Here is a 225078-nt window from a genome sequence, read left to right as displayed (position 1 = left end):
CAGTGGCATTTCCGGGTTGAACGCAGTGCGTACGCGGGCAGCGGTGTGCTCGCTCAACGGCAGGCGGCCGCCTTGATTGGCCTCTTGAATGGCGGTGCCCAACGATGCGCGGCCACCCCAGCGCTCGCTCAAGGTGGAGTTGCCGGGTTCGTCGATAGCATCCAGCGCCAACCTCACGTTGCCTTCGGACTGGGTGACGCCGCGCCAGCGCAACTCGGACGGATTGAGCGTCTTCAGTTCCGCAATCTGCGCGGCGTGGGTACGCTGGTAGCCGTCCAGATCAGAGAAGAAGGTGCGGACCTTGGCGTTGGCTTCCGCCGGGGTCATGTTCTCGGGCGTGTTGGTGACCAGGTCGCCGTTGAGGATGCCGGCGCGAAGGGTATGTTCGAGGTTCTGGATGCGGGCACCCATACGCTCGGCCGCGGCGGCCCGCACGTCCGGCGGAGTCTCCTTCGACAGCAAGGCTCGGCCATCGGATGTTTCCGCGAGGTCGTCGAGAACGAACTTCAGTTGATCCGAGTACGCACTCAATGGGCCGCCTGAGTGTGGCGAAATACTCAGCCTGGTCGCCAGCGCAGGGCTCGCGGGCAGGTTGAGAATGTTGTCGGGTCCGTGGAGCGCGAAATGACCACTCCTGGCAAGCGACTTCAGCAGCGGGCTCTGTTCGAACGCAATCTGTTCGATCAGATGGTGTCCCTGAAAAACCGGTGTGTCGGCCATGCGCACCACCTCATTCAAGAATCCGTTTGAAAGAGCGCTTGCTAGATGTCGGCTACATCGCGCAGCCGTACGCCGGAGAAGTTGGCTGCACTCAAAGCATCAAACATCGCGCGGTCGCAGATGGGTGGTGCTCCCATGCGATCCTGGCGGAAGATATGGGCATCTCCCACAACATCCTGTTTGAACACCAGGCTCGCTCCGCCGACGAGGCTGTAGAGCTTCTCGTCCTCGCCGGTCTGATAATTGTGGTCGAGCTTGATCCTCACGCGGGAAGCGGCTTCATCCAGGGCATCGAGCCTGCGCAGCACATTGCCCAGGTAGTACTGAGGGCCGGGGCTGCCGTCAGCAAGGCTGAAGTCGCAGGCCACAAAGGCAAACGCCTGGGGGTCCATCTGCTCAAACAGCTGCTTCAGCGGCTCCGACACAATCCAGATGCCAGCGAGCTCTTCCAGATCGCGTGGCATTGCGCCCTTCTCGGGCACATGAACCAGGTGGGGGCGCTCCGGATACTGGCCTGGCGTTCCATCAGGACGCGAGATGACATTCATCCCCGGATCGATCAGCTTGTCTTCGTTGGCGATCTCTATACCGGGAACCCCGCCGTTGCTCAGCAAGCCTGCGTCGATCAGGAAGAATTCGCCCTTGTGGGATGCGGCTTCGGCTGAAACTTCGGTGGCGGTCGGTTCGGTCACGGGGGCTTCCATCATGGATGCAGGGGCAGAACGGGAAAAGCCGTTGAGCCGATGCTAGCGGGGCTTCTGCGCAGCCACAAGTTGCGCCGAAACGGTGCCGGGGGCACGTGGTTCACGCGGCTCTTTTGGGATTTCGGAACAATGCCGAGGATGATGCTGCCATTCCTTCCACTGCCTGCAATGGTCTGCTGGATAGGCGGAATGACGAGGGAGATTCCAGCCGAGGGTGGCCTGGGTCCCTGAACACGCAGCGCTGGTCATCAGGCACCGACCTGTCAAGGCGCCCAAGCCGTGCCTCAACCCACGAAGGCCCCGCACTTTCCACCAGCAACCGCCCCTGGCTCTGGTGCAGATCCAGCCAGCGCTCGAAGCTGATGCGCAGGCGCTCAATATCTGGCGCCCGCCAGCGGGCATCGGCAGGCATGCGGATCAGCACGCGCGACGGCGCGTTCTCCACGTCCATCACCACAACGCCCTTGCACCGGATCTCGAAGGACGTCGCCCTGGCATGGCGCGCGTGCAGTTCAAAGCCCTCGTGGGCCTTCGCGGTCACGAAGCCCAGCGCATCACTGTGCAACAACCGGTAATCGGCCGGCTGCAGCTTCTGGTAGGCCCACACCTGATCACCGGCGGGCTCGGGCCACTCCACCCACATCGCGCCGATCACCGCGATGCACACCGCTGCAGCGGCCAGGCCGTGCATCTTCATTCGTCACCCCCGCACACAGGCAGAAAACCCAGCGCCATAAGCGCGCTCAGGCCTTGGGTCGCATCCGCTCGTGGATGAAGGCGGTCAGCGCCAGATCGGCCATCACCAGCCCCTCCATCACCCGGTCGCCCACGTACTGCTCGGGCTCACCGTTCTGGCGCGTGCGCTCGGCCGCCAGCAGGATCTCCTGCACGATGCGCTGTCCGGTGAGTGCGCAGTCGGCGTCGGACAACTGAATCTGCCGGCTGCGCAGGTGATGCCGCTCGGGCCAGGGTTGTCCGTCGGCCGCAGCGCCCGCGCCGATGGCGTGCAGGATGGCGATGAGGCTGTTGGGGTCCGGGGCCGGAGCGCGTGACGGCGCTTCCTGGATCGGGCGTGGGGGCGGGGAGTGCGGCGTGGTCATGGCGGGCTCCGTGCATGCAGGCAGAAGCCGCCACCGATAAAGGTGGCGGACAGGGCGTGGCTCGAAAACCGGTGTGTGATGATCGCCGGTGGGCACGAGGCCCCCACGCCCCGCCCGCCATAGCCGGCAGACGGATTGCCAGCCGGCACCACGCAAGGTGATGCCGGCTGGCAAGCGCAAACTTCATCACAACAACGGGTTTTCGAGTCCCGGCCACCGATGCACGGTGGCGCAGTAACGATTACCTGCTGTTGTGCGGAATGCCAACGGGTAGGGGTCAATGCCGCCAAAACCCGAGACGCTTTTGGCATTGTCGCATAGCACCGGAAGCGGCGAGAGCCTTGGCGTGCTAGGCGGAACGGCACTTCTGGAACGGAGTCGACAGAACCTTCCGTAAGAAATGCAAGGCGCGGCAAATGCGACAGCACTCGCCCATCGGACATGTGTGATCGCTCATGCAACCGAACCGCTGCGACACCCGCTGGATGGTTTGAATGACTTCTTGCCTATTGAACCTACCGAGTGCGGCGCGCAATCTGACTACAACTGTAGTCACTCGCGATCGTCCTGCCCGCAGTAGGAAGGTTCTGCAGCGCTCGTCTGGATTCCACCCACTGATGCAGGCCAAAGAAGGACCACCGTACGTGTCACGCCGCAGCCGACTGCTTCTCTGCGCGGGTCTGGTCCCGCTTCCATGGTTCCTGTTCTGGACCAGCGTTGCCGCCGTGTTCTCGCCGGGCTACAACCCGCTTGCACAGCACGCCAGCGAGCTGCTGCAGGCGCCGACGCTCGCAAGCATCTGCGCCAGGATTGCTGCCATTGGCTCCGGTGTGGGCTTCGTGGCGTTCTCCATTGGGGTATGGCGGGAGTCCGGCCGCCGGATTGCCGTAGGTGCAATCTGCTGGTTGGTCTTTGGCATTTCCATGCTGACCAACGGGCTCTGGCCCATGGGCCATCCGATGCACGGCTTCTACACCATCGGTATCGCCAACATCATTGCACCGGCAATGTCGCACATCGAATTGAGTGCGTGGTCGGCCAACCGAAGGGCTTACGCCGTGACTGCTTTGGTGAGCATCGCGGGCATTGTCTATCTCTGGTTGAACGTGGTGGGAGCGGACCCTGAGGGGTACCGGGGACTGACCCAGCGCTTGTTCTCGTCAATCAACTCGCTGTGGCCATTCCTGGTTGCGTTGTACCTGCTGCGCAGGGATTCCAACGAGCTGAAGACGCACCTCGTGCACTGATGGGCACACATGCGGGTTGATGTGTTCAATTGGTGGCCGGCCCACTACTTCTGACTGGATGAAGGACCTCACGCGATGAAACTTCCAGCCCGCTTCTGGGTGCATCTTTTCAGCCATCTGGGGTTCGTCGGGATCCTGGCCGGGCTGTTGGCCGGCTGGGTCGGGACGTTCTTCGAAGCCCTTGCCGGTCATTCCGATGCCGCAACCGACGCCGCCCGGGTGGGCGACGTTGGAACGCTGTTCGGGTTCTGCATGCTTGCCCTGTTGCTGCTGGGAGCGCTGACCGTCCCTGGCGAGCTGTTCGGGCTGATCAGGCCGTACGACCGCAAGGCGCGCTATCGGCACGAGGCGCAGGCGATGCATCGGAAGGTGTTGCTGATTGTCGTGGCGGTACTGTCCTGGGCGGGCCTGACTGCGGCGTTCGTCATTGGGTCGATGATGCGCTCCAGCTAGGTGCTGATGGTGGTGCTGGCATCTTCGGATTCCTCGGCAGAAGGAATCGGCGGGTTCGACACGGGAAGCCGGGCGGAGTGGTGATTCATCCGGAATCGGTTGCCCTGACCAGGGACAGCCTGCGGATTGAGGTGATACCGGTGTGGTCGCCGCGATGAGACGACTGGAGGATGAGATGCCGTGTGGCACGATTCGCGGATAAGGGCCACACGAGCGTGTTGATAGGAAGACGCCGACGTGCCCCGTCGGCGTCTTCCTCCATCAATTGATGATCTCCCCACTCCCCGAAGCAACAAACGCCCTCAACTGCAGAACGAACTCCGCGTCATAGGCTTCCCACTCCACAATCTCCCCAACCACCCGCAACGGCTGCGCACTCCGATACGACCGCGTCGGGTTCCCGGGAAACTTCTTGTTGGTCACGTTCGGATCGTCTTCAAACGGCCCGGTCGGCGCCACCACATACACGCGCGGCCGCCCTTCACCGCGGGCGATCTCCGCAGCCAGCCCGGCGCCCTTGGCAATCGTGGTGAAGTAGATGTGGTTCATCACCACACTGTCGCGATAGTTGGACCTGAAGCCCGCGCTCAGCAGTTCGCCCACCGCCAGATCAGCGCGGGTGCCGTGATAGAACGGCCCGGCAACCTGGTCGCAGGTGTCATGCGAAACGGGTGTCCATTCGGTGTCCTGCGCCATCGCTGCTGCCCCTGCTTGTCCTGCCGGATCGACAGACCGGCGAGTCTAGGGCGCCCGGTGGGCCTTGCTGCAAGGCCCCATCCGGGAAATAATCTGTAAACGGGAGGCGCGGTGCGCCTCCTTTTTTCATTCTGCGGCGCCGCGCCCTTCCAGCTCGCGCACGGCGGTTTCCAGCGCGTCCAGCTTCTGGCGGGTCTTCAGCAGCACGGCGCGCTGCACTTCGAACTCCTCGCGGGTGACCAGGTCGAGCTTGGCCAGGCCGGCCTGCAGCGCGCTCTTGAAGGTGGCCTGCAGTTCCTCGCGCGATTCGCGCAGGCCCGGCGGCACCAGGTCGCTGAGGCGACGGGCGAGGTCATCGATGTGGTTCAGGTCGATCATGGGGTGCTCCGTGGGGGTGGGCCCGTGCATCCGGCGCGGGCAGGCCATTCGGGCACAAGGATACTGCTGGCACCCATCGCCCGGACAGGCGGCAGCGGCTTCGCACGGGCCGCGTTCAGGCGCTATCCTCCACGCCGGAAGACAGGAGATAGACGATGAAGATGGTCATGGCGGTGATCAAGCCGTTCAAGCTCGACGACGTGCGCGAAGCGCTGGCCGAGCGTGGGGTCACCGGGATCACGGTGACGGAAGTGAAGGGCTTTGGTCGCCAGAAGGGTCATACCGAGCTGTACCGCGGCGCGGAGTATGTGGTCGATTTCCTGCCGAAGGTGAAGCTGGAAGTGGCGGTGACCGATGACCAGGTTGAGGCGGTGGTTGAGGCCATCGTGAAGGCCGCCGGGACCGGGAAGATTGGTGACGGCAAGGTGTTCGTGTACGACCTGGGCAGCGTGGTGCGTATTCGTACCGGTGAACTGGACGCGGACGCGTTGTAACCCGGTTTCTGTAGAGTCGAGCCATGCTCGACTGCATTTCGCGCGATGCAGGAAGAGCAGTCGAGCATGGCTCGACTCTACAAGGAGCGGTAAAGCGGTCGAGCAAGCTCGACCCCTACCAAAGCAAAGCGCTTACCGGCGCTTCGCCCACTTATAGAACCGCTTCCAGCCCTGCCGCACGGCGGCCACCCAACCCGGGTCGGCCACCAGTGCGGCCTGCGCGGCACTCGGCGCCTGGCCGGTCACGCGCTGGCGGATCTTCAGCAGGTTCTTCATGTCGCTGCGGCGCATCTGGCGGCTCAGCGGGTTGCGGCGGAGCCAACGCGGGGCCCGCCAGGCCGAGGTGAAGTCCAGCAGCACCGGTACGCCGCTGCTGACCACCACGTTGGTGCCATGCAGGTCGTTGTGGGTGATGCCGGCGGCGTGCAGGCGGCTGAGCGCGTGCTGCAGCTGCTCGAATACTTCATTGCCAACGGCCTGTGCGGTGCTCAGGGTCTGGCCGGGAATGAACTCCATGCCCAGCGCCAGGCCACCGAGGGTGCCGAGCAGCGCGGGGGCATGCTTCCAGCCGCCGAGGCGCTGCAGCATGCGGGCCTCACGGCGCACCATCAGCCGCGCGATCAGTGAAACGGGAGTTCCGCGGTAGCGGGAATAGTCCTTGATGACCGCCTCGCGCCCGTCCAGGCAGGTACGGTAGACGTCGGGGGCCAGGAAGCGTTCGCCGCGCTTGAGCAGCAGCGGGGTGGCGGCGTCATCGCCGCAGGAGGAGGGGGGGAGAGCAGGAAGATACATGTCGGGGTCTCGGACGACCCGGTGGGTGGCGCAAAGCGTCAAGCGAACCGGTGTTACAGGGAGTTACTAAGTTTTCGTTAATTTTAGTACTCGCCAGTTCGCTATTCCACGATTTGTCGGAGAAATGTCGGGGTCGTGGCTGGAACAGTTCGTCGCGCCCAATCGGACAATTCTGTCTCACTTGGCCGGTGGTTCTTTCAGAATCAATAGGTTGCGTTTCGCTCCACTTCGTTCATCCGCGGCCCGCTGAACGTCACGCACGTCCAGCTTGACCCCGACGCACGGCCTGCCGACCATAAGCTGTTAATTCGCGACATCGGCGGCCGCCCCTTCCTGGCACGTCCCCGTCCCCTGCCGCGGTCCCCACCGGTGCTGGCCGTCCGGCCGTGCATCGCCCTGATTCCCGTTCCGGCTGCGGCTGGAGGAAAGTGTTTTGATCATCAAAATCGTCATTGCAGCGCTGTTCGTCGCCTGCGTGCTGTACATCCACTTCCGTGGCAAGGTCCGCGCGCGCTGGTCGCGCCAGCTGCTGGACCACTCCAGTTTCATGGCCCCGATCAACGTGGTCATGTACATGTTCTCGAAGGTGCCGACCACGCCGTTCCTGGACCCGGCCAAGGAATTCCCGCAGCTGGAGCCGCTGCGCCAGAACTGGCAGATGATCCGCGACGAGGCGCTGGCGCTGCGCGATGCACAGAAGATCGCTGCGTCCAGCACGTTCAACGACGCCGGCTTCAACTCGTTCTTCCGCCGTGGCTGGAAGCGCTTCTACCTGAAGTGGTATGGCCCGTCGCATCCGTCGGCGAAGGCGATGTGCCCCAAGACCACCGCGCTGCTGGAGTCGCTGCCGGATGTGCGCGCGGCGATGTTCGCGCAGCTGCCGTCGGGCAGCGAACTGCGCCCGCACCGCGACCCCTTCGCCGGTTCGCTCCGCCTGCACCTGGGCCTGGCCACGCCCAACAACGACGGCTGCTACATCGAAGTGGACGGCATCAAGAAGAGCTGGCGCGACGGCGAGTGGATGATGTTCGACGAGACCTACATCCACCACGCGCACAACGAGACGCCGGATGACCGCGTGATCCTGTTCTGCGACATCGCCCGACCGCTGCGCTTCGGCCTGCCGGGTCTGTTCAACCGCGCGGTGGCGGCCACGCTGCTGGCCGGTGGTGCCTCGCCGAATCTGCCGGGTGACCCGACCGGTGGCGTCAACAAGGCCTTCGGCAGCGTCTACAAGGTGCGCCTGAAGGCCAAGGCACTGCGCGAGCGCAGCGTGGTGGCCTACCAGTTGATCAAGTGGGGCTTGGTGGTGGCGGTGATCGCCGGTATCTGGGCGCTTTGATCGTTACATGCGGTTGCCGGCCAGCGGCCGGCACTACCGCAACATGAAAAAACCCGCGCTGTCGCCAGCGCGGGTTTTTCTTTGGGTAGGTGCCGACCGTGGGTCGGCACGCCTTACTTCAGTGCCGCCTGCACGAACGGCGGGGTCACCAGCACGCCGGTGTGCAGCGCGGCGGTGTAGTACAGGGTGTTGAAGGTCTTGGCGGCCGAGTCGGCCTGGCGGAAGTCGAAGCTGCTGTCGCCCTTGCGCGCCATGGTCACGCTCCACCAGCCGGTGGGGTAGCACGGCTGCGGGAACGGCAGGGTCTTGAACGAGCCGAAGCCGGCCTTGCCCATCTCGGTGCGCATTTCGTTGATCAGGTCCAGCTGCATCAGCGGCGACTCGGACTGCTGCACCAGGATGCCGTCGTCCTTCAGGGCCTTGAAGCAGCTCTCGTAGAAGGCCTTGTTGAACAGGCCTTCGCCGGGGCCGACCGGGTCGGTCGAATCGACGATCACCACGTCCACGCTGCCGGCCGGGCAGTTGGCCATGTAGGCCACGCCGTCGTCGAACAGCAGCTCGGCGCGGGCGTCGTCGTTGGAATCGCACAGTTCCGGGAAGTGCTTGCGCGCCATCACCGTGACCTGCTCGTCGATATCGCACTGGGTCACGCTCTCCACGCCGGTGTGCTTGAGCACTTCGCGCAGGGTGCCGCAGTCGCCGCCACCGATGATCACCACGCGCTTGGGCGCGGCGTGGGTGAACAGCACCGGGTGGCTGATCATCTCGTGGTAGAAGAAGTTGTCCTTGCTGGTCAGCATGATGGCCCCGTCGATGGTCATCAGGTTGCCCCAGTCGGTGGTCTGGAAGATCTCGATCTTCTGGAACGGCGACTGCACCTCGTCCAGCTTGCCGGTGATGCGGTAGCCGATGGCCGAGCCGGTGCGCTCGAAGTGCTCGATGTACCAGTTGTTGCTGTCAGTCATTTGAAAACAGTCCTGTTCGGAGGGGTGAAGCCGGGCTGGCGGGCGGGGCCGCGTGGCACAGATGCCACATCCGGACGGATCGGCCCGTTCAGGTTGGAACCTGTCACGGGCGCGGGCGCGCATGATAACGAACCTGTGGGCATATAGGCGTTATCATGCCCCCCCTTTTATTGCCAACAAGGCCGACTGAAATGACCGATTGGTCCCTCGACCAAGCCCGCAAGACCTACTCGATCCCGCATTGGGCGGACGGTTACTTCGACGTGGATCAGGCCGGGCACATGGTGGTGAGACCGACCGGGGCGGACGGCCCGGTGGTGTCGCTGCCCAAGGTGGTCGACGCGGCGCGTGCGGCCGGCGCCAAGCTGCCGTTGCTGGTGCGCTTCCCGGACATCCTCGGCCAGCGCCTGGGCAAGCTGCAGGCGGCCTTCGGCCAGGCCCAGCAGGACTGGGAATACAGCGGCGGCTACACCGCCGTGTACCCGATCAAGGTCAACCAGACCCGCGGCGTGGCCGGCACCCTGGCCAGCCACCACGGCGAAGGCTTCGGCCTGGAAGCGGGCAGCAAGCCCGAACTGATGGCCGTGCTGGCGCTGTCGCGCCCGGGCGGCCTGATCGTCTGCAACGGCTACAAGGACCGCGAGTACATCCGCCTGGCCCTGATCGGCCGCAAGCTGGGCCTGCAGACCTTCATCGTCATCGAGAAGCCGTCCGAACTGAAGCTGGTGCTGGAAGAGTCCAAGGCGCTGGATGTGAAGCCGGGCCTGGGCGTGCGCATGCGCCTGGCCTCGCTGGGCGCCGGCAAGTGGCAGAACAGCGGTGGCGACAAGGCCAAGTTCGGCCTGTCGCCGCGCCAGCTGCTGGACCTGTGGAAGTCGCTGCGTGACACCGAGTATGCCGACTGCCTGAACCTGCTGCACTTCCACATGGGCTCGCAGATCTCCAACGTGCGCGACATCGCCAACGGCATGCGCGAAGCCACCCGCTACTTCGTGGAGCTGTCGCGCCTGGGCGCGAAGATCACCCACGTCGATGTGGGCGGTGGCCTGGGCGTGGACTATGAAGGCACCCGTTCGCGCAGCTTCTGCTCGATCAACTACGGCCTGCATTCCTACGCCAGCAACATCGTGCAGCCGCTGGCCAATGCCTGCGAAGAGTTCGGCCTGACTCCGCCGCGCATCGTTACCGAGTGCGGCCGCGCGATGACCGCGCACCACGCGGTGCTGATCGCCAATGTCTCGGAAGTGGAAGAGGCGCAGGAAGGCCGCGTGCCGGACCAACACGACGACGAGCCGGCCGCGATCCGCCACCTGCGCGAGATCCACGACGAGCTGGACGTGCGCCCGGCGGTGGAGCTGTTCCAGGAAGCACAGCACTTCCACGCCGAAGGCCTGGCCAGCTACGCGCTGGGCCAGATCGATCTGCCGCAGCGTGCGCGCATCGACGATCTGTTCTACGCCATCGCCCACGGCGTGCGTGCGCGCCTGAGCTACGACGAGAAGAGCCATCGCCCGGTGCTGGACGAACTGAACGAGCGCCTGGTCGACAAGTACTTCGTCAACTTCAGCGTGTTCGAATCGATCCCGGACGTGTGGGCGATCGACCAGGTGTTCCCGATCGTCCCGATCGAGCGCCTGGACGAAACCCCGGACCGCCGCGGCATCATCGCCGACATGACCTGCGACTCGGACGGCATGGTGGAAACCTATGTCGAGAACGAGAGCCTGGACAGCTCGCTGCCGCTGCACAAGATGAAGCCGGGCGAGAGCTACCGCATCGGCTTCTTCATGGTGGGCGCCTACCAGGAAATCCTGGGCGACATCCACAACCTGTTCGGCGACACCGACGCGGTGGAAGTGCTGGCCGATGCCGATGGCTATGCCATCACCCAGCAGCGCCGTGGCGACACCACCGATGTGATGCTGGATTACGTGGGCTACCGCCTGGACGAACTGCGTGCCACCTACGCACAGCGCGTGGCCGAGGCGCAGCTGTCGCCGGAACGCGCGCAGGAGTTGTCGGAGGCGCTGGAAGCCGGCCTGACCGGTTACACCTACCTGTCCGACGAACCGCTGGTCTGAGGTCAACGGGAACGCCGGGCATGGCCCGGCGCTTCCGGTCCCGATGAGCGCGCGCGCGATCTTCCACCTGTTCCTGCATGCCGCCGTGCCAGCCCTGCTGGCATGGCTGTTCTGGCGCAAGCGCTTCGCCTCGGCGTGGCTGCTGATGCTGCTGGGCTGGATCATCGACCTGGATCATCTGCTGGCTGATCCGATCTATGCACCGAACCGCTGCAGCATCGGTTTTCATCCGCTGCACACCGCACCGGCCATCGCGGTCTATGCGGGGCTGTGCGTGCCGAAGAAGACGCGGTTGTTCGGTATCGGTTTGATCATCCACATCGTGCTGGACGCGATTGATTGCTGGTGGATGCATCACCGTTGATGCTGGGTGCGTGTCGACCAAGGTCGACACCTACCGGGGGCGCGATGGCCGAGGGAACTGATGCACTGCTTTGGTAGATGCTGACCTTGGTCGGCGCTTTTGATGCGTGTCGACCAAGGTCGACACCTACCGGGTGCACGGCGACCGGTCGGGTTGGCGCTTGGTAGAGCCGGCCGCTGGCCGGCTTCCGCAGGGTGTTCCCGTTGATCACGTGGTTGCCGGCCAGCGGCCGGCACTACCCGCCGTTGGGTTGGCCAAGGTCGACACCTACCGGATGCACGATGGCCGACGGAACCGATGCACTGCTTTGGTAGATGCCGACCTTGGTCGGCGCTTTTGATGCGTGTCGACCAAGGTCGACACCTACCGGGTGCACGGCGAACGGCGTTCCCGGTGATCACGTGGTTGCCGGCCAGCGGCCGGCACTACCCGCCGTTGGGTTGGCCAAGGTCGACACCTACCGGGTGCACGATGGCCGACGGAACCGATGCACTGCTTTGGTAGATGCCGACCTTGGTCGGCGCTTTTGATGCGTGTCGACCAAGGTCGACACCTACCGGGTGCACGGCGAACGGCGTTCCCGGTGACCACGTGGTTGCCGGCCAGCGGCCGGCACTACCCGCCGTCAGGTTGGCCGCCTCACGCCACCGGCAACCACAACGTCGCACGCAGGCCGGGCTGCGCATTTTCCAGCGCCACGCGTCCGCCATAACTGGCGGCGATATCCCCGACAATCGCCAACCCCAGCCCACTGCTGCCCTCGCGCTCATCCAGGCGCACGCCACGCTGGGTGACCTGTTCCAGCGCGTCTGCAGCCAGCCCGGGGCCGTCGTCGCGTACCTCAATGCGCAACTGCCCTTCGCTGGAGTCTGCAGTGACGTCCACCTGTTGCTTCGCCCACTTGCCGGCGTTGTCCAGCAGATTGCCCAGCATCTCCTCCAGGTCCGCACTGGCACCGGCGAACTGCAGTGCCGGATCGATACCAGCCGCCGTGAACGTGATGCCACGTTCGCCATGCACGCGTGCCATCAGCCGGCACATCGCCTGTGCGACTGCCGCCACGTCGGTGCGCTGGCGATGGTCGGCGGCCAACCCTGCGGCCAGGTAACGGTCGACGCTGGCCTGCATACGCGCACTCTGCTCGCGTACGGTGGCGCGCCAGTCCGCGCCGTCGCCGTCGGCCTCAGTGGCCAGCACGCTCAGCGGGGTTTTCAGCGCATGCGCCAGATCCTGTGCACTGGTGCGCGCGCGCGCGACCATGCGTTGCTGATGCTCCAGCAGCGCGTTGAGCTCCTCGCCCAGCGGTGCGACCTCCGCACCCAGCCCCTGTGTATCGATGCGCTGCGCGTCGCCGCGCCGCACCCGTTCCAGCTGTGCACCGAGGCGATGCAATGGACGCAATCCGAAGTGCACCTGGCTGGCCAGCACCGCCAGCCACGCCGCGACCAACACACCCAGCGCGATGGCAGTACGCTGGCGGAACGCGGCAACGTCTGCATCCAGCGCGCTGCGATCGGTGGCAACCACGGCCACGAACGGTTCGTTGGCGCGTGGCAGGCGCACCTGCTGCACGCGTGCGCGCAGGGATTGCTGCAGCGGCCCACTCAGATTGCGCGTGGCCGGCCCGCTGGCTGTGACGGGCAGGGTTTCATCCCACAGCGAGCGCGACTGCAGCAGTACGCGGCCATCGGCGCCGGCGATCTGCCAGTAAGCACCTGAGAACACGCGCTGGAAGCGTGCGTCATTCGGTTTCTGGCGCAGGCGCAGCTGTCCGTCCGCATCCACTTCGGCCTGCGCCAGCAGGGTCAGCATGTCCTGCTGCAGTTCATGGTCGAAGCGATCGCGCGCGCTGCGCTTGAACAGTTCGCCCAGCAGTGCACTGGCCAGCAGCGAGACCAGCAGCAGGCCGACACCGCCAGCCAGCAGCAGGCGCCGTCGCAGCGAGGGTTGCCGGCTCACGGCGCGGCCAGCCGCCAACCCTGGCCGCGTACGGTCTGGATCAGATCGATGCCGAGCTTGCGGCGCACCCGCCCGAGCAGCACGTCCAGTGCGTTGGAGTCCGGGTCATGGCCGCAGTCGAACACCTGTTCACCCAGCCGGTCGCGGCCGATCACCTGGCCGCTGTGGTGGATGAAGTAGCTGAGCAGGCGGAACTCCTGCGGGCTCAGCGACAGCGCCTGCCCATCCAGTTCAAAGCGGCCGGCGTTGACGTCCAGCTGCAGCGGGCCGCAGTGCAGGCGCGGGCTGGCGTGGCCGTGGCTGCGACGGATCAGTGCGCGCAGGCGCAGCACCAGTTCGTCGGCCTGGAATGGCTTGGTGAGATAGTCATCGGCACCGGCATCGAACCCAGCCAGCTTGTCGTGCCAGCGCCCGCGTGCGGTCAGCACCAGCACCGGAAAGCTGCGGCCGTTGCCGCGCCAGCGCTCGATCACGCTCAGTCCGTCCAATCCGGGCAGGCCCAGGTCGACGATGGCGGCCTGCAGGTCTTCGATCTGACCGATCTCCTCAGCCTGGCGGCCGTCGGCAACCACGTGCACCACGTAGCCCGCCTGCTCCAGCAGGGGCAGCAGGCGCTGTGCCAGCGCGGCATCGTCTTCGGCCAACAGGATGCGCATCAGTCGTCGAGCTCCGTCTTCAGCAGCTTTCCGCTGCGCGCATCATAGTCCAGCTCCACTACCACGCCGTCGCCGCGCAGAATCTCCACTTCGTAGACGCCGTCGTCCAGCTCCACTTCCAGCAGCTGGCCCGGAAAGCGCTTGAGCGCATCGCGCACCACGCTTTCCAACGGCACGTAGCGGCCCTGCTGCACGGCGCGGCGCGCGACCTGCTGCGCCGGGTCCTGTGCCGGTGCGGCGGCGGTCGGGGCGCTGGCCAGGGCCAGCAGCAGGGGCAGGGTGGAGAGCATCGGGGCGCAGGGCGGGCTGTAGGAACAGGCGTGAGTGTGCCGGGGCTGGCTAACAGCTGGCTAACAGTGCCGGCTAAGGAGCTGTTAACCACGGGGTGCATTGTGGCGTTGCCGGGATGGTCCGGCCACGAACACGAACAGGAGAACCCCCATGTTGAAGTCGCTCACCCTCGCCACTGTTGCTCTGCTGGCCATCGCACCGGCCGCACAGGCTGCACCGCTGGGCATGGCCCAGGTTGAACAGACCCTGCGCAAGGCCGGCTACACCCAGATCCACGAGATCGAACGCGATGATGGCCTGTGGGAGGCTGACGTGAGCCGCGCCGATGGCCGCTTCAGCGAGGTCTACGTTGACCCCAAGACCGGCGAGATCTTCGACGAGCACAGCGGCCGCGCGCTGTTGACCACCGAGCAGGTGCTGGCACGGGCACAGGCGCATGGCCTGCGCGAGATCCATTCGCTGGAACGCGATGGTGCGACCTGGTCGCTGGAAGCGCGCAATGCCCGCAACCAGAAAGTGGAGGTGCGCCTGAGCGGCTATGACGGCCGCATCCTGCACAGCGAGCGCGATGGCTGGCTGGATTGATTCGCGTGCCGGTAGGTGCCGGCCGCTGGCCGGCACACGGGGAGAAAGCGTGTCGACCAAGGTCGACACCTACCGGACACGTGCAGCGGTAGCGGCCGACCCTGGTCGGCCCAGGCCCGACGCGGCGCTTACCAGCCAAACGGCGGCGGGTAATCCCAATAGCCCGGGCCGCGGCCGTAGTAGCCGCCGTACGGGCCGTAGAAGCCCGGGCCCTTGCCTTCGCTCACGTGGATGTTGACGTTGACCCCGTGGGTCTTGCCCTCATCAGTGGTGTAGTTCTTGCTCAGGTTCAGCGTGGCGGCGTTGTAGTGGCTGTTGCCACCGTTCTTGGAATAGCCGATGCCGGTGGTGAAGCTGCCGGACACTTTGACCTTGTCGTCGGTGACGTCGGCGATCTTCGCGTCGTCGTGCACGCGCGGGCCGCTCTTGTCACCGTAGTACGTGCCCGGCGGGTCCTGCTGCAGGGCCGGGTCGTTGAGGTAGCGCATCGGCGCCTGCGGCAGCGTCAGGTCCAGGCCGGCGGCCTGCGGCGCGGTGGCGCCAGCGGCGGACTGGGCCAGCACGGTTCCCGGCAGGGCCAGGCACAGCAGCAGGGTCAGGGGGCGGATCATGACGGCGCTCCAGCGGACAGGTGGCCACGCAACACGCGGCGGTACAGGCCGACGCTAGCAGGGGTTGCTTGAATGATGCCTGTCGGCGCCGGATTGGGGTAGAGCCAGGCCATGCCTGGCTGCAGGTCAGAGCCGCCCGAACCCGAACAGCCCTTCCAGCGCATGCCTGCGCCGCTCGATCCGGGCCCGCAGCAGCTGGGCGCCGATCATCGAATAAGTGATGCCGTTGCCGCCGTAGGCCATGGCGAAATGCACCCGTGGCCCCCACTGATCGTGCGGGCCGAAGAACGGCAGGCCGTCGGCGGTTTCGGCGAAGGTGCCGGCCCAAGAGAAGGCGGGCACCGGATCCAGCCGCGGGAACCAGTGCTGGAGCTGTTTCATCAGCTTGTCGGCCTTGCGCTCTACGCGCCTATCGCGGCGGGCGGGGATGTCGATGGCGTCGTCCAGCCCGCCCACCAGCAGGCGGCGGTCGCCGGTGGCGCGCAGGTAGAGGTACGGGCGTGCGCTCTCCCACACCATCGTGTTGCGCAGGCGGCCCAGCACGTCCGCATCGATCGGGTCGGTGATGAAGGCGTAGCTGCTGCGGTTACGTGCGACGCGCTGCTGCAGCCAGCGTTGGTTGGCATAGCCCATTGCCAGCACCACATGGCGGGCGTGAATCGTGGCGCCGCCCTCGGTGAGGGCGGTTACCCCGCGCGCGCTGGGCGTGAGCGTGTGCAGTACTGTACGGTCATGCACATTGCCGCCGCGCCAGCGCACGCGCTGCAGCAACCCATAGGTCAGGCGATAGGGATCGACCCGTGCCGCCTGGCGCGTGAGCAGGGCACCACCGGCGTCCACGCCGAAGCGTTCCTGCAGTGCCTCCGGGCCGAGCCAGCGGGCATCCAGACCGATGCCGCGCCGCGCCTCACCCTCGGCCATCAGGCGCGGCACGTCGCGATGGCGGCTGGCCAGGTACAGGCTGTCCATGCGCTGGAAATCAACGTCTTTCAGGCCGCGAGCCACGTCGCCCAGGGCCGGAATCGCCTCGGCACACGCCCGATAGGCAAGCGCGGCGGCGTCCTGCCCGTAGCGCTCGGTCAGCTCCAGCAGGTGGGTATCGATCTCGTACTGCAGCAGCGCGGTGCTGGCGGCGGTGCTGCCCCAGCCGATGTCGCGCTGCTCGATCACCGCCACGTCGTGGCCATGACGGGACAGTTCGTCGGCAATCAGCGCACCGGTGATGCCGCCACCGACCACCAGTACGTCGCAGCGCAGATCCTTTTCCAATGGCGGAAACGCCTGGATCAATCCATTGCGTATCGCCCTCCAGGGGTAACCGCTCTTCAGGTCCATGGCCGTGTGCTGATCAGGCCGTGGGCTGGCCGGTATGCGGGGTCTGGATCAGTTCGGACAGATCGAAGCCCTGCAGGCGGGCGGCCGCCAGATAATGGTCCTGCACGGTCGCGTCCAGGCGCGGCTCGCGGGCCAGCAGCCACAGGTACTTGCGATCGGGGCTGCCGACCAGTGCCACGCTGTAGTCCGGCGCGACCTGGATCACCCAGTAGTCGCCCTTGGCGAACGGCAGCCAGCGCAGGCCCTTGGGCAGGAAGCTCACCTCCAGGCGCGCGCTGTCGTTGTCGACGGCGCAGGCCTCGCCGGTGGCTTCCTCGACCTCGCCGTCCATACGGCAGCGGTTGGTGACGCCGACGTTGCCGTTGTCGAGCAGGGTGTAGTGCGCCGACACGTCGGTGCAGCCTTCCGGTTCATGGCGCATCGGCAGGCGCGCGATCTCGTACCAGGTGCCCAGGTAGCGGGGCAGCTTGAGGTCGGCGACGGTCTTCAGCGGCGGGTGTTCGGTCATCGGCAGTCGTGGCAGGGGTGGGCCTCCACGATGCCGATGGCCTTGCCATGGGCGGGTGAAGCCGGGGCGATGGCCGTGTCCAGAACGTTCCGTCGCCCCGGCGGAGCGCCCGTTGTCACCGGCGTGGCGGTATCCTGCTGCCAGCGCCGTGTTTTCCTGATCCAACCGAGGTGGAGGTGCCGATGTACCAGGTGATCCTGTTGAAGAGTGAATCCGCGTTCGCACGCGAACAGTGGCCGCAGGTCGATGACCTGGTCGACTACGAAGGCGTGGCCTACAGCCTGCGTGCCGGCCCGCGCCAGCCGCTGCCGACCGACCACGACTGGCACCCGGTGGCGGTGTATGCGCCCGATGAGATCACCGAGGAAGAGTTCCAGGACTGGTACGCGCTGCAGCAGCCGGCCGTGGAAGAGCTGCGGCTGAAGTACTGATGCTCGACGTTGCCAGGGCCGCCCATCCGCCCTTGACCGCCTCTGCCGTATAGTCGCGCGCAGGCGCGGTGGTCCGCGCGAACCGGTGTGGCTGGCTTGTCTTCTTTCCTGCGATCGATCCGTGCACGGGGCCCTTGGCTGGCCCTGCTGCTGTGCAGCGCCTTCCTGCTGTCCGCGCCGGTGCTGGCGCAGGATGATGCGCCCACGCCGAAGCAGCAGCTGGCAGATATCGATGCGAAGCTGAAGGAGGTCGACCGCAAGCGTGGTGATGCGGCTGCCATCGAGACGCTGGCGATGCTGTCCGAGAATGCCTCGCAGGTACGGCGTGACGCCGAGGCGCTGGAAAAGGAGCTGCAGCCACAGCTCGTCCGCCTCGACGAACAACTGGCGCAGCTGGGCACGCCTGCCGAGGGCACCACCGAGCCGCCCGAACTGGCGGCGCAACGGCGCAGCATCAACAAACAACGCGACGGCCTGGCCGCGTCCGTAGCACAGGCCAAGACCAGTGCCGTGCGTGCCCAGCAGCTGGCAGCCGACATCGACCAGCAGCGCACTGCGCAACGCGCCGAAGACATGGGGAAGAAGGTCGCCTCGCCGTTGTCGCCGGCACTGTGGAGCAAGGTTGCCGAACGCCTGCCGATCGATATCGCACGCGTCGCGCCGTTGGCAGAGCAGGCGCGCGAAACCTTCGTCGCCGGCATGCGGGTCAATGGCTGGGGCACGCCGTTGCTGGGCCTGGTGGCCGCGCTGGTGATGATGTTCCCGCTGCGGCTGTGGCTGCGCAGGCTGGGGCGGCGCTTTGCGGAGTCCGAGCGCGCGCCGGACGGTCGCCTGCGCCGTTCCGGCCTGGCCATGTGGCTGCTGCTGGTGGGCACGCTGCTGCCTGGCTATGCCGTGGTTGTGCTGATGGCAGCGCTTGATGCGATCGATGCCATCGCGCCGCGCCTGCAGGTGGTGGCCGACGGGCTGGAGACCGCAACGTTCCGCGCTGCGTTCATTGCGGCACTCAGCGCCTGCATGCTGGTTCCCAAGCGGCCGTCGTGGCGGTTGCTGAATCTGGATGACACCGCCGCGCTCAAGCTGCGCAAGTACGCGTGGGGCGCGGCGGCGCTTGCCTGGCTGAGCACGGTGCTGGTGGCCCTCGATCAGGCCACGCGTACCAGCGACGTCACCACGGTGGCGTTGGATGGCCTGATTGCGCTGACCTATCTCGGCCTGATCATGGCCATGCTGGTGACGCTGGCGCGCCTGCATCGCCGGCAGACCGCCGAGGCCGAGGCCAAGCTGGAGGCGCAGGCGGATGGCGTGGGCGCGGCCACACCGGTGCGCCGCAGCAGCTGGCTGGTGCTGGCGCGCGTGGCGGGCAATGTCGCGGTGGTGGCCGCCATCGTCGCGACGTTGATGGGCTATCTGAACTTCGCCAAATTCGTGAACCAGCAGCTGATCGGCGGCAGCATCGTGGTGCTGGCGGCGACGTTGCTGTTCAAGTTCGTCGATGACTTGAGCACGTGGATGCTCAACGCCGACAGCAAGGTGGGTCAGACCATCCTGCTCAGTACCGGCCTGAGCGTGTCGCGGCTGGAGCAGGCCGGCGTGCTGCTGTCGGCGGTTCTGCGTACCGTGGTCGTGCTGCTCACGCTGCTTGCCCTGGTAGCGCCGTTCGGCAACATCGGCGCAGTAGTGGAGCGATTCACTTCACTGTTCACGACCGGATTCGATATCGGTGGCACCAAGCTGGCACCGGCGGGGATCGTGATGGCAGTACTGGCGCTGCTGGCCGGCCTGGCGATCACCCAGCTGGTGCAGCGCTGGCTGACCGACACCTATCTGCCCAAGACCGAACTGGACCTGGGCGCACGCAATTCGGTCAGTACGGTTGCCCGCTACGTCGGCATCATCATCGCGGTGATCTGGGCGTTGAGCGCGATGGGCCTGCAGCTGAGCAAACTGGCACTGCTGGTCAGCGCGCTGTCGGTGGGTATTGGTTTCGGCCTGCAGGTGATCACGCAGAACTTCGTCTCCGGCCTGATCCTGCTGGCCGAGCGTCCTGTGAAGATCGGCGACTGGGTGAAGCTGGGCGACCAGGAGGGCGACATCCGCCGCATCAGCCTGCGTTCGACCGAGATCCAGGTGGGCGACAAGTCGACGTTGATCGTGCCCAACTCCGAGCTGGTCACCAAGACCGTGCGCAACATGACGATGGGCAACAACCAGGGCCGCATCCAGATCCAGTTCGCGGTGCCCCCCAGCACCGATGTCGGCAACCTGCGGCAGGCGCTGCTGGATGCGTATACCGCACACACCAACGTGCTGAAGCAGCCGGCGCCGACGGTCTACATCGACAGCATTGCCGGTGGCCAGATCACCATCAACAGCTTCGCGTACGTGGCCAGCCCGCGGCAGGTGTATGCCACCCGCAGCGATCTGTACTTCAGCCTGCTGCAGATCCTGGCGGAGCGGAACATTCCGCTGTCGACCCCGACCGACATCCACATCACCCGCGATCCGCAGGAGTAGGGGTTTCTTTGCAGGGCTGCGCCCTGCACCCGCTACGAGCCGGAGCGAAGGCAACAGCAACAGCGTGCATTCCGTGGGATGGCGGGGCGATGTCGGAGTGCGGGGGCGCCGTAAATCCGTCCATGGAGGCTTGGCAGCCGCATCCATGCGGCTGACACCCCGCACTCCGACACCGCCCCACCTCTGACAGATTCCTGCGGCTGTCGGTAGGTGTCGACCTTGGTCGACACGTCTGTCGGATATCGAAATCAATCTGGGGTCAGATTCGTTTTCCTCCGGAAAACGGATCTGACCCCATCGGCATGTCCAACAGACCGCAGCCAACTGTCGAAGGCGGGGTGGGTCCGGTTGCGGGGGCGTGAGCCGCATGGGTCGGGCGCATGCGCCCGACGGGTTGGGCAGGACGCCCAACCCCGGTCTTGCCGTGTGCGCAGGACTGCGCACACGAGCAAGCGGCTGCCAAGCCTCCAGGGACGGATTTACGGCGTCCCCGCACTCCGACACCGCCCCGCCATCCCACGGGATGTACGCTGTTGCTGTTGCCGTTGCCCCGGTTTGTAGCGGGTGCAGGGCGCAGCCCTGCAAAGAACCCTATCCTCGTGGTCGGCCGCGCGAGGGCACCAGTGCGAACGTGTCCACCGCCAGCTTCTCGGCATGGTTCAACCACGCGCGGATCTCCAGATCATCCACTTCGTGGTCCAGCCCGAACGACACGTTGATCTTGCCGTTGGCATCGGGCTGCACCCACTGCTGGGCCAGCACCACCTTGCGCTGCGAGGACACCGCCTCGATCCAGAAGCCACGATCCGGCCGCGTGCTCGCCACCAGCTGCAGCATGTACTGGCCGGCGCGGGTGCGGCGACCCTTCTGGGTGATCATGTGCGCCTGGCGCACGCTCGGGCGCGGGCCCTGGAATGCGTCCAGCGGTGCGTCCACGGCAATGCCGCCACGCAGGTCGTTGTCACGGTACAGCTTGATGCCGTTGTCGCGGTTGACCAGCAGGGCGCACCAGTCGCCGTCGGCCGAGCTATCCTCGAATGCAGTGCAGCGGTCGACGTAGGCCAGGGTGTTGTCCGGGTTGGCATCATCGAACTGGCGCGAGGTGTTCTCCAGATACACCGACTTCAACCCCCAGTCCTTGTCGTACTCCAGCAGTACCGGCGGCTGCACGTGCTGCAGGCCGACCACCACCTGGTCATCGCCATCGATCTTCAGTTCGCGGGTCGGTTCGCCCAGCCACAGCGACCGCGCGAAGGCGAGGTATTGCGGATAGTCACGGCCGCCATCGCGCTGGGTGGCTGCGCTCGCGCTCGGCGCGCGCTGGGCATCGATCAGCGAACGGCCGAAGCCCATCGTCTTCAGGTTCGGGTCCAGCAGGCTGAGCAGGGTCGCACCCGAATCCAGGGTGGTGCCGGCATCGGCGCTGAGCTGCTGCGGAGCAATGCCGTCGCCGAGGAACAGCAGCAGGTTCTCGCGCTTCTGCTGGGTCAGAATGTGGGTCAGATCGTTGGGCATCGCCAGGTGGTCGGAGGCGATCACGATCAGCGTGTCCTTGCCGTACGGGCTGGCCTGGATGCGTTGCACCAGCTGCGAGATCAGGCGGTCGCTGCACTTGAGCGCGTTGAGCATGTTGATGTTGCCGTACTGGCTCTGGTAGCGCTCGCCCTTGCACGACACCGGCAGGTGGCCCGCCGGATGGTGGGTATCCATGGTCAGCGTGGTCAGCATGAACGGTGAGCCGGCGCGCGAGAGCTGTTCAAAGCGCTGGTAGGCGGTGTCCAGCAGCACGTCGTCGTGCACGCCCCAGGCCGAGTAGTGGATGCGACCGATCTTCTTCTGCTGCTTGAACCACGCCAGGTCGTGCACTTCGTCGAAGCCGTGGCTGGCCAGGAACTGGCCCTTGCCGGCGAACTGGCCGTTGGCGCCACCCAGGTAATGGTTGGTGTAGCCCTGCTGCTTCAGGTAATCGCCCAGGCACACGGCCTTGGGCAGGAAGCTGCCCATGCGGTCCATGCTGTTCTCATCGCCCTGCGAGGTGGTCAGCGGCACGCCGCACATCGACGACACCAGGCCGGCGATGGTCCAGCCGCTGCCCTCGGCCGAGGCCAGGTTGCGCACGTCCAGTGACTCGGACGCCAGGCGGTTGAGGTTGGGCATCAGGCCGGGAAACACGGCCTCGTCCAGGTAGGTGCGTTCCAGGCTTTCGCCGTAGATCCAGACGATGTTGCGCGGACGCTGCAGCGGCTGCGTCGGCACCTGGTATTCGGGGGCGATGCGGGCGAAGTCGACCGGACGCAGCTGCTGGTAGAGGCGTTGGCCGTCGCGGGCCAGCGGGCTGATCATGATCGTGGCCACCCATACGGCCGCGAAACCGGCGAACAATGCGCCACCATGGCCGGGCCGGCGCCAGCGCTTCACCCGCGTGGCGAACAGCGGTAGCAGCGAGACCAGCGCCAGCACGATGAAGCCGGCGATATAGCCCTTGAAGTCGGAGACACCGGCGCCTTCCATGTCGGCGCCCAGGTGGTACAGGGTGGCGGCATTGAGCCCATCACCGGACAGCTTGTCGATCAGCCACCACGCGCTGAGCATGAGCAGCAGCAGCGAGAATGCACCAGCCTTCCACCACACCCACTTGTCGGACGCGAGGAACAACCAGCACAGCAGCAACAACGACAGCAGCAGTATCCAGAGCATAGGCAGCTTCGGCAGTGACGGGGTGGTGGTGATGGACGTCGTACCGACGCGTGTCCATCCGACCGACGCTGCCACAAGCACATGCACATGACAGGCCGATGACCCGATAGTGCATGCACGAACCTGACTGAAATGTTTGTTGAAATAACACGCGCGCAATCGCGCTCAGAAGGTAAAACGAGCGTGAAGGGCTTCGTTGGATTACATTAAAAACCGCATGAATACGGCGGTTTTCGCTGATGCGCTAGCGATGCCCGCGTTCTTCGCGTGCCCGCGCACGACGGTCGAACAGCAATGCACTGGTCACGATGCCAAGGCCGAGCACCACGCCGATGAACAGCAGAATCAGCGCAATGAGCGGGTAGCCGAACAGGTGCCAGCCGGTGTCGATCTTCATCATCATCGCCGCAGCCATGATCAATGCGGCACTGATGATGCCGGCCGCCACGCGGTTGGCGATCTTCTGCAGGTTCTCCATCAATCGCGATTCTTCCAGCCCGGTCACCTTCATCTGCAGGCGGTTCTCGGCCAGCAGCGCCATGATGTCCGACAGCTTGCGCGGCCCATCGCGCAGCAGCTGCTGCAGCTCCATCGCCTCGCTGGCGATGTTGGCGGCAGACAGCGATTTCTTCAGGCGCGCACGCATCACGTGCTGCAGCTGGCGCTCGACGATGCGGCGGGTTTCCAGCTCGGGTGCCAGCAGCCGGCACACGGTTTCCAGATTGAGCAGCGCCTTGCCCAGCAGGCTCAGTTCCGGCGGCGTGCGCAGGCCGCAGGCGGTGGCGATGCGCACCATGTCCAGCACCACGCGGCCTTCCGAGAAGCTGCCACTGGCCGCATAGCGTGCGATCAGCTGGCCGGTCTCGCGCAGGTAGCGTTCTTCGTCGAACGCCTCCAGCCGCGTGCTGATGCTGATCAGGTCGTCGGCCACTTCTTCGCCGCGGCCATCGACGGCAGCGAACAGGATCTTCAGCAGCCGCTCGCGCAGGCGTGGCGGCATGTGCGCGACCATGCCCAGGTCGAAGATCGCCAGCCGGCCATCGGGCATCACCCGCAGATTGCCCGGGTGTGGATCCGCATGGATCTCGCCGTGCACGAAGATCTGGTCCAGGTAGCCGCGTATCAGCGCCGCCGCCAGCGGGTCCATCGACTGCTCGGTGCGGCGCACATCGGGAATCGCATCCACGCGCACGCCGGTGGCCAGTTCCATGGTCAGCACGCGCTGGCTGCTGTAATCCCACAGCGGCTGTGGAATCCACAGGCGCCGGAATGGCTTCAGGTGCCGGCCGAAACGGGCCAGGTTCTCGGCCTCGGCGTGGTAGTCCAGCTCCTGCATCAGGGTCTTGGCGAACTCGTTGAGCCAGTCGCGCAGGCGCACGCGACGGCCCACCTGGGTCAGGTGGTCGGCGGCCAGCGCGAAGCTGCGCAGTGCCTCCAGGTCCGAGCGCAGCTGCGCGGCGACCTCGGGTTTCTGCACCTTCACCGCCACCTGGCGGCCATCGTGCAGCACCGCGCGATGCACCTGCGCGATCGAGGCACAGCCCAATGGCTCGGGATCGAACGCGGCGAACAGCTTGTTTACCGGCGCGCCCAGCTCCTGTTCGACGATGGCATGGATGCGCTCGACCGGAATCTCGGCCACCTTTTCCTGCATGCGCTCCAGCGCCGTGGCGAACTCCACCGGCACCATGTCCGGGCGGGTGGACAGCATCTGGCCCAGCTTGACGAAGGTCGGCCCCAAGGCCTCCAGGTCGCTGACGAACTGTTCCGGGTTGCCATCGGCGGGAACGTCGGCCTGGTTGCTGGCGGCATCCAGGTTCATGCCCGAGAACACGCCCGAATGGCGGTAGCGCATCAGCAGGCGCAGGATCTGGCTGCGCCGGTTCATGCCTTTGACCAGCGGGGGATTGCCATTGGCGGTGGGCGGATTGCTCAAGCGGAACTCCCATGCGACGAATACAGGTAGTGCCGGCCGCTGGCCGGCAATGTCCGGAACTGCGCGGTTGCCGGCCAGCGGCCGTCACTACCGGATTCCGCAGTGTCGCCGGGGGGCGGTAGGCACGCGGTGAATCCGACCGCTTCCGCAGCTGCCCCGGTATCGGTCAGAATCCGCTCATTCCCTCACTTGGACGCCCCATGGCCGGTGCCAGCCTGTTCGCCCTGCTCGACGATATCGCCTCCCTGCTGGACGACGTCTCGGTCCTGACCAAGGTTGCGGCGAAGAAGACCGCCGGTGTGCTCGGCGACGACCTGGCGCTGAACGCGCAGCAGGTCACCGGAGTCAACGCCAACCGCGAACTGCCGGTGGTGTGGGCGGTGGCCAAGGGCTCGCTGGTCAACAAAGTGATCCTGGTACCGGCGGCGCTGGCGATCAGTGCACTGGAAGCGTGGCTGCACAGCCGTGGCTGGAACGTGCCGCTGATCGTGCCATTGATGATGATCGGCGGTGCCTTCCTCTGCTTCGAGGGCGTGGAGAAGCTGGCGCATCGCTTCCTGCATTCGGCTGACGACGATGCCGAGCATCAGGCCGAGCGGCGCAAGGCGCTGGCCGATACCCAGGTGGACATGGTGGCGTGGGAGAAGGACAAGGTAAAAGGCGCGATCCGTACCGACTTCATCCTCTCGGCCGAGATCATCGTGCTGACCCTGGGCGTGGTCGCCACCGCACCGTTCACCAACCAGATCCTGACGCTGAGCGTGGTTGCGCTGGCCATGACCGTGTTCGTCTACGGACTGGTGGCGGGCATCGTCAAGCTCGATGACGTTGGGCTGTACCTGTCGCGCAAGGGCGGTGCCATCGCCGCCTTCGGTCGCGGCCTGGTGGCGTCGGCACCGTGGCTGATGAAGTTCCTGTCGGTGGCCGGCACCATCGCCATGTTCCTGGTGGGTGGCGGCATCCTGGTGCACAACGTGCCGGCGCTGCACCACGCGGTGCAGGCGCTGGGCGGCGAAGGGCAGTGGGGCTGGCTGATCAGCGCTGCGGCCAACATGGTGGTGGGCATCATCGCCGGCGCCATCGTGCTGGCGGCGGTGACCGGGTTCCAGAAGCTGCGCGGGAAGTAGGCGCCGGCCCATTGCCCGGTAGAGGCCGACCTCGGTCGGCGCATTGTTTCCGCGTGTGCCAACCAAGGTTGGCACCTACCGAAGCGCTGTCCTTGGCGTTGGTAGAGGCCGACTTTGGTCGGCGCTTTGTTCCGGCGTGAGCCAACCAAGGTTGGCACCTACCGAAGCGATGTCCTTGGCGTTGGTAGAGGCCGACCTTGGTCGGCGCATTGTTCCGGCGTGAGCCAACCAAGGTTGGCACCTACCGAAGCGCTGTCCCTTGCGTTGGTAGAGGCCGACCTTGGTCGGCGCTTTGTTTCGGCGTGTGCCAACCAAGGTTGGCACCTACCAAAGCGCTGTCCTTGGCGTTGGTAGAGGCCGACCTTGGTCGGCGCTTTGCCCCGGCGTGTGCCAACCAAGGTTGGCACCTACCGAAGCGGTTTGCGGTGGGCCGGACGATCAACCCGCCTGCACCCGGTTCTTGCCCTGCCGCTTGGCCGCATACAGCGCGTCATCGGCGCGCCGCAGCAGGGTCTCGGTATCGTCGCCGGGCTGCCATTGCGCCAGCCCGGCACTGAAATGCACCGGCACGCGCCGGTCCTGCACGGTCAGCACGCGGTGTGCCAGTGAACGCTGCAGGCGCTGCACGGTGGCCATGCTGTCGGCGCCCTGGGTCTCCGGCAGCACCAGCACGAACTCGTCGCCACCCAGCCGCGCGATGCCATCGGTGGCGCGCAGCAGCAGCTTGCAGACGGCCACCAGGTGCTGCAGCAGTGCATCGCCACCGGCATGGCCATGTGCATCGTTGGTCTGGTGGAAATCATCCAGGTCGATCACCGCCACGCCCAGCGGCGAGTTGTTGCGCGCGGCGCGCGCCAGCTCGCGCTGCAGCAGTTCGTCCAGGCCACGGCGGTTCAGCGCCTGGGTCAGTGGATCGATGCGCGCCAGGTCACCGGCGGCGCGCAGTTCCTGCTCCAGCTCGGCAATGCGTTGCTCTGCACGTTCCACTTCCTGCCGCGCGTTGGCCAGGTGATCGCGGGCCTGCGCGGCCTGCTGCTGCACCTTGCCGGTGTCGCGCATCACGTCCTGTAGCAACTGGTTGAGGTCGGCGATGCTACGCGCCTCGCGCAGCTGCAGTGCGTAGCTGCCGATGCGGTCGTGGTATTCGCCGGTGCTGGTGGCCATGCCATCCATGCGCTCGATGAACTCGCCCATCAACCCGCGCATCGCCGCCTTCGAATCGTCGATGCCCTGGCGCAGCAGGCCCTGCTTGTAGATCACTTCGCGCAGTTCGGCGCGGGTGCGCTCGACCGCCTCAGCTTCCAACGGCCCGTCCAGCAGCTGGCGTACTGCGGCGATCTGGCCCTGCAGCCAGCTGCGGTCATCCAGCAGCTCGCTCACGTTCTCCAGCAGCAGCGCGAACAGCTCAAGCAGCAGCGCCTGCTGCTCCTGCCAGCTCTCGGCACGCACGCCGACCTGGTGGCCGAGTTCGCGCACGCCCTGTTCGATCGGTTCCAGTGCCGTGCCCGGTTGCCACTGGCGCAGGCGCGTGGCCAATGCCTGTGCCTGCTCGCGCAGGTCCGGATCGTGCTGCAGCAGGGCCACCACCGCGCCGCCCAGCAGCAGGCGCAGCTGCTCGGACAGGCGCAGGCTTTCCGGCTGCCCATCCGGCGAATGCTGTTCGATGGTGCGGATGTACTTGTCGATCAGCTGCCGCATCGCGCGCCCATAGCGCGGCCAATCGGCGCTGGCCTGCGCCGACTGCAGGCGGTCGCCCATGTCGCCCAGTTCGCCGGGCAGGGTGGCCATGCCATTGGCGAACGCGGCCAGCAGCGGCTCCGGTGCGTCGGCCCCGGCGAACAGCTGCTGCAGGGCCACGCCACCGCCACCCTGCAGCACCACGCGGTCGCCCAGCCCATCGTCCACCACCGCGCGCACGCGTGCCGGTGGCCCAAGGGCGGTACCGGGGGCAGGGCGGTGGTCGGGCTGGTCCGTCATGGAGCAAATCCTGGGGCTGGCAGGGACTGGTTCCAGCATATCGGCGCGGCCGCCGACGGCTTGAACGGCTAGGATGGGCGACAGGATGCCGCAGTGGAGGTGGTGATGCGCGTGATGTTGCTGGGGGCGACCGGGCTGGTCGGTGGGCTGACCCTGTCCAGGCTGCTGGACGACCCGCGCTGCAGCGCCGTGATCGCGCCGACCCGCCGCCCGTTGGCTGTGGCCTACGCCAAGCTGGAGAATCCAGTGCTGGCCTTCGATGCGTTGCCTGGCGCGCCCGAGTGGGCACGCGTGGACGCGGTCATCTGTGCGCTCGGCAGCACCATCGCCCAGGCCGGCAGCCGTGAGGCCTTCCATCGCATCGATCATGACTACCCGCTGGCGTTCGCCCGGCTGGCGCAGGCGCAAGGTGCGCAGACCTATGTGCTGAATTCCGCAGCCGGTGCCAACCCACAGTCGTCGATCTTCTACAGCCGGGTGAAGGGTGAGCTGGAGCGTGACCTGCGCGCGCTGGGCTTCAACTCGTTGACCCTGGTCCGCCCCGGGCTGATCGGCGGCGAGCGCACCGAGGTGCGACGTGGCGAGCGCCTGGCCCTGACGGTGCTCGGCGCGCTGGGGCCGGTGTTGCCACGGGCGTGGCGGATCAACCCGGCCAGCGAAATCGCCAAGGCACTGGTCGAGGCTGCGCTGGCCCCGCAACCGGGTGAGCATGTGGTGGCATCGAGCGCGCTGGTCGGCTGATGTCGCGTGCGCTGCGCCTGACCCAGCTTCAACAGCTGCTGCGCCGCCATCGACGCCCGGTGTCCGGGCAGGTGCTGGCCGAAGCGCTCGGCATCAGCTTGCGCACGCTGTACCGCGATATCGAGACGCTACGCGAACAGGGGGCTGACCTGCGGGGTGAGGCTGGCGTCGGCTACCAGCTGGCACCGAGCGATACCCTGCCGCCGATGACCCTGCCACCCGCAGAGATCGATGCACTGGTGCTGGGCCTGCGCTGGGTTGCGGCCCGCACCGAACCCGCGTTGGCCGAGGCCGCACGCGATGCCTTGGCCCGCATTGCGCATGTATTGCCTGCAGCACGGCGCGAAGCGCTGCGTGACAGCGGCCTGCGCGTGGGTCCCTCGCGCGCGGCAGCCAAGGTGCCGGCGGCACGCCTGCAGGCCGTGCGTGAGGCTGTGGGGTCACAGCGGCGCCTGAAGTTCGGCTACCAGGATGCACAGTGCCAGCGCAGCGAGCGCATTGTCTGGCCGTTCGCGCTGGGCTACTTCGATGAAGTGCCGATGCTGGCGGCGTGGTGCGAAGGACGCGAGGACTTCCGCCATTTCCGGCTGGACCGCATCCGCCAGGTGCGCGTGCTGGAGGATCGCTACCTCGTGCCGCGCGCCACCCTGCTGCGGCGCTGGCAGAAGGCACAGGGCATCGCACCGGACTGGCTGGACCGTTCGTAGGGTCGAGCTTGCTCGACTGCTTCTGCGCTTCGCTTCCTGCTTCTGGGGGAGGGGGCCTTCGCTCTTCGCTCCTGGTAGAGGTCGAGCTTGCTCGACCGCCTTTGATCTTCGCGAACAGCAGTCGAGCAAGCTCGACATCTACCAGAGCAACGGCAACAGCAGTCGAGCAAGCTCGACATCTACCAGGGCCGGGGCAACAGCGGTCGAGCACGCTCGACGCTACTGACAGAATCTGTCAGCAGGGCCGTACCACCATGATTGCTCCCAACAACGGAGCTTCCCCATGTTCACGCCCAGCACCCTGCTGCAGTACGTGCGCGACGTCGCCACCAGCGCCACCTTCTACAGTGGGATTCTCGGCAAGCCACCGGTCGAGCAGTCGCCCGGTTTCGCCCTGTTCCTGCTCGGCGATGGCGCCGCACTGGGCCTGTGGCAACGCGATGACGTGCAGCCACCGGTATCCGCACAGGCCGGTGCCGCCGAACTGGCGATGGTGGTCGCCAACCCGGAGGCCGTGCAGCAGATGCACGATGCGTGGCGCGCACTCGGCGTGCAGATTCTGCAGGCACCGGTGACGCTGGAGTTCGGCCATACCTTTGTCGGGGCAGACCCGGATGGACACCGTCTGCGTGTCTACAGCCGCGCCGAAGGCATGGTCGCGCGGAACTGATCAAGGGGGGGGGGGCGGCACTTGCTGGCTCCTGGACCTACCCTTGCTTCTGCGCTGCTTCGATGACGATTGAGAATGTCTCGTCGTCTTCCGAATCCCGCTCAATGGCCAGCTGGGCCAGCTCTCCGACCACATCGCGGCCGGGATTGCACCGCCTGAGTTCCTTGATGAACTGCCGTATCTGACGGGGCGTCAGTTCACAACCTGGATAATCAAACAGATTGAGCGCGGCATCTGAAGAACGGTCCAGCAGTTCAGGTGCGAGGATGGAATAGGCTTTGATGTAGCGGGAGAACGGAATATCCGACAGGAAGTTGTCCGTTGCAGTCATGATCGACGCATCATGTGGTGGGTCGCGAAGAAATTCCCTCATGACTGCCAGGACGACTTCTACTGACGGTAGTTTTGTCAGTGGCCTGTAGAAGTGGTTGGCGTATGCACGGTCACCTTCGTGGGTGACCGCAGCATCCGATAGCGTTGCGAGCATCGTAATCCAGACGTCAGCGTCCAGCGGCGTAGCCGGTTCAGCGTCTCCTTGTTGATCAGCATTGGGGATGACCGCCCGGACGATGGGCTCGCCATTGCGCCATGACTGCAGACGGGAGTCGATAACTGCGTACACCTGCTCCTGTTTGTCCCACATGGCGTCCGGCGAAGGTATGGCGTCTTGAGGGAACAACGAGAAGAAGTCCGACAAGTAGGGTGCGGCCATGCAGAAGTAGCGAACGGTGAACTCCAGCAATTCCGGGTCGAATGCAGCGCCGGGGATTTCGTCCTGGAAGGCAGCTTCGATGCATGCCAAGGTATCTGCCGGCGAGGGTGCGGCGGCCACCGTAGAGCCGACCGATGCGTCGAGGAACGCGCGATTTCGAGCGAGCCAGCGCAGGAAGATGATGCTGAGGACCCAGTTCGCGTCCGACGGATCCTCATCCCTCGTCAACCGTAAGAAGAATGGAGAGGCGCGGAAAAAATCATCGCCCGCCTTCAGGAATTCTTCGAGTGTGGGTGGTGTCTCGAACATGGAAATTCGACGTCTGCAGAGAGGCTCAATGCTATCGAGCTACTCTTGGGAATCCATGCAACTATTCTCAAAATGCTCCCTTGCGCTCTCGCCCGACCGTCGGAGAGCCCAGTAGATCCACGTCCATGTGTAGATGGGGCACGACGGAGCAGGCACAAAAAAACGCCGGGCAGTGCCCGGCGTTTCTCCACTTCATGTGCCAACCAAGGTTGGCACCCACCAATCAGTTTCATGTGCCAACCAAGGTCGGCACCCACCGATAAGGTGGCCGATCAGCTGGCCAGCGCCAAATCGTCCATCATCGCGCGCAGGAAGCGGGCGGCTTCGCCACCGGTAGCCGCGCGGTGGTCGAAGGTGACCGACAGCGGGATCACCTTGTGCGCTTCCACGCCGCCCATCACCGGGGTCATCTGGTGGCGGGCACGGCCGGCACCGACGATGGCCACGCACGGCGGCACCACGACCGGGGTCGCGTAGCGGCCGGCGAACATGCCGAAGTTGGACAGCGAGATGGTGTAGCCGCTCAGTTCCGAGGCGGCGATCGAACGCGATTCGACCTGCTCGCGCAGGCGGTTGACGCCTTCACGGATGCCGCGTGCGTCGAGCATGTCGGCGTTGCGCAGCGCCGGCACGAACAGGCCGTCGTCAGTGTCCACGGCGATGCCGATGTCCACCTGCGCGTGCAGGGTGCGGGTCAGCGCTTCACCGTCGAACCAGGCGTTCATCGCCGGCACCTTCTGCGCAGCGACCACGATCGAACGCACCAGGCGCGCGGTGACGTCGTTGCCCGGCAGCCAGGCGTGGATGTCGGCATCGTCGTTCAGCGTGGTCGGCACGACCTTGCTGTGCGCATCGGCCATCACGCGCGCCATGTTGCGGCGAACGCCCTTCAGCGGTTCCGGCTGGCCCTTGGCGACCACGCCCGGCGGCTGGGTACGCATCGGCTTGCCGGCAGCAGACAGCGGGGTGCGGGCTTCGCTCTGCACCGGGGCAGACACCTGCGCCGGGGCCGGCGCGGTGTAGGCGGCAGCAGCGGCCTGCGCCGGAGCGGCACCGATCTTTGCGCTGCCATCCGCAGCTGCCTGCTTGACGTCGGCCATGGTCACCGCGCCATCGGCGCCGGTGGCGCGCACGCGGGACAGGTCCACGCCCAGCTTGCGCGCGGTGGCACGCACGGCCGGCACGGCCTTGACGCCACCGACGGCCAGCGCCTGCTCGGCGTGCACGGCATTGGAGCTCTGCATCGCGCCGACCACGGTACCGGCGTCATCACGTTCGGCGGCGGCGGGCTTGGCGGCTTCGGCGGCCACCGGTGCGGCAGCGGCCGGCAGCGGCGGCGGGGTCGGTGCCGCGGCAGGTGCGGCATGGCCGTGGCTGTGGCCGGTGTCCTGGCCATCGGCGCGCTGCGGCAGGTTCGGGTCCAGCTCGAAGCTGGCCAGCACCGAACCGGTCGGGATGATATCGCCGGCGGCGCCGGACAGCTTCAGCACCTTGCCGGAGAACGGCGACGGCACCTCGACGACGGCCTTGGCGGTCTCCATCGAGACCAGCGGCTCGTCCAGCTTGATCACATCGCCTTCCTTGACGAACCACTCGACGATGGTCGCGTCCGGCAGGCCTTCGCCCAGATCGGGCAGGTTGAAGTTCTTGGTCTGGCTCATTTGCAGTTCTCTTCCAGCAGTTCCAGTTCGCGGGCCGGCAGCCAACCCGTCGCGCCATTGGCGCGCTCGGACCACCACCACCCGCCGTGTTCGTGATGAAGCTTCACCATCTCGCCGCTTTCCACATCCAGCTCGCGGGCGTCGTAGTCGCACAGCGCTTCGGCGCGACCCTCGTCCAGCAGCTGCAACCAGGCGATGGGCGCCCATCCAGCGCGCCCATCGTTGGTGCGTACCCAGGCAAACGCCGGCCATTCCTCGTCACGTACACCTACTTCGACGATCTGGCCGGTGCGGAACCGGAGCGGGTTGGGATACTGGCTGCGGTAAGCCCCCAGAAGGCGGGCCCGCATGTCAGCCGGCCGCCACCGCGCGCTTGGCCGCAGCCACGATCCGCTCAACGCTCGGCAGGTACTTCATTTCCAGGCGGAACAGCGGAATGTGGGTGTCGTAGCCAGTGACGCGCTCGACCGGGGCCAGCAGGTCGTAGATCGATTCCTCGGCCAGGCGCGCAGCGATTTCGGCGCCGAAGCCCGCGGTCTTGGGGGCCTCCTGCACGATCACGCAGCGGCCGGTCTTGGCCACCGATTCGGCGATGGTGGCGAAGTCCAGCGGACGCAGCGTGGCCACGTCGATGACTTCGGCACTGATGCCTTCACCGGCCAGCTTGTCGGCCGCTTCCAGCGCTTCCTTCACCTGCGCGCCCCAGGTCACCAGGGTCACGTCGGTGCCGTCGCGCAGCACGAAGCAGACGTCCAGCGGCAAGGCTTCGCCGTCGTTGACGACCACTTCCTTGTACTGGCGGTAGATGCGCTTGGGCTCCATGTAGATCACCGGATCCGGCTCGCGGATCGCGGCCAGCAGCAGGCCGTAGGCGCGCTGCGGCGACGACGGCAGCACCACGCGCAGGCCCGGCACGTTGGTGAAGATCGCCTCGTTGGCTTCGCTGTGGTGTTCCGGTGCGCGGATACCACCACCCCACGGCACGCGCAGCACCATCGGGCAGTGCAGGCGGCCACGCGTGCGGTAACGCAGGCGTGCGGCGTGGCAGACGATATGGTCGACCATCGGGTACATGAAGCCGTCGAACTGGGCTTCGGCCACCGGCTTCATGCCCTGTGCGGCCAGGCCGATGGTCAGGCCGGCGATGGTGGTCTCGTCCAGCGGGGTGTCGAGGATGCGGTCCGAGCCGAAGCGCTGCTGCAGACCGGCGGTGGCGCGGAACACGCCGCCGTTGACGCCCACGTCTTCGCCCAGCACCAGCACCGACGGGTCATGTTCCAGCTCCCAGGCCAGCGCCTGGGTGATGGCTTCGATGAGGGTGATCGGGGTGGTGGTCATGCTCTCTTCTCCGCGCGCGACGGCGGCGCTGTCGGCGGCGTTGGTGTGCGCGCCGGGCGCGCCGTTCTTGATCTCATCCATGGCGCTTCTCCAGGGCGATCGCCTGGGCACGCTGAGCCAGCAGGTCCGGCGGCGGATCGGCGTAGAGGAAATCGAACATCGCCTCGACCGGCTGCACCGGCGTGTTGAGGTACAGGTTCACTTCCTCGTCCACGCGCGTGCCGCACTGGGCGACCCAAGCAGTTTCTTCTTCCTCGCTCCACACACCGGCGTTGATCAGGTACTTGCGCAGGCGCAGCATCGGCTCGCGCTGCCAGGCATCCTTCACTTCGGCGTCGTCGCGGTAGCGGCGCGCGTCATCGGCGGTGGTGTGGTCGGACAGGCGGTAGGTCATCAGTTCCAGCACGGTGCCACCATCGCCGGCCAGCGCACGTTCGCGCGCCCGCTCCATGGCCGCCAGCACTGCGATCAGATCGTTGCCGTCCACCTGCAGGCAGTGCAGGCCGCCGGCCAGGCCCTTCTGCGCCAGCGTTTCGGCACCGGTCTGGGCCGAACGCGGAACCGAGATGGCCCAGCCGTTGTTGACGATGCACAGGATCAGCGGCAGCTTGTAGGCGCCCGCCGAATTCAGGGCCGCATAGAAGTCGGTCTTGGAGCTGCCACCGTCACCGCACACCGCCACGGCGATCTGCGCTTCCTTGTTGAGCTTGAACTTCAGCGCCGCCCCTGCGGCATGCAGGCACTGGGTGGAGATCGGCACGCAGAACGGGAAGTCCTTGGCCGCGTTGCCGCCGTAATCGTTGCCGCGTTCGTCGCCGCCCCAGTACATCAGCACGTCGTGCGGGCGCACGCCACGCATGAACATCGCGCCATACTCGCGGTATGAAGGCGCGAACACGTCGTCCTTCTGCATCGCCGCGCCGATACCCACGTGCGCGGCTTCGTGGCCCAGGCAGGCGGCATAGGTGCCGAGCTTGCCGGTGCGCTGCAGCGCGATGGATTTGCTGTCGAACGTACGTACGAACAGCATCTGCTTGAACAGCGGTACCAGGACCTTGGGGTCGCGAAGCGACGCAGGCAGGTCATCGCGGACGAGTTTGCCGTCCGTATCCAGGTACTGCAGGTATTCGATCTTGAATTCAGCGGCAACCGTCATTGCGTACTGCACCTTCGACAGAGAAGTTACAAATGATATGAATCGCCATGTTAAGGAACGCGTACGGAATAGCCTTCCTGCGCCGCAACACGGCGATTCCCCGTTTTACCCCTGCCGGCGGGTGGGGGGCCAATAACAACAACGTATTCAGTCGTTGCTGCAAAGCATCAGAATACGCCTCTGGCTGACCGCCAGTACAACGGCCTGGACGGTTCCACGCGCAGGCCTGGGATCGGCCGATGCTCCACGGCCAACCGCACGCTCCGGTATGGACCCGGCGGCTGCCAGCGCGGCGGCAACGCGCTACCCTTGCCGCCCCCGATCTGGTCCCGCCCATGTCCGTCGACAACAACCAACGCGATCTCGAAGCCGGCATCCACACCGACCTGCAGGGACGCCTGACCTATGGCGGCTACCTGCGGCTGGACCAGCTGCTCAGCGCGCAGCAGCCGCTGTCCAACCCGCCGCACCACGACGAGATGCTCTTCATCATCCAGCACCAGACCTCGGAGCTGTGGCTGAAGCTGCTGGGCCATGAGCTGCGTGCCGCAATCGGCTTCCTGCAGCGCGATGAAGTCTGGCAGTGCCGCAAGGTGCTGGCGCGCAGCAAGCAGGTGCTGCGCCAGCTGACCGAGCAGTGGTCGGTGCTGGAAACGCTGACCCCGTCCGAGTACATGGGCTTCCGCGACGTGCTGGGCCCGTCGTCGGGCTTCCAGTCGCTGCAGTACCGCTACATCGAGTTCCTGCTGGGCAACAAGAACGCGCAGATGCTGCAGGTGTTCGAGCACGACCCGGCCGGCCAGGCGCAGCTGCGCACCGTGCTGGAGGCGCCCAGCCTGTACGAGGAATTCCTGAAATACCTGGCCCGCTTCGGCCACGCCGTCCCGGCGGTGTACGAGGCCCACGACTGGACCCAGCCGCATGTGGCCGATGACGCACTGCAGCCGGTCTTCGAACGCATCTACCAGGACACCGATCGCTACTGGCGCGAGTATTCGCTGTGCGAGGACCTGGTGGACCTGGAGACCGCGTTCCAGCTGTGGCGATTCCGACACATGCGCACCGTGATGCGGGTGATCGGCTTCAAGCGCGGCACGGGCGGCTCGTCCGGCGTGGGCTTCCTGGCCAAGGCGCTGGAACTGACCTTCTTCCCCGAACTGTTCCAGGTGCGGACCAGCCTGCAGGCCGGGCCCCCGGCAGAACAGGGTTGATCCGTATTCAGCTTGGATCCCGGCCGGCGGCTGGATCGTTTCAGATGCAAGTTCAGGGAGCAGGCTGGCACCTGCCTCAAACGGCGTGTATTTGACGTGAACGCCAGAAGTCGGTGATCCTCGCGCGTTGCTCCAACTGCACATCGGACGTGCTCGTCATCCACCGAACCAGGAAATCCGCATGAGCGTAAACGCCACTGCGAACACCCCAGAGCCGGCGCTGCCGGACTTCAAGACCACGCTGGGCCACCCGCGCCCGTTGTGGATGCTGTTCATGACCGAGTTCTGGGAGCGCTTTGCGTTCTATGGCATCCGCTGGGCCTTGGTGCTGTACATCGTCGCCCAGTTCTACAACGGCAGCGCTGCCGGTGAAGGCGACGCCAGCCGCATCTACGGCGCCTACCTGGCCCTGGTGTATGCCGCAGCGATCTTCGGTGGCTACGTGGCCGACCGGGTACTGGGTTACCAGCGATCGATCCTGACCGGCGCGATCATCATGGCCGCCGGCCTGTTCATGATCTCTCTGCCGCAGGAGCACATCTTCAAGCTCGGCCTGGCCACGATCATCGTCGGCAACGGCCTGTTCAAGCCCAACATCTCGACCATGGTCGGCAAGCTGTACGGCCTGAAGGATGAGCGCCGCGACTCGGGCTTCACCATCTTCTACATGGGCATCAACATCGGCGCGATGATCGCCCCGGTGCTGACCGAGTACCTGGCCCGCAAGGTCTTCGGTACCGACGCGATGCCCTCCTACAAGGTCGTGTTCATCGCCTCGGGCGTGGGCATGCTGATCTCGCTGGTGTGGTTCTACATCGGTCGTGCCGGCCTGAAGGGCATCGGTGCACCGCCGGCCGGCGCTGAAGGCTTCGGCCGCATCATCATGGTGCTGGCCGGTGCCGTGGTCGCCATCCCGGTCGCGTACTTCCTGCTGGCCACCGGCGCCACCGCGCTGGCCTGGATCCTGGGTGCGATGTTCACCGCGCTGGCCGTCCTGCTGCTGGTCGAGGGCATCCGCGAAGGCAAGGTGCAGCGCGACCGCGTGATCGCCATGCTGATCATCTTCGCCTTCAACGTGATGTTCTGGATGTTCTTCGAACAGGCCGGCAGCTCGTTCACCTTCCTGGCCGAGAACATCGTCAACCGCCAGTTCGGTGACTGGACCTTCCCGACCGCGTGGTTCCAGTCGGTCAACTCGGTGGCGATCATCACCCTGGCCCCGGTGATTGCCTGGATCTGGGTGGCCATGGGCCGCGCCAATCCGTCCATCCCGCGCAAGTTCGGCCTGGGCCTGCTGTTCAACGGCGCCGCCTTCGCGCTGCTGATGTTCGCCCTGTCGCAGATGGTCGTGGACGGCAAGATCCCGTTCTGGACCCTGTTCATGGTCTACGTCATCCAGTCGGTGGGTGAGCTGTGCCTGTCGCCGATCGGCCTGTCGATGGTGACCAAGCTGGCCCCGGTGCGCCTGGTCGGCTTCGGCATGGGCGGCTGGTTCCTGTCCACCGGCATCGGCAACAACCTGTCGGGCATCTTCGCTGGCGTGGTCAGTGGTGAAGGCGGCATGACGGTCGAGTCGGCCCTGAAGGGGTATACCTTCGGGTTCTGGGCCCTGATCGGCTCCGGCGTGGTGCTGTTCCTGATCGCCCCGCTGATCAACAAGCTGATGCACGGCGTCAAATGATGATGAGAGGGTAGAAGGCATGCGTAGCAAGCTCGGTACTGCGGTAGTGGTGGTCTGTGCGGCGCTGATCGGCGCCTGTTCCCAACCGCAACCGCCTGCCACCGCCGAGCCCACGCAGCCCCTGGATACCCGACCCACCGAGCCACCGGTCGCTGACCCCAGCGAACCGGTGGCCTCGGGCAACACCCCGGTGGCGGCAGACATCGCCGCCATCGCCGGCCTCGGCGCTCAGTTCGACCCGGCCCGCAACCCCGCCGATGATCTGGCCACCGCCAAGGTGGAAGCCCAGCGGGGCAAGAAGCGCATCCTGCTGGAGGTCGGCAACGCCGCCTGTGAGCGCTGCCGGGCGCTGGACGAGGTGGTGGAAGGCAACGGCGACCTGCGCCGCTTCCGCGATGCCCACTACGTGTGGGTGAAGGTCAACGCCAGCGACGAACAGCCCAACACCGCTTTCTTCGCCCAGTTCCCGATGATGGAACGCGACTACCCGTACCTGCTGGTACTCGATGTCGATGGCGGACTGCTGGTGTCGCAGGCGACCGGCGAGCTGCGCAAGGGCGAAGCCTTCCAGCCCGCGCGGGTGACCGCGTTCCTCAAGCAGTGGGCACCTGACAAACCGGAATAGGGTAGTGCCGGCCGCTGACCGGCAGCTTCGGTGGATGCCGACCGCTGACCGCCACCCCCGGCGGGTGCCGACCGTTGGTCGGCACTGAGGCACATCCACGCGTGACGTGGGTCGATTGCGCGCGCCGTCACACTCTCTGAATCGGCGTCTCAACTTCACCGCACGTACGCCGTTACCGGCAAGGACCTCAGTCGACATCCCGTCGATGCAACCTTCCGGAACGCCCATGCACAGCGACCACGCCGAACGACTGCCCGAACCTGCCAGTGACCTGGCCGAGGCTGGGGCAGGCGAGGGCGTGACCCTGCCGCCGCAGGAGGCGTTGCTGGATGACGCCGGTACCGGCGAGGACACCGTTGAACTGGCACCGCCGCGTCACCGCCTGCCGCAGATCGCGCTGCCCGACAACGTGGTGCTGAAGGGGGCGGTGCAGAAACTGGTCGAGCAGAAATCACGGCTCGATGCATTGGCCGCCGACGGCCAGCTGGCCGGGCTGCTGCCGCCGGAATGGCAGGGCCATGGCGTGCGGGCCATCGAACTGTCCACGTTCATCCAGGGCGTACTGCCGTTCCTGCAGCCGGGCGAACGCGGCGAAACCGCGCCCGCACGCCTGCCGGTGCGCCATGTGCTGGGGGACGACAGCCGCTGGGGCCTGGAGGATGTCGCCGAACCGAAGTCGCTGGCCTGGTACCTGGCCAGCGACGAACGCGCCACCGCTGGCAGCAAGGACGTGGCCGAGGCCTATCTGGTGGGTGCGCTGGGACTGGCGTGGATGCAGGAAGGGCGCAGCCGCCCCGGCTTCCTGCGCGCGATGGGGCAGGACAGCCTGGCCGCGCGGGTGACCATGCTCGGCTACCCGCCGGCCAACGAACTGGCGCTGTACAGCGTCACCGCGCATGGGCAGCAACAGATCTGGTGCGTGCATGGCCGCCGTCGCATGCGCCCGCTGGTGGCGCCGTGGCTGAGCGTGCCGGTGCTGACCGCGTATGGCGTGCCGGCGCCGGTCGCGTGGCCGTCCAGTTTCCCGCCGGTGGAGGCCGTGGCCGAGCTGCTGGCGACCGCACGGCAGGGGCGCGCGCTGCCGGAAGTGGACCTGGCCAAGGCGGTGGCGAAGATCGCCGAGGACGCTGCCTCTGAAGCCTGGCAACCGGTCAGCCTGCTGCAGCTCAATACCTGGTCACCGCGTTGGCATTTCTTCCTGGGCACCTTCGTCGGCCTGCCGTCGCTGCTGCTCGTGGCGGCGGCGCTGGCGCTGCCAGGGGCGGTCGAAGCAGCCACGGTTGCGGCTTCCCTCGGCTTCGCCGGTGGTGCCATCGCGGCGCTCGCGGTGCCGTGGATCCATGCACGGCGCAAGCATCTGAGCTGAAGCATGAGCGCCATCCGCGCGTGGCGTAGATCTACGGGAGGCCGGGCGCCGCGGTCTGCAGCTGCTGCCGCGCCCGCTCCATGGCAGTCTGCAATCTTTGCTTGAGGACCTCACGGGAGGGCAGCGTGGTCAGGTACTCCGCAACATGGATGCCTGAGCGGTCCAGCTCCAGCAATTCAATCTGGCCCGCCTTCTTCCCTGTGCAGAGGATGATGCCCAACGGCGCCTGCTCGCCGTCCTCACGTTCGTACCGGTCCAGCCAGCGCAGATAGAGTTCCATCTGTCCCTTGTAGGCCGGCTTGAACTCGCCGATCTTCAACTCGATGGCAATTAGTCTGCACAGGCGCCGGTTGTAGAACAGCAGGTCCAGGTGGAAGTCATCGCCGTCGATCTGGATGCGCTTCTGGCGGGCGACGAAACTGAAGCCCGTGCCAAGTTCAAGCAGGAAGCCCTGCATCTCGCGAAGGATCGCGGTTTCAAGGTCCTGCTCGTCCCAGCTGTCCTTGAGGCCAAGAAAGTCCAGTACGTAGGGATCACGCAGTACCAGCCCCGGAGACAGCTGCTGGTTGCCGCGCAGTGCCGCCAACTCTTCGGCGATGGTCTGCTCTGGCTGACTGGAGAGTGCCGTGCGCTCATACAGCATCGAATCGACGCGCTGGCGCAGCGTACGTACACTCCAGCCCTCGGTGGCGGCCATCTGTGCATAGAAGTCACGCTTGAGCGGATCCGCCAGGGGGATCAGTGCGATGAAGTGGGTCCAGCTCAATTGTCGTATCAGCGATACGACAATCTGCTCGTCCGCAAATGCGGTGGAGAACTGCACCATCCGGCGCAGGCTCTTTTCACCGAAGGATGTGCCGAACTCGGCAGACAGCGCCTTGGCGATCCGGGTGAAGAGAACCTCGCCGTAACGCGCACGCTGCCCCGCCATCTGGTCAACATGGATGCGACGACCGATTCGCCAGTACAGCAGCGTCAACTCGGCGTTGATGGACCTGTGCATCCTGCTGCGCGCTGCGCAGATCAGCTCTCTGAGATCGGCCAGCAATTCCTGGCCATGCGGCGACGTTGAACGCGAGTCATCCATGAGGGAGCCCGTTCGATGTGGATGGCCGGGCTGATACCCGTTGAACGTTTACCGTCCGGCCGCACACGTGAGCAGTCCAATAGGAGAATTCACTGGATCAGCCCGTTTCGATACACCAGCCTGGCGGAAACGGGCCGTATCGGGCCAATGCGGAAATGCTGCTGGGCGAGGGCGACACTTCAGGACGGGATCTGCGGAAGGTGAATGCGTCCGATGGCATCGTTCGCGGTCGGTCCGCAGTCCGCCAAGAAGCGGGTCCCGTCAGATCAAAGGGGGCGGACGACAATCGCCCAGCCACTGTTCCGCTACCGGCCGGGGTCGGCACCCGCGACTTGGGGCCCAAAACGACTTAATCCCCTCCGTCCCCTTTTTCTTTCAGACGCCTTCGCCCATCCGTTCCAGGCCTTCGCCGGCCAGGCGCAGGATCAGCTTCTCCAGCACCTGCTCTTCCTCTTCGCTCAGCACCGACATCAGTTTGCGGGTGATCTCGATCACCATCGGCGCGATGGTCTCGTAGACCTCGAAGCCGGCTGCCGACAGCGCCAGCACCGAGCGGCGGCGGTCGTCGCCGTGGGTCTCGCGCTTGATGAAGCCACGCTCCAGCAGGCGGGCCACGGCGCGGCTGACCGCCACCTTGTCCATTGCCGTGCGGTCGGAGACCTCGCTGGCCGAGGAGCCCGGGTACAGCGCCAGGATGGTGATCACCCGCCACTCGGGGATCGCCAGACCGTAACGATCGCCGTATAGCTTGGCGATGTTGCCGCTGACCCGGTTGGACAGCACGCTCAGCCGGTACGGCAGGAACTGTTCCAGGTCGAGCAGGACGTGCGAGGAACGCAGGCGGGTCGAAACGGGATCGGCGGGGCTCATGTTGCGGTGCACCTTGCTGGTGGTTTCAAGTGTAACTATAAGGGGTAGGTCCAGACCCTGCATTCTCGCCGGGTCCCTACCTGCCCGCACCTGGTTTGTACCGATGCGGTACCGATTCGGAGCCACGCCATGAATACCGCAGTCCCGACCGCCTCGCACCCCAACCCCGGCATGCAGGTCACCACCTTCGAGAACCCGATGGGCATCGACGGCTTCGAGTTCGTCGAATTCGCCGCCCCGGCCGGCCGTGGCCAGGAGCTGCACGAGTACTTCCGGAAGATGGGCTTCAGCGCGGTGCTCAAGCACAAGCAGCGTCCGATTACCGTCTATCGCCAGGGCGACGTCAACTTCCTGGTCAATGAAGACCCGGATTCGTTCGCCTCGGACTTCGCCGAAAAGCACGGCCCGTGCGCCTGCGGCTTCGCCATCCGCTTCAAGAAGCCGGGCCAGGAGGTCTACCAGACCGCGCTGGGCAACGGCGCCGAAGCCATCGCCTTCAAGCCGGACAGCAAGGCGGTCAGCGCGCCGGTCATCAAGGGCATCGGCGACTGCATGCTGTACCTGGTCGATCGCTACGGCAGCGCCGGCAGCATCTATGACGGCGACTACGAGCCGATCGCCGGTGCCGACCTGCACCCGGTGGGCTTCGGCCTGACCTTCATCGACCACCTGACCCACAACCTGTACTTCGGCAACATGCAGCAGTGGTCGGACTACTACGAGCGCCTGTTCAACTTCCGCGAGATCCGCTACTTCGACATCAAGGGCCTGAAGACCGGCCTGGTGTCCAAGGCGATGACCGCGCCGGATGGCATCGTGCGCATCCCGCTGAACGAATCGTCCGACCCGAAGAGCCAGATCAACGAGTACCTGGACGCGTACAAGGGCGAGGGCATCCAGCACATCGCCTGCTTCACCGAGAACATCTACGAGACCGTCGAAGCGATGCGCGCGCAGGGCGTGGACTTCCTCGATACGCCGGAGACCTACTTCGACGTGATCGACCAGCGCGTGCCGAACCACGGTGAAGACGTGCCGCGCCTGGCGAAGAACAAGATCCTGATCGATGCCGATCCGGAAACCCACCAGCGCAAGCTGCTGCAGATCTTCACCCAGAACTGCATCGGCCCGATCTTCTTCGAGATCATCCAGCGCAAGGGCAACGAAGGTTTCGGCGAAGGCAACTTCACCGCACTGTTCGAGAGCATCGAGCGCGACCAGATCCGCCGCGGCGTGCTGTAAGGTCAGCAGGCAATGTCGGCGTCCCGCCGGCAGTGCCTGTCCGAATGGTCGTGCCGGCCGCTGGCCGGCAATCTCTGGAGTTCCCATGTCCCCCGCCATCACCGCCCGCGGCTACCAGTCCGGCTTCGGCAACGAATTCGCCACCGAGGCCGTCGCCGGCGCGCTGCCGGTCGGGCAGAACTCGCCACAGAAGGTGGCCCACGGCCTGTACGCCGAACAGTTGACCGGCACCGCCTTCACCGCGCCGCGTGGCAGCAACCGCCGCAGCTGGCTGTACCGGATCCGCCCGGCGGTGACCCATGGCGAGTTCACCCCGTTCGCGCAGTCGCAGCTGCAGTGTGATTTCGGCGCACAGCCGGCTTCACCGAACCAGCTGCGCTGGAGCCCGCTGCCGCTGCCGGAATTGCCGACTGACTTTGTCGAAGGCCTGTACACGATGGGTGGCAACGGCTCGCCCGACGCGCATGCCGGCGTGGGCATCCACCTCTATGCCGCCAACCGCGACATGGTCGGCCGCTACTTCTACGATGCCGATGGCGAGCTGCTGATCGTGCCGCAGCTGGGCGGCCTGCGCCTGCTGACCGAGCTGGGCGTGATCGAGATCGAGCCGCAGCAGATCGCGGTGATTCCGCGTGGCGTGCGCTTCCGCGTCGAACTGCCCGATGGCCCGAGCCGCGGCTATATCTGCGAAAACTACGGTGCGCTGCTGAAACTGCCGGACCTCGGTCCGATCGGGTCCAACGGCCTGGCCAATCCGCGCGACTTCGAAACCCCGCACGCGGCGTTCGAGGATGTGGATGGCGATTTCGAGCTGATCGCGAAGTTCGAGGGTCGCCTGTGGCGTGCGCCGATCGACCATTCGCCGCTGGACGTGGTGGCCTGGCATGGCAATTACGCGCCGTACCGCTACGACCTGCGCCGCTTCAACACCATCGGTTCGATCAGCTACGACCACCCGGATCCGTCGATCTTCCTGGTGCTGCATTCGCCCAGCGACACGCCCGGCACCAGCAACATGGACTTCGCGATCTTCCCGCCACGCTGGCTGGTGGCGCAGAACACGTTCCGTCCGCCGTGGTTCCATCGCAACATCGCCAGCGAGTTCATGGGCCTGGTGCATGGCGCCTACGATGCCAAGGCCGAAGGCTTCGTGCCGGGTGGCGCATCGCTGCACAACTGCATGAGCGGCCACGGCCCGGACGCGCCGACCTTCGACAAGGCCTCCAATGCGGACCTGTCCAAGGCCGATGTGATCAAGGACACGATGGCTTTCATGTTCGAGACCCGCGCGGTGATCCGCCCGACCGCACAGGCGCTGGCCGCCGGCCATCGCCAGGGCGATTACCAGCAGTGCTGGAACGGCCTGCGCAACAACTTCCGGTCGTCCCGCTAGCTTGGTGGGTGCCGACCTTGGTCGGCACGGATCCTGATCGCATCCACGCCATGCGTGGATGTTCTCCGCCGGAACCTGCGCTTACGCCACCTCCGCGAACGCGTCGCAATGCTCCAGCGGCAGCGCTTCCAACAGGCGCTGGCGTACGCGCTGGCAATAGCCGTCCGAGGTCAGCCCGGGCAGCATCTGCATCGCCGACTGCAGCCGCTGCAGCACCTCGTCTTCCGCACGCGCCTGCTGCAGGTCGCGGAACAGTGCAGCCGCCTGCGGGTGGCGCTGCATCTCCAGGATGCCCAGCACATAGATGCGCGCGGCCACCAGCGAGCGGCGGCGTTCGACCGCGGGTGCAGCAAGTGCTGCAGGTGCGGCTGCCGGCGGTGTGGGCACCGGCGCTACCGCGGTTGCGGGCGACGGTGCTGGGACGCCAGTGCTCAGGTACCCCGCCTGCACAAGCTGGATGACCATCGCAGGTGCGTCCTGGCCGAGCAGGCCGGTCAGGTCATCAATGGTGCGCTGGCCGTCGCACAGGATCAGCAGCCGTCGCTGGCGCATGTCCAGCGGCGCGCGGTGGGCCTGCAGCGCGGTTCGGGCGAGATCGGTCTTGCGCGGTTGCATGGAAGGGACGGCCAGATCGGTGCTCGCCGAGCCTGAACGAAGGCGATGAAACCGCGATGACAATGCAGCGCCTGCACACAGGATGGGCTAGCGTGCAGCCACCTTCGTGCCAGGGAACCGCACCGATGAAGCACCTTCCGCTTGCTGGTCTGTTGCTCCTTTCGCTCGCCGCATGCAGTGGCGGCCCCGACAAGGAGGGCGCCGCCGGCAGCGGCAGCGATACCCCGGCGGAAACCGCCTCGGCGACCGGTCCGGCCCAGTCGACGGATCCTGATCTGGCAGCCCGTCCAGCCAATGACCGCCGCGAGGACAGTCCCGCGCACCTGGAGGGCTTCGCCGGCGCGAAGCTGGGTGCCGGCATCGCTGAGGTCCGCAGTGGCTTCGGCGCGCCGTTGCAGGGGCTGGGCACCGATGCCAGTGGCAAACCGCTGCAGGTCGACGACAGCAACGATGGCTGCTATTTCCTGCGACCGCAGAATGCCGAAGACCCGCGTCTGATGATCGAGGGCCGCAAGCTGGTGCGCTACGACGTGCGCAGCGCCGCCATCATCGCACCGGGCGGCGGCAAGGTCGGCATGACCCTGGGCGAGCTGCAGGTGCTGTACCCCGACCGCGGTGACGTCGGCCCCGACAAGTACGACGAGAAGGCCCAGCACCTGCGCGTGCGTCCGGCGCAGGAGGGTGGGGCGGTGATCGACTTCGCGCTCGGTGCGGACGGTCGGGTCGGCGCGTGGCGGGTCGGGCAGACCCCGCAGGTCGATTATGTGGAAGGCTGTGGCTGATCCTTGATCTACGGCCCAGCCATGCGCGCGGGGCCAGCGTAGAATCGCGCCACGACCGCTGGGGGAGTGCTCGATGATCGCCATTGCCATTGCCTGGTTCCTGCTCGGCCTGCTGCTGCTGGCGCTGGGCGGGGACTCCATCGTCAAGGCCGTGTCCGGCCTGGCGCAACGCTTCGGGGCCAGTCCGTTCACGGCTGGCCTGTTGCTGCTCGGCGTGACCACTTCGCTGCCGGAACTGGCGGTCAACGCGCGCGCGCTGGCGGTCGGTCAGCCGGAGCTGGCGCTGGGCAACGCGGTGGGCAGCAGCATCGTCAACCTGGGCCTGACCCTGGCCGTGGCGGCCATGGCTGCGCCACTGCTGCTGCGCGCGCGCCTGCAGACGGTGCTGTGGTGGGCGCTGCTGGTGGCCGGCGTGCTGCTGATCCTGTTCGGGCTGGATGGTGGCCTGGCACGCTGGGAGGGCGGCGTACTGCTGGCCGGCTTCATCGTGGTGCAGGTGCTGCTGCTGCGCCGTGGTCGCAGCGAGAGTGCGGAGGTGCAGGCAGCCATCGCCGAGTCCGCACTGAGCCGCACCAGCCTGCCGTTGAATGTACTGCGGGTGCTCATCGCCGCGCTGGCCCTGTACTGGGGCGCACGCCTGGTGGTCGGTGCGGCAGCGGACTTCGGTACTGCACTGGGTTGGACGCCGCTGCTGGTCGGTCTGCTGCCGGTCGCGATCGGTACCGCGCTGCCGGAGGTGGCAACCGCGATTGCTGCCGCACGCCGTGGTCATGGCGACATGGTGCTGGGCCACGTGCTGGGTTCCAGCGTGGTCAACCTGTTGCTGGTGATTGGTGCGATGGCCGTACTGCAGCCGCTGGCGCTGCCGGCCTCGTTCGTGCGCCTGGAACTGCCGGCGCTGCTGGCCTTCGCACTGGTGCTGTACCCCATGCTGCGCGGCGACCTGAAGATCAGCCGCGGCGAAGGCGCGATCCTGCTGGTCGCGTTCGCGGGCTGGTTCGTGCTGGAGCTGCTGCTGGTGGGTGCCCCGGCGTTGTAAATCCACGCCACGCGTGGATGCGGTTGGTTCCGTGCCGACCAAGGTCGGCACCTACCGGTCACCTCGCCGATGATGGGGTAGCTGCCAACCTCGGTTGGCACTCGGGGAAACAAAGCGCCGACCAAGGTCGGCCGCTACCGGGCATTGCGGTCGGTAGATCCACGCCATGCGTGGATGCGGTTGGCTCCGTGCCGACCAACGGTCGGCACCCACCGGTCCACCCACCGATGATGCGGTAGCTGCCAACCTTGGTTGGCACTCAGGGAAACAAAGCGCCGACCAAGGTCGGCCTCTACCGGGCATTGTGGTCGGTAGATCCACGCCATGCGTGGATGCGGTTGGTTCCGTGCCGACCAAGGTCGGCACCCACCGGTCCATCCACCGATGATGCGGTAGCTGCCAACCTTGGTTGGCACTCGGGGAGCAAAGCGCCGACCAAGGTCGGCCTCTACCGGGCATTGCGGTCGGTAGATCCACGCCATGCGTGGATGCGGTTGGCTCCGTGCCGACCAACGGTCGGCACCCACCGGTCCACCCACCGATGATGCGGTAGCTGCCAAGCTTGGTTGGCACTCGGGGAGCAAAGCGCCGACCAAGGTCGGCCTCTACCGGGCATTGCGGTCGGTAGATCCACGCCATGCGTGTATGCGGTTGGCTCCGTACCGACCAACGGTCGGCACCCACCACCAATCACCCGGTAGCTGCCAACCTTGGTTGGCACTCGCAGCAACAAAGCGCCGACCAGGGTCGGCCTCTACCGGATTCACCGGTTCTGCGTGGTTTCTTCTTCCCGCACCGGTTCCGGCGGCGGCAGCTGCTCTTCGGCGGCCGGCTCGTTGCCGGGCAGGCTGGGGCGCTTCTCCATCAGCAGCGACAGCGCGGCCTTGGCCATCATGTGCGCGCTGATCGGTGCGGTGATGAACAGGAACACGGTGATCAGCAGCTCGCGCGGCTGCGGGTCCTGGCCCAGGAAGATGTGGTAGCACACCGAGCACACCAGCACGCAGCCCACGCCCAGTGTGCTGGCCTTGGTCGGTGCGTGCAGCCGCTTGAAGAACGTGGACAGCTTCACCAGGCCCAGTGCACCGACCAGGATGAAGAAGCAGCCGAACAGCAGCAGGATCGACAGGCCGATCTGGATCGCGGTGATCATTCGACGATGTCCCGGCGCAGCACGAACTTGCTCAGCACCACGGTGCTGCCGAAGCCGAGCATGGCGATGATCAGCGCCGCCTCGAAGTAGATCGGCGAGTTGAGGTACATGCCGAACAGCATCAGCTCGGCGATCGCGGTCACCGACAGCGTGTCCAGCGCGAGGATGCGGTCGGGCACGGTCGGCCCGCGCAGCAGGCGCCAGGTGGCCAGCAGCATGGCCAGGCCGACCACGTGCATGCACACCACCAGGGTGGTCTGGATGACTTCAAAACCGGTCATGGGAAGATCTCCATCAACGGCGCCTCGTAACGGCGCTTGATCGTATCGATCAGGTCCTGTGGGTCCTCCAGGTGCAGCACATGCACCAGCAGGAACTTGCGGTCGTCACTGAGCGCGGCCGAGACCGTGCCCGGGGTCAGCGTGATCATGCTGGTCAGCGCGGCGATGCCGTGGATGTTGGCGATGTCCAGCGGCAGCCAGATGAAGCCCGGATGGATGTTCTTCTCCGGGCCCAGCACCTGCACGGCGACGCGGATGTTGGACATCAGGATGTCCCACAGGGTGACGCACAGCAGCTTGGGCAGCGGGCGCAGGGTACCGATGCGGGCGAACTCGCGGTCCAGACGCGCGGCGAACAGCGGCACCACCACGCCCAGCACCAGCCCCAGCACGAACTGGCCGAGGGTGAAGCTGTCGGACATCAGCAGCCAGAACGCCACCACCATGATGCTGAGCATCGGCGAGGGAATGACGCGACGGAACAGGGAGCGCTGGGCGGTCATGGCTGGCGGATCTCCGGCGTGGTCGCGCGCAACTGCTGCACGTACTCGCTGGGGTGCAGCAGCTGTGCGGCGGTGGCGTCGGTGTAGCGCATCAGCGGTGCAGCGGCCAGGGTCATGCCGATGCCGTAGGCCAGCAGGATGCAGGCCGCGTACAGCTCGACCCGGCGCAGGCGTGCCTTGCGCGGCTTCGGTGCTTCCGGATCGACCGGCGGAACGCGCCAGAACAGGCGGATGCCGCCGCGGGTCAGGCCCATGATCACCAGCAGGCTGCTGACCAGCACGGCGGTCCAGACCTGGCCGGTGTACTGCGCCGGCATGCCGGCCAGCAGTGCGGCCTTGGCCAGGAAGCCGGACAGCGGTGGCAGGCCGGCCACGGACACCGCGCCGATCAGGAACAGCACCGCCGGCGTTTCCTTGCCCGGCATCGGCGCGACCACTTCCTTGCGGTCGCTGGCGCCACCGCGGCGGCGGCGGATCAGGTCGGCAATCAGGAACAGTGCGGCGGCGACGAAGCTGCTGTGTGACAGGTAGTACAGGCCGGCGGACAGCACCTGCGGCGTGCCTACCGAGAAGGCGATGAACAGCGTGGCCGCCGAGACGATCACCAGATACGAGATCAGCACGCGCAGGCGGGTCGCGGCCAGCGCACCGAGGCCGCCCAGCACCAGCGTTGCCACGCCGGCCCACAGCAGCCAGTCGCGGCCATAGCCGGCCATCGCACCGGCATCGTCGCCGAACCACAGCATCTGGATGCGCAGCACCGAGTACAGGCCGACCTTGGTCATGATCGCGAACAGCGCAGCCACGGCGGCCGGTGCGCGCGAATACGCTTCCGGCAGCCACAGGTACAGGGGCATCAGCGCGGCCTTGGCGCAGAACACCAGCAGCAACAGGCCCATCGTCGCCTTCACCAGGGTCAGCTGCGCCGGCGGCACCTCGGCGATGCGCTGCGACAGCTCGGCCATGTTCAGCGAACCCAGCGTGGCGTACAGCAGGCCCAGCGCGATCAGGAACAGGGTCGAGGCGGTGACGTTGAACACCACGTAGTGCACGCCGATGCGCATGCGCAGGCCGCGGCCACCGCTGAGCAGCAGGCCGTAGGAGGCGATCAGCATCACCTCGAAGAACACGAACAGGTTGAAGATGTCGCCGGTCAGGAACGCGCCGTTGAGGCCGACCAGCTGGAACTGGAACAGTGCATGGAAGTGCGGAGCGCGGCGGTCCCAGCCCGAGCAGGCATGCAGCAGGCAGGGAATGGCCAGCAGCAGGGTGGTCAGCAGCATCCACGCCGACAGCCGGTCGGCCACCAGCGCGATGCCCAGACGCGACGGCCAGTCGCCGAGCAGGTAGACGTTGATCTCACCAGTGGCGGTGGTGGCAAACAGCAGGCCCACCGCCAGCGCCAGCGCCGACAGCGCAGTCCAGGCCACCGCGCGCTGCACCTTGGGGCCATAGCGGCGGTGTTCGACGAACAGCGACAGTGCAGCACCCAGCAGCGGAATCAGGATGGGCAGGATCACCAGGTGGTTCATGCGCGGTCCTCGCCCTGGCGCGGCAGCACGCTCTCATCCTGCAGGTCGTCATCCGGCTCGTGGGCGTCCACATGGTCGCTGTGGTTGTCGCTGCGGCTGCGCATGGCCAGCACGATGCTGACCGCGGTCATCGCGAAGGCGATCACGATCGCGGTCAGCACCAGCGCCTGTGGCAGCGGGTCGGTGTAGTTGCCGAGGTGACTGTCCACGCCTTCCTGCAGCACCGGTGCCTTGCCCAGCACCACGCGGCCACCGGCGAAGATCAGCAGGTTGGTGGCGTAGGACAGGAAGGTCATGCCGAGGATCACATCGAAGCTGCGCGCACGCAGCAGCAGGTAGATGCCGATGGCGGTCAGTACGCCGATCGCGGTAGCCAGGGCCAGTTCCATCAGTGCATCTCCCCGGTGCGTGCCGAACGGCGTTGCAGGTCGATCTCACCCTTGCGGGCAGTGCGGGTACGCGACGGCTTGATCGTGCCCATCATCGACAGCATCAGCATGGCGCCACCGAACACCACCAGATAGACGCCGATGTCGAAGCCGATCGCACTCGCCAGCGGCACGTCGCCGATCAGCGGCAGGTGCAGGTCGAGGTGGCCGCTGGTCAGGAATGGCACGCCGAACAGCATCGACGCGCTGCCGCTGAGCAGGGCGATCAACAGGCCCATGCCGATGCAGCGGATGTAGTCGAAGCCGAAGCGCGACTCCACCGATGCGGTGCCCTGGATCACGTACTGGATCAGCAGCGGCACCGCCAGCACCAGGCCGGCGATGAAGCCACCGCCCGGCGCGTTGTGGCCGCGCAGGAACAGGAAGATCGATACGGTCAGCGTCAGCGGGAACATGATCTGCGCCAGGTCGGCCGGCACCGGCAGCTTGATCGGTGGGCCGGGCATGATCTGCTCCGGCGCCATCCGCGTGCGCCGCAGCAGCGCATGCACCACCAGTGCGGCGATGCCGAACACGGTGATCTCGCCGAAGGTATCGAAGCCGCGGAAGTCGACCAGGATCACGTTGACCACATTCTGGCCGTAGGCCTCGGGCAGGGCACGGGCGAGCAGCTCGCCGGCCATGGTGTTCGGCGGCAGCGTCATCGCCGAATAGGCCAGCGCACCCAGGCCGGCGCCGGCGATGATCGCGATCACCGCATCGCGGCGCTTGCGCCAGCGCGGCCGCTCCGGCCCGGACTGCGCGGGCAGGTAGTTCATGCCCAGCAGCATCAGCACCAGGGTCACCATCTCCACCAGCAGCTGGGTCAGCGCCAGGTCCGGTGCGGACAGGAACACGAAGGTCAGCGCCACCATCAGGCCGACGCCGCCGACCAGCAGCACCGCCAGCAGGCGCTGCTTGTAGATACGGAGGGTGGCAACGGCGCAGGCCATCATCACCAGCCACAGCGCCCAGCCCAGCAGCGGAATCGGCTGCGGCGCGGTCCAGTTCGGCGAGGCCGGGTTGGCCACGAACGGCGCGGCGGCGACCACGATCGCCACCAGCACCAGGCCCAGCAGCATGCGCTGCAGGCTGCCATTGGCGATGCCGTTGGTCAGGCGCATGGCCAGCGCGGAAACCGCATCCAGCTGCGCATGGAATACGTTGCGACCGGTGCTGACGTTGGTTACGCCGTGCAGGTTGATCAGCTTGCGCAACCCGAAGTACAGCGCCACGCCCCCGACCACGCCGATCGCGCTCATCGCCAGCGGCAGGTTGAAGCCGTGCCACACCGCCAGGCTGTACTCGGGCATCGCCGGGCCGAGGATCGACGCCGCGGCGGCATGCAGCACCGGTGCCACGGTCAGTGCCGGGGCGATGCCCACCGCCACGCAGATCACCACCAGCAGTTCCACCGGCACCTTCATCCAGCGCGGCGGCTCATGCGGCACGCGGTCGAGGTCGTGCGGGCCGGGGCCGAAGAAGGTGTCGTGCACGAAGCGCAGGCTGTAGGCCACGCCGAACACACCGGCCAGCAGCGCGGCGATCGACACGGCCGCGCGCATGATGCCCGGTCCGCCCGCGGTAATGGCTTCGGCGAACAGCATTTCCTTGGACAGGAAGCCGTTGAGCAGCGGGATGCCGGCCATTGCCAGCGAGGCGATGATCGCCAGCGCGCTGGTGAACGGCATCAGCCTGCGCAGCCCCCCCAGCTTGCGCATGTCACGGGTGCCGGTTTCGTGGTCGATGATGCCGGCGGCCATGAACAGCGAGGCCTTGAAGGTGGCGTGGTTGAGGATGTGGAACACGCCGGCCACCACCGCCATCGGCGTGGACAGGCCGAACAGCAGGGTGATCAGGCCCAGGTGGGAAATGGTCGAGTACGCCAGCAGGCCTTTCAGGTCGTGCTGGAAGATCGCGTTCCAGGCGCCGATCAGCAGGGTCAGCGCGCCGATGCCGCTGACCGTGTAGAAGAACAGGTCGCTGCCGGCCAGTGCCGGGTGCAGCCGTGCCAGCAGGAACACACCGGCCTTCACCATGGTGGCCGAGTGCAGGTAGGCAGAGACCGGGGTCGGCGCCGCCATCGCGTGCGGCAGCCAGAAGTGGAACGGGAACTGCGCGCTCTTGGTGAAGATGCCGGCCAGCACCAGGAACAGTGCGTACGGGTACAGCGCGCTGGCGCGGATCTGCTCGCCGGCGGCCAGCACCACATCCAGGTCGAAGCTGCCGACGATGCGGCCGATCAGCAGCACGCCACCGAGCAGGGCCAGGCCACCGCCGCCGGTGATCACCAGCGCCATGCGTGCGCCTTCGCGGGCGTCCTGGCGGTGCGACCAGAAGCCGATCAGCAGGAACGAGCTGATGCTGGTCATTTCCCAGAAGATCATCAGCAACAGCAGGTTGCCCGACAGCACCATGCCCAGCATGGCGCCCATGAACAGCAGCAGGTAGCAGTAGAAGCGGTGGGCGTTGTCCTGCTGGCTCAGGTAGTAGCGCGCATACAGCACCACCAGCGCGCCGATGCCGAGCACCAGCCCGGCGAACATCCAGGCCAGCCCGTCCAGGCGCAGGGTGAAGTCCAGACCGATCTGCGGCAGCCAAGGGACCATCGTCCGCACGACCTGGCCGTCGAGCACCGACGGGGTCAGCCAGCCGAGGATGGCCAGTCCGCCCAACGGCGCCAGCGCCGCCAGCCAGGCAGCAGTCGAGCGCGAACTACGGGGGAAGGCCGCAACAGCCGCTGCCATCAGGAACGGCAGGGCCAGCAGCAGGGGCAGGCTGGGGAGCATGCAGGGAATCCATGATTCACGAGCAGGTCAGGGAGGATAACAGGCTGCGAAATGTCGCCGAAACCCATCGAACAGCGATCAATTGCATGTAACGTCCGCTGATTCATTTTTTCTGCAGCGCAGCATCACGTTGCTGCGGTCCCTCCCCGGTTGCCCTAGGGGGACACCCTACGCCCACGCAGGGAGACCGCAGGCCCTGTCGCACAGGGGCTGCCGTCGACGGGCGGGAGGTGGGGAATGGATCACCGGTGCAGGCTGGCAGGGCCGTCGTGGAGTGTGGGTGACGGAATCTGCCCGTTCAGGAAACGAGGGGTACCGTCGGCCACGGGCAGGTCAGTAGCGCCAGTCGAGCTTGCGGTAGAACTTGGCCATCACCCAGGCCGGGCCGATCAGCAGGTAGGTCAGGTCGGTCAGGAAGCTGGGCTTGCGGCCCTCGAACTTGTGACCGATGAACTGCGCGATCCAGGCCATAACGAATACACTCACCGCCAGCCAGAACAGGTTATGCAGGCCGATCTCGGCCTCCAGCAGCCTGCACAGGCAGCCGAACACGAAGAACTGGATGAGCATGCCGATGCCCAGCGGGCGCGACAGCTTGTTGTAGAAGCACCAGGCGCTGAACATCGCGAACGCCGACCAGATGCCGTACTGGAACCAGGTGATCAGCGGCGGCAGGCACCACAGCAGGGCCACCACCGACCACAGGATTGCCGGCACCGCCACCACGTGGATGCGCTGGTTGATCACATTGCGGTGGTTGTCGGAGTAGCTGGCGAAATAGCGGTCGATCGGCCGCGCAAGCTCGGTGGATGTCTGCATGCTGCGATGCTTCCTCGGACAACGGTAGTGCCGGACGCTGGCCGGCAATCCAGAGCATAGCCGAGTTCGCGAGGTTGCCGGCCAGCGGCCGGCACTACCCCAGGCAACCGGCAGTAGAGCCAGGCCATGCCTGGCTGCAGGCTTGCGAGGTTGCCGGCCAGCGGCCGGCACTACCCCCAGGCAACCGTCAGTAGAGCCAGGCCATGCCTGGCTGCAGGTTCGCGAGGTTGCCGGCCAGCGGCCGGCAGTACCCCAGGCAACCGTCAGTAGAGCCAGGCCATGCCTGGCTGCAGGTTCGCGAGGTTGCCGGCCAGCGGCCGGCAGTACCCCAGGCAACCGGCAGTAGAGCCAGGCCATGCCTGGCTGCAGGTTCGCGAGGTTGCCGGCCAGCGGCCGGCAGTACCGCATTCAGAACGCCCCCAGCCAGACCGGCGGGGGGGGCGCAGGGCATCAGTCGACGCTGATGCCGGCCAGGCGCTGCAGCGCCTCGGCGTACTTGGCGCGGGTGCGCTCGATGATCTCGGCCGGGATGGTCGGGCCCGGGGCGGTCTTGCCCCAGTCCAGCGTCTCCAGGTAATCGCGCACGAACTGCTTGTCGTAGCTCGGCGGGCTGGTGCCCACTTCGTACTCGTCGGCCGGCCAGTAACGCGAGGAATCCGGCGTCAGCATCTCGTCCATGATGTACAGGCGGCCATCGGCGTCGGTACCGAACTCGAACTTGGTATCGGCCAGGATGATGCCGCGCTCGCGGGCGTATTCGGCGGCGAACTTGTAGATGCGCAGGGTGGCATCGCGCACGCGCTCGGCCATCTCGGCACCGACCTGCTTCACCATCGCATCGAAATCGATGTTCTCGTCATGGTCGCCCACGGCGGCCTTGGTCGAGGGGGTGAAGATCGGCTCGGGCAGCTGCTCGGCCTGGCGCAGGCCGTCGGGCAGGTCGATGCCGCTGACCTTGCCGGTGCGCTGGTAGTCCTTCCAGCCGCTGCCGATCAGGTAGCCGCGGGCGATCGCTTCCACCGGCACCGGCTTCAGCTTGCGGGTGACCACCGCGCGCTTGGCGTACAGGGCCGGGTCCACGCCTTCGGGCAGCACGCTGGCCACGTCGATGCCGGTCAGGTGGTTGGGCATCAGGTGCGCGGTCTTGGCGAACCAGAAGTTGGAGACCTGGCAGAGCATCTCGCCCTTGCCCGGGATCGGGTCGGGCAGGACCACGTCGAACGCCGACAGGCGATCGGTGGCCACCATCAGCAGGTAGTCGCCCGGCGGGGTCCCTGCTGGCAGCCGCTCGCGCGGGATATCGAACACATCACGCACCTTGCCGCGATGGCGCAAGGGCAGGCCGGGGAGATCGGATTGCAACAGCGTGGTTGGCACGGGCACTCCTGGGGCGTTGTCGATACGGCTGCCCAGCGGACCCGGCGGGCCCGCTGACCAGCGGGCGGCCTAGTGTAAAGCCGTCCGGGCCCGCTGTGACGTAAAATGAGCGTCCATTTCGTCGGCCGACCCCGGAGCGCCATGCGCTGGTACGGAAAACTGCTCGGATTCATCGCCGGCGCCCTGCTGTTCCGGCCCAATCCGCTGTTCGGCGCGGTGGTCGGCCTGTTGATTGGCCATGCCTTCGATTCGGACTGGTTCCGCCTGAACAAGGAGAACCCGTACCGGGAGCTGGGGCTGACCTCCGAGGCCACCGATGCCGAGGTCGAGCGCGCCTACCGCAAGCTGATTTCCCAGTACCACCCCGACAAGCTCGGCGGCGCGGCCCCCGAGCTGCAGCAGCAGGCCGAGCAGAAGTCGCGGCGGATCAATGCCGCCTACGACCGCATCAAGACCCTGCGCAAGCGCTGACCCTCTTTCCTACCGTTGCAAGGCCCGGCCATGTCCAACTGCCTCATCGCCCCCTCCATCCTGTCCGCGAACTTCGCCCGCCTCGGCGAGGAAGTCGACAACGTCCTCGCCGCCGGCGCGGACTGGGTCCACTTCGACGTGATGGACAACCATTACGTGCCGAACCTGACCATCGGCCCGATGGTCTGCCAGGCGCTGCGCAAGCACGGCGTCACCGCGCCGATCGACGTTCACCTGATGGTCGAGCCGGTGGACCGCATCATCCCGGACTTTGCCGAAGCCGGTGCCACCTACATCAGCTTCCACCCGGAAGCGAGCCGCCACGTGCACCGCACCATCCAGCTGATCCGCTCGCTGGGCTGCAAGCCGGGCATCGTGCTCAATCCGGCCACCCCGGTGGACATCCTCGACTGGGTACTGGACGACCTGGATCTGGTGCTGCTGATGTCGGTCAACCCGGGCTTCGGCGGCCAGGCCTTCATTCCCTCGGCGCTGGACAAGCTGCGCGTGGTGCGCAAGATGATCGATGCCAGCGGCAAGGACATCCGCCTGGAGATCGACGGCGGCGTGAAGGCCGACAACATCGGCGAGATCGCCGCTGCCGGCGCCGATACCTTCGTTGCCGGCTCGGCCATCTTCAATGCCAAGACCAGCTACCAGAACGTGATCGCGCAGATGCGCGCGAACGTCGCTGCGGCGCGCTGACAAAAAAGGGACGGAGGGGATTAAGCTCGCCTGATTCCCTCCGTCTCCCTTTTCCGCCCATGGCTCTGTTGAACATCCGTCCGGCCACTGTGGCCGATGCCGGCCTGATCCTGCATTTCATCCGCGAACTGGCCATCTACGAGAAGGCCGAGCATTCGGTGCAGACCGATGAGATCGGCATCGCCGAGAGCTTGTTCGGTGCCGATGCCACGGCGCGCGCGCTGATCTGCGAAGCCGACGGCGAGCCCATTGGTTACGCCGTGTATTTCTACAACTACTCCACCTGGTTGGGCCGCAAGGGCATCTACCTGGAAGACCTGTATGTCAGCCAGGAAAAGCGCGGCGCCGGCGCCGGCAAGGCGCTGCTGAAGTACATCGCACGCCAGGCCGTGGCCGAGGGTTGCGGTCGTTTCGAATGGTCGGTGCTGGACTGGAATACCCCGGCCATCGAGTTCTACACCGCCGCTGGCGCCACGCCGCAGGACGAGTGGACCGTGTACCGGCTGCAGGGCCAGGCATTGCACGATTTCGCCAACGGTTGAGGCGAAGTGCATCCACGCATGGCGTGGATCTACCCACCGGGTGTGCGCGAACCGCAACCCGGTGGGTGCGAACCGCAGCCTGGTGGGTGCGAACCGCAACCCGGTGGGTGCGAACCTTGGTTCGCACTCCCTACGCACCAAAAAAAAGCCACGCCAATCACTGGCGTGGCTTCGCTGCATGCGTGGGAGGCTGATCCTGCCTCCATCCGTCGTCCCTGCTATGGCCTTCCATTCTCCGGTTGCTGAATGACATCTGCGTGACATTCACTGCGGACAAACGGCGCATTGCTAGCCTGTGCCACCCCCGTCCTGGAAGCACCGCATGACCACCCCGCGCTGGCGCCTGATCCTCAACGGAAAATCCGCAGGCAATGACGAGCTGCGCGACGCGGTCGGTCATTGGCGTGGGCAGGGCGTGCAGCTGGAAGTGCGGGTGACCTGGGAAGACGGTGACGCCGAACGCTACGTGGCCGAGGCGATCGATCATGGCGTGGACGTGATCGTGGCCGCCGGTGGCGACGGCACGCTCAGCGCGGTGGCCGAGACACTGGCGCATCGTGAGGAGCCGGCAGATGCGTTGCCCTCGCTGGCGCTGATCCCGATGGGGACCGCCAACGACTTCGCGACTGCGGCCGGCATCCCAACCGAGCCGAAGGCGGCCTTGGCCTTGATCGGGCAGGCCACGCCGCATGCCATCGATCTGCTGCGCGTGGACGCCGATGGCACGCAATGGTGGTGCGCCAACCTCGCCAGCGGTGGCTTCGGCACGCAGGTGACGGTGGAGACCGATGCCGGCCTGAAGAAGATGCTGGGCGGGCTGGCCTACGTGATCACCGGCATCGCCAAGCTGGGGCGGATCGAGCCGATCCATGCGCGCCTGTCGGGCCCGGATTTCGCGTGGGAAGGCGACTTCATCGCGCTCGGCATCGGCAATGGCCGCCAGGCCGGTGGTGGCCAGCAATTGTGCCCGCAGGCGCTGATCGATGATGGGCAGCTGGACGTGACGGTGCTTCCGGAGCTGGAAGGTGAAGTCACCGCCACGCTCGGCCAGATGCTGAAGTCGGGCACCCAGGCCGCACTGGAACAGCTGGCAACGCGCGCGCGCCTGCCGTGGCTGCAGGTGGATTCCGAGCGCCCGTTGACGCTCAACCTGGACGGCGAACCGGTACAGGCGCGCCAGTTCCGCATCGCGTGCGTGCCGGGCAGGGTGCGGATGCACCTGCCCGTGGGCTGTGCCCTGTTGTCCGAGCCGCGCTGAGCCGGACCGGAAGTCCTACAACGGGGGGATGTCCTGCTCCTTCGCCGGGAACCCGAATGCTTCACGCTTCTCGCGGATGTACTGCGGCAGCGGCGGCCGGGCAATGCCGTGATCGATCAGCCACTGCTGGCACTTCTTCTGCCAGGGCAGCAGGTCCGGTGTGGTGATTTCCCAGTAGATGGCTTCGACCATGGCCATCCGATCGGGCGCGCCCGGTTGCGCCGATGACGGCGATGCAATCGTGGGGTCCGCGCCATGCTCAAGCAGCCAGTAAGCCTGCTCGAAGCCGCCACGGCCGGTGTACCAGCTGAGAACGGTATCGGCCTGGCCGATATTGGATTCGTTGACGTGCGCGCCTCGCTCCACCAGCAGCTGGATGTTCTTCCACAGGTTGCCGGAAATGAAAGCCTGGAACAGCAGCGTTTCGGTATTGGAGGTGCGCGTGTCCGGGTCGCCGCCATGATCCAGCAGCAGGGCCAGGTAGCGCGGATCGTCCATCTTCGCGGCATAGACCATGGCGTTGTTGTGGCGGAACGTCTCGCCGTCCAGCGTTTCAATACGCCGTACATTCGGGTCGGCGCCGTTGTCGAGCATCGCGCGCAGGCCTTCCAGGTTCTGTGCGCGCAACGGCCACGCGATGAGCGGAATGCCATCCTGCTTCGAGAACTCCTTGTCGGGGTTCACGCCTTCGGTCTTGATCAGGCGCGTGATCGTCGCTGCATCACCCTGTTCGGCGGCGATGGCCAGTTCAAGTGCCTTGCCCTCGAAATAGCGCTCCGCGCCATGTGAAGACGTGCGCGCGCAGGCGCTCAGCAGCATCAGCAGCATCAGCGCCAGGCAGGAAAATGGCGTAAAGGAACTGTGAGGGTGACGGTGCATGTGATCCCTTGACATGGACGCGTTCGGGGGATGATAGCGTTGGCCGTGGTCATTCCAGCAGGTCCTGGATGACCGTGTCTTCACTGATGAGCAATGGAGTCTGCCATGAGCGGTCACGATCCCGAGCAGCAGGAACGCCTGTTGCAGGCCCGCGCCAAGAGCGTCCAGGCGCAGCAGCACCTGGTCGAGCAACTGCAGGGAGGTGGACATGCCACCGAGGCGGCGCGCTTGCGCGAGACCTATCACGCCCGCGAGCTGGGTTCGCTTGCTGATGATGTGTATGCCTCGGCAAAGGGCAAAGGTGAGCCGCCGGTCGGGTGGACGCGAGCCAGTGCCGTGACCGACCCGGACACGCTCAAAGCGGCGGGCATCAGCCTGGGAGCGGCCGACCTGAAGAAGCTGATGCGGCCGAACGATTCGGGCTTCCGCGCAGAGATCTACATTCCGGACAAAAGGGTGTTCGGTGATGACGCCAAGCCGGTGCTGGTGTTCAAGGGATCAACGGGCGAAATCATCGATCCCCGGGCGAAAGGCGGGCGGCGTGAATCCGGAGGCGAGGATTTCCTCAACAATGGACGCCAGGGCGTAGGCATGCAGAGTGACTACTACGATCGGGCCATGGCACTGGCGAGTCGCTTGAAGACCTCTGGTACCCAGTTTGAACTCGCCGGTCATTCGCTTGGCGGCGGCATGGCCTCTGCCGCTTCGGCGGTTACCGGTGTACGTGCGACCACCTTCAATTCGGCCGGGCTGCATCCGGCCACCGCCGATCGCTACGCGAAATCCCACGGATTGCCGGTGTTCAACACGCGCGACACGGTGCACACCTACCAGACGTCGGGTGAAGTGCTCAACGATGTGCAGAATGGATTGAAGCGGCTCAACGAGCATCACCGGCAGGGCTTTGGCCTGTTGGCCAGCGAGACCAGCCAGCTGCTGCGTCAGCCCGGCGTGCAGCAGATGGTTACCCGCAAGCTGCAGGAGATGATGCCGGCGGGTGCGCAGACGGCCACGGCCCAGCTGGTTGACCAGCTGGCGTCGAAATCCGGGGCAGAGGCATTGCGCAATGTTCCGGTGGCCGCGGGCAGGATGGAACTGTTGCTGGACGCCAAGACCGAAGTGAACGGAAAGGTGGTGGATCGCCGCCATCGAGAAGCGCCAAGCCAGCTTGCCGAATACGGTGGCCCGCTGGCCGAGGTGCTGATCGCAGGTGCGCGCGGCATGCGTGCCGGACGGGTTGCCGGTGAACATGTCGAGCAGGTCGGCGCGCTGGCGGGCCGGGGCATGAGCTTGTCCGGCGTGGCCGTCGAGCGTGCGTCGACCCTGCAGGGAAATGCGATCGGCACCGTGGTCGACTACGGTGGCAAGAGCATGCGGGTGGGCATCGAAGGCGGTGCGACGGTCATTGCCAAGGGTCGCGAGCTGCAGGGTCTGGTCGAATCGGTCAGCCACCGCGTGCAGGCCAAGGGCAGTTACGGCTGGAACATCGGGGCCAGCGTGCTGGGTGCGCTCGGTGCCGACGACATGGCCAGACAGATGCGTGAGCACGGTGATGCGGCGCGCAATCAACACGAAACCAAGGCCCGTGAAGCCACCCGTGAAGCGGCGGCGGATGCCGGCCGCATCCGTGCCGGCGGCCATCATCTGGGCGGCCAGCTGCAGCAGGGCGTGCATGGCGTGGCCAATGGGCTGCGCAACGGCTATGCCGTGTACGGCGCGACTTTCCACATGGGCATGAACTGGAGCAGCCATCAGATCACCGGGCTGACCTCGCAGGCGCCGGCCGTGCTGGCCGGCACCGTCGGGCTGGGCGCGATGGCCAACAAGGGCATTGCCACCCACCTGCCCACGCCGGCACTGCCGCAGAACCTGGTCAACCTGGCCAAGACGTCGTGGGTGATCGGGCGCGGCAGTGCGACCATGGGGGAGTCGGTGGACCGGCATGGCATGAGCGAGACGATGAACCCCAGTCTCGACGCGGCAATCGCGAGCCAGGAGGCGGCCGCGCGCAAGCTGCTTGGACGGCCGCATGCGCAGTTGCAGGAGGGGGGCGCGAAGATACCCACGCTGAACGATCCGGGGCACATCGATTTCCATCTGTTCAAGGGCGCGCAGACCGGCGTGCATGGCCTCGATGTGGCACATGGCCGCATCCCGAACCTGCAGAGCGATCAGCTGGCCGGGGCGTTGGCTGTGCAGGCCAAGCGCGAAGGGTTGCAGGCCATCTCCCATGTGCTGCTCAGTGACGACCGCACGCGGGCATTCGCGGTCGACACCCCGGATCTGCAGGCGGCCCACCGCCGACATGCGCATGTGGACGTGGCGGCCGGCATGGCCCAGCCGCTGGCCGTGAGCACGGCGCAGGTTGACGCGCTGAACACCGGTCGCGAACAGGCGACGGCAGCCGGACTGGCCCAGCAACAGGGGCTGGAGGCCCAGGAGAACGCCCGGCGGATGGGCTAATGGCCGAATGAACCGCGACGCCGCGACGGGGTTCCCCTCCCGCCCCGGCTGCGATACAGTCAAGGGGTGTCCAGCCTGACGACCCCGCATACCCTTTCTTCCGCACGCCGTTGGTGGCGATGGTGGCCCGTTGCCGTCGTCCGCCCCCATAACGCTGTGTCCCGGAAGGAAAGTCGTCTTGAACTCGCACGCTCAGTTTCTGCAGCAGGCCGCTGAAGGCCACACCCATATTCCCGTCGTCCGTGAAGTGCTGTCCGACCTGGACACGCCGCTTTCGGTCTATCTGAAGCTCGCCGACGGCCCCAATACCTACCTGTTTGAATCCGTCGAAGGCGGCGAGCGCTTTGGTCGTTACTCGATCATCGGCCTGCCGGCGCGCCGCGTGTATGCCTTCCACGGCCACACGCTGACCGTGCGCGAAGACGGCCAGGTGGTGGACACCCGCGAGGTGGCCGACCCGTTCGCTGAAGTCGAGGCGCTGCGCAGCGCCCACTCGGTGCCCAAGCTGGAAGGCCTGCCGGGCTTCACCGGTGGCCTGGTTGGCTGGTTCGGCTTCGAGTGCATCGGCTACATCGAGCCGCGCCTGGCCCCGCCGGCCGGCCGCGATGAGCTGGGCACGCCGGACATCCTGCTGCTGGATTCCAACGAGCTGGCGGTATTCGACAACCTCAAGGGCCGGCTGTACCTGATCGTGCATGCCGACCCGCGTGTCGAGGGTGCGTTCGAGCAGGCCCAGGCACGCCTGGATGCATTGACCGCCAAGCTGCGCGCACCGGGGGCCGGCTATCCCGCACCGCTCAACAGCGACGTGCTGGACGAGTCCGATTTCGTCTCCGGGTTCACCCGCGAAGGCTTCGTCGATGCGGTCCAGCGCAGCAAGGAATACATCCGTGCCGGCGACATCTTCCAGGTGGTGCTGAGCCAGCGCCTGAGCGTGCCGTTCAAAGCGCGCCCGGTGGATGTGTACCGTGCGCTGCGTGCACTGAACCCGTCGCCCTACATGTATTTCCTTGATGTCGGCGACCTGCAGGTGGTCGGTTCCTCGCCGGAAATCCTGGTGCGTTTGCAGGATGGCGAAGTGACGGTGCGTCCGATCGCTGGCACCCGGCCGCGCGGTGCCACTGTCGAACAGGACCTGGCGCTGGAAGCCGAGCTGCTGGCCGATCCGAAGGAGCGCGCCGAGCACCTGATGCTGATCGACCTCGGCCGCAACGATGCTGGTCGCGTGTCCAAGGCCGGCACCGTGGAAGTGGGCGAGCAGTTCGTGATCGAGCGCTACAGCCACGTCATGCACATCGTCAGCGAAGTGACCGGGCAGCTGCAGCCGGGCCTGAGCTATGCCGACGTGCTGCGTGCCACCTTCCCGGCCGGTACGGTCAGCGGTGCGCCGAAGATCCGCGCGCTGGAAGTGATCCGCGAGCTGGAACCGATCAAGCGTAATGTCTACGCCGGCAGCATCGGCTACATCGGCTGGCACGGCGATGCCGATACCGCGATCGCGATCCGCACCGCGGTGATCAAGGATGGCCGCCTGTACGTGCAGGCCGGCGCCGGCATCGTCTACGACTCGGACCCGGACAAGGAATGGGACGAGACGATGAACAAGGGCCGCGCGCTGTTCCGCGCCGTCGCCCAGGCCGCCAAGGGCCTGTAAGCCTGCCTCGCCACGGCCGCTGCGCCGTGGTCGTTCCGCCGTTCCCGTTCAAGACAAGGAGTACCGCATGAAGCTGCTGAGCGCATTGCTGTGGTCGTCACTGCTGGCCACGATGGCCCCGTCTGCGTGGGCGCAGGCCAACACCATTCCCTCCCAGCCGCACCTGCTGGTGAAGGGCGAGGCGCGCCGCGAGGTGATGCCCGACCGGTTCGGCCTGCAGTTGAACATCGAAGAGACCGACATGGATGCCGACGCCGCGCGCCGCCGCGTGCAGGACAACGTCGCGCGCGTGCTGGCGCTGTTCAAGCAGCACAAGGCGGTGGAGGGCAGCGTGCGTGCGGACAATCTGCGGATCGGCCCGGCCACGCGCTATGAGCAGAACCGGCAGGTCTTCGTCGGCACCCGCGTGTCGCGCCAGCTGCGTGCCAGCTTCGCCAGCGTGAAGGCGATGCAGGACGTGCTGGGTGCACTGAAGGCCAACGAGAACCTGCAGGTCAGCAGCGTGGCCCCGACCTACTCGGGCGAAGTGGCGCTGCGGCGCGAACTCAAGGGTGAGGCCGCCGCGTCGACGCGCCAATCCGCTCAGGGCCTTGCCACCGCCTACGGCACGAAGTTGCGCGGGCTGTACAGCATTTCCGATGTGGCACCGAACTTCGCCTATGGCGTGCAGGCGGGCAATTGGCCCAGAAGCGACGACATGGTGACACCGCCATCGCCGCCGTCACCTGCGGCGCAGATGGACATGATCGAGACCACTGGCTCACGCCTGCGCGAATCCATCGAAGCCGGCCCCATCACCTACACCGAAAACGTGTACGCCATTTTCCTGATAAGCGACGGAACCTGACCATGTTGTGGATGATCGACAACTACGACAGCTTCACCTACAACCTCGTGCAGTACCTGCAGACGCTGGGCGCCGAGGTGAAGGTGGTGCGCAACGATGCGATGAGCGTGGATGAGATTGCCGCGCAGAAGCCCGAACGCATCGTCATCTCGCCCGGCCCGTGCACGCCCAACGAAGCGGGCGTGTCGCTGGAACTCATCCAGCGCCTGGGCCCGACCACGCCGATCCTCGGCGTGTGCCTGGGCCACCAGGGCATCGGCCAGGTCTACGGCGGTACGGTCATCCGCGCCGGCAACATCATGCATGGCAAGACCTCGCCCATCCGCCATCAAGGCAAGGGCGTGTTCGCCGGCCTGCCGGACCGTTACCAGGCCACCCGCTACCACTCGCTGGTGGTGGACAAGAACAGCCTGCCCGAGGTGCTGGAAGTGACCGCCTGGACCGAGAACGACGACGGCTCGATCGAAGAGATCATGGGCCTGCGCCACCGCCAGTTCCCGGTGGAGGGCGTTCAGTTCCACCCCGAATCCATCCTCACCGAACACGGCCATGCCCTGCTGCGCAATTTCCTGCAGCGTCCGGCCGCCTGATCCCAGGAGCATTCCCATGAGCTTCTCCCCCCAGGAAGCCCTGCAACGCACCATCGAGCACCGCGAAATCTTCTTCGACGAAATGGTCGACCTGATGCGGCAGATCATGCGCGGCGACGTGTCGCCGATGATGACCGCCGCCATCCTCACCGGCCTGCGCGTGAAGAAGGAAACCATCGACGAGATTGCCGCGGCGGCCACGGTGATGCGCGAATTCGCGCTGGCGGTGCCGGTGGCCGATACCACCCACCTGGTCGACATCGTCGGCACCGGCGGCGATGGCTCGCACACCTTCAACATCTCTACCTGCGCGATGTTCGTCGCCGCTGCGGCCGGTGCGCGCGTGGCCAAACATGGCAACCGCAGCGTGTCGTCCAAGTCCGGCAGCGCCGATGCAGTCGAAGCACTGGGTGCGGCCATCGAGCTGCAGCCGGCGCAGGTCGCCGCGGCCATCGAACAGACCGGTATCGGTTTCATGTTCGCGCCGATCCATCATCCGTCGATGAAGGTGGTCGCGCCGGTGCGCCGCGAGATGGGTGTGCGTACCATCTTCAACATCCTTGGCCCGCTGACCAACCCGGCCAGCGCACCGTCGGTGCTGATGGGCGTGTTTCACCCGGATTTAGTGGGTATCCAGGCACGCGTGCTGCGTGAGCTGGGCACCGAACGCGCCATGGTGGTCTGGGGCCGCGACAACATGGACGAGATCTCGCTGGGCGCCGGTACCCTGGTGGGCGAACTGCGCGACGGCAAGGTACGCGAGTACGAGATCCACCCGGAAGACTTCGGCATCGCCATGTCGGCCAGCCGCAACCTGCGCGTGGATGGCCCGGAGCAGTCCATTGCCATGCTGCGCGCCGTGCTGGACAACCAGCCCGGTCCGGCGCTGGACATCGTGGCCCTGAACGCCGGCGCCGCGCTGTACGTGGCCGGCGTGGCCAGCGACATCGGCGACGGCCTGGCCCGTGCCCGTGCCGCCATCGCCAACGGCAGCGCCCGCCAGCGCCTGCAGCAGTATGTAGAGACCACCCGCGCGCTGGTTGCCTGAGCGCGCGGTTCAGCCTGACCCTCTTGATGGCCGATAATGGCCGTCCTCACCGCCCCCGCACCGAATCGAAGACGATGAGCGACATCCTGCAGACGATCCTGGCCCGCAAGGCCGAAGAAGTGGCCCAGCGCCGTGCCCAGCGTCCCCTCGAGGACCTGCAGGCCGCCGTGGCCAGCGCCCCGCCGGTACGTGGCTTCGTGCGCGCGCTGCAGGCGGCAGTGGCCAACGGCGATCCGGCGGTGATCGCCGAGGTGAAGAAGGCCAGCCCGTCCAAGGGTGTGATCCGCCCGGATTTCCGCCCAGCCGACATCGCCGTCAGCTATGAGTTCGGCGGCGCCAGCTGCCTGTCGGTGCTGACCGATGTGGACTTCTTCCAGGGTGCCGATGCCTACCTGCAGCAGGCCCGTGAGGCCTGCACGCTGCCGGTGCTGCGCAAGGACTTCGTGATCGACGCCTACCAGGTGTACGAGGCGCGCGTGCTGGGTGCCGACTGCATCCTGCTGATCGTCGCTGCGCTGGACGACACGCAGTTGGCCACGCTGTCCGAACTGGCGATGTCGCTGGGCATGGACGTACTGGTGGAAGTGCACGACATCGACGAGCTGGAGCGTGCGCTGCAGGTACCGGCACCGATGATCGGCATCAACAACCGCAACCTGCGCACCTTCGAGGTGTCGCTGCAGACCACGCTGGACATGCAGAAGGCGGTGCCGCGCGATCGCCTGCTGGTCACCGAGAGCGGCATCCTCGGTCCGCAGGACGTGGCGCTGATGCGCGATGCCGGCATCCACTCGTTCCTGGTGGGCGAAGCCTTCATGCGCGTGGAAGAGCCGGGCGAGGGCCTGCGTCAGCTATTCTTCGCGGCATGAAAACGCATTATCCGACGCCGCGCGACGATGCGCCGCTGGTGGTCTTCGATTTCGACCACACCCTCTACGATGGCGATTCGGGTACTCACCTGTTCGCTTCGCTGATCAAGCGCAACCCGCTGCGCATGCTGGCGGCGCTGCTGGTCACGCCGATCGCCGGGCCGATGGTGGCGCTGCTGCCGACCCGCCGTACCGGCATTTCGGTCTATGTGTGGATCGGCAGCTTCGGCCTGCACCGTGCGCGCGATTTCAACAAGGTGATCGACGCCTATGTGCTGCGCAACGAGGCGCAGATGCGCGCCAAGCTGCTGCCACAGGCGCTGGAGGTGTTCGCAGCGCACCGGGCCAAGGGTGACCGCGTGGTGGTTGCCACGGGCGCGCCACCAGAGCTGGCACGCGCGATCCTGGCCTTCGTCGCCCACCAGGACGTACCGGTGATCGGCACCGAGGTCGGCCCACGGCTGGGTGGCGTCGGCCCGACCCGCCACTGCCACAACGAAGAGAAGATGCGCATGCTGCGCGAGCGCGGCTACGGCGACATCGATATCGCCTACTCCGACAGCACCGCCGACCTGCCGTTGCTGCTGGCCGCCAAGGCGCCGGTGGTGGTGAACCCGAAGCCGGGTAGGGTGGACTTCTTCCGCCGCGTGCTGCCGGCCGGCACCCGCATCCTCAACTGGGGCTGCGTGGACCGCGGCGGTGACAAGGCGTAACGCGCGGAATCCGCCGGGGATGGGATGACGGAGTGCCGGGCTGCGACCCGGTAGTGCCGGCCGCTGGCCGGCAACTTCATGATTGCGGAAGGGCTTGCGGGGTTGCCGGCCAGCGGCCGGCACTACCGAATCCCGTGCAGCTAGCGCCGGGCCATGCCCGGCGAGCGCTCAGCGCGCCAGATACCCGGTCAGCGCATGCCCGATCTGGAACAGGCTGATGCCCAGCACCAGCACGCCCACGGCCACCAGCACCCAGCGCTCCTTCAGGCGCTTCACCAGCAGTGCGGCCACCGGCGCGGCCATCATGCCGCCGATCAGCAGGCCGGCCACGATCTGCAGGTGATGCAGCCCCATCGACAGCAGGAACGTTGCTGAAACTGTCAGGGTGACCACAAACTCGGCCGCGTTCACCGTGCCGATGGTGGTGCGTGCCTGGCCGCCGCGGGCCAGCAGGGTGGAGGTGGCCACCGGCCCCCAGCCGCCCCCGCCGCTGGCATCCAGGAAGCCGGCGACGAAGCCCAGCACGGGCACCCGCTTGACCTCGCCCTTGGGCATCAGGCGGCCGGCGGCACGTGCCAGGATGATGATGGCCAGCACCAGCAGGTACAGGTAGATGAGCGGGCGGATCACCTCGCCGGGCAGCTGGGTCAGGCCGTAGGCACCCACGGCGCCGCCCACGGCGCCGGGCAGCGCCAGGCGCAGGAACAGGCGCTTATCGACATTGCCGGCGACCAGATGCGACACGCCGGAGGCGCCAGTAGTGAACACCTCGGCGGTGTGGATGGCTGCACTGGCCTGCGCGGGCGGAATGCCCATGGCCAGCATCACCGACGACGACACCAGGCCGAACGCCATGCCCAGCGCGCCGTCCACCAGCTGGGCGCCCAGGCCGATGAGGATGAACCACCAGAATGCGCTGCTCAGTTCCATGCACCGAGCCTAGCGCGTGAAAGAGTGCGGACCAAGGTCCGCACCCACCGGGTGCTCAACGATCAACGGGTGCCGTACAGCACCACGGTCTTGCCGCGGGCGTGCAACAGGCCGTCGGTCTGCAGCTTCTTCAGCACGCGGCCGGCCATTTCGCGCGAGCAGCCGACCAAGCGGGCCAGTTCCTGGCGCGAGACGCGCAGCTGGCTGCCCTGCGGATGGCTCATCGCCTCCGGCTCCTGCGCCAGGTCGTGCAGGGTGCGCACGATCCGGTCGGTAACGTCCAGGAATGCCAGGCGGCTGGCCTTGCGGCTGGTGTCGAGCAGGCGCTTGGAGATCTGCTGGCCCAGCGCGTACAGCAGGCGCGGGGCATCGGCCGACAGCGGGCCGAGGAACAGCTGGTGCAGGCGCTCGTAGCTGATTTCGGCCAGCTCGCAGGCGGTACGGGTCCTCAGGATCACCTCGCGGCGGTCCGATTCAACGAACAGGCCCATCTCGCCGACGAACTCGCCGGCACCGAAGTAGCCCAGCACCAGCTCGCGATCGTCATCTTCCTCGGCCATGATCGAAACCGAGCCGCTGATGACGTAATACAGGGTTCCCGCCGGGTCACCGGGTCGGAAGACGTCGGTACGGGTGGGGTATCGCCGCCTGTGGCTGTGCGCCAGGAAACGATCGATTGTGGCGATATCCAGGGCCAGTGGACTGCTAGCTAGGCGCACGGTTGACACGATAGGAGCGCTCCCTCTGCGCATGAACGGATTCACGGGGTCGATAGCGGAGCTTAACCAGCGCAATTGTTAAGGGCAAACAGTGTGCCAGATGTGAGCGCTCTTCACGTTCCCCCCGGGGGCAGTTTGCCCCATAATTCCCCCTTTCCCTTCTTACACAGGAATCGACCGCCGTGGTCAAGCCGTTGCCTCGCCTGAGGCTGCAGGGTTTCAACAACCTCACCAAGGCGCTGAGCTTCAACATCTATGACGTGTGTTACGCGCGCACCGAAGAGGAGCGTCAGCGTTACATTGAATACATCGATGAAGAGTACAACGCCGACAGGCTGACTCAAATCTTGACCGATGTCGCCGAGATCATCGGCGCCAACATCCTGAACGTGGCCCGCCAGGACTACGATCCGCAGGGTGCCTCGGTGACCATCCTGATCTCCGAAGAACCGGTGATCGACAAGAAGCAGGCCGGCAAGGAGCTGATCTCCGATGCCGTGGTCGCGCACATGGACAAGTCGCACATCACCGTGCACACCTATCCGGAAACGCACCCGCAGGAAGGTATCGCCACCTTCCGCGCCGACATCGACGTGGCCACCTGCGGCGTCATTTCGCCGTTGAAGGCGTTGAACTACCTGATCGAAAGCCTCGAGTCGGACATCGTGATCATGGACTACCGCGTCCGTGGCTTCACCCGCGATGTGAAGGGCAAGAAGCACTACATCGATCACAAGATCAACTCGATCCAGAACTTCCTGGCCAAGAACATCAAGTCGCGTTACGAGATGTTCGACGTCAACGTCTATCAGGAAAACATCTTCCACACGAAGATGCACCTGAAGGACTTCGACCTGGACCAGTACCTGTTCGAGGAAAAGGCCAAGAACCTGTCGTTCAAGGAACGCATGAAGATCGAAGCGCTGCTCAAGCGCGAGATCGAAGAGCTGTTCCACGGCCGGAACCTGTCCGAGTAAGCCCCATGTGCGATGCCCGCAGGCATCGCCGCCCAGGCGGGACGACCCGCCCCGTGGAACCAGTGCCCCCGCACGCGTTACAGTTCCACGGTGATGTACCGACCCACGGCCCGGTGTGAAAACACCGGGCCGTTTCGTTTTTCTCAAAAAAGGTAAGGAGCCCCCACCCATGCCCTGGATCTACCTGCTGCTGGCCGGCCTGTTCGAGATCGGTTTCGCCCTCGGAATGAAGTACTCCGAAGGCTTCAGCAAACCCCTTCCCACCGCTGCCACGGTCGTGTCCGCGCTGATCAGCCTGTACCTGATGAGCCAGGCGATGAAGAGCATCCCGGTCGGTACCGCCTACGCGATCTGGACCGGTATCGGTGCCATGGGCGTAGCGGTGCTGGGCATCTACCTGTTCAACGACAGCGCATCGCCGGCCCGCCTGGCCTGCGTGGGCCTGATCGTGGCCGGTGTGATCGGCCTGAAGCTGGTCTCGCCCAATTAACTGGTAGTGCCAGCCGCTGGCCGGCAACCTCCGGATCTTCTGCGGCGTCTGCGTGGTTGCCGGCCAGCGGCCGGCACTACCTGGCGGTCACAGCCGGTAGGCGATGGCCTTCATGACCTTGGAGGCCAGCGCCATCGCGCCCGGGATCGGGAACGGCAGGCGGCGTGCGCCGGCCTGCTCGGCGTGGTCCGCATGCCGGGCCTCGTCTTCTTTCATCACGGCGATGACCGCGCGGCTGCGCAGGTCGCCGGCCGGCAGGTCGACCAGGTGCTCGTCCAGATGGGCTTCCACCTGGCGCTCGGTCTCGACCACGAAGCCCAGGTTCCAGCCGTCGCCGCGCAGCCCGGCCAGGGTGCCGATGGTGTAGCTGCCGGCGTACCAGAGCGGGTTGAACAGGCTCGGACGGCTGTCCAGTTCGCCCAGGCGAGTGGCGCACCAGGCCAGGTGGTCGGTTTCTTCCTGGGCCGCTTCCAGCAGGTGTTCACGCGTGGCCGGGTCGCGGGCCACGGCCGCCTGGCCGAAGTACAGGCCCTGTGCGCAGACCTCGCCGACGTGGTTGATCCGCATCAGGCCGGCCGCGTGGCGGCGTTCGGTGCTGTCCATGCCCGGCTCGTCGGTGTCCGCAGCCGGATAGGGGCGGGCCGCCGGCGGGTTGCCGAACACCGTGTCCAGGGCGCGCTGCGCCTCGGTCAGCAGGTGGTCCAGCGGGGTGATCTGGCGGAGCACGGTCATGGCGGTACACGGTGGGGCGGAAGACCCCGCGATTCTCGCCCGACCCCGTCCCCCTGCCAACCCGGTCAAGGGCCGGCTTGCAACGGGGGGCTGACCTGCGTACAATCCCGCCTCTTACGCTTCACCTTTTCACAACGCGTGGCAGAGTTCCGGCGAGCCTTTCGCCGCAATGAGCCCGACCTAACCTAGAGTTCTTCATGAGCACTTTCACTGCCAAGAACGAGACCGTCCAGCGCGACTGGTACCTCGTCGACGCCGAGGGCAAGACCCTGGGCCGTCTCGCCACCGAGCTGGCCCGCCGTCTGCGTGGCAAGCACAAGCCGGTCTACACCCCGCACGTTGATACCGGCGACTACCTGGTCGTCATCAATGCAGAAAAGATTGCCGTCACCGGCAAGAAGCTGCAGGACAAGATGTATCACCGTTTCACCGGTTACATCGGCAACCTGAAGACCGAATCCCTGGCACAGGCGCTGGAGCGCCACCCGGAGCGCGTGATCGAGATCGCCGTGAAGGGCATGCTGCCGAAGGGCCCGCTGGGTCGCCAGATGTACCGCAAGCTCAAGGTCTACGCCGGCACTGAGCATCCGCACGCCGCACAGCAGCCGCAGGTTCTGGATATCTAATCATGGCTATCACTCAAAACTACGGCACTGGCCGCCGCAAGTCCTCCACCGCTCGCGTGTTCCTGCGCAAGGGTTCGGGCAACATCACCGTCAATGGCCGTCCGCTGGACGAGTTCTTCGGTCGTGAGACCGCGCGCATGATCGTGCGCCAGCCGCTCGAGCTGACCAAGAACACCGAAAGCTTCGACATCCTGGTCACCGCCGCTGGCGGCGGCACCACCGGCCAGGCCGGTGCGATCCGTCTGGGCATCGCCCGTGCTCTGGTCGAGTACGACGAAACCCTGAAGTCCGAGCTGCGCAAGGCTGGCTTCATGACCCGTGACGCCCGTGAAGTCGAGCGTAAGAAGGTCGGTCTGCACAAGGCCCGCCGCGCCACCCAGTTCTCCAAGCGCTGATCTACCGCGCCTGGTTGGGCTCCTTCGGGGGCCCGCTGGTTGGACAAGCAAAAGCCCAGCTTCGGCCGGGCTTTTGTCGTTCTGGGGTTGCGCATTTCGAGGTTGCCGGCCAGCGGCCGGCACTACCCGTGGTCCGCATGCCTGACCCCGGTCTCTGTCTGGAGAAGAGCCCCCTTGTTGTTCAAGGGGGTGCGCCGACAGGCGCGGGGATAAGGTGGAATGCGCGACCAAATTAAAAGCAAAAGGCCAGATCTTTCGATCTGGCCTTTTGCTTTTAATTTGGCTGCCCCGGATGGATTCGAACCACCGAATGCCTGAGTCAGAGTCAGGTGCCTTACCGCTTGGCGACGGGGCAAAACGTGCAACTATTTTCTCACTTTTCACACTGAAAAACAACTTGATTTTCAGTGTGGTGGCTATGGGTGGACTCGAACCACCGACCCCAGCATTATGAGTGCTGTGCTCTAACCGGCTGAGCTACATAGCCTTGGTGAGCCCGCTATTCTGCGGATGTGTATCGCCCCTGTCAACACTTTTGTATCGTGCTTGTGGGCCGACAGGCGGCATGGGATAGTCCCGACCAGTAGATTTTTTAGGAGTCCGCATCGTGATCGATCCGGACGGCTATCGACCGAACGTCGGCATTGTGCTGATGCGGCAGGACGGCCAGGTGTTCTGGGCACGACGTGTGCGCCGGGACGGCTGGCAGTTCCCGCAGGGTGGCATGAATACCGACGAGACGCCTGTCGAGGCCATGTATCGTGAACTGCAGGAAGAGACCGGCCTGCTGCCTGAGCACGTGGAAGTGCTCGGGGCAACGCCCGGCTGGCTGCGCTACAAGCTGCCGGCGCGGGCCATCCGCCGCAACGAGCGGCAGGTCTGCATCGGCCAGAAGCAGGTCTGGTTCCTGCTGCGCCTGACCGGAGACGAGTCCCACGTGAAGCTGGACCACACCGACTCCCCCGAGTTTGACCACTGGCGCTGGGTGGACTTCTGGTACCCGGTGGAGCACGTGGTGATGTTCAAGCGTGGCGTCTATGCGCGCGCCTTGCGACATCTGGCGCCGTTGGCGCGCGGGGTGGCCGGGCAGGGCGTGACCGCCATGCCCAAGAGCGCTGCGGAAGCCTGGATGCCGGGCCATACCGCCGGGCATGACCGCCCACGCAAGCGCCCACGGACCCGCGGCTACTGGCCGAAGAAGGCCACCGGCGATGGTCCGGCCACGTGAACGGCTGAACCGTATCGAGAATGGTTCAGGTCTCTGATTGACAACCATTCTCGTTTCCATTGGAATAGCCAACAGGCCACTCTTGGCCTGTCAGCCCGGTTCACGCCTGTGTACGTCTGCATCTGCAACGGAGTCACCGACCACCAGATCCGCGAAGCCGCCAGCCATGGCGTCAGCACGGTGGCCGAACTGACCATGCGCACCGGTTGTGGTGCCACCTGCGGTTCCTGCCTGGACATGGCCGGCGATCTGCTGGCCAAGGCGCGTGCCACCCACGATCTGCCGCTGCCGGTCCTCGGTCTGGCCCAGGTCGCCTGATCGTCTCTTTCGCGGCGCGTTGACGCCGCGCTTTCGCATCCTTCACGTGCCGCCGCACAGGCCAATGCGCACGATTCGCGTTCCTTCACGGCCGCGCGCAAGGCGTTAAAGTGCCTGCGTTTTCAGCGTGCAGGAGCACCCCCATGAAGGGCGACACCAAGGTCATCGAATTCCTCAACAAGGTCCTCTACAACGAGCTGACCGCGATCAACCAGTACTTCCTGCACGCCAAGATGCTGAAGAACTGGGGCATCAAGGAGCTGGCCGAACACGAGTACAAGGAATCGATCGACGAGATGAAGCATGCCGACATGCTTGCCGACCGCATCCTGTTCCTCGAAGGCCTGCCGAATTTCCAGGCGCTGGGCAAGCTGCGCATCGGCGAGAACCCGACCGAGATCCTGCAGTGCGACCTGTCGCTGGAGCGCGACGGCGTAGTGACCCTGCGCGAGGCCGTGGCCTACTCCGATTCGGTGGGCGACTACGTCAGCCGCCAGCTGTTCGTGAAGATCCTCGACTCGGAAGAAGAGCACATCGACTGGCTGGAAACCCAGCTCGACCTGATCGAGCGTATCGGCGAGCCGAAGTACCTGCTCAGCAAGCTGGAAGAGTGACGTAGCGTCGAGCTTGCTCGACTGTGATCAGCATGGCGATGGTCGAGCAAGCTCGACGCTACCGATGCTGTGCCAGGTAGCCCGTCAGCGCCACGCGCGCCCGGGCGAATTCGGCAACCAGCAGCGCCACCGCCACTGCGGGGCGCTGCAGGCTGCCACTACGGGCTTCGTGCTCGATCCGCTGCGCGATTGCCGACAGCGACAACGCCCCCACGTTCGCACTCGATGATTTAAGGCTGTGGGCGATTGCCTGCAGTCGCGGCTCGTCGCTGCTCTGCGCGGCGTGCTGCAGCTGCTGCACCATCGCCGGCGCATCCTCCAGGAACACCGAGACGATCTGGAGGGCGGTATCGCCGATCACCGCCTGCAGTTCGTCCAGCACATCACGGTCCAGCACCGGTTGCGTCACCGCTTGGCTTTTCGTCTCTTGTAGAGCCGGGCCATGCTCGGCTGGCGGGATTCCACTGGCCCCGGATGCTTCGCCGTCGAGCAAGCTCGACGCTACGACATCGCGTGATCGCTGCCCCCAGCGCTTCAACAGCGCATGCAAGGTGGCGCGTGCGATCGGCTTGGACAGGTAATCGTCCATGCCGGCCTGCAGGCAGCGTTCGCGGTCACCGGCCATGGCGTTGGCCGTCATCGCGATGATCGGCAACCGCGAGCACCCGGTTTCCGTTTCTTCCGCACGCCAGCGGCGCGTGGCGGCGTAGCCGTCCAGCACCGGCATCTGGCAATCCATCAGCACCACGTCCACGCCGCCTTCGCGAAGGGCGGCCAGTGCCTGCTTGCCGTCGGCGGCGTTGCGCACCTCGCACTGGAACACGCGCAGCAGATGCTCGGCCACCATCCGGTTGACCGTGTTGTCTTCCACCAGCAGCACGCGCAGGTGCAATGGCGGCAGCGTCGGTGCGGGCAAGCCGTCTTCGGCATTGGCCAGCAGGGCGGCAGGGCGGGCAGGCGTGGCAGGCGCCGCCAGCAGTGCATGCAGGGCTGCATCATCGAAATGCGGGAGCAGCTGGCGTTGGCGCGGGCGTTGTGCAGGCGTGTCTTCCTGCAGCCACAGTACCTGCAGTGCATCATCGTCGCCGCGCTCGGCCAGCGCCTGCTGCAGCGTGACCTCGCCGTTGCGGCGGGTGCGGGAATCGACAATCAGCCATGCCGGTGCTGGTTGTCCGGGCCGCGCGGGAGCGCGCAGGCGCTCGACCACGGCATCCAGCTGTGCCAGCACCTGCACCTGCAGCCCATGGTGGGCGGCGATGCGCTCGATGCGTGCCTGCAGCGTTGCATCGGCGCTGAACAACAGTAGCGCTGCGGGGGCGCGCGCCATCGCAGGCAGGTCGCCGGGCACTTTCAGCAGCGGGATCTCGAACCAGAACGTTGCACCCTGGCCGGGCGTGGACTGCACGCCGATCTGCCCGTGCATCAGGTCGATGATGCGCTTGCAGATGGCCAGGCCCAGGCCGGTGCCACCGTAGATGCGCGTGGTCGAGGCATCGGCCTGGCTGAAGGACTGGAACAGGCGTGCCTGCAGTGCCTCATCGATGCCGATGCCGGTGTCGATGATCTCGAAGCGCAGCTGGTGCTGGGCCGCACCTTCGCCCAGGCGCTGCACGCGCAGCTGCACCTGGCCGCGGGCGGTGAACTTGATGGCGTTGGCCAGCAGGTTGCTCAGCACCTGGCGCAGGCGTACCGGGTCGCCGCGCACCGGCAGGCGCACCGATGGGTCAAGCTGCAGGGCCAGGGACAGGCCCTTGGCATCGGCGGCGCGCTGCATCAGCTGCACCACGCCATCGAGCAGGTCGCGCAGGTTGAAGCTGGTGATCTCCAGTTCCAGCGCCTGCGCTTCCAGCCGGGAGTAGTCGAGGATGTCGTCGACGATGCGCAGCAGCTGCTGTGAACTGGCCGAAGCGGTGGCCAGCATCTGCCGCTGGTCCTCACCCAGCGGCCCGCGCGCGATCAGCTCCAGCATCGGCAGGATGCCGTTGAGCGGCGTGCGGATCTCGTGGCTCATCGTGGCCAGGAACTCGCCCTTGGCCAGCACGGCCGCTTCGGCGGCCTGCTTGGCCTGCAGCAGCTGCTGTTCCAGCTGGCCCTGGCGTTCGGTGGTATGGCGCAGCTGGTCGCGCTCGGCGGCCAGCGCGCTGTGCTCGCGCTGCAGCTGGGCCAGTGCCCGGTTGCGCGCGCGCAGGCGCAGGCCCAACAGCAGCAGTGCGACGGCCGCAGCAAGGGCAACCAGCAGCACGCCCCACAGCGGCACCTCAGAGCACCGCGTTGTGGAAGTCGAAGTTCAGGTCACTGCCGGCCGACTGCACCATGTTGCCCTGGATGTAATCGACGCCGCCGACCCACATCGCTGCTGCGGCCTGCGGGTCCTCGATCTGCTGGCCGATGATCTGCAGCCCGGCGGCATGCGCCTGTTCGATCGCCTTGCGCAGTTCCTCGCGCGTGGCAGGGTTGGAATGGCTGCTGGAGAAGCGCGCGGCCATGCGCACGAACGACAGCGGCAGCTGGGTCAGCAGTGCATCGGCTTCGCCACTGGGTTCGAACTGGCTCAGGCAGAAGCGCACGCCGGCGCCGGCCATGCGCTGGCAGAACTGCTGCAGCGGCACGGTGTGGATCAGCGCGTCGGGCAGGCGCACGTCGATCACCAGTGCACTGCCGGGCAGGTCACGCTGCTGCAGCGATTCCAGCAGCCAGTCGCCAAAGGCATCGCGCTGCAGCGTGCGCAGCGACTGCGAAACGAACAGGTTCAGCGGTTGCGTTGCGTGCCGGTAAAGGTCCAGCAGGCCCAGCGCATGGTCCATCACCTGCTGGTCGAGGTCGGCGATGCGGCCTGCCGCTTCGGCGGCGGGAATCACCTGGCCGGCCGCAAGCACCGTGCCGTCGGCCTGGCGCAGGCGCAGCAGCAGCTGGTACTGCGCGGAGTTGCCACCGGCGACGGCGACGATCGGCTGATAGGCCAGCTCCAGCTGGCCCTCCAGCAGTGCCAGGTGTTCCTGTTCGGTGACGGCCTGGCGGTGCACATGGCCTGCCACGCCGGCGCTGAGCAGGCGTGCCTGCAGGGTGGTGCGCTCGACCGCTTCCAGTGCAGCGTTGGCATCGTCGAAGCCCGGCGACAGCGGCGCGTAACCCACCACGCCGCGCAGATGCACCGATTCATCATCGCGGATCACGAAGGCGCGCGCCGAGAGCTGCTCACGCAGGGTCGCGGCGATGCTTTCCAGGCTGTCTTCATCGGTATTGCGGGCCAGCAGCAGGAAGCTGTTGTCGTTCAGGCGTGCCAGCAGGTGCGGATGGCCGGCCTCGGCCAGGCGCTGCCCGGCCTGCACCATCAGGCGCTCGAAGGCGGCGTAGCCATAGCGTTCGCGCAGGCCCAGCGCGCTGGCCACTTCAATGAAGAACACGCCGCCCCGGTCGCGATGGGTGAGGGTGGCGTTGAGTTGCTGCAGCACGTGGTGACGTGTCGGCAGGCCGGTTTCCGGATTGCTGGTGGCCGGTGCGCCGGTAGCACCAGGCAGGGTCGCTGCCTGCGCACGTGCGCGGCGGATGCGGTTGGCCACGGCGGCGATCAGGTGGCGGGGGCGGATCGGCTTGCTCAGATAATCGTCGGCGCCGCTGTCGAGCACCTCGAACTGGCGTTCCGGGTCCGGATCGCCGCTCAGGAACACGATCGGCAGCAACTGCAGGCCAGGCTGCTGGCGGATCAGCGCGGTCAGGCGCATGCCGTCCAGGCCGGGCAGGTGCAGGTCCATCAGGATCAGGTCGGGCCGATGCTCCTTGATCGCCTGCAGCGCGCCGTCGGCATCGCTGTGCACGATCGCCTGCATGCCGGCGCCATGCAGCACGCTCTGTGCGAACAGGGCCTGCGCGCGGTCGTCCTCGACGATCAGCACGCGGTAGGGCGAATCGGAGGGCGGCGGCGCCTGGTCGTTGTTGCCAGCCTCGGCCAGCACGGCCGGGGCCGGCAATGGCGGCGGTGCGCTGCCGATCGATGCGGGTGCGTCGGAGGCGGCCAGCGGCGGAACCGCGGCCGGCGCTGCGGCGACCGCGCTCGCCGGTTCAGCGGTCCAGCGTTGCCAATGATCGGCCGGAGGGGTTTCAGCGCGTCCCGGGCGGGCGCCCGCGGGGGATTCGTTTGCGGCCATCGGTGCTCCTGGTGTTCGCGTCCATTATGCGACAAGCCCGGCGATCAACCGGTACCGGGCTGGCGTGGACTGTCGGGCGACGCACTGCGTGCCAGCCAGCGCACGCCCTTCCACAAGGTGCGCCAGACCAGCCACACCAGCAGCGCGCCGGCCAGGCTGCAGGCCAGCACCACGATCAGCGCGATCCACGGGTGTGCCAGGGCCAGGGCCAGGCCACCGACCACCACGGTGTCCTCGGCGGCGGAGGCCACCCAGTTGCTGGCAGGCTCGGGCGATGTATTGAGCAGGGCGCGGGTGCCGGCCTTCAGGCCATGGCTGGCCAGCGCGACACCGGCACCGGCAGCAAGTGCGCCGGTGCCCAGCTGCCCATCCGGCGACAGCGTGGCTGCGGCAAGGAAGGCACCTGCGGGTACGCGTGCCAGGGTCTGCACCAGATCCCACGCCGAGTCGACGCCGGGAATCTTGTCGGCGAAGAATTCGGTCACCGCCAGCGCTGCCGAGGTGCCCAGCACCCACCACGATTCCGTGGCCTGCAGGGCCGGCGGCAGGTCGACCCAGCCGAGCAGGCCGGCCAGGCCGACACCGAACACGGTGAGGTAGACGCGGATGCCGGCCAGCCAGGCCAGCAGGATGCCGATCACGAACAGGTGGGCTTCGGTCATGGCGATGCTCCGGCGACGGAACTGTGCAGGGGACCACACTATCGACGATGGCATGCCTGAACGCCACAGACGGTGGCTCGCCACTGCGCAGGAAACCCACCCGTCCTGTCATACACTAGCCCGTCGTTTGCCACAGGGGCCGTACCGGTGTCGCCCTCGCGATGCCCCGGAATCCACCCATGACCAACCGTCCTCCCATGCGCGTGCAGGTTCGCCTGCCCGGCGCGCCGCAACCGCCGGCCGACCGTCGCCGCCTGCTGGTGATCGGCGGCATCTGGCTGCTCAGCCTGGTGCTGGCCGTGCTGGGTGGCTGCTGGATGGCCACGCCGCGCGATGCACAGGGCCAGCGCCTGCAGGCCGCCGAGAAGCGCGCCGAGACGTTGCAGGCGCAGCTGACCGAACTGCGCCAGAAGCAGGCCACGCTGGAAGCCTCCGACCGCATCAGCCGCGCCGCCAACACCGAGGTGCAGTCCTCGCTGGCCGAACGCGATGAGGAAATCGCCGGCCTGCGTGCCGACGTTGCCTTCTATGAGCGCCTGGTGGGTTCGACCAGCCAGCGCAAGGGCCTGAACACCCATTCGATCGAGTTCAGCCCGGAAGCGGCCGGCACCTGGCAGTACACCGCCGTGCTGACACAGAACCTCAACCGCGGCGCCATCAGCCAGGGGCAGATGCGTTTCACCGTGGAAGGCGTCAAGAACGGCAAGCTGGCCACGATCAGCTGGGATGATCTGCACCAGCGCAGCAAGGTACCGGGACAGGATTACTCGTTCCGGTACTTCCAGCAGCTCACCGGCAGCGTGATGCTGCCGGCTGACTTCACCCCGCAACGCGTGCGGGTGACATTGGGGAGTGGTACGGGGGGTACCACCCAGGTATTCGACTGGAAACAGGCCGGTGCGCCGGCCGCCAAAGGGGAGTAGGCAGATGTTCGGAAGCAGCAAATCCAACCGTGAAGGCCAGCTGGTGGTGGATGCCCTGATCGGCAACCAGGTGGTGATCCGCGGTGATGTGGAATTCAGTGGTGGCCTGTATGTGGAAGGCCGCATCCACGGCAAGGTGATCGCTGCCGAAGGCGCCAGTGGCGCGACCCTGACGGTCGCCGAGCATGGCGTGATCGAAGGTGAGATCCGTGCCCAGGTGGTGGTCATCAGTGGACGCCTGGACGGCGACGTGCATGCCACCGAGAAGGTCGAACTGACCCCGAGCGCGCGGGTCAATGGCAACGTCCATTACCAGGTGGTGGAGATGAATGCGGGTGCCCAGCTGAACGGCCGCCTGATCCATGCCAGCGCCCCGATGGCGGCCCTGCCGGCCCCGGAAGGTGATGAGGCCAATGGCGGCAAGGGTGACACCGCCGCACGCCGCAAGCTGGCCGAGGCGATGGCTTGAAAGCCATCGTCGGCACCCCCATGCTGACACCATGAGCACGCTAGTCTCCCTGCCCGGCGCCACCCCGGTTGCCGCGCCCGATTACCAGTCGCTGGAGCGCCCGCTGAACTTCACCGAGTCGGCGGCCGCCAAGGTCAAATCCCTGATCCAGGAAGAGGGCAACCCCGACCTGGCCCTGCGCGTGTACATCGAAGGCGGTGGCTGTTCGGGCTTCCAGTACGGGTTCGAGTTCGACGAGAACCGTGCCGAGGATGATCTGGCGGTACAGACCAGCGGGGTGACCCTGCTGGTCGACCCGCTGAGCCTGCAGTACCTGATGGGCGCCGAGGTGGACTACACCGAGAGCCTGACCGGTGCCCAGTTCGTGATCCGCAACCCGAACGCCAAGACCACCTGCGGCTGCGGCAGCAGCTTCAGCATGTAAGAGGCCTGTGGCCGGAAGGTGCCAACCAAGGTTGGCACCTCTGTAGATCCACGCCATGCGTGGATGCTGTGCCTGCACGCCCACACCGGCAGATTGCGCACAGCGCCGAACTTGCCACCTGCATCGATTGGCGGCACGCTTGCCGGATGCCCAATACTCCTTCGCCGCTTTCCGGTTTCGCTTTCGTTGGCGAACCGCTGGAGCGCGCCGATGCCCTGCGCGACGATGCCGATGCACTGGCGCGCCTGTGGCCGGGCGCGCGCATTCTCGTGCTCGATCAGGACGGCAGCGCCTTCACCGGCGATGACGACCAGCCGCTGGCGCTGACCGGCGCCGACATCGGCGGCGGCCCCGGTGCCGCGATCTTCCTTGGCCTGCGTGGCGAGCAGGCCTGGTTCTCGGTCGAAGCCGCCAACGTTACCGTCACGGCCCCGCGCCGCCTCGACCTGCGCCAGGCCGCACTGCTGTGGCCGATGGCCGATGCGACCGCCTTCAGCTACGCCCGCGGCATGTCCTACTGGCATTCGCGCACCCGCTTCTGCGGCGTGTGCGGCGGCGCCGTGGCGTTTGCCCGTGGCGGCTTCGTCGGTCGCTGCGGGCAGTGCGCCACCGAGCATTACCCGCGTGTCGACCCCGCCGTGATCGTCGCCGTGGAAAACCAGGGCCGGCTGCTGCTGGGCCGGCAGTCGAACTGGGCACCGCGGCGTTACTCGGTGCTGGCCGGCTTCGTCGAACCCGGCGAGACCTTCGAGCAGACCGTGGTGCGTGAAGTGCACGAGGAGAGCAAGGTACGGGTGACCGCCTGCCAGTACCTCGGTTCGCAGCCGTGGCCGTTCCCGGGCGCGCTGATGATCGGTTTCCGTGCACAGGCGCAGGATGACCTGCCGACCGTGGATGGCGAGCTGGAAGATGCGCGCTGGTTCAGTGCCGACGAGGTCGGCGCGGCACTGGCACGCGATGTGGAGGACGATGGCCAGGGCATCCGCCTGTCGCCGCCGATCTCGATTTCGCGCGGCCTGATCGAACACTGGTACCGGCAGCAGAAGGGCTGAGCGGGGCTGACGGTGGCGCCTGTATTGCCGCCACCTGAACACGGCCCGGGTTACAGTCCGGTTCACCGCTGAGGGCGCCGCTGCGACAGGTAAGGTAGCGACGCCGAGCGTTCTGTTTCGTAGGGAGACCTGCCATGTTCACCACTCTGGCCGCCGTGCTGGTGGCACTGGCCCTGGGCCATGTTGCCCCGGCCGCTGCCGCCTCGCTGCGCCGTTTCGACGGCTTCCGGCGTTGGCTGGGCTGGCTGGACGCGCGCGGTGGCAAGGCCTGGCAGGGGCCGGCAGGCGTTGCCCTGGCACTGCTGCCGCCGCTGCTGCTGATGGCGCTGCTGGCGTGGTTGCTGCGTGGGGTGCTGTTCGGCCTGCCGTCGCTGCTGCTGGGCGTGGCGGTGCTGGCGTGGTGCTGGGGCCCGCGCGATCTGGACCGCGATATCGAAGCGATCATCGATGCCGATGACGCGGCGACGCGCCAGGCCGCGGTGCGTAACCTGCAGGCGGCCGGTGGCAGCCTGCGCGAGGACATTCCGTCACTGGTCGAGGCAACCGTGCTCAACGCCTTGCGGCGCTGGTTCGCGGTGCTGTTCTGGTTCCTGCTGCTGGGCCCGGCCGGTGCTCTCGGTTACCGGCTGCTGGCGCTGATGGCGGAAAGCCCGATGCGTGCCCGCGTGCCGGTGGAGCCGCTGGCGCTGGCGCAGCGCCTGCTGGGCTGGATCGAGTGGCCGGTGGCGCAGCTGATGGCATTTTCGATGGCGCTGGTGGGCAACTTCGATACGGCGTGGAAGGCCTGGCGCCAGGCCCACGGCGAGCGCCTGGCCGGCAACATCGGCTTCCTGGGCGCGGTGGCGCGGGCCAGCGTCAATGCCGAGCTGCGCGAGGATGCGCACGATTACACCGAGGCGGGGCTGTTGCCGGTGTGGCAGCGGTTGCCGGACCTGCGGGATGCGATGAGCCTGGTGTGGCGGATGCTGCTGCTGTGGCTGGCGATCCTCGCCCTGCTGGTGATTGCAGGCTGGGTGACGTAGTTGCTTTGCAGGGCTTGCAGCCCTGCACCTGCAGAGGCAACAGCAAGAGCAACAGCTGGATTGCTGCGGGTTGGCGGGGTGGGTCGGATGGCGGGGGACGCCGTGAATCCGTCCGTGGAGGCTTGGTCGCCGCATCCATGCGGCTCACACCCCCGCCATCCGACCCACCCCGCCTTCGACAGATTCCCGCGGCTGTTGGTAGGTGTCGACCTTGGTCGACACGGTAGATCCACGCCATGCGTGGATGCAGAGCGAAGCGATCCGCTTCCGCTTCCGCTTTTGATCTTCTCTTTCTTTTCCGTGGTGGACGCACACGGAAACTGTCCGTGGCCGGGCGGGATGGGTTTGCGGGGGTGTCCGCGGCATGGGCCCGAGGCATGCCTCGGGCGGGTTGGGCAGGAGGCTCAACCCCGGTCTTGCCGTGTGCGCAGGACAGCGCACACGAGCAAGCCGCGGCCAAGCCTCCACGGACGGATTCACGGCGTCCCCCGCAAACCCATCCCGCCCGGCCAACCCCATGATCGACAAACGCCGCCCACCACGAGGGGCTGCGCCGTTGGCTGGAAACCTAGATCGGTGCCAGTGCAGTGAACGGCGCCCACGGCAGGTTGCGCAGCAGCGCATACCCGGGCAGCACCCAGAGCCAGAACACGGGATTGGCCAGCACCCGCATCAGCGGGTCGAGCACACGCGGGCGGATGCCGGCGATGTTCAGCAGCATCAACAACAGGAACGGCAGGCTGATGACCAGCAGCGGGTTCATCGCCATCGCGCCGGGCAGGTCGAAGTGGACCAGGGAATACAGGCAGCGCGTGCTGCCACAGCCCGGGCAGTACAGGCCGGTCAGCGCGTACAGCGGGCAGCTCGGCAGGGGATTGCCGGCGACATACGGATTGACGTTGCGCAGCACCACCGTGGCACCCACGGCCAGGCCGGCGGAAACCAGCAGCGGTGCCCAGCGGGCGAGTCGGGAACGAGCGGGAAGCGCGGACATGCAACAACGGATCCGGCGCAGGCGCCGGATCCGTCCAGGCGTATCAGTAGTTGCCGTTGCTCATCGCGCCCATGCCGCCGAGCACAACGAAGAACAGCACGTACAGCACGACCAGCACGACCCAGGCGATGGCCGACCACATGGCCCACTTCTTGGCCTTGGCGGCGGAGTCCTGGGCGCCGGCGATGTCGCCGGCCGCCAGCTTGCCGTTGACCTGGGCGGCGTAGACGATCGACACGATGCCGGCCGGCAGGCAGCAGAACAGGGTGGTCAGGATCGCCCAGACCAGGTTGTTCGGGACCTGCGGAGTAGCAGTATTCATGGGTTCAAGCTCCTTGATGGGTGGTGGTGGTGAATCATTGGTCGGAAAGAGCGCCCAGTACGGCCAAGCCGCCGAACAGCCCGAACCACAACAGCAACAGGACCGGCAGGGCCACGGCCGAAGCCACCGCCCACCAGCCCGCCTTGCGCGACGCACTGTAGGCCCCCGGCAGGTCGCCGGCCGCGCGGCGGCCATCGACCTGGGAGGCGTACACGATCGACACCACGCCCAACGGCAGGCAGCAGAAAAGCGTCGTCAGGATCGCCCAGACCAGATGGTTGGGGATGTAGACCGGACGGCTGAGCGGTGGTGGTTGATTCAAAGCGAGACTCCATTCCTTGGTGGCCGGCCATGATGAATCGGCCGGACCTCCCCCCTGTGGGTGCGTAATCTACCGCAACCTGCGTTGCATGTATGCGTTTACAGTCACGACATGTCGCGTACACCACTGGACGATGACGTATGTGGGGGAGTCCGCTGGGCCCGCTCGGCGGGCCCATCTCGTCAGGCGTGATCGCCGCGCAGGGCCCGCACCTGGGCCTCCAGCACCGGTGCGCTGGTGCTGTGGCCATCCACGGCCGCTGCCGCCACCACCTCGACGGTGGCGCGGAAACGGCGCGGCACGCGCATGCGGCCCAGGCGGCTGTCGCGCCGGCTCCACATGCTCGACCACATGCCGCGCAGCGCCATCGGCACCACCGGCACCGGCCGCCGTTCGAGGATCTTCTCGACGCCGGACTTGAACGGTGCCATCGCGCCATCCTTGGTCAGCGCGCCTTCCGGGAAGATGCAGACCAGCTCGCCTTCGGCCAGCGCAGCGTCGATGTCATCGAACGCGCGCTGCATCAGCGCCGGGTCTTCGCGCGCACCGGCGATCGGGATCGCCTTGGCGGTCCGGAAGATCCAGCGCATCACCGGAATGTTGAAGATCTTGTAGTACATGACGAAGCGCACCGGGCGCGGGATCGTCGCCGACAGGATCAGTGCGTCCATGTAGCTGACATGGTTGCAGACCAGCAGCGCGGCGCCCTCGTCCGGCACGTTGGCCTCGATGCCGTGCGGGCGCAGGCGGTACAGGGTGCGCACCATCAGCCAGCTGAGGAAGCGCATCAGGAATTCGGGGACGATGGTGAAGATGTAGATCGCCACCAGTGCGTTGGCGATGGCCAGCGCCAGGAACTGCTGCGGGATGGTCCAGTGCAGCAGCTTGTGCGCGGCCAGCGACAGCAGGGCTGCGCCGACGATGAAACCGGAGTTCTGGATGTTCAGCGCCGCAAACACGCGCGACATCTGCGCCTTCGGCGTGCGGCTCTGGATCAGCGCGAACAGCGGCACCACGAAGATGCCGGTGAACAGGCCGATGCCGATCAGGTCGATGACGATGCGGATGCTGCCCGGCTGCTGCAGGAACGTCCCGATGGTCAGTCCGTGCACGGTCGCTTCGCCACTGCGGGCGAAATACAGGTCGAGCAGGAACGCGGTCATGCCGAACGCACCCAGCGGCACCAGGCCGATTTCCACCGTGCGTGCCGACAGCTTCTCGCACAGCAGCGAACCGATGCCGGTGCCGACCGAGAACAGGGCCAGGGCGAACAGATACAGCTTGGGTTCGCCGCCGAGGTTGGCCAACGCGTAATTGGGCAGCTGCGATGTCAGCACGGTACCGACGAACCAGAACCAGGATACCCCGAGGATGGCGTTGCGCACCGCCTTCTGCTGCCGTGCCATGCGCAGCACGACCCGCGACTCCGGCAAGGGGTTCCAGTTGATCTTCAGGCTCGGATCGCCGGCGTCGACCTTGGGAATCAGGCGCGCCGCGATGTTGCCGCAGATGGCCAGAGCGATCACCGCTGTGGCTGCCACGATCGGACCGTAGCTGCCCGCAAGCAGGAATACAGAGCCGCCGATGATCATGCCGGACAGGATCGAGATCGAAGTACCCATCTCGACCAGGCCGTTGCCGCCGGTCAGTTCCTCGGGTTTCAGCACCGAGGGCAGTACCGAGTACTTTACCGGGCCGAACAGGGTCGACTGCATGCCGGTACAGAACAGGGCGACCAGCAGGAACGGCAGGTTCTCGGTGATGAAACCGACAGCCGCCATCGACATGATCACGATCTCCATGGTGGTGGTGATCACGATCAGCCGCGATTTTTCCAGTTTGTCGGCGATCTGCCCGGCCAGCGCCGAGAACAGGAAGTACGGCAGGATGAAGATGGCTGGCGCCAGCGTGGTGTAAAGCGAACGCTGCTCCTCCGAAACGCCCAGATAGAACAACAGGCCGATGATCGCCTGCCGGTACACGTTGTCGTTGAACGCTCCGAGCGCCTGGACGACGAAGAACGGCAGGAAACGGCGCTGGCGCAGCAGGGCGAACTGGTTGTGACCGGACATGGAGCCTCCTTGACCGGCGCAGCCTAGCATTCCTGCCTATCCGCTGTGGGTGCGGACCTGTGGGTGCGGACCGTTGGTCCGCACACCTTGATAGGTCTCAGACGATATCGTCGACCACGCCGCCATCCACGCGCAGCGCCGCACCCGAGGTCGCCGAGGCCTGCGGCGAGGCCAGATACACCACCATGTTGGCCACTTCCTCGACCGTGGCGGTGCGCTGGATCACCGAAGACGGCCGGTGTGCCATCACGAACTCGCGGCCGATCTGCTCCAGTGGCTTGCCGCTGCGCTGGCGTTCATCTTCGAACATCGCCGCGAAACCGTCGGACAGGGTCGGGCCGGGCAACACCGCGTTGACGGTGACGCCGCTGCCGGCCACGCGCTTGGCCAGGCCGCGCGACAGCGACAGCTGCGCGGTCTTGCTGACACCGTAGTGGATCATGTCGGCCGGAATGTTGCGTGCCGATTCGGACGAGATGAACAGGACGCGACCCCAGCCGGCATCGACCATGGCCGGCAACAGTGCCCGCGACAGGCGCACGCCGGACATCACGTTGGTCTGCCAGTAACGTTCCCAGGTCGCGTCTTCGGTCTCGAAGAAGTCCTCGGGGCCGAAAATGCCGGCGTTGTTGACCAGGATGTCGACCTTGGGCAGGCCTGCCAGCAGCGTGTCGACGCCGGCCGCATCGGAAAGGTCGGCGGCCACGCCGAGCACGTCGGCACCCGGAACGGCGGCGAGCAGGCGCTGGCGGGCGCGTTCGACGCTGTCGGTGCTGCGGCCGTTGAGAATGATCCGCGCGCCCGCGTTGGCCAGGCCCTGGGCAATCGCCAGGCCGATGCCGGCGGTGGAGGCGGTGACCAGCGCGGTACGGCCGGTGAGTTCGATCTTCATGGAGGAATCCGGGGCAGGGGATCACCCAGTATCCGCGCGGGAACGTGATCGGGATGCATCGCCATACGCAACGCACGGTTGCACGCGATGCAGTAGATCCACGCCATGCGTGGATGGAATGTCCGACCAGCGATGAGGGATCAGGTCAGGCTGGTCACCGCCTCATTCGCCGCCGCCCGCACCTTCGGCAGCATCCGCAGCACCAGCGCCATCTGCGTGCGGATCAGCTGCAGCTTCGGCGGCATCGCCTCGTCGATCTGTTCCAGTTCGGCCGCCACCGCGCGATCAGCGTCGTTGTCGTCCTCGCTGACCGGTTGCCGAGCGCTCAGGGCCGTCGCCAGCTGCTGCAGCGCCTTGCGCACGCGCTCACCGGCAGCCAGCGCCAGCGGATCGCCGGCGTAGCTGTCCACCTGGTCGCGGTGCGCACCTAGCGCCGACAGGTGCCCGAGCAGTGTGTTGGACAGCGCCAGGAAGTGGAAGCCGGCATCCAGATTGCGGCGCACATGGCCGGGTTCACGCAGCATGTTCGACAGCGCGGTGGACAGCGCGGCGTCGGCATTGTGCATGTCGCGGCGGGCGATGCGGTAGGCCAGGTCATCGCGCATGCCGCTGCGGTACTGGCCCAGCACCGAATCCAGATAGCGCGCGGCGGTGTCCAGCACGCGCGCCAGCACAAGGTGCAGCTGGCGGCCCTGCCAGTCGGGCAGGATCAGGAACGCGGCCGCCGCCGCGATCGCACAACCCAGCAGCGTATCGACCATGCGCGGCACGATCAGCACGAAGCCGTCGCCGATCAGGTTGAAGCAGGTCAGGGCCATCACCGTGATCGCCGCCGACGCCACCAGGTAGCGGTCGGTGCGGGTGAAGAAGAACAGCAGCGCCGACAGCAGCGCGATCAGCAGCTGTACGTGCAGCTGTGGGAACAGCTGCAGCAGTGCCCAGGTCAGCACCAGGCCGGCCACGGTGCCGACGATGCGTTGTGCAAGGCGCTGGCGGGTCGCGCCGAAGTTGGGGCGGCACACGAACACGATGGTCAGCAGCACCCACGAGCCGTTCTGTGCATTGAACAAGCGGATTGCCGCGAAGCCGGCGATCAGAGCCAATGCCATGCGCAGGCCGTGGCGGAACAGGACCGAGCCGGGCGTGAGCTGCTGGCGCACGCGCACGCCCATCTCGCGCAGGGTGTGCGGGTTGCTGTCGCGCAGGCGGGTATCGACGTTGTCCAGGCTGGCCTCGGAGCGCTCGGCATCCAGCAGGCGGCGCTCGATGCTGCGCAGGTTGTGCACCAGCAGATCCAGCGAGCCAAGCAGTCGCTGCCACTGCGGCCGCTGCTGGTCGCGCAGATAGGCCAGCGCATCGGCCAGGTCGCGCCCGGCCTGCTGGTTGCTTTCGCCATACACGAACGGACGGCGCAGGCGGATCGCCTCGCCCAGCCGTGCGCAGGCCTGCCCCTGCAGGTCGAGCAGGCGCTGGCAGCGGTACAGCACGTCGCTGTGGAAGAAGGCATCGACCAGCGCACCGTACGGGTAGTGCGAGGAGCTGGCGCGCTCGTGGAAATCCTGTGCCATGTAGTAGAGGCGCAGGTACAGGCCGGAGTTCACGCCGGGCCGCCCGGAACGGCCGAAGCGGGCCAGGATCGCGGTCTTGGCTTCATTCAATGCACCAACCACGCGCCGGTTCTGTTCGGCCAGGTCGAGCTGGCGACGCTGCAGGTCGGCCTCGCGCACTGGCTCGAACAGTGTTGCCTTCAACTGCAGGTAGCGGCCCAGTTCAACGTACAGTCGCGCCACGCGTTCGCGTACCGGACGGTTGGCGAACAGTGCGGTCCACAGGATCGACAGCAGGCCGTACCAGACCGCACCGGCCAGCAGGTGGCTGACCGCGTCCAGCGCGCTGTGCAGGTCGCTGGCGCCATGCTGCTCCAGCCCGATCATGGTGTAGATCGCAAGCGTTACCGTGGCCTGGGCGATGGACGCGTAGCGCTCGCCGAGCGCACCCAGCAGGGTCAACCCGAAGGTGGACAGCGCCAGCGCGCCGATGAAGATCCACGGCCAGGGGAACAGCCAGATCACCGAGGCGGCGGCGAGGCAGAAGCACAGCAGCGACAGCAGTACCGCCTTGGTACGGCCCCACCAGTTGTCATCGGTCTCGGCGATGGCGCTGGCGATGATGCCGAGGAACACGCCGGGCAGGGCAGTGAGCGCGTCCAGCTGCCAGCACACGGCAAGCGCTGCGGTCAGGGCGATGAACACCCGAAGGCCATAACTGGCCTTTTCGTGGGCCCACAGGCGGCTGAGGCGGGATTCGCGGGCGGGCATGCAGGCTCGGTGGAAGGGTCTCCCACCATTATTGCGGGTGCGGGGTGAAATATGGAGTGCGGACCAACGGTCCGCACCCACCGTCCATGTGCGGGCCCGTCGTCCGCATGGACGGCGGGGACCGGCACCTTACATCTCCCAGCGCACGCTCACCGCGAACGTGCGCGGCAGGCCGGCGCCGGCGTTGGACCAGTACTTCCGGTTGGCCAGGTTCTCGACGCTGGCACGCAGGGTCACCGGATGGCCGGACGCCAGCAGGCGATAGCCGATGCCTGCATTCACCAGCGTGTAGTCAGGCAGCTTCAGGGTGTTGTCGGCGTCATACCAGACATCGCCGTAGTAGCGCACGGCGGCGTAGGTTTCCAAGCCGTCTACCCACGGCAGCTGGTAGGTGGCGTGCAGTACCCCGCTCCAGCGCGCAGCACCGGCGGTGCGGTTGCCTTCCTGTGCGGCGCTGCCCGGGGACAGCTTGTCGTAGGTCGGATCCAGCCAGGTGACGCCGCCGCCGACGGTCAGTGTATCGTTGAGGTGCAGGTCAGCACTGGCTTCAATGCCTTCGTACAGCGTGATGCCGTCCTGCACCAGGCGCTTGCCGGCCGGCGTGAGCTCATCGATGTTGGCACCACGTTCCAGCCGGAACGCGGCCACGTTCGCATTCCAACGCGCCGCTTCGACCTTGGCCCCGATCTCGTACTGCTTGCTGATGGTGGGATCGAGCACGTCACCGGCGTTGATGTAGCTGTTGCCTACGCGGCTGCCCGCTTCGAGCGACTCGATGTAGCTGGCGTAGAGGGTGACCGCCTCGCTGGGCTTGAACATCACAGCGTAGGTCGGGGTGACCGGGTAGGTGTGGTACCGCCCCTTGGTTTCGAAGTCGTTGTAGCGCCAGCCCGCCAGCACCGACCAGCCGCTGCCGAGGTTCACCGTATCGCTTGCGAACACCGCCTGCTGCACCGTCTCGTCGCCGCGGGTCATCACCCGCGAACCAACGGCGTCGTGGCGGATGGCATGGCGCTGGTACAGGTTGGCGCGGCCAATCAGGTTCCACTCGTAGGGGCGGTCCCAGCCCAGTCCGGTCTGGTGGCTGATGCCCGCCACCACCTGATGCTGAAGGGGGCCGGTGCGGAAGCTGCCCTGCAGCATCGCCTGGGCCAGCTTCCACTCGCTCTTGCCACCCAGTTCGTAGACGTTGACGTCGTAGTCGCCGTTGAGATCGTCGATGTAGGCGAAGATCTTGTTGACGTCATTCCACGAGGTGGTGACGCCGTAACTCAGGCTGGCTTTCCAGTCGCTGTTGATCTGCCAGTTCAAGCCGGTCGACAGCAGGCTGGAGCGTGTGTCGTAGTAGGTGCCGGGCACGCTGTTGTCGGTATCTCCGGCGATCGGCCGCGGCAACGAGGTCAGGCCACGGAAGTAGTACTGTGGTGATTCCTCGCGCAGGTCGCGCGACTGGAACACTCCGTCGAAGGTCCAGATGAGCGCATCGCTCAGGCGCGCGTCCAGCGACAGTGCGCCCACCTTGCGATCGACGTGTCCGCCATTGAAGGTCTCGCCTGTTTCCTGGAAGGCGTTGAAGCGGTAGCCGAACATCTGCTCGTTGCCGAAGCGGCCGCCAATGTCGATGCCGCCGCTGACGATGCCCTGTTCGCGCCAGCCCAGCTGGGCGGAGAAGGTGGGCGTGTCCGTCGGCTTCTTGGTGATGTAATTGACGATGCCGCCGGGGGTGCCGAAGCCATACAGGAATCCGCCCGGGCCTTTCAGCAGATCGACCTGTTCCATCACTTCCAGCGGCCATTCGGTGCCCCAGGAAGAGACCTGCAGGCCATTGACCCGGTAGCTGTCGTAGTTCAGCTCCAGACCGCGGTTGCGGATGGGCGAGCTCCAGCCACTGGCATAGGCGCTGACCTGGGTGCTGACCGAAGGGTCGAGCAGGAAGGCTTCGCCCAGCGAGACCACCTGGCGCTGCTCGATCTGCTCGCGGCCAACAGCGGTGATCGCGAACGGAGTGTCGCGCAGGGCGCGGTCGCCCAGTGCGCCAGCGTCGGTATGGGTGCGTTCGGCGGTGACCTTCACCGCATCCAGATCGGTGGCGTTACGGCTGACGGCCGGCGCTTCGGCATGGGCAGCGCAGGTGGCTGACAGGGCGATGGCCAGCAGGGCCAGGCGGGGAGAACGGGAAGGCAGCATCGATGGTGGTCCTCGACGGACGGCCACAGGCCATCCGCCCACGGGTGGGGGAAGGGGCAGTGGCTGGGATCACGCAGGCTGGCCGGAGATGGCAGCGGGGCGCCGCGAAGGGGCGCAGGACCATGGCTGGATGAGAATTGTTCTCTTTTCGTTACCGTGCGTCAAACCCGGAGGTATGCGGACCAACGGTCCGCACCCACCATCCGCTCCCACGGTAGTGCCGGCCGCTGGCCGGCAGATTGGCTGTACGGAGAACGCCGGCCAGCGGCCGGCGCTACCAGTAGATCCACGCCCTGCGTGGATGGGCCCTTCTACGCCCGTTGCGCGCGCTTGAGCAGCTTCGCTTCGCGCCTGCGTGCGCGACGTGCGCGCCAGCGCTCGGCCAGGCAGGAGAAGATCACGTACAGCGCCGGCGTGCTGAGCAGGGTCAGGCTCTGCGAGAACAGCAGGCCGCCGATCATCGCGATACCCAGCGGACGCCGCAGCTCGGACCCTTCGCCCAGGCCGATCGCCAGCGGAACCGCCGCCAGGATCGCCACCATCGTGGTCATCATGATCGGGCGGAAGCGCACGATGCTGGCCTCGCGTGCCGCTTCGCGCGGTGCCAGCCCATGTTCGCGCTGCGCCACCAGCGCGAAGTCGATCATCATGATCGCGTTCTTCTTGACGATGCCGATCAGCAGCACCAGCGCGATCATCGAGATCACCGACAGTTCGGTATTGGTGCCGAACAACGCCAGCAGCGCACCCACGCCCGCCGCCGGCAGCGTGGACAGGATGGTGACCGGGTGGATCAGGCTCTCGTACAGCATGCCCAGCACCAGGTACACGGTCAGGATCGCGGCAAACACCAGGATCAGCATGTCGCTGGGGTCGGAGTTGAAGCCGAAGCCGGCGTCATCAGCCAGGCGGATGTCGCCGGGCATGCGCATGCCGGCCACGGTCGCGTCGATGATCGCCTTGGCCTCGCCCATGCTCACGTTCGGCGCCAGGTTGTAGCTGAGGTCCATCGTCGTGTACTGGTTCTCATGGGTGATCTGCGAAGGCGCCAGCCCCGGCACCTGCTTGGCCACCGCCGTGAGCGGCACCATGTCGCCGTTGCGCGCACGCACATGCACCTCGTCCAGCGCCGCCGGAGTAGCGGTCTGCGAGGGCAGGGCGTTGACCACCACGCTGTACTGGTTGATGTCCGAATAGATGGTCGAGATCTGGCGCTGGCCGAACGCACCGTACAGAGCGCCGTCGATGGCGCCGACCGAAACACCCAGGCGGGCGGCCTTGGCACGGTCGATCTCGATGTTCTGGCGCAGCCCGGCATTGTCCACATCGGTGCCGACGTCGCGCAGCTTCGGGTTCTTCTTCAGCTCCGCCTGCAGCTTGGGCAGCCATTCCTGCAGTGACGCCAGGTCATTGCCCTGCAGCGAGATGCGGTACTGCGCGCCCTGGCTGGAGCCACCGCCATCGTTGCTGGGCAGGTCCTGGATCGCGCGCAGGCGCAGCTGCAGGTCGGGGTAGCGGTCGGCCTTGGCGCTCAGTCGCGCCAGGGCATGTGCGGTGGTTTCGCGGCGGCCTTCCTTGCGTGATTTCAGCTCGACGTTGAACTGTGCGCTGGAGCCCTGGCGACCGCTGCCCAGGCGCACACCCACGGTCTTCACCGCCGGGTCGGCCATCAGCATGTCGGTGATGCGGCGCTGGCGGGCGACCATGTCCTCGAAGGAGACGGTGGCGCTGGAGTTGGCGCGGCCCCAGATCAGGCCGGTGTCCTGCGGCGGGAACGCGCCCTTCTTCACCGCGCCGAACAGGAAGACGGTGGCACCGATCAGCAGCAGCGGCGTCAGCGACAGCAGCAGCGCATGGCGCAGCGAGAAATCCAGGAACACGGTGTAGATGCGCAGCATGCGCTCGTGGCCGGCATCCAGCCAACGGCCGAAGCGCGACGGCGGCGCCGTGTGGTCGTGGGCGCTAAGGAAGCGGCTGCACAGCGCCGGGGTCAGGGTCAGCGAGACGATCATCGAGACCACGATGGCCGCCACCAGGGTGACGGTGAACTCGCGGAAGAACGCACCCATCATGCCGCTGGCGAACAGCAGCGGGATGAACACCGCCACCAGCGAGGCGGTGATCGAGACGATGGTGAAGCCGATCTCGCGCGCGCCGGTCAGTGCCGCCTGCATCCGCGGCATGCCTTCGTCGAGGTGGCGCATGATGTTCTCGATCACCACGATCGCATCGTCGACCACGAAGCCGATCGCGATCACCAGCGCCAGCAGGCTCAGGTTGTTCAGGGTGAAACCCATCACGTACATCACCAGCGCGGCACCGGCCAGCGACAGCGGCACGGTCACTGCGGCGATCAGCGTGGGTGCCAGCCGGCGCAGGAACAGCGCCATGGTCAGCACCACCATCGCCAGGCTGATCAGCAGAGTGATCTGCACTTCATGCAGCGACGAGCGGATGGTCGGCGTACGGTCGAAGTACGGCGTCATCGTGGTGCCCGGCTGCAGGTAGTCGCGCAGCGCGGGGATCTGTGCCTTGACCCGGTCCACGGTTTCGACGATGTTGGCGCCGGCGCGGGTGAACACGTACATCACCACCGCCGGTTTGTGGTCGAACCACGCGGCCTGGTAGGCATCCTGCTGGCCGTCGTAGACGTTGGCGATGTCCTTCAGGCGGATCACCCGGCCATCGCCCTGGGTCTTGACCACCAGGTCGGCGAAGTCGGCGGCGCGTGCCACCGAATCGTTGGCGATGATCGCGGTGGTGGTGTTGCCATCGCTGAGGAAGCCGGTGGGCGAGGTCACGTTGGCCGCACGCACGGCGTTGCGCAGGTCATCGGCGGTCAGGCCGAGTGCGTTCATCAGGCGCAGGTTGACGTCCACACGCACCGCCGGCGTCGAGGCACCGGCGATGTCGACCGAAGCAACACCGCTGATCTGGCGGATGCGCTGCGCCAGCAGCGAATCGGCGACGTTGTACAGCTCGTCGGCCGACTGCGTCTGCGAAGTCAGCGCGATGGCGATCACCGGGTCGTCGTTCGGGTTCGCCTTCTGGTACATCGGCGAGCCCATGCCCGAGGGCAGGTCGGCCTGCGCCGAATTGATCGCGGTCTGTACGTCCAGCGCGGCCGAATCGATGTTGTGGCCGCTCTGGAAGATCATGAACACCAGCGAGCTGCCTTCCGAGCTCGACGAGCGCATGCGGTCGATGCCCGGCAGCTGGCCGAGATGACGTTCCAGCGGCGCGGTGACCGTGGAGGCCATGGTTGCCGCATCGGCACCGGACTGGCTGGCGTGCACGAAGATCACCGGGATCTCGATGTTCGGCAGCGCCGACACGCCCAGCCGCAGGTAGCAGATCAGGCCGACCATGAACAGGCCGATGGCCAGCAGCGCGGTGCCGATCGGGCGGCGGATGAAGGGGCCGGACAGGTTCATCGTGCGGCCCCCCGCGGCAGCGGGGCGTGGATCATGCCTGCGGCTCCTGCAGCGAACCGTCGCGCAGTGCGCGCTGCTCGCGGCGGCGGGCCAGCCATTCGGAGAAGCGCTCCATATACAGGTAGATCACCGGCGTGGTGTACAGGGTGACCAGCTGCGACAGCAGCAGGCCGCCGACGATGGCGATGCCCAGCGGGCGGCGCAGTTCCGAACCGATGCCGGTGCCCAGTGCCAACGGCAGCGCGCCGAGCATGGCCGCGGCGGTGGTCATCATGATCGGGCGGAAGCGCAGCAGACAGGCGCGGCGGATCGCTTCATGCGCGTTGGCGCCGGCGCGGCGCGCCTCGATCGCGAAGTCCACCATCATGATGCCGTTCTTCTTGACGATGCCGATCAGCAGCACGATGCCGACGATGCCATCCACCGACAGGCTCAGCCCGCACAGCATCAGTGCCAGCAGCGCGCCGACACCGGCCGGCGGCAGCGTGGAGATGATCGTGATCGGGTGGATGTAGCTCTCGTAGAGCACGCCCAGCACGATGTAGATCACCACCAGCGAGGCCAGCAGCAGCCACACCACATCGGTCTGGCTGCCGGTGAATTCGGCGGCCTTGCCGATGAATTCGGCATGCAGGTGGGTGGGCATGTCCAGGCTGTCCTTGGTCTCCTGGATTGCACGCACGGCTTCGGACAGCGAATAGCCCGGCGCCACGTTGAACGAGACCGTCACTGCCGGCAGCTGCTGCTGGTGGCTGACCACCAGCGGCGCACTGCTGACCTTGCCTTCGGCCAGTGCCGACAGCGGAATGATGCTGCCCGCGCCGACGGTGATGCCGGTGTTCTGCGCGCCGATGCCGGTAGCCGTCGATGAGTTCGACGAGGTGACCTGGCCGAAACTGGTGGCATTGGTGCCGGTCAGTGCACCGGCACCATTGGAGGCAACGGCCAGCTGTTCCATCAGCGCGGTGCTGGTGCGGAACTCCGGCGCCACTTCCAGCACAACCCGATACTGGTTGAGTTCGGTGAAGATGGTCGAGATCTGGCGCTGGCCGAACGCATCGTAGAGGGTGTCGTCGATGGTCTGCATCGGCACGCCCAGCACGCTGGCCTTGTCGCGGTCGATGTTCAGTTCAAGCGCGCGGCCCTGGTTGGACAGGTTGTTGTCGACGTCGGTCAGTTCCGGGCGCTTGCGCAGCGCTTCGGTCAGGCGTGTGGCCTGGGTGGCCACGGTCGCCGGATCGACGTCCGACAGCGAGTACTGGTACTCGGTGGCGGCCACGCGGGTATCCAGCGTCACGTCCTGGACCGGCTTCAGGTACAGGGCCACGCCCGGAATACCGGCCACCGCCTTCTGCAGGCGCGGCAGGATCTTGTCCAGGCCGTCGCGCTCGCCGCGTTCCTTCAGCACGATCGACAGCTGGCCCTGGTTGAGCGTGGGGTTCATGCTGCCGGCACCGATGAACGCCGACACGCCGGTCACATCCGGGTCCTGGCGCAGCGCTTCGGCCACCTGCTTGGTGCGCTGCTCCATCTGCGGGAAGGCGATGTTCTGGTCAGCCTGGACCACGCCGGTGATCAGGCCGGTGTCCTGTTCGGGCAGCAGGCCCTTGGGAATCAGCACGTACAGCAGCACGGTCAGCACCAGTGCGCCGCCGGCCACGGCCAGGGTCAGGCGCTGGTGGTCCAGCACCCAGTCCAGGCTGCGCTCGTACAGGCCGACGGTGCGCGTCCACAGGTTCTGCTTGCCGGCCGCCGCCGCACGCTCATGTGCGTCCTCGCCTTCGGGCAGGGCGTCGGGCTTGAGCAGGTAGGCGCACATCATCGGGGTCAGCGTCAGCGAGATCAGCATCGACAGCACGACGGCGATGCTCAGCACCCACGCGAACTCGTGGAACAGGCGGCCGGTGACGCCGGGCATCAGCAGCAGCGGCAGGAACACCGCCACCAGCGAAACGGTCAGCGACAGCACGGTGAAGCCGATCTGGCGCGCACCGATTTCGGCCGCTTCCTTGCCACTCTTGCCCTGCTCGATGTAACGCACGATGTTCTCGATCATCACGATCGCATCGTCGACCACGAAGCCGGTGGCCACCACCAGCGCCATCAGCGAGAGGTTGTCCAGCGACATGCCGGCAAAGGCCATCACCGCGAAGGTGCCGGCCAGCGACAACGGCACCGCCACCGAGGGAATGATCGTGGCCCACAGGCGGCGCAGGAACACGAAGATCACCGCCACCACCAGTCCGATGGTCAGGATCAGGGTGAACTGCACCTCATGCACCGAGGCGCGGATGGTCTCCGTACGGTCGTTGAAGATCTCCAGGTGCACGTCGGCTGGCAGCACGCCCTGCAGCTGCGGCAGGATCGCGCGGATGCGCTCGACGGTCTGCACGATGTTGGCGCCGGGCTGGCGGCGCACTTCCAGCAGCACCGCCGGCTTGCCATCGGCCCAGGCGGCCAGCTGGTCGTTCTCCACGCCATCAACCACTTCGGCCACGTCGGACAAACGCACGGGACGTCCGTTCTTGTAGCTGATGATGGTGTCGCGGTACTCGGCGGCACTGGTGAGCTGGTCGTTGGTACCGATGCTGTAGGACTGGGTCTTGCCGTTCAGCGAACCCTTCGGCGCGTTGACGTTGGCCTGGGTCAGCGCGCTGCGCAGCTGCTCCAGCGTCAGGCCCATGTTCGACAGCTGCGCCGGATTGACCTGGATGCGCACGGCCGGGCGCACGTTGCCGGCGATCGAGACCAGGCCCACGCCCTGCACCTGCGACAGTCGCTGGGCCAGGATCGAGTCGGCGTAGTTGTTGACGTCGCGCAGCGGACGCGTGTCAGAGGTCAGTTTCAGGGTGACGATGGCCGCGTCGGCCGGATTCACCCGGTTGTAGACCGGCTGGTAGGGCAGCGACGAGGGCAGCGTGGCCTGGCGGATCGCCGCCTGCACGTCCTGCGCGGCAATGTCGATGTTCCGGTCCATCGAGAACTGCAGGATGATCGTGGACAACCCGGCCGACGAGTCGGAGGTCATCAGCTCCAGCCCGGAGATCTGCCCGAACTGACGCTCCAGCGGTGTGGTGACCAGCGAGGCCATGGTGGTGGCGTTGGCGCCGGGGTACTGGGTGGTGACCACCAGGCTGGGCGCATCGATTTCCGGCAGCGCCGACACCGGCAGCTTGCGGTAACCGAGGATGCCCAGCAGCAACAGGCCCGCCATCAGCAGCGAGGTGGCGATGGGGCGGCGGATGAAGATCGTCGAAAAGCCCACGGACTGATCCTTGCTGGCACTTCAATGTCGGCGCCGGCAGGCTTGCCGGCGCGAGGGAGGTCGGTAGCCTGCGCTCAGCGCGGGCCGCCGCCACGACGGCCACCGCCGCCGTTCTTCTGCTCGGCGGCCTTCAGCTCGGCTTCGGTCGGCACCGCCGGGGTTTCGCCCGGCTTCAGCGCGGTGACCTTGCTGCCCGGCTTCAAGCGGAACTGGCCTTCACTGACCACCCGCTCGCCGCCCTTCAGGCCCTCGGCGATCTGCACCTGGCTGTCACCCACTTCCACGCCGCTGCGCACGGTCTGCATCTTCACCGTGTTGTCGCCCTGCACCACATAGACGTACTCGCCGTCCGGGCCACGCAGCACCGCCTGGGTCGGAATGACCACGCCACCGGCAATCGTGCGCAGCTGCATGCGTACGTTGACGAACTGGCCCGGCCACAGGCCGTTGTCGGTGTTGTCGAAGGTCGCGCGCGCCTTGAACGTGCCGCTGTCGGCACTGATCAGGTTGTCGACCACGTCAAGCTTGCCGTCGCCGGACAGCACGTGCGAATCGGCGCGGTCCAGTGCCGCGACGGGTACCGCACCGGCGGCCTGCGCCTGGCGCACATCGCCGAGCTGGCGCTCGGGCAGGTTGAACAGCACGTGGATCGGATGGATCTGGGTCAGCGTGACCAGCGCGGTGCCGGCGTTGACCACGTTGCCAGCGTCGACCGCGCGGATGCCGGCGATGCCGGTGATCGGCGCGGTGACCTTGGTGTACTGCAGCTGCACCTTCGCCGAGCGCATGCTGGCCTCGTTCGCCGCGACTGCGCTTTCGTACTGTGCCACTTGGTTTCGCTGTGTATCCAGATCGGTCTTGGCGACGAACTGGCGATACTCCGGCGCGTTCGAGCGCTGGTAGTTGGAACGCGCGGTGGCCAGCAGCGCCTCGTTCTGGCGCTTGGAGGCCACGGCCTGGTCATAGCTGGCCTGGGCGGTGCGCGGGTCGATCACCGCCAGCACATCGCCCTTCTTCACTTCCTGGCCTTCGCGGAAATTCAGGCTCATCAGCTGGCCGCCAACCTGCGGGCTGACGGTGACGGTGTTCATTGCGGTCACCGTACCCAGCGCGCTGGCATAGACCGGCACGTCCTGGCGTGCCGCATCCACCACGGTCACCGGCACCGGGCCGGCATCCGGGTCTTCACCGCCCTGGCGCGCAGCTGCCGCCGGGCCACCGGCCTTGTCCTTGCCCCCGCCGAGTACGCGCAGGCCGACCACGGCCAGCACCAGTACCGCCACGACCAGCAGCACGATCTTCCAAACACGTGACATTCAAGGACTCCAAGAGGGCTGGACGGGGCACGGCCCCGGTTGGCAATGCGCAAAGCATACCTGCGCCACATCACGTTTCCTGCATGACGGATGGGACGGGCGCTAAGACCGGATCCGGCCGCGGAGGTTCCCGTAGCGGCGGTGTTGCCCTACATTCAGCTGGAACCCCTGCCGTGGAGATCGTGATGCGCCGTTCGTTGCTGCTGTCCGCCCTGCTGCTGGCCTTGCCGGCTCTTGCCCACGCCCAGGACGGGCAGCGCCCGGAGGTGACCGCTGCCGCCCAGCGGCTGCAGGCCAAGGTGGTGGAATGGCGGCGCGATTTCCACCAGCACCCGGAACTGTCCAACCGTGAGGTGCGCACCTCGGCCGAGGTCGCCAAGCGCCTGCGTGCGATGGGCCTGAAGCCGAAGACCGGCATCGCCCACCACGGCGTGGTGGCGATCATCGAAGGTGGCAAGCCCGGGCCGAAGATCGCCCTGCGCGCGGACATGGACGCGCTGCCGGTGACCGAACAGACCGGCCTGCCGTTCGCCTCGAAAGCCACCGACCAGTACCGTGGGCAGACCGTGGGCGTAATGCATGCCTGCGGCCATGACGCGCACACCGCCACCCTGCTCGGCGTGGCCGAGGCACTGGTGTCGATGAAGAAGGATCTGTCGGGCCAGGTGATGCTGATCTTCCAGCCGGCCGAAGAGGGTGCACCGCCGCCGGAAGAGGGTGGTGCTGCCCTGATGCTGAAGGAAGGCCTGTTCGCCGACTTCAAGCCGGAAGCCGTGTTCGGCCTGCACGTCTTCTCCAGCGTGCAGGCCGGGCAGATCGCGGTGCGTGGTGGCCCGTTGATGGCGGCTTCGGATCGTTTCGGGATCAAGGTGATCGGTCGGCAGACGCATGGCTCGGCGCCGTGGAATGGTGTTGATCCGATCGTGGCCACCGCTGACCTGGTTGGCACCGCGCAGACCATCGTCAGCCGCCGCGCGAACCTGTCCAAGCAGCCGGCGGTGCTGACCTTCGGCGCGATCAACGGTGGCATCCGCTACAACATCATTCCGGATGAAGTGGAAATGGTCGGCACCATCCGTACCTTCGACGAAGGCATGCGGCAGCAGATCTTCGCCGACCTGCGCAACGTGGCCGAGCACACCGCCGCTGCGCACGGTGCCAGGGCGGTGACGGACATCTACGAGTCGGAGGGCAATCCGGCCACGGTGAACGACCCGGCGCTGACCGCGAAGATGCTGCCGAGCCTGCAGGCGATGGTGGGCAAGGACAACGTGTACGAGCCACCGCTGCAGATGGGTGCGGAGGATTTCTCGCTGTACGCGAAGGAAGTGCCGGGGATGTTCTTCTTCGTCGGTTCGACCAGCGCGGGCATCGACCCGGCGACGGCACCGGCGAATCATTCACCGAAGTTCCTGCTGGATGAGAAGGCGCTGGATGTGGGACTGCGCGCGCTGCTGCAGGTGAGCCTGGATTACTTGAACGGTGCCGGCACTCCTGCGGGGTGAGGGTTTCCGGCAGGGCTGCGCCCCGCCCCCGCCGAAGCAACGGCAACGTCAACGGCAAAAGCGGTGCTGGATTTCTGTTGGTTGGGCGGGGCGGTGTGGGCCTGCAGGACACGCCGTAAACCCGTCCATGGGGGCTCGATGGCGCCATCCATGGCGCCAACGGTCCTGCAGGCCCACATCGCCCCGCCCCCGACAGGTTCACGCGGCTGTTGGTGGGTGTCGACCTTGGTCGACACGGCGGACGTCATGAACGTCTGAAGCATCGGCTTTTGATTTTGATTTTTCTGATCTTTCCCGTGGTGGATCGGCGGCAGAAATGTGTCCGGGGGCCGGGCGGGTGGGGATGGCGGGGTATCCGCGCCATGGATGGCGCGGCTAAGCCTCCAGGGACGGATTCACGGCGTCCCCGCCAGCCCCACCCGCCCGGCCCGCATCCGGGAGTCGGGGCTTCCCGCGACCCACCCACCACGGAGGGGCTCCGCCGTTGGCCGGCCCGGCCGAAGGCCCGCCCTCCGCGCGATACAATGACCCCCATGAACACCCCACAGGATTCCAGCCTCGGTCGCGAGGTCAGTTACCCGTCGCAGTACGATCCCGGCCTGCTGTTTCCCATCCCCCGCAGCGGTGCCCGCGCCGAGATCGGCCTCGACGACGCCGCGCTGCCGTTCGTCGGCCATGACCGCTGGCATGCCTTCGAGCTGAGCTGGCTCGACACGCGTGGCAAGCCGCAGGTCGCCGTCGCCACCGTGCAGGTGCCGTGCACCTCGCCGCGGCTGATCGAATCGAAGTCGTTCAAGCTGTACCTGAATTCCCTCAACAGCACCCGTATCGACAGCGCCGAGGCACTGCGCGCGCGCATCGTCGACGACCTGTCTGCCTGCGCCGGTGCGCCGGTCCAGATCGAGTTCGGCCTGCCGGGTCTGCGTGAGACGCCGCTCGGTGAATCCATCGACGGACTGGACGTGGAGATCGACTGCTACGGCCCGCCGCAGGCGGACTTTCTGACTGCCGACGCGGGCGAAGTGGTGGAGGAGACCCTGGTCTCGTCGCTGCTGAAGTCCAACTGCCCGGTCACCGGCCAGCCGGACTGGGCCACGGTCAGCCTGCGTTACCGTGGGCCGAAGATCGACCGCGCGGGCCTGCTGCGCTACCTGGTCAGCTACCGCGAGCACGCCGAGTTCCACGAGCAGTGCGTTGAGCGGATCTTCAGCGAAGTGTCCGCCCGCTGCCAGCCGCAGTGGCTGGAAGTGGAGGCCCGCTATACCCGCCGTGGTGGCCTGGACATCAATCCCTGGCGCGCCAGCCCCGGCATCGCTGCCCCGGCCGCGACCTACCGCGAACTGCGGCAATAACCGCCGCAGACGGTTACGGGTAATGCCGGCCGCTGGCCGGCAACCGCAGGGAACCCGCATCCAGGGCCAGTGCAAGCCGGCCAGCGGCCGGCACTACCGGGCACCGTCTCTCCCGATTGTTCAGCCGCCCCCGGGGGCGGCTTCACATCTGCACCATCCCCATTTAACAACCGCCATGGCAACGTGCGAACCACGTAGTCATGCAGACGGGAGTTGTGGATGAGTACCGAGAAGAAAGCCGATTTCTCCGGCGTCAGTGGCAGCGTCGACAGTACCGCCGAGCAGGTGCCGAAGGCGGACTTCTCTGGCGTCAGCGCTTCGGTGGACAGCACCGCAGACGTCGTCAGCGGCGGCACCTACACCGTGCAGAAGGGTGACTCGTTGTCGAAGATCGCCAAGCAGCATCTGGGCGACGCCAATGCCTGGAAGAAGATCTTCGAAGCCAATCGCGATGTGCTTGACGACCCGGACAAGATCTTCCCGGGCCAGACCCTGAAACTGCCGCCGAAGTAAACGGCGATCGAACGCCGTCCGACAATCCCTGGGAGGAACCCCGAATGATCAAGACCACCCCGCTCCAGACCGCCCTGATTGCCGCCCTGCTGGGCAGCGTTGCCCTGGTCGGTTGCAAGAAGAAAGAAGAGTCGACCGACAGCAACGCCGCCCCGGCAGCGACCGCTCCGGCCGAACCGGCAGCACCGGCGCCGATGACCGGCGCACCGCCGCCGATGGCAGAAGCCGCTGCCGTCAGCGTCTCGGCCGTCACCGTTGGCAAGACCGCAGCCGCCGACAAGTCGGTTGCAACGACAGCATTGTTCGCACCGAAGGATGACGTCATCGTCTCGGTCAAGACCGACGGTGCCGCCAACAACGTCACCGTTGGCGCGAAGCTGACCTACCAGGACGGCCAGGTGGCCGGCGAACAGAACGCCACCCTGAACACCAGCGGTGCGGAAACCACCAACGTCACCTTCAAGAATGCAAAGGGCTGGCCGGCCGGCAAGTACCGCGCCGAAGTCACCGTCGATGGCAAGGCGGCCGGAACGCCGCAGGAGTTCGAGGTCAAGTAAGTCCTGCCGACTCTCTCCCGGCAGGGCTCACGATGGACGCAGCCGCGAGGCTGCGTCCTTTTTTGTTGGGCGACGGTTGGCGCTATCCACGCATGGCGTGGATCTACTGACAACCGGGCCGTGCTTCATCCACACCGTGCGTGGATGGATCACAGCGTTGCCGGCACGCAGTACCGCCGCGTATGGCGCGGCTTTGCCCCGCGCGGCTGAAAACGCGACAATGCAGGGGTTTCCCCGCCGCGCGCCCACCCTGACGGCGACGGGGGAAAGCGCGGGGCCCGGCCTCGCGCGCGACACGGTTGCACGTGGCCCGGCGCTGGCGCCGGCCTTCCCCTGAGCATTGCTACAGAGTCCAAGTCCCCCATGTCCAAGATCCTCTACACGCTGACCGACGAAGCACCGTTCCTGGCCACCCAGTCGCTGCTGCCGATCGTCGACGCCTATACCTCCACTGCCGGCATCGCGGTGGAAACCCGTGACATCTCGCTGTCCGGCCGCATCCTGTCGCTGTTCCCGGAACTGCTGAGCGACGCGCAGAAGGTCAGCGACGACCTGGCCGAGCTGGGCCAGCTGGCGACCACCCCGGACGCCAACATCATCAAGCTGCCGAACATCTCCGCTTCGGTGCCGCAGCTGAAGGCGGCCATCAAGGAACTGCAGGACCAGGGCTATCCGCTGCCGGATTACCCGGAAACCCCGGCCGACGACCAGCAGCGCGACTACAAGGCGCGCTATGACAAGGTCAAGGGCAGCGCGGTGAACCCGGTGCTGCGCGAAGGCAACTCCGACCGCCGCGCACCGCTGTCGGTGAAGAACTATGCGCGCAAGCACCCGCACCGCATGGGCGCCTGGGCCTCGGATTCGAAGTCGCACGTCGCGCACATGGCTGCCGGTGATTTCTACGGCAGCGAAAAGTCGGCCACCCTGGCCAACGCCGGTTCGCTGAAGATCACCTTCCACGGCAAGGACGACAGCTCCGTCGTGCTGAAGGAAAAGACCGCGGTGAAGGCCGGCGAGATCGTCGACGCCGCCGTCATGAGCCGCAAGGCACTGGCCGCCTTCATCGGCGAGCAGATCGCCGATGCCAAGGCGCAGGGCGTGCTGTTCTCGCTGCACCTGAAGGCGACCATGATGAAGGTCTCCGACCCGATCATGTTCGGCGTGGCGGTCAACGAGTTCTACAAGGACGTGCTGGCCAAGCACGCCGACGTGCTCAAGCAGGCGGGTTTCGATGCCAACAACGGCATCGGTGACCTGGCCGCACGCCTGCCGTCGCTGCCGGAAGCCACCCGCGCTGCGATCGAAGCCGACCTTGCCGCCGAGTACGCACAGCGTCCGGGCGTGGCCATGGTCAACTCGGACAAGGGCATCACCAACCTGCACGTGCCGAGCGACGTGATCGTCGACGCCTCGATGCCGGCGATGATCCGCGACTCCGGCAAGATGTGGAACGCCGAAGGCAAGCTGCAGGACACCAAGGCGGTCATTCCGGATCGCTGCTACGCCGGCGTGTACCAGGCCGTCATCGACGACTGCAAGGCGCACGGCGCCTTCGATCCGGCCACCATGGGTTCGGTGCCGAACGTCGGCCTGATGGCGCAGAAGGCCGAAGAGTACGGCTCGCACGACAAGACCTTCCAGATCGCTGCTGATGGCGTGGTCAAGGTCACTGACGATGCCGGCACCGTGGTGTTCGAGCACGCCGTGGAAGCCGGTGACATCTGGCGCATGTGCCAGACCAAGGACGCGCCGATCCAGGACTGGGTCAAGCTGGCCGTCGAACGCGCCCGCCTGAGCAGCACCCCGGCCGTGTTCTGGCTCGATGCCGCCCGCGCCCACGACGCGCAGGTCATCGCCAAGGTCGAGCAGTACCTGAAGAACCACGACACCAGCGGCCTGGATATCCGCATCCTTCCGCCGGTGGAAGCCACCGCGTTCTCGCTGGACCGCATCCGCAAGGGCGAGGACACCATCTCGGTGACCGGCAACGTGCTGCGCGATTACCTCACCGACCTGTTCCCGATCATGGAGCTGGGCACCAGCGCCAAGATGCTGTCGATCGTGCCGCTGATGGCCGGTGGCGGCCTGTTCGAGACCGGCGCCGGTGGTTCGGCCCCGAAGCACGTGCAGCAGTTCGTTGAAGAGGACTACCTGCGCTGGGATTCGCTGGGCGAATTCCTGGCCTTGGCCGCGTCGCTGGAACACCTGGGCAACCGCTACGACAACGCCGCAGCCCGCGTGCTGGCCAAGGCGCTGGACGAGGCCAACGGCCAGTTCCTGGACAACGACAAGTCGCCGTCGCGCAAGCTGGGAGGCATCGACAACCGCGGCAGCCACTTCTACATCGCGCTGTACTGGGCGCAGGCGCTGGCCGCGCAGGACGAAGATGCCGCACTGAAGGCACGCTTCGCCCCGCTGGCCAAGGCGCTGACCGACAACGAGCAGAAGATCGTTGACGAGCTGATCGCGGTACAGGGCAAGGCCGTGGACATTGGTGGCTACTACCGCCCGGACGTGGCCAAGGCCAGCAAGGCGATGCGCCCGAGCGCGACCTTCAACGCCGCGCTGGAGCAGCTGCGCGGCTGATCCATCGCCGCTCGGCCGTGACACCGGAACCCGCGCTTCGGCGCGGGTTTCTTTTTGGGCCAGGATTACTGCGGCCCTTCATCCACGCATGGCGTGGATCTACCGGGGTCCAGAACCGTGACATCCATCGGCTGTCGGAATGCCGTCAAAGGGGCATGAAACTTGCCCGCGATGGCCGTCGCAGAACGGATAGGAGACAGCCTTCAACCGCCCTCGATCTGAGCAGTCGATCACGACGGCTGCCGCTGGCGATGCCCTAGCCTTGGCGACGCGAGGCCACCGGGGAGGTGGCCGCACGGGGAACACGGATGGCACGCGTGCTGGTAGTGGGAACCGACATCCAGGGCGAGCAGGCCCTGCCGCAGCGGCTGCGCCTGGCATCGGCCCTGCCGGACGGCCAGATCCGCCGCAGCCAGGACCTGGATGATTGCGATCTGCTGGTCATCCGCGATACGCCGGCGCTGCGCAACGCGGCCCAGCGCATGCGTCAGCAGCGTCCGCGACTGCAGTGCTGGATCGAGGACATCGGCGGCCAGCTGCGTGATGGCGACGGGCATCAGGACGTGCTTGACGATGGTGCCATCGGCCGCGCGCTGCGCCGCATGCAGTTGGCACCGGAGCCCATGGCCATGCACGCACCCGCACCGATCCGTCTGGCCGATGGTGCGCATGCCATCACCCGACTGCTGCGCGAGCGGCTGCCGCTGCGACAGGGGCAGGCACTGTTGAGTGATGCGGGCGAGCCTCTGCTGCTGATGGATCTGGAGCACGACCAGGCCGTGCTGCTACAGGAACCGGCTGCGGCGCTGGTGGAGCGTCTGGCCGATGCCTTCGAACGCCTGCAACTGGATGCGCTGACACCCGCACGCCTGCAGGCGCTGGCCGGTGAGCGGCCACGCCAGCCACTGCGACCGCTGCTGTGGCAGTGGGCACAGCGCAGCCGCCATTGGCAGGCATTGGACGAACGCCTGCGTGGCGCTTCAGTGAAGCTGCTGCGCTGGCCGGACTTCCGCGTACTGGGCCACGACCATGATGGCTTCCGCCTGTGTTCGCTGCTGCTCAAGCGCGCGTGCACGGTTGACGAGTGCGTGATGCTGCTTGAGTTGCCGGCTGCGGCGGTACGCGATTTCATCCATGCCGCCTACCTGTGCGGCTACGCGCAGCTGCAGACTGCACCGGCGACGCCGCTTATGGCGACAGGTGGCACCCGCACCGACAACGGCCTGCTTGCCCGCCTGTGGCGGCACCTGCGCGGGAGCGAACGCAATGCGTGAGCACAAGGTGGTGGTGCTGGGCGGCATGGGCAGCGGCAAGTCGACCTTGGTACGCAGCATCGCGGTTGGCGCGGTGGTCGACACGGATGTGGCCAACAGTGATCGCCTTGGCGCCGACAAGGCGTCCACCACCGTGGCGCTGGACTACGCAGACATCGACTTGCCCAATGGCGAACGCCTGCGGTTGTACGGAACACCCGGCCAGCAGCGTTTCGATTTCCTGTGGCCGATCCTGCTGCAGGGCGCGCGTGGCGCGGTGCTGCTGCTGGATGCGCGTCGTGCCGGGCTGGCCAGCGAGCTGGAGGACTACCTGCAGGTGCTGCAGCCGTTCGCATCATCCTTGGCACTGGTGGTGGCGGTCACCCACCTGGACCAGGCACCGCAGGCCGCACTGGATGACTGGGCCGCCCGTGCCTGCCTTGACGAGCAGCCGCTGCCGCTGCTCGCCGTGGATGCCCGTGACCGCGAACAGGGACTGCTGCTGATGGATGTACTGATGAGCGAAATGGAAGCGCACGCACTGGTGGCGGCGCATGGCTGACGGGCAGATGGCGGTACTGCCCGATGCCGGTCAGCGTGAGCGCCTGCAGCCGCTGCTGCAGGACCTGCAGCAGCGCGTGGAAGGCGTGCGCACGGTGGTGCTGGCCAGTGTCGATGGCTTCGCCCTGGTCAGTGCCGGGGCCGAAGGGCGCGGTGAGCGGCTGGCGGCGATGACCAGCGCGATGCTGGCGCTGGCCGCGGCAGTTGGCCGCGAACTGCTGCTGGGCGATCTGCAGACGCTGATGCTGGAGGCCGCGGGCGGCAAGGTGCTGATGCTGGCGATCCAGGCTGAAGGGCGCGCACCGCTGCTGCTGATGGCGGCCTGCGACCAGCGCAGCGTGATCGGCCAGGTGCTGTGGCAGAGCAGGGAATGTGGCCAGGCGATCCTGGCCGAACTCGGCGGATCGTGAGCCCGGCCGCAGGGGAACGAGGGGCTCGAACCAACATCGACAAGGGGTGCGACGTGGCTGGATTGAATGAATCGTTGAACGCACTGATGGGCATCGACGGCGCGCAGGCAGTGGCGCTGGTCGACTACGAAAGCGGCATGCTGCTGGGCGAAGCCGGTGCCGGCATGGACATGGAAGTGGCCGCCGCCGGCAACACTGAAGTGATCCGCGCCAAGATGAAGACCGCCGCGTCGCTGAACCTCAACGACAGCATCGAGGACATCCTGATCTCGCTGGGCAAGGCGTACCACATCATGCGCCCGGTGGCGAAGAAGAAGGGCCTGTTCTTCTACATCGTGCTGGACCGGACCAAATCCAACCTGGCGCTGGCGCGGCGCAAGGTGCAGGACGTAGAGGCCGAACTGGCGATCTGAGCCGGTAGTGCCGGCCACTGGCCGGCATCTGCATGGATCCATCGGCGGTCCAGGGGCTGCCGGCCAGCGGCCGGCACTACCTCTGCGCTCGACGGCATCACACACGCCAGCGTATGGTGAAGCCGGTCCTCCCGGATGAGCCCTGCATGTCCACGCCTGACATCGTTGCCGAGCTGGCGCCGCGTATCGCCGGTGCCATCCGCGATGGTTTCGAGCAGTACCATGCCCGCTTCGCGGCGATCACCGCGCGGGCGCGGCAGCGCTTCGAGCAGCGCGATTGGGCTGGTGCGCGACAGGATGCGGTCGAGCGCATCGCCCTGTACGACCTGTGCATCGCCGAGCAGATGGATGCGTTGCGCCGCCTCGCCGGTGACGCGATCGGCGAGCGTGCGCTGTGGCTGCAGGTGCACGCGCAGTACAGCGGGCTGCTGCAGGGCCTGATCGACGCCGAGCTGTACAAGACCTTCTACAACACGCTGTCGCGGCGCCTGTTCGCTACCCGCGGCGTGGACCCGGCGCTGGAATTCATTGCTTTCGACGTCGAGCCCTCCGATGCAATCACCCATCCGGTCGCGCGGCATACCTACGCGGTCTCGCCGACGCGGCCGGTGGAGGCCCTGCAACGCGTGCTGGCCGACTACCGCTTCGACATCCCCTATGCGCACCAGCTGCGTTGTGCGGCGGCCATCGCCGTGCGCCTGCAGGACGATCTCGCCCATTGGGGGGACACGCCGGTACGCAGCATCGAACTGCTCGACACGGTGTTCTACCGCGAGCGCCGCGCTTACCTGGTTGGCCGCGTGTTCGGCGAGCATCGCTTTTCGCCATGCGTGATTGCCCTGGTCAACGATGCGCGCGGCCTGCGTGCCGATGCGGTGCTGACCCGGCGCCGTGATGTCGCCCATCTGTTTGGCGTGTCGCGCAGCTACTTCCAGGCTGACCTGGGCACCGTGGGCGACGCGGTGGTGTTCCTGCGCAGCCTGCTGCCGGGCAAGCCGATCGACGAGATCTACACGGTGCTGGGACGTGCCAAGCAGGGCAAGACCGAGCGCTACCGAACCTTCTTCCGACACTTCAACGAGCATCCGCAGGAACGGCTGGTGCATGCCGAAGGCACGCCGGGCATGGTCATGGCGGTGTTCACCCTGCCCAGTTATCCATTGGTGTTCAAGCTGATCCGTGACCGTTTCGCCTGGCCCAAGGCAATGTCGCGGCAGCAGGTGGAAGAGAAGTACGCGCTGGTGTTCAATCTCGATCGTGTCGGCCGCCTGCTTGATGCGCAGCCTTATCGCCACCTGCGTTTCCCGCGCGAGCGCTTCGCGCCGGCCCTGCTGGAAGAGCTGCTGCAGCAGTGCGCGCAGAGCGTACGTGTCGATGGCGACGAGGTCGAAGTCGCACTGTGCTATGTGCAACGTCGTTTCCGTCCTTTGAATCTGTACCTGCGCGAGCAGTCCGGCGAGGCGGTGCGTGCGGCGGTGCTCGACTACGCGCAGGCGATCACCGACATGGCGCGCAACAACATCTTCCCCGGCGACATGCTGCCGAAGAACTTCGGTGTGTCACGGCACGGCCGGGCCGTGTTCTATGACTATGACGAGCTGTGCCTGGTCAGCGACTGCGTGTTCCGCGCCTGGCCGCAGCCACGCACGCCGGAGGAAGCGATGGCCGACGAGCCGTGGTTCCATGTCGGCCCGCGCGACGTGTTTCCCGAGCGCTTCGGTCCGTTCATGGGCCTGCCTGCTGCGGAGCTGGCAGCCGTGCGCGAGCACTACCGGCACCTGTTCGACCCGGGCTGGTGGCAGGGCCTGCAGGAACGCTTCGCCCGGGGTGATTATCCGGACACGCCGCCCTACGCAGGCGCACACCGGCTGGCGTGAACCGGCTGTCATCGCGGCTGGGACTGGGATAGGCTCGCCGTTCATCACCAAGGATCCGGCAATGATGCGTTCCCCACTGTTTCTCGCCCTCGCGCTGGCCGTAGGTGCCGGCGCCCCCCTGCTTGCAGGCGATGCAACTGCGCAGACCGCACGTGCTGTACGTGCGACTGCGGAAATGAGCATGGTGCTGTCCGGTCATATCGAGGTCACGCCGGAGGGCGCGGTCCGTTCGCTGGTGCTGGACCAGAAAGCCATGGTGGCCCCGAGCATCGCCTCCTTCGTGGAAGGCACCATCGGTGGCTGGCGCTTCGAGCCCACGCTGCGCGATGGCCAGGCGGTGGCCACGCGGGCCCCTTTGCGCGTTCGCCTGCGCGGCAAGGCTGCGGCCGATGGCGGTTATGAAATCAGCATGACCAGTGTCGACTTCAGCGAGTACGATCCGAAGGCTACCGATTCGGTGACCCAGCTGCACATGACGCCGCCGCGCTACCCGGAAGTGGCCTACCGTAACGGTGGCCAGGGTGAGGTGCTGCTGTTGGTCAAGGTGGCCCGTGACGGAACAGTGGCCGATGTGGCCGCCGAGCAGGTGAACATGGCCGTGGTCGCACCTGAGCGGACCCTGGCCAAGATGCGTGACATCCTGGCCAGAGCCAGTGTCAGCACCGCCCGCACGTGGACCTTCAAGCCGCCGACCACCGGCGAGGACAGCACCCGGGACAGCTGGACGGTTCGCATCCCGGTGAACTTCGCCCTGAACAATGATCCCAATGCAGTAGCGGAACGCTATGGCCGCTGGCGCGCCTTCATTCCGGGGCCGCGGCAGACCGTCCCGTGGCGCGAGGCGGACCCGGTCGAGCAGGTCGGCAGCGATCTGCTGCCGGAAGGCGGCGTCTACATGGTGGACGGCGCCAAGCGCGGCCTGCGCCTGCTGACCCCGCTGGCGCAGGGCTGAGACCCGCTGCGGAGCCGGGCAGCCCGGCTCCGCGTCAGTCCGCGTACGGGTAGACCACCACCCGGTTGCGGCCCTGTTCCTTGGCCATGTACAGCGCCTTGTCGGCCAGCCGCAGCGCCTGTTCTGCGTCGACATGGAAGCTGGGGAAGTGGGCCACGCCCAGCGATACGGTGATGGTGCCGACCGGTTCGAACGGATGGTCGGCGATGTGCTGGCGCAGGCGTTCACCGGCCTGGCGGGCCGATTCAGTACTGATGCCCGGCAGCAGCAGCAGGAACTCCTCGCCGCCGGCGCGGCAGAGGATGTCGCTGTCGCGCGAGTAGCGGCGCATCTGGTCGGCGATGTGGACGATGGCGTTGTCGCCGACGTCATGCCCGTAACTGTCGTTGATCGACTTGAAGCGATCGATGTCCAGCGCCAGGATCGCGAACGGAATGCCCTGCACCTGCAGCGCATCCAGCGCCTGCTGCAGCCCGCGGCGGTTGAGCAGGCCGGTCAGCGGGTCGGTGCGGCTGGCACGGTTGAGCGTGCCGATACGATCCTGCAGCGCATTGAAGCTGTGCAGCACCGCCTGTTTGAGCTGGGCGACCTCGAAGTACCAGGCGCGGATGCCGCTGACGTGGTTGATCGCGTTGCCGGTGTCCTCGCCGCCCTGCACATTGCGCGCCAGTTGCCACAGCGGCATCGAAATGCGGCGCGCGAACCACCAGGTGACCAGCAGCGACAGCAGGCCGAGTGGAATCGCATTCCAGATCACTGCGGTCATCAACCGCGACAGCGGCTGCAGGGTGGCATCGGTCGGGCGCTGCGCGATGATGCCCCAGCCGGTGGCCGCCACCGGTGCATAGCCGGCCAGCATCGACACGCCGCGGTTGTTGCGTACCTGCTGTGCGCCCCGTTCTCCGCGCACCACGGCCTTCACCGCCGGGTTGCCGACCACGTAGTCACCCACCCGCTTGCCATCGGCGTGGTACAGCAGGCGGCCATTGCGGTCCACCACGTACAGGTAGGAACCGTCGCGGTAGTAGTGCTTGCCCAGCAGCGTGTGCAGTGCACTGCGCTGGCGCAGGTACAGGGTGCCGCTGACATAGCCGCGATAGCGGCCCTGGCGGTCGAAGATCGGGTGCGACAGCGACACCAGCAGCTTGCCGGTGGCCGATTGGTAGGGATCGCTGATCATCGGCTGGCGCGCCGCCAGTGCCGCGTTGTTGCCGACACTGTGCAGCACCTCACCCTGCAACTGCAGGGTCTGCGGCGAGGTGGCGATCACCAGGCCGTCGGCATCCACCACCAGCGAGGAGTTGAAGCTGCTGGACTGCAGCTGCAGGCGGCTGGCTTCATCCTGGGCCTGCTTCGGATCAAGGTCGTCCTCGCCCAGGCGGGTCGCGGCATAGGCCAGCTGCTGCTGCGCGGCCAGCAGGAAGTTCTGGGTGGTCTCGGCCAGCTTGGTGGCATAGACGCGGTTGGCTTCCAGGGTGTTGCCGACCAGCTGGTCGCGCTGCACGCGGTAGCTGGCCAGCAGGGTATTGGCCAGGGCGATGATGGCGCTGAGCAGGGCCAGGGCGAGGATCAGCTTGCCCAGGTTGAGGCGGGGGGACAGCGTTCGCATGCGTCGACGGATCCGGCAGGAGGCTGGACCCGACCGGTTCTCCGGAAGGGGCGACAGCGGGAATCGGTGGCCACGCCCTTGGGGCCGGGCAGGGTATCGGGCGAATTATCGCCAAAAGTCGGCGGCGGCAAAGTGAAGTCGGTCGCCCTGCAGGTAAAAAAAAACCTGCCGCAGCGAGCGGCAGGTTCTTTTCGATGCAATGCCGTGGATCAGCGCTTCATCGAACCGAAGAACTCGTCGTTGGACTTGGTGTTCTTCATCTTGTCCAGCAGGAACTCCATCGCGGCCATTTCATCCATCGGATGCAGCACTGAGCTTCTTTAGGATTTCGCATCTTCTCAGACAGTCAAGCCCATGATTTCGTAGTCTTTTTTGTGGGTCTATTACGGTTTTGAAGCACCGTGCGGAGGTCGGTTGGCCAGTGGGCAATGGCGAGATGAGGCCCGGTTGGGGTGCAAGGTCCGGGTTCAAGCTCTGGAGGGGGTCAACCCTCCAGTACGAACCTGCCATCAGAGAAGCGCCAAGCCTTTTTTCCTGGCAGACTCCTCACCACAGGCTTACCGCCTCGGTTGTCCAAATAGAAGTTCGTCCCCTTGAACTGGCTGGCGTTCTCGGAATAGCCAGGCAGGACATCTCTGCTCACGTTGCGCCACTTGCCATCCTCATACCGATAGACGTTCAACTCATGCAAGCCTGAGTTGCCTTCGTAGTGGGTCACCAGCGTGTTCGAGGAGCCAGGCGGTAGCCACATCTGAGTGCTTGCATCGAGTTCGGCGAACCCGTTGCTAGCATCTATGCGCACGAAGTCCGATGATGATGTCCCTGCATAGCTTGGATGAGTCCTCAGTGCAGCGATGGCATCGTGGATTGAGGTGAACCCTTTCGATGCATCGGCACGGCGGTCACAGTCACTGCCAAGTGGGAAGGTCACTCGATTCACCCGTACCTGCATGAGACGGGCCTCAATGCGCTCGTCATACATCTCATCTTCGGGCAGCAACTTCACATTGGCTAGCACAACGCTGGCCGTTCCCTTTGCTATGTATTTGCATCCTGACTTCTGCGCGGTCGGTACGACCCCAAGAAGCTTGGCCGCTTCCGAGGGGTTTGACAGGCACAAGGCACCTCCCAACTGCTGCAACTGCGGATTCCGCGCCACCGAGGCGGCATCCAACTGAAAGCAGATGTTGAGTCCTTCGTCCGTTTCCATACGGGATGCGTCGTGGTACTCCCACTGTCCGGTGACGGTAAGAAGCCCTTGTGCTGGGGAGGATATGGGGACAATCGCGAGGGAAGCCGCAATGGCGAGCCGGGTCATCATATGAGTTGTCCTTGAGTGCAATGAATGTAAGAACATGGCTTTTGGGCTTCGCTGAGCAGCTACGCTCCCCCATGAAAGGGGTCCCTCTCTACGCGAACCCGCGAAAAGCCAAACTTGTTGAGCCTTTAGCTCGGACGCTGCTTTGGTCTCCGCTGCCTCACTTGCCCGCTACAGAGCAAGAACTGAGGTGATGTCCTTGGCCTTCGGGTCGGCAATCAGCTCTTCCACCCGATTGAACGTTGGGATGCTGTCCTTCACGTCTACGCACACCAAGCTGGTGACCCCCTTCTCATAGAAGATGGTGGCAACTCGCTCTTCTCCTGGCATCAAGGTAACGCCCATCATTGCGTGCACATTCTTGGGTCTACCGACCATGCGTTTCTGACCGTCGAAACCTACGCACTCCATGTTGGCCTCTCTAGGAGCGCTCATGTGATTGCGCATCACGCAGTTGAAGCTGACAGGGCCACGCCGCTCGCATGACGTGGGTCTGACGAATCCGAATGAGACCATTTCGCTTGGACCACCCATTGCCGTGAGCTGGTCACAACCAGCGAGGAGGATGGGAAGTAGGGCGATGCAGATGGGGAGAGCGGGGCGCATGGTTCTCCTTTGGCGCAAGGGATGTTCTAAGGGAAAAGAAGCCCGCTTAGCGGCGGTGGAGGTCTGCCTCGCAGCTCGGGCAGGAGTAGATGTCACGGCTTCCAGACATTGCCAGTCCGCTCACCACGGCACCCACAATGAATGCAGCCGCTATTCCTATGCCACCGAACAGGACAAATGCGGCGCATGCTGCTGCGGTTGAGAGAAGCGTGCTTCCCCACCAAGTCGCGTACCACGGCTTCCAACTGGATTTGATGCCCATGAGACCGGTGTATCCGCACTCCAGGCATGTCATGCCCGGTGCGTGCCGTTGGTGCCTCTTTAGGTTCTTACGTATGTGGTCGGGCAGCGCGTACGTTGCGGTACTGTCAGAGGGCGACTCATTCCTGTTCACAGATGTCCCCTAATCGAATGATGACTGCATCCCTCCCTAGCAAGCTTCGATTGACTCACAAGCACCTTACGGTCTAGTGAGCCGCCTCTAATTCCTCCTAGGCGAGGGCTTGGGGGCACATCCGAGCACACCTTCCCGCGCGAACAATTAAATGCTCCGACCGGGTCAGTTTGTCCGGGATGCCCGCACCTCTGAAGTATGGTTACTCCTAACACATGGAGTCAAGCGTAGCCGAACGACAGTGGTGTGGACTCTCCATATTTTGGTTGCCTAGTTCAGCGGGCAATCGAGATGAAGAGCTTTGGCGATAGATTGCGGGAAGCGCGTGCAGCTTCCGGCCTGACACAGGAGCAACTGGGCTTTGCTATTGGTGTCACCAAGGCTTCGATTTCGGCTTGGGAGAATGGTCGTGAAACGCCTAGCTTCCGCGTCTTGGTTGACCTGCGTGACGCCCTGAACAGGTCTTTGGACGAACTCATTTGCGGCAGAGTGAGCGCCGTAGCCGACCCTGCGGCTACCAAGGAAGGCGAGCTACGCGCCACCAATGCGCAGGAAGAGGCCTTACTGGTTCGCTTTCGAGCGCTCCGAGCCAGGAAGCGCGAAGCTCTTCTTGAAGTCCTTAAGCCGTAGTACCGGTCTGTAGGGCACGGTACACGCTGCTACGGCTGATGGAGAAGCGCTCAGCCAGTTGCTCAATACTGAATCCTTCTTCCACCCGCAGCCTACGAATGCGCTCTTCCTGTGCACTCGTGAGCGCCTTCTTGCGGCCGAACTGGGTGCCCTTCTGCTGAGCGAGCGCGATGCCGTCTCGTTGGCGCTCAGCTCGGATGTCGGCCTCGAACTCTGCAAAGGCTCCAAGAAGGTTGAACATGAGCTTGCCTTCTGACGTGGTCGTATCCAAACCCTGGTCGAGCACTCGTAGGCTGACACCCTTCTGTCTCAGACGGTCGGCAATCTTTGCAAGGTCCAGTACTGACCGGGCCATGCGGTCCAGGCGGCATACGACCAGCACGTCCCCATCGCGCAGATATTCCAGGGCTGCCTGCAACTCAGGGCGGTTCTCGGCCTGGCGACCAGAGCGCTTCTCCTGGTACACCTTGCTACACCCAGCCTTGCTCAGCTTGTCCAATTGAACGTCGAGCGATTGGCCCGCTGAACTGACACGTGCATAGCCAATCACTTCCATCGGTGTCTCATAAATTCTAGATATTGTGAGAATAACATTCTGGCATGAATTTTGGAACGGGCGGGAGGTCGTCCCAAGATGTATACGTATTGGGAGATGAGGTTGAAACGTAAATGGGGGAGTTGGACGGATGTTGCTCAAGGTAGAGGAGCTTAAGACGCTATGCATCGCTCGGGCCGCAAGGCAATCGATTCGTACTCGGAACTTGTTGAGAAGGCATCGAGCAGCATTGACCCTAGCGGGCTTGGCTGGGCTCTTTGTCTTGACGCTATGGGGAACTTCCGCCAACCAAGAGACGCTTCAGGCCCACCTGTCATCGAAGGAGGGCTTTCAGGCTCTAACTAATGTTCTCCTGGGCATAGGCTCCGCGATGGTGGGCGCGACCGCTATCGTGTTTACCCTTGTGCTGTTCGCGACGCAGACGAATGTAGCCCGGATGCCAACGGAGCTGTTTCGTATGTTTAGCTCCGACTGAATCGCCCAGGGTTCCGTAGACACCTCGCAGCCATAAACTATGGCTTAGGCGGAGGTGGTTATGAGCACGAAGCGGTACACCGATGAGTTCAAGATCGAGGCGGTCCGACAGATCGTTGAGTACGGCCGTCCGGTAGCGGAGGTTGCCGAGCGACTGGGCGTGTCGATCCATAGTCTTTACGGCTGGAAGCGGCAACAAGGCAAAGGCGATGTTGGCCGGCGTGTCGAGCAGGACCAGAACGCGGAAGTGCGCCGCCTCAAGGCTGAGCTACGCAGGGTCACTGAAGAGCGAGACATCCTAAAAAAAGCCGCCGCGTACTTTGCAAAGGGGTAAGAGCAAAGTACGCCTTCATGAAGCAACACGCAGATGAGTTCGGCCTCGCGGCGATGTGTCGGATGCTTGGCGTCCATCGCAGTGGCTACTACGCCTGGCTAAAAGAGCCGGCAAGCGCTCGCGACAAGGACGATCAGCGGTTGCTCGGCCTAATCAAGCACAGCTGGCTGGAAAGCGGCTCTGTGTATGGCCACCGCAAAGTGACCACAGATCTGCGCGAGCTTGGCGAGACGTGTAGTCGTCATCGCGTGGCACGCTTGATGAAGAGCGAGGGGCTGCGGGCAATGGTCGGCTACGGTCGGCGACCACGCCCATTGAGCGGCCCTGTTGGATCAGTCGCCAAGAACGTTCTGGCTCGCGGCTTCAAAGTCAGTGAGCCAAATCGCGCGTGGGTCACGGACATCACCTACATCCGCACGTACGACGGCTTCCTGTACTTGGCGGTAGTGCTTGATCTGTTTTCGCGTCAGGTCGTTGGATGGGCAACCCGACCAACTCAACATACGGACCTGGTTTTGCAGGCGCTATTGGCTGCAGTGTGGCGGCGCAAGCCAAGCCCCGGGCTTCTGCTTCACTCCGACCAGGGAACCCAGTTCACCAGCGAAGACTGGCAGAGCTTCCTGCGCGAGCACGACATCGTGTGCAGCATGAGTCGACGAGGAAACTGCCATGACAACGCAGCGATGGAGAGCTTCTTCCAGCTACTGAAGCGGGAGCGTATTAAGCGGAGGATCTACAGCAATCACGACGAGGCACGGGCCGACGTCTTCCAGTACATCGAGATGTTCTACAACCCAAAACGGCGGCACAGTTCCAACGACGGGCTGTCCCCGGTAGAGTTCGAGAAGCAGTACGCACTAAACGGCTGACGACTGTCTAGAAAACCCTGGGCGATTCAGACAGGAGGCTGCTGGGGGCCTTTTTTGGCACGCTGATAGGCTCCATTCTCATCGCAATGACGACCATCGTTATCAGCCCGGAAACGGCAACTTGGTACTTGTTTGGGTCGCTTTGGACCATTGCACTCATTCTGCTGACGTTCGTACTGGCTTATCAGAGGGCACTAAGCCTCGTAAATCCCACTGTCCAATCCAAACTCGCTGCCTCCAAGGCGAATCGCAGTCTGAAGCGATGGGGGTTTCTCGCTGACAGCCTGACTGCTTCGGCCAAGAGGCAGGGCGCGGAAGGATTTGACGCCGAGCGCTTCGCTTTCTTTGCAAAAAATTCAGGTTGGGAGAGGGGCGCCCAAGAAATTGTGGGGCATATGACCAACTATGGAGCGAGGTTGGCAGAGCAAGGCGACCACGATTCGTTCAAGGCCATGTTGACGGCGGCAATTAGCGTTCACAAATTCTATGTGGCCGTCAAAGGAAAAACCTTCCTTCCGGGAAACCCGTTCTTTGAAGTCGTGCCGAGCCGTGATGGCTTTCAGATTTCCATGCTGGAGAATCTACGGCGTGCAGGAGTTTCGGCTCTATCAAGGAAGGATGAAAGGCAGGTAATTCTCGTTTTTCAAGCATTGCATGACGTGTTCAATGTCTACATGAAGATTCAGTACGACGTGGAGCGAGCAACCAAGACACACGCCGCTATGGCTGCCGGCTATTTGCGTGCTCAAGTTCTGGATTCGCTTTCTCACGGTATGCCCGACGCGACAATGGAGGGCGTTCGTCAGTTAGGTAGCGCAGCACGTCATTGCCTGAGCTACGGTCTTACCGAAGATGCTTCGTCTTTGATAAAGGCGTTGGGTCAGTTGGCAGCGGCAGGCATCGCTGGTAAGCAGTTGCTACCCGTTACTAACACAGCGGTCGAACAGCTACGAGACAACCTCCTTGTTGGTGTGGTGAGCCGTCATGGCACAGAGTTCACAATTGAAGACATACATCATCAGGCCATTTCCGCAGCCATGTTAATCATGGCGGGGGTCAAAGAGTCTTCTCCAATCGAGAGTATTCATCGAGGCTACCTGTCGCCGTACTTCTCAACTTCAGACCATACTTCACTCTTGCCGCAGCTAGCTCAAACGTTGAGCTTAGCTTCGCAGAATCACCCCCAGGTGGGGCCGCATTCGGTCAAGAACTTCGTGAACTGGGTTGACCGCATCAGACACCCGACGAAGGAATTGATGCTATCTGCTTTCAAAGTGAAGTCTTCTTTGGTCTTCGACCTGCTCAATTGGCCAGTAGAGTTGGCTAAGCTCCTTCTAAGGCTCGCCTCTGATGCGGCTCATGGAGAAATTGCCACAAGCCTGTTGGACCAAGCGGACGGGGTTGTTGCAATGCTTACGTGGGTTCCCGCTGACCAAGATGGGGCGCATCAGGCGAACGCCGCAGGCTATTTGGAGTTGTTGATGACGCTTGCCATTGAAGCTAGAAGGGCAAAAGCGAACGGCGCCTATCTAACTGCCACGAGGCAATTGCTGCGTTGGTCTATTGCCAGGTCAGAAGCTCCCACCGGATGGGCCGAACTGGAAATCGCTGTGGTCGGTTTGGTTGGCCTTGAGCTAGCAGTCGGTGAGAAGGATATTGATGCCCTTGTAACTCGCGTCAAAGAGGCTGTGATTCAGGCGCAGCTTGTGTCGCCGGAGGTTCTGCATCGGGCTGCGCAAGGCCTGGCCCGAGAGGCTGGCGTGTACCGAGACGATGTCATGGCAATGCGAGTCTCGGAACAACTGTTGGCAGCAGTTGCGCAGGCTGATGCAATGCATGGGTTGAGGACGCTTGCTGCAACCTTGGAAGAGCTGAGTCAGAGGCCTGGCTGAGTATCCCGCAATCCGAGCGCTAGGCAGATGTGGGCTGGTCGGCAGCAATGTTGGTCTCGGTATCCTTGTGCTCCGTCGTTGCCGTGTGGAATGCCCGAACCCATTCCGGAGGTGGGGGGCTTCACAGCAGGCCGATACCAAGGAGGCTTCCTTTTACGCCGGATGGACTGATATCAAGCAATTGACCGCCAGCAGGCATGTCCAGTCTTAGCACGTCTTCAACGGTATATTCGTAGACGAGTTCTGGGGTGTAATCGATACGCTTGACCGCAACGCACTCCGGTCCTGACATCTGTGGTCCTCGACAGCTCAAGCCACCCTTGCATGTCTTTGGTCGTTTTTGCCTTTTTGCCTCGGCACAATCGCATCGCGGGCCAGCAAGTCTAGGGTGCAAGGCAGATGCAGCACGAATCACGTTGGTTTGAAGCCAAGCGTAGGCGTCCTGCAACGATTCGTCGAGGCCCCAGAACAGGAAATGGAAGTGGTAGCAGCCTTCGAACTTGACATCGATATGACGCTCTGCACAGACGAGTCCAGAAAAGTGTGGCCTTGCTCGCTTGGGTAGCCTGTTGAGGAGTTTGAGGACGAACCCATTCATTCCCATCTCTGCAACCCGGTCACCATATGGGTACCGATAGGTCAATGTTACGAAGTACTCTGGTTCGTGCTCTCCCAGGTATTGCAGATAGCCGCGCTCAAGTCTTATGCGTTGTTCTAGGTTCAATATAGTTCTCCATTCGTGATGTTCAAATCATGGGCAGCGTATTCGTCAGGCAAGTTTATAGAATCCGTCAGTACCACTACTAACAGCTTCTGCGTACAGGTGACACGCCAATGGCCATGACACAGGGTGACCAAAAAAGAAGTTGGTACCTTTCTATGTAGTCTCCCTTGTTCGATTTTGTCATCGGGACTTGATTACGTGTCTTCAATGAAAAGGGCAGCAGCAGATTCGACATCCGGCGGGTACTCAATCATCTGGGCCGTCGCGGCCTGGGTGGCTTCGGTAGCGCCACCACTGTAGAGCTGGAAGGCGAGAGTAGGTAGGGAGTGTCCGACGTACCTCGCAATGCGGACCTGGTCTACGCCGAGGTTCTCCAGGCGAGTGATGAACGTCCTGCGTAGCGAGTGGAAATCGGTTGCCCCGGTTAGTCCGCGTCCGTTTCTGTGATAGCGGAAAGCTTGACCCACACGCCAAGAGAGCTTGTTGTCATAGCCTCCCCCCTTCAGTTCAGGAAATAGCTGGGCTGTCTTTGCTTCTTTTTGCTTGAGGCGTCGCATCAGCAGTCCCTTGGGAATGGGATGCCAGATTGCCAGCGTGCGTGTACCGGCGGCTGTCTTGCTCTTGCAGATATGGATGTATACGAAGCCATCTTCCACGCGAACATCCCCGCGTTTGATTGAGCAGATTTCATCAATTCGGGCGCCGGTATACAGGCCGAGCACCATCACCTCCCGAAGTGCTGGGTAGCTGGGCTCTCCAGAGAACAGTTGGACCAGCTCTGGCATTGTGTACGGACGCTTCTTGGGCGTGCTTGATGCACCCTCCGCACGGATGCGGAAGCCCTTCCAGGGATTTGTTCCCTTGGGCAGATAGCATCGACTGCTCATCCATTCCCAGAATGACGCTAGGGCACTGAGCTTGCGTCTACGAGTGCTGGGGCTGTCCTTGGACTCAAGTAGGATTTCATCGACATACGAGGCTGCCAAGGCGCCCGTGACAGCCGTAGGGCTGCGGTTGCTCCCCAAGTAGCAGCGCAACTCTTTGTAAGCCTGCTGTCGTTGAAACCGAACAGTCTTGAGGTTGCTAGTTGCGGCCCATTCCTCTGAAAGCGCATCCAGGCCGGCTGAGGGGCGGAGACTCTCCCGGTTGGCTTCTGCGAGAGAGAAGGTCGCACCTTGCTCGATAGCTTTAGAGCGAGATACGACAAGAGCCAGACCAAGGTTCGGATTACTGGCTTGCGCTTGGAAGTGCTCATGCACCTGAGAGATGACCGCCCACTTCCTGCGGTTTGCCTCATCCAGGTCGCGTGTGTTCAGCGCACGCCGGATGTGTGTGCCTTTTACGATTCCGCGTAGCGCGGTTGGAACCTTGATACGGACGTACCAAGAGTGTCCGAGGCGTTGCAGATAGCGATTCTTGCTCATATCCCGTCCTGATGGAGGGGCATTGAGCTGTCTGGTGGTCAAGGTTGGTGGTCAAAGTCGTGAATTTCGCCATGCCCTCAACCCTGTGCATTCCACCAAGAAAAAGGGCCTCCGGAAATCCGAAGGCCCTGTTCTCATGTGCTTTTCGATGGTTTACCGCTTCATCGAACCGAAGAACTCGTCGTTGGACTTGGTGTTCTTCATCTTGTCCAGCAGGAACTCCATCGCGGCCATTTCATCCATCGGATGCAGCAGCTTGCGCAGGATCCAGATCTTCTGCAGCAGCTCCGGTTCGATCAGCAGGTCTTCGCGGCGGGTGCCGGAACGGTTGATGTCGATGGCCGGGAACACGCGCTTTTCAGCGATACGGCGGCTCAGGTGCACTTCGCTGTTGCCGGTGCCCTTGAACTCTTCGTAGATCACCTCGTCCATCTTCGAGCCGGTGTCGACCAGCGCGGTGGCGATGATGGTCAGGCTGCCGCCTTCTTCCACGTTGCGCGCGGCACCGAAGAAGCGCTTCGGGCGGTGCAGGGCGTTGGCGTCCACACCACCGGTCAGCACCTTGCCCGAGCTCGGCACCACGTTGTTGTAGGCGCGGGCCAGGCGGGTGATCGAGTCGAGCAGGATCACCACGTCCTTCTTGTGCTCGACCAGGCGCTTGGCGCGCTCGATGACCATTTCGGCCACCTGCACGTGGCGCGCTGCCGGCTCGTCGAAGGTCGAGCTGATGACCTCGCCGCGCACGGTGCGCTGCATCTCGGTCACTTCTTCCGGGCGCTCGTCGATCAGCAGCACGATCAGGTGCACGTCCGGATGGTTGGTGGTGATGGCGGTGGCGACCTGCTGCATCATCATGGTCTTGCCGGCCTTCGGCTGCGACACGATGAGCGAGCGCTGGCCCTTGCCCTGCGGGGCCATCAGGTCGAGGATGCGGCCGGTGATGTCTTCCGACGAACCGTTGCCGCGCTCCAGGGTGAAGCGGCGGCGCGGGAACAGTGCGGTCAGGTTCTCGAACAGCACCTTGTTCTTCGACGCTTCGATCGGCTCGCCGTTGATGGTGTCGACGATGTTCAGCGCGAAGTAGCGCTCGCCGTCCTTCGGGAAGCGGATGCGGCCGGAGATGTGGTCGCCGGTGCGCAGGTTGAAGCGGCGGATCTGGCTGGGCGAGATGTAGGTGTCGTCCGGGCCGGCCAGGTAGCTGGCTTCGGCCGCGCGCAGGAAGCCGAAGCCGTCCGGCAGAATTTCCAGCACGCCATCGGCGGCGACGCCGTCACCGTGGCGGGTCAGCACCTTCAGCAGGGCGAAGATCACGTCCTGCTTGCGGGCACGGGCCACGCCTTCGGAGATCTGCAGCTGCTCGGCGATTTCCAGCAGCTTCTGTGCCGGCATGCGCTTGAGGTCGCTCAGCGAGTAGACCGGGAAGCCCTCGGGCACGTTGGCGTGCGGGCGCGGCACGAACGGCTGCTGCTCGCCGCCGTCGTTGGGCAGGCCATCGTCGCGGAAGCGGTTGTTGCGGTCACGGTCGCGGCGGTTGCGGAAGCGGTCACGGCGGTTGCCCTGACCTTGCCCCTGGCCCTGCTGGCCGTTCTGGTTGTACGGGTTCTGGCCCTGGTTCTGGCCGCCCCCCTGGTGGTTCTGCTGGCGCGGCTGGCCGGATTCGCGACCCTCACCGCCTTCGCCACCGCCACTGCTGGCAGGGGCCTCGGCGGCGGGCGCGCTCGGTGCAGGGGCAGCCGCCGGTGCCTCGGGCGCGGCGGCCAGCGGCAGGGTCGGCTGCGCCGGCGCGGCGCTGGTTTCGGCGGCTGCCGGAGCGGCGGCCTTGCTCACGCGGGGCTTGCGCACGCGCTTTTCGGCGGGCGCATCGGCGCTGCCGGTTTCGGAAGTGTTATCGGACAAGAGCGTTATTCCTCGCTTGAAGGTGCGAGCGCCCGGCTGGGGCGGCGAACGTTGGGAATGGGTCTGGAAGAAACTGCGTCCAGAGGGTGCGGCACGCGAACGCGGCCGGATATGCCGACACTATCATCGGCCTGCGGCGCCACGCAAGGGTCGCCGGGAACAGCATTCATCATGGGCGCGGGGCGCCCGCCGGCAGCCGCGGTCGGCGGCTGCCGGAGAACAGCAGGATCAGGCCAGGGCCTTGTCCAGCAGGCCAGCCAGCTGGGCCTTGCCCACCGCACCGATCTGCTCGCCGACCTTCTCGCCGTCCTTGAACACGACCAGGTACGGAATCGAACGCACGTGGTACTTGGCGGCCAGCGCACGGTTGTGGTCGACGTTGACCTTGGCGATTTTGGCGCGGCCCTGGTAGGCATCGGCCAGTTCGTCCAGCGCCGGGGCGATCATCTTGCACGGGCCACACCACTCGGCCCAGAAATCGACCAGCACCGGTTCCTTGGAATTCAGCACTGCGCTATCAAAGTCGGCGTCGCCGACATGTACAACCTTGTCGCTCATCTTGGTTTCTCGTCTTGGATTGCACCCGGCCATGCCGGAGGTGGGTGAACTGGGCCATGCCCGGTGGCGCGACCCTCGTCGTTGCCTCGCGGCGCACTGCCGCGGTGCGTTCGGCGGGATGCCTGGACGCTCACGGCCGGCAGTGTACCCCTATCGCAGGGCGGGGACAGGCGCCGGCTGGAACCCAGCGTATCGTGATCGCTTCGATGCCTGGTATGTGTCGGATTTCACTGTCTTCCTGTACATGGGGCTGGCAGCGGGCGACACCAACGGCCCTGGCAGGGCCGTTCAAGTCCGGTGTGGCTGGGTGAAGGGTGCCGTCTCTTGACTTTATGAGACAGCTCATTCCGGTTTGCCGGCCCGAGTGCGTTAAACTGGGGCATTGTGCGGCGCGCGGACCGGGTGGTCCCAGCCTGCCAACCCGCCGCAGGGGCCGCAGTTTGCGACGGTGCCCCTAGACGATGAAGTGCCAGCCGCCCCACGGGCCGGCGGCCATACCAAGACGGACTCATGAGCGACAAACCGCTGACCGATTTGACCTTCTCCTCCTTCGAGCTGCATCCGGCCCTGCAGGCCGGCCTTGAAGGAGCCGGATTCACCCGCTGCACCCCGATCCAGGCGCTGACCCTGCCGGTCGCGCTGCCCGGTGGTGATGTTGCCGGCCAGGCCCAGACCGGCACCGGCAAGACCCTGGCCTTCCTGGTCGCTGTCGTGAACCGCCTGCTGACGCGTCCGGCCCTGGCCGACCGCAAGCCGGAGGATCCGCGCGCGCTGATCCTCGCCCCGACCCGCGAACTGGCCATCCAGATCCACAAGGATGCAGTGAAGTTCGGTTCCGACCTGGGCCTGCGTTTCGCCCTGGTCTACGGCGGCGTGGATTACGACAAGCAGCGCGAACTGCTGCAGCAGGGCGTGGACGTGATCATCGCCACCCCGGGCCGCCTGATCGACTACGTGAAGCAGCACAAGGTGGTCTCGCTGCACGCCTGCGAGATCTGCGTGCTGGACGAAGCCGACCGCATGTTCGACCTGGGCTTCATCAAGGACATCCGCTTCCTGCTGCGCCGCATGCCCGAGCGCACCACCCGCCAGACCCTGCTGTTCAGTGCCACCCTCAGCCACCGCGTGCTGGAGCTGGCCTACGAGCACATGAACGAGCCGCAGAAGCTGGTGGTCGAGGCCGAGACCATCACCGCCGCGCGCGTGCGCCAGCGCATCTACTTCCCGGCCGACGACGAGAAGATCCCGCTGCTGCTGGGCCTGCTGTCGCGCAGCGAAGGCGCGCGCACCATGGTCTTCGTCAACACCAAGGTGTTCGTCGAACGCGTCGCCCGTTCGCTGGAAAAGGCCGGCTACCGCGTCGGCGTGCTGTCCGGCGACGTGCCGCAGAAGAAGCGTGAGAGCCTGCTCAACCGCTTCCAGAAGGGCCAGCTGGAAATCCTGGTGGCCACCGACGTGGCCGCGCGCGGCCTGCACATCGATGGCATCAAGTACGTCTACAACTACGACCTGCCGTTCGACGCCGAAGACTACGTGCACCGCATCGGCCGTACCGCGCGCCTGGGCGAAGAGGGCGATGCGATCAGCTTCGCCTGCGAGCGCTACGCGATGGGCCTGCCGGACATCGAGGCCTACATCGAGCAGAAGATTCCGTCCGAGCCGGTCACCAAGGAACTGCTGACCCCGCTGCCGCGCCCGGAACGCCCGGCCCCGGCTGCGGGCGAGGAAGGCGAGGACAACGAAAGCGTCGGCCAGATCTTCCGCGAAGCGCGCGAAGCCCGCGCTGCCGAGGAAGAGCGCCGTGGCGGTGGCCGTAGTGGCGGCCGTTCCGGCAGTGGTGGTGGCCGCGGTGGCCGCGACGGTGAGCGCAGCGGCGAGCGCCGTTCGCGTGGCCCGCGCAAGCCGCGCGTGGAAGGCGAGCAGGGCGCTGCCGCCCCGGCCGCCGGTGCCGAAGGCGCTGCCGCGCAGGCCCCGCGTCCGCCGCGCCCGCCGCGTGCTGAAGGCGCACCGGAAGGTGCGGTGGACGGTGAGCACAAGCCGCGCAAGCGCCGTCGTCGTCGCCACGGCCGTCCGGTCGAAGGTGCCGAGGGTGTGCAGAACGCCGCCGGCAATGGTGCCAGCCCGGTCACCCCGGTGCAGGTGGTGGCCAAGCCGGTGCGCACGGCTGCTGATACCGGCGATTCGTTCCTGACCCGCATCGGCCGCAAGATCCGCCGGATGCTGTCGGGCAGCTGATCCGCCGATGGTGGTGCCCCATGGGGCAGGGTAGTGCCGGCCGCTGGCCGGCAACCCACGAAGCTGCCGGCCAGCGGCCGGCACTACCGATGGCGCTACCGATCCGTCGCGCCGCTCCTGCATAATCGGGGCATGAGTGTCCTGCGCTTCGACAATGTCAGCAAACAGTACGCCGGTGGCCACGAGGCGCTGACCGATGTCAGCTTCGAGGTCGCGCCGGGCGAGATGCTGTTCGTCACCGGCCATTCCGGTGCGGGCAAGAGCACCCTGCTCAAGTTGATCCACCTGGACGAGCGGCCCAGCCGCGGCGCGGTGGTGTTCGACGAGCGCAACCTGCTGAAGGTGCGCGGTGGCGACGTGCCCCGCCATCGACGCGCGGTCGGCGCGGTCTACCAGGACCACCGCCTGCTGATGGACCGCTCTATTGCCGAGAACGTGGCGCTGCCGCTGATCCTGCGCGGCACCCGCCGTAGCGACATCAACAAGCGTGTGCGCTCGGTGCTCGAGCGGATGGGCCTGGGCCATCGCGAGAAGGCGCTGCCCTCGCAGCTGTCGGCCGGTGAGCAGCAGCGCGTCGGCATCGCCCGCGCCATTGTCGGTGAGCCCAAGCTGCTGGTGGCCGATGAGCCGACCGGCAACCTCGACCCGACCCTGGCGGCGGAGATCATGGCCCTGTTCGCCGAGCTGCCCGCGCGCGGCACCAGCGTGCTGGTGGTCAGTCACGACCTGCCGCTGTTGCGCCGCATGCGCAAGCGCGTGCTGATCCTTGACCACGGCCGGCTGGTGGATGACATCTCGCCGCAGGACCTGGCGGAGTAATCGATGGCGAAGAACGAAAACAGCGAAGCCGCCGCCCCGTCGCGTGTGGGCGTCTGGTTCCAGCACCACGTGCACAGCGTGGTGTTCAGCCTCGGCCGCGCCTGCCGCAAGCCGTGGGCGACCCTGCTGACGGTGATGGTCATGGCGCTGGCGCTGGCCCTGCCGCTGGGCCTGTCGATCGCGCTGGACAACCTCAAGCAGTTCGCCGGCAGCGTGCAGCAGTCGCGCGATATCAACGTGTTCCTGAAGGGCAACGTCGATGGTCCCGGCGCGCTGCGCCTGGCCGGCCAGCTGCGCGATCGCGATGACGTGGCCGAAGTGAACGTGCGCACGCCCGAGCAGGGCCTGCAGGAACTGCGCGATGCCGGCCTCGGCGAGGCGATCGATGCACTCAACGACAATCCACTGCCCTCGCTGCTGGTGATCACCCCCGGCCAGGGCAAGGACGACGCGCGCCTGGCGCGCGCGCTGGAAAGCCTGCCCGAGGCCGACCTGGTGCAGCACGATGCGCTGTGGCGCCAGCGCCTGGATGCCTGGCTCGCGTTCGGTGCGCGGCTGGTGCAGGTGCTGTCGGTGCTGCTCGGCGTGGGCGCCGCGCTGGTGGTCGGCAACACCGTGCGCCTGGACATCCAGGCCCGCCGCGAAGAGATCGGCGTGCTGCAGCTGCTCGGCGCCAGTGATGGCTTCATCCGCCGCCCGTTCCTGTACCTGGGCGCGTGGTATGGCCTGGGTGCCGGCGCAGTGGCGCTGGCCCTGATTGCTGCGGCCGGCGCTGCCTTGCGCGTGCCGCTGGCCGAACTCTCGCGCAGCTACGGCAGCCCGTTCGTGCTGCACGGCCTGGACCTGCTGCATGGCAGCCTGGTCCTGCTCGGCACACTGCTGCTGGGCTGGCTGGGCGCGTGGCTGGTGACCGGCCATTTCCTTCGCCAGACCCGCCCGACCGACACCTGAGACCGGCATGCAACCGCAAGCGCTGAAGCACCTTGAAGGGCCCGCGACGCGGGTGATGGTGGTCGATGGGTCAAAGCTGGTCCGCAAACTGATCGCCGACGTCCTGCAGCGCGACCTGCCGGGCGTGGAAGTGATCGGCTGCGACAGCATCGAAGATGCGCAGCTGGCGCTGGCGCAGGGCCCGGTGGATCTGGTGACCACCTCGCTGACCCTGCGTGATGGCGACGGCCTGGCACTGGCGCGGATGGTCCGCGAAGCCGCAGGCCAGGCCTATGTACCGGTGATCGTGGTCTCCGGCGATGCCCAGCAGCATCTGGAGCAGCGCCGCTTCACCGAGTACGTCACCGACTATTTCGACAAGGCGCTGGGCCACGAGGCACTGGCGACCTTCATCCGCGGCTACGTGCAGCCGCAGACCATTCCCGGCGCCACCATCCTCTATATCGAGGACAGCCGCGTGGTCGCCGAGGCTACCAAGCGCATGCTGGAACGCCAGCAGTTGAACGTGCTGCACGTGGTCAGCGCCGAAGAGGCGTTCACCCTGCTCACTGCCGAGTCGCTGGGCCGCAGCCGCCATCGCATCGACCTGGTGCTGACCGACGTCACCCTGAAGGGCGAACTGAGCGGCCGCGACGTGGTGCAGCGCGTACGCGTGGACTTCGGCTACGGCAAGCGCCGCCTGCCGGTGCTGGTGATGACCGGCGATGGCAACCCGCACAACCAGACCGGGCTGCTGCAGTCCGGTGCCAACGACCTGGTGCTCAAGCCGATCGAAGAGCGCCTGCTGGTCACCAAGGTGCTGTTCCAGCTGCGCCTGGCCCGGTTGAACGATGGACCCCTGATTCGATGAAGTGGCGTGATGATTGATGAAGTAGCCGGCACCCCGACGATCCAGCTCGAGCCGAGCTGGAAGCAGCATGTCGGCGATTACCTGATGCAGCCGCAGATGCGCGAGCTGTCCAGCTTCCTGCGCCAGCGCAAGGCCAGCGGTGCGGCGGTGTTCCCGCCCGGCCCGCAGATCTTCGCTGCGTTCGATGCCACGCCGTTCGAGCAGGTGAAGGTGGTGATCCTCGGCCAGGACCCGTACCACGGCCGCGGTCAGGCGCATGGGCTGAGCTTCTCGGTGGCGCCCGGAGTGCCGGTGCCGCCGTCGCTGCTGAACATCTACAAGGAGATCGAGAGCGATCTCGGTATCCCGCGTCCGGACCATGGCTGCCTGATCCCGTGGGCGCAGCGCGGTGTGCTGCTGCTCAATGCCGTGCTGACGGTGGAAGAGGGCCAGGCCGGTGCCCACCAGGGGCGTGGCTGGGAAGGTTTCACCGACCACGTGGTGGATGTGCTCAACCGCGAACGCGACGGCCTGGTGTTCATGCTCTGGGGCGCGTACGCGCAGAAGAAGGGCAAGGTCATCGACACCCGCCGCCACCGTGTGCTGAAGTCGCCGCACCCGTCGCCGCTGTCGGCCCACCGCGGCTTCCTGGGCTGCCAGCATTTCTCGATGGCCAACGAGTACCTGCAGCGCCGCGGCCAGGCCCCGATCGACTGGTCGCTGCCGCCGCGTTCGGCGCTCTGAGCGGGCCGGGCAGTAGCCCGGCGCCGCCAGCGATGGATCAATGGCCCGCTGCTGGCGCGATATCCGCGCGCCGATAGTAGGCACGCGCGCCTTCGGCGATCACGCTGAGGGCTTGGACCGTGCCGTCGCCACCACGGTGGAACAGCAGCTCCGCACCTACGCTGCCGGCGAGGAAGCGGACAGGGGTCAGTGCCTGGAGCATGACGGCCTTGCCCCGTCCTGGAAGGCGCAGTTCCAGTCCCGCTTGGCCTGCCTGTACGTCCAACGTCGTGGCTTCGAACCAGTCAGCGAGACCGCCGCGGACGTCCATCGGCAGCGCGCCATCGAGTACGAAGTGGCCGCTGAAACCTGGGTAGCTGTCGCGCAGAAGCGCCGGGTCAAGCGTGCGGATGACTGGTTTGGCATTGTGGCCGAGTGCGTCGGAAAGGGCATTGCGGATTTCCCCGCGCAGTGCGGGGCCGTTGTCGCCATTGGTCAGGATGACGAATCCATCGCCGCTCTCCGGGTAGCCTTCGATGCCGGCGTGATAGCTGTCATTGCTGCCATTGTGGAAGAAGCGGCGACTGGCGCCGTTGCCGGCGAGCTCCGGTCCCAGGCCACGACCGGCCGGCGCCACTTCGCTGACCATCTGCAGGGCCAATGACTGCGGCAGCCATCCATCCTTGGTGCGGATGCTGCGCAGCAGGGCCGCGACGAACAGGCCCATGTCGTTGGCGCTGGTCCACAGCCCGGACGCCGCCTGTTCCGGAAAGCTCTGCCAGCCGCGTGGCAGGGCCTCCGGCAGGCCTTTGTTGTCGTGCGCATGGGCAACGTTGCCGTAGCCGGCAGGCAAGGGGCTCTGGTACGTGCTGCGGGACATGCCCAGTGGCGCGAACACCTCGCGACGTGCGACGTCAGCGAATGCTCTGCCCGTCAGGTCTTCGATCGCCAGCTGCACCACCGTGTAGCCGCCACCGGAATAGTCGACCTGCTGGCCGGGCGCGTGGATCAGGCGTATCGGTTCATTCTTTGCAGGCGCCAGTCCATCCAGTGTCTGCAGCAAGGTCGGCAAGCGTTCGGCGGGCTGGTAGTCCTGGAAGCCATGCACATTGAAGCCGGCGGTGTGCGACAGCAGCATGCGCAGGTTGATCGGCGGGTGCAGTCCCTGCGCATCGGCAGGCACATGCCAGCGGCGCAGGCGTGGATCGATGTTCTCCTCCAGCGAGACCTTGCCGGCAGCAACCAGCTTCAGGGTGGTCGCCGCAGCGCCCATCTTGCTGACCGAGCCCACCGAGAACACGGTATCGGCATCCACCGCGTCGTGCGTGCCCGCTTGGCGCAGGCCGTATCCGGCGGCGTACACCACCTTGCCATCGCGGATCACCGCAACGGCGGCACCCGGCACCTTGTAATGGGCAAGGCGTTCCTCGATCGACCACTGCGGCAGCGCCGCGCCCAGCTGCGCGGTGCTGGGGCGCAGGCCATGGGCCATTGCCTGGGCAAAGCGCGCAGCGTCTTCAGCGCTGGCGTCAGTGGCCATCACGTGGAACGGGGTCAGGCAGACCAGCAGCGAACACAGCAACAGGCGGTTCATCATCGACATCCTTGCGGGAGTGGAAGAGGGTTGGGATCGGCGCAGGCGTTGCCACGTACGCCTGCCGCGTCCGATCGTTGCGGGTGGAACAGGTTGCCGCCGCAGCGCAGAAGGCGATGCGGCGGCGGAGTCAGCGTCGTTCGCGGCGGGCGCCCTGCGTCAGCAGGTAATCGCGTACGGCCGCGGTGCCGGCCTGGTTCAACGGTGTCCGCCAGCGGCCCAGCCAGCCGTCGGCTTCCACCCCCAGGTTGATATCGGCGCCGTGCGCGAGCAGGTACTGCACGGTGACCAGGTGCCCTTCGCGCGAGGCATTGATCAGCGGCGTCTCGTCATAGGTCACGACCCGGTTGACGTCTGCACCGGCCTGCACCAGTTGCTCGACGATGGGTTGCAGGCCCAGCGCGGAGGCGACGATCAACGGATTGCCTTCGCCCAGCGCAGCGCGATCAGGGTCGGCTCCCAGCTGCAGCAGGGCGTCGACCATCACCGGATCGCGTGCGCGGATGGCCTGGATCAGCGCCGTGCCATCGCCGAGCACGCGCGCATCGAGATCGACGCCCGCCACCGCCAACGCGTGGACCTGCGCGACGTCATGCGTGCTGGCGGCCTGGAGCAGAGTGTTGACGCGCGTATCGGAGGTGCTGGCCGCTGGTGAGGCCAGTCGTGGTGAGACAGCCACCGCGGTGCCGACGCAGGCCAGCAGAAGCAGCAGGCCCAGCATCAACAGACTGCGGCGCCGAGGGGCGTACGACGGGGCGTCCAGCAGTTGGTCGATGCGCTGCGCCAGCTGGCTGCGTGCACTGAACATGCCCAGTGCAAGCGTCGGCGCCTCTTCGCGCAGGGCCTGCAGCTGTTCGATACCGGCCAGCAGCGAGCCTGCATAGTCCAGCGGTTCGCTTGCCTGCATCGCAGCGCGTGCATCACAGGCCATTTCGCGCAGTAGCGCCAGGCGTGCCTGGGCAAGGTGCAGGAGTGGATTCCACCAGAACAGTGCTGTTCCCGCCCGCAGCAGCGTGCTTGTCCACAGATCGCGTCGATGCAGGTGTGCAACCTCGTGGCGGACGATGTCGCGCAGCACGTTGTTGTCCAGCCGTGCCAGCAAGGGGCGGGGCAGCAGGATCTGCGGGCGCCACAGGCCGACCACCATCGGCCCGTCGACGGCGCAGGTGGCGATCGTCACGTGGGCGGGCACGATGTCGGCCAGGGCCGCGCGCAGTCCGGCGGACGCCGGTTGTGCCAGCCGCCGCAGCCGGCGCGCGTGCAGCATCGCGTCCAGCAGGCGCATGCCCAGCCACAGGGTGCCCAGCAGCCACACCACTGCAAGCACTGTCGGCAGGGTCTTCGGTAGTTCGACGTAATAGATGTCGGGCTGCCGTCCAGCTTCGAAGATGGCCTCTCCCGCCGTTGCGCCTTCGCCGGGCAGGGGGTGGAACGCGGCGGCGGGCGGTGCCGGTGCAGGCAGGGTGGTCGACCAGCCCGGTAGGAAGGCGCTGAGCGGCAACAGCAGGGCCGCTGCCATCGCGCCGGTCAGCAGCCAGGAGCGTTGTTCGGCACTGAGGGCCCGCCGCCATGCCAGCCACAGCGCGGGCAGCAGCACAACGGCAGACAACAGCAACTGCCGAAGGCCCAGTGCCATCGCCATGTCGATGAGGTTCATTCCTTCCTCCCGGCCCTGGCATCGCTGATGCGCTGCTGCAGTGCCTGCAGTTCGTTGCGGTCGATTTCGCGTTCGTCCACCAGGTGCTGTGCCAACACGTTCGGTGAGCCGTCGAAGAACTGATGCAGCAGATGGTCGAGCGCTTGCCGGCGGGCCTGCTCGCGGCTGAGCGTGGCGTGATAGATGTAGGCGCGACCTTCCTGGCGATGACTGACAAAGCCCTTCTTCGCCAGCACGTTGAACATGGTCAGCACCGTGGTGTACGCGACCGGCTTGTGTTCGCCGAGCACATCCGCCACTTCGCGCACGGACGCTTCGCCCTTGTCCCAGAGGATGTCCAGGATGGCCTGCTCGGCGGGGGTGGGAGTCTGCGAGACAGGACGGGCCATGTGCTTCTACGTATGAATTAGTTGATGCATCGGAGCATGTCGCCGGATGGCTGTCAACGGGTTTCTTAGTAGTAAAGGGGGCGACCCTCAGCCTTCGGGCCTGAACACCCGGCAACGTCTCCAGGCCTGAATGGACCTCCAGGCCGGCCCGTTCAGCTCCGCTTGACCGGAAATCGCCGGTTTCCGGCAGTTAATTGATTGAATTCCAAGGGATTGTGAATCCCGAAAAGCGTGCTCGCCACTGTCATCAAATCGCGCTACGGTAGGGCTCTGTTTGGGACCAGTGTTGCATCAATAGGATGCTGGAACTTTTTCCTCCTTTAGCAGTCCAAATCCCGGACTGCTAAGATGGGTGCCTATGAGCCAGAACACCTCTACTGCCCTTGTGGCAAACAATCTCCCGATTCCCAGTGCGCTCGGTTCGCTGGACGCCTACATCGGTGCCGTGCACCAGATCCCGGTGCTGTCGGTCGATGACGAACAGGACCTGGCCCGTCGCTTCCGCGACGGCAACGATCTGGACGCCGCCCGCGAGCTGGTGCATTCGCACCTGCGCTTCGTGGTGCACGTGGCCCGCGGCTACAACGGCTACGGCCTTGCGCTGGGCGACCTGATCCAGGAAGGCAACATCGGCCTGATGAAGGCGGTCAAGCGCTTCGACCCGGACATGGGCGTGCGCCTGGTCTCCTTTGCCGTGCACTGGATCCGTGCCGAGATGCACGAGTTCATCCTGAAGAACTGGCGCATCGTGAAGGTCGCCACCACCAAGGCGCAGCGCAAGCTGTTCTTCAACCTGCGCAAGTCGAAGACGCGCCTGGGCTGGATGAACGCGGCTGAGGTCAGCGCGGTGGCGAAGGACCTGAACGTGTCCGAGCGCGAGGTCATGGAAATGGAGTCGCGCCTGTCCGGTCGCGATATCGGTTTCGATGCGCCGGCCGACGAAGACAACGAACACGCGCCGCCGTCGCCGGCCGCGTTCCTGGTTGCCAACGACGAAGACCCGTCGATGGCCTACGAACGTGCCGACAGCGAAGACAACCAGATGCAGCTGCTGCGCGAAGGCCTGGCCGAGCTGGATGCGCGCTCGCGCGACATCATCCGCCGCCGCTGGCTGGATGCGGACAGCAAGGTGACCCTGCAGGAACTGGCTGACGAATACGGCGTGTCGGCCGAGCGTATCCGCCAGGTTGAAGCGAACGCGCTGAAGAAGATGAAGGCGCTGTTCACCGCGTAAGCGGGGTGGCGTTGAAACAATGAAAAGGCCCGGCACTGCCGGGCTTTTTCTTTTTGGTGGCGTTCTCATCCACGCATGACGTGGCTCTATTCTGACGCCAGGACGGTGGTTGCGCCGACCTGATCATGTGCTGGATGCTGATGTTCACGCTGTACCACGCAGTGGCACGGTATGATCATGCCACGCGTCTTCCTCACACGAAGTTTCAATCGCAGCATGCGCAGGACCACCCTGTCCGACGCTGCGCTGTACCGGTCGGTACGTGAAATGGAAGCGGGTCTGGTGGATGCTGATCTTGGCGGCGGAATCTTCAAGAAGCGCGTTGCCTTGCCGGGGCGAGGAAAGCGTGGGAGCGTTCGAATCATCGTCGCCACACAGCGAGGCGGGCATTGGTTCTTACTTTTCGGCTACGAGAAGAATGAGCGTGCTGCGATCACGAATGCGGAACGCGATGCGCTGCAGCTGTACGCATCGGAGTTCCTGAAAATGAGTACGGCACAGCTGAATCGTGCCGTGCAGTACGGGGATCTACAGGAGATCGACCATGACGAAGACCCCTGAGCGACGGCGCGCGAAAAGTGCGCTTCTTGAGGCGGTGCATGATGCCGCTGTGAGTCTGCACGCGCATGGTTTCATCGATAAACGTCGATTGAGCAGCTACGAAGCGCTTTGCCTTGAGCCGGTGCCTGAGTACAGCAGTGCCCAGATACGTGCCCTGCGTACGTCATTGCAGCTCAGTCAGCCGGTCTTTGCGGGAGTTCTCAATACCAGCGTTTCCACCGTACGCAGCTGGGAGCAGGGCGAAAAGAAGCCCAGCGGACCGTCACTGAAGTTGCTTAACCTGATTGATCGGAAGGGACTCGAAGCAGTCCTGTAAAGCAAAGGCCCGGTTCTGCCGGGCCTTTGTTTTTCCGAGGCGTTCAATCCACGCATGGCGTGGATCTACCCAGTGTCAGTAGAGCCACGCCATGCGTGGCTGCGGCGCGGCCGTCACTCTTCGCGTGCGATCGCCCGCCAGCCGATGTCGTTGCGGTGGAACTCGTTGGCCCAGGTCACCTTGGCCACGCCTGCATACGCATTCGCCTGCGCGTCGCGCACGCTGTCGCCCAGTGCGGCCACGCACAGAACGCGGCCGCCGGCGCTGACGACCTGGCCCTGCGCATCCAATGCCGTACCGGCATGGAACACCTTGGCGCTGGCCGGCACGTCGTCCAGGCCGGAAATCACGTCACCGGTGATCGGCGCTTCTGGGTACGGCCTGGCCGCCAGCACCACGCCCAGCGACGGGCGCGCATCCCACTGCGCTTCGACCTGGTCCAGGCGGCCATCGATGGCGGCTTCCACCAGCTCGACCAGATCCGACTGCAGGCGCAGCATCACCGGCTGGGTTTCCGGGTCGCCGAAGCGCACGTTGAATTCGATCACCTTCGGTGCGCCGTTGGCATCGATCATCAGGCCGGCGTAGAGAAAGCCAGTGAACGGGATGCCGTCGGCGATCATGCCCTGCACGGTCGGGTTCACCACCTCGCGCATCACGCGGGCATGCACATCCGGCGTCACCACCGGGGCCGGCGAATAGGCGCCCATGCCGCCGGTGTTCGGGCCGGTATCGCCGTCGCCGACGCGCTTGTGGTCCTGCGAGGTGGCCATCGGCAGCGCATGCACGCCGTCCACCATCGAAATGAAGCTGGCTTCCTCGCCGTCGAGGAATTCCTCGATCACCACACGTGCGCCGGCATCGCCGAACGCGCTGCCGGAGAGCATGTCACGCACCGCGTCTTCGGCTTCGGCCAGGGTCATTGCGACGATCACGCCCTTGCCAGCGGCCAGGCCATCGGCCTTGACCACGATCGGTGCGCCCTTCTCGCGGATGTAGGCCAGGGCGGCGTCCACGTCGGTGTGCACGGCGTAGAACGCGGTGGGGATGTCGTGGCGGGCCAGGAAGTCCTTGGCGTAGGCCTTGCTGCCTTCCAGCTGCGCGGCAGCGGCGGTCGGCCCGAAGATACGCAGGCCAGCAGCGCGGAAGCGGTCGACCACACCGGCCACCAGCGGTACTTCCGGGCCGACCACGGTCAGCGCCACGCCTTCGGCCTGCGCCAGCGCCAGCAGGCCGTCGATATCGGTCACCTTCACCGCCACGTTGCGGCACTTGTCTTCGCTGGCGGTGCCGGCGTTGCCGGGCGCCACGATCACTTCGGTGACACGGGAGGACTGGGCCAGCTTCCATGCCAGGGCGTGTTCGCGGCCGCCAGAGCCGATGACAAGTACGTTCATCACGAGATTCCAGATTGCGTGGGAAGGGAAGATCGATATCCCCGGCGGCGCGCGTGGTTCACTCGCAGCCTTCGCGTCGCAGCGATTCGGGGAAGGAATAGGCCCAGGTCTTCGGGTCCAGGGTGAAGCGGTGTTGCTGCCGGACCTGCTTGCCACCGCAGGTGGTGCCGGTTTCGTCGATCAGCAGCGGCCAGACCCGCGCGCTGCGGTCGCTGTCGTCGAAACGCAGGGCGAAATCGATGCTGAAGCGGCGGGTGCGGCAGTCATTGGCGGTGTCCGGGTCGGTACTGGCGTCGACCGTGTCGCACTCGTACTGGGCGTCATTGTCGATATGGCTGCGCACGCTGCCACTGGCCACCAGGCCGTTCGGGCCCGGCAGGATCAGCGACTGCGAGAGCAGCGAGAAGCCCTGCCCGAACCAGCCGTCCTCGACGCGGAAACCATAGAAGTCACTGCCGGCGCGGATGATGCTGGCGGTGCCGGGCTGGCCGCCGCTACCGAAGCGCTCGCCGGTCAGTTCGCTGGTCACCTCGAAGCCATCGCCCTTGGGGCGCAGCACAAAGAACTCGATGGTTCCCGGGTCGATGTGCGCGCCATCGACCAGCGCACCGCACACGGCCAACAACTGCTGCCAGCTGTCCCCGCTCACCACCGGTTGTTCCGCGCAGACCTGCCAGTCCACCGCATGGGTATCGCCATCGTCGGTCCAGCTGCCGCGCCATTCAGCGGAGAGCGTGGCGTTGCTGCCGTAGCGCTGGTCCAGGAACGCCTGCAGTCGAGCGGTGCGGCTGACATGCTGCGCCGGTGAGGCGGGGGCCATCGCAGGCGCATCTGCCTTCGGGCTCGCGCTGGGCTCGACAGCAGGCTTGCAGCCGGCCAGCATGGCCGCGCCCGCGAGGGCGAGGGCGGCCAGCGATTTCATTGAAACTGTGGACATCCGTGTCGCTCCAGGATCAGTGGCGGAAGTGGCGCACGCCGGTGAACACCATGGCCAGGCCATGTTCGTCGGCGGCGGCGATCACTTCGGCATCGCGCATCGAACCGCCCGGCTGGATGACCGCCTTGATGCCGGCGGCGGCAGCGGCATCGATGCCGTCGCGGAACGGGAAGAACGCATCGGAGGCCATCACCGAGCCCTCGACCACCAGGTTCGCATCGGCGGCCTTGATGCCGGCGATGCGGGCCGAGTACACGCGGCTCATCTGGCCGGCACCGACACCAATGGTGCGGTTGTCCTTGGCATAGACGATCGCGTTGGATTTCACGAACTTGGCCACCTTCCAGGCGAACAGCAGGTCGGTGAACTGCTTGTCGGTCGGCGCCAGCTTGCTGACCACCTTCAGTTCGTCGCGGGTCATGCCGCGGTTGTCCGAGGACTGCAGCAGCAGGCCCGAGCCGACGCGCTTGCTGTCGAAGTTGTTCAGGCCATCGCCGTGCGGGATGCGCAGCACGCGCACGTTGGCCTTCTTCTGCGCGTATTCCAGCGCGGCCGGCTCGTAGTCCGGGGCGATCAGCACTTCGACGAACTGGCGGTCCAGAATCACCTTGGCGGTGGCGGCGTCCAGCGGTTTGTTGAAGGCAATGATGCCGCCGAAGGCGCTGGTCGGGTCGGTGGCGTAGGCCAGCTCGTAGGCATCGCCATTGCCGGCACCGACCGCCACGCCGCACGGGTTGGCGTGCTTGACGATGACGCAGGCCGGCGCATCGAACTGGCGCACGCATTCCCACGCCGCGTCGGCATCGGCCAGGTTGTTGTAGCTCAGTTCCTTGCCCTGCAGCTGCTGGAAGGTCGCCAGCGTGCCCGGCACCGGGTACAGGTCGCGGTAGAACGCGCCGCTCTGGTGCGGGTTCTCGCCGTAGCGCAGGTCCATCACCTTCACGAAGGTGGAGTTCATCTGTGCCGGGTACTCGGTACGCGCCGGCACCGCAGCGTCGGTGGCGGTGACCGCCGACAGGTAGTTGCTGATCGCGGCGTCGTACTGGGCGACGCGGTTGAACGCGGCCACCGAGAACGCGAAGCGGGTGGCAGCCGACAGCTGGCCGTTGTTGGCCTCCAGCGAGGCCAGCAGCTCGGCGTACTGCGACGGATCGGTGGACACCGCCACGCGGGCGAAGTTCTTGGCCGCCGAGCGCAGCATGGCCGGGCCGCCGATGTCGATGTTCTCGACCGCGTCGGCCAGGGTGCAATCGGCCTTGGCGGTGACCGACTCGAACGGGTACAGGTTCAGCACCAGCAGGTCGATGGCACCGATGCCGTGCTCGGCCATCACCGCATCATCCAGGCCGGAACGGCCCAGCAGGCCGCCGTGCACCATCGGGTGCAGGGTCTTGACCCGGCCGTCCATCATTTCCGGGAAGCCGGTGACGTCGGCCACGTCCTTCACGGCCAGGCCGGCATCGCGGATCGCCTTGGCGGTGCCGCCGGTGGACAGCAGCTCCACGCCGCGTGCCGCCAGCGCAGTGGCCAGCTCGACCAGACCGGTCTTGTCGGAAACGGAGAGGAGGGCCCGGCGGACGGGCAACAGATCAGCAGTCATGGGACAGAATCGGCAGCGGAGCGGGGCCGATATTGTAGGCGGTGGGGGCCGGTGGCGGGCGCTGGAAGGGGCAATTTGCCATGGCAATCGACGTAAGGCCGGGTCGGGCACATCGATCCGGACCGGTCCGGGGGGCTGGGCTGTGGACCGGAGCCGGGTTGTCGGAATCTGCCGACGATGGGGTAGGCTGTGCCCGCACTGCCAAGGATCAGCGGGTACGGATCATGTCGATCTATGCACTGAAAGGACGTTTCCAGGACCTGTTGCGTCCGGCCGTACGCGGCCTGTACCGCATGGGGATCACCGCCAACGCGGTGACCGTGGCCGCCGCCGTGGTTTCGCTGCTGGTGGCCGTTGCCGTGTGGTGCTGCGCGCCGGCCCAGCCCCTGCTGTACCTGCTGCTGCCGCTGTGGATGCTGCTGCGCATGGCGCTCAACGCGGTGGACGGCATGCTGGCCCGCGAGTTCGGCCAGCAGTCGAGGCTGGGCGCCTATCTGAACGAGCTGTGCGATGTGATCGCCGACGCGGCGCTGTACCTGAGCCTGCTCGGCGTGCCGGGCGTGCGCCCGGAAGCGCTGTGGCTGCTGGCCTGGACGGCGGCCCTGAGCGAGTACACCGGGGTGCTGGGGCTGATGGTCGGTGCCAGCCGCCGCTATGACGGCCCGATGGGCAAGAGCGACCGCGCGTTCGTCATCGGCGTGCTGGGCCTGCTGCTGGCGCTCGGCTGGGGGGCTGCGATGACTGTCACTGGCGTGGCCGCGGCCATGGCGGTGCTGTGCGTGCTGACGATGATCAATCGCGTCCGTCGCGGACTGCGGGAAGCGGCGGTTTCGCCGAATTAATCAAGCAGATACAAAAAGACAATCAGGAGATTGCATGCGTCAGGCGCAGGAACGGGAATTCCACAGCTTCGACCAGGTACCGCTGTTCTACCGGTACTGGGCGAGCACCACCGCGACCCCAGCCACCAAGGCTGTCGTGCTGCTGCATCGCGGCCATGAACATTCTGGCCGGGTCACCCACCTGGTCGATGAGCTGGACCTGCCCGACACCGCCTTCTTCGCCTGGGATGCACGCGGTAATGGGCGTTCGCCCGGCGCACGAGGCGATGCCCCGGGCTTCCCGGCGCTGGTGCGTGATCTGGACAGCTTCATCGCCCACATCGGCGCCGAGCATGGCATCGCGGTGGAAGACATCGTGGTGATCGCACAGAGTGTGGGGGCGGTGGTCGCCGCCACCTGGGTGCACGACTACGCGCCGCGCCTGCGCGCGCTGGTGATGGCTTCGCCGGCGTTCAAGGTGAAGCTGTACGTGCCGTTCGCACGCCCGGGCCTGGCCTTGATGCAGAAGCTGCGCGGCAATTTCTTCGTCAACAGCTACGTCAAGCCGCAGTGGCTGACCCACGATCCGGCGCGAGTGGAAAGCTACCGCACCGATCCGCTGATCACCCGGCCGATCTCGGTGCGCGTGTTGCTGGGCCTGTACGAAGCGGCCGACCGCATCGTCGCCGATGCGCAGGCGATCAGCGTGCCGGTGCAGCTGCTGGTGTCCGGCTCGGATTTCGTGGTGCACCGTGGCCCGCAGGACCGCTTCTACGAGCGCCTGTCCAGCCCGATCAAGGAGCGCGTGCATCTGCCGGGCTTCTTCCACGATACGCTGGGCGAGCGCGATCGGGCGCCGGCGCTGGCGCGTATCCGCAGTTTCATCCAGGCACGTTTCGCCGAGCCGCTGCGCGAACTGTCGCGGCGCGATGCGCACCGCCATGGGCCGACTTTCGAAGAATCGGAGATCCTGGCCTGGCCACCGGAACGCAACAGCCTGGCCGACCTGCGCTGGCGCGTGGTACGTGGCGGCCTGCGCTTCGGCGGAACGTTGTCCGAAGGCATCGCGCTGGGCCTGCAGACCGGATTCGATTCGGGCAGCACGCTCGACTACATCTATCGCGATGAGGCGCGCGGCAAGGGCCCGTTGGGGCGCATGGTCGATCGCAACTATCTGGATGCGATCGGCTGGCGCGGCATCCGCATTCGCGGCCAGCACCTGCAGGAACTGCTGCGCGACGCTGCCCAGCGCCTGCGCGGGCAGGGCACGCCGGTGCGCGTACTGGACGTGGCTGCCGGCCATGGCCGCTACGTGCTGGAAGCGCTGGGCCAGGGCGAACAGCGCGCCGAGCGCATCGTGCTGCGCGACTTCAGTGATCTGAACGTCACCCAGGGTCAGGCCTTGATCGAGCGCCTGGGGGCGGCCGACATCGCGCGCTTCGAACAGGGTGATGCGTTCGACCCGGCGCAGCTGGCCAAGGTCGATCCAGCACCGACGCTGGCCGTGGTATCGGGCCTGTACGAACTGTTCCCCGACAACGATGCGGTGCTGCGCTCGCTGCAGGGCATTGCTGCGACGGTGCCGGCGGGCGGCTACCTGGCCTATACCGGCCAGCCGTGGCACCCGCAGCTGGAGTTCATCGCACGCGCACTGACCAGCCACCGTGGCGGCGCCGCGTGGGTGATGCGCCGCCGTACCCAGCAGGAAATGGACGAGCTGGTGCGCCTGGCCGGGTTCGAGAAGGTGGCGCAGCGTATCGACGACTTCGGCATCTTCACGGTGTCGCTGGCGCGCCGGACCGCGTGATGGCGACGCTCGCCGCATCCCCGCTGGCCGCAGAGGGGCGCCCCTGGCGGCGCGCCCTGTTGTGGCTGGCCCTGCTGGGCCCATTCTTCTTCGCCAGCTATGGCTTCGCCAACTGGATGGCTGGCCGTCATGCCGAACTGCCGGTGATGGCGTTCGGATGGGAAACGCAGATTCCGTTCGTACCGTGGACGATCGTGCCGTACTGGTCGATCGATCTGTTCTATGTGGTTTCCTTCTTTCTGTGCCGGCAACGGTTGGAGCTGGACCGGCATGCGTTGCGGTTGTTCAGTGCACAGTTGATCGCGGTGACCTGCTTCCTGCTGTGGCCACTGCGCTTCAGTTTCGAGCGGCCGGAGATCGGCGGTGTGTTCGGTTGGTTGTTCGATGTGCTGCTGGGCTTCGACAAGCCGTTCAACCAGGCGCCATCACTGCACATCGTGTTGCTGATCGTGCTGTGGGTGAAATTCGCGCAGTACCTGCATGGGGTGTGGCGTTGGGTACTGCATGTGTGGGCGCTGCTGATCGGCGTCTCGGTGCTGACCACATTCCAGCATCATTTCATCGATATCCCGACCGGCCTGCTGGCCGGTTGGCTGTGTGTCTGGCTGTGGCCGGAGCAGGGCACGCCACCCTTGCGTGCCTGGCGCACCGCGCGTGACGCCAAACGTTGGCGCCTGGCAGCGCTGTACCTGCTGGGGGCCGCTGCATTGCTGGTGCCTGTGGTGCTTCTGCGTGGCGCGGCGTTGTGGCTGCTGTGGCCGGTGGTATCGCTGCTGCTGGTGGCGTTGGCGTATGCGGGGCTCGGTACGGCGGTGTTCCAGAAGCGTGCCGATGGTCGCCTGACCATGGCGGCACGCTGGTTGCTGGCGCCGTACCTGGGTGCGGCCTGGATCAATTCGCGGCTGTGGACGCGCCGCGCGCCGCAGCCGGTGCCGGTGATGGACGGTGTATGGCTGGGGCGTGTTCCCTGCGCTGCATTGCCGGCACCCTTGGTCGGCGTGGTCGATGCCTGTGCCGAACTGTCCTATCGTGCACCGGGCGCGGCGTATGCCAGCGTGCCGATGCTGGACCTGGTGGTGCCCACGCCGCACCAGTTGCACGAGGCGGCCGAGGTCATCGAGCGGCTGCGTGCGCATGGACCGTTGCTGGTGTGCTGCGCACTGGGCTATTCGCGCAGTGCTGCCAGTGTGGCGGCCTGGCTGCTGCGCAGTGGTCGTGCCACCGATACCGATGCCGCGGTGGCGATCGTGCGCACGGCACGTCCGGGCATCGTGCTGGGCGCGGCGCATCTGCATGCCATCACTGCTGCAGCGGGAGCACGCACGTGAGTACGGTTCCCGATCTGGCGACCATGCAGCTGCTGCTGCGGCAGGGCCGTTGGCCGGCCGGCCTGTCGCTGGGCCTGCTGCTGGTGGCGCTGCTGCTGCTCGGCACCGAACCGGGCCTGGCGATGATTGCCGCCGGCGTGTTGCTGCTCAGTGTTGCCGCGGGCATCGCACAGATCTACCACGCGTGGCGGGTGGCGCTGGACGCCAGCCTGCTGCAGCTGCTGCGCGATGAGCGCCTGGACGGCGATGCCGCCGCGCGCCGCACTGATCAGCTGCTGCACGACAGTGGCCTGCGCCGCGCGTCGCCCGATGCGCCCCTGCGGGGCTGGGACGCGCGCTGGGCCGGCATGCGTCGCCTGCTGCTGCGCCAGTACCTGCTGACAGCGGTGCAGTTCGCACTGCTGGTGCTGGCCGTGTTGTGGCCGCAGACGTGAACGGGAGGGACCAATGTTCGCCGAACTGATTGCCCGCGCCTGCAGTGGTGCGATCCATGTAGTGACCGGTGCCCGCGCGCTGTGGATCGGTTGCGCGCCGTCCAGCGAGCGCCGCGTGTACTACGGCAACCACGCCAGCCATGGCGACTTCGTGCTGATCTGGTCGTCGATGCCGCCTGCGTTGCGGCGCCAGGTGCGGCCAGTTGCCGCGGCCGAATACTGGCAGCGCGACGGCCTGCGTCGCTACCTGATCGATGCGGTGTTCAACGGCGTGCTGGTCGAGCGCGAGGCCGGCCATCGCCAGCAGGATCCGCTGCAGCCCCTGCGTGACGCGGTGGACGAAGACTGCTCGCTGATCCTGTTTCCGGAAGGTACCCGCAACGTGGGCGATGAGCCGCTGCTGCCGTTCAAGAGCGGCATCTATCACCTGGCACGGCAACGACCGGAGCTGGAATTCGTGCCGGTGTGGATCGACAACCTGAAGCGGGTGATGCCCAAGGGCCGGTTCCTGCCGCTGCCGCTGCTGTGCACGGCCACCTTCGGTACGCCGCTGCGGCTGCAGGCCGACGAGGACAAGGCGGCCTTCCTGGCCCGCAGCCGGCAGGCGCTGCTGGACCTGGCGCCGAACGGGGGGCGCGCATGAGTTTCCTGATCGATGTGTCCGGCGACCTGGCAGCGCAGAGCGTGGGCCAGCAGACCGGCCTGCTGTTCGCTGGCGTGGGTGCGGTGCTGGTGCTGGCCACGCTGGTGGCCGAGACATTGCGCTGGCGCCAGCGTGGGCAGCCCAGCGCGGTGATCGCCAACCTGGTGTCGCGCATCCGCGCGTGGTGGGTGATGGCGATCGTGGTCGGGCTGGCGCTGTTCTTCGGTCGTGCCGGGGTGATCGTGCTGTTCGCGATCATCTCGCTGTTCGCCCTGCGCGAGTTCATCACCCTGGCGCCGACCCGCTCGGGCGACTACTACGCGCTGCTGGCCGCGTTCTACATCGTGCTGCCGTGGCAGTACTACCTGGTCTGGATCGACTGGTACGGCATGTACACGCTGTTGATTCCGGTCTATGCGTTCCTGTTCCTGCCGATCCTGTCGACCATTGGCGGTGATACCACGCACTACCTGGAGCGGACCGCGAAGGTGCAGTGGGGGTTGATGATCTGCGTGTTCTGCATCTCGCATGTGCCGCTGCTGCTGAACCTGCACGTGCCCGGCCATGACCCGTCGCGCAACGTGCTGCTGTTCGCCTTCCTGGTGATCGTGGTGCAGTCTTCGGACGTGCTGCAGTACATCTGGGGCAAGCTGCTCGGCAGGCATCTGATTGCGCCGAAGCTGTCGCCGTCGAAGACGGTGGAGGGCTTCGTGGGCGGCGTGCTGAGTGCCAGCGCGCTGGGCGCGGCGCTGTGGTGGATCACCCCGTTCACGCCGCTGCAGGCGTTCGGTCTGTCGCTGCTGATCAACCTGATGGGGTTCTGGGGCGGCCTGGTGATGTCGGCGATCAAGCGTGATCGTGGCATCAAGGACTGGGGCCACATGATCGAGGGCCATGGCGGCATGCTCGACCGGCTGGATTCGGTGTGCTTCGCCGCGCCGGTGTTCTTCCACGTGGTGCGGTATTACTGGAAGGCGGGCGGCGGCGGTTGATTCTGCCGGGCTTCCATCCACGCATGGCGTGGATCTACTGGCGGGCGGGGGCGGTTGATTCTGCCGGGCTTCCATCCACGCATGGCGTGGATCTACCGGTAGTGCCGGCCGCTGGCCGGCAACTGCAACATCCTGCCATCGTTCGTGGGGTTGCCGGCCAGCGGCCGGCACTACCTGCGCGCGTTTACGCGCTGATGCCGTATTCCTTCAGCTTCTTGCGCAGGGTGGCACGGTGGATGCCCAGCATCGCGGCGGCACGGCTCTGGTTGCCTTCGCAGTGATTGAGCACTTCCACGAACAGCGGAATCTCCATCTCGCGCAGCACGATCTCGTAGACATCGTCCGCATCGCAGCCATCAAGGTCACGCAGGTAGCGGCGCACGGACTGGGCGACGTGTTCACGCAGCGGTGGCCGGGGAGCGCCACGACTGTTGTCAGGACGAGAAAGGACAGCGTTCAAGGGGGTTCCCGATTCGGTTGGCCCGTGCGCGCGGAGCGCGCGGCCGGACGAGGTGGTGGCGGCCAGTCTAGCGCGAGCGTGCCCGGCCTGCCACGGCTGGTCGCCTCTCCCCGGTCAGAGGAAGTCGAAGGTGAATGCGACGGTGGACGCAGCGGGCTCCTGCAACCGGAAGGCGACGCGCGCGCTCTGGCCCGGTTCCAGCAGGGCTGCACCGGGGTTCTCGCCCAGGTACTGCGCGGGCGTGAACACGCCGCTGCCGATCACCCGGCCATCGGCATCGGACAATGACAACCGCAGGTCCGGCCACGCCTGTGCCCAGCGCGCATCGTTGCGGATGCTGGCCTGTACCTGCAGCACACCGGCCTGGCCCGGCAGGGGGCGGATCTCGCGGCTGGTCATGGTGAACGCAGCGGGTTCGTGCCAGGCAGGCAGGCTGCAGCGCAGCACGCCGCACAGCGTGCCCAGCCATGCGCGGTTGCCGGCGTCGGCGGCCAGCCGCGCGCGGTCGGCCAGCACGCTCTGCAGTACCAGCAGCAATGCCAGCCCGGCGACCAGCAGCCAGTGCCAGCGGGGTGTTGGCAGCGTGCGCGTGCGCGCGCTGCCGAGGAAGCTGGGGGCATCACTGGCGACCGCCGTTGCCTGCACCGCGACCGGCGCCGGCTCGATGGCCGCTGCTTCATCAACGATGACAACGTCATCGTCGTGTCGCATCTCTGTCGCCGGTGGGCGTGCCAGGTCGATGGGCTCGGCCTGCATCTGCTCCACGGGCGTTGCGTGCCCGGCTTCGTCCTGCATGCGCGCATCGGTCGCAGGCGCAGGCTCACCCTCCGGCGTCGTGCGCAGGAAGGTGGCCAGGGGACGGCGCGGTGGGTTCGGCTCGGACATGCTCAGGGCGCGGGCTCGGATCCAGCAGTCATTCAACCACGATCAGGCGCGGCGCACGCCGGTGATGCGCATCCAGTCGCCATCCTGGGTGGCCTGCAGATCGTCGAACCATGCTGCGTAGCGCTGCAGCAGTTCGCCTTCCTGGCCATGCAGGATGCCGGACAGGGCGATGCGGCCACCGGCAGCAACGCGCGCAGCCAGCAGTTCGGCCAGCGCATCCAGCGCCGAGGCGAGGATGTTGGCGACCACGATCGGATAGGTCGCGACCGGTTCGTCCTGCGGCAGGTACACATGCATGCGGGCCTGCTCGCCGTTGCGCTCGGCATTGTCGGCGGTGGCGACCAGGGCCTGCGGATCGTTGTCCACGCCGATGGCTTCGGCGGCGCCCAGCTTCAGCGCGGCCAGTGCGAGGATGCCCGAGCCGCAACCGAAGTCGAGCACGCGCTGGCCCTGCAGCAGGCCATCGACCGCCAACTGGTCCAGCCAGCGCAGGCACAGTGCGGTGGTCGGGTGGGTGCCCGAACCGAACGCCAGGCCCGGGTCCAACCGCACCACGGCGGCATCGGCGGCCTGTGCGGCCTCCGGCAGTTCATGGTTCCACGGCACGATCCAGGTGCGGCTGCCGAAGTCCATCGGCTGGAACTGGTCGAGCCAGGCACGTTCCCAGTCTTCATCCTCGACCGCGCGGAAGCTGCCGCTGCTCCAGTCCAGCTCCGGATCGAAGGATTCCAGTGCGGCCAGCAGCAACAGCGCGTTGCTGTCGGCGGGGAACAGCGCGCTCAGCACCAGCGTGTCCCACAGCGGGGTCTCGCCCACGCCCGGTTCGAGAATGGCCTGTTCGTTGCTGGTATCGGCCTCGGCATCGAGCAGGGTCACGGCCAGTGCACCAACGTCCTCCAGTGCATTTTCATAGCGGGGCTGGGTGGCTTCGGTGCAGCGCAGGGTCAGTTCCAGGAACGGCATGGTGGTGGGGGCAATCGCGGGAAAGGGGGCCATGCTAGACCATCGGGGCGTCTCCGTATTGCCTGAGATGCCGCTCCGAGATGAACGAAGCCCGTTCAGACAGGCCCGTCGGGCCTTGCTAAACTTCGTGCTTTCCTATGCGCCGCATCGCCTACCGCCGCCGATGGCCTTCGCTCCGACCCTGAAAACCTGGTTGCTCGTACTGCCGGCTGTGGCCGTGCTGGGCGTGGCCGGTTATCGGGCCAGCGGCCATGCTGCGACGTCTTCGGTAGCGTCGGCGGATCTGGCAGGTGCGGTCGCGGCCGCTGACAGTGCGGCGCCGCTGCCGGTGATGCCGGAGGCGCTCGCGCGCCGCCTGGCACCCTTCGAGCGTGGCAACGCATTGCCGTCCGGGCTGCCCCTGGATCTCCGCGCCGATATCGAAGACGCCACCGACCTGTATGCCTATGCTCAGCGGTTGCGTGCCCAGGCGGACGAAGGCAACCACGAGGCGCGCTGGATGCTCAGCCGTGTCTATGACTACTGCGCGCAGTACGCGGTCGATCCGGGTGGCTACCGCTTGGACAACAACGTGCTGGCCGGGCTGGGCCTGACCGCCGCACCGGCGATGGTGCAGGCGCGCGAACGCGTCGCGCAGCGTTGTGGTGGTTTCGTGCCGGGCGACAAGCTGGGCACGGCCTTGGTGCTGTCCGAACGTCGCAAGGCGGCCGCACAAGGCAATCTGGCTGCTGAGGCTGCGTTGTTCGCCGAGGGCGAACCGCTGCAGGACAGCCCCGAGTACCGCCGTGACCTGGTTGAACGGGTGCGCACCTCGCGCGACCCGGAGGCCTTCATGGCGATCGCACCGGGCATGGGCGTGCGCGCCTCGGGTGACCGCGCGCTCAACGGCCTGGTGGCGGGCGAGCAGCTCAGTGAACTCGCATGGCGGCTTGCGGCCTGCGAACTCGGTCTACCGTGTGGGGCAGACAGTGTGCTGGTCAACAGTTTTTGTGCGAACGGAGGGATCTGTTCGCAGGATGGTACGCAGGATTTCCGGGATTTCGTGTATGACGCTGCGGTATCGCGGCAGGGCGCTGGGAAGATGAAGGAATGGATCAAGCGATTGGTTGGAAAGAGGAACGAGCAATGAACTACCGCCGATTCCTGCACGGGGCCAAGTTCTGGTTCTGGGTGGCCCTGTTCGTGGCCTACTCGGCCGGCGCGGTTGGCCTGTTGATGATCGATACCTATGAAGATCGCTACCGGCATCTGTCGAAGGTGGAACTGACCACGGTGAAGGCGCAGGAAGACGTGCGCCGTGCCGGTGCCAGCCAGGTGGCCGCGGTCTATCGCGCGCAGAGCGGCATGCCGTTCGCGTCGCTGCCGGCGGGCAGCACCTTCCAGGTGGTGTGGCCGGATGGTTCGACCGAGACCATGGTGATCGTCGACCCGACGTCGCCCAATGGCGTGCGTCCGCTGGCGAACTCGCAGATTCCGGCCGAAGCTGCCGACAAGCGCTGATGCGCCTGCTGTAGCGCCAAGCCCACGCTCGGCTGAGCTTTCCGGCAAGCCGAGCATGGGCTCGGCGCTGCAGCAACAGAAAAGGGCGGGGATATCCCCGCCCTTTTCATGTCCATGACCCGTCCTGAATTGGGTTGACACCTTTTCCCTCTGGAAAAGGAATGTTCAATGAAATCAACAATCAGGCGCAGTCAGCGGGATTACTCGCTGGCCTTCAAGTTGTCCGTGGTCGATCAGGTCGAGCGTGGAGAACTGACCTATAAGAAGGCTCAGGAGCGATACGGTATCCAAGGCAGCAGCACGGTTCTGAAGTGGCTTCGCCGCCATGGTCGGCAGGATTGGTCAGGTGGTGCATCATCTGCCCCCATGACGACTTCTCCCAAAAGTGGACCGGCCACGCCGCTGACGCCGGAACAACAGATCAAGGCCCTGCAGGTCCAGTTACGGGAGGCCAACGAGAAAGCACAGCTTTTCGAAGCCATCGTGGATGTCCTCAAAGAGGATTACGGGGTGCGCATCGTAAAAAAGCCTTCAGGCAAGTCCTCACGCAAGGGCGCCTCAAAGGCGTAAGCGTGGCAAGGGCTTGCCGCCATTTCGGCATCAGTCGACAGGCGTTCTATCAAGCGGGGTGCCGGCATCAACGACGACGCGCCAGCGAGACCAAAGCACTGGCGCTGGTGAGCGATTGCCGCGTGCGGCAGCCACGGATCGGGACGCGCAAGTTGCACTATTTGATCGAACCGAAGCTGCAGGCGGCGGGAATCACCATGGGACGTGACCGGTTGTTTGACGTACTTCGGGAAGCGCGCCTGCTGGTACCGAAACGTCGGGCTTATCACAAGACTACCGACAGCCATCATCGCTTTCGCAGGCATCCGAATCTGCTCAAACCTGGCCAAGGATGCGTAATACCAACCGGTAGCGAGCAGGTGTGGGTGGCGGACATCACCTATCTGCCGACGCAGGGGAAGTTCGTGTATCTGAGCCTGGTCACCGATGCCTGGTCGCGCAAGATCGTGGGCTGGAGCGTGCATGAAACGCTACAGACAGAGCAGGTAGCTCAGGCGCTGGAGATGGCGCTGAAAGGGAGAAAGACATCGCAGAAGCTGATCCATCACTCTGATCGTGGAATCCAGTACTGCTCGGATTACTACCAGAAGATCCATGCGCGGCACGGCCTGACCTGCTCGATGACCGACGGCTACGACTGCTATCAGAACGCTCTGGCAGAGCGAGTCAACGGGATCCTCAAGTGCGAGTTCCTGCTTCATCGCCCACGGGACCTGGGGCAAGCCCGCCAGATGGTGGCTGAGGCCGTAGACATCTACAACGCTGAGCGCCCCCACCTGTCCCTTAAAATGCAGACGCCCGATGCGATGCATCGGGCGTCTTTGGCCGCCTGACGGCGGCCGGACCATCCACCCATCGGTGTCAACCTATGGCAGGACGAGTCACCAGCACGTGGCGCCGATCAGGTCAGCGCGATCGGCTTGTTCTTGCGTTCGGCCAGGCGCTTTTCCAGGTAGTGGATGTTCTGGCCACCGGCCTGGAAGCCCTTGTCGCGCATGATCCGCTGCTGCAGGGCGACGTTGGTCTTGATGCCATCGACCACCATTTCGCTCAGTGCCACGCGCATGCGGGCAATGGCGGTTTCGCGGTCCGGGCCGTGCACGATCAGCTTGCCGATCATCGAGTCGTAGTTCGACGGCACGCGGTAGCCACTGTAGATGTGGGTGTCCACGCGCACGCCGGGGCCGCCCGGCGGATGGAAGCCGGTGATGGTGCCCGGGCTCGGCACGAAGGTCTCCGCATCTTCGGCGTTGATGCGGCATTCGATGGCATGGCCGGTCAGCACCACGTCACTCTGCTTGATCGACAGCTTCTGGCCGGCGGCGATCTTCAGCTGCTCGGCCACCAGGTCGATGCCGGTGACCATTTCGGTGACCGGGTGTTCCACCTGGATGCGGGTGTTCATTTCGATGAAGTAGAAGCGGCCGTCCTCGTACAGGAACTCGAACGTGCCGGCACCACGGTAGCCGATGCGTACGCAGGCTTCGGTGCACACCTTGCCGATCTGCTCGCGCTGCTCGGCGGTGATGCCCGGTGCCGGCGCTTCTTCCACCACCTTCTGGTGGCGGCGCTGCATCGAGCAGTCACGCTCGCCCAGGTGGATGGCGTTGCCCTGGCCGTCGGCCAGTACCTGGATTTCCACGTGGCGCGGGTTCTCCAGGAACTTCTCCATGTAGACCTCGCCATTGCCGAACGCGGCCTTGGCCTCGCTCTTGGTGGTTTCGATCGAGGTCTTCAGCGAGGCTTCGGCGTGCACCACGCGCATGCCGCGGCCACCGCCACCACCGGCCGCCTTGATGATGACCGGGTAGCCGATCTCACGGGCGATCTTGGTGTTGGCGACGATGTCTTCGCCCAGCGGGCCGCCCGAGCCGGGCACGCACGGCACGCCGGCGGACTTCATCGCGCGGATGGCTTCGACCTTGTCACCCATCATGCGGATGGTGTCTGCCTTGGGGCCGATGAAGATGAAACCGGACTCTTCCACGCGCTCGGCGAAGTCGGCGTTCTCCGACAGGAAGCCGTAGCCCGGGTGGATGGCCTGGGCGTCGGTGACTTCCGCCGCGGCGATCAGTGCCGGGATGTTGAGGTAGCTCTGCGGCGACGGCGCCGGACCGATGCAGACCGACTCGTCGGCCATGGCCACGTGCTTGAGGTTGCGGTCGACCGTGGAATGCACGGCCACCGTGCGGATGCCGAGGGTGTGGCACGCGCGCAGGATGCGCAGCGCGATTTCCCCTCGGTTGGCGATGACGACTTTGTCGAGCATGGCGTGCCCCTCAGCCGATCACGAACAGCGGCTGGTCGAATTCGACCGGCTGGCCGTTCTCGCCGAGGATGGCGACGATGGTGCCGGACTTGTCGGCTTCGATCGGGTTGAACATCTTCATCGCTTCGATGATGGCCAGGGTCTCGCCTTCCTTGACCTGCTGGCCAACGCTGACGAACGCAGGCTTGTCCGGGGCGGACGACGCGTAGAAGGTGCCGACCATCGGCGAGCGCAGCACGTGGCCTTCCGGCAGCGCCGGGCCCGGCTTGGCGGTGCCACCGGTGGAGGCTTCGGTCGGCGACTGCATCGGCATCGCCTGCGGCGCCGGAGCGGCCGGAGCGGCGTACACCGGGGCGGCGACCGGGGCGGCATAGCCGGCCACCGGGGCGCGCGACAGGCGCACCGACTCTTCGCCTTCCTTGATTTCGATTTCAGCCAGGTTCGACTCTTCCAGCAGGTCGATCAGCTTCTTGATTTTGCGGAGATCCATGGTGGCCTCTTTGCTCTTGATGTCAGTGTGGTGGGAAGCGCATCGCGCTCGGGTCAAAGCAGTTCGTAGAACTCGCGCAGCTGCCGCGTACGGTCGCGCGTCTGGGTGATCAGGCACTGCATCTTCGCAGGGTTGCGCGAGGTGCCGTCTGCATTGAAGGCGTAGACTGCCTCGCAGTCTGCATCGCGCAGGGTTATCCAGATGCGCTGGGCCTTCACCAGCTGCTGTTCGGCCGCTGCGCAGCGGCTGCAGCTGCCATCGGCGGCCTGCGCCTTCAGTTCGCCGCGCGCCTGGACGTAAACGGCGTTCAATGCGCTGTCGGCGTCATCCAGGCGATCGGAATCGCACATGTCGCGCTCGTAGCCGCCGGTCGCCTGCGCGCAGTCAATGCCGGCGGCCGCGCGCTCGGCGGCGATGCTGGCGCCGCACACGCCGGCCCACAGCGCGATGCAGGCAAGCACTCTTGGGAGCATCTTCACGCGCGGGCCGCCTGCACGCGCAGCAGCGCCGCGTCCATCGCGTAGCGGTAGCTGTCGGCGCCGAAACCGCAGACCACGCCCACGGCCTTGTCACTGAAGTAGCTGTGCTGGCGGAACGGTTCGCGGGTATGCGGGTTGGACAGGTGGATCTCGATGAACGGCACCGCCACCGCCGCCAGCGCATCGCGCAGGGCGACCGAGGTGTGGGTGAAGGCGGCGGGGTTGATCAGGATGAAAGCGGTTCCGTCGTCGCGTGCGGCCTGCACGCGGTCCACCAGCACGTGCTCGGCATTGGACTGCAGGCTCTCCACCGCGTGCCCGGCAGCCGAGGCCTGGGCGGCCAGCGTCTGGTCGATGTCGGCCAGCGTGGTGTGGCCGTAGACCTCCGGCTCGCGGGTGCCGAGCAGGTTGAGGTTGGGGCCGTGCAGGACCAGCAGCTTCGCCATGGGATCCGGAAGACGGGAAAGGGCGGCAGTCTGGCGGAACCGGCGGATGCTGTCCAGTTCGGCGAAGTTTGCAGCGTTTCAATCGATTGTTTGAAATTCCCCGGAGGGCTTGCGGCCGTATGGCGGGCGCTGGATCAAGGCGCGCTGAACGCCGTGCAGCTGGGGGATGCGTGCACGTAGGCCGACGATGGCGGCAGGCCGGGCGATGACCGATGCCGCAACGGGCTGTGATGCGGTAGATCCACGCCATGCGTGGATGAAGGAAGTTCGGTGCGCAGCAGGCTACGCACCCACCGAGGGGCAGCCCAGGGTGCGCTGCACGCCACCCACCGCCCCCGCCACGCACCCGCTCACGTCTCCAGCGGCACCGTCGGCACCACGTTCGGGAACACCTCCTCCAAGGGCTCCCGTTCCCCCGGCTTCGGTGCCGGCCAGTTGTAGGCGTTCACCGGCTGCGCGCGGTTCACCCACAACGCGTAATACAGATGGTCGGCGCGGCCATCACCGGTATTGGGGTGGATCAGGATGGTCAGGCCCAGGCTGTTGAGCTGCAGCCAGGGCACCAGCACCGGCAGCAGGTCGTTGGTGAAGCCGAAATAGAACGACGGGGTGACGTGCGGTCCGCGTGGTTCCAGGTTCCAGTTGCCCAGCTCCACCGGGAAGCGCTCGGCCGCCCAGCGCCGCAGCAGCGCAGCTTTCTCGAAGCTGTCCTCGTCGAAGTAGATATGCGCGTGATAGCTCTTGATGTCGGTGTAGGCGCGTGGGGTCGCGGGCAGGGGGGCCTCCCCGGGACGCACGCTGGCCGGGCGCGGGGTCGGTTCGCTGGCGGTGACCTGGCCCCAGGGGCTGCTGCCCTTCACCGGCGGCGGGACGATGGCACGGAAGCCGGGGCGCCCGGGTTCGGTGGTGTTCACCGTGCTTTCGCCGCGCGGGGCTGCGGCGGCGGTCGACGCACTGGCCAGGCCGCCGGCGGCCAGACCGGCCGATGCGATCAGGCGGCGGCGTGTGGGCGAAAGCAGGTCGGCCCAGTGGGCGTCATCGTCGCCGGCGTCGATCAAGGTCAGCGGGTCCGGGTGCATGAAGGGCTCCGTGGCGGCATCGTGTGGGCAGGCAAGCACGCTCGGGCACCTGCATCCACAGCGTCCAATAAGCAGGTGGCATCACCTCATGCAGGTTTGCGCCGTCGTCGTTGAGCCCGGCTGCAGGGCGGGCTAGGGTGCAGGTCTGCCGCCCCGGAGCCCGCCATGACCTCGCCCGATGCCGATACCCAACGCAAGCGCGCGGCCTTCCGTCAGCTGCATGCAGCAGGGTGCTTCGTACTGCCCAATCCGTGGGACGTGGGCAGTGCGCGCTACCTGCAGCGGCAGGGCTTCCAGGCACTGGCCACGACCAGTGCCGGCTGTGCCTGGAGCGAAGGGCGGCCGGACGGAGCGGTTTCGCTGCAGGCCACGCTGGACCATCTGCGCCTGATGGCGGCAGCGACGCCGCTGCCGTTGAACGCCGATTTCGGCGATGGTTTCGGTGATACGCCGCAGAAGGTGCAGGAGGCGGTGGCCGCGGCGATCGACACCGGCATCGCGGCGTTGTCGATCGAGGATGCCAGCGGCGTCGCCGATGCACCGCTGCGTCCGATCGATCAGGCGGTGGAGCGTCTGCGCGCTGCCCGTGCAGCCATCGACCGCGCGGGCGGCGACGTGCTGCTGGTTGGCCGTGCCGAGAACTTCTTCGTCGGCGTGCCGGATCTGCCGGACACCCTGCAGCGCCTGCGCGCCTATGCCGAGGCCGGCGCCGATGTGCTGTATGCACCGGGCATCAGCACGCGCGAGCAGATCAGCGCGGTGGTTGCCGCCGCAGGTTCGAAGCCGGTGAACCTGCTGGTCGGTGGGCCGACACCGCTGCGCCTGCAGGACATCGCTGCTCTCGGCGTACGCCGGATCAGCCTGGGCGGCGCACTGGCCCGTGCTGCGTGGGGCGGACTGATGCTGGCGACACAGCCGATCGTGCAGGACGGACGCTTCGACGGCCTGCAGCAGGCGGCTTCCGGGGCCGCGTTGAACGCGCTGTTCCGTTGAGCGAAATCCCGGTGCAGTCCCAGACCAGCAGGGATAGTAGATCCACGCCATGCGTGGATGGATGCGCCTGCGATTACAGCGCTTCCATCCCACCCCTGGGCAGCGTCACCCCAGGCTCCAACGCCGGCAGCAGCAGCCGCAGCAGCGCGGGATTGTCCAGCAACGCAGCACCGTCAATGAAACTCCATTGGGCTGTGCCGACGCGGCGCACGGCGAGCATGAACGAGGTGCTGCGCATCGGCGCCTCGCGCACGCGCAGCAGCGACTGGCGCGGCACGAAGCAGACCTCCTCATCACCGGCTGCATAGGTGTGGCCCGGCACGCCGGCCTCGTCGCTGATGATGGTGACCCCGGCCTTGCGCAGCTCTTTCAGGGTGTCGCGAGTCATATGCGCATAGGCCTCATCGCCCCCGGCCAGGCGCTTCAGGCTGGGATGGGTTCGGGCGATGATCAACTCGGCATCGCCGCGGGCGAATGCGCCCAACATCGCCTGCACGTCCTGGCGCAATGCGGCCGAGTCTTCCGGACTGAGCTCACCGGCCAGCGCTGGCGCAACGGCCATTGCCATCGGCAGGGCCAGCAGAAGGGCGAGCAGGTATCGGTGCATCGTCGGGTATCTCAGCGGGAACCGCCGCACTATACGGCGGATGCGGAAACAGCGTCCCACGCATGGCGCTGGTGTCCCGGGCATCACTATTTACTATTGGTAGGTAGTGAGTTCCGGACATCCCCCATGCACACCCTCATCGTTACCGCCCATCCTGAATCCGCCGCGTTGACCCATGCCATCGCCAGGCGCATCGGCGAAGCCATCACCGCAACGGATACCGCCAATACCGTGACCCATGCCGATCTGATGGCCGAAGGCTTCGATCCGCGCTTCAACACGCACGACCAGGCGCTGTTCCGTGGCACCGGCGCACCTCCAGCCGACGTCGCCGCCGAGCAGGCGCGGCTGGATGCTGCCGACACGCTGGTACTGGTCTACCCGCTGTACTGGTGGTCGTTCCCCGCGCTGCTGAAGGGCTGGATCGATCGCGTGTTCACCCAGGGCTGGGCCTACCAGGACGGTGCAGACGGCAAGGTGCAGAAGAAGCTGCAGCGGTTGCGCGTGCACCTGGTCGGCATCGGTGGGGCCGGCGCGGACATGATCGAACGGCGCGGTTACGGCGCGGCGATGAAGACGCAGATCGACATGGGCATCTTCGACTACTGCGGCGCGCACGTGCTGACGTCAGAACTGCTGCTGGATGCCGATACCGGTGCGGCCGAAACGCATCTGCAGACCGCGCTGGCGATCGGCCGTAAAATCGGAACTCCGATGCACTGATCGCCGTGTTCCGCCGATGCCTGCCAACGCCGCTCCCACGCGCCGCCGATTGACCCGCGAGCAACGCGCCCGCCAGTTGCTGGACGTGGCCTGGGCGCTGGTTGGCGAAGAAGGCACCGACGCGTTGACCCTGGGTCGGCTGGCCGAGGCCGCGGGCGTGACCAAGCCGGTGGCCTACGATCACTTCGTGACCCGCAACGGCCTGCTGGCCGCGCTCTACGATGACTACGACGGCCGCCAGACGGTGGTGTTCAACGAGCGCATCGGCCGTGCCCGGGCGCAGTTGGCCGATCGTGCGGCGGCCATCGCCTCCGGCTACATCGACTGCATCCTCAGCCAGGGCAGTGAAGTGCAGGGCATCCTCGCCGCGCTGGTGGGCGCGCCGGAACTGCACGAGGTGCGGCGGCGCTACCAGCAGGATTTCATCGACAACTGCGACGCCTGGCTGGGCCCGTTTGCTGCCGACGGCACGGTGCCATTGGCCGGGCGCTGGGCGATTCTCGGTGCGGCCGAAGCCCTGTCCGAAGCCGTGGCAGCAGGCGCGCTGGACAAGGCCGCAGCCGAAGCCGAGCTGCAGCGGCTGATCGTGGCAACGGTCAAGCGGTGCTGAGCCGCTCAGGCGTCGGCGGTGCTGTCGGCCAGCGCCGCGAACCCGGCGGCCAGCCGCTCGCGCACAAGGGCATCGCGTGCGTCGCGGCTTTCAGAACCCAGCACCACGGTGATCAGGCGCACCGGCTGATCCCGCCCGGGCACTGCCCGGCAGGCGGTGGCGGCCAGGCAGAAGCCTGCGGCCTGGGTGTAGCCGGTCTTCAAGCCATCCACGCCGTCATCGCCAAGCAGGGCGTTCTGGTTGCTGCGGCTGAAGCTGCCGTGCGCGAACACGCGCTGCGCGGTGATCGCCAGGATCTGCGGATGATCGTTCAACAGGCAGGCGGCCAGCACCGCCATGTCGCGCGCGCTGGACGCATGGTGCGGGGTGGTGATGCCGGACACGCTGGCGAACCAGCTGCTGCGCAGGCCGAGCTGGCGTGCGTGCCGGTTCATGCGCTCCAGGAACGCAGGCTGTGATCCGTCCAGATGGCGCGCGATGGCCAGCGCCGCGTCATTGCCGGAGACGATCATCAGTCCTTCCAGCAGGCGCGCGAGGGTGACTGTTTCACCGGGCACCAGGCCCATGCGCGTTTCATCATCGGCCACCGCGTGCACATCCTCGGCGGCGATGGTGACCGCTTCGTCCCACGCGCCTCCGTTCTCTTCGACGCATTCGTATGCCGCATAGGCGGTCATCAGCTTGGTCAGCGAGGCCGGTTGCCTGGCGATGTCCGCGTTGTGCTGGTGAATCACCGCGAACGTTGCCGCATCGAGGGTGATGGAGGACAGCGGTGCACGCGCGGGAGCAGGAGACGGCATGGAAACGAGGATGGCAGTGGGGGCCTGCAGGATAGTGTGCAGCGGCTGCACGAAGCTGCAACATTGCAACGATATAACGTATCGACATTGTGGGCCGCCGATGGCCCGACGGGACACCCGATGACTGCACGCATTCCACGCCGCTGGCTTCATTCTTCGTTGCTGCTCGCGCTGGCCGCACTTGGCGGCTGCCAGCCCAACCTGCGCGCCGAGGCTGTTGCTTCCGGCCCAGCGCGCCCGCACAACGTGATCGTGATGATCAACGACGGTGCCGGTTGGGGCACCTGGGACGCCGCCGCCTACTGGCAATACGGCAGCCGCGAAGGGGCGCCGTATGCGGATTTTCCGCAGCGCCTGGCGGTGACCACCTTCCCGTTGAACGCCAGCAGCCAGCCGACCCGCGACAACGCGCAGACCCTGGGCTACGACGCGGGAAAGGCCTGGGACAGCGAACCGGTGCCGGCGCAGGACCTGCCATTCGTCGGCTACCAGTACCTGGCCGCGGTCGCCACCGACAGTGCTGCGGCCGGTACGGCGCTGTCCTCGGGCATCAAGACCTATAACAACGCCATCAACTTCAACAACGATGGCAATCCGGTCGAGTTCAACACGCTGCGCGCCAAGCGGCTGGGCATGGCGACCGGTGTGGTGACTTCGGTACCGTTCGCGCATGCCACGCCGGCCGCGTTCGCGGCGCAGAACGAATCACGCAACAACTATCACGCCATCGCCCATCAGATGCTGGCACAGGGGCATATGGACCTGGTGATGGGCACCGGAGGCCCTGGCTACAGCGTTGATGGTCGCGCCTGTGACGAGAGTGCCGGCACGGCCAAGGCCGAGGGCTGCGCGAACCCGTGGGAATGGGTGTCGCAGCAGGATTGGCAGCAGCTGGAAGCGGGCAGCACCATCGGCGGCAATCCGTCCGGGCCGTGGCGCCTGATCCGCAGCAAGGAAGCGTTCGCCGCGCTGGCGCAGGGACGGTTGCCGGCCGACCGGCCGCTGATCGGTGTACCGCGCGTGGCCAACACGCTGCAGCAGGCGCGGCAGCTGCAGGTGCTGGGCAAGGATGCGGCCACGCCTTCCGGTGTGAGGAAGATCGACAGCGTGCCGGATCTTGCGACCATGACCCGTGGTGCGCTGCAATTCCTGCAGCAGCGTTCGTCCAACGGCCTGTTCCTGATGGTGGAAGGTGGCGCCACCGACTGGGCCGCCCATACCAGTGCCTGCGGCACTGAATGGCACTACGGCCAGTGCAGCGACCAGCCGCAGTACGGCCGGCTGATCGAGGAAACCGTGGAGTTCAACGACGCGGTGACAGCAGTGATCGAGTGGATCGAACGCAACGGTGGCTGGGAGCGCAACCTGCTGATCGTCACCACCGACCACGACAACAGCATGCCGATGGGCCCGGATGCACAGAACGTCGCCTTCGAGCCGGTGCGCAACAACGGCCGTGGGCGCATGCCCGGGATCAGCTTCCGTCCCACCGGCAACCATTCCAACGCGCTGGTGCCGTTGTGGGCCAAGGGCGCGGGCGCGGAGCTGCTGGGCCAGCGCGTGCGGGGCGTTGATGCCGGCTACCGCCAGCATGTGCGCTGGAACGACGGCAGTTACATCGACAACACCGACGTGTCTGCCGCGGTGCAGGAAGCGCTGCAGCGTCCACGGTAACGCCCGGTTGCACGCGGGCTGTTGTCGAGGCAGCCTGCGTACATGCAGTCGGATATCCGCATCGACGGTCGTGTCTTCGCCTACGTCTTCCCCTGTGCGTGGGAAGACTACGCGAAGATTGGTTTCTCACGTGATCCGCTTGGGCGCATCAGCGCATTGCATCGGCGTTGGTTCGAGTTCTTCGATCTCGACGCCGGTGCGCTGGTGGAAGCGGAAAGCGAGCGCGATGCGCGGGATCTGGAGCTGCAGCTGCGTTCGCCGTTCAAAGCGCACCGCGCGCCGGCGCCGATGACGGTCCAGGACAAGGCTGGAGGCCGCACCGAATGGGTGCGTGGTGCCAACCACGCTTTGTCGCTCGCGGTTGCCGGCCTGGGCGAACAAGGCTATCGCTGTTATCCACTGAAGGGGTGGCTGCGAGCCGCCCTTCGCCTGCGCATGGACCGGTTGCACGACTGGGCTGCGGTGCAGCTTCCCGAAGAGGAAGGCCTGCGGATCCCCGGTGGCCCCGGCGAGGGCGCGCTGCGTGACACCCTCGACGGTTGTCGGGCATTGGACATCGATCCGATCCCATGGCTGCCTGAACACGTCCAACGCTGGTATGCAGGTTGAGGAGCGTTCAACGGTTTCGCGGCGGCTGAACCGGCACGGCCGGTTGCCGCGCGAACTGCGGGGCAGGTGTGGACGGGCTGGCCAGCTGGCGTGCCAGCTCGGCGCTGGCCACGTGGCCCTGCAGGAACAACAAGCCGCCGAAGATGTTCATGAGCGTGCCTCCACTTGAGTGGATTGCACGATACGGGCAGCATGGACGGGCAAAAAGCGACATTTCCGCAAGCATGCCTTGAGAGGAATTCAAGCCTGATGTCCCGCCCTCCGCTCCATGCCCTGCAGGGCTTCGTGGCTGCTGCCCGGCTCGGCAACCTGTCGCGCGCGGCGGCGTCGATGAACCTGACCGTCAGTGCGCTCAGCCATCAGATGCGGCAACTGGAAGAACGGCTCGGGCAGCCGCTGCTGATCCGCCAGCCGCGTGGTGTCACCCTCACCCTTGAGGGGCAGCGCCTGCTCGACCAGGTCGGACCGCATCTGGATGCGATCAACGAAGCCTTCCAGCCCTATGCCGCACGTGCCGAGCACGTGCTGACGATCAGCGCGGTGCCGTCGATGGCGTCGGCCTGGCTGGTGCCGCGCCTGGGTCACTTCGTGGCCGAGCATCCACAGATCGAGATCAACCTGCAGTCGAGTGAACGCCTGATTGATTTCGAGCGGCAGCGCCAGTTCGACGCCGCGCTGCGTCTGGGCAGCGGGCAATGGCCGGGCCTGGTGGTGGAACCGCTGTTCGACGAGTGGCTGGTGCCGATGGCGAGCCCGGCGCTGATCGAACGCATGGGCGGCATTGACCGTGTGCCGTTGACCCGCTGGCCGCTGCTCGGTGATCCGGACGGCGCGTGGGGCGCCTGGTTCGCGTTGAGCGGGCAGAGCCCGCCGTCGCGTTTCGTGGCGGTGCTGGATGATTCGGAGGCGCACCATCGCGCCGCTCTGGATGGCGTGGGCGTAGCGCTCGGGCGGGTGACGCGGGCGCGACTGCTGCTGGATTCGGGCCAGCTGGTCGCACTGTCCAGCCAGCGCCTGAAGACCGACTGGCCGCATTGGCTGGTGTACCCGCAGCGCTCGGTCAGCCATCGCGGTTTCCTTGCGTTCCGCGACTGGCTGCATGCGCAGGCCGCCGAGCATGTGCGGCACATGGCAGACGCACATCTATAGCGCCGAGCCATGCTCGACCATTGCATCTGGATCTGTAGCGTCGAGCCATGCTCGACTGCTGGTGCTCTGCAGTCACCGAACCAGCGTGACCGCCTGCCCGGCACGCGCGAACGCTTCCTCAAGCAACGGGCCGGCCTTGATCGCCTCCACTTCCTCGAACAACGCCCGCAATGCATCGGCCGGGCGTGAGGCCGGCGCCGCCACTGCCTGCTGGATCGCGGTGAAACGGCCGGCCAGCACACGGTGGCCGGGATGCACCTGCGCCCATGCCTCCAGCGGCTGGCGTACACCGGCGGCGGCATCCAGGCGCTGCTGATCGAACAGGGTGATGGCCGCCGCCGAGGTCTCCGCCCGCTCGATCGTGGCGTGGCGCAGTTCGCGACTGAGGAACAGGTCATAGGCCGCGCCACGCCCCACCGCGATGCGCAGCCCCTCGCGATCCAGGTCGGCTACCTGCTGCGCAGGGCTGTCCGCGCGCACCAGATAGGTACCTTCGATCTCCACATACGGAGCACTGAAGGCAATGCGGTCGGCGCGTGCCGGATCGATGGCCAGGAAGGCCAGATCCCAGCCGTCTTCGCCTGCTGCCTCGACCACCGAGGCTGCGGCATCGTGGCAGGTGAAGCGAGCCTGCACCCCCATCCGTTGCGCCAATGCGGTAGCCAGTTCCAGCGAGGGGCCGCGCGGTGAGCGCGCATCGCCCTGTGCCAGCACCGGGTTGCCAAGGTTGATCGCCACGCGCAGGAAACCGTGCGGTGCCAGCGTACTTCGGTGGTCGGCCAGGGACATGCAGAGCTCCACGGGGCAGGGGGAGACCCAGCATGCCAATAACGGTGTCCGCGTGGCGTGGAATCAGCCGCGCGCGGCGAAGGTGCCGTGGAAGCCCAGTGGTACCGCATAGGGCAGCCAGGCCTGTGCCAGCGGACCGTCGTCCAGGTGGCGGGCATCGAGCACCGCCAGGCCGCTGCGCTTGTTCACCGGGTCAAGCAGGGTGCCGATCAGCCAGCCATCATCGGCGTTGCGGCTGCCCGGGCGCGGTACGAACACATGCTCTTCGGCCATGATGTCCGCCCCGTAGTTCCAGAGCTGGCGGCGTCCGTGCTCGATCTCGAACGCGGCCACCGCGTTGAAGTACGGCGCAGTGGCCGTGCCGTCGATGGTCGGCGCATACAGCCGTGCGCCACGTGTGTTCGCCGAGCGCGGGTCGAACAACGGGAACTCCATCGCGCTGATGCCCAACGTCTGCCAGCGGGCCTGTCCACGACGCAGGTCCAGATGCAGCTCGACCAGGCTGGCGCCACTGTTGGCCGCGTGTGCGCCATCACCGGCCATCGCTTCCTTCATCGGCGAGCGCGCCTCATTGATGTCGTCGTGGCGCACTGCGCGCAGCACGATGCCGCCATCGCGGGTGAACGCGTCGCCGAAGTGGTAGATCGCCGCGAACGGGGCCTCGAACCATTGCGCCTTGTCCGGCGCATCCTTGGCGACCACCGCGATGCGCACCGGACGCTGCGGTGCGAACTGCATGCGCTCGAAGAAGCTGCCACCTGCGCCGGTGAAATCGAACGGCATCATCACGAACACCAGGTGCTGGTCGGTCATCGCGAAGGCATGCAGGTAGCCATGCTCGGGTGTTTCGATCACATTGGCGCTGCGCAGCTGGCCGTCCGCACCGATGTGCCAGACCAGCAGGCCATGGCCCCCCATCAGGCTGATCGAGCCGAAGTTCCAGAGGCTGCCGTCGCGGTCGCGCAGCGGGTGCGCCGAGAACGGCAGTGCAGCGAGGTCCGGACGCCAGGTCACCGGACCCAGTGTCTGCAGCGAATCGGGATCCACTTCGAACGCCGAGCCGGACTCGCACAGCGCGAACAGGCGGCCATTGATCATGGTTACCGAGGTGTTTGCCACGTTGGCATCGTCGTTGTTTCGAACTGCCAGCGCACCGGGAACGCTGGTGCCGGCAGCCGGATACTGGAAGCGGCCGGCCTTCTGTTCACGGGTGAATTTCGGCGTGGCGACCATACGCCCGTGATGGGTCAGGCTGCCGTCACCATTGAAGCGCCAGCCATGCACCATGCCGTCGCCGTCGAACCAGTGGTCATAGCGGAAGCCATCGCGCTCGGTCCACGCCGGGCCGTTGCGGTACAGCGTACCGGCCAGGCCTGACGGCAGCTTTCCCTGCAACTGCACGGTGGCCGGGCCGAGGCTTTCGCTGCCGACGCTGCGCCAGCCGAGCAGCCACGGGTGTTCCTGCATGCCCTGCGCGAACCGCGCCGGGTCGCCGGCGAAGGCGGGAGCGCTGCGCAGCGCGGTGGCGCCCAGGGCCAGACAGGCACTGCTGCTGAGCAGGGTACGAAGGAAGCGGCGACGGTCCATGGTGGCCTCGGGTATGGATGCGGAATCAGCGCAGGGTGATGTCGATGGCGGTGCCGGCGGCCGGCACGTCGACGCGCGCCTCGTCGAAGGTCGGCTTGCGCATCACCTGCGGGTTGTTGCTGAAGCCGTAGCCTTCCACCGGCATCCCGACCAGGTTGGTGTCGAGCTTGCCGTTGTCGTTCTCGTCGTGGGTGAGCAGCACGGCATAGCTGCCGGCCGGCACGCCCTTGAACGTGAAGTGGGCACTCTCGCCGCTGGGCGCCGCCTGCTGGGCCTGCACGGGCTTGGCCTTGCCGTCCCAGGCGGCGGCGTTGTCGACCAGCGCAACGCGCAGGGTGCCGGTCTGCGCGCGGACGTCGTGCACGGTCACGGCCAGGTCGGCGGCGTGGGCACTGCCGACCAGGGCCAGGGCAGTCAAGGCAGTGCTGAGCAGGGCGGTGCGGATCATGGCAGTGGCTCCGGAGGTGTGTGTGGCGGTGTGGAGCCAGTCTGCGTGGGGCGCTGCACCGGGTTCAGGGCCAGTGGTCATCGATTCGACGTGCCAGAAGTCACTTTCTGCGCCGGACCCATTGCCGCCGGCGTGCGCGGCCGTCAGCATCTGGCCATGCCCAGCCTGTTCCGCCATCTGTTGCGTCCGCTCAGCCTTGCCGGCCTGATCACCGTGCTGGTGGTCGGCCTGTCGTTCGCAGTGCAGCGCAGTGGCGCCGGGCTGAGCCTGCTGTTGCTTGCTGTGTTCCTGCTGCTGTTCGTGGTGCACGGCTGGGCGTCGATGCCATCCCGCGTGCGCGCCGCCGCTGCGGTGTTGCAGGCGCTGCTGGCAGTTGTGCTGGTTGCGCTGCAGCCGCGTACCGGTACCGCCCCGGTGCTGCTGGTGGTGCTGGTTGCACAGCTGGCCGAACACTGGCCGCCGCGCTTCGTGCTGGGCGTTGCGCTGCTGGCCAACCTGGCGGTGTACGCCGTGCTGCGCCACAGCGGCTTCAGCCAGCCGCTGCTGGTGGTGCTGCTGTATGGCGGTTTCCAGGCCTTCGCCGCGCTGACCGCGCACTATGCGCGCAGCACGGCGCTGGCCCGCGATGACCTGGCCCGGGTCAACGCCGACCTGCTGGCCACCCGCGCGCTGCTGGCCGACAGCGCACGCGATGCCGAGCGCCTGCGCCTGGCGCGCGAGCTGCACGATGTGGCCGGGCACAAGCTCACCGCGATGCGGCTCAACCTGCGCGCCCTGGCCGCAGACCCTGCGCTGGCCGGCCGCGAAGGGCTGGTGCTGGCCGAACAGTTGTCCGGCGAGTTGCTGGCCGACATCCGCCAGGTGGTGCAGTCGATGCGCGATGATCGCGGCCTCGATCTGGCCACCGCGCTGCATGCGCTGGCCGCACCCTTCCCACGACCGAAGCTGCAGCTGCAGATCGGCGACGGGGTGCGCGTGGCTGACCCATTGATGGCCGAGACCGTGCTGCGGCTGGTACAGGAAGCCCTGACCAACGCCGCCCGCCACGGCAATGCGGACACCGTGTGGCTGACGATCAGTGAAGAGGATTCCCAGTTGCGTATCGATATCCGCGATGACGGCCAGCGCGCCGAACGCATCCGCGAGGGCAATGGCATCGCCGGCATGCGCGAGCGTCTGGCGGCCGTACAGGGGCGGCTGGAGTTGGCCCGAACGGCGCAGGGCGGCATGCATCTGACCGCGCGGTTGCCGGCATGAGTGCCGCCATGATCAGGGTGGCGCTGGCCGATGACCAGGCGCTGGTCCGCGCCGGCCTGCGCGCCCTGTTACAGGGGCTGGGCGTGGACGTGGTGCTGGAGGCCGAGGATGGCCAGGCCCTGCTGGATGCGCTGGATACGCAGCGCGTGGACGTGGTGCTCAGTGACATCCGCATGCCCGGGCTGGATGGGATCGAGGCACTGCGCCAGCTGCGCACGCGCGGCGATGCCACGCCGTGGCTGCTGCTGACCACCTTCGATGAAAGTGATCTGCTGCTGCGCGCCAGCGAGGCCGGCGCACAGGGCTTCCTGCTCAAGGATGCCGCGCCGGCCGACCTGCGCGAGGCCATCGAACGCGTTGCCGCTGGCGAGACCCTGCTGCTGCCGGTCAGTACCGATCCGGTGCGCGCGCGTTACCGCTTCCACGATGAAGCGCCGCCCACCGATACCTTCGGCGAACGTGAAGTGGCAATCCTGCGCCTGCTGGCCGGGGGCTACAGCAACAAGGAGATCGCGCGCAGCCTGTTCCTGGCCGAGGGCACGGTGAAGAACTACGTGTCCGCCATCCTGGACAAGCTCGGCACCCGCGACCGTACCCGCGCGGTCCTGAAGGCGATTACCCTGCGCATCATCTGAGTGGAGGTGGCAAGGAGTGTCAGTGAACCCGATCCTGCATGTGGAAATCCCGGCGACTGACCTGGACCGGGCCATCACGTTCTACCAGCGATGGCTGCAGGTCGCGGTGGACAAACCTGTCGTGCTGCACGACTGCCGGATGGCCTATCTGCCGTTCTCCGATGAGGCCGCCGGTGCCAGCATTGCGCTGGTGCACGGCGCGGACTATCTGCCTTCCGAGCAGGGCGCGCGCATCTACATCGGCGTCGATGATCTGGATGCCAGCCTTGAGCGTGCGCTGCAGGCCGGAGCCGAGCTGCGCTTCGGCCCGGCCGATGCCGGCGATTGGCGCGTGGCCGAGATCCGCGACAGCGAAGGCAACCGTATCGCACTGCAGGCGCGCACAGCGCCGTAACGTCAACGCTGCGGTGCGCGCATCTGTAGAGTCGAGCTTGCTCGACTGATTTTGGCGTCGCCGTAGATGCATCAGTCGAGCAAGCTCGACTCTACAGCGTCGGGGCACGCGAGCGCTGCAGCCAGTCGTTGATCGCGGGATCCAGCCGCGGGTCGTCCGGCAGCTGGATGCCGAAGCGCTGCTCCAGCACGTCGCGCACATCACCCACATCATGCAGCGGGCGCTTGTCCGGTGCCTGTCCGGGGCGGTACTCGGTGTAGTTGCCGCTGCCGATGGTGCGGCGCCAGTCCGGCCCGGTCAGCGATGCGCGCAGCTGGCCGGGGAAACTGGAATCGGGATGGGTGCACACGTACCAGTTGCCCACCACGTTGTCGATCGGCGCCGGCGCCTGCAGATCGAAGCGGTACATCACCCGCCAGCCGTCGCTGGATTCGGCCGACAGCATGAAATCACCGCCGTCTTCCAACCGCTGCAACAGATAGCGTTCGTGCGGGGTGGCCTGCGGCTGCGGGTCATGCAGGCGCAGCGGTACGGTCGGGGTCAGGCTGCCAAAACCGGCATCCACCAGCCAGTCATCGCCGTCCACGTGCACGCGCAGCAGCAGATGGGTACGCGCGGTCAGTTCGCCGTCCTGGGCGGCCAGCAGTACGCGCGCGCTCAATGGCTGGGCATCGAAGCCCAAGGCCTGCAGCAGCGCCAGCAACCCACCATTGAGCTCGAAGCAGTAGCCACCGCGGCGCTCGTCAAGCAGCTTGCGCTGCACGCTGTCCAGGTCGATCGGCACCGCATCGCGCAGCAGGCAGCTGAGGGTTTCGAAGGGCAGCAGTGCGTTGTGGCGCTGCTGCAGCAGGGTCAGGCCGGCCAGGGTCCGTGGTGGCGGCGCATCCAGCTGCAGGCGCTGCAGGTAGCGGGGGACATCGAGCGTCGTCATGGGGGCACCGGGCGGGGAAGGGAGGTCCACTGTGCTCCCCCAACCGGGGTTGAGGTCAAGCACGGCGGCCGTGTCATGTCCCCGTCGCCTGCACCCGGTACAAAGACCGCGTCCGCCAGCGACGGGGGGACGCAGACGAAACAGGGCCTAAAGCTGCTCTGAATCCGGCCGATACAGGTGCGTCCTTCCGCCTGGAGTCTGTCATGTCGGCCGTTGTTCCCCACCTCCGGTCCCTGCGCACGCGTCTTGCCACGTTGCGCTCGGCGTCCCCCGGCCTGCTGCTGTGGCTGCAACCACACCGGCTCAGCGTGGCCAACAAGCTCAAGGCGACCCTGTGGGTCTGTGGCCTGGGGCTGGTGGCGATCGCCGCCGTCTACGCCTGGACTGGCCATGCCAACGCCCTGGCCGCGCGCAGCCAGGCCAGCTACCAGCGCGGCAGCGACCTGGCTGCCAGCCTGTCCACGCGGGTGGCCGAAGCGCGCCGCCTGCAGACCCAGTATGCACGCAGTTTCGATGATGCTGACCGCAGCCAGTTGCTGGCAACACAGAAGGCCCTGCAGGCTGACCTGCAGGCGCTTCGCGCGATGCCGATGGACGCCGGCCGGCGCAAGGCGCTGCAGGCGCTGACCGAAGCCGCCGACGCGTTCTCGCAGGGTGTGGCCGCCCTGTTCGAACGGGTCGACGAGATGGGCCGCGGTGAGGCCGGCCTCGCTGCACAGCTGCAGCAGGCCGCCGAAACCCTGCAGGCGCAGGTGGATGCGCTGCAGCGGCCGTCGCTGGCGCTGTCCCTGCAGAAGATGCGAAGGCAGGAGGCCCTGCTGCTGCTCGACGGTGATTCCACCCACGCCGACCGCGCCAGCGAGGAAAAGCTGCCGTTCGACCTCGCGCTGGCGGGCCTGCCCGCGGATGCGCAGGACGCTCTGCGCACCGGGATGGAGGGCTATCAAGGCGCCCTGCTGGGGTATACCGCTGCCCGCGTCGGCCTGGATGTGGAAGCGCAGTCGCTGCTGGATACCGCCGCGGGCGTAGCGCCGGCGCTTGCCGCTTTCCAGCAGGTGCAGGTGGCAGCGCTGGCCAAGGCGCAGGCGCGCCAGCAGGTCGGCGCGCGCACGATGAGCGTGCTGTTCGCAATGACCCTGCTGCTGGTGGCCGGCGTGCTGATCACCAGCCTGGTGCTGGTGCTGCGTGCGGTGCGCCAGCCGATCCAGGACACCCTGCGTTTCGCCAGCGACATCGCCGACGACCGCCTCGACACCACTCTGCGCGTCTACAACGCCAACGATGAGATCGGCCAGCTTGCCCAGCGCCTGGTCGACATGCAGCAGCGCCTGCGCGCGCGCATCGAGACCGAACGTGCTGTGGCGCGCGGCAACACCCGCGTGCGCCAAGCGCTGGACAGTGCGCAGACCGGGCTGATGGTGGTCGATGCCGAAGGCCTGGTGGCGTACGCCAATCCGGCGCTGCTGGAGCAGCTGGAACGTCAGGGCGATGAGCTGGTGGGGAGCGATGCGGTACGCCTGCATCCGGCGCTGGCCAGCCTGGCTGGCCAGCGACAACGCGAAGAACGCGAGATCGGCCATTCCGGTGTGCGCTATCAGCTGGTCGCCAATCCCATTGTCGACGAGGGGCATTTCCTCGGCGTGGCGGTCGAATGGCGCAGTCGCGCGCTGGAAACCCTGCTGGAAACCGAAGTGGCAGCCCTGGTCGACGCGGCCGCGCACGGTGACCTGCACGGTCGCATCGCGCTGGAGGGGAAGCAGGGCTTTGTGCGTACGTTGTCGACCAGCATCAATCGTCTGTTGACCACCTTCGAGACCAACCTTGGCGATCTGCAGGCGCTTCTGGCCGCGCTGGCCCGCGGTGACCTCAGCGTGCGCATGGAAGGTGAACTGCAGGGCGTGTTCGCGCGCATGCGCGACGATGCCAACGCCACCGTCGCGCAACTGGGCCGCATCGTCACCCGCATCCAGCAGGCCACGTCCAGCCTCGACACCGGTGTTGGTGAGATCGTCGCCGGTCACCATGATCTGTCGCAGCGTACCGAACAGCAGGCGGCCAACCTGGAAGAGACGGCAGCGTCGATGCACGAGCTGACCGACACTGTTGGCCGCAATGCCGATGCCGCGGGCCGTGCGGATGCGCTGGTCAAGGGCGCGGCGGCAGTGGCCCAGCGCGGCGGCGAGGCGGTCGGCCAGGTGGTGGCAACCATGCATGGCATCAGCGAAGCCTCACGGCGGATCGGTGACATCACCCAGCTGATTGATGGCATCGCCTTCCAGACCAACATCCTCGCGCTCAACGCGGCGGTGGAAGCGGCGCGTGCCGGAGAGCAGGGCCGCAGCTTCGCCGTCGTGGCTGCCGAAGTGCGCCTGCTGGCACAGCGCAGTGCGGAGGCGGCCAAGCAGATCAAGGGATTGATCGAGGATTCGGTGACGCGTGTCGGGCAGGGCAACCAGCAGGCCGAGCAGGCTGGCACCACGATGGGCGAGATTGTCGGCAGCGTGCAGCAGCTGGCGGATCTGCTGGCCGGGATCCGCAGCGCGTCGCAGGACCAGCATACCGGCATCGCCCAGGTGAACCAGACCATCGTGCAGATGGAGGCCAGTACACAGCGCAACGCCAGTCTGGTGGAAGAGGCGGGGGCCTCGACCGCGCAGATGCAGGCGCAGGTGCATGCCCTGGCAGAAGCCGTGGGCGCGTTCCGTCTGCAGTCGATGCCACAGGCGCGCGCTGTGGCCTGATCCCGCTCCGGTAGTGCCGGCCGCTGGCCGGCACTCCCCTTGTGGCTCAGTACACGTCGCGCCGGTAGCGCCCGGTCTCCAGCAGCGTTTCCACAACCTCATCGCCCAGCGCAGCGCGCAGCACCTGGTCCACGCCTTCGGCCATGCCCTGCAGCGAGCCGCAGACATGAATCACCGCACCACGCTGCATCCATTCGCGCAGCGCATCGGTGGCGGCATGCAGGCAATCCTGCACGTAACCACCTTCCCCATCGCGCGAGAACGCCAGGTCCACCCGCGCGAGATGGCCATCGGCCTGCCACGCTTCGATCTCGTCGGCGAACAGGAAGTCGTGCGCGCGCTGGCGCTCACCGAACAGCAGCCAGTGCCCGTGCTCGCCTGCATGGGCAGCTTCGCGCAACAGGCTGCGCAGACCCGCGATGCCGGTGCCGTTGCCGATCAGCACCATCGGCGCACCGCCAATGCGATGGAAACCGGGGTTGCGATGCACACGGGCCACGATGCTGGCACCGACCGGGGCATGCAGCGCAAGCCAGCCCGAGCCCAGCCCGGCTTGACCCGACAGGTCATGCACCAGGCGCACTACCAGTTCCACCACTTCATCACTCGTGGAGGAGGCGATGGAGTATTCGCGTCCGGGCAGCGTTGGCAATCCGGACAGCCACAGGCAGGCATCCTGCACTGCCAGCGCGGCGTCGGCCTCGGGCAGCTCGCGTTCACTGGCCAGCGCCAGCAGGGTGCGTGGGTGGCCGTCCACCAGCAGCGGCTGCAGCGGATCCAACCCCTGTGCCTTCAACACGGCGCTGGCGTGCCGTGCGTTGTGCCGGGGCGCGATATGCAGGATGTCGCCCGCCTGCCACTGCACGTCGGCCGGTGGCGCAAGACGGATGCGCCAGATGGCACCACCGATGCTGCCCGGATTGAGCCGGTCGCGGCCGAGCAGCCGCCACTCATGCATCTGCGTGGCCGCCGGCAGCACGCTGTCATCGGTGACGATGCCGGTCAGCGCGCCCAGCTGCAGCTGCCATTGGCGCAAGGCCGCTACCGAGGCGGCATCGACTTCGATGCGGTCGAACAACGGGCGCGCGCCGTTGCCGAGCAGCCAGCCATCAACCTGGCGACCGAAGCCGCAGTAGTGCGGGTACTGTCGGTCACCCAGCGCCAGCAGTCCAAACTGCAGGCCTGACAGGTCGAGTGTCTGTGCCATCAGCCGTCGTGCAGCGCCTCGCGCCGCATCCGGTGGCTCGCCGTCGCCGAAGGTGCTCAGTACCCACAGCACCTGCGCGGTGCGTGCCAGCTGCGCGGCATCGACGCGGGCCAGTGGCAGCACCTGCACCGCATGACCGGACGCCTGCAGCTGCGCGGCGGCGCGCCATGCCAGTTGTTCTCCCAGTCCACTCTGGCTGGCATGCACCACCAGCCACGGCGTACCACCGCCATCGGCAGGCGTTGCTGGCAGCGACTGGCGCAGGTCACGCGCGGCGCGCTGGCTGCGGCGGCGGTCCAGGTAGAGCATCCAGCCGGTGATGAAGAACAGGCTCATGCCCAGGCTGCTGAGCATCACCACGACACGCCCGGGCACGCCGAAGTAGCTGCCCGAGTGCAGCGCGAACACGCTGGTGGCCAGCTGCGCGCCGGCGCCCTGGCGCGCATAGGGGCGGGCATCGAGCGTGCCCCCCGTGCCTGGGTCCAGCTGCAGCAGATCATGCGCGCGGTCATGCTGGCCGCCGCGCTGCGACGGATCACCGGCCATCACCCGCACGTTCAGTGCCTGCCCCGGCTTCTCCGGCAGGCGCAGGTCGATGTAGCCGGTGCGCACGCCGGGCAGTGCGTACAGCGTGGCTTCGATGCGTTCCAGGTTCAGGGCGTCGTCGGTGGCGACCTTGTGCCTGGCGGCCGGTGCGACGCCCAGCAGGGTGTTGGCGGCACTGCGATACCAGTCGAAGGACCACCACAGGCCGGTCAGCGCACTCATCAGGTAGATCAGCAGCACCCAGGTGCCGACCACCGAGTGCAGGCTCCACAGGAAGCCACGGCCGCTGCGTTTCCATTCCACCGCCAGCCAGCTGCGCCAGTGCCACCAGCGCCGCGGCCAGCGCAGGTAGAGCCCGGACAGGGTGAAGAACAGCAGCGCGATGGCACAACTGCCGGTGATCCATTTGCCGCGCTCGCCGGCGGCGAGGTGGCGATGCAGATCCTCGACGAAATCGAAGAACGCCTGCCCGCGCAGGGCGCTGAAGCGCTCGCCGGTGTACGGATCGAAGTAGACCCAGTGTTCCTTGCCGCCAGCGAAGCGCGCCACCGAGGGCCGTTGCCCGGTGGCATCCACGCGCAGGCGTTGCAGGGGGCGATCACTGCCGGCCTGCAGCAGCGGCACCAGTTCGCTGAGTTCAAGCGGAAGCTGGCCGTCGGCATGGTGCTCGGCGATCTCGGCGAAGCCGGGATTGGCCGCCCGCAGCAGTTCATCCTCGAAGGACAGCACGGCGCCGCTGAGGCCCATCACGGCCAGCACGGCACCGGCGGTGATGCCCAGCAGCCAGTGCAGTTGGAACAGGACGTTCTTGAACATCGAAGGAGGAGGGCCTGGAAGGCTGCCGCCCGCATCCTGCGCAACAGCAAATGAGAATTAGTCGCGGAATTCTCCGTGGCGCCCCGGCTGCGGTCAAGCAGGGGATATCGGCCGGGCGGCGCCCGGCACCCGCGGTAGTGCCGGCCGCTGGCCGGCAACCTCAGAAGCAACAGCCGAAGCAACAGCGGGTTTCCTGTGAGGAGGCGGGGTGGGTCCGGTTGCGGGGGACGGCGTGAATACGTCCATGTAGCCTCGGTCGCGCCATCCATGGCGCTCACGCCCCCTCAACCGGACCCACCCCGCCTTCGACAGTTTCCTGCGATCTGTCGGAAATACTTTTGGGGTCAGATCCGTTTTCCGCAGGAAAACGGATCTGACCCCGGAATTTCATTCGATATCTGACAGATGTGTCGACCAAGGTCGACACCTACCAACAGCCGCGAAGATCTGTCAGAGGTGGGGCGGTGTCGGAGTGCGGGGTGTCAGCCGCATGGATGCGGCTGCCAAGCTTACAGGGATGTACTTGCAGCGTCCCCGCACTCCGATACCGTCCCGCCATCCCACGGAATGCCCGCTTTGGCTTTGGCTGTTGCCGTTGCGTTGCATTGAGCAGGGTGCAGGGCTGCAAGCCCTGCAAAAAACACCCTCACTTCACCCAGCTGTCGATCTCGCCGTGGGCAAACGGCCCCAGCTTCGCCTTCACCAGCCGGCCCTGTGCATCGAACAGCACGCTGTAGGGCAGCAGGCCCTGCGTATTGCCCAGCTGCACGCTGGCATCGCGTGGCCCGGGTGTCTCGATCACGATCGGGTAATCCACCGGTACCCGCTGCAGGAAACCGCGCACGTCTTCCGGCGTATCCAGCGCCAGGCCAAGAACCTGCACACCGTTATCGCCCTGGGTGTGGGCAAAGCGCGCCAGTTCAGGCATTTCTTCAACGCAGGGCGCGCACCAGCTGGCCCAGACATTGATCAACAGCGGGCGGCCGGTAGCGTGCTGGCGCAGGTCCAGCGGTCGGCCTTCAAGATCGGGCAGCGACAGCGCGGGCAGGCTGTCGCCGACCTGCAGGGCGGGTGCCACCGCCGCCACCGCAGGCGCCGCTGGCATGGCCTCAGGCGCAGCCGGCGCGGGAGCCAATCGATGCCCGGCCCACAGGCCGAGGCCGGCGGCCAGCACCGCTGTCCACAGCAGCGCTGGCCGTTGCCATTTCATCGTGCGGTGCGCAGCAGCGCTTCCTCGACCACCGCCTGGGTCAGCAGGGTCGGCAGCACGGTCGGCGGTGCGCCGGGGCCGTACACCACGTACAGCGGCACGCCCACGGCCTTGTGCTCTTCCAGGAACGTGGTGATCTGCGGATCGACGTTGGTGTAGTCACCGCGCATGTACACCGCGTTGGTGCGCTTGAGCAGTTCCTTGAACTCTGGGCGCGACAGCACGGCGCGCTCGTTGGCCTTGCAGCTCACGCACCAGTCGGCGGTCATGTTCACGAACACCACGCGGTTGTCGGCGCGCAGGCGATCCAGCAGCTGCGGCGAGTATTCGACCACGTTGTCAGTGGCCGCCTGTGCGGCACGCGCCGGCGCTGCCAGCTGGGTCACGCCCCAGGCCGGAACCAGTGCACCGATCGCCAGCAGCACGCCGAGCAGGGTGACGGCGCGCGAGCCGGTCCAGCGGTTGCGTTCAAACAGCCACAGACCGAAGGCCAGCAGCAGCAGGCCACCCAGCACCAGCGCCATGCCGTCCACGCCGCGCTGCTTGCCCAGCACCCACAGCAGCCACAGCACGGTGGCATACATCGGGAAGGCCAGCACGTGCTTGAGCGTTTCCATCCACGGGCCCGGCTTGGGCAGGCGGCGCGCCAGCGCCGGCACGAAGCCGATCAGCAGGAACGGCAGGGCCAGGCCCAGGCCGAGGAACAGGAACACGGTCATCGCCTTCAGCGGCGGGGCAATGAACGCGTAGGCAATCGCGCCGCCCATGAACGGGCCGACGCAGGCACTGCCGACCACGCAGGCCAGCGCACCGGTGAAGAAATCACCGGCCGGGCCACTGCGGCTGGCCAGCGACTGGCCGAGGTTGCCGATGCCGCCGCCCAGTGTGAACACGCCGGACAGGCTCAGGCCCACCGCGAACATGATGTAGGCCAGCGCCGCCACCACGCCCGGGTGCTGCAGCTGGAAGCCGATGCCGACGGCGTTGCCGATCGCGCGCAGGCCAACCATCAACGCACCGATCACCGCGAACGCGACCAAGACGCCCAGCGTGTACCAGAGGGCATGGCTGCGCGCGCGCTGCGGGCTTTCGCCACTCTGCGCCAGGCTCAGGACCTTCAGCGACAGGATCGGCAGCACGCAGGGCATCAGGTTCAGTACCAGGCCACCGGCCAGCGCCAGCAGCAGGACCCATACGAACGAACGGTCCGGATTCGGCGTGGTCACCGGCGGTCGCGTGCGCAGCGCGTTGTCACCCTGTGCATCGGCGGCGAACTCACTGCTGGCGGTGCCGTCACCTGCAGCAGGGGTCGTTGCATCCGTATTGGGCACGGTTGGCAGCAGGCGCAGCGGTGCGCCGTTGGCGGCTTCGCGTGGTGCGCCGTTGGCAGCGGGCAGCGGGCTGATCACCTCATTGCGCGGTGGCGCCTGGTCGGCACTGCTGCTGACCTTGCCGGCCGGAATGGACAGCTTCACCCGGCGGGTCATCGGCGGGTAGCAGATGCCATCGGTCTGGCAACCCTGGAAGGTCACCACCAGAGTGCTGTCGACCGCATCGGCGATGGAGCGGCGCAGCGGCAGCGGCACTTCCACCTGGTTGAAGTACACCGAGACATCGCCGAAGTGTTCGTCGCGATGCGACTGTGCGGCAGGCCAGCGCAGCTTGTCGGCCAGCACCCCGGTGCTGCCGTCCAGCTTCACCGAAGTGCGGTCGCGATACAGGTAGTAGCCCGGCGCCGGGCTGAAGCGCAGCAGCAGGGTATTGCCGTCGCTGGCGATGGCGTCGAAGCCGAACGCCTGCTCCGACGGCAGCGGCAGCGCCTGGCTGTTGTTGGCCGCGCCCGGCAGGCGCAGGCCACCGCTGTTGCCGGCACCGGCCAGCGGGTTGTTGAACGGGCTTGCGGCACCGGCACGCGCGGCAGGCCCCGCGGCCGCCGCACCGGCGCCCGGCAGGGTGACCTGCACCACGCGCTTCTGCGGCGGGTAGCAGACACCGGCATCGGCGCAGCCCTGGTAACGCACTTCCAGGCTGATGGTGCCGGCGGCGTCGGTCGGCGTGCCGGGCAGGGTGGCCTGCAGGCGTTCGCGATAGGTTTCGACTTCGCCGAAGAAATCGTCGTGGTGCTTGTCGCCCTTGGGCATCTGCAGCGCGCCGGCATTGAAGGCCGGGTCGGCCTTGACGCTGGTGCGGTGGCGATACAGGTAATAGCCCGGTGCGATCTTGAACTGCAGTTGCACCTGGCCCCGTTCGGGGGCGCTGGCGGTCAGCGCGAACGCCTGGTCCACCGGCAGCAGGTCCTTCTCATCCAGCGCGAAGGCCGGCAGCGAGAGCCACAACAGGGCGCACAAGGCGGCGCCACGCGCAAACAGAGTCTTCAATCAGTGTCCTCCCGGGTCTGTGCCCGGATCCAGTCCAGATACGCCGGCAGGCCGGCCCGGGTTTCGACCGCAATGCACTCCGGGAGTTCATACGGATGCAGTTCGACGATCCGGGCAATCGCGTCATCGACGCGACTCGCGGTGGTTTTCACCAGCAGCTGCAGCTCGGCGTCGGTGGTCACCTCGCCCTGCCAGCGGTAGGTCGACTGCGCGCCATCGAGGCGGGTCACGCACGCGGCCAGGCGCTCGCCGACCAGCGCGTGCGCGATGCGCTCGGCACTGGCCCGGTCCGGGCAGGTGGTCAACAGCAGCAGGACGGGATCGACGGTCGACATGACCGTCGAGTATAGGGCCGCCGCCGGGTCAGGGCCCGGCGGCGGCAGCGGACCGCTGCGTTGCGCGGTCAGTTGGCCAGCTGGCAGGAGGCCGGCTTGGCCGAGGTGAACAGGCCCGGGGTCGCCCACTCGGGGTGGTCGATGAACGGGTTGCGGTTGCCCTGGAAGCTGTAGATCACGTCGTTGCGGGCACGCTCGGCATCATCCGGCGGATCGGACAGGTGCCAGTCGATCAGCGTCGAGAGCAGGCCCATGTAGGCCGGCGAACTGCTGGTCTTGACGATCCTGCTGCGGTCGTCGGTCAGCTCCAGGTCCGGCTCGGACTGGCCGGTGGCCGCATCCTTGCCGCCCTCGTAGCGGATCGCCATGTACATCACCGCACGCGCCATGTCGCCCTTGCGCTTGCCCCACACCTCGAAGGTGCCGGTGTTGCCGTCCGGCGTGCGCACCCAGTTGGAGTTGCCCGGGTAGCCGCCGTTGCCGCCGCCCTGGCCGTTGTTGGCCTCGGTGGCGCGTTCGCCGCAGTTGGCGTCGCACTTGCCGAACGGCTTGTTGCCACGGTCGGCGTTCCACTGCGCGTCGGTCAGGTACAGCATGTGGGTGTCGGTGTACGGCGCGTACGGCAGGCCCTTGTCGCCGGTGGTGCTGGCAAAGCCCAGCGAGTTCGGCCAGGTGTGCTCGCGGTTGTACTTCAGGCCGCCGCCGCTGCCGGCGCGGTCGGTCACCTTGGCGTAGCTGCGGTTGCGGTACGCATCCAGGATCCTGCCGCTGTTGTTCGGATCCTCGTCGGCGATTTCCAGGATGGTCCAGGTGCTGGTGCCCGAGCCGCTGTACGGGTAGGCGGTGTGGCCCTTGATGGTGGCGTGCAGCGAGCAGCGCAGCTGGCTGGGGCTGCTGGTATTGACCTTGGAGTAGTAACCGGCCGGCACGCCCGGGTTGCCCGGGTCCGGATTGCCGCCGGTGCTGGCCACGGTGAAGGCGATGCGGCTGTCGGCGGCGGGGTGCGCCCCCTGCAGGTCGGTGATGCGCGCGGCGCGGATGTCGAAGCGGCAGGCTTCCCCGGCCACCAGCGCGGTGTTGGTGGACAGCTTCACGCTGCGGCCGCTGGCCGGGTAGGTCAGCGGCACGCTGCCGGAGGTGCCGCAGCTCAGGGCGAAGGCGCCGCTGGCCAGGTTCACCGTCTCGCTGAACACCACTTCCAGGTCGGCGGCGGCCGGGAAGGTGCTGCTGCCCTGCGCCGGGGTGGTGGTGGAGACCGACGGCGGCGTGTTCGGGCCCGGGGTGCCACCCCCGCTGAAGGTCTGGCCGTTGTTGCAGCTGCCAAACGTCTGCCTGGCCGATTCGGCCCAGGTGAAGTGGGCGTACTGGCTGCCGCTGCCGGTCAGCTGAAGCGAGGTGCCCGGGGCCGTGCTGTTGGTCTCGGCCACCGGAATGTTCTGGCTGGTCATGCCGGCGGCAGGGCCACCGGAGGCGGTGATGGCGCCCTCGTAGCTGAGGAACTGGACCACCTTGCCGCTGGCATCGACCAGGGCGATGCCGTCGTTCGGACCGTTCTGCAGGCCGTTGGTCGGGTAGCTGACCACGGCCAGGGTGGCGCTGCCGCAACCCGCGGCGGTGCCGGCCGGGACCGGATTGTTGGCGTAGACCGTGGCGGCTGAAGGATTGCTGCCGTTGTAGAGATAGAGGCGGTAGCCGGACAGGTCCTCGCCCGCGGTAGCGACCACTTCGATGGCTTCGCCGACGTCACCGGCGGCGGTGCTGTCGTCGTAGTGCAGTTCGTTGATGAAGACTTCGGCCTGGGCCGGCGCGGCGGCCAGCGCCAGCAGGCAGGCGGCGGCAAGCGGGGACAGCAATCGCATCGACTACTCCTTGTGATTGGGAATGCGCGGCCGAGCCTAAGGCCGATCCAGTGACACTTTGTCGTAAATGAACGTCAGATATCTGACAGTGCGACGCGAGTCACCAAAAGTCGAGGATTCCAGAGACAGGGTTGCCGCGTTGCACCGGCATCCAGGCCTTCACATGGGCGCAGATCGAGTGGGCCCGGGGCAGTGAAATTTTTTCCGCGAGCGGCCTTGAAAGGTCCGGGGCCAGCTCCATCTCTGTCCTGCTCCCGATTCATCGGGCTTTTTCGCGAGCAATGCTGGCAGTCACCTGGGGTGAGTGCTAACATCGCCAGACTTTTTCAGACCAATCAATAACTTAAGAGGTCTCTCATGAGCATCAAGCCGCTGCACGACCGCGTTGTGGTCAAGCCGATCGAAGCCGACGAAATCTCCGCCGGTGGCATCGTCATTCCGGATTCGGCCAAGGAAAAGTCCACCAAGGGTGAAGTCGTGGCCGTCGGCCCGGGCAAGCCGCTGGACAACGGCAGCGTGCGCGCTCCGTCGCTGAAGGTCGGCGACAAGGTCATCTACGGCCAGTACGCCGGCAGCTCGTACAAGAGCGAAGGCGTCGAGTACAAGGTCCTGCGCGAAGACGACGTGCTCGCCGTCATCGGCTGAGCCTCGGCGCGACCTGTTTCAACCTGATTCCCAAATCCCAGCCGCCGGGCATGGTCCGGCGCTACCAATGAGGTAATTGCAATGGCTGCCAAGGATATTCGTTTCGGTGAAGACGCCCGTTCGCGCATGGTGCGCGGCGTCAACGTTCTCGCCAATGCCGTCAAGGCCACCCTGGGCCCGAAGGGCCGCAACGTCGTGCTGGAAAAGAGCTTCGGTGCTCCGACCATCACCAAGGACGGCGTTTCCGTCGCCAAGGAAATCGAACTGGCTGACAAGTTCGAGAACATGGGCGCGCAGATGGTGAAGGAAGTTGCTTCGCGCACCAACGACGACGCGGGCGACGGCACCACCACCGCCACCGTGCTGGCCCAGGCCCTGATCCGCGAAGGCGCCAAGGCTGTTGCCGCCGGCATGAACCCGATGGACCTGAAGCGTGGTATCGACAAGGCCGTCGTGGCCGCCGTTGCCGAGCTGAAGAACATCTCCAAGCCGACCGCCGACGACAAGGCGATCGCCCAGGTCGGTACCATCTCGGCCAACTCGGACGAGTCGATCGGCCAGATCATCGCTGACGCGATGAAGGAAGTCGGCAAGGAAGGCGTGATCACCGTTGAAGAAGGCTCGGGCCTGGACAACGAGCTGGACGTGGTCAAGGGCATGCAGTTCGACCGCGGCTACCTGTCCCCGTACTTCATCAACAACCAGCAGTCGCAGACCGCTGACCTGGATGACCCGTTCATCCTGCTGCACGACAAGAAGATCTCCAATGTCCGTGACCTGCTGCCGGTGCTGGAAGGCGTCGCCAAGGCCGGCAAGCCGCTGCTGATCGTTGCCGAAGAAGTTGAAGGCGAAGCGCTGGCCACCCTGGTGGTCAACACCATCCGTGGCATCGTCAAGGTCGTGGCCGTCAAGGCGCCGGGCTTCGGCGACCGTCGCAAGGCGATGCTGGAAGACATGGCCGTGCTGACCGGCGGCACCGTGATCTCCGAAGAAGTGGGCCTGTCGCTGGAAAAGGCCACCATCAAGGACCTGGGCCGCGCCAAGAAGGTGCAGGTCTCCAAGGAAAACACCACCATCATCGATGGCGTGGGTGACAAGGCTGCCGTCGACGCACGCGTCGGCCAGATCAAGACCCAGATCCAGGACACCTCCTCGGATTACGACCGCGAGAAGCTGCAGGAACGCGTTGCCAAGCTGGCTGGCGGCGTTGCCGTGATCAAGGTCGGCGCTTCGACCGAAATCGAAATGAAGGAAAAGAAGGATCGCGTCGACGACGCCCTGCACGCCACCCGTGCAGCCGTTGAAGAAGGCGTGGTCCCGGGCGGCGGCGTTGCCCTGGTCCGTGCGGTCACCGCGCTGGCCGGCCTGAAGGGCGCCAACGAAGACCAGAACCACGGCATCCAGATCGCCCTGCGCGCGATGGAAGCCCCGCTGCGCGAAATCGTGGCCAACGCCGGCGACGAGCCGTCGGTCATCATCAACAAGGTCAAGGAAGGCACCGGCAGCTTCGGCTACAACGCCGCCACCGGCGAGTTCGGCGACATGCTGCAGTTCGGCATCCTGGACCCGACCAAGGTGACCCGTTCGGCGCTGCAGAACGCGGCCTCGATCGCTGGCCTGATGATCACCACCGAAGCCATGGTTGCCGAAGCTCCGAAGAAGGACGAGCCGGCCATGGGCGGCGCCGGTGGCATGGGCGGCATGGGTGGCATGGGCGGCATGGACTTCTAAGTCCCCCGCGTTCACCCCGCAATGAAAAACCCCGCTGCAAGGCGGGGTTTTTTTGTGGCCGGCTGCAATGGCATCGCTTTCCGAGCGGCTCATCCTGCGTCCTGCAGGGTGTGTGTGCCTGCTGCCTGCGGCGTCATCAGTGCTGCATGCAACCAGGTCATGAAAGCAGGTATCGCCGCGTTGGCCTCGCCGTCCGCACGCGTCACCGCGTAGTAGGCGAAGGCCTGTGGCCAGGGCTGGTCGATCACCACCTGCAGCCGGCCATTGGCGAGTTCTTCGGCCGCGTGGATGTCGCGCACCAGGGCGATGCCTTGCCCGGCCACCGCCGCGCGGATCAGCAACAGGTCGTCATCGAACGCAGGGCCGCGCTCCAGTCGTTCATCGACGGGCAGATCCAGTGCCTGGAACCACAGCCGCCAGTCGCTGCGGTCGGCGTCCTGCAGCAGCGGCAGCTGCAGGCAATCCTGCACTGTACCCACGGCAGGCGCGCTGGCCAGCAGCGCAGGGCTGGCCACCGGCAGCAGTACCGGTGCCATCAGGTGCTCGGCATGCAGGCCAGGGTAGCGGCCCAGTCCATGACGGATCGCGATGTCCACCCCCTCGCGGCGCAGGTCGACCAACGCCGCGCTCGAGTCCAGCTGCACGTCCACCTGCGGATGCAACGCACTGAACCCGCCCAGTCGCGGCGCCAACCACTGTGCGGCGAAGCTCGGTGCCGCGCTGATGCGTAGCGTGCACCGTGTTTCCCAGCGTTCGAGTGTCTGCAGGCTCTGTGCGATCTGATCGAAGGCCTGCAGCAGCTCCGGATACACGCGCGCGCCGGCTGCACTGAGCACCACGCCATGCCGGGTGCGGTCGAACAGGCTCACGCCCAGCCGCTCCTGCAGCTGTCGAAGCTGCTGGCTGATTGCACCAGGTGTCACCCCCATCGCATCGGCGGCGGCGGTCAGGCTGCCATGTCGGCCGGTTTCAACGAAGGCCCGCAGGCCCAGCAGCGGCAGCACCGCACCCATCTCAACTCTCCTGTAACCGCGTCGGCACGCGCCGCGCTGCGACAGCATATCGACCGCACTGCAGGCTGTCGCGCGCGCGTCGCGCACGTTGAGCCCCGCTCAACTCCCCGTGCAGGAGACATCGTTTCCCCGCGACGCAGGCCTTTCCTAGACTGCCTGCACGGCTGCTGCAGCGCCCGTTCCCGCATCGCCCGGCCACCTTCAACGGCCGATGCATGCCGTCGCTCCCTGCCGTCCAGGATTCCCATGAACGAACCTTCGCTGCACCTGTACTCCGACAGTTCTCCCAATGGCTTCAAGGCCACCATCGCACTGGAAGAACTGGGTCTTCCCTATCACCTTCACCACGTCCACATCGCCGATGGTGAACATCGCCATCCCGACTTCCTGCGGCTCAACCCGCATGGCCGCATTCCCGTGCTGGAAGATCGCGCGCGCGGCATCGTTGTCTTCGAGTCGGCGGCGATCCTGATGTATTTGGCCGAACAGGGCAATGCGTTGCTGCCTTCCGAACCGGTTGCGCGCTGGGAGACGCTGACCTGGCTGCTGTTCCATGCCGCCAGCGTCGGCCCGATCCTCGGCCAGCGCGTGCACTTCGAGCATTTCGCACAACAGCCCGATTCCGCGGCAATCGAACGCTACCGCCGCCTGAGCGACGACCTGTTCGGCGTACTCGACCAGCGTCTGCAGGGACGCGAGTGGTTGGCTGGCGATCACTACTCGATTGCCGACATCGCCCACTTCGGCTGGCTGCACATCTCCCGCATCATCGACATCGATTTGTCGCGGCATCGCCATCTGGATGCGTGGTACGCGCGGGTTGCAGCACGCCCTGCGGTACAGCGCGGCGTGCAGCTGCCCGAACCGGCCACCGGACCGTAAGGAGGCCATGCAGATGAATGATTCCATTGCGATGCGGGGCGCGTCGGCGCCGGCCTTTGCCATGCACCCGGGCTACCAGCGCATGTTCCGTGCCGATGCACTGACGCTGGGCATCTACCTGCCGTTGCGTTTCTACCAGGGCGACATGAGCGTGCTGCAGGGTCAGGGGCGGTGGGTGGAGCAGATCGATCGCCACGGCTTTGCCGCGGCATGGGTGCGCGACGTGCCGCTGTTCGATCCGATGTTCGGTGATGCAGGCCAGTTGTTCGACCCGTTCACCTACCTTGCGTGGCTGGCAGCGCGCACACAGCGCGTGGCCCTGGCCACCGGCAGCGTGGTGCTGCCACTGCGCCATCCGATCGATCTGGCCAAGGCCGCGGCGTCGATCGATCAGCTGTCCGGTGGTCGGCTGGTGATGGGTGTGGCGTCCGGTGATCGACCACTGGAGTTCCCGGCCTATGGACTGGAGCACGCGGCGCGCGGAGAGCGTTTCGCCACCGCAATGAACGAGATGCGCCGTTGGCTGCAACCGGGCACGGATGGGCGGATGACACATGCCGGTGCCGGGCAGGGCGTGCAGTTGCTGCCGCCCACGGTCAGTGGCCGCGTTCCGCTGATCGTCACCGGTGGCGCACGCCAGCCACTGGAATGGATCGGCCAGCATGCCGATGGCTGGCTGACCTACCCAGAGGCCACCCATGACAACGCTGGTCCGCAGCGGCTGGCCGCGAAGATCGGCGCTTGGCGCGCGCTGATTCCGGACGGCGGCTTCCGTCCGCACATGACCAACGAATGGATCGACCTGGTGGACGATCCGGATCATCCACGCATGCCGTTGCGGGGTGGCTTCACCCTGCGCACCGGCCGCAAGGGTCTGATCGATCTGCTGCAGGCCTGGCAGCGGGCCGGCGTCAACCATGCCGCACTGGGGATCCAGTTCGCCGAGCGGCCTGCCGGCGAGGTGCTGCAGGAGCTGGCCGAGGAGGTACTGCCGTTGTTCCCGTCGCATCCCGGGCCGGCGGCGAAGGTGATGGACTGGTAGCCACGCCGAAGGGGATGGCATATGATTAGGCGCCTAATCATATCGGTATGGATGATGATCGAAGCCAAGCACCATGCCCTGATGGATGAGGCGCAGCGACGCGGCCACGCCAACGTCGCGCAGCTGCGCCTGTGCTTCCAGCTGCTGTCGTTGTCGTCGTCCATCGACCACGATTGCGCCACCCGGCTGGCGCCACACGGGCTCAGTGAGGGTCGCTTCATCGTGCTGTTCCTGCTGCATGGGGCCGGTGGCACGCTACCGCCCCACGAGCTGGCCGAACGCGCAGGCGTCACCCGCGCCACCATCAGCGGCCTGCTCGATGGCCTGCAGCGCGAAGAACTGCTGCAGCGTCGCAGCGATGCTGAGGATGGCCGTCGCCTGCAGATCGTATTGACCGCACGGGGAAAACGCTTGGCCGAGACACTGTTTGACCAGCACACACAGTGGATCGGTGGCCTGTTCAATGGTCTGGATACCGATGAACAGCGGCAGCTGTCGCGGTTGCTGCACAAGGTCTGGCAGCACACCGATGCTGGACGAGAGTCTGCAGCATGAGCCCGGCGATTGCGGCGCAACGCCTGCATGAACTCAACACCGGTCGCGTTGCCACCACCCATCTGGCCGAATGCCTGGCAGTGGATTTCGCCGCGTTGCTGCAGGTGGTGGCGCCTGCGCTTGCACCGGAAGCGCTGCAACGCATGCGGGATGCCTCAGGCAAGGGCATCACGCTGCGCATGGCCCTGGCCGCGCAACTGCTGCGTGAGGCGGGGCAGGGCGCGCCTGAGTTCTGGCAGGATCACAGCTCCGATACCGTGCGTGGCTGGGCCTGCTATCTGGTCGGCAGCGATGCCCGCGCAACGTTGGCAGAGAAGCTGCAGCAGATGCGCACGCTGGCCGATGACCCACACTTCGGTGTGCGCGAATGGGCGTGGCTGGCGCTACGCACGGACATCGTTGCCGCGCCGATGCAGGCGCTTGAGTACCTGCAACCCTGGACACAGGAAACATCGCCGTACCTGCGCCGCTTCGCCTGTGAAGCGCTGCGCCCACGCGGTGTCTGGGCCACGCATATCGCACTGTTCAAGCAGCATCCGGACCTTGCGTTACCCATGTTGGAAGCACTGGCTGACGACCCGGAGCGCTATGTGCAGGATTCGGTCGGCAACTGGCTCAATGACGCCGGCAAGACTCAGCCGCAGTGGCTGCGCGAGCTGTGCACGCGTTGGCAGCACGAGCGCCACAGCGACGCCAACGCCTACATCCGCAAACGCGCATTGCGCTCGCTCCGGTAGTGCCGGCCGCTGGCCGGCAACCCCGCAACCTCGTCAACCTCAAGGAAGAACCACCGTGTCGCACACCTTCATCGAGCTCTACACCGCCACACCTGCCTGGACCGCACTCCCGCCCGAGCAGCGGAATGCCTTCTTCGCCCGTATTGGCGCCGGCATGCAGCAGTTCGATCCAGCCCGCATCACGCCGCTGGCGATGGGCCGCATTGCCACGGACGTACCGCACGGCAGCGATGAGCAGTTCTATGCGGTCTGGCGCTGTGCAAGCCGCGAGGAGGTCGATGCGCTGGTGGCCGGCATCGCCGCGACCGGCTGGCATGCGTACTTCACCACCACCCATGCGGTAGGCGCGATGGACAGCATGGCCCAGCACCTGGCCGACCTGGCCGCCCTGTAGCGGGGCGGCAGACGCCGGCAGATCCCGGGCCTCGGCATGGGAGGCACATGCGCCTGTCACCCAGACACGGTAAACAGTGCATTGCCCATGTCCATCCGCAGGGAAGTCGATCATGCAGAGCACGCTCCAGGTCACGCTGTTCGGCCCTCTTGGCGACAGCCCGGCGTTGCAGTTGCCGGGCCTGGAGGGGCCGTCGGTGGCCATCCCGGAATCGGCCCTGCGGCGGTTGGTTTCCGACCTCTACACCGCGCGTTCCCTGCTCAACCCCGAGCAGCTGGACGAAGCCAGGCAGGAGCTGGACCGCGTGCTGGAGCGCTGGGCCGACATCCATGAGGGCCTGCTGCTGGATGTGGAAGTGCATGGCAAATGAGCAACTTCGCGTGGCTGCCGCCGTGTAGGCATGGCTGGTGCGCACCTCGCTGAACCGCGTCCCCAGTTGCGGATGAAACATTTTGCACTGCGCAAAAGCTGTGTTATCAATAGATCCCATGAACGCAGCCCCCACCAGCTTTTACTGGTATTACTTTCCGAAGCCACTGGCGGAGGAAGGACTGCGCTCACCCTGAAGAAAGCTTCAGACGCATTCCCGAAAGCCGCCAGCGAACCTGGCGGCTTTTTTCATGCCGCCACGCTGGGGACCCCCAACGTTCCGGAGATCTCCCGCAATGCCCCCGCACACCGACGACCTGCGTATCCGCACCATCGAACCGCTGACACCGCCTGCCCAGCTGCTGGCGATGCTGCCCTGTGACGATGAAGCCTCCGACACCGTCAGCGCCTCGCGCGCGGCCCTGCACCAGATCCTGCATGGCCGTGACGACCGCCTGGCGGTGGTGGTTGGCCCGTGCTCGATCCACGACCCGAAGGCCGCCATCGAGTACGCCCAGCGCCTGAAGCCGCTGCGCGACGCACTGGCCGGCGAACTGGAAATCGTCATGCGCGTGTACTTCGAGAAGCCGCGCACCACGGTGGGCTGGAAGGGCCTGATCAACGATCCGGACCTGGACGGCAGCTTCAAGATCGACAAGGGCCTGCGCATCGCCCGCGGCCTGCTGCGCGACATCAACAAGCTGGGCCTGCCGGCCGGTGTCGAGTTCCTCGACGTGATCTCGCCGCAGTACATCGCCGACCTGGTGGCATGGGGTGCGATCGGCGCACGCACTACCGAAAGCCAGGTGCATCGCGAGCTGGCCTCGGGGCTGTCGTGCCCGGTCGGCTTCAAGAACGGCACCGATGGCAACGTGAAGATTGCGGCCGATGCCGTGGGTGCGGCATCCAACCCGCATCACTTCCTCTCGGTCACCAAGCAGGGTGGCACCGCCATCGTGTCGACCACCGGCAACCCGGACTGCCATGTGATCCTGCGCGGCGGCAAGCAGCCGAACTACGACGCCGGCAGTGTCGCCGAGGCCTGCCAGGTGCTGGCCAAGGCCAAGCTGCCGACGCGCCTGATGATCGACGCAAGCCATGCCAACAGCCTGAAGAACCCGGAGAACCAGCCGAAGGTGATCGACGACATCGCCGTTCAGCTGGAAGACGGCGAACAGCGCATCGTTGGCGTGATGATCGAGAGCCATCTGGTCGGTGGCCGCCAGGAACTGGTGGAAGGCCAGCCGCTGGTCTATGGGCAGAGCATCACCGATGGCTGCATCGACTGGGACACCACCGTGACGGTGCTGGAGCGACTGGCTGCGGCCGTGCGCGCCCGTCGCGACGTGAAGGTGTCCGAAGCAGCTTGATGGAAGCCGCCTGAGTGCGGCACGTGTGTGGATGGCGGCCAGCGCCTGCGGGGGTGCGGCCGCGATCAGGGCCGGTCGGAGTTGGAGACCGGCCCATCTGCACCGGCGATGCGCCTGGCGCTGCGCATGAGCGACAGCGCCAGGTACATCGCCGGGGTGGCAGTAGATCCACGCCATGCGTGGACGATTCGCCGTCCCCGGCAATGACGGCTACGACCCGCTGGAGGCCACATTTGTCGCGGGCCCGTCGGGTCGCATCCGGCACGCCAAGTGGTCCAGTCCGCACAGTGCGATGATCCGCCTTGGACACGTAGAGTCGAGCTTGCTCGACTGCGGAAAAACGTGCACCAACGGCAGTCGAGCAAGCTCGACTCTACTCAAGGTCCGCAGTAGATCCACGCCATGCATGGATGTGGGTCACAATGCGATCACTTCTCCTTGCGGCTGCCGCCATGAAAGAACTGATCATCCCTGAAGCTGCCCAACGCGACGAATCTTCGGTCGAGATGATTCGCGTGTGGATCGCTGAGCGCGGGCTGCATGCATCATTGAAAGTGGGGCTGTACGAGGATCGCCCCGACATCCGCGAAGAACGTGCCTGGGGGCGAATTCTTGCAGATGTTGCCCAGCACGTTGCCGACGCGCTGGTGACCAGTGAGGGCATGGACCGTGACGTGGTGGTCGAGGCCATCAAGGCAGCCTTCAACGAGGAGCTGCAGGCGCCATCCAGCGGCCGGTCCGGCGGGTTCGTCGTGCGGCATTGACGGTAGATCCACGCCACGCGTGGATGAATTCCCAGCCCCACCTTCACCGCTTCGCCCGAATCCTCGCCAACGCCAGATACATCGCCGGGGTCGTGTACAGCGTCAACCACTGGCTGACCAGCAAGCCGCCGACAATCGCAATGCCCAGCGGTTGCCGCAGCTCCCAGCCTTCGCCATTGGCCAGCATCAGCGGCAGCGTGCCCAGCAGCGCTGCCAGCGAGGTCATCAGGATCGGCCGCAGGCGCAACCGTGCGGCTTCCATCACTGAATCCTGCGCGCTCAGCCCGCGCCGCTCGCCGGCCAGTGCGAAATCCACCAGCAGGATGGTGTTCTTCATCACCACGCCCACCAGCAGGAACAGGCCGAGCAGGGCGATCAGGTTCAGTTCGTTGCCGAACAGCCACAGCGCCAGCAGCGCACCGACACCGGCCGAGGGCAGTGTGGACAGGATCACCAGCGGCTGCAGGAAGCTCTCGTAGAGGATGCCCAGCACCAGGTAGACCGCCAGCGTGGCGCCCAGCACCAGCCATAGCTGGCGCGCGCGCAGCTGATCCAGGCCGCCGGCTTCGCCTGACAGTTTTCCCTGTACCGAACGTGGCAGCATCAGTTTCGACATCGCACCATCGATCGCCTGTGTGGCCTGTTCCAACCCTACGCCCGGTGCCAGTGCGAACTCGATCCAGATCGAGGCGAACTGCTCGCTGTGGTACACCCGGTCCGGTGCCATGCCATAGCGCCAGCTGGCGATGCTCGACAGCGGAATGCGCTGGCCGTTGCCATCGATCACCTGCAGGCGTGACAGCGTGCCCGGGTCCTGGGTGTGCTTCGGGTCCAGCTCCATCACCACGCGGTACTGGTTGAGGCTGTCGTACAGCGTGGCGACCTGGCGCTGGCTGAAGGAGTTGTTGAGCATGTTGGCGACGGTGCGCAGGTCCACGCCGTGGCGCGCGGCTGCTTCGCGGTCGATATCCAGCACCACCTGGCGCATGCCCGCTTCACCCTGTGCTTCCACGTCAACCAGTTCGGGCAGGCCACGCAGGGCGGCAGCCACCTTCGGTGCCCATTCGCGCAGGGGCGCTGTATCGGCTGAAAGCAGCTGGAACTCGTACTTGCCGCTGCTGCCGGCGCCCTCCAGGCGGATGTCCTGGTCCACCCACAGATAGAGATTGCCGCCGGGCAGCTTGGGCAGCCGCGCGCGCAGGCGGTCGATCACCTGCTGGCTGGACACCTTGCGCTCGGCCAGCGGCTTCATCTTGATCATGATGAAGGCGTTGTTGACCCCGTTGCTGCCACCGATGTAGCCGATGATGTCCTCGATGGCCGGATCGGACAGCAACAGCTTCCTGTACGCATCGATCTTCGGTTGCATGGCCTGGAAGGACAGGCCGTCATCGCCGCGCGCGAAGCCACGCAGCTGCGCGGTGTCCTGCTTGGGCACGATGCCCTTGGGCACCTGCTGGAACAGCCACGTGTTGAGCGCGATGACTGCAACGAACGCCAGCAACGGCCAGCGCAGCCGGCGCAGGCTGACCTGCAGCGTACGCAGGTAAGCGCCGCGCACGCGCTCGAACAGTGCGTTGCTGGCGTGCTGCCAACGCGAGGGTTGCTGCGCGGCATCCACGAACAATCGTCCACACAGCATCGGAACCAGGCTCAGCGCGACCAGCACGGAGACCGTCATGGCCGCCACCAGGGTCAGTGAGAATTCGCGGAACAGGCGTTCGACGAAGTCATCCAGGAACAGGATGGAGACGAACACCACGGCCAGTGCAACGTTCATCGACAGCAGCGTGGCACCGACTTCCGATGCGCCACGCACCGCCGCCTGCCAGCGGTCAGCGCCCAGCTCGCGATGGCGGGCGATGTTCTCCAGCACCACGATGGCATCGTCCACCACCAGCACCGCCGCGACAATCAACGCCATCAGCGAGAGCGTGTTGAGCGAGAAGCCCATCAGCGCGATCAGCGCCAGCGTACCGAACAGCACCACCGGAATCGCCACGCTGGGCACCAACGCTGCACGCCAGTGGCCGAGGAAGCCGAGCACCACCAGCACCACCAGCACGATCGCCAGCACCAGCGTGAGCTCTGCTTCGTGCAGGGTGGCGCGGATTACCGGCGAGCGGTCCATCACCAGCCGCATGTCCACGCTGGAGGGCAACAGCGCATGCAGTTGCGGTAGCTGCGCCTGGATGGCATCAACGGTGGCGATGATGTTGGCGCCGGGTTGGCGGCTGACGATCAGCAGCACGGCGGGGCGTTCGTTGTGGAAGCCGCTGGCGTAACGGTCTTCCACGCCATCGGCAACGGCGGCGACATCGCCCAGCCGCAGCGTGCGGTCGTCGCTGACCTTCAATGCCAGTTCGCGGTACTGCGCGGCCTGGCGCAGCTGCAGCGGCGCTTCCAGCTGCCACTGCTGGCGGTCATCGCCCACGGCACCCAGCGGGCGCATGGCGTTGGCGCGGCCGATGGCCTGGGCCACGTCCTCCAGTGCCAGGCCTGCATGGTTCAGCGCATTCGGGTCCAGCGATACACGCACGGCGGGCAAGGCGCTGCCGCCCACCTGCACTTCGCCCACGCCCGGCACCTGCGACAGCTTCTGCGCCAGCACGGTGGAGGCCAGGTCATACAGCTGGCCTGGCGAACGCGTGTCCGAGGTCAGTGCCAGCGCCAGGATCGGTGCCTGTGAGGGATTGACCTTGCGGTACTGCGGCATGCCGGGCATGCCACTGGGCAACTGCCCGCGTGCAAGATTGATGGCGGCCTGCACTTCACGCGCTGCCTCATCGATGTCGCGGCCGAGTACGAACTTCAGTTCGATCTGGGTCTGGCCCTGGGTGCTGGCCGAGTCGATGCGTGAGATGCCGGGCAGGCTGCCCAATGCGCGCTCCAGCGGCGTGGCGACGGTGGCTGCCATCGACTCGGGCGAGGCGCCGGGCAGGCTGGCGCTGACTTCGATGGCCGGGTAGTCGACCTGCGGCAGTGGCGCCACCGGCAACAGGCGCAATGCCAGCAGGCCGGCCAGCACCAGCGCCACCGCCAGCAGGATCGTCGCTACCGGGCGCTGCACGCAGGCCTGCGCCAGGCGCGCGATGGGGTTCACGCGCGCGCCTCGTCAACCGCCACCGGGGACGCTGCACGGCCACGCTGCAGGCGGTCGAAGGCCAGGTAGATCACCGGCGTGGTGAACAGGGTCAGCACCTGGCTGACCAGCAGTCCGCCCACCATCACCCAGCCCAGTGGCTGCCGCAGTTCGGCGCCGGAACCGCTGGCCAGCATCAGCGGCACCGCGCCGAACAGTGCAGCCAGCGTGGTCATCAGGATCGGCCGGAAGCGCAGCAGCGCGGCCTGATGAATCGCCTCGCGCGGTGACATGCCGCGTGTGCGCTGCGCGTCCAGCGCGAAGTCGATCATCATGATCGCGTTCTTCTTCACCAGCCCGATCAGCAGCACGATGCCGATCACCGCGATCAGGTCCAGGCTGCGTCCGCTCAGCCACAGTGCGGCCAATGCACCCACGGTGGCCGAGGGCAGGGTGGAGAGGATGGTGATCGGATGGATGAAGCTCTCGTAGAGCACGCCCAGCACGATGTACATCACCACCACCGCGGCCAGGATCAGCCACAGTGTGGACGACAGCGAGCTGCTGAAGGCCGCTGCGGCACCCTGCAGGCGAAGTTCGATGCTCTGCGACAGGTTCACCTGTGCGCGCGCGGCGTGCACAGCCTCCACCGCTTCGCCCAGTGATGCGCCCGGGGCAAGGTTGAACGACAGCGTGGCCGCCGGGAACTGGCCGACATGGTTGCGCAGCAGGGCGGTCGGGCCCAGATCCACGCGTGCCACCGCACCCAGCGGCACGGTCTGCCCACTGCTGCTGCGCACACGCAGGCCCGTGATCGCCTCCGGCCCGGGCTGTCGTGAAGGATCGGCCTCCAGCACCACCCGGTACTGGCTGGCCTGGGTGAAGATGGTCGAAATCTGGCGCTGCCCATAGGCGTCGTACAGCGCATCGGCTACTGCTTCCACGCTTACGCCCAGGCGCGCCGCCGCATCGCGGTCGATCGCCACGCGCGCCTGCCGGCCCTGCATCTGCAGATCGCTGGCGACATCGCGCAGTGCAGGTTGCTGGCGTAGCGCCTGCAGCAGCTTCGGGGTCCAGCGTTCCAGTGTTTCAAGATCCGGCGTGGTCAGGGTGAACTGGTACTGGGTGCGGCTGATGCGGTCTTCGATGCCCAGCTCCTGTACCGGCTGCAGGTACAGGGTGATGCCGGGGATCTTCGACACGCGCTGTTGCAGGCGCGCCATCACCACGGCGGCGCCATCGCGGTCGCCGTGCGGTTTCAGCTCGATCAGCAGGCGGCCGGTATTGAGCGTGGCATTGTTGCCGTCCACGCCGATGTAGGACGAGACGCTGGCCACCGCCTCGTCGGCTTCGATGGCCGCCGCCAGCGCCTGCTGGCGCTCGCGCATGGCCTGGAATGAGATCGCCTGCGGCGCTTCGCTGATGCCCTGCACCAGGCCGGCATCCTGCACCGGGAAGAAACCCTTGGGCACGGCGAAGTACAGCGCCACGGTCAGTGCGAGGGTGGCAACGGTGGCCAGCAACATCAGCGGCTGGCGCTGCAGCACCCAGCGCAGCTGGCGGTCGTAGAGGCCGATGACGCGGTCGAAGACATCGGGCGCATGTGCAGTCTTCGCGTGCGGCTTCAGGAACCGCGCGCACAGCATCGGCGTCAGCGTCAGCGAGACCACCAGCGAAATGCCGATGGCTACAGCCAGTGTCACTGCGAACTCATGAAACAGTGCACCCACCAGGTCGGCCATGAACAGCAGCGGGATCAGCACCGCGATCAGCGAAACAGTCAGCGACACCAGGGTGAAGCCGATCTCGGCTGCGCCTTTCAGCGCTGCATCGCGGGGGCTTTCGCCTTCCTCCAGATGGCGGGCGATGTTCTCCAGCATCACGATGGCATCGTCCACCACGAAGCCGGTGGCGATGGTCAGCGCCATCAGCGTGAGGTTGTTGAGCGAATAGCCGGCCAGCAGCATCACCGCGAAGGTGCCGATGAGCGACAGCGGCACCGCGACGCTGGGAATGAGCGTGGCCGGCAGATTGCGCAGGAACACCCAGGTGACCAGCACCACCAGGCCGATGGCCAGTACCAGTTCTTTCTGCACGCCGCGCACCGACGCGCGGATCGATTCGGTGCGGTCGCTCAGTACATTCATCTGCACGCCGGCGGGCAGCGTGGCCTGCAGCTGCGGCAGCAGCGTACGCACCTGCTCGACCACGGCGATCACGTTGGCGCCGGGCTGGCGCTGGATGTTCACCAGCACTGCCGGCGTGGTACCGCTCCAGGCGGCCAGCTGGCGGTTCTCGGCGCCATCGGTAATGGTGGCTACATCGCCCAGCCGCAGCGGCGCGCCGTCGCGCCAGGCCAGTACCAGGGCACGGTACTCATCCACGCTGCGCATCTGATCGTTGGCATCGAGCATCACCGCGCGGATCGGGCCATCGAAACTGCCCTTGGGCAGGTTGACGTTGGCGGCGGCGATGGCGGTGCGGATGTGGTCCATGCCCAGGTTGTTGGCGGCCAGCGCCGCTGGATTGACCTGGATGCGCACCGCCGGGCGCTGGCCACCGGCCAGGCTGACCAGGCCGACGCCGGGCAACTGCGCCAGGCGCTGGGCGATGCGCGTATCCACCAGATCGTGCACCTGCGGCAGCGACAGGCCTTGCGAGGTCACCGCCAAGGTCAGGATGGGGGTGTCGGCCGGGTTGACCTTGCGGTACACCGGCGGCACAGGCAGGTCCCCGGGCAGGAAGCTGCCCGCCGCGTTGATGGCGGCCTGCACGTCCTGCTCGGCCACACCCAGCGACACCTCCAGCCCGAACTGCAGGGTAATGACCGAGGCGCCACCGGAACTGGTCGACGACAGTTGTTTCAGGCCGGGAATCTGGCCGAGCTGGCGCTCCAGCGGTGCGGTGATGGTGCGTGTGGTCAGTTCGGGGCTGGCCCCCGGATACAGCGTGGTGATCTGGATGATCGGGTAATCGACCTGCGGCAGCGCCGCCACCGGCAGCAGGCGATAGGCCAGCACGCCGGACAGCAGCAGCGCCACCATCAGGAGAGTCGTTGCGACCGGGCGCAGGATGAACGGGCGCGAGAGGTTCATGCGCCGGCCTTGGTCGCGGCCTCCTCGGTGATGATCTCCACCGCCGTGCCGTCTTCCAGCCCGTCGATGCCTTCGATCACCACCTTGTCCCCTGCGGCCAGCCCGGAGCGCACGGCCACGCGTCCATCATCGGCTGGACCGAGCACCACGGTGCGGCGTTGTGCCTTGCTGTCCTTGTCGACGATATGCACGTAGTTGCCCTGGCTGCCGAACTGCACGGCGGCATCGGGAATCAGCAGCGCGGGCTGCTCGCCCAGCTGCAGGCGGACGTTGACGAACTGGTTGGGGAACAGCGCCAGATCGTGGTTGTCGAAGTGCGCACGCAGTTTCAACGTGCCGGTGGTGGTATCGATGCGGTTGTCGACGCTGGACAGCGAGCCGCGGGCCAGCTGCCGGCGTTCTTCGCGGTCCCAGGTTTCCACCGCCAGTGCCGGTTGCGCCTGCACGGCATCGAGCAGCGCAGGCAGCTCGGGTTCGGGCACGGTGAACAGCACGCTGATCGGCGCGGTCTGCGCCAGAGTCACCAGGCCTTCGGCATCGCTGGCGCGCACCAGGTTGCCCACGTCCAACCGGCGCAGCCCGACGCGGCCACTGACCGGCGCGGTGATGCGGGTGTACTGCAGCTGCAGGCGCGCTTCATCAACGGACGCCTGATCGCTGAGGCGGCGGCCCTGCAGCTGGCGCACCTTGCTCTGCTGGTCGCTCAGTTCCTGCCCGGACACGTAGTTCTGCTTCTGCAGTTCGCGGTAGCGCTGCAGCTGGCGCTCGGCGTTTTCCAGCTCGGCCAGATTCTGCTGCTGGGTACCCTGCGCCTGTGCCAGCTTCACTTCATACGGGCGCGGGTCGATCTGCGCCAGCAGATCGCCGGCCTTCACCTGCTGGCCTTCCTGGAAATGCAGCCGTAGCAGTTCGCCATCCACGCGGCTGCGTACCACCACGCTGTGCAGCGGGGTGACCGTACCGACCGCCTTCAGGCGCAGCACCAGCGGCTCGGCGCTGGCGCGTGCCACGCGTACCGGCACCGTCTTGCCCGGCGCATCGTCGCTGCTGCCGGCGCCGTTCCGGGGCCACAGCCACCACGCCAGAACGGCGACGAGGGCGATGGCCAGCACCGCCCACAACAGGCGGGCACGACGGAAGCGGGAATTTTCGGCGACAGACATGGGGCATCCTGCGCCCTGCGCGCGCAGGGACATGCGGGCCCGTCGGCGCGTTCACGGCACCACGGGCAGCGGGGAGGGAGTTGTCTGGCGGGGCCGCGGGCGCGGCGTGGCTGGATGCCGTCGCGGCAGCGACGGGGTGACAATGGTAGCCAATCACCCCGGCCAATGCCGCATGACCATGGTCATGCAACGCATTCGGTAGTGCCGGCCGCTGGCCGGCAACCTGCCGGAATCTGTGGGCGCGTGCCGTGTTGCCGGCCAGCGGCCGGCACTACCGTCAAACAATCAATGCACTTCGTCGTGATAGACGAACTTCGGCATTTCCCAGCGGTAGTGGATCGCCAGCAGGCGCAGCGCGAAGCCGCCGCCGAGGCAGCACAGGATCGCGGTGGCGTCGGCCACGCCCCAGTGCAGCAGCAACAGGTAGGCCGCGCCGGTCAGCAGCGCGATGATCGCGTACAGCTCCTTCTGGAAGATCAGCGGCACCTCGTTGCAGAGAATGTCGCGCAGCACGCCGCCGAACGCGCCGGTCAGCATGCCGGCGATCAGCACGATCGGCATGGCATGGCCGGCCTCGCGCGCGATCGAGCAGCCGATCAGGGTGAAGGCGATCAGGCCCAGGCCATCGAGCACCAGGAAGGTGCGGCGGAAGTGGTGCATCCAGCGCGCCACCCAGGTGGCGATCAGCGCCGCGCACACGGTGAAGCCCAGGTACTCGGGATGCTTCACCCAGCCCAGCGGGTAGTGGCCGAGCAGGATGTCGCGCAGCGAACCGCCCCCGAGGGCGGTGACGCAGGCGATCATGACCACCCCGAACAGGTCCATGCGGCGACGGCCGGCGGACAGCGCGCCGGTCATGGCTTCGGCGGAAATGGCGATCAGGTAGATGATGGACAGCAGCATGGGACAGGCTCCGGGCGCGGTGGGGCCGGCCATGCGCGACTACCGCCACTGCCTGCGCAATGACGGGATGACGATGACCGGTGCCGCTCCCGCTGTCCTTTTGCCTGAGAGTTCAGCGGCGTTGGCCGCGTGCCCCTTCGGCGGATCGTCCCGGGCGTGCCCGGTGACCTCTCTCCAGCTCGGCGAGTCGAATGCATGGTTGGTGGGATTCCAGCCCACCGGCCTGAGCGATCATGGGAGCCTGCGCCTTCGGCGGGCGCCAGCGCGGCGCCTCTCTCCTGCATTCGGGCGCCAGTATATCCGCTGCAGTGCAGCACGGCATAATCCGGGCATGGCCCCGTCCCTCCGCCCGTGGTTCCTGTACCTGCTCGAATGCCGCGATGGCAGCTACTACGCCGGCATCAGCACCGATGTGGAGGCGCGTTTCGCCGCCCACCAGGCCGGCAAGGGCGCGCGCTACACCCGGGCACGGCCGCCACTGCGCGTGCTGGCCGTGCGCGAGTACCCGGACCGGGCCGCCGCCTCGCGCGCCGAGTGGCAGCTCAAGCAGCAGCCGCGCGAACGCAAGCTGGCCTGGCTGCAGGCGCCGGTCCTGTAGATCCACGCCATGCGTGGATGGTGTGCTGGGCCATGCCATCATCGCCACATCCATCGACACAGGAAGCGGTCCGATGAAATCCTGCTGGATGCTGATGTTGACGTTCTGTATCACCCTGTCGGCCTGCGCCCAGACTCCGCCACCGCTGCAGCACGGGCAGATCGGCAGCGCCGCCGAACTGGCCGCACAGCGCGGCCCGGACACGCCCGAGCCCATCCACCTGCGCCGCGACCAGGTGCCGCCCGATCTGGTCGACCTGATCCCGCTGGCCGAAAAATGGGGCATCGGCGATGACCTGCTGCGCGATGAGATGCAGGAACATGCCACCGACGCGGAAAAGCGCGCGATAGCTGATGCGCTGAAGCATCGGCATGCGCGCATCTCCGCCTGGCTCGACAGTTTCCCGCAGGGCCAGCCGATGACCGACGAAGCGGCCGCGTTCCTGTACATGCAGCTGAGCGTCGACGAAATGGGCCTGATGCAGTAGATCCACGCCATGCGTGGATGCGGCTTGCCCATGCCATGATCGCCCCGCGCCCAGAGCTGGAGACCCGGATGTCCACGATTGCCCTGCTGTTCGCTCTTTCCGCAGCAACGAGCCCTGCCGCCGACCCGGCCACCATCGCGGCCATCGAAGCCACCTGCCACGATTACGTCGACGGCCAGCTGGAGGCCGACCCGCAGCGCGTCGCCCGCTCCCTGCACCCGGACCTGGCCAAGCGCGCGGTGCTCGGCGATACACCCGACGAACGCCTGGGCCTGCGCCGCATGTCGAAGGAAGAGCTGGTCGCGTTGACGAAGCAGGGCGCGCTGAAGACCCCGAAGGATCAATGGGACCGCCGCTGCACGGTGCTGGACGTGACCGGCAACGCCGCCTCGGTGCGGCTGGAAACCCCGTGGTTCGTCGACTACTTCCACATGGGCCGCTTCGACCAGCGCTGGGTCATCGTCAATGCACTGTGGTACCCGAAACCGAAGGCGCCGTAGAGCGATGCGTGCTGCCGGCAAAGCATGGATCTCCGTCGTCATGCTGGCCGCGGTCATCGCACTGCTGCCTGGCCTGCTGTACCGGCTCGGGCTGGCGCTGGTGGAAGGCCGGCCGAAGCCGGCGGACCGCGCACCCAGTGGTATGGCTGCGTGCAGCAGTGAGCAGCGCACGGGATTCCAGCCGATGAATCCATGGAGCTTCACGACGCGGTTCTTCGATCCTGAAGCGTTGAAGAAGGCGACTGACGTCGAGCGCGAAGCGTTCTGGGTTGCACGCCGCCACCTGATGCGGCAGCCAAGGCACGACATGCTGCGCTGGCATCTCAGCAGTACCGCACTGACAGTCTGGATCACCCGGCATTGGAGTAGCACGCAGATTGCCGATGCCGCGAGGAAGGAGGATTTCTGCCGCACCTGGTCGAAACGGCGGGTGCCGGGCGGCCCGATGAACCGGTAGATCCACGCCATGCGTGGATGGTGTTGACGGGGTCAGAGCCCTTTCCTGCGGAAAGGGATCCGACCGCGCAGCAGCCGGCCAGCGGCCGGCACTACCGTCGGGGTCGCCGGTCTTCCTGGTCATCACCAAAAATGATGCGCGCGCTGCGCTGGTAGCTCCAGTACGCCACGGCCCAGTTCAGCAGCACCACGATGCGGTTGCGGAAGCCGATCAGGAAGAACACGTGTGCGGCCAGCCAGAACCACCAGGCGAGGACGCCCGAGAGTTGCAGCCGGCCCAGGTGCACGATCGCGGCCATGCGGCCGATGGTGGCGAGGTTGCCGAAGTCGGCGTACTTGAACGGCCCCGGTGCGGCCTTGCCATGCAGACGCGCGCGGATCACCTCGGCCACGTACTTGCCCATCTGCTTGGCGGCGGGCGCAACGCCGGGTACCGGCTTGCCATTGGCCTGGTTCAGTGCGGCCAGGTCACCGGCCACGAACAGCTCGGGGTGCCCAGGCAGGGTGAGGTCGGGTTGCACCTGCACGCGTCCAGCGCGGTCCAGTGGCACCTCCAGGGTGCGCGCCAGCGGTGAAGCGGCCACACCGGCGGCCCACACCACAGTGCGGGCCGGTACGAACTGATCGCCGAGCTTGAAGCCCTGGCTGTCGATGTCGCTCACCGGGGTGCCGGTCAGCACTTCCACGCCCAGCTTTTCCAGCTGACGGCGCGCCTTCAGCGAAAGCACTTCCGGGAACGAAGACAACACGCGTGGGCCGGCCTCGACCAGCCGCACCTTGGCGCTGGCAGGATCGATGTGGCGGAACTCGTTGCGCAGCGTATGCCGCGCGATTTCTGCCAGGGTGCCGGCCAGCTCAACACCGGTAGGTCCACCGCCGACCACGGCGAAGCTCAGCCACGCCGCCTTCTTCGCCGGGTCCGGTTCGGCCTCGGCGCGCTCGAACGCCAGCAGCAGCTTGCGGCGCAGTGCGATGGCATCGTCCAGCGTCTTCAGCCCGGGCGCATCATCGGCCCATTGGTCGTTGCCGAAGTAGGCGTGGGTGGCGCCGGTAGCCAGCAGCAGGCTGTCGTAGTCCAGCGTGCTGCCATCGGCCATGCGGATCTGCCGGGCCTGCTTGTCGATGGTCACCACTTCGCCGAGGCGGACTTCCACATTGCGCTGGTGGCCGAGGATGTGGCGCAGCGGCGCGGCGATATCCGGCGCGGACAGGCCGGCGGTGGCCACCTGGTACAGCAGTGGCTGGAACAGATGGTGGTTGCGGCGGTCGACCAGGGTGATGCGTATGCGCTCGCGGGCCAGGGCACGGGTGGCCCAGAGGCCGGCAAAACCGCCGCCGACAACAACCAGGTGGGGAACGCGCTCGCGACTCATCGACTCACTCCAGTGGGGGCATTGGGGGAAGCGCCTGGCATCTTCGCACGATGGCGCCCTGTCACGTCAGCGCCCGCATGGATCGGCGATACTCGGGTTCAGGCAACCGCCCGTGAGGAGCCCATGAGCGAACCGGAAAAGCGCATCGCCCTGTTGATCGACGCCGACAATGCGCCGGCCTCGAAGATCGACGAGGTCCTGGCCGAAGTCGCCCGCTACGGTGTGGCCAACGTGCGCCGCGCCTATGGCAACTGGAAGAGCCCGCGGTTGAAGGGTTGGGAGGCCGTGCTGCACGAATATGCGATCCGCCCGATCCAGCAGTTCGCCTACAGCAAGGGCAAGAATGCCTCGGACATGGCGATGGTGATCGATGCCATGGACCTGCTGTACGCGCGCAATCTCGATGGCTTCGCCATCGTGTCCAGCGATGCCGATTTCACCCCGATGGTGATGCGCCTGCTGACCGATGGCGTGAAGGTGTATGGCTTCGGCGAGAAGAAAACCCCGGAGCCGTTCGTCAACGCGTGCTCGAAGTTCACCTATCTGGAAGCGCTGGGCCAGACCCATGCCAGCGTGCCGGATACCGAACAGGCGTCCAGCGAACAGGCATCGAACGAGCCTGTTGCCAACGACGATGCCCGGCCACGCAAGAGCGGTGCGGAAATGCGCAGCGATACGCGGCTGGTGAAGATGCTGCGCCGTGCGGTGTCCTCGGCCGAGGGCGAGGATGGCTGGTCGCATCTCGGCCCGGTCGGCAGCCAGATCGGCAACCAGGCGTCGTTCGACCCGCGCAACTACGGCTACGGCAAGCTCAGTGACCTGCTGGCGGCGATCGGCCTGTTCGAGCTTAAGAAGGATGGCAAGTCCTCCTACGTGCGCGCGCTGCCGAAGAAAAACCGGTAGTGCCGGCCGCTGGCCGGAAAGGAACCAGTAGTGCCGGCCGCTGGCCGGAAAGGAACCGGTAGTGCCGGCCGCTGGCCGGCAGCGCGCAGATGCCCGATTCCACATCCGCCACCCACACACCCACTCCGATCAGGCGTATCGTTGCCGCTCGCATTGCCAGCAAGGAAAAAACCCGCATGTTGAAGATCTGGGGCCGCCGCAATTCCAGCAACGTCCGCAAGGTGCTGTGGTGCGCCGAGGAAATCGGCCTGCCGTACGAATCCATCGAGGTTGGTGGCAGCCATGGCGGCACGCAGACGCCGGAGTACCTGGCGATGAATCCCAACAGCCTGGTGCCGGTGATCGAAGACCATGGCCTGCCGCTGTGGGAATCGAATGCCATCGTGCGCTATCTGAGTGCGCGCTACGCGCTGGGCACGCTGTACGCTGAAGACCCGATGGAACGCGCCCAGGCCGAGAAGTGGATGGACTGGAGCACCTCGCGGATGGCGCCGCTGTACACCGACCTGATCTGGGGCATCATGCGCACCGCCCCAGCTGACCGCGACGAAGCGCGCATCAATGCCGCCATCGTGCGTGCCGGTGACTACCTGGCGATGGCCGATGCCACGTTGGCCAGACAGCCGTGGCTGTCGGGCGAGACGTTCGCGATGGGTGACATCCCGCTGGGCTCGCTGATCTATGCCTGGTTCGAACTGCCCATCCAGCGCCCGGAACTGCCGCACCTGGCCGACTGGTACGCCCGCCTGCGCGAACGCCCGGCCTACCAGCGCGGCGTGATGTCGCCGCTGACCTGAGGGGTAGCGCCGGGCCATGCCCGGCGAGCGTGGTATGCGGAGGACTGCCGGGCATGGCCCGGCGGTAGCGTTCGTCTGCCTCAATACAGATCCGTCGGGTCCATACGGACCGACGGTAGAGTCGAGCTTGCTCGACTGTTTCTGGCGCACGGCAGTCGAGCAAGCTCGACTCTACGCAGCATTGGGCAGCGCCCTCAATACAGATCCGTCGGATCCACATCCAGCGACCAGCGCACTTTGCGTGCCTCCGGCAGCGCATACAGCTGCGGTACCAACTGCCCGAGCACGCTGTGCAATGGCGGCCGCTGCAGGGCAGACAGCAACAGCTGGGTGCGCTGGTAGCCGGCACGCCGCGGCATTGGCGCCGGCATCGGCCCGTAGGCCTCGACCACATTCTGTTCCCCCAGCAGTTGCCGCGCCGCCAGCAGGAACGCATTGGCATGCTCGACCTGCTGTGCCTCGGCGCGCATCAGTGCCAGATGCGCGAACGGCGGGAATCCGGCGGCCTGGCGCTGGTTCAACTCGGCCTGCGCGAACGGGTGGTAGCCACCGCTCACCAGGGTTTCCAGCAGCGGATGCCCGGGGTGATGGGTCTGCAGCCAGACCTCACCAGGATCACGCGCGCGTCCCGCACGGCCGGCCACTTGGATCAACTGCTGCGCCAGTTTCTCGCTGGCGCGGAAGTCCGCGGAGAACAAACCTTCGTCGATGCCCACCACCACCACCAATGTCAGCTTCGGCAGGTCGTGGCCCTTGGCCAGGATCTGCGTGCCGACCAAGATGCCGGGTTGGTCGCCCAGCCTCGCCAGCTGCTGTTCCAGTGCGTCGCGTCGTGAGGTGGTGCCGCGGTCGATGCGCACCACCGGAAAATCGGCGAAGGCGGCGGTGAGGTGCTCTTCCAGGCGTTCAGTACCGATGCCCTGTGGCTGCAGCGCCAGGCTGCCGCAGGCCGGGCATGCCAGCGGCGCCGGTTGCCGCGCACCGCAGTGGTGGCATTGCAGGCGACGGCCGCCACCATGCACGGTCATCGGCGCATCGCAGCGCTGGCACGGCGCGGTCCATCCGCAGTCGTGGCACAGCAGCACCGGTGCGTAGCCACGGCGGTTCTTGAACACCAGCACCTGCTGGCCACGCTGCAGGTGCTCGCCGATGCCGGCCAGAACATCGGCCGAGAGGCCATCGTGCAATGGCCGTTTGCGCACATCAAGGATGCGCACGCGCGGTGGTCGTGCATCGCCGGCACGCTGCTTCAGGCGCAGGTGGGTGTAGCGCCCGGCATAGGCGTTGTGCAGGGTTTCCAGCGAGGGCGTGGCACTGCCGAGCAGCACGGGAATGCCGAGCGCCTTGGCGCGCACCAGGGCGAAATCGCGCGCGTGGTAGCGGATGCCGTCCTGCTGCTTGTAGCTGCCGTCATGTTCCTCGTCGATGATCAGCAGACCGGCCTGCGGCAGCGGCGTGAACACTGCCGAGCGGGTGCCGACAATGACCCGTGCTTCACCACGTGAGGCGGCTGCCCAGACGCGAGCGCGCTCGTTATCGTTCAAGCCCGAATGCAGCGCATGCACGGCGATGCCGAGGCGGCCGCGGAAGCGTGCCAGGGTCTGCGGAGTCAGGCCGATTTCCGGCACCAGCACCAGCGCCTGCCTGCCCTGTGCCAGGCAATGGATGATCGCCTGCAGGTAGACCTCGGTCTTGCCGCTGCCGGTCACGCCATCCAGCAGGAAAGGCTGGAAGCCGTCGGCGGCGTTGATCGCAGTCACGGCCGCGGCCTGGTCCGGGTTGAGCGTGGGCCCGGGCAGCGGCTGCGCATGCTGCGGTGCCACCGTCATCGCCACGCGCTCGGCCAGTGCACGCTTGGCCAGACTGCGTGCGGCGGTGCGCCAGTCCTCCATGCGTTCGCCCAGTACGTCTTCATCCACCACGGCCTCGGCCAGCAGTTCGGCCAGCTGCCGCGGGCGGCTGCCGGCGCGCAGCTTCCCGCGCTGGGCATGGCCTTCGGGTGTCAGTTGCCAGCCCCAGTGATGGGTGTCGGGCAGGGCCTCGCCGTGGCGCAGCGGGCCGGGCAGGGCGGTGCTGAGTACTTCGCCCAACGGCGCGTGGGTGTAGCGCGCCAGCCACTGCAGGCTCTGCCACAGCTCACCCTGCAGCAGCGGCTGCGGGTCGCACCAAGCCAACGCCTGGCGGAGTCCCTGGCCGTCGTCGGTCTGGCCGTGTCCCACCACCACACCGACCAGCTCACGGTTGCCGAACGGCACCTTCAGGCGGCAGCCGACCGCAACCGTGGGGGCCACGCCCTCCGGCGACAGGTAGTCGAACAGGCGGGGCAGGGGGACGGGCAGGGCGACCTGCAGGGTCGGAATCGGTGAAAGCATCGGGCCAGTGTACCGGGCCATGCGCGCGCGAATGGCGGAGTGGGCGGCGGCGGGGCGGGGTCCGTTGAATCATAAATGTCACCTAAATATCGGTGTCCATTGGAGATTCAGTCTTATCCACATGTTCTGTGGATAACGCTGTGCGTTACCGGTCGGCGGGCGCGCAGGAGGCCGATGGCGACGGCCTCACGCTCGGGTTGGTCAAAAAATCGCCATACTTTAAAATACATCAGAATCAATTACTTAAGTGTGAAACAATGCTGAAACAGAGTGAATTCAGCTGGATGCCACAGTTTCCTGCGCAGGCAGCGTGGTGCTGTGCACAACCTGCAGCACGAAGTGCCTGTGGGCGCAAGTCCTACGGGCGCCGATGGCCTGCCGCTATCATGCGGGCAGACCTTTGGAGTGATCGATGACGGCTGTGCCCGCCCCTGTTTCCTCGACCGCGGCCGGTGCGCTGTCGGCGTTCCTGCGAGGTGTTGAACGCCGCGCCCTGGTGGTGGCTGAACTGCAGTGCGGCGATGCTGCCCGGGCCGAACAGACCCTGGTGGCGGTGATGCGCGCGTTTGCGGCGGTCGCCAGTGACCTGCCGATGGCGCAGTGGCCGACCCGCTTCTGGACCCTGCTGGGCCAGCGCCAGGCGCTGCGTGAGCCGGTGGGCGGCCAGTGGGAGCCGCCGCTTGCCGCCTTGGGCCAGATGGGACCGTTGCCGCGCCTGGCGCTGTTGCTACGGGTGGGCGGCAGCCTGGATGAAGGTATCGCCACGCGCGTGCTCGACCAGGACGAAGCCGGCTACCAGCAGCTGCTGGCCGATGCCTGCCCGCGTGACGCGCACGGCCAGCCCGACGCCTCGGCCTGGCGCCAGCTGGCCGAACAGGTGCAGCTGCGCATCCGCGATCTGCCCGTCAAACGCCTGCAGCAGCTGCAACAGCCGGCCGCACCGACGAGCAGCAGTGAAGCGCCGACCTCCAGCTGGCGCACCCCGCAGCGCGACGAGCGGGCTGCAGCCACTGGCAAGCGCCGCCGCGCCAATGCCAAGCCGCGCTGGCGCGGTCCGTTGATCCTGCTGGTGACCGTGGCGGTGCTGTTGGCCGCAGCGCTGGGGTGGCGCTACTGGCAGGGGCATTCCTTCGGCAGTGATGCACCGCTGCCGGAGGGTGTGGTCGGCGAAGCCGGTCCGGTGACGGTGGAAGCCCTGCCACCAAGCAAGGTCAACGCCACCCCGGATGCGACCACGCCCCAGGCCACGGACGACGCCACGATGCTGGCCGACCGCGACTATCCGCTCGTGGCCGATGCCGATCTGTATGCATGGACCGCCGCGGGCGGCCCGCTGCCGGTGGACGAGTCGCAATCCAAGCCGAGCCGGCCGGAGCCGGCCAGCGCCACGCTGGAAACCGCTGCTGCCGATGAATAAGACCGTATTCGCCAGCCTGCTGCTGGCCCTGCCGTTGTCGCTGTCCGCCGCGCCGCAGACCTTGAACGTGCCGCTGCCGCCGCCAGTGCCGGGCAGTTCACCGGCGGCCCCGGCCACCACAGGTACGACGCCCGCTGCGTTCGCCCAGCTCGATGCCCAGCAGCAGCGCCAGCGCCGCGCCGACTACGCCGCATGGCGGGCATTGCCGGAGGGCGAGCGTGAGCGGATCCGTCAGGCCGCTGCGCGATTCAATGCGTTGCCGGCCGACCAGCAGCAGCGCCTGCGCCAGCAGTTCCAGGCGCAGGACCAGGCCTTCCGCGAAGGCTGGCGGCTGGGCCCGCAGCTGGGCCTGGAGTTCCCCAAGCTGCACGGCCTGTTCGGCTTCGTGCCGCCGGAACAGCGCGAGGCCGCGCTGGCCGTGCTGCGCCAGCTCAGCCCGGCGCAGCTGGCCCAACTGACCCTGGTGGCACAGCGCACGCCACCGCAGGAGCGCGACAAGGTCCGCGGCGCGTTCCTCGCGGTGCCGCCGGCCGAGCGCGATACCTGGCTCAAGCGCCAGGCTGGGCAGTAGAAAGAAAAGGGGACGGAGGGGATTAAGTCGTATTAGGCACAGTCGGGCTTGAAACGACTTAATCCCCTCCGTCCCCTTTTTCTGTTCGTAACGTGATCGCAACGCGTGATGCCGGGGCCTGCCGGAACCCAGCATTCACGCCATGTCATGGGAATGCGCGCGCTGCACGCGTAAGATGGCGGCCCGCAACCCGGTGCCTGTGCCCTTCGCGCGCAACCGTAGTTCGCGTCAAGCACCTTATGTCTACTGCAACCTCCACGCCGCGCTTCAGCAAGGAAGTCGGCGCTACCGGTCTGCTCGCCCTGCCGCTTGTGCTCGGGCATGTGTCCACCGGTCTGATCTCCTTCGTCGACAACGTCATTGCCGGCCACCACGCCACGGCGACCCTGGCCGCGGTGACCATCGGCACCGCCCTGCTGTGGCTGCCGATGCTGATCCCGATCGGCACCCTGATCTCACTCACCGCCTCGGTGTCGCAGCTGCATGGCGCTGGCCGCGAGCGCGAGATCGGCCCGCTGTTCCGCCAGGCACTGTGGCTGGCGCTGGGCCTGGGCCTGATCATGTTCACCTTCCTCACCGTGGTGCCGCCGCTGCTGCCTGCGTTCGGCATCGCGCCGGACATCGTGCCGGGGGCCACCGCGTTCCTGCATGCGGTGCGCTGGGGCGGACCTGCGCTGACCCTGTACTTCTGCATGCGCTATCTCAGCGAGGGCATGCACTGGACGCTGCCGACCATGCTGCTCGGCTTCGGTGGCCTGCTGGTGCTGGCACCGATGGGCTACGTGCTGGCCAACGGCAAGCTCGGCTTCCCGGAAATGGGCGCCGAGGGCCTGGGCATCGCTTCGGCGGTGATGATGTGGCTGCAGGCGATCGCCTTCGCCACCTACCTGTGGTTCACCAAGCGCTTTGCCCACCTGCAGCTGTTCTCGCACTTCGAAGGACCGCGCTGGAAGGCGATCTGGGACCTGCTGCGCACCGGCCTGCCGATCGGCATCACCGTGCTGATGGAAGGCGGCCTGTTCATCGTCACCGCGCTGCTGATCGGCCGTCTTGGTGCCAATGAAGCGGCCGCGCACCAGATCGCGATCAACGTCGCCCAGCTGTGCTTCATGATCCCGATGGGCGTGGCCGAGGCCACCACCGTGCGCGTCGGCCATGCGGTCGGTCGTGGCGATGGCTTCGGTGTGCGGCGCGCGGCCTGGGCCGGCTACGCGATCATCATGGGTACGCAGACGTTGTCGGCAGCGGTGCTGCTGTTCGGCCATGACGCCATCGTCGGTGTCTACACCAACGACCTGGCGGTGGCCGGCCTGGCCTCCACCCTGCTGCTGTACGCGGCCACCTTCCAGTTCCCGGATGGCATCCAGGTGCTGTCGGCGGGCGCGCTGCGCGGCCTGAAGGACACCCGCGTGCCGATGTTCATCGCCATGTTCGCGTACTGGGGCCTGGGCATGCCGCTCGGCGCCGGGCTCGGCCTGGGCCTGGGCATGGGCCCGCAGGGCATGTGGATCGGCCTGATCGTCGGCCTGACCGCCGCCGCCATCCTGATGGGCTGGCGCCTGCGTCGCAGCAGCCTGCGCATCGGCCAATCGATGTTGTCCTGATCGTCCCGCCCGCCCTGCCGACCCATGGCGGGCGATCCCCTGACTTGTGTCCGATGCCGCATCACACGGCACCGGCTATGCTGGCACCACGGCAAGAAGCCATCCGGAGCGTTCCATGAATCAACCCGTGCCCCCGCTGCCCCCGGCGCGTCGCAACCCCGTCGCCAGTTTCTTCATCGGGCTGTGGGACGTCATGAACTTCACCCGCCGGTTGATCCTCAACCTGGTGTTCTTCGGCCTGCTGTTCCTGCTGCTGGTGATGTTCGTCATCGCCGCCGGCATGGGCGCCGGTGCCAGCAAATCGCTGCAGGACCGCACTACCCTGGTGATCGCGCCGGAAGGCCGCCTGGTCGAGCAGTTCAGCGCTGACCCGGTCAGCCGCGCGCTGGCCAAGGCGGTGGGCGACAACGGTGCCGAAGAGATCCAGCTGCGCGACCTGCTGCGGGTGATCGAGTCGGCCAAGGAAGACAAGAAGATCGAGCGCGTGGTGCTGGAGCTGGACAAGCTGCAGCCGTCGGGCTTCGCTTCGCTGCGTGAAGTGGCCGCGGCACTGCAGGACCTGCGTGCGTCCGGCAAGCAGCTGGTGGCCTACAGCGAGAGCATGGGCCAGTCGCAGTACCTGCTGGCCGCACAGGCCGACGAGGTCTACCTGGACCCGATGGGGTCGGTGGTGCTCGAGGGCCTGGGCCGCTATCGCCAGTACTTCCGCACCGGCCTGCAGGACAAGCTGGGTGTGGACGTGCACCTGTTCAAGGTGGGCGAGTACAAGTCCGCCGCCGAACCCTACGTGCTCGACGCCGCTTCGCCGGCCTCCAAGGAAGCCGACCTGTTCTGGATGAACGACGTGTGGCAGCGCTACCTGGGCGACATCGCCAAGGCCCGCCGCCTGGATCCGGCACAGCTGGCCGCCGGCATCGACACGCTGCCGGAAGGCATCGCCGCTGCCGGTGGTGACCTGGCCAAGTTCGCCCTGCAGCAGAAGCTGGTGACGTCGCTGAAGACCCGCGAGGAATTCGAGGATCTGATGATCGAGCGCGGCGTGGCTGACGACGATGCCGACGGTGGTTTCCGCAACATCGACTTCGGCTCCTACCTGGGCCAGCTCGATGCGCGCCGCAACCCGGTCGACAGCCGTCCGCAGGTGGCGGTGGTGGTGGCCGCCGGCGAGATCAGCGGTGGCGACCTGCCGGCCGGCCGCATCGGTGGCGAATCGACCTCGGCGCTGCTGCGTGCCGCGCGTGACGACGAGAACGTGAAGGCCGTGGTGCTGCGCGTGGATTCGCCGGGTGGTGAAGTGTTCGCCTCCGAGCAGATCCGCCGCGAAGTGGTGGCCCTGCAGGCCGCCGGCAAGCCGGTGGTGGTGTCGATGGGCGACCTGGCCGCCTCCGGTGGCTACTGGATCAGCATGAATGCCGATCGCATCTATGCCGATCCGTCGACCATCACCGGTTCGATCGGCATCTTCGGCATGGTGCCGAACTTCAGCCGCGCGCTGGACAAGATCGGCGTGCACACCGACGGTGTCGGCACCACCCGTTTCGCCGGTGCGTTCGATGTCACCCGCCCGATGGATCCGGCCGTGGGCCAGGTCATCCAGTCGGTGATCAACAAGGGTTACGCCGACTTCACCGGCCGCGTCGCCGACGCCCGCAAGAAGCCGGTCGAGGCCGTCGACGAAGTGGCCCGTGGACGCGTGTGGAGCGGTGCGCAGGCCAAGGAACGTGGCCTGGTCGATGCCTTCGGTGGCCTGAAGGATGCGGTGGCCGATGCCGCCAGCCGCGCCAAGCTGGGCAAGGCTGATGCCTACCGCGTGCGTTACATCGAGAAGGCGGCAACGCCGTTCGCGCAGTTCGTCAGCGGTTTCGCCGGCAGCCGTGCAGGTGCCTGGATGCTGTCCGACTCGGGCATGGCGCGGATGGTGCTGGCGCGCACGATGCCCGAAGTGGATACGCAGCTGCGCTTTGTCGAGAACGCGGCCCGCGAGAAGGGCAACGGCACGCCGGTGAAGGCGTTGGCGTACTGCTTCTGCGGGTTCTGATCGGACGCCATCCACGCACGGCGTGGATCTACTGGAAGCGCCCGGCCTCGGCCGGGCGTTTTCGTCTGCGGGGTTACTGCGTCGCGTCGGCCTCGGCCTTGCGCTCACGCGCGGCGGCATCGTCCACGGTCTTCTGCACGCCCTTGGCGCGGTCCAGCGGTTCGTTGATTGCGCGCGACATCGCCCGGGGCACCGGTGGCTTTTCCGGGTTCGGCGCCGGTGGGCGCTGGCAGCCCGCCAGCAGTACGGTGGCCAGCAGGGGCGTGGACAGGATCAGGATGCGCATGGCGGCACTCCGTGATGGGCGTGCGGGCAGTGTCGCATCCTCGGCAGGGGGCGGCCGTGAGCGCGTATCCTTGCCGCATCGAAACACAGCGGGCGCGGCCCGGGAGAACACATGACCCAGCAACGGTGGCGCCTGGACGGCCAGACCGCCCTGATCACCGGCGCCAGCGCCGGCATCGGCCTGGCCATCGCGCATGAACTGGCTGGCTTCGGCGCCGATCTGATGATCGTCGGCCGTGATATCGACATGCTGGAGACCGCGCGCGACGAACTGCTGGACGTGTATCCGCAGATGCAGGTGCATGCGCTGGCCGCCGATGTCTCCGACGACGAGGACCGCCGCCAGATCCTGGACTGGGTGGAGGACCATAGCGATGGCCTGCACATCCTGGTCAACAACGCCGGCGGCAACGTCACCAAGGCGGCCACGGAGTATTCCGAGGACGAATGGCGGAAGATCTTCGAGACCAACCTGTTCTCGGCCTTCGAGCTGTCGCGCTATGCACATCCGTTGCTGGCACGCCACGCGTCGTCATCCATCGTCAACGTCGGCAGCGTGTCCGGCCTGACCCATGTGCGCAGCGGCGTGGTCTACGGCATGACCAAGGCGGCGATGCACCAGATGACCCGCAACCTGGCCGTCGAGTGGGCAGAGGATGGCATCCGGGTCAACGCGGTGGCGCCGTGGTACATCCGCACGCGGCGCACGTCCGGTCCGTTGGCGGACCCGGACTACTACGAGGAAGTGATCAACCGCACGCCGATGCGTCGTATCGGCGAGCCGGAGGAAGTGGCCGCAGCCGTGGGCTTCCTGTGCCTGCCTGCGGCCAGCTATGTGACCGGCGAGTGCATCGCGGTGGACGGCGGTTTCCTGCGCTACGGGTTCTGATCTTTCAGCAGGTAGTGCCGGCCGCTGGCCGGCAACTGCAATCATCTGCAGATCCTGTGGTTGCCGGCCAGCGGCCGGCACTACCGGTAGCTGTCACCCCGGTACCGGGCAGTTGCTGGCCTCCAGCACACCCTGCAGCCGCTCGCGTTCACCGCGCGCGGTATCGCGGTTCTCCGGCGCGGCGAAGCGCTCACGGCCGCGGGCATCGCGGAAGCGCTGCTGCCAACCACCGCAGCGCTGCGCTTCGGGAAGCGCTTCGCAGTGGTCGCGCACCACTTCACAGCTGGCGGCATTCACCGGCGTCACTCCGCCAAGGCCCTGTACCGTCATCAGCTCGCAGCGGCCGGGCGCGGCTTCGTACTCGTACAGGTAGCCGCCGCCCTGGCTGTCGGTGCACTGGAAGATCGGAGGAAGCGGCGGCTTCGGTGGACCGTCACCTGCGGCGGCGCGGGCCTCGGCATCGCGGCGCAGCGTCGCGCTGTCGAGGATCTGGTCGTCTCCTGCGTGTTCGACCATGCCTGCTTCCATGATCGTGCGTCCTTCGTCCGCGCGTCGTGATTCTGCTGGGGCCGCAGGGGCAACGCCCGGTCCGGCCGGCACCGGCGCGGGTGTTTCAACGGGCGCGGATGCAGGTTCGGCGGCTACAGGCGCAGCGGCGGCCGGCTGCGAGTTGGCCGGGTCGGGGATGCGCAGCACCTGCTGCTTGCTGCCGGTGGCGCACGGCGTGCGCTGCAGGGTAGGGACGTCACTGCTGCTGGAGGTACAGCGGTAGATCACGCCCTCTTCGGCCAACGCGCTTCCGGGCAGCAGCACCAGGAGCAGCCAGATCACTCGGTTCATGCGCACAGCGTACAGGCTGCGACGGCGTGCTGCGCTCAGCGTTCGCAATCGCGCGACAGGCGCGCATCGATACCGCGCTGTTCGTTGCTGATGGCGGTGCGTTCACTCTGCAGCGCGCTGTTGTAACGGCGATCCAGCTCCCAGCGGCGGTCACTCAGCCGTGCGCAGACTTCCTGTGGTGGCAACGCATGGCAGCTGTCGCGGACCAGCACGCTGCCGGCCGGCACCTGCACGTCCATGCCGATCGAGGGGCGGCGATAACCCGTGCCTTCGCCGATCGGCGTGCCGATGGCCGGGCGTGGTCCGGGATAGGCTGGACCACGATGGCCGTGCGGCAGCCAGACACTGGTCCACAGCGGCACCCAGCGCGGATTGCCTTCGTTGTTGTCGCTGGTATAGCGCCGTCCGTCCTCGCTCACGCACTCGTACATCGGCTGCGGCGGCTGGATGTAGACGTGGCGGACTTCGCGCTCGCGGATGACCGGGGTTTCGCTGGGCGGCGGAGGCGTGGCATCACTGCGCACCACCCGTGGAGCGGGATCGCGCGGGCGCTGCAGGTCGCGCACCTGCTGGCGGCCGCTGTTGCACGGCCTGTCCTGCAGGGCGACGGCACCGTTGCTGGCAACGCAGCGGTAGACACGCACGTCCTCGGCCGCGGGTGCCGTCCACGGCAGCAGCAGACACAGGCTCAAGGTGGCGCGCAGCAGGGTCATGGCGGCAGGGTGCGTGATTGTCCGCAGCAGCGCAATCGCCGGCTCAGGAGCGCAGCACGTTGCCGCTGAGCGCGTCGCGGATCGGGGTGGGCTGGGCCAGGCCGCCGGTCTGCCCATCGAGGATGCCGTCGAGCAGGCGCAGCAGGCGCGGGTCCAGTTCTTCGCGGCTGCGTGCCGGTGGTTCGCCGGCCAGGTTGGCGCTGGTGGAGACCAGCGGGCCGCCCCAGGCGCGGCAGAGTTCGGCCACCAGCGGGTGCGCGCTGATGCGCACCGCGATACCGCTGTGTTCGCCGGTGACCCAGGGCTGCGCGCGCGGGCCGGCAGGCAGGATCCAGGTGTTGGCACCGGGCCAGCTGGCCAGCACCGCGCGCTGGCGGGCGTCGGGCAGCGCCTGCAGCCGCACCCAGCCTTCCAGCTGCGCCAGTTCGGCCGCGACCAGGATCATGCCTTTCTCGATCGGGCGCTGCTTCAGCCGCAGCACCATGTGCACCGCAGCTTCGTGCGAGGGATCACAGCCCAGGCCCCAGACCGCTTCGGTCGGGTAGGCGATCACGCCGCCCGCGCGGAGCGTGGCGACAGCAGAGTCCAGGGTGAGTTCTTTCATGGCGGCGACCGGCCCGGCGTGGGCCTTCATTATCCCCCTGCCGCGTGCAGAAGGGGTGGACCCTGGCACCCGGTAGTGCCGGCCGTTGGCCGGCATCTGATGCATCTGGGGTTGCCGGCCAGCGGCCGGCACTACCCCTCATCCACGCATGGCGTGGATCTACTTCTTTGCAGCGGCCTTCTTCGCCGGGGCTTTCTTCGCAGCAGCCTTCTTCACCGCTTTCTTTGCCGGGGCCTTCTTGGCAGGCGCTTTCTTCGCAGCGGCCTTCTTCGGCGCCGCTTCCTTCTTCACCGCCGCCTTCTTTGCCGGGGCCTTCTTCGCGGCAGCCTTCTTGGCGCCGAAGCCCTTGCGCACCGGCTTGCCGGTTTCTTCCATCAGCTGCTGCACTTCGGCCAGGGTCAGCGAGGCCGGTTCGCGATCCTTGGGGATCTTGCCGTTCATCTTGCCGTCGCTGATATACGGGCCGAAACGGCCGTTCAGCACCTGGATGTCGCTGCCCTCGAACTCCTTGATGATCCGGTTGCGCGCGATCTCTTCCTTCTCTTCGATCAGGAACACGGCGCGGGCCAGGTCGATGGTGTACGGGTCGTCTTCCTTCTTCAGCGAGGCATAGGTGCTGCCGCGCTTGGCGAACGGACCGAAGCGACCGATGCCGACGCTGACCGGTTCGCCCTTGTCCTCACCCAGCGCGCGCGGCATCAGGAACAGCTCCAGCGCGTCTTCCAGGGAGATGGTGTGCATCGACTGGCCGGGGCGCAGCGAGGCGAACTTCGGCTTCTCCTCGGCGTCCTCGGCGGTGCTGCCGATGGCAGCGTAAGGCCCGAAGCGGCCGAGGCGTACGCTGACCGGCTTGCCGGTCTTCGGGTCGGTGCCGAGCTCGCGCGCGCCACTGGCCTCGGCACGGTCGACCGATTCCTTCTTGTCTTCCACCAGCTCCTTGAACGGCTCCCAGAAGCGGGCCATCAGCGGGATCCACTCTTCTTCGCCACGCGAGACGGCGTCGAGCTCGTCTTCCAGCTTGGCGGTGAAGTCGTAGTCCACGTACCGGGTGAAATGGCTGGACAGGAACTTGGACACCGCGCGGCCCACATCGGATGGGCGGAAGCTGCGGCCTTCCATTTCCACGTACTTGCGGAACAGCAGGGTCTGGATGATCGAGGCGTAGGTCGAGGGACGGCCGATGCCGTACTCTTCCAGCGCCTTCACCAGCGCCGCTTCGGTGTAGCGCGGCGGCGGCTGCGTGAAATGCTGTTCGGCCTGGATGCGTTCCAGCGGCACGCGGTCGCCGGGCTTCATCGCCGGCAGCTTGCGGCCTTCGTCCTCGTCCTCGGCGCTCTTGTTGTCCTTGCCTTCTTCGTACACGGCCAGGAAGCCGGGCACCACCACGGTGGTGCCGCTGGCGCGGAACACGTGTTCGCTGCCGGCGGACAGATCGACGCTGACGGTGTTGAGGGTGGCCGGAATCATCTGGCAGGCCACCGCACGCTTCCAGATCAGCTCGTACAGCTTGCGCTCGTCATCGGTCAGGTAGCGCGCCACCTGTGCAGGCGTGCGCAGCGCCGAGGTCGGGCGCACCGCTTCGTGCGCTTCCTGGGCGTTCTTCGACTTGGTCTGGTAGGTGTTCGGCTGGTCCGGCAGCGAGGCGATGCCGTAGTCGCGGGCGATCACGTCGCGGATCTCGGCCAGCGCGTCCTGCGACAGGTTCACCGAGTCGGTACGCATGTACGAGATCAGGCCGACGGTGCCTTCGTCACCGATCGCCACGCCTTCATACAGCTTCTGCGCGACCTGCATGGTCTTGCGGGTGGTGAAGCCGAGCTTGCGCGAGGCTTCCTGCTGCAGGGTGGAGGTGGTGAACGGCGGCGCCGGGCGGCGCTTGCGCTCCTTGCTGGCCACATCGGTGACATGCAGCGAGCCCTGCGCGGCCTGCTGGATGCGCAGGCGGGCGGCCTCGGCGGTGTCGCCGTCGGTGATGGTGAACTGTTCGAACTTCTGCCCGTCGAGCTTGATCAGCTTGGCGTTGAAGTGCTGCGACGGGTGCGCGCACTCGGCGGCGATCGACCAGTATTCGCGGGCGATGAAGGCTTCGATCTCTTCCTCGCGCTCGACGATCATGCGCAGCGCCGGGCTCTGCACGCGGCCGGCGGACAGGCCGCGCTGGACCTTGCGCCACAGCACCGGCGACAGGTTGAAACCGACCAGGTAATCCAGCGCGCGGCGCGCCTGCTGGGCGTCGACCAGGTCGCTGGCGATCGCGCGCGGCTGGCTGATCGCTTCCTTGATGGCGCGCGGGGTGATCTCGGTGAACACCACGCGCTGCATCGGCTTGTCCTTGACCAGCCCGCGTTCCTTCAGGATTTCGGCGATGTGCCAGCTGATCGCTTCACCCTCGCGATCCGGGTCGGTCGCCAGCAGGATGTCGTCGGCGCCCTTGGCGGCCTTGGCGATCGCATCGACATGCTTTTCGTTCTTGTCGATCACGTCGTAGTGCATGGCGAACCCGTTGTCCGGGTCGACTGCGCCTTCCTTCGGGATCAGGTCGCGCACGTGCCCATACGAGGCCAGGACCGTGTAGTCCTTGCCGAGGTATTTGTTGATCGTCTTGGCCTTGGCCGGCGATTCGACGATGAGCAGGTGCTTGGGCATGTCAGGAAAGGTCTGTGGGCGGACCGGGGGAGAGGGGCCGCTAGGGTGGAGCAAACGGCCGCATTAGTGAAGCGGCCACGGGCAAATCCATAAACTGAACGCCCGGTAATGTGCCGGGCGTTCAGGTTTCACCTTATTAGAGGAATCACGCCCGGCCAGCCCATGTCAAGCAGCCAGGCGTGAGGATGGCCGTTCATGAGGCCATCTTGGCGATGAAGCCAACCGCGAACACCATGAGCGCAAGGCCCACCAGCGACAGCAGGCCGGTCAGTACGAGCACCAGCACGGTCACCGTGCCCAGCTCCCGGCGCTGCAGTTGCGGCTGGTCGGTGTAGGCCCAGCGGTCGACCACCAGGGTGTCGCAGATCATGTCGTGCAGGCCCTGCTTGCGCTCGGTGAAGGCGGCCATCAGGAAACCGATGCCGAGGGTGAAGGTGCTGAGCACCGCGGCCCAGTAGCGACCAAATGCGCGGGCCTTGGTCAGGCGCTCGCCATTGCTGCGCACGACCTTGATGCCGACCGCCATCTTGCCCAGCGTGGCACCGCCCTGCGAGGCATGGAACCAGGTGTAGTACGCCATGCCGATGGCCAGGTTGATCAGGGCACTGGCCAGCTGGGCCACGATTTCGATGGCCGATTCGCCGCTGCCCACCGCACCCATGCTGGCACCAAGCACCACACCGAGGATGGCGCCGATGATGCCGCCGGGGATGGCCAGCACGAAGTAGTCGATCATGTAGGCCGCCACGCGCTTCCAGAAGCCCGCGTAGACCACTTCGCCGCCCATCACCGGCTGGGCATGGCCGCCGCCGCCGAGCGCCGCAGGGGCGCTGTAGGGCGAACTGCTGAGGGCGCCGGTGCCAGGCAGTGGCGCCGTACCGTTGTCGATCGCGGCATAGTCGCCACGCAGGTCGAAGCCGCCACTGCCGGTGGCCGTGCTGGCGTCGGCCAGTGTCTGCAGTCCCAGTTCGTCGACCACCTGGCGCAGCGCAGCCCACTGCGCCATGCCTTCGCGCCAGACCAGGGTGTCCAGGTTCAGCTGGCCGCGCTGGAAGCGCTGGCGGATCTCCTGGACCGGCAGCGGGCCCTGGCGTTGCTGTCCTTCGGCGTAGTACCACTCAGTCATTGCATGTTCCCTGTTGAATCATCCTTGGAGGTGCTGGCGTGCGCGTGGCTCAGCCGCGGCACGTCGGCGGCAGGTACTTGTCGTTGCTTTCGCCACTGCATTCCCAGCGGCCGCTGTCGCGATCGTATTCCAGCCACAGCAGGTCGCCATCAAGGCTCTTGCCGGGCAACGCCAGGGTGGCTTCGATGCCGCAGTGGCCATTGTTGAAGCGACCGATGTTCACCGCCGACAGCCCTGCATGGGCGAAGTCACCCGGGGCCGGGAAGCCGGCGTCGTTGGCACCGGGGCAACGGCCTTCGTCATCGGCGAAATGCTGCACCTGGTCCTTCAACGGCTGCAGCGCGGTCACTGCGCCGGCGACCTTGGCGCGCACGGTGTAGTCGTTGTAGGCGGGCAGCGCGATGGCAGCCAGGATGGCCACGATCGGGACCAGCACCAGCAGCAGGCCGCCGCCGATGATGGCGGTCAGGGCGCAGCCGGACAGCTTCTTCTTCGGCGCCGGCAGGGCGGTGGCCGATGCACTGGTGGTGTAGGGCGTGGACGGCGGCAGTACCGGCGGCTGCGGCGGAGGCGGTGCCACCGGTTCCGGATCGGGCTCGGGTTCCACCGGCGGTGCGGCAGCGTCCAGCGCCGGCACGATCAGGCCGAGTTCGTCGACCACGGTGCGCAACGGCTGCCATTGCGGCAGGCCGTCGCGCCAGACCAGGGTGTCCAGGGAGATCTGGTTGTTGCGGAACAACTCGACCAACTGTTCCGCCGGCAGCGGACCCTGCTGCCGGTTGCCTTCTGCATGGAACCACTCGCTCACGGGGACGCTCCTGAATGCGCTATGCCCCCAAGTGTACGGTCAGTGCAGGGGTTCTGGCTCGTCCATGAACATCTGCGTCTCCATCCAGGCATACGCCGCCTCGGAGCCGGGCTGGTTGAACAGCACCATCAGCACGACCCACTTCAGGTCGTCCAGGTCCAGTTCGTCCTGGTCCAGGGCCATGGCCCGGTCCAGCACCAGCTCGCGCTGGTCGGCGTCGAGGATGCCGTGCTGTTCCAGGTACAGCAGGAAACCACGGCATTCCACGTCCAGCTTGTCCAGCTCGGGGCCGTGGTAGACGCGCACGGGGCCATCGACCCGTGCCTGGGCCACGCTCGGCCGCTGCGCGGCCAGGGCATCGAGCCAGTCGAATGCCTTGTTGATCTCGGTTGGGCTGAAACCGGCCTGGATCAGGCCGTTCTGAAGCGAATCGCGGTCACGGATCAGGTCCGCATCTTCGCTGAAATAGTGTTCAAACAGGTACAGCAGTACGTCCAGGATGCTCTCTTTCATTGCCCCTCGGCCTGCGTCGCGCGACGCTGTGGAGGTGAAGAAACTAGGGAGTTCGACAGTAGCGGCCGTGTACGCACACCACGATTCCCGCCAGTTCCATGACCAGCAGCATGGAGGACACCTGGGGCGCCGTCAATCCACAGCGCGTGATCAGTGAATCCATACCGCTTGGGTTGTGGTCCAGGGCCCGCCACAAGCACTGGTAGTCAGGGTCGTCGGCCCAGCGCGCCGGCAGGAGTACCGGCGGTGCCTGTTCAGTGGGGGTGGCGAGCCGTGATTGCAAGCCCGGCAGCTGCTGGCGAAGGGCGGGCGCCAGCATTTCAAGGACCTCCTCCGGGCGCTCGACCAGTGCGGCACCCTCGCGGATCAACCGGTGGCAGCCCGCGGCGCGTGGGTTGAGTACCGAACCGGGCAGGGCACAGACCTCGCGGCCGGCCTCGGCGGCCAGGCGTGCGGTGATCAATGCGCCGGAGCGCTGGGCGGCCTCGACCACCACCGTCGCCAGCGCCAGCCCGGCCACCAGGCGGTTGCGGGCTGGAAAGTGACCGGGGCGTGCCGGTGTGCCCGGCAGGTACTCGCTGAGCACCGCGCCTTCGGCGGCGATCCGGGCCTGCAGCCTGGCGTGGCTGTCCGGGTAAGCCCGGTCCGGGCCGGTGCCGATCACCGCCACGGTGCAGCCCCCGGCGTCCAGCGTGGCCTGGTGAGCGGCCGCGTCGATGCCTGCCGCCAGTCCGCTGGTCACCGCCAGGCCCGCTTCGACGAAGCAGCCAGCAAACCGGGCGGCCAGGGCGCGTCCGCCCGGCGTCGGCGAGCGGCTGCCGACCAGCGCCACCGACGGGCGCCAGGCCAGGCTGGGGTCGCCGGCGATGAACAGCGCCAGGGGTGGGTTGGGGACATCCAGCAGGGGCGGGGGGAATGCCGGATCGGTGAAGGCCAGCAGGTGCTGGTTGTCGTCTTCCAGCCAGCGCCGTGCCACGGCCCAGGCCCGGGTGTCCGGGCATTCCAGCGCGGCGCACTGCTCGGGCGTGCAGCCGTGCGCGCGCCAGTTCGCGGCGCCCTGCGCGATCGCAATCTCCGCGCTGCCTGCGGCCTGCAGCAGGGCCCGCCGTGGCGCCAGCGCGCCGCCTGCCATCAACAGGCGCAGCAGCGCCTCGTCAGCTTGGTTGGTCATCCCCCCACTATCGAGCGCATACAACAAAGGCGCCCTAGGGCGCCTTCGCATGTGGCTGTCAGGTTTTGCCGGAGGTGCCTGCCGGCCAGCGGCCGGCACTACCTGCAGTGGCCGGGCAACACGGGACTGGTTACTTCGCGTCCGGGTGCAGTGCGTTGAACCCCACGCGTACCGGCTTCACGCCCTGCATCACCAGCGCGTAGCTGACGTTGTCGAAGGTACGGAACACCATGGCGTGCGCGGCGTATTCGTCCGGCAGCGAAACCCGGCCGGCGCCGGTGCTGAGCGAATCGTCCATGCGCGACGAGGTGGGGTACTTCATGCGGTGCGCCACGTGGCGGCCCGGGCGCCACAGCGAGAACACGGTGCCGTTGTCCACGCCCTGTGCGCGACCTGCGGAAATCGCGATCACATCGCGCGGGCCAGCGGCGGTGAACATGTCGGTGACGGCCAGCACGCGCACATCGACGCCTTCGACACCGGCGGCCGGGACATGGGGGACGAACTGCAGGTCGTACGGCTTGGCCTCGACCGGGACCAGGCGGTCGCCGGCACGCACCTCGCGGCCGCCTTCGTTCTTGTCCAGCACCAGGGTGGACGCCTCGACCTTGCCGCCGGCGACATGGGTGATGGTGCCGGTGGCGACCTGGGCCAGCTCATAGCCGAGTATGCCGCGGCGGTGGTTGGGGGCGTTGTAGGCCCGCCACAGGTTGCCGCTGCCGGGGGTGACGTCGCCGTTGGCGGTCAGGTCCTCGGTCGGCTTGGGCTGGGCGTAGCGTACGGTCGGGCGGACCACGGCCCAGCGCTGGCCCAGCTGGGCGTCGGCCAGGCGAACGTAGACCGCACTGCCGCTGGTGACGCGCAGGCGTTCTTCTTCCAGGCCGGCCACGTAGGGTAGCTGCTCGATGCTGTCGACCACGCTCAGCTGCTTCAGGAACGGCTCGACCTGGGCCAGCGGAATGGCATCGATCGGGGCTTCCTGGCGCGGGCCGGGCTTGGCAGCGACGGTCACCCGGTCCAGATAGGCCAGGCTGAGCACGTCACCGGGATAGATCAGGTGCGGATTGGCGATCTGCGGATTGGCCTGCCAGATCTCCGGCCACAGCCACGGCTTCTGCAGGAAACGTGCGGCGATATCCCACAACGTATCCCCTTTTCGGACCACATAGGTGTCCGGGTGCCCGCCATTCACTTCCACGGCGGTAGCATAGGCAGCCACGGTCAGCATCGCCGCGGCGACGACCGTACGAAAACGAAGCAACATAGGTGTGAAGCCCTGATTCCCCAACAGGTCCGCGCACTATAGTCCAGAAACCGGGGCGCAAGGCAAGCGTTGGAGCTAGAATCTGCGACGTATGCCGGCGTGCCGGCCCCCTATCCGGAAACAGCCATGGCCCTTCTCCCCATTCTCGAGTTCCCCGATCCGCGCCTGCGTACCAAGGCTGCGTTGATCGAAGCCGCCGAAGTCACCACGCCGGCCTTCCAGGAACTGATCGACAACATGTTCCTGACCATGTACGACGCCCCGGGCATCGGCCTGGCCGCCACCCAGGTGGACGTGCACAAGCGCTTCATGGTCATCGACGTCAGCGAAGAAAAGAATGAACCGCATGTGTTCATCAACCCGGAAATCGTCGCCAAGGACGGAGGCCGGGTGTATCAGGAGGGCTGCCTGTCGGTTCCGGGCATCTTCGCCGACGTGACCCGCGCCGATACCATCACCGTGAAGTACCTGGACCGCAACGGCCAGGAACAGCAGCTGGAAGCCGGCGAAGTGCTGGCCACCTGCATCCAGCACGAGATGGATCACCTGGACGGCAAGCTGTTCATCGACTATCTGTCGCCGCTCAAGCGCGAGATGGTGCGCAAGAAGCTGGCCAAGCAGCGCAAGCACGTGGCGTGATCGCCAATCCGGGCCGCCCATCGGGTGGCCCGTGCCTGCGCGACGCGCGCGGGCTGTACGGCGCCGGCCGACGGCGCCGTTTTCTTTCCTGCACGAATCCATCCTGCAAGTGGGGTAGCCATGAGGATTGTCTTTGCCGGTACGCCGGAATTCGCGGTGTCGTCGCTGCGCGCGGCTGCGCGCCACCATGAGGTCGTGGCCGTCTACACCCAGCCTGATCGTCCGGCCGGCCGTGGCCGTGGCCTGGCGCCGTCGCCGGTCAAGCTTGAAGCCGTGGCCCGTGGCATTCCGGTCTACCAGCCCGAATCGCTGAAGGATGAAGCCGCCCAGCAGCAGCTGCGCGACCTGCAGCCGGACCTGATGGTGGTGGTGGCCTATGGCCTGATCCTGCCCAAGGCGGTGCTGGCCATTCCGACCCACGGCTGCTGGAACGTGCATGCCTCGCTGCTGCCGCGCTGGCGCGGTGCCGCGCCGATCCAGCGCGCGATCCAGGCCGGCGATGCGAAGACCGGCGTCTGCCTGATGCAGATGGAGGCAGGCCTGGATACCGGCCCGGTGCTGCTGCACCAGGAGCTGCCGATCGCGGCCACCGATACCGGTGGCCAGCTGCATGACAAGCTGGCGGAACTGGGCGCGCAGGTGCTGTCCGACGGCCTGGGCCTGCTGCGGGCCGGCATCAAGCCGATCGCGTGGTCGCAGCCGGAGCAGGGCGTGACCTATGCGCACAAGCTGGACAAGGCCGAGGCCCGTCTGGACTGGGCGCTGGATGCAGGGGTGCTGGCACGCACCGTGCGCGCCTTCAATCCGTGGCCGATCGCCGAGGCGACGCTGGCTGGCGAGCGGGTGCGCATCCATGGCGCGGTGGCGCTGGATGAGGCCCACGGCCAGGCGCCGGGCACGGTGCTGGCGGCCAGCCGCGATGGCATCGATATCGCCTGTGGCCAGGGCGCACTGCGCCTGCGTGTGCTGCAGCGGGAAGGTGGCAAGGCGATTACTGCGGCCGACTACCTCAACGCCCGCCGCGATCTGCGCGTGGGGGCATAAGCGGTGTCGAAGCAGAACGATTTCTCCGTCGCCAAGGCGGCGCCGGGCGCGGCCACGCGCATGCTGGCCGCACGCGTGCTGGCACAGGTGTTCACCCGTGGCCGTTCGCTGAAGGCCGAACTGGCCTGGGCGCTGCCGAAGCTGGCCGACAGCCGCGACCGCGCGCTGCTGGAAGCCCTGTGTTTCGCTGTGCTGCGCCGTCGCAGCACCTATGACGCGGCCTTGCAGGCCTGGATGCAGAAGCCGCTGTCGGCGCGCGATGCCGACCTGCGCACGCTGCTGATGGTCGGTTTCGCCCAGCTGGACGTGCTCGAACTGCCTGCGCACGCAGCGCTTTCGGCTACGGTCGATGCGGCGCGCGCGCTGGGCCGTGAGCGCCAGGCAGGCCTGGTCAACGCGATCCTGCGCCGCGCCCAGCGCGAGGGGTTCCCCGAGCAGCCTGCGCGCGACGCCTTCCCGGAATGGTTGGCTGATGCGATCGAACGCGACTGGCCGGCGCAGGCCGAAGCGATCTTCAGCGCCAGCCTGCAACCCGCGCCCTTGTGGCTGCGTGCCAACCGCCAGCACGGCGGTCGCGACAAGGCCCTGGCGACGCTGGCCGAGGCCGGCATTGCCGCTGAAGCCACTGCACTGTGCGCCGATGCGTTGCGCCTGGCGACCCCCGTTGCCGTGAACCAGCTGCCGGGCTTCGGCGATGGTGCACTGTCGGTGCAGGACCTGTCGGCGCAATGCGCGGCCGATGCGCTGGCACCCGCGACCGGTGCCC

The 225078-nt window shown here is 66.4% G+C and carries 208 protein-coding genes, 2 tRNA genes, 2 pseudogenes and 2 riboswitches (2 of these 214 cut by a window edge); of the genes and pseudogenes, 109 read left to right on the top strand and 103 right to left on the bottom strand.

All coding sequences use genetic code 11. The features are described 5' to 3' along the window. From ACZLHH_RS22180 to ACZLHH_RS22165, 4 genes are all read right to left on the bottom strand, one after another. Window positions 1-720, bottom strand: partial view of an XVIPCD domain-containing protein gene (locus ACZLHH_RS22180; protein WP_180844607.1) — the 5' portion only. It extends 1959 nt beyond the left edge of the window; 720 of the gene's 2679 nt are visible here — the first part of the coding sequence; its start codon is at window positions 718-720; its stop codon lies beyond the left edge, outside the window. Window positions 721-761: 41 nt separating this feature from the next. Then, window positions 762-1424: an imm11 family protein gene (locus ACZLHH_RS22175; protein ID WP_197573013.1), complete on the bottom strand. Its 663-nt coding sequence runs from the start codon at window positions 1422-1424 to the stop codon at window positions 762-764. Between the two features lie 100 nt (window positions 1425-1524). After that, a complete protein-coding gene (locus tag ACZLHH_RS22170; protein WP_258014077.1) occupies window positions 1525-2115 on the bottom strand; it encodes a cold-shock protein in 591 nt (196 codons plus the stop codon). 52 nt (window positions 2116-2167) lie between these two features. Next, a complete protein-coding gene (locus ACZLHH_RS22165; protein ID WP_180844604.1) occupies window positions 2168-2524 on the bottom strand; it encodes a hypothetical protein in 357 nt (118 codons plus the stop codon). A 644-nt stretch (window positions 2525-3168) separates the two neighbouring features. On the opposite strand from ACZLHH_RS22165, the gene ACZLHH_RS22160 reads away from it, so the two are divergent. After that, window positions 3169-3771, top strand: coding sequence for a DUF998 domain-containing protein (locus ACZLHH_RS22160; protein ID WP_180844665.1), 603 nt, complete (start codon window positions 3169-3171; stop codon window positions 3769-3771). A gap of 75 nt (window positions 3772-3846) precedes the next feature. Beyond that, a complete protein-coding gene (locus tag ACZLHH_RS22155; RefSeq protein WP_180844603.1) occupies window positions 3847-4224 on the top strand; it encodes a hypothetical protein in 378 nt (125 codons plus the stop codon). A gap of 261 nt (window positions 4225-4485) precedes the next feature. Here the strand turns inward: ACZLHH_RS22155 and arr are convergent, their stop codons facing one another. Continuing rightward, a complete protein-coding gene (gene arr / locus ACZLHH_RS22150; RefSeq protein ID WP_180844602.1) occupies window positions 4486-4920 on the bottom strand; it encodes an NAD(+)--rifampin ADP-ribosyltransferase in 435 nt (144 codons plus the stop codon). A 126-nt stretch (window positions 4921-5046) separates the two neighbouring features. Continuing rightward, window positions 5047-5298: a ubiquinone biosynthesis accessory factor UbiK gene (gene ubiK / locus ACZLHH_RS22145; protein WP_049421110.1), complete on the bottom strand. Its 252-nt coding sequence runs from the start codon at window positions 5296-5298 to the stop codon at window positions 5047-5049. A gap of 155 nt (window positions 5299-5453) precedes the next feature. On the opposite strand from ubiK, the gene ACZLHH_RS22140 reads away from it, so the two are divergent. Next, on the top strand, window positions 5454-5792 hold the full coding sequence (locus ACZLHH_RS22140; protein ID WP_005411374.1) for a P-II family nitrogen regulator: 339 nt from the start codon (window positions 5454-5456) through the stop codon (window positions 5790-5792). Window positions 5793-5924: 132 nt separating this feature from the next. Here the strand turns inward: ACZLHH_RS22140 and ACZLHH_RS22135 are convergent, their stop codons facing one another. Next, the gene (locus tag ACZLHH_RS22135) at window positions 5925-6584 is read right to left on the bottom strand and encodes an RIO1 family regulatory kinase/ATPase domain-containing protein (protein ID WP_032127129.1); all 660 of its coding nucleotides are present in this window, start codon (window positions 6582-6584) and stop codon (window positions 5925-5927) included. 436 nt (window positions 6585-7020) lie between these two features. Here ACZLHH_RS22135 and ACZLHH_RS22130 point away from each other — a divergent pair, with 436 nt between their 5' ends. Further along, a complete protein-coding gene (locus ACZLHH_RS22130; protein WP_024957655.1) occupies window positions 7021-7926 on the top strand; it encodes an aspartyl/asparaginyl beta-hydroxylase domain-containing protein in 906 nt (301 codons plus the stop codon). 113 nt (window positions 7927-8039) lie between these two features. Here ACZLHH_RS22130 and speE read toward each other — a convergent pair whose 3' ends face one another. Next, window positions 8040-8891 carry a polyamine aminopropyltransferase gene (gene speE, locus ACZLHH_RS22125; RefSeq protein ID WP_032127130.1) on the bottom strand — a complete coding sequence of 284 codons (852 nt, stop codon included), beginning with the start codon at window positions 8889-8891 and terminating at the stop codon, window positions 8040-8042. Between the two features lie 191 nt (window positions 8892-9082). Between speE and speA the strand changes: the two genes are divergently transcribed. Both speA and ACZLHH_RS22115 read left to right on the top strand, forming a co-directional pair. Then, on the top strand, window positions 9083-10972 hold the full coding sequence (gene speA, locus ACZLHH_RS22120) for an arginine decarboxylase (protein ID WP_012512349.1): 1890 nt from the start codon (window positions 9083-9085) through the stop codon (window positions 10970-10972). Between the two features lie 43 nt (window positions 10973-11015). After that, complete coding sequence (locus tag ACZLHH_RS22115; protein WP_005411369.1) at window positions 11016-11336, top strand: DUF6122 family protein; 321 nt, start codon at window positions 11016-11018, stop codon at window positions 11334-11336. A 639-nt stretch (window positions 11337-11975) separates the two neighbouring features. On the opposite strand, the gene ACZLHH_RS22110 is transcribed toward ACZLHH_RS22115, so the two are convergent. Genes ACZLHH_RS22110 through ACZLHH_RS22100 form a run of 3 tightly spaced genes read right to left on the bottom strand, consistent with a single transcriptional unit; the run spans window position 11976 to window position 14241 of the window. After that, window positions 11976-13295, bottom strand: coding sequence for a sensor histidine kinase (locus ACZLHH_RS22110; RefSeq protein ID WP_180845058.1), 1320 nt, complete (start codon window positions 13293-13295; stop codon window positions 11976-11978). After that, window positions 13292-13951, bottom strand: a complete 660-nt coding sequence (locus ACZLHH_RS22105) for a response regulator transcription factor (RefSeq protein ID WP_180845057.1) — start codon at window positions 13949-13951, stop codon at window positions 13292-13294. Before ACZLHH_RS22105 ends, ACZLHH_RS22110 begins: the two co-directional genes overlap by 4 nt. Then, window positions 13951-14241 (bottom strand): PepSY domain-containing protein, encoded by a 291-nt coding sequence (locus tag ACZLHH_RS22100; protein WP_005411366.1) that lies wholly within the window; start codon window positions 14239-14241, stop codon window positions 13951-13953. The genes ACZLHH_RS22105 and ACZLHH_RS22100 overlap by 1 nt, the downstream gene beginning before the upstream one ends. 151 nt (window positions 14242-14392) lie before the next feature. Here ACZLHH_RS22100 and ACZLHH_RS22095 point away from each other — a divergent pair, with 151 nt between their 5' ends. Beyond that, window positions 14393-14827 carry a PepSY domain-containing protein gene (locus ACZLHH_RS22095; RefSeq protein WP_125894255.1) on the top strand — a complete coding sequence of 145 codons (435 nt, stop codon included), beginning with the start codon at window positions 14393-14395 and terminating at the stop codon, window positions 14825-14827. A 128-nt stretch (window positions 14828-14955) separates the two neighbouring features. On the opposite strand, the gene ACZLHH_RS22090 is transcribed toward ACZLHH_RS22095, so the two are convergent. The 3 genes from ACZLHH_RS22090 to ACZLHH_RS22080 form a co-directional block, all read right to left on the bottom strand. Further along, window positions 14956-15438 carry a hypothetical protein gene (locus ACZLHH_RS22090; protein ID WP_049400799.1) on the bottom strand — a complete coding sequence of 161 codons (483 nt, stop codon included), beginning with the start codon at window positions 15436-15438 and terminating at the stop codon, window positions 14956-14958. 126 nt (window positions 15439-15564) lie between these two features. Further along, entirely contained in the window at window positions 15565-16773 is a 1209-nt protein-coding gene (locus ACZLHH_RS22085; protein WP_180845056.1) for an NAD(P)/FAD-dependent oxidoreductase, read from the bottom strand. Between the two features lie 13 nt (window positions 16774-16786). Next, a complete protein-coding gene (locus tag ACZLHH_RS22080; protein ID WP_153854710.1) occupies window positions 16787-17281 on the bottom strand; it encodes a lipocalin family protein in 495 nt (164 codons plus the stop codon). 182 nt (window positions 17282-17463) lie between these two features. On the opposite strand from ACZLHH_RS22080, the gene ACZLHH_RS22075 reads away from it, so the two are divergent. Both ACZLHH_RS22075 and ACZLHH_RS22070 read left to right on the top strand, forming a co-directional pair. Then, a complete protein-coding gene (locus tag ACZLHH_RS22075) occupies window positions 17464-17712 on the top strand; it encodes a hypothetical protein (RefSeq protein WP_049422925.1) in 249 nt (82 codons plus the stop codon). Between the two features lie 87 nt (window positions 17713-17799). Continuing rightward, window positions 17800-20229, top strand: a complete 2430-nt coding sequence (locus ACZLHH_RS22070) for a DUF3772 domain-containing protein (protein WP_180845055.1) — start codon at window positions 17800-17802, stop codon at window positions 20227-20229. Between the two features lie 591 nt (window positions 20230-20820). Here the strand turns inward: ACZLHH_RS22070 and ACZLHH_RS22065 are convergent. Together ACZLHH_RS22065 and ACZLHH_RS22060 are read right to left on the bottom strand one after the other, a co-directional pair. Beyond that, window positions 20821-22926, bottom strand: coding sequence for a phosphoglycerol transferase I (locus tag ACZLHH_RS22065; RefSeq protein ID WP_180845054.1), 2106 nt, complete (start codon window positions 22924-22926; stop codon window positions 20821-20823). A gap of 244 nt (window positions 22927-23170) precedes the next feature. After that, window positions 23171-24817 (bottom strand): annotated as a pseudogene (locus ACZLHH_RS22060) (ABC1 kinase family protein); the annotation flags it as partial. A gap of 245 nt (window positions 24818-25062) precedes the next feature. Here ACZLHH_RS22060 and ACZLHH_RS22055 point away from each other — a divergent pair. Beyond that, window positions 25063-25989, top strand: a complete 927-nt coding sequence (locus ACZLHH_RS22055) for a DUF808 domain-containing protein (RefSeq protein WP_180845053.1) — start codon at window positions 25063-25065, stop codon at window positions 25987-25989. A gap of 438 nt (window positions 25990-26427) precedes the next feature. On the opposite strand, the gene ACZLHH_RS22050 is transcribed toward ACZLHH_RS22055, so the two are convergent. Then, complete coding sequence (locus tag ACZLHH_RS22050) at window positions 26428-27966, bottom strand: GGDEF domain-containing protein (protein ID WP_014038768.1); 1539 nt, start codon at window positions 27964-27966, stop codon at window positions 26428-26430. Window positions 27967-28071: 105 nt separating this feature from the next. On the opposite strand from ACZLHH_RS22050, the gene ACZLHH_RS22045 reads away from it, so the two are divergent. The 3 genes from ACZLHH_RS22045 to ACZLHH_RS22035 all read left to right on the top strand — a co-directional run bounded on the left by ACZLHH_RS22045 (window position 28072) and on the right by ACZLHH_RS22035 (window position 30084). Then, window positions 28072-28707 (top strand): Rossmann-fold NAD(P)-binding domain-containing protein, encoded by a 636-nt coding sequence (locus ACZLHH_RS22045; RefSeq protein WP_180845052.1) that lies wholly within the window; start codon window positions 28072-28074, stop codon window positions 28705-28707. Next, window positions 28707-29414 (top strand): helix-turn-helix transcriptional regulator, encoded by a 708-nt coding sequence (locus tag ACZLHH_RS22040; RefSeq protein WP_180845051.1) that lies wholly within the window; start codon window positions 28707-28709, stop codon window positions 29412-29414. The genes ACZLHH_RS22045 and ACZLHH_RS22040 overlap by 1 nt, the downstream gene beginning before the upstream one ends. 283 nt (window positions 29415-29697) lie before the next feature. Continuing rightward, on the top strand, window positions 29698-30084 hold the full coding sequence (locus ACZLHH_RS22035) for a VOC family protein (RefSeq protein ID WP_180845050.1): 387 nt from the start codon (window positions 29698-29700) through the stop codon (window positions 30082-30084). Window positions 30085-30121: 37 nt separating this feature from the next. On the opposite strand, the gene ACZLHH_RS22030 is transcribed toward ACZLHH_RS22035, so the two are convergent. The 5 genes from ACZLHH_RS22030 to pdhA form a co-directional block, all read right to left on the bottom strand. Then, a complete protein-coding gene (locus tag ACZLHH_RS22030; protein ID WP_258014120.1) occupies window positions 30122-31105 on the bottom strand; it encodes a hypothetical protein in 984 nt (327 codons plus the stop codon). Between the two features lie 272 nt (window positions 31106-31377). Beyond that, window positions 31378-32766, bottom strand: a complete 1389-nt coding sequence (locus ACZLHH_RS22025) for a dihydrolipoamide acetyltransferase family protein (protein ID WP_049401687.1) — start codon at window positions 32764-32766, stop codon at window positions 31378-31380. Then, window positions 32763-33116, bottom strand: a complete 354-nt coding sequence (locus tag ACZLHH_RS22020) for an SH3 domain-containing protein (RefSeq protein ID WP_012512332.1) — start codon at window positions 33114-33116, stop codon at window positions 32763-32765. The genes ACZLHH_RS22025 and ACZLHH_RS22020 overlap by 4 nt, the downstream gene beginning before the upstream one ends. Before the next feature lies 1 nt (window position 33117). Then, window positions 33118-34185 (bottom strand): alpha-ketoacid dehydrogenase subunit beta, encoded by a 1068-nt coding sequence (locus ACZLHH_RS22015; protein WP_005414714.1) that lies wholly within the window; start codon window positions 34183-34185, stop codon window positions 33118-33120. Next, complete coding sequence (gene pdhA / locus ACZLHH_RS22010; protein WP_107432651.1) at window positions 34178-35260, bottom strand: pyruvate dehydrogenase (acetyl-transferring) E1 component subunit alpha; 1083 nt, start codon at window positions 35258-35260, stop codon at window positions 34178-34180. The genes ACZLHH_RS22015 and pdhA overlap by 8 nt, the downstream gene beginning before the upstream one ends. A 335-nt stretch (window positions 35261-35595) precedes the next feature. Here pdhA and ACZLHH_RS22005 point away from each other — a divergent pair, with 335 nt between their 5' ends. The 4 genes from ACZLHH_RS22005 (at window position 35596) to ACZLHH_RS21990 (ending at window position 40143) form a co-directional block, all read left to right on the top strand. Further along, the gene (locus ACZLHH_RS22005; RefSeq protein ID WP_071227676.1) at window positions 35596-36471 is read left to right on the top strand and encodes a tryptophan 2,3-dioxygenase; all 876 of its coding nucleotides are present in this window, start codon (window positions 35596-35598) and stop codon (window positions 36469-36471) included. A gap of 181 nt (window positions 36472-36652) precedes the next feature. After that, the gene (locus ACZLHH_RS22000; RefSeq protein WP_005411345.1) at window positions 36653-38152 is read left to right on the top strand and encodes a peptide MFS transporter; all 1500 of its coding nucleotides are present in this window, start codon (window positions 36653-36655) and stop codon (window positions 38150-38152) included. A gap of 19 nt (window positions 38153-38171) precedes the next feature. Then, entirely contained in the window at window positions 38172-38777 is a 606-nt protein-coding gene (locus ACZLHH_RS21995) for a thioredoxin family protein (RefSeq protein WP_478478743.1), read from the top strand. A 226-nt stretch (window positions 38778-39003) separates the two neighbouring features. Continuing rightward, complete coding sequence (locus ACZLHH_RS21990) at window positions 39004-40143, top strand: hypothetical protein (protein ID WP_107432652.1); 1140 nt, start codon at window positions 39004-39006, stop codon at window positions 40141-40143. A gap of 31 nt (window positions 40144-40174) precedes the next feature. On the opposite strand, the gene ACZLHH_RS21985 is transcribed toward ACZLHH_RS21990, so the two are convergent. Together ACZLHH_RS21985 and ACZLHH_RS21980 are read right to left on the bottom strand one after the other, a co-directional pair. Further along, window positions 40175-41230 carry a PDDEXK nuclease domain-containing protein gene (locus ACZLHH_RS21985; protein WP_180845049.1) on the bottom strand — a complete coding sequence of 352 codons (1056 nt, stop codon included), beginning with the start codon at window positions 41228-41230 and terminating at the stop codon, window positions 40175-40177. 375 nt (window positions 41231-41605) lie between these two features. Further along, window positions 41606-42163 (bottom strand): MarR family winged helix-turn-helix transcriptional regulator, encoded by a 558-nt coding sequence (locus tag ACZLHH_RS21980; RefSeq protein ID WP_005411341.1) that lies wholly within the window; start codon window positions 42161-42163, stop codon window positions 41606-41608. Window positions 42164-42229: 66 nt separating this feature from the next. Between ACZLHH_RS21980 and hppD the strand changes: the two genes are divergently transcribed. Then, entirely contained in the window at window positions 42230-43342 is a 1113-nt protein-coding gene (hppD, locus tag ACZLHH_RS21975; RefSeq protein ID WP_177179486.1) for a 4-hydroxyphenylpyruvate dioxygenase, read from the top strand. Window positions 43343-43427: 85 nt separating this feature from the next. Next, on the top strand, window positions 43428-44735 hold the full coding sequence (gene hmgA / locus ACZLHH_RS21970) for a homogentisate 1,2-dioxygenase (protein ID WP_180845048.1): 1308 nt from the start codon (window positions 43428-43430) through the stop codon (window positions 44733-44735). Between the two features lie 81 nt (window positions 44736-44816). On the opposite strand, the gene ACZLHH_RS21965 is transcribed toward hmgA, so the two are convergent. Continuing rightward, window positions 44817-45350 (bottom strand): hypothetical protein, encoded by a 534-nt coding sequence (locus tag ACZLHH_RS21965; protein ID WP_071227673.1) that lies wholly within the window; start codon window positions 45348-45350, stop codon window positions 44817-44819. Between the two features lie 125 nt (window positions 45351-45475). On the opposite strand from ACZLHH_RS21965, the gene ACZLHH_RS21960 reads away from it, so the two are divergent. Then, window positions 45476-46132: a hypothetical protein gene (locus tag ACZLHH_RS21960; RefSeq protein WP_180845047.1), complete on the top strand. Its 657-nt coding sequence runs from the start codon at window positions 45476-45478 to the stop codon at window positions 46130-46132. A gap of 73 nt (window positions 46133-46205) precedes the next feature. Continuing rightward, window positions 46206-47171: a sodium:calcium antiporter gene (locus ACZLHH_RS21955; protein WP_180845046.1), complete on the top strand. Its 966-nt coding sequence runs from the start codon at window positions 46206-46208 to the stop codon at window positions 47169-47171. A 763-nt stretch (window positions 47172-47934) separates the two neighbouring features. Here ACZLHH_RS21955 and ACZLHH_RS21950 read toward each other — a convergent pair. The 8 genes from ACZLHH_RS21950 to ACZLHH_RS21915 all read right to left on the bottom strand — a co-directional run bounded on the left by ACZLHH_RS21950 (window position 47935) and on the right by ACZLHH_RS21915 (window position 56053). Further along, window positions 47935-48324 carry a Na+/H+ antiporter subunit G gene (locus tag ACZLHH_RS21950; protein ID WP_134950640.1) on the bottom strand — a complete coding sequence of 130 codons (390 nt, stop codon included), beginning with the start codon at window positions 48322-48324 and terminating at the stop codon, window positions 47935-47937. After that, a complete protein-coding gene (locus ACZLHH_RS21945; protein ID WP_005411334.1) occupies window positions 48321-48605 on the bottom strand; it encodes a K+/H+ antiporter subunit F in 285 nt (94 codons plus the stop codon). Before ACZLHH_RS21945 ends, ACZLHH_RS21950 begins: the two co-directional genes overlap by 4 nt. Further along, a complete protein-coding gene (locus ACZLHH_RS21940) occupies window positions 48602-49108 on the bottom strand; it encodes a Na+/H+ antiporter subunit E (RefSeq protein WP_049401676.1) in 507 nt (168 codons plus the stop codon). The genes ACZLHH_RS21945 and ACZLHH_RS21940 overlap by 4 nt, the downstream gene beginning before the upstream one ends. Further along, window positions 49105-50640 (bottom strand): monovalent cation/H+ antiporter subunit D, encoded by a 1536-nt coding sequence (locus tag ACZLHH_RS21935; RefSeq protein ID WP_180845045.1) that lies wholly within the window; start codon window positions 50638-50640, stop codon window positions 49105-49107. The genes ACZLHH_RS21940 and ACZLHH_RS21935 overlap by 4 nt, the downstream gene beginning before the upstream one ends. Next, window positions 50637-51029 (bottom strand): Na+/H+ antiporter subunit C, encoded by a 393-nt coding sequence (locus tag ACZLHH_RS21930; RefSeq protein ID WP_180845044.1) that lies wholly within the window; start codon window positions 51027-51029, stop codon window positions 50637-50639. The genes ACZLHH_RS21935 and ACZLHH_RS21930 overlap by 4 nt, the downstream gene beginning before the upstream one ends. Further along, complete coding sequence (locus ACZLHH_RS21925) at window positions 51029-53857, bottom strand: monovalent cation/H+ antiporter subunit A (RefSeq protein WP_180845043.1); 2829 nt, start codon at window positions 53855-53857, stop codon at window positions 51029-51031. The genes ACZLHH_RS21930 and ACZLHH_RS21925 overlap by 1 nt, the downstream gene beginning before the upstream one ends. A gap of 333 nt (window positions 53858-54190) precedes the next feature. Further along, window positions 54191-54676 (bottom strand): Mpo1 family 2-hydroxy fatty acid dioxygenase, encoded by a 486-nt coding sequence (locus ACZLHH_RS21920; protein ID WP_180845042.1) that lies wholly within the window; start codon window positions 54674-54676, stop codon window positions 54191-54193. A 450-nt stretch (window positions 54677-55126) separates the two neighbouring features. Further along, window positions 55127-56053: a phosphoribosylaminoimidazolesuccinocarboxamide synthase gene (locus ACZLHH_RS21915; protein ID WP_032127159.1), complete on the bottom strand. Its 927-nt coding sequence runs from the start codon at window positions 56051-56053 to the stop codon at window positions 55127-55129. A gap of 141 nt (window positions 56054-56194) precedes the next feature. On the opposite strand from ACZLHH_RS21915, the gene ACZLHH_RS21910 reads away from it, so the two are divergent. From ACZLHH_RS21910 to yegS, 4 genes are all read left to right on the top strand, one after another. Next, window positions 56195-56524: a J domain-containing protein gene (locus ACZLHH_RS21910; protein WP_005411327.1), complete on the top strand. Its 330-nt coding sequence runs from the start codon at window positions 56195-56197 to the stop codon at window positions 56522-56524. Window positions 56525-56554: 30 nt separating this feature from the next. Then, window positions 56555-57229, top strand: coding sequence for a ribulose-phosphate 3-epimerase (gene rpe, locus ACZLHH_RS21905; protein ID WP_180845041.1), 675 nt, complete (start codon window positions 56555-56557; stop codon window positions 57227-57229). 59 nt (window positions 57230-57288) lie between these two features. After that, on the top strand, window positions 57289-57771 hold the full coding sequence (locus ACZLHH_RS21900) for a GNAT family N-acetyltransferase (RefSeq protein ID WP_032127161.1): 483 nt from the start codon (window positions 57289-57291) through the stop codon (window positions 57769-57771). 322 nt (window positions 57772-58093) lie between these two features. Then, complete coding sequence (gene yegS, locus ACZLHH_RS21895) at window positions 58094-59029, top strand: lipid kinase YegS (RefSeq protein WP_049401671.1); 936 nt, start codon at window positions 58094-58096, stop codon at window positions 59027-59029. A 15-nt stretch (window positions 59030-59044) separates the two neighbouring features. Here yegS and ACZLHH_RS21890 read toward each other — a convergent pair whose 3' ends face one another. Continuing rightward, window positions 59045-60088, bottom strand: coding sequence for an ankyrin repeat domain-containing protein (locus ACZLHH_RS21890; protein ID WP_343205609.1), 1044 nt, complete (start codon window positions 60086-60088; stop codon window positions 59045-59047). Between ACZLHH_RS21890 and ACZLHH_RS21885 the strand changes: the two genes are divergently transcribed. From ACZLHH_RS21885 to ACZLHH_RS21855, 7 genes are all read left to right on the top strand, one after another. Further along, a complete protein-coding gene (locus ACZLHH_RS21885; RefSeq protein ID WP_180845040.1) occupies window positions 60014-62371 on the top strand; it encodes a Tle-like phospholipase domain-containing protein in 2358 nt (785 codons plus the stop codon). The genes ACZLHH_RS21890 and ACZLHH_RS21885 overlap by 75 nt on opposite strands. A 178-nt stretch (window positions 62372-62549) precedes the next feature. Beyond that, complete coding sequence (trpE, locus tag ACZLHH_RS21880; protein ID WP_049401669.1) at window positions 62550-64025, top strand: anthranilate synthase component I; 1476 nt, start codon at window positions 62550-62552, stop codon at window positions 64023-64025. A gap of 67 nt (window positions 64026-64092) precedes the next feature. Next, on the top strand, window positions 64093-64872 hold the full coding sequence (locus ACZLHH_RS21875; protein WP_071227667.1) for an SIMPL domain-containing protein: 780 nt from the start codon (window positions 64093-64095) through the stop codon (window positions 64870-64872). 2 nt (window positions 64873-64874) lie between these two features. Next, window positions 64875-65462, top strand: coding sequence for an anthranilate synthase component II (locus ACZLHH_RS21870; protein WP_049401668.1), 588 nt, complete (start codon window positions 64875-64877; stop codon window positions 65460-65462). A gap of 16 nt (window positions 65463-65478) precedes the next feature. Beyond that, window positions 65479-66510 (top strand): anthranilate phosphoribosyltransferase, encoded by a 1032-nt coding sequence (trpD, locus tag ACZLHH_RS21865; RefSeq protein ID WP_049401667.1) that lies wholly within the window; start codon window positions 65479-65481, stop codon window positions 66508-66510. 74 nt (window positions 66511-66584) lie between these two features. Next, window positions 66585-67379, top strand: a complete 795-nt coding sequence (gene trpC, locus ACZLHH_RS21860) for an indole-3-glycerol phosphate synthase TrpC (protein WP_049401666.1) — start codon at window positions 66585-66587, stop codon at window positions 67377-67379. Continuing rightward, window positions 67376-68092, top strand: coding sequence for a haloacid dehalogenase-like hydrolase (locus tag ACZLHH_RS21855; RefSeq protein ID WP_032127168.1), 717 nt, complete (start codon window positions 67376-67378; stop codon window positions 68090-68092). The genes trpC and ACZLHH_RS21855 overlap by 4 nt, the downstream gene beginning before the upstream one ends. Before the next feature lie 168 nt (window positions 68093-68260). Here the strand turns inward: ACZLHH_RS21855 and ACZLHH_RS21850 are convergent, their stop codons facing one another. Then, entirely contained in the window at window positions 68261-69022 is a 762-nt protein-coding gene (locus ACZLHH_RS21850; protein WP_014038735.1) for a sulfite exporter TauE/SafE family protein, read from the bottom strand. Window positions 69023-69084: 62 nt separating this feature from the next. Beyond that, entirely contained in the window at window positions 69085-69774 is a 690-nt protein-coding gene (crp, locus tag ACZLHH_RS21845; protein WP_010482649.1) for a cAMP-activated global transcriptional regulator CRP, read from the bottom strand. A gap of 149 nt (window positions 69775-69923) precedes the next feature. Here crp and speD point away from each other — a divergent pair, with 149 nt between their 5' ends. Together speD and ACZLHH_RS21835 are read left to right on the top strand one after the other, a co-directional pair. Next, window positions 69924-70718: an adenosylmethionine decarboxylase gene (gene speD / locus ACZLHH_RS21840; RefSeq protein WP_006473908.1), complete on the top strand. Its 795-nt coding sequence runs from the start codon at window positions 69924-69926 to the stop codon at window positions 70716-70718. Between the two features lie 169 nt (window positions 70719-70887). Beyond that, the gene (locus ACZLHH_RS21835) at window positions 70888-71208 is read left to right on the top strand and encodes a DMT family transporter (protein WP_005411314.1); all 321 of its coding nucleotides are present in this window, start codon (window positions 70888-70890) and stop codon (window positions 71206-71208) included. 87 nt (window positions 71209-71295) lie between these two features. Here the strand turns inward: ACZLHH_RS21835 and coq7 are convergent, their stop codons facing one another. Continuing rightward, a complete protein-coding gene (coq7, locus tag ACZLHH_RS21830; RefSeq protein WP_180845321.1) occupies window positions 71296-71940 on the bottom strand; it encodes a 2-polyprenyl-3-methyl-6-methoxy-1,4-benzoquinone monooxygenase in 645 nt (214 codons plus the stop codon). A 197-nt stretch (window positions 71941-72137) separates the two neighbouring features. Here coq7 and rplM point away from each other — a divergent pair, with 197 nt between their 5' ends. Next, window positions 72138-72566, top strand: coding sequence for a 50S ribosomal protein L13 (rplM, locus tag ACZLHH_RS21825; protein WP_005414692.1), 429 nt, complete (start codon window positions 72138-72140; stop codon window positions 72564-72566). 2 nt (window positions 72567-72568) lie between these two features. Next, window positions 72569-72961, top strand: coding sequence for a 30S ribosomal protein S9 (rpsI, locus tag ACZLHH_RS21820; protein ID WP_005411311.1), 393 nt, complete (start codon window positions 72569-72571; stop codon window positions 72959-72961). A 280-nt stretch (window positions 72962-73241) separates the two neighbouring features. Here rpsI and ACZLHH_RS21815 read toward each other — a convergent pair. Further along, window positions 73242-73316, bottom strand: a tRNA-Gln gene (locus tag ACZLHH_RS21815). Window positions 73317-73371: 55 nt separating this feature from the next. Further along, a tRNA-Met gene (locus ACZLHH_RS21810) sits at window positions 73372-73448 on the bottom strand. 120 nt (window positions 73449-73568) lie between these two features. On the opposite strand from ACZLHH_RS21810, the gene ACZLHH_RS21805 reads away from it, so the two are divergent. From ACZLHH_RS21805 to bfr, 3 genes are all read left to right on the top strand, one after another. After that, entirely contained in the window at window positions 73569-74189 is a 621-nt protein-coding gene (locus ACZLHH_RS21805) for an RNA pyrophosphohydrolase (protein WP_032127170.1), read from the top strand. Between the two features lie 108 nt (window positions 74190-74297). Continuing rightward, complete coding sequence (locus ACZLHH_RS21800; protein ID WP_005411309.1) at window positions 74298-74507, top strand: (2Fe-2S)-binding protein; 210 nt, start codon at window positions 74298-74300, stop codon at window positions 74505-74507. Between the two features lie 143 nt (window positions 74508-74650). Then, the gene (bfr, locus tag ACZLHH_RS21795) at window positions 74651-75121 is read left to right on the top strand and encodes a bacterioferritin (RefSeq protein WP_005419804.1); all 471 of its coding nucleotides are present in this window, start codon (window positions 74651-74653) and stop codon (window positions 75119-75121) included. 58 nt (window positions 75122-75179) lie between these two features. Here the strand turns inward: bfr and ACZLHH_RS21790 are convergent, their stop codons facing one another. From ACZLHH_RS21790 to ACZLHH_RS21780, 3 genes are read right to left on the bottom strand one after another with little or no spacing between them, the layout of a single operon-like run. After that, window positions 75180-77378, bottom strand: coding sequence for an ATP-binding protein (locus tag ACZLHH_RS21790; RefSeq protein WP_180845320.1), 2199 nt, complete (start codon window positions 77376-77378; stop codon window positions 75180-75182). A gap of 1 nt (window position 77379) precedes the next feature. Continuing rightward, on the bottom strand, window positions 77380-79266 hold the full coding sequence (locus ACZLHH_RS21785) for an EAL domain-containing protein (RefSeq protein ID WP_180845319.1): 1887 nt from the start codon (window positions 79264-79266) through the stop codon (window positions 77380-77382). 44 nt (window positions 79267-79310) lie between these two features. Beyond that, window positions 79311-79928: a DUF4126 domain-containing protein gene (locus tag ACZLHH_RS21780; RefSeq protein WP_005411305.1), complete on the bottom strand. Its 618-nt coding sequence runs from the start codon at window positions 79926-79928 to the stop codon at window positions 79311-79313. Window positions 79929-80107: 179 nt separating this feature from the next. On the opposite strand from ACZLHH_RS21780, the gene ACZLHH_RS21775 reads away from it, so the two are divergent. The 5 genes from ACZLHH_RS21775 (at window position 80108) to ampE (ending at window position 83818) form a co-directional block, all read left to right on the top strand. Continuing rightward, on the top strand, window positions 80108-80851 hold the full coding sequence (locus tag ACZLHH_RS21775) for a DUF6776 family protein (RefSeq protein WP_019336613.1): 744 nt from the start codon (window positions 80108-80110) through the stop codon (window positions 80849-80851). A 4-nt stretch (window positions 80852-80855) separates the two neighbouring features. Further along, window positions 80856-81320, top strand: a complete 465-nt coding sequence (locus tag ACZLHH_RS21770; RefSeq protein WP_006398829.1) for a bactofilin family protein — start codon at window positions 80856-80858, stop codon at window positions 81318-81320. A gap of 31 nt (window positions 81321-81351) precedes the next feature. After that, window positions 81352-81744, top strand: coding sequence for an iron-sulfur cluster insertion protein ErpA (erpA, locus tag ACZLHH_RS21765; RefSeq protein WP_005419789.1), 393 nt, complete (start codon window positions 81352-81354; stop codon window positions 81742-81744). A gap of 146 nt (window positions 81745-81890) precedes the next feature. Further along, a complete protein-coding gene (gene nudC, locus ACZLHH_RS21760) occupies window positions 81891-82796 on the top strand; it encodes an NAD(+) diphosphatase (protein ID WP_032127201.1) in 906 nt (301 codons plus the stop codon). A 134-nt stretch (window positions 82797-82930) separates the two neighbouring features. Beyond that, entirely contained in the window at window positions 82931-83818 is an 888-nt protein-coding gene (gene ampE, locus ACZLHH_RS21755; RefSeq protein ID WP_032127176.1) for a regulatory signaling modulator protein AmpE, read from the top strand. Window positions 83819-84386: 568 nt separating this feature from the next. Here ampE and ACZLHH_RS21750 read toward each other — a convergent pair. The 10 genes from ACZLHH_RS21750 to ACZLHH_RS21705 form a co-directional block, all read right to left on the bottom strand. Next, the gene (locus tag ACZLHH_RS21750) at window positions 84387-84812 is read right to left on the bottom strand and encodes a DUF2752 domain-containing protein (RefSeq protein WP_006473646.1); all 426 of its coding nucleotides are present in this window, start codon (window positions 84810-84812) and stop codon (window positions 84387-84389) included. 43 nt (window positions 84813-84855) lie between these two features. Next, window positions 84856-85134 (bottom strand): CD225/dispanin family protein, encoded by a 279-nt coding sequence (locus ACZLHH_RS21745; RefSeq protein WP_032127177.1) that lies wholly within the window; start codon window positions 85132-85134, stop codon window positions 84856-84858. A 34-nt stretch (window positions 85135-85168) separates the two neighbouring features. After that, a complete protein-coding gene (locus tag ACZLHH_RS21740; RefSeq protein WP_005419784.1) occupies window positions 85169-85456 on the bottom strand; it encodes a CD225/dispanin family protein in 288 nt (95 codons plus the stop codon). Window positions 85457-85638: 182 nt separating this feature from the next. Continuing rightward, entirely contained in the window at window positions 85639-87528 is a 1890-nt protein-coding gene (locus ACZLHH_RS21735) for an MFS transporter (RefSeq protein ID WP_180845318.1), read from the bottom strand. A gap of 97 nt (window positions 87529-87625) precedes the next feature. Further along, window positions 87626-88420 carry an SDR family NAD(P)-dependent oxidoreductase gene (locus ACZLHH_RS21730; protein WP_049461643.1) on the bottom strand — a complete coding sequence of 265 codons (795 nt, stop codon included), beginning with the start codon at window positions 88418-88420 and terminating at the stop codon, window positions 87626-87628. 140 nt (window positions 88421-88560) lie between these two features. Next, window positions 88561-90738, bottom strand: coding sequence for a YccS family putative transporter (yccS, locus tag ACZLHH_RS21725; protein ID WP_032127180.1), 2178 nt, complete (start codon window positions 90736-90738; stop codon window positions 88561-88563). Between the two features lie 129 nt (window positions 90739-90867). After that, a complete protein-coding gene (locus ACZLHH_RS21720) occupies window positions 90868-92925 on the bottom strand; it encodes a TonB-dependent siderophore receptor (RefSeq protein ID WP_164227555.1) in 2058 nt (685 codons plus the stop codon). Between the two features lie 311 nt (window positions 92926-93236). Then, window positions 93237-96359: an efflux RND transporter permease subunit gene (locus tag ACZLHH_RS21715; RefSeq protein WP_049424064.1), complete on the bottom strand. Its 3123-nt coding sequence runs from the start codon at window positions 96357-96359 to the stop codon at window positions 93237-93239. A gap of 31 nt (window positions 96360-96390) precedes the next feature. After that, a complete protein-coding gene (locus tag ACZLHH_RS21710; RefSeq protein ID WP_149908984.1) occupies window positions 96391-99624 on the bottom strand; it encodes an efflux RND transporter permease subunit in 3234 nt (1077 codons plus the stop codon). A 74-nt stretch (window positions 99625-99698) separates the two neighbouring features. Further along, the gene (locus tag ACZLHH_RS21705; protein ID WP_164227554.1) at window positions 99699-100940 is read right to left on the bottom strand and encodes an efflux RND transporter periplasmic adaptor subunit; all 1242 of its coding nucleotides are present in this window, start codon (window positions 100938-100940) and stop codon (window positions 99699-99701) included. A 185-nt stretch (window positions 100941-101125) separates the two neighbouring features. On the opposite strand from ACZLHH_RS21705, the gene ACZLHH_RS21700 reads away from it, so the two are divergent. From ACZLHH_RS21700 to ACZLHH_RS21650, 11 genes are all read left to right on the top strand, one after another. Continuing rightward, a complete protein-coding gene (locus ACZLHH_RS21700) occupies window positions 101126-102445 on the top strand; it encodes a M20 family metallopeptidase (RefSeq protein WP_164227553.1) in 1320 nt (439 codons plus the stop codon). 533 nt (window positions 102446-102978) lie between these two features. Beyond that, window positions 102979-103797, top strand: coding sequence for an NADPH-dependent 7-cyano-7-deazaguanine reductase QueF (gene queF / locus ACZLHH_RS21695; RefSeq protein ID WP_132810899.1), 819 nt, complete (start codon window positions 102979-102981; stop codon window positions 103795-103797). A 219-nt stretch (window positions 103798-104016) separates the two neighbouring features. Then, the gene (locus ACZLHH_RS21690; protein ID WP_005419771.1) at window positions 104017-104310 is read left to right on the top strand and encodes a LysM peptidoglycan-binding domain-containing protein; all 294 of its coding nucleotides are present in this window, start codon (window positions 104017-104019) and stop codon (window positions 104308-104310) included. Window positions 104311-104354: 44 nt separating this feature from the next. Then, window positions 104355-104867 carry a hypothetical protein gene (locus tag ACZLHH_RS21685; RefSeq protein ID WP_032130280.1) on the top strand — a complete coding sequence of 171 codons (513 nt, stop codon included), beginning with the start codon at window positions 104355-104357 and terminating at the stop codon, window positions 104865-104867. A gap of 363 nt (window positions 104868-105230) precedes the next feature. After that, complete coding sequence (locus ACZLHH_RS21680) at window positions 105231-107453, top strand: NADP-dependent isocitrate dehydrogenase (RefSeq protein ID WP_164227497.1); 2223 nt, start codon at window positions 105231-105233, stop codon at window positions 107451-107453. 308 nt (window positions 107454-107761) lie between these two features. Further along, the gene (locus ACZLHH_RS21675; protein WP_164227496.1) at window positions 107762-108727 is read left to right on the top strand and encodes a hypothetical protein; all 966 of its coding nucleotides are present in this window, start codon (window positions 107762-107764) and stop codon (window positions 108725-108727) included. Further along, window positions 108720-109268, top strand: a complete 549-nt coding sequence (locus tag ACZLHH_RS21670) for a GTP-binding protein (protein ID WP_164227495.1) — start codon at window positions 108720-108722, stop codon at window positions 109266-109268. The genes ACZLHH_RS21675 and ACZLHH_RS21670 overlap by 8 nt, the downstream gene beginning before the upstream one ends. Next, on the top strand, window positions 109261-109677 hold the full coding sequence (locus ACZLHH_RS21665; RefSeq protein WP_049401646.1) for a roadblock/LC7 domain-containing protein: 417 nt from the start codon (window positions 109261-109263) through the stop codon (window positions 109675-109677). The genes ACZLHH_RS21670 and ACZLHH_RS21665 overlap by 8 nt, the downstream gene beginning before the upstream one ends. Window positions 109678-109730: 53 nt before the next feature. Further along, complete coding sequence (locus ACZLHH_RS21660) at window positions 109731-110090, top strand: hypothetical protein (protein WP_005419760.1); 360 nt, start codon at window positions 109731-109733, stop codon at window positions 110088-110090. Between the two features lie 146 nt (window positions 110091-110236). Then, window positions 110237-111967: a bifunctional isocitrate dehydrogenase kinase/phosphatase gene (gene aceK / locus ACZLHH_RS21655; RefSeq protein ID WP_071229347.1), complete on the top strand. Its 1731-nt coding sequence runs from the start codon at window positions 110237-110239 to the stop codon at window positions 111965-111967. Window positions 111968-112028: 61 nt separating this feature from the next. Continuing rightward, window positions 112029-112919: an energy transducer TonB gene (locus ACZLHH_RS21650; RefSeq protein WP_164227494.1), complete on the top strand. Its 891-nt coding sequence runs from the start codon at window positions 112029-112031 to the stop codon at window positions 112917-112919. A gap of 34 nt (window positions 112920-112953) precedes the next feature. Here ACZLHH_RS21650 and ACZLHH_RS21645 read toward each other — a convergent pair whose 3' ends face one another. The 3 genes from ACZLHH_RS21645 to ACZLHH_RS21635 all read right to left on the bottom strand — a co-directional run bounded on the left by ACZLHH_RS21645 (window position 112954) and on the right by ACZLHH_RS21635 (window position 116452). Then, complete coding sequence (locus ACZLHH_RS21645) at window positions 112954-114528, bottom strand: sensor domain-containing diguanylate cyclase (RefSeq protein ID WP_164227493.1); 1575 nt, start codon at window positions 114526-114528, stop codon at window positions 112954-112956. 484 nt (window positions 114529-115012) lie between these two features. Further along, window positions 115013-115846 (bottom strand): hypothetical protein, encoded by an 834-nt coding sequence (locus tag ACZLHH_RS21640; protein WP_164227492.1) that lies wholly within the window; start codon window positions 115844-115846, stop codon window positions 115013-115015. Between the two features lie 171 nt (window positions 115847-116017). Further along, window positions 116018-116452: a hypothetical protein gene (locus tag ACZLHH_RS21635; protein WP_478478742.1), complete on the bottom strand. Its 435-nt coding sequence runs from the start codon at window positions 116450-116452 to the stop codon at window positions 116018-116020. 685 nt (window positions 116453-117137) lie between these two features. Between ACZLHH_RS21635 and ACZLHH_RS21630 the strand changes: the two genes are divergently transcribed. Next, complete coding sequence (locus ACZLHH_RS21630; RefSeq protein ID WP_164227490.1) at window positions 117138-117476, top strand: helix-turn-helix domain-containing protein; 339 nt, start codon at window positions 117138-117140, stop codon at window positions 117474-117476. On the opposite strand, the gene ACZLHH_RS21625 is transcribed toward ACZLHH_RS21630, so the two are convergent. Then, a complete protein-coding gene (locus ACZLHH_RS21625) occupies window positions 117466-118032 on the bottom strand; it encodes a recombinase family protein (protein ID WP_164227489.1) in 567 nt (188 codons plus the stop codon). The genes ACZLHH_RS21630 and ACZLHH_RS21625 overlap by 11 nt on opposite strands. Before the next feature lie 535 nt (window positions 118033-118567). Here ACZLHH_RS21625 and ACZLHH_RS21620 point away from each other — a divergent pair. After that, window positions 118568-119709, top strand: a protein-coding gene (locus ACZLHH_RS21620) for an IS3-like element ISStma9 family transposase (protein WP_087944428.1) whose coding sequence is annotated in 2 segments (ribosomal slippage) — window positions 118568-118805 and window positions 118805-119709 — 1143 coding nt in all. Because the reading frame shifts where the segments join, the coding sequence is not laid out codon by codon here. Between the two features lie 86 nt (window positions 119710-119795). Next, a complete protein-coding gene (locus tag ACZLHH_RS21615) occupies window positions 119796-121601 on the top strand; it encodes a hypothetical protein (RefSeq protein ID WP_478478741.1) in 1806 nt (601 codons plus the stop codon). A 121-nt stretch (window positions 121602-121722) separates the two neighbouring features. On the opposite strand, the gene ACZLHH_RS21610 is transcribed toward ACZLHH_RS21615, so the two are convergent. From ACZLHH_RS21610 to trxA, 4 genes are all read right to left on the bottom strand, one after another. After that, entirely contained in the window at window positions 121723-122325 is a 603-nt protein-coding gene (locus tag ACZLHH_RS21610) for a hypothetical protein (RefSeq protein WP_164227487.1), read from the bottom strand. Between the two features lie 194 nt (window positions 122326-122519). Beyond that, window positions 122520-123749, bottom strand: a complete 1230-nt coding sequence (locus tag ACZLHH_RS21605; RefSeq protein WP_164227486.1) for a tyrosine-type recombinase/integrase — start codon at window positions 123747-123749, stop codon at window positions 122520-122522. A gap of 153 nt (window positions 123750-123902) precedes the next feature. Continuing rightward, window positions 123903-125645 (bottom strand): transcription termination factor Rho, encoded by a 1743-nt coding sequence (rho, locus tag ACZLHH_RS21600; protein WP_029379723.1) that lies wholly within the window; start codon window positions 125643-125645, stop codon window positions 123903-123905. A gap of 228 nt (window positions 125646-125873) precedes the next feature. After that, a complete protein-coding gene (gene trxA, locus ACZLHH_RS21595; protein ID WP_005411275.1) occupies window positions 125874-126203 on the bottom strand; it encodes a thioredoxin in 330 nt (109 codons plus the stop codon). A gap of 510 nt (window positions 126204-126713) precedes the next feature. On the opposite strand from trxA, the gene rhlB reads away from it, so the two are divergent. From rhlB to ung, 5 genes are all read left to right on the top strand, one after another. After that, on the top strand, window positions 126714-128438 hold the full coding sequence (gene rhlB / locus ACZLHH_RS21590) for an ATP-dependent RNA helicase RhlB (RefSeq protein WP_032129537.1): 1725 nt from the start codon (window positions 126714-126716) through the stop codon (window positions 128436-128438). Between the two features lie 132 nt (window positions 128439-128570). Then, entirely contained in the window at window positions 128571-129257 is a 687-nt protein-coding gene (gene ftsE / locus ACZLHH_RS21585) for a cell division ATP-binding protein FtsE (protein WP_032129538.1), read from the top strand. A 3-nt stretch (window positions 129258-129260) separates the two neighbouring features. Then, window positions 129261-130208 carry a permease-like cell division protein FtsX gene (gene ftsX / locus ACZLHH_RS21580; RefSeq protein ID WP_010481047.1) on the top strand — a complete coding sequence of 316 codons (948 nt, stop codon included), beginning with the start codon at window positions 129261-129263 and terminating at the stop codon, window positions 130206-130208. Between the two features lie 7 nt (window positions 130209-130215). Further along, a complete protein-coding gene (locus ACZLHH_RS21575; RefSeq protein WP_032129540.1) occupies window positions 130216-131058 on the top strand; it encodes a response regulator in 843 nt (280 codons plus the stop codon). Between the two features lie 9 nt (window positions 131059-131067). Then, the gene (ung, locus tag ACZLHH_RS21570; RefSeq protein ID WP_049400766.1) at window positions 131068-131781 is read left to right on the top strand and encodes a uracil-DNA glycosylase; all 714 of its coding nucleotides are present in this window, start codon (window positions 131068-131070) and stop codon (window positions 131779-131781) included. Between the two features lie 37 nt (window positions 131782-131818). Here ung and ACZLHH_RS21565 read toward each other — a convergent pair whose 3' ends face one another. The 3 genes from ACZLHH_RS21565 to ACZLHH_RS21555 all read right to left on the bottom strand — a co-directional run bounded on the left by ACZLHH_RS21565 (window position 131819) and on the right by ACZLHH_RS21555 (window position 135400). Further along, window positions 131819-133354: a serine hydrolase domain-containing protein gene (locus ACZLHH_RS21565; RefSeq protein ID WP_223276861.1), complete on the bottom strand. Its 1536-nt coding sequence runs from the start codon at window positions 133352-133354 to the stop codon at window positions 131819-131821. A gap of 130 nt (window positions 133355-133484) precedes the next feature. Then, on the bottom strand, window positions 133485-135011 hold the full coding sequence (locus ACZLHH_RS21560; protein ID WP_164227485.1) for a M56 family metallopeptidase: 1527 nt from the start codon (window positions 135009-135011) through the stop codon (window positions 133485-133487). After that, window positions 135008-135400 carry a BlaI/MecI/CopY family transcriptional regulator gene (locus tag ACZLHH_RS21555; protein WP_100474111.1) on the bottom strand — a complete coding sequence of 131 codons (393 nt, stop codon included), beginning with the start codon at window positions 135398-135400 and terminating at the stop codon, window positions 135008-135010. Before ACZLHH_RS21555 ends, ACZLHH_RS21560 begins: the two co-directional genes overlap by 4 nt. Before the next feature lie 358 nt (window positions 135401-135758). On the opposite strand from ACZLHH_RS21555, the gene rpoH reads away from it, so the two are divergent. The 3 genes from rpoH (at window position 135759) to ACZLHH_RS21540 (ending at window position 137511) form a co-directional block, all read left to right on the top strand. Further along, window positions 135759-136634: an RNA polymerase sigma factor RpoH gene (rpoH, locus tag ACZLHH_RS21550; RefSeq protein ID WP_049424102.1), complete on the top strand. Its 876-nt coding sequence runs from the start codon at window positions 135759-135761 to the stop codon at window positions 136632-136634. 177 nt (window positions 136635-136811) lie between these two features. After that, entirely contained in the window at window positions 136812-137195 is a 384-nt protein-coding gene (locus ACZLHH_RS21545; protein ID WP_164227498.1) for a type II toxin-antitoxin system RelE/ParE family toxin, read from the top strand. Further along, complete coding sequence (locus ACZLHH_RS21540; RefSeq protein WP_019338970.1) at window positions 137179-137511, top strand: helix-turn-helix domain-containing protein; 333 nt, start codon at window positions 137179-137181, stop codon at window positions 137509-137511. The genes ACZLHH_RS21545 and ACZLHH_RS21540 overlap by 17 nt, the downstream gene beginning before the upstream one ends. Window positions 137512-137624: 113 nt before the next feature. Here ACZLHH_RS21540 and purD read toward each other — a convergent pair whose 3' ends face one another. The 3 genes from purD to purH are packed head-to-tail and all read right to left on the bottom strand — an operon-like array spanning window position 137625 to window position 141445. Beyond that, window positions 137625-138908 carry a phosphoribosylamine--glycine ligase gene (gene purD, locus ACZLHH_RS21535; RefSeq protein WP_478478740.1) on the bottom strand — a complete coding sequence of 428 codons (1284 nt, stop codon included), beginning with the start codon at window positions 138906-138908 and terminating at the stop codon, window positions 137625-137627. Between the two features lie 58 nt (window positions 138909-138966). Then, window positions 138967-139845 (bottom strand): hypothetical protein, encoded by an 879-nt coding sequence (locus ACZLHH_RS21530; protein ID WP_164227483.1) that lies wholly within the window; start codon window positions 139843-139845, stop codon window positions 138967-138969. Between the two features lie 16 nt (window positions 139846-139861). After that, window positions 139862-141445 (bottom strand): bifunctional phosphoribosylaminoimidazolecarboxamide formyltransferase/IMP cyclohydrolase, encoded by a 1584-nt coding sequence (purH, locus tag ACZLHH_RS21525; RefSeq protein WP_049423484.1) that lies wholly within the window; start codon window positions 141443-141445, stop codon window positions 139862-139864. A 224-nt stretch (window positions 141446-141669) separates the two neighbouring features. Here purH and ACZLHH_RS21520 point away from each other — a divergent pair, with 224 nt between their 5' ends. Genes ACZLHH_RS21520 through ACZLHH_RS21495 form a run of 6 tightly spaced genes read left to right on the top strand, consistent with a single transcriptional unit; the run spans window position 141670 to window position 147470 of the window. Beyond that, the gene (locus ACZLHH_RS21520; RefSeq protein WP_164227577.1) at window positions 141670-142287 is read left to right on the top strand and encodes a CDP-alcohol phosphatidyltransferase family protein; all 618 of its coding nucleotides are present in this window, start codon (window positions 141670-141672) and stop codon (window positions 142285-142287) included. A gap of 34 nt (window positions 142288-142321) precedes the next feature. Next, a complete protein-coding gene (locus ACZLHH_RS21515) occupies window positions 142322-144073 on the top strand; it encodes a bifunctional alpha/beta hydrolase/class I SAM-dependent methyltransferase (protein ID WP_049401747.1) in 1752 nt (583 codons plus the stop codon). After that, window positions 144073-145401: a phosphatase PAP2/dual specificity phosphatase family protein gene (locus ACZLHH_RS21510; RefSeq protein WP_164227576.1), complete on the top strand. Its 1329-nt coding sequence runs from the start codon at window positions 144073-144075 to the stop codon at window positions 145399-145401. The genes ACZLHH_RS21515 and ACZLHH_RS21510 overlap by 1 nt, the downstream gene beginning before the upstream one ends. Beyond that, window positions 145398-145835: a hypothetical protein gene (locus ACZLHH_RS21505; protein ID WP_164227575.1), complete on the top strand. Its 438-nt coding sequence runs from the start codon at window positions 145398-145400 to the stop codon at window positions 145833-145835. The genes ACZLHH_RS21510 and ACZLHH_RS21505 overlap by 4 nt, the downstream gene beginning before the upstream one ends. A gap of 13 nt (window positions 145836-145848) precedes the next feature. Beyond that, window positions 145849-146478 carry a lysophospholipid acyltransferase family protein gene (locus tag ACZLHH_RS21500; protein ID WP_071229361.1) on the top strand — a complete coding sequence of 210 codons (630 nt, stop codon included), beginning with the start codon at window positions 145849-145851 and terminating at the stop codon, window positions 146476-146478. After that, entirely contained in the window at window positions 146475-147470 is a 996-nt protein-coding gene (locus ACZLHH_RS21495) for a phosphatidate cytidylyltransferase (protein WP_164227574.1), read from the top strand. Before ACZLHH_RS21500 ends, ACZLHH_RS21495 begins: the two co-directional genes overlap by 4 nt. A 184-nt stretch (window positions 147471-147654) precedes the next feature. Here ACZLHH_RS21495 and fis read toward each other — a convergent pair whose 3' ends face one another. The 3 genes from fis to prmA all read right to left on the bottom strand — a co-directional run bounded on the left by fis (window position 147655) and on the right by prmA (window position 149778). Further along, window positions 147655-147930, bottom strand: a complete 276-nt coding sequence (fis, locus tag ACZLHH_RS21490) for a DNA-binding transcriptional regulator Fis (RefSeq protein ID WP_005419706.1) — start codon at window positions 147928-147930, stop codon at window positions 147655-147657. A 114-nt stretch (window positions 147931-148044) separates the two neighbouring features. Beyond that, on the bottom strand, window positions 148045-148815 hold the full coding sequence (locus ACZLHH_RS21485; RefSeq protein WP_164227573.1) for a DUF3426 domain-containing protein: 771 nt from the start codon (window positions 148813-148815) through the stop codon (window positions 148045-148047). Between the two features lie 42 nt (window positions 148816-148857). Beyond that, on the bottom strand, window positions 148858-149778 hold the full coding sequence (prmA, locus tag ACZLHH_RS21480; RefSeq protein ID WP_071229373.1) for a 50S ribosomal protein L11 methyltransferase: 921 nt from the start codon (window positions 149776-149778) through the stop codon (window positions 148858-148860). Window positions 149779-149941: 163 nt separating this feature from the next. On the opposite strand from prmA, the gene ACZLHH_RS21475 reads away from it, so the two are divergent. From ACZLHH_RS21475 to ACZLHH_RS21465, 3 genes are all read left to right on the top strand, one after another. Continuing rightward, window positions 149942-150907, top strand: coding sequence for a hypothetical protein (locus ACZLHH_RS21475; RefSeq protein WP_032129558.1), 966 nt, complete (start codon window positions 149942-149944; stop codon window positions 150905-150907). Continuing rightward, a complete protein-coding gene (locus tag ACZLHH_RS21470) occupies window positions 150904-151278 on the top strand; it encodes a hypothetical protein (protein WP_010481078.1) in 375 nt (124 codons plus the stop codon). Before ACZLHH_RS21475 ends, ACZLHH_RS21470 begins: the two co-directional genes overlap by 4 nt. A gap of 168 nt (window positions 151279-151446) precedes the next feature. After that, window positions 151447-152681, top strand: a protein-coding gene (locus ACZLHH_RS21465) for an IS3 family transposase (protein WP_239503007.1) whose coding sequence is annotated in 2 segments (ribosomal slippage) — window positions 151447-151798 and window positions 151798-152681 — 1236 coding nt in all. Because the reading frame shifts where the segments join, the coding sequence is not laid out codon by codon here. Between the two features lie 68 nt (window positions 152682-152749). Here ACZLHH_RS21465 and accC read toward each other — a convergent pair. The 5 genes from accC to ACZLHH_RS21440 form a co-directional block, all read right to left on the bottom strand. Continuing rightward, the gene (gene accC / locus ACZLHH_RS21460; protein ID WP_032129559.1) at window positions 152750-154117 is read right to left on the bottom strand and encodes an acetyl-CoA carboxylase biotin carboxylase subunit; all 1368 of its coding nucleotides are present in this window, start codon (window positions 154115-154117) and stop codon (window positions 152750-152752) included. Window positions 154118-154127: 10 nt separating this feature from the next. Next, window positions 154128-154607: an acetyl-CoA carboxylase biotin carboxyl carrier protein gene (accB, locus tag ACZLHH_RS21455; RefSeq protein WP_032129560.1), complete on the bottom strand. Its 480-nt coding sequence runs from the start codon at window positions 154605-154607 to the stop codon at window positions 154128-154130. 53 nt (window positions 154608-154660) lie between these two features. Continuing rightward, window positions 154661-155086, bottom strand: coding sequence for a lysozyme inhibitor LprI family protein (locus ACZLHH_RS21450; protein ID WP_164235845.1), 426 nt, complete (start codon window positions 155084-155086; stop codon window positions 154661-154663). Further along, the gene (gene aroQ / locus ACZLHH_RS21445; RefSeq protein ID WP_164227572.1) at window positions 155083-155532 is read right to left on the bottom strand and encodes a type II 3-dehydroquinate dehydratase; all 450 of its coding nucleotides are present in this window, start codon (window positions 155530-155532) and stop codon (window positions 155083-155085) included. The genes ACZLHH_RS21450 and aroQ overlap by 4 nt, the downstream gene beginning before the upstream one ends. 350 nt (window positions 155533-155882) lie before the next feature. Beyond that, a complete protein-coding gene (locus ACZLHH_RS21440) occupies window positions 155883-156611 on the bottom strand; it encodes a DOPA 4,5-dioxygenase family protein (protein WP_049463282.1) in 729 nt (242 codons plus the stop codon). 165 nt (window positions 156612-156776) lie between these two features. Here ACZLHH_RS21440 and ACZLHH_RS21435 point away from each other — a divergent pair, with 165 nt between their 5' ends. Next, entirely contained in the window at window positions 156777-157604 is an 828-nt protein-coding gene (locus tag ACZLHH_RS21435) for an isocitrate lyase/PEP mutase family protein (RefSeq protein ID WP_164227549.1), read from the top strand. A 73-nt stretch (window positions 157605-157677) separates the two neighbouring features. Here the strand turns inward: ACZLHH_RS21435 and ACZLHH_RS21430 are convergent, their stop codons facing one another. Next, window positions 157678-158211, bottom strand: a complete 534-nt coding sequence (locus tag ACZLHH_RS21430) for a hypothetical protein (protein ID WP_164227548.1) — start codon at window positions 158209-158211, stop codon at window positions 157678-157680. A 126-nt stretch (window positions 158212-158337) separates the two neighbouring features. Here ACZLHH_RS21430 and ACZLHH_RS21425 point away from each other — a divergent pair, with 126 nt between their 5' ends. Further along, entirely contained in the window at window positions 158338-158934 is a 597-nt protein-coding gene (locus ACZLHH_RS21425; protein WP_121504263.1) for an NAD(P)H-dependent oxidoreductase, read from the top strand. 16 nt (window positions 158935-158950) lie between these two features. Continuing rightward, window positions 158951-159544, top strand: a complete 594-nt coding sequence (locus ACZLHH_RS21420) for a TetR/AcrR family transcriptional regulator (RefSeq protein WP_164227547.1) — start codon at window positions 158951-158953, stop codon at window positions 159542-159544. 5 nt (window positions 159545-159549) lie between these two features. On the opposite strand, the gene ACZLHH_RS21415 is transcribed toward ACZLHH_RS21420, so the two are convergent. Continuing rightward, on the bottom strand, window positions 159550-160344 hold the full coding sequence (locus tag ACZLHH_RS21415) for a D-alanyl-D-alanine carboxypeptidase family protein (RefSeq protein ID WP_164227546.1): 795 nt from the start codon (window positions 160342-160344) through the stop codon (window positions 159550-159552). A gap of 120 nt (window positions 160345-160464) precedes the next feature. On the opposite strand from ACZLHH_RS21415, the gene ACZLHH_RS21410 reads away from it, so the two are divergent. Both ACZLHH_RS21410 and ACZLHH_RS21405 read left to right on the top strand, forming a co-directional pair. After that, window positions 160465-162018 carry an alkaline phosphatase gene (locus tag ACZLHH_RS21410; protein WP_164227545.1) on the top strand — a complete coding sequence of 518 codons (1554 nt, stop codon included), beginning with the start codon at window positions 160465-160467 and terminating at the stop codon, window positions 162016-162018. A gap of 42 nt (window positions 162019-162060) precedes the next feature. Then, window positions 162061-162627, top strand: coding sequence for a GIY-YIG nuclease family protein (locus tag ACZLHH_RS21405; RefSeq protein WP_033834050.1), 567 nt, complete (start codon window positions 162061-162063; stop codon window positions 162625-162627). Window positions 162628-162634: 7 nt separating this feature from the next. Here ACZLHH_RS21405 and ACZLHH_RS21400 read toward each other — a convergent pair whose 3' ends face one another. Then, on the bottom strand, window positions 162635-162778 hold the full coding sequence (locus ACZLHH_RS21400; protein ID WP_180845062.1) for a hypothetical protein: 144 nt from the start codon (window positions 162776-162778) through the stop codon (window positions 162635-162637). A gap of 98 nt (window positions 162779-162876) precedes the next feature. Between ACZLHH_RS21400 and ACZLHH_RS21395 the strand changes: the two genes are divergently transcribed. After that, entirely contained in the window at window positions 162877-163776 is a 900-nt protein-coding gene (locus tag ACZLHH_RS21395; RefSeq protein ID WP_107433194.1) for a LysR substrate-binding domain-containing protein, read from the top strand. 72 nt (window positions 163777-163848) lie between these two features. Here ACZLHH_RS21395 and ACZLHH_RS21390 read toward each other — a convergent pair whose 3' ends face one another. The 3 genes from ACZLHH_RS21390 to ACZLHH_RS21380 all read right to left on the bottom strand — a co-directional run bounded on the left by ACZLHH_RS21390 (window position 163849) and on the right by ACZLHH_RS21380 (window position 166600). Then, window positions 163849-164565 (bottom strand): ABC transporter substrate-binding protein, encoded by a 717-nt coding sequence (locus ACZLHH_RS21390; RefSeq protein WP_107433195.1) that lies wholly within the window; start codon window positions 164563-164565, stop codon window positions 163849-163851. Between the two features lie 63 nt (window positions 164566-164628). After that, window positions 164629-166152, bottom strand: coding sequence for a carotenoid oxygenase family protein (locus ACZLHH_RS21385; protein ID WP_049423452.1), 1524 nt, complete (start codon window positions 166150-166152; stop codon window positions 164629-164631). 25 nt (window positions 166153-166177) lie between these two features. Beyond that, on the bottom strand, window positions 166178-166600 hold the full coding sequence (locus ACZLHH_RS21380; RefSeq protein ID WP_164227544.1) for a DUF2141 domain-containing protein: 423 nt from the start codon (window positions 166598-166600) through the stop codon (window positions 166178-166180). A 156-nt stretch (window positions 166601-166756) separates the two neighbouring features. On the opposite strand from ACZLHH_RS21380, the gene ACZLHH_RS21375 reads away from it, so the two are divergent. Genes ACZLHH_RS21375 through ACZLHH_RS21365 form a run of 3 tightly spaced genes read left to right on the top strand, consistent with a single transcriptional unit; the run spans window position 166757 to window position 168886 of the window. Further along, entirely contained in the window at window positions 166757-167857 is a 1101-nt protein-coding gene (locus ACZLHH_RS21375) for a sensor histidine kinase (RefSeq protein WP_107433198.1), read from the top strand. Further along, a complete protein-coding gene (locus ACZLHH_RS21370; RefSeq protein WP_071227889.1) occupies window positions 167854-168492 on the top strand; it encodes a response regulator transcription factor in 639 nt (212 codons plus the stop codon). Before ACZLHH_RS21375 ends, ACZLHH_RS21370 begins: the two co-directional genes overlap by 4 nt. 22 nt (window positions 168493-168514) lie before the next feature. After that, complete coding sequence (locus ACZLHH_RS21365) at window positions 168515-168886, top strand: VOC family protein (protein ID WP_071227888.1); 372 nt, start codon at window positions 168515-168517, stop codon at window positions 168884-168886. Between the two features lie 91 nt (window positions 168887-168977). On the opposite strand, the gene ACZLHH_RS21360 is transcribed toward ACZLHH_RS21365, so the two are convergent. After that, entirely contained in the window at window positions 168978-169817 is an 840-nt protein-coding gene (locus ACZLHH_RS21360; protein WP_071227887.1) for an arylamine N-acetyltransferase family protein, read from the bottom strand. Window positions 169818-170020: 203 nt separating this feature from the next. Between ACZLHH_RS21360 and ACZLHH_RS21355 the strand changes: the two genes are divergently transcribed. Continuing rightward, the gene (locus tag ACZLHH_RS21355; RefSeq protein WP_180845064.1) at window positions 170021-172558 is read left to right on the top strand and encodes a methyl-accepting chemotaxis protein; all 2538 of its coding nucleotides are present in this window, start codon (window positions 170021-170023) and stop codon (window positions 172556-172558) included. A gap of 46 nt (window positions 172559-172604) precedes the next feature. Here the strand turns inward: ACZLHH_RS21355 and ACZLHH_RS21350 are convergent, their stop codons facing one another. The 5 genes from ACZLHH_RS21350 to ACZLHH_RS21330 all read right to left on the bottom strand — a co-directional run bounded on the left by ACZLHH_RS21350 (window position 172605) and on the right by ACZLHH_RS21330 (window position 180909). Then, on the bottom strand, window positions 172605-175127 hold the full coding sequence (locus ACZLHH_RS21350) for a PepSY domain-containing protein (protein WP_180845065.1): 2523 nt from the start codon (window positions 175125-175127) through the stop codon (window positions 172605-172607). Window positions 175128-175773: 646 nt separating this feature from the next. After that, window positions 175774-176337 (bottom strand): TlpA family protein disulfide reductase, encoded by a 564-nt coding sequence (locus tag ACZLHH_RS21345; RefSeq protein ID WP_107433205.1) that lies wholly within the window; start codon window positions 176335-176337, stop codon window positions 175774-175776. Continuing rightward, window positions 176334-178715: a protein-disulfide reductase DsbD domain-containing protein gene (locus ACZLHH_RS21340; RefSeq protein ID WP_180845066.1), complete on the bottom strand. Its 2382-nt coding sequence runs from the start codon at window positions 178713-178715 to the stop codon at window positions 176334-176336. Before ACZLHH_RS21340 ends, ACZLHH_RS21345 begins: the two co-directional genes overlap by 4 nt. After that, window positions 178712-179050 (bottom strand): divalent-cation tolerance protein CutA, encoded by a 339-nt coding sequence (gene cutA / locus ACZLHH_RS21335; protein WP_010481118.1) that lies wholly within the window; start codon window positions 179048-179050, stop codon window positions 178712-178714. Before cutA ends, ACZLHH_RS21340 begins: the two co-directional genes overlap by 4 nt. Window positions 179051-179118: 68 nt before the next feature. After that, window positions 179119-180909 carry an endonuclease gene (locus ACZLHH_RS21330; RefSeq protein WP_180845067.1) on the bottom strand — a complete coding sequence of 597 codons (1791 nt, stop codon included), beginning with the start codon at window positions 180907-180909 and terminating at the stop codon, window positions 179119-179121. 357 nt (window positions 180910-181266) lie between these two features. Between ACZLHH_RS21330 and ACZLHH_RS21325 the strand changes: the two genes are divergently transcribed. Continuing rightward, window positions 181267-181554, top strand: a complete 288-nt coding sequence (locus ACZLHH_RS21325; RefSeq protein WP_006396661.1) for a co-chaperone GroES — start codon at window positions 181267-181269, stop codon at window positions 181552-181554. A gap of 81 nt (window positions 181555-181635) precedes the next feature. Beyond that, window positions 181636-183285: a chaperonin GroEL gene (gene groL / locus ACZLHH_RS21320; protein WP_088027439.1), complete on the top strand. Its 1650-nt coding sequence runs from the start codon at window positions 181636-181638 to the stop codon at window positions 183283-183285. Between the two features lie 89 nt (window positions 183286-183374). Here groL and ACZLHH_RS21315 read toward each other — a convergent pair whose 3' ends face one another. Next, the gene (locus ACZLHH_RS21315; RefSeq protein WP_032130047.1) at window positions 183375-184298 is read right to left on the bottom strand and encodes a LysR substrate-binding domain-containing protein; all 924 of its coding nucleotides are present in this window, start codon (window positions 184296-184298) and stop codon (window positions 183375-183377) included. Between the two features lie 246 nt (window positions 184299-184544). Between ACZLHH_RS21315 and ACZLHH_RS21310 the strand changes: the two genes are divergently transcribed. The 8 genes from ACZLHH_RS21310 to ACZLHH_RS21275 all read left to right on the top strand — a co-directional run bounded on the left by ACZLHH_RS21310 (window position 184545) and on the right by ACZLHH_RS21275 (window position 190411). Then, a complete protein-coding gene (locus tag ACZLHH_RS21310; RefSeq protein WP_180845068.1) occupies window positions 184545-185180 on the top strand; it encodes a glutathione S-transferase family protein in 636 nt (211 codons plus the stop codon). Between the two features lie 13 nt (window positions 185181-185193). After that, window positions 185194-186222 (top strand): LLM class oxidoreductase, encoded by a 1029-nt coding sequence (locus ACZLHH_RS21305; RefSeq protein WP_107433316.1) that lies wholly within the window; start codon window positions 185194-185196, stop codon window positions 186220-186222. A 54-nt stretch (window positions 186223-186276) separates the two neighbouring features. Further along, window positions 186277-186777 carry a MarR family winged helix-turn-helix transcriptional regulator gene (locus ACZLHH_RS21300; protein ID WP_107433317.1) on the top strand — a complete coding sequence of 167 codons (501 nt, stop codon included), beginning with the start codon at window positions 186277-186279 and terminating at the stop codon, window positions 186775-186777. Beyond that, on the top strand, window positions 186774-187514 hold the full coding sequence (locus ACZLHH_RS21295) for a DNA alkylation repair protein (protein WP_180845069.1): 741 nt from the start codon (window positions 186774-186776) through the stop codon (window positions 187512-187514). The genes ACZLHH_RS21300 and ACZLHH_RS21295 overlap by 4 nt, the downstream gene beginning before the upstream one ends. A gap of 55 nt (window positions 187515-187569) precedes the next feature. After that, window positions 187570-187908: a DUF6616 family protein gene (locus tag ACZLHH_RS21290; RefSeq protein ID WP_049400985.1), complete on the top strand. Its 339-nt coding sequence runs from the start codon at window positions 187570-187572 to the stop codon at window positions 187906-187908. Between the two features lie 112 nt (window positions 187909-188020). Beyond that, window positions 188021-188278 (top strand): hypothetical protein, encoded by a 258-nt coding sequence (locus tag ACZLHH_RS21285; RefSeq protein ID WP_005414620.1) that lies wholly within the window; start codon window positions 188021-188023, stop codon window positions 188276-188278. A gap of 295 nt (window positions 188279-188573) precedes the next feature. Continuing rightward, a complete protein-coding gene (locus ACZLHH_RS21280) occupies window positions 188574-189647 on the top strand; it encodes a 3-deoxy-7-phosphoheptulonate synthase (RefSeq protein ID WP_071227875.1) in 1074 nt (357 codons plus the stop codon). A gap of 452 nt (window positions 189648-190099) precedes the next feature. After that, window positions 190100-190411 carry a DUF5076 domain-containing protein gene (locus ACZLHH_RS21275; RefSeq protein WP_080356512.1) on the top strand — a complete coding sequence of 104 codons (312 nt, stop codon included), beginning with the start codon at window positions 190100-190102 and terminating at the stop codon, window positions 190409-190411. Window positions 190412-190454: 43 nt separating this feature from the next. On the opposite strand, the gene ACZLHH_RS21270 is transcribed toward ACZLHH_RS21275, so the two are convergent. The 4 genes from ACZLHH_RS21270 to ACZLHH_RS21255 form a co-directional block, all read right to left on the bottom strand. Next, the gene (locus ACZLHH_RS21270; RefSeq protein ID WP_081352273.1) at window positions 190455-193514 is read right to left on the bottom strand and encodes an efflux RND transporter permease subunit; all 3060 of its coding nucleotides are present in this window, start codon (window positions 193512-193514) and stop codon (window positions 190455-190457) included. Then, the gene (locus tag ACZLHH_RS21265; protein WP_180845070.1) at window positions 193511-196588 is read right to left on the bottom strand and encodes a multidrug efflux RND transporter permease subunit; all 3078 of its coding nucleotides are present in this window, start codon (window positions 196586-196588) and stop codon (window positions 193511-193513) included. The genes ACZLHH_RS21270 and ACZLHH_RS21265 overlap by 4 nt, the downstream gene beginning before the upstream one ends. Beyond that, window positions 196585-197751, bottom strand: a complete 1167-nt coding sequence (locus ACZLHH_RS21260; RefSeq protein WP_012512239.1) for an MdtA/MuxA family multidrug efflux RND transporter periplasmic adaptor subunit — start codon at window positions 197749-197751, stop codon at window positions 196585-196587. Before ACZLHH_RS21260 ends, ACZLHH_RS21265 begins: the two co-directional genes overlap by 4 nt. Before the next feature lie 285 nt (window positions 197752-198036). Further along, entirely contained in the window at window positions 198037-198654 is a 618-nt protein-coding gene (locus ACZLHH_RS21255; RefSeq protein WP_005411215.1) for a trimeric intracellular cation channel family protein, read from the bottom strand. Window positions 198655-198738: 84 nt separating this feature from the next. Continuing rightward, window positions 198739-198842: riboswitch (glycine riboswitch) on the bottom strand. Between the two features lie 13 nt (window positions 198843-198855). After that, window positions 198856-198945: riboswitch (glycine riboswitch) on the bottom strand. 40 nt (window positions 198946-198985) lie between these two features. On the opposite strand from ACZLHH_RS21255, the gene ACZLHH_RS21250 reads away from it, so the two are divergent. The 4 genes from ACZLHH_RS21250 (at window position 198986) to ACZLHH_RS21235 (ending at window position 200696) form a co-directional block, all read left to right on the top strand. Next, window positions 198986-199252: a GIY-YIG nuclease family protein gene (locus ACZLHH_RS21250; RefSeq protein ID WP_049452937.1), complete on the top strand. Its 267-nt coding sequence runs from the start codon at window positions 198986-198988 to the stop codon at window positions 199250-199252. A 94-nt stretch (window positions 199253-199346) separates the two neighbouring features. Then, window positions 199347-199739: a hypothetical protein gene (locus ACZLHH_RS21245; protein ID WP_240792093.1), complete on the top strand. Its 393-nt coding sequence runs from the start codon at window positions 199347-199349 to the stop codon at window positions 199737-199739. A 68-nt stretch (window positions 199740-199807) separates the two neighbouring features. Beyond that, window positions 199808-200239, top strand: a complete 432-nt coding sequence (locus ACZLHH_RS21240; RefSeq protein ID WP_180845071.1) for a nuclear transport factor 2 family protein — start codon at window positions 199808-199810, stop codon at window positions 200237-200239. A gap of 4 nt (window positions 200240-200243) precedes the next feature. Beyond that, on the top strand, window positions 200244-200696 hold the full coding sequence (locus ACZLHH_RS21235) for a hypothetical protein (RefSeq protein WP_071227869.1): 453 nt from the start codon (window positions 200244-200246) through the stop codon (window positions 200694-200696). Between the two features lie 91 nt (window positions 200697-200787). Here ACZLHH_RS21235 and ACZLHH_RS21230 read toward each other — a convergent pair whose 3' ends face one another. Next, window positions 200788-202068 (bottom strand): NAD(P)/FAD-dependent oxidoreductase, encoded by a 1281-nt coding sequence (locus ACZLHH_RS21230; RefSeq protein ID WP_071227868.1) that lies wholly within the window; start codon window positions 202066-202068, stop codon window positions 200788-200790. 123 nt (window positions 202069-202191) lie between these two features. Between ACZLHH_RS21230 and ACZLHH_RS21225 the strand changes: the two are divergent. After that, a pseudogene (locus ACZLHH_RS21225) lies at window positions 202192-202968 on the top strand (NYN domain-containing protein); the annotation flags it as partial. A 179-nt stretch (window positions 202969-203147) separates the two neighbouring features. Beyond that, window positions 203148-203768: a glutathione S-transferase family protein gene (locus tag ACZLHH_RS21220; protein ID WP_032129683.1), complete on the top strand. Its 621-nt coding sequence runs from the start codon at window positions 203148-203150 to the stop codon at window positions 203766-203768. 194 nt (window positions 203769-203962) lie between these two features. Here the strand turns inward: ACZLHH_RS21220 and ACZLHH_RS21215 are convergent, their stop codons facing one another. Then, window positions 203963-206140, bottom strand: coding sequence for a primosomal protein N' (locus ACZLHH_RS21215; protein WP_180845072.1), 2178 nt, complete (start codon window positions 206138-206140; stop codon window positions 203963-203965). A gap of 412 nt (window positions 206141-206552) precedes the next feature. On the opposite strand from ACZLHH_RS21215, the gene ACZLHH_RS21210 reads away from it, so the two are divergent. The 4 genes from ACZLHH_RS21210 to sppA all read left to right on the top strand — a co-directional run bounded on the left by ACZLHH_RS21210 (window position 206553) and on the right by sppA (window position 211770). Further along, the gene (locus tag ACZLHH_RS21210) at window positions 206553-207557 is read left to right on the top strand and encodes a hypothetical protein (protein WP_180845073.1); all 1005 of its coding nucleotides are present in this window, start codon (window positions 206553-206555) and stop codon (window positions 207555-207557) included. Further along, window positions 207550-208128, top strand: a complete 579-nt coding sequence (locus ACZLHH_RS21205) for a DUF3106 domain-containing protein (protein WP_049423404.1) — start codon at window positions 207550-207552, stop codon at window positions 208126-208128. Before ACZLHH_RS21210 ends, ACZLHH_RS21205 begins: the two co-directional genes overlap by 8 nt. A gap of 239 nt (window positions 208129-208367) precedes the next feature. Beyond that, on the top strand, window positions 208368-209732 hold the full coding sequence (locus ACZLHH_RS21200) for an MATE family efflux transporter (protein ID WP_032129679.1): 1365 nt from the start codon (window positions 208368-208370) through the stop codon (window positions 209730-209732). Window positions 209733-209847: 115 nt separating this feature from the next. Further along, window positions 209848-211770, top strand: coding sequence for a signal peptide peptidase SppA (sppA, locus tag ACZLHH_RS21195; RefSeq protein WP_049400998.1), 1923 nt, complete (start codon window positions 209848-209850; stop codon window positions 211768-211770). Between the two features lie 73 nt (window positions 211771-211843). Here sppA and ACZLHH_RS21190 read toward each other — a convergent pair whose 3' ends face one another. Further along, window positions 211844-212056, bottom strand: coding sequence for a hypothetical protein (locus ACZLHH_RS21190; protein ID WP_164080711.1), 213 nt, complete (start codon window positions 212054-212056; stop codon window positions 211844-211846). A gap of 111 nt (window positions 212057-212167) precedes the next feature. On the opposite strand from ACZLHH_RS21190, the gene ACZLHH_RS21185 reads away from it, so the two are divergent. Beyond that, window positions 212168-212944 (top strand): SDR family oxidoreductase, encoded by a 777-nt coding sequence (locus ACZLHH_RS21185; RefSeq protein WP_010481164.1) that lies wholly within the window; start codon window positions 212168-212170, stop codon window positions 212942-212944. 93 nt (window positions 212945-213037) lie between these two features. Here the strand turns inward: ACZLHH_RS21185 and ACZLHH_RS21180 are convergent, their stop codons facing one another. From ACZLHH_RS21180 to ACZLHH_RS21140, 9 genes are all read right to left on the bottom strand, one after another. Next, window positions 213038-213784, bottom strand: coding sequence for a hypothetical protein (locus tag ACZLHH_RS21180; protein ID WP_071227862.1), 747 nt, complete (start codon window positions 213782-213784; stop codon window positions 213038-213040). A 35-nt stretch (window positions 213785-213819) separates the two neighbouring features. Then, on the bottom strand, window positions 213820-214497 hold the full coding sequence (locus tag ACZLHH_RS21175) for a DUF4124 domain-containing protein (protein ID WP_049401000.1): 678 nt from the start codon (window positions 214495-214497) through the stop codon (window positions 213820-213822). A gap of 43 nt (window positions 214498-214540) precedes the next feature. Beyond that, complete coding sequence (gene tsaC / locus ACZLHH_RS21170) at window positions 214541-215131, bottom strand: L-threonylcarbamoyladenylate synthase type 1 TsaC (protein WP_019338925.1); 591 nt, start codon at window positions 215129-215131, stop codon at window positions 214541-214543. A 129-nt stretch (window positions 215132-215260) separates the two neighbouring features. After that, the gene (locus ACZLHH_RS21165) at window positions 215261-217747 is read right to left on the bottom strand and encodes a DNA topoisomerase I (protein ID WP_032129673.1); all 2487 of its coding nucleotides are present in this window, start codon (window positions 217745-217747) and stop codon (window positions 215261-215263) included. A 193-nt stretch (window positions 217748-217940) separates the two neighbouring features. Then, window positions 217941-218873, bottom strand: a complete 933-nt coding sequence (locus tag ACZLHH_RS21160; RefSeq protein ID WP_132810846.1) for an RDD family protein — start codon at window positions 218871-218873, stop codon at window positions 217941-217943. A gap of 49 nt (window positions 218874-218922) precedes the next feature. Next, window positions 218923-219681, bottom strand: coding sequence for a pilin (locus ACZLHH_RS21155; protein ID WP_049423390.1), 759 nt, complete (start codon window positions 219679-219681; stop codon window positions 218923-218925). Between the two features lie 39 nt (window positions 219682-219720). Next, window positions 219721-220194 (bottom strand): DUF494 family protein, encoded by a 474-nt coding sequence (locus ACZLHH_RS21150; RefSeq protein ID WP_005411195.1) that lies wholly within the window; start codon window positions 220192-220194, stop codon window positions 219721-219723. Window positions 220195-220237: 43 nt separating this feature from the next. After that, window positions 220238-221365: a DNA-processing protein DprA gene (gene dprA / locus ACZLHH_RS21145; RefSeq protein WP_180845228.1), complete on the bottom strand. Its 1128-nt coding sequence runs from the start codon at window positions 221363-221365 to the stop codon at window positions 220238-220240. Between the two features lie 130 nt (window positions 221366-221495). After that, window positions 221496-222629, bottom strand: coding sequence for a LysM peptidoglycan-binding domain-containing protein (locus tag ACZLHH_RS21140; RefSeq protein ID WP_032128553.1), 1134 nt, complete (start codon window positions 222627-222629; stop codon window positions 221496-221498). A gap of 126 nt (window positions 222630-222755) precedes the next feature. On the opposite strand from ACZLHH_RS21140, the gene def reads away from it, so the two are divergent. The 3 genes from def to rsmB form a co-directional block, all read left to right on the top strand. Further along, window positions 222756-223268, top strand: coding sequence for a peptide deformylase (gene def / locus ACZLHH_RS21135; RefSeq protein WP_008267110.1), 513 nt, complete (start codon window positions 222756-222758; stop codon window positions 223266-223268). A 120-nt stretch (window positions 223269-223388) separates the two neighbouring features. Next, the gene (gene fmt, locus ACZLHH_RS21130; protein ID WP_478478739.1) at window positions 223389-224312 is read left to right on the top strand and encodes a methionyl-tRNA formyltransferase; all 924 of its coding nucleotides are present in this window, start codon (window positions 223389-223391) and stop codon (window positions 224310-224312) included. Between the two features lie 3 nt (window positions 224313-224315). Continuing rightward, a protein-coding gene (gene rsmB, locus ACZLHH_RS21125; RefSeq protein ID WP_180845230.1) for a 16S rRNA (cytosine(967)-C(5))-methyltransferase RsmB crosses the window boundary here: on the top strand, window positions 224316-225078 show its 5' portion. Its footprint extends 569 nt past the window's final position; 763 of the gene's 1332 nt are visible here — the first part of the coding sequence; it begins with the start codon at window positions 224316-224318; its stop codon lies beyond the right edge, outside the window.

This window comes from Stenotrophomonas sp. 28608_Sma (genome assembly GCF_056486185.1).
The sequence above is the reverse complement of the archived record's forward strand: the minus strand, read 5'-3'. Positions and strand labels throughout refer to the sequence as shown.

Bases quoted from the DNA above. Each gene is read 5' to 3' on its own strand.
- crp (WP_010482649.1), bottom strand. From the start codon at position 69,774: ATGCGCAGAGGGAGCGCTCCTATCGTGTCAACCGTGCGCCTAGCTAGC.
- ACZLHH_RS21495 (WP_164227574.1), top strand. From the start codon at position 146,475: ATGAGTTTCCTGATCGATGTGTCCGGCGACCTGGCAGCGCAGAGCGTG.
- ACZLHH_RS21685 (WP_032130280.1), top strand. From the start codon at position 104,355: ATGATCAAGACCACCCCGCTCCAGACCGCCCTGATTGCCGCCCTGCTG.
- ACZLHH_RS21165 (WP_032129673.1), bottom strand. From the start codon at position 217,747: ATGCCCAAGCACCTGCTCATCGTCGAATCGCCGGCCAAGGCCAAGACG.
- ACZLHH_RS21345 (WP_107433205.1), bottom strand. From the start codon at position 176,337: ATGAAATGGCAACGGCCAGCGCTGCTGTGGACAGCGGTGCTGGCCGCC.
- ACZLHH_RS21730 (WP_049461643.1), bottom strand. From the start codon at position 88,420: ATGAAGATCGAACTCACCGGCCGTACCGCGCTGGTCACCGCCTCCACC.
- ACZLHH_RS21910 (WP_005411327.1), top strand. From the start codon at position 56,195: ATGCGCTGGTACGGAAAACTGCTCGGATTCATCGCCGGCGCCCTGCTG.
- ACZLHH_RS21375 (WP_107433198.1), top strand. From the start codon at position 166,757: ATGCCCAGCCTGTTCCGCCATCTGTTGCGTCCGCTCAGCCTTGCCGGC.
- ACZLHH_RS21690 (WP_005419771.1), top strand. From the start codon at position 104,017: ATGAGTACCGAGAAGAAAGCCGATTTCTCCGGCGTCAGTGGCAGCGTC.
- ACZLHH_RS21420 (WP_164227547.1), top strand. From the start codon at position 158,951: ATGCCTGCCAACGCCGCTCCCACGCGCCGCCGATTGACCCGCGAGCAA.
- ACZLHH_RS21945 (WP_005411334.1), bottom strand. From the start codon at position 48,605: ATGACCGGTTTTGAAGTCATCCAGACCACCCTGGTGGTGTGCATGCAC.
- ACZLHH_RS21315 (WP_032130047.1), bottom strand. From the start codon at position 184,298: ATGGGTGCGGTGCTGCCGCTGCTGGGCCTGCGGGCCTTCGTTGAAACC.
- sppA (WP_049400998.1), top strand. From the start codon at position 209,848: ATGAATCAACCCGTGCCCCCGCTGCCCCCGGCGCGTCGCAACCCCGTC.
- ACZLHH_RS22015 (WP_005414714.1), bottom strand. From the start codon at position 34,185: ATGGATGAGATCAAGAACGGCGCGCCCGGCGCGCACACCAACGCCGCC.
- ACZLHH_RS21930 (WP_180845044.1), bottom strand. From the start codon at position 51,029: ATGGAACTGGCCCTGGCTACCGCGATCGGCGTACTGACCGCCATCGGC.
- ACZLHH_RS21785 (WP_180845319.1), bottom strand. From the start codon at position 79,266: ATGGCCGCAAACGAATCCCCCGCGGGCGCCCGCCCGGGACGCGCTGAA.
- ACZLHH_RS21190 (WP_164080711.1), bottom strand. From the start codon at position 212,056: ATGCGCATCCTGATCCTGTCCACGCCCCTGCTGGCCACCGTACTGCTG.
- ACZLHH_RS21440 (WP_049463282.1), bottom strand. From the start codon at position 156,611: ATGCACCCGGACCCGCTGACCTTGATCGACGCCGGCGACGATGACGCC.
- trpD (WP_049401667.1), top strand. From the start codon at position 65,479: ATGAGCTTCTCCCCCCAGGAAGCCCTGCAACGCACCATCGAGCACCGC.
- ACZLHH_RS21775 (WP_019336613.1), top strand. From the start codon at position 80,108: ATGACCAACCGTCCTCCCATGCGCGTGCAGGTTCGCCTGCCCGGCGCG.
- queF (WP_132810899.1), top strand. From the start codon at position 102,979: ATGAACACCCCACAGGATTCCAGCCTCGGTCGCGAGGTCAGTTACCCG.
- speA (WP_012512349.1), top strand. From the start codon at position 9,083: ATGACCGATTGGTCCCTCGACCAAGCCCGCAAGACCTACTCGATCCCG.
- ACZLHH_RS21935 (WP_180845045.1), bottom strand. From the start codon at position 50,640: ATGAACCACCTGGTGATCCTGCCCATCCTGATTCCGCTGCTGGGTGCT.
- ACZLHH_RS21670 (WP_164227495.1), top strand. From the start codon at position 108,720: ATGCGTGAGCACAAGGTGGTGGTGCTGGGCGGCATGGGCAGCGGCAAG.
- ACZLHH_RS21700 (WP_164227553.1), top strand. From the start codon at position 101,126: ATGCGCCGTTCGTTGCTGCTGTCCGCCCTGCTGCTGGCCTTGCCGGCT.
- ACZLHH_RS21430 (WP_164227548.1), bottom strand. From the start codon at position 158,211: ATGCACCGATACCTGCTCGCCCTTCTGCTGGCCCTGCCGATGGCAATG.
- ACZLHH_RS22025 (WP_049401687.1), bottom strand. From the start codon at position 32,766: ATGAGCCAGACCAAGAACTTCAACCTGCCCGATCTGGGCGAAGGCCTG.
- purH (WP_049423484.1), bottom strand. From the start codon at position 141,445: ATGACTGCTGATCTGTTGCCCGTCCGCCGGGCCCTCCTCTCCGTTTCC.
- trpC (WP_049401666.1), top strand. From the start codon at position 66,585: ATGAGCGACATCCTGCAGACGATCCTGGCCCGCAAGGCCGAAGAAGTG.
- ACZLHH_RS22100 (WP_005411366.1), bottom strand. From the start codon at position 14,241: ATGCTCTCCACCCTGCCCCTGCTGCTGGCCCTGGCCAGCGCCCCGACC.
- ACZLHH_RS21255 (WP_005411215.1), bottom strand. From the start codon at position 198,654: ATGCTGCTGTCCATCATCTACCTGATCGCCATTTCCGCCGAAGCCATG.
- ACZLHH_RS21985 (WP_180845049.1), bottom strand. From the start codon at position 41,230: ATGGATGACTCGCGTTCAACGTCGCCGCATGGCCAGGAATTGCTGGCC.
- accB (WP_032129560.1), bottom strand. From the start codon at position 154,607: ATGGATCTCCGCAAAATCAAGAAGCTGATCGACCTGCTGGAAGAGTCG.
- ACZLHH_RS21560 (WP_164227485.1), bottom strand. From the start codon at position 135,011: ATGAACCTCATCGACATGGCGATGGCACTGGGCCTTCGGCAGTTGCTG.
- ACZLHH_RS21185 (WP_010481164.1), top strand. From the start codon at position 212,168: ATGACCCAGCAACGGTGGCGCCTGGACGGCCAGACCGCCCTGATCACC.
- ACZLHH_RS21280 (WP_071227875.1), top strand. From the start codon at position 188,574: ATGCCCCCGCACACCGACGACCTGCGTATCCGCACCATCGAACCGCTG.
- ACZLHH_RS21435 (WP_164227549.1), top strand. From the start codon at position 156,777: ATGACCTCGCCCGATGCCGATACCCAACGCAAGCGCGCGGCCTTCCGT.
- ACZLHH_RS21250 (WP_049452937.1), top strand. From the start codon at position 198,986: ATGGCCCCGTCCCTCCGCCCGTGGTTCCTGTACCTGCTCGAATGCCGC.
- ACZLHH_RS21530 (WP_164227483.1), bottom strand. From the start codon at position 139,845: ATGTCCACAGTTTCAATGAAATCGCTGGCCGCCCTCGCCCTCGCGGGC.
- ACZLHH_RS21405 (WP_033834050.1), top strand. From the start codon at position 162,061: ATGCAGTCGGATATCCGCATCGACGGTCGTGTCTTCGCCTACGTCTTC.
- ACZLHH_RS21770 (WP_006398829.1), top strand. From the start codon at position 80,856: ATGTTCGGAAGCAGCAAATCCAACCGTGAAGGCCAGCTGGTGGTGGAT.
- hmgA (WP_180845048.1), top strand. From the start codon at position 43,428: ATGTCCCCCGCCATCACCGCCCGCGGCTACCAGTCCGGCTTCGGCAAC.
- ACZLHH_RS21410 (WP_164227545.1), top strand. From the start codon at position 160,465: ATGACTGCACGCATTCCACGCCGCTGGCTTCATTCTTCGTTGCTGCTC.
- ACZLHH_RS21835 (WP_005411314.1), top strand. From the start codon at position 70,888: ATGCCCTGGATCTACCTGCTGCTGGCCGGCCTGTTCGAGATCGGTTTC.
- ACZLHH_RS22175 (WP_197573013.1), bottom strand. From the start codon at position 1,424: ATGGAAGCCCCCGTGACCGAACCGACCGCCACCGAAGTTTCAGCCGAA.
- ACZLHH_RS21350 (WP_180845065.1), bottom strand. From the start codon at position 175,127: ATGTTCAAGAACGTCCTGTTCCAACTGCACTGGCTGCTGGGCATCACC.
- pdhA (WP_107432651.1), bottom strand. From the start codon at position 35,260: ATGACGGTTGCCGCTGAATTCAAGATCGAATACCTGCAGTACCTGGAT.
- ACZLHH_RS22115 (WP_005411369.1), top strand. From the start codon at position 11,016: ATGAGCGCGCGCGCGATCTTCCACCTGTTCCTGCATGCCGCCGTGCCA.
- coq7 (WP_180845321.1), bottom strand. From the start codon at position 71,940: ATGACCGTGCTCCGCCAGATCACCCCGCTGGACCACCTGCTGACCGAG.
- ACZLHH_RS22095 (WP_125894255.1), top strand. From the start codon at position 14,393: ATGTTGAAGTCGCTCACCCTCGCCACTGTTGCTCTGCTGGCCATCGCA.
- ACZLHH_RS22155 (WP_180844603.1), top strand. From the start codon at position 3,847: ATGAAACTTCCAGCCCGCTTCTGGGTGCATCTTTTCAGCCATCTGGGG.
- rplM (WP_005414692.1), top strand. From the start codon at position 72,138: ATGAGCACTTTCACTGCCAAGAACGAGACCGTCCAGCGCGACTGGTAC.
- ACZLHH_RS21425 (WP_121504263.1), top strand. From the start codon at position 158,338: ATGCACACCCTCATCGTTACCGCCCATCCTGAATCCGCCGCGTTGACC.
- ACZLHH_RS21645 (WP_164227493.1), bottom strand. From the start codon at position 114,528: ATGCGAACGCTGTCCCCCCGCCTCAACCTGGGCAAGCTGATCCTCGCC.
- ftsX (WP_010481047.1), top strand. From the start codon at position 129,261: ATGGCGAAGAACGAAAACAGCGAAGCCGCCGCCCCGTCGCGTGTGGGC.
- ACZLHH_RS21745 (WP_032127177.1), bottom strand. From the start codon at position 85,134: ATGAATACTGCTACTCCGCAGGTCCCGAACAACCTGGTCTGGGCGATC.
- rhlB (WP_032129537.1), top strand. From the start codon at position 126,714: ATGAGCGACAAACCGCTGACCGATTTGACCTTCTCCTCCTTCGAGCTG.
- ACZLHH_RS21720 (WP_164227555.1), bottom strand. From the start codon at position 92,925: ATGCTGCCTTCCCGTTCTCCCCGCCTGGCCCTGCTGGCCATCGCCCTG.
- ACZLHH_RS21400 (WP_180845062.1), bottom strand. From the start codon at position 162,778: ATGAACATCTTCGGCGGCTTGTTGTTCCTGCAGGGCCACGTGGCCAGC.
- ACZLHH_RS21215 (WP_180845072.1), bottom strand. From the start codon at position 206,140: ATGCTTTCACCGATTCCGACCCTGCAGGTCGCCCTGCCCGTCCCCCTG.
- ACZLHH_RS21160 (WP_132810846.1), bottom strand. From the start codon at position 218,873: ATGACTGAGTGGTACTACGCCGAAGGACAGCAACGCCAGGGCCCGCTG.
- ACZLHH_RS21355 (WP_180845064.1), top strand. From the start codon at position 170,021: ATGTCGGCCGTTGTTCCCCACCTCCGGTCCCTGCGCACGCGTCTTGCC.
- ACZLHH_RS21615 (WP_478478741.1), top strand. From the start codon at position 119,796: ATGACGACCATCGTTATCAGCCCGGAAACGGCAACTTGGTACTTGTTT.
- ACZLHH_RS22045 (WP_180845052.1), top strand. From the start codon at position 28,072: ATGCGCGTGATGTTGCTGGGGGCGACCGGGCTGGTCGGTGGGCTGACC.
- arr (WP_180844602.1), bottom strand. From the start codon at position 4,920: ATGGCGCAGGACACCGAATGGACACCCGTTTCGCATGACACCTGCGAC.
- groL (WP_088027439.1), top strand. From the start codon at position 181,636: ATGGCTGCCAAGGATATTCGTTTCGGTGAAGACGCCCGTTCGCGCATG.
- nudC (WP_032127201.1), top strand. From the start codon at position 81,891: ATGCCCAATACTCCTTCGCCGCTTTCCGGTTTCGCTTTCGTTGGCGAA.
- rpoH (WP_049424102.1), top strand. From the start codon at position 135,759: ATGAGCCAGAACACCTCTACTGCCCTTGTGGCAAACAATCTCCCGATT.
- ACZLHH_RS22075 (WP_049422925.1), top strand. From the start codon at position 17,464: ATGTACCAGGTGATCCTGTTGAAGAGTGAATCCGCGTTCGCACGCGAA.
- ACZLHH_RS21575 (WP_032129540.1), top strand. From the start codon at position 130,216: ATGCAACCGCAAGCGCTGAAGCACCTTGAAGGGCCCGCGACGCGGGTG.
- ACZLHH_RS22085 (WP_180845056.1), bottom strand. From the start codon at position 16,773: ATGGACCTGAAGAGCGGTTACCCCTGGAGGGCGATACGCAATGGATTG.
- ACZLHH_RS21995 (WP_478478743.1), top strand. From the start codon at position 38,172: ATGCGTAGCAAGCTCGGTACTGCGGTAGTGGTGGTCTGTGCGGCGCTG.
- ACZLHH_RS22170 (WP_258014077.1), bottom strand. From the start codon at position 2,115: ATGCACGGCCTGGCCGCTGCAGCGGTGTGCATCGCGGTGATCGGCGCG.
- ACZLHH_RS21665 (WP_049401646.1), top strand. From the start codon at position 109,261: ATGGCTGACGGGCAGATGGCGGTACTGCCCGATGCCGGTCAGCGTGAG.
- ACZLHH_RS21565 (WP_223276861.1), bottom strand. From the start codon at position 133,354: ATGAACCGCCTGTTGCTGTGTTCGCTGCTGGTCTGCCTGACCCCGTTC.
- ACZLHH_RS21870 (WP_049401668.1), top strand. From the start codon at position 64,875: ATGTTGTGGATGATCGACAACTACGACAGCTTCACCTACAACCTCGTG.
- fmt (WP_478478739.1), top strand. From the start codon at position 223,389: ATGAGGATTGTCTTTGCCGGTACGCCGGAATTCGCGGTGTCGTCGCTG.
- ACZLHH_RS21275 (WP_080356512.1), top strand. From the start codon at position 190,100: ATGAAAGAACTGATCATCCCTGAAGCTGCCCAACGCGACGAATCTTCG.
- ACZLHH_RS21955 (WP_180845046.1), top strand. From the start codon at position 46,206: ATGATCGCCATTGCCATTGCCTGGTTCCTGCTCGGCCTGCTGCTGCTG.
- ACZLHH_RS21510 (WP_164227576.1), top strand. From the start codon at position 144,073: ATGGCGACGCTCGCCGCATCCCCGCTGGCCGCAGAGGGGCGCCCCTGG.
- ACZLHH_RS21555 (WP_100474111.1), bottom strand. From the start codon at position 135,400: ATGGCCCGTCCTGTCTCGCAGACTCCCACCCCCGCCGAGCAGGCCATC.
- ACZLHH_RS21230 (WP_071227868.1), bottom strand. From the start codon at position 202,068: ATGAGTCGCGAGCGCGTTCCCCACCTGGTTGTTGTCGGCGGCGGTTTT.
- ACZLHH_RS21515 (WP_049401747.1), top strand. From the start codon at position 142,322: ATGCGTCAGGCGCAGGAACGGGAATTCCACAGCTTCGACCAGGTACCG.
- ACZLHH_RS22080 (WP_153854710.1), bottom strand. From the start codon at position 17,281: ATGACCGAACACCCGCCGCTGAAGACCGTCGCCGACCTCAAGCTGCCC.
- ACZLHH_RS21470 (WP_010481078.1), top strand. From the start codon at position 150,904: ATGAACTACCGCCGATTCCTGCACGGGGCCAAGTTCTGGTTCTGGGTG.
- accC (WP_032129559.1), bottom strand. From the start codon at position 154,117: ATGCTCGACAAAGTCGTCATCGCCAACCGAGGGGAAATCGCGCTGCGC.
- ACZLHH_RS21330 (WP_180845067.1), bottom strand. From the start codon at position 180,909: ATGCGATTGCTGTCCCCGCTTGCCGCCGCCTGCCTGCTGGCGCTGGCC.
- ACZLHH_RS21875 (WP_071227667.1), top strand. From the start codon at position 64,093: ATGAAGCTGCTGAGCGCATTGCTGTGGTCGTCACTGCTGGCCACGATG.
- ACZLHH_RS22050 (WP_014038768.1), bottom strand. From the start codon at position 27,966: ATGACGGACCAGCCCGACCACCGCCCTGCCCCCGGTACCGCCCTTGGG.
- ACZLHH_RS22000 (WP_005411345.1), top strand. From the start codon at position 36,653: ATGAGCGTAAACGCCACTGCGAACACCCCAGAGCCGGCGCTGCCGGAC.
- ACZLHH_RS22030 (WP_258014120.1), bottom strand. From the start codon at position 31,105: ATGTTCGAGACACCACCCACACTCGAAGAATTCCTGAAGGCGGGCGAT.
- ACZLHH_RS21680 (WP_164227497.1), top strand. From the start codon at position 105,231: ATGTCCAAGATCCTCTACACGCTGACCGACGAAGCACCGTTCCTGGCC.
- ACZLHH_RS21295 (WP_180845069.1), top strand. From the start codon at position 186,774: ATGAGCCCGGCGATTGCGGCGCAACGCCTGCATGAACTCAACACCGGT.
- ACZLHH_RS22005 (WP_071227676.1), top strand. From the start codon at position 35,596: ATGTCCGTCGACAACAACCAACGCGATCTCGAAGCCGGCATCCACACC.
- ACZLHH_RS21545 (WP_164227498.1), top strand. From the start codon at position 136,812: ATGCCACGCGTCTTCCTCACACGAAGTTTCAATCGCAGCATGCGCAGG.
- ACZLHH_RS21965 (WP_071227673.1), bottom strand. From the start codon at position 45,350: ATGCAACCGCGCAAGACCGATCTCGCCCGAACCGCGCTGCAGGCCCAC.
- ACZLHH_RS21705 (WP_164227554.1), bottom strand. From the start codon at position 100,940: ATGTCACGTGTTTGGAAGATCGTGCTGCTGGTCGTGGCGGTACTGGTG.
- ACZLHH_RS21960 (WP_180845047.1), top strand. From the start codon at position 45,476: ATGAAGCACCTTCCGCTTGCTGGTCTGTTGCTCCTTTCGCTCGCCGCA.
- ACZLHH_RS21520 (WP_164227577.1), top strand. From the start codon at position 141,670: ATGTCGATCTATGCACTGAAAGGACGTTTCCAGGACCTGTTGCGTCCG.
- ACZLHH_RS21415 (WP_164227546.1), bottom strand. From the start codon at position 160,344: ATGCCGTCTCCTGCTCCCGCGCGTGCACCGCTGTCCTCCATCACCCTC.
- prmA (WP_071229373.1), bottom strand. From the start codon at position 149,778: ATGCCGTTCCTGGAACTGACCCTGCGCTGCACCGAAGCCACCCAGCCC.
- ACZLHH_RS21385 (WP_049423452.1), bottom strand. From the start codon at position 166,152: ATGGACCGTCGCCGCTTCCTTCGTACCCTGCTCAGCAGCAGTGCCTGT.
- ACZLHH_RS22165 (WP_180844604.1), bottom strand. From the start codon at position 2,524: ATGACCACGCCGCACTCCCCGCCCCCACGCCCGATCCAGGAAGCGCCG.
- dprA (WP_180845228.1), bottom strand. From the start codon at position 221,365: ATGACCAACCAAGCTGACGAGGCGCTGCTGCGCCTGTTGATGGCAGGC.
- ACZLHH_RS21210 (WP_180845073.1), top strand. From the start codon at position 206,553: ATGACGGCTGTGCCCGCCCCTGTTTCCTCGACCGCGGCCGGTGCGCTG.
- ACZLHH_RS21260 (WP_012512239.1), bottom strand. From the start codon at position 197,751: ATGTCTGTCGCCGAAAATTCCCGCTTCCGTCGTGCCCGCCTGTTGTGG.
- ACZLHH_RS21235 (WP_071227869.1), top strand. From the start codon at position 200,244: ATGCGTGCTGCCGGCAAAGCATGGATCTCCGTCGTCATGCTGGCCGCG.
- ACZLHH_RS21200 (WP_032129679.1), top strand. From the start codon at position 208,368: ATGTCTACTGCAACCTCCACGCCGCGCTTCAGCAAGGAAGTCGGCGCT.
- ACZLHH_RS21990 (WP_107432652.1), top strand. From the start codon at position 39,004: ATGCACAGCGACCACGCCGAACGACTGCCCGAACCTGCCAGTGACCTG.
- ACZLHH_RS21640 (WP_164227492.1), bottom strand. From the start codon at position 115,846: ATGACCCGGCTCGCCATTGCGGCTTCCCTCGCGATTGTCCCCATATCC.
- ampE (WP_032127176.1), top strand. From the start codon at position 82,931: ATGTTCACCACTCTGGCCGCCGTGCTGGTGGCACTGGCCCTGGGCCAT.
- ACZLHH_RS21380 (WP_164227544.1), bottom strand. From the start codon at position 166,600: ATGATCCGCACCGCCCTGCTCAGCACTGCCTTGACTGCCCTGGCCCTG.
- ACZLHH_RS21950 (WP_134950640.1), bottom strand. From the start codon at position 48,324: ATGATCACCGCGATCCAGATCGGCCTGTCGATCCTGCTGCTGTTCGGC.
- ACZLHH_RS21675 (WP_164227496.1), top strand. From the start codon at position 107,762: ATGGCACGCGTGCTGGTAGTGGGAACCGACATCCAGGGCGAGCAGGCC.
- ACZLHH_RS21150 (WP_005411195.1), bottom strand. From the start codon at position 220,194: ATGAAAGAGAGCATCCTGGACGTACTGCTGTACCTGTTTGAACACTAT.
- ftsE (WP_032129538.1), top strand. From the start codon at position 128,571: ATGAGTGTCCTGCGCTTCGACAATGTCAGCAAACAGTACGCCGGTGGC.
- ACZLHH_RS21900 (WP_032127161.1), top strand. From the start codon at position 57,289: ATGGCTCTGTTGAACATCCGTCCGGCCACTGTGGCCGATGCCGGCCTG.
- def (WP_008267110.1), top strand. From the start codon at position 222,756: ATGGCCCTTCTCCCCATTCTCGAGTTCCCCGATCCGCGCCTGCGTACC.
- aceK (WP_071229347.1), top strand. From the start codon at position 110,237: ATGTCCACGCCTGACATCGTTGCCGAGCTGGCGCCGCGTATCGCCGGT.
- ACZLHH_RS21175 (WP_049401000.1), bottom strand. From the start codon at position 214,497: ATGACCCTGCTGCGCGCCACCTTGAGCCTGTGTCTGCTGCTGCCGTGG.
- ACZLHH_RS21500 (WP_071229361.1), top strand. From the start codon at position 145,849: ATGTTCGCCGAACTGATTGCCCGCGCCTGCAGTGGTGCGATCCATGTA.
- purD (WP_478478740.1), bottom strand. From the start codon at position 138,908: ATGAACGTACTTGTCATCGGCTCTGGCGGCCGCGAACACGCCCTGGCA.
- ACZLHH_RS21855 (WP_032127168.1), top strand. From the start codon at position 67,376: ATGAAAACGCATTATCCGACGCCGCGCGACGATGCGCCGCTGGTGGTC.
- ACZLHH_RS21940 (WP_049401676.1), bottom strand. From the start codon at position 49,108: ATGACCGCCCAGCGCTCCCTGTTCCGTCGCGTCATTCCCTCGCCGATG.
- erpA (WP_005419789.1), top strand. From the start codon at position 81,352: ATGAGCACGCTAGTCTCCCTGCCCGGCGCCACCCCGGTTGCCGCGCCC.
- ACZLHH_RS22020 (WP_012512332.1), bottom strand. From the start codon at position 33,116: ATGCGGGCCCGCCTTCTGGGGGCTTACCGCAGCCAGTATCCCAACCCG.
- ACZLHH_RS21605 (WP_164227486.1), bottom strand. From the start codon at position 123,749: ATGAGCAAGAATCGCTATCTGCAACGCCTCGGACACTCTTGGTACGTC.
- ACZLHH_RS21780 (WP_005411305.1), bottom strand. From the start codon at position 79,928: ATGACCGAAGCCCACCTGTTCGTGATCGGCATCCTGCTGGCCTGGCTG.
- ACZLHH_RS21750 (WP_006473646.1), bottom strand. From the start codon at position 84,812: ATGTCCGCGCTTCCCGCTCGTTCCCGACTCGCCCGCTGGGCACCGCTG.
- ACZLHH_RS22040 (WP_180845051.1), top strand. From the start codon at position 28,707: ATGTCGCGTGCGCTGCGCCTGACCCAGCTTCAACAGCTGCTGCGCCGC.
- rpe (WP_180845041.1), top strand. From the start codon at position 56,555: ATGTCCAACTGCCTCATCGCCCCCTCCATCCTGTCCGCGAACTTCGCC.
- ACZLHH_RS22090 (WP_049400799.1), bottom strand. From the start codon at position 15,438: ATGATCCGCCCCCTGACCCTGCTGCTGTGCCTGGCCCTGCCGGGAACC.
- ACZLHH_RS21180 (WP_071227862.1), bottom strand. From the start codon at position 213,784: ATGAACCGAGTGATCTGGCTGCTCCTGGTGCTGCTGCCCGGAAGCGCG.
- ACZLHH_RS21540 (WP_019338970.1), top strand. From the start codon at position 137,179: ATGACGAAGACCCCTGAGCGACGGCGCGCGAAAAGTGCGCTTCTTGAG.
- ACZLHH_RS21325 (WP_006396661.1), top strand. From the start codon at position 181,267: ATGAGCATCAAGCCGCTGCACGACCGCGTTGTGGTCAAGCCGATCGAA.
- ACZLHH_RS21635 (WP_478478742.1), bottom strand. From the start codon at position 116,452: ATGCGCCCCGCTCTCCCCATCTGCATCGCCCTACTTCCCATCCTCCTC.
- tsaC (WP_019338925.1), bottom strand. From the start codon at position 215,131: ATGAAGGCCCACGCCGGGCCGGTCGCCGCCATGAAAGAACTCACCCTG.
- ACZLHH_RS21370 (WP_071227889.1), top strand. From the start codon at position 167,854: ATGAGTGCCGCCATGATCAGGGTGGCGCTGGCCGATGACCAGGCGCTG.
- rpsI (WP_005411311.1), top strand. From the start codon at position 72,569: ATGGCTATCACTCAAAACTACGGCACTGGCCGCCGCAAGTCCTCCACC.
- cutA (WP_010481118.1), bottom strand. From the start codon at position 179,050: ATGTCGACCGTCGATCCCGTCCTGCTGCTGTTGACCACCTGCCCGGAC.
- ACZLHH_RS21265 (WP_180845070.1), bottom strand. From the start codon at position 196,588: ATGAACCTCTCGCGCCCGTTCATCCTGCGCCCGGTCGCAACGACTCTC.
- ACZLHH_RS22105 (WP_180845057.1), bottom strand. From the start codon at position 13,951: ATGCGCATCCTGTTGGCCGAAGACGATGCCGCGCTGGCACAGCGCCTG.
- ACZLHH_RS21475 (WP_032129558.1), top strand. From the start codon at position 149,942: ATGGCCTTCGCTCCGACCCTGAAAACCTGGTTGCTCGTACTGCCGGCT.
- ACZLHH_RS21630 (WP_164227490.1), top strand. From the start codon at position 117,138: ATGAAGAGCTTTGGCGATAGATTGCGGGAAGCGCGTGCAGCTTCCGGC.
- ACZLHH_RS21240 (WP_180845071.1), top strand. From the start codon at position 199,808: ATGTCCACGATTGCCCTGCTGTTCGCTCTTTCCGCAGCAACGAGCCCT.
- ACZLHH_RS21850 (WP_014038735.1), bottom strand. From the start codon at position 69,022: ATGGAACTGAGCAGCGCATTCTGGTGGTTCATCCTCATCGGCCTGGGC.
- ACZLHH_RS21300 (WP_107433317.1), top strand. From the start codon at position 186,277: ATGATCGAAGCCAAGCACCATGCCCTGATGGATGAGGCGCAGCGACGC.
- ACZLHH_RS21885 (WP_180845040.1), top strand. From the start codon at position 60,014: ATGAGCGGTCACGATCCCGAGCAGCAGGAACGCCTGTTGCAGGCCCGC.
- trxA (WP_005411275.1), bottom strand. From the start codon at position 126,203: ATGAGCGACAAGGTTGTACATGTCGGCGACGCCGACTTTGATAGCGCA.
- ung (WP_049400766.1), top strand. From the start codon at position 131,068: ATGATTGATGAAGTAGCCGGCACCCCGACGATCCAGCTCGAGCCGAGC.
- hppD (WP_177179486.1), top strand. From the start codon at position 42,230: ATGAATACCGCAGTCCCGACCGCCTCGCACCCCAACCCCGGCATGCAG.
- ACZLHH_RS22035 (WP_180845050.1), top strand. From the start codon at position 29,698: ATGTTCACGCCCAGCACCCTGCTGCAGTACGTGCGCGACGTCGCCACC.
- ACZLHH_RS21650 (WP_164227494.1), top strand. From the start codon at position 112,029: ATGATGCGTTCCCCACTGTTTCTCGCCCTCGCGCTGGCCGTAGGTGCC.
- ACZLHH_RS21305 (WP_107433316.1), top strand. From the start codon at position 185,194: ATGAATGATTCCATTGCGATGCGGGGCGCGTCGGCGCCGGCCTTTGCC.
- ACZLHH_RS21360 (WP_071227887.1), bottom strand. From the start codon at position 169,817: ATGACGACGCTCGATGTCCCCCGCTACCTGCAGCGCCTGCAGCTGGAT.
- ACZLHH_RS21980 (WP_005411341.1), bottom strand. From the start codon at position 42,163: ATGCAGGGTCTGGACCTACCCCTTATAGTTACACTTGAAACCACCAGC.
- ACZLHH_RS21245 (WP_240792093.1), top strand. From the start codon at position 199,347: ATGTTGACGTTCTGTATCACCCTGTCGGCCTGCGCCCAGACTCCGCCA.
- ACZLHH_RS22135 (WP_032127129.1), bottom strand. From the start codon at position 6,584: ATGTATCTTCCTGCTCTCCCCCCCTCCTCCTGCGGCGATGACGCCGCC.
- ACZLHH_RS21485 (WP_164227573.1), bottom strand. From the start codon at position 148,815: ATGTCCGAGCCGAACCCACCGCGCCGTCCCCTGGCCACCTTCCTGCGC.
- ACZLHH_RS21920 (WP_180845042.1), bottom strand. From the start codon at position 54,676: ATGCAGACATCCACCGAGCTTGCGCGGCCGATCGACCGCTATTTCGCC.
- ACZLHH_RS22055 (WP_180845053.1), top strand. From the start codon at position 25,063: ATGGCCGGTGCCAGCCTGTTCGCCCTGCTCGACGATATCGCCTCCCTG.
- ACZLHH_RS21390 (WP_107433195.1), bottom strand. From the start codon at position 164,565: ATGTCCCTGGCCGACCACCGAAGTACGCTGGCACCGCACGGTTTCCTG.
- ACZLHH_RS21220 (WP_032129683.1), top strand. From the start codon at position 203,148: ATGTTGAAGATCTGGGGCCGCCGCAATTCCAGCAACGTCCGCAAGGTG.
- speE (WP_032127130.1), bottom strand. From the start codon at position 8,891: ATGACTGACAGCAACAACTGGTACATCGAGCACTTCGAGCGCACCGGC.
- ACZLHH_RS22065 (WP_180845054.1), bottom strand. From the start codon at position 22,926: ATGCTCTGGATACTGCTGCTGTCGTTGTTGCTGCTGTGCTGGTTGTTC.
- ACZLHH_RS21285 (WP_005414620.1), top strand. From the start codon at position 188,021: ATGCAGAGCACGCTCCAGGTCACGCTGTTCGGCCCTCTTGGCGACAGC.
- ACZLHH_RS21140 (WP_032128553.1), bottom strand. From the start codon at position 222,629: ATGTTGCTTCGTTTTCGTACGGTCGTCGCCGCGGCGATGCTGACCGTG.
- ACZLHH_RS21310 (WP_180845068.1), top strand. From the start codon at position 184,545: ATGAACGAACCTTCGCTGCACCTGTACTCCGACAGTTCTCCCAATGGC.
- ACZLHH_RS21395 (WP_107433194.1), top strand. From the start codon at position 162,877: ATGTCCCGCCCTCCGCTCCATGCCCTGCAGGGCTTCGTGGCTGCTGCC.
- ACZLHH_RS21925 (WP_180845043.1), bottom strand. From the start codon at position 53,857: ATGCTCCCCAGCCTGCCCCTGCTGCTGGCCCTGCCGTTCCTGATGGCA.
- ACZLHH_RS21715 (WP_049424064.1), bottom strand. From the start codon at position 96,359: ATGAACCTGTCCGGCCCCTTCATCCGCCGCCCGATCGGCACCGCGCTG.
- ubiK (WP_049421110.1), bottom strand. From the start codon at position 5,298: ATGATCGACCTGAACCACATCGATGACCTCGCCCGTCGCCTCAGCGAC.
- ACZLHH_RS21205 (WP_049423404.1), top strand. From the start codon at position 207,550: ATGAATAAGACCGTATTCGCCAGCCTGCTGCTGGCCCTGCCGTTGTCG.
- yegS (WP_049401671.1), top strand. From the start codon at position 58,094: ATGACCACCCCGCGCTGGCGCCTGATCCTCAACGGAAAATCCGCAGGC.
- yccS (WP_032127180.1), bottom strand. From the start codon at position 90,738: ATGCCCGCCCGCGAATCCCGCCTCAGCCGCCTGTGGGCCCACGAAAAG.
- aroQ (WP_164227572.1), bottom strand. From the start codon at position 155,532: ATGGCGAAGCTGCTGGTCCTGCACGGCCCCAACCTCAACCTGCTCGGC.
- ACZLHH_RS22140 (WP_005411374.1), top strand. From the start codon at position 5,454: ATGAAGATGGTCATGGCGGTGATCAAGCCGTTCAAGCTCGACGACGTG.
- ACZLHH_RS21735 (WP_180845318.1), bottom strand. From the start codon at position 87,528: ATGTCCGGTCACAACCAGTTCGCCCTGCTGCGCCAGCGCCGTTTCCTG.
- bfr (WP_005419804.1), top strand. From the start codon at position 74,651: ATGAAGGGCGACACCAAGGTCATCGAATTCCTCAACAAGGTCCTCTAC.
- ACZLHH_RS21625 (WP_164227489.1), bottom strand. From the start codon at position 118,032: ATGGAAGTGATTGGCTATGCACGTGTCAGTTCAGCGGGCCAATCGCTC.